The 230686-nt window shown below is 74.1% G+C and carries 212 protein-coding genes, 1 tRNA gene and 3 rRNA genes (2 of these 216 running past the window's edge); 69 read left to right on the top strand and 147 right to left on the bottom strand.

The features are described 5' to 3' along the window. From OG774_RS03890 to OG774_RS03875, 4 genes are all read right to left on the bottom strand, one after another. Window positions 1-1092: the 5' portion of a metallophosphoesterase family protein gene (locus tag OG774_RS03890; protein WP_328306848.1), read on the bottom strand. 72 nt of this gene lie to the left of the window's left edge; 1092 of the gene's 1164 nt are visible here — the first part of the coding sequence; its start codon is at window positions 1090-1092; its stop codon lies off the left edge, out of view. A 1-nt stretch (window position 1093) separates the two neighbouring features. Further along, window positions 1094-2779, bottom strand: coding sequence for an ATP-binding protein (locus OG774_RS03885; RefSeq protein WP_328306846.1), 1686 nt, complete (start codon window positions 2777-2779; stop codon window positions 1094-1096). Window positions 2780-2890: 111 nt separating this feature from the next. After that, window positions 2891-3883, bottom strand: coding sequence for an IS481 family transposase (locus OG774_RS03880; RefSeq protein WP_328306844.1), 993 nt, complete (start codon window positions 3881-3883; stop codon window positions 2891-2893). Window positions 3884-4126: 243 nt separating this feature from the next. Continuing rightward, the gene (locus tag OG774_RS03875; protein WP_328306842.1) at window positions 4127-4963 is read right to left on the bottom strand and encodes an endonuclease NucS domain-containing protein; all 837 of its coding nucleotides are present in this window, start codon (window positions 4961-4963) and stop codon (window positions 4127-4129) included. 435 nt (window positions 4964-5398) lie between these two features. Between OG774_RS03875 and OG774_RS03870 the strand changes: the two genes are divergently transcribed. Then, the gene (locus tag OG774_RS03870) at window positions 5399-6532 is read left to right on the top strand and encodes a type I restriction endonuclease (RefSeq protein ID WP_328306840.1); all 1134 of its coding nucleotides are present in this window, start codon (window positions 5399-5401) and stop codon (window positions 6530-6532) included. 1003 nt (window positions 6533-7535) lie between these two features. On the opposite strand, the gene OG774_RS03865 is transcribed toward OG774_RS03870, so the two are convergent. Then, window positions 7536-8789 (bottom strand): IS110 family transposase, encoded by a 1254-nt coding sequence (locus OG774_RS03865; protein WP_328310765.1) that lies wholly within the window; start codon window positions 8787-8789, stop codon window positions 7536-7538. A 428-nt stretch (window positions 8790-9217) separates the two neighbouring features. Between OG774_RS03865 and OG774_RS03860 the strand changes: the two genes are divergently transcribed. The 6 genes from OG774_RS03860 to OG774_RS03835 are packed head-to-tail and all read left to right on the top strand — an operon-like array spanning window position 9218 to window position 14352. Further along, window positions 9218-9925, top strand: coding sequence for an urease subunit beta (locus OG774_RS03860; protein WP_328306838.1), 708 nt, complete (start codon window positions 9218-9220; stop codon window positions 9923-9925). Between the two features lie 21 nt (window positions 9926-9946). Further along, window positions 9947-11662 carry an urease subunit alpha gene (gene ureC / locus OG774_RS03855; protein WP_328306836.1) on the top strand — a complete coding sequence of 572 codons (1716 nt, stop codon included), beginning with the start codon at window positions 9947-9949 and terminating at the stop codon, window positions 11660-11662. 10 nt (window positions 11663-11672) lie between these two features. After that, complete coding sequence (ureG, locus tag OG774_RS03850; protein WP_328306834.1) at window positions 11673-12296, top strand: urease accessory protein UreG; 624 nt, start codon at window positions 11673-11675, stop codon at window positions 12294-12296. Window positions 12297-12313: 17 nt separating this feature from the next. Next, window positions 12314-13153, top strand: coding sequence for an urease accessory protein UreD (locus tag OG774_RS03845; RefSeq protein ID WP_328306832.1), 840 nt, complete (start codon window positions 12314-12316; stop codon window positions 13151-13153). A 1-nt stretch (window position 13154) separates the two neighbouring features. Continuing rightward, window positions 13155-13667: a hypothetical protein gene (locus OG774_RS03840; protein ID WP_328306829.1), complete on the top strand. Its 513-nt coding sequence runs from the start codon at window positions 13155-13157 to the stop codon at window positions 13665-13667. After that, window positions 13660-14352 (top strand): urease accessory protein UreF, encoded by a 693-nt coding sequence (locus OG774_RS03835; RefSeq protein WP_328306827.1) that lies wholly within the window; start codon window positions 13660-13662, stop codon window positions 14350-14352. The genes OG774_RS03840 and OG774_RS03835 overlap by 8 nt, the downstream gene beginning before the upstream one ends. 8 nt (window positions 14353-14360) lie before the next feature. Here OG774_RS03835 and OG774_RS03830 read toward each other — a convergent pair whose 3' ends face one another. Continuing rightward, on the bottom strand, window positions 14361-15410 hold the full coding sequence (locus tag OG774_RS03830) for a substrate-binding domain-containing protein (protein ID WP_328306825.1): 1050 nt from the start codon (window positions 15408-15410) through the stop codon (window positions 14361-14363). A 119-nt stretch (window positions 15411-15529) separates the two neighbouring features. Here OG774_RS03830 and OG774_RS03825 point away from each other — a divergent pair, with 119 nt between their 5' ends. Further along, on the top strand, window positions 15530-15955 hold the full coding sequence (locus OG774_RS03825; protein ID WP_328306823.1) for a MarR family winged helix-turn-helix transcriptional regulator: 426 nt from the start codon (window positions 15530-15532) through the stop codon (window positions 15953-15955). A gap of 362 nt (window positions 15956-16317) precedes the next feature. Here the strand turns inward: OG774_RS03825 and OG774_RS03820 are convergent. Next, window positions 16318-16391: transfer RNA gene (locus OG774_RS03820), tRNA-Pro, on the bottom strand. A gap of 39 nt (window positions 16392-16430) precedes the next feature. Then, window positions 16431-16556 carry a hypothetical protein gene (locus OG774_RS03815; RefSeq protein ID WP_328306821.1) on the bottom strand — a complete coding sequence of 42 codons (126 nt, stop codon included), beginning with the start codon at window positions 16554-16556 and terminating at the stop codon, window positions 16431-16433. A gap of 148 nt (window positions 16557-16704) precedes the next feature. Here OG774_RS03815 and OG774_RS03810 point away from each other — a divergent pair, with 148 nt between their 5' ends. The 5 genes from OG774_RS03810 (at window position 16705) to OG774_RS03790 (ending at window position 24811) form a co-directional block, all read left to right on the top strand. Then, complete coding sequence (locus tag OG774_RS03810; protein WP_328306819.1) at window positions 16705-17949, top strand: hypothetical protein; 1245 nt, start codon at window positions 16705-16707, stop codon at window positions 17947-17949. Window positions 17950-18128: 179 nt separating this feature from the next. Then, on the top strand, window positions 18129-19028 hold the full coding sequence (locus OG774_RS03805; RefSeq protein WP_328306817.1) for an AurF N-oxygenase family protein: 900 nt from the start codon (window positions 18129-18131) through the stop codon (window positions 19026-19028). Window positions 19029-19056: 28 nt separating this feature from the next. Further along, complete coding sequence (locus OG774_RS03800) at window positions 19057-20568, top strand: FAD-dependent oxidoreductase (RefSeq protein WP_328306815.1); 1512 nt, start codon at window positions 19057-19059, stop codon at window positions 20566-20568. Window positions 20569-20612: 44 nt separating this feature from the next. Further along, a complete protein-coding gene (locus OG774_RS03795; RefSeq protein ID WP_328306813.1) occupies window positions 20613-22112 on the top strand; it encodes a mannitol dehydrogenase family protein in 1500 nt (499 codons plus the stop codon). Between the two features lie 74 nt (window positions 22113-22186). Then, window positions 22187-24811: a LuxR C-terminal-related transcriptional regulator gene (locus OG774_RS03790; RefSeq protein ID WP_328306811.1), complete on the top strand. Its 2625-nt coding sequence runs from the start codon at window positions 22187-22189 to the stop codon at window positions 24809-24811. A gap of 30 nt (window positions 24812-24841) precedes the next feature. Here the strand turns inward: OG774_RS03790 and OG774_RS03785 are convergent, their stop codons facing one another. The 8 genes from OG774_RS03785 to OG774_RS03750 all read right to left on the bottom strand — a co-directional run bounded on the left by OG774_RS03785 (window position 24842) and on the right by OG774_RS03750 (window position 32342). Next, window positions 24842-25417 carry a TIGR03086 family metal-binding protein gene (locus OG774_RS03785; RefSeq protein ID WP_328306809.1) on the bottom strand — a complete coding sequence of 192 codons (576 nt, stop codon included), beginning with the start codon at window positions 25415-25417 and terminating at the stop codon, window positions 24842-24844. A gap of 39 nt (window positions 25418-25456) precedes the next feature. Continuing rightward, a complete protein-coding gene (der, locus tag OG774_RS03780; protein ID WP_442873993.1) occupies window positions 25457-26848 on the bottom strand; it encodes a ribosome biogenesis GTPase Der in 1392 nt (463 codons plus the stop codon). A 13-nt stretch (window positions 26849-26861) separates the two neighbouring features. Continuing rightward, window positions 26862-27626, bottom strand: a complete 765-nt coding sequence (gene cmk / locus OG774_RS03775) for a (d)CMP kinase (protein ID WP_328306807.1) — start codon at window positions 27624-27626, stop codon at window positions 26862-26864. A gap of 124 nt (window positions 27627-27750) precedes the next feature. Then, complete coding sequence (locus tag OG774_RS03770; RefSeq protein WP_274192393.1) at window positions 27751-28503, bottom strand: pseudouridine synthase; 753 nt, start codon at window positions 28501-28503, stop codon at window positions 27751-27753. A 75-nt stretch (window positions 28504-28578) separates the two neighbouring features. Then, entirely contained in the window at window positions 28579-30063 is a 1485-nt protein-coding gene (locus OG774_RS03765) for a carboxylesterase/lipase family protein (protein ID WP_328306804.1), read from the bottom strand. A 28-nt stretch (window positions 30064-30091) separates the two neighbouring features. After that, a complete protein-coding gene (scpB, locus tag OG774_RS03760; RefSeq protein ID WP_328306802.1) occupies window positions 30092-30664 on the bottom strand; it encodes an SMC-Scp complex subunit ScpB in 573 nt (190 codons plus the stop codon). After that, complete coding sequence (locus tag OG774_RS03755; protein WP_328306800.1) at window positions 30661-31515, bottom strand: segregation and condensation protein A; 855 nt, start codon at window positions 31513-31515, stop codon at window positions 30661-30663. The genes scpB and OG774_RS03755 overlap by 4 nt, the downstream gene beginning before the upstream one ends. Further along, on the bottom strand, window positions 31512-32342 hold the full coding sequence (locus tag OG774_RS03750; protein WP_442873937.1) for a ParA family protein: 831 nt from the start codon (window positions 32340-32342) through the stop codon (window positions 31512-31514). The genes OG774_RS03755 and OG774_RS03750 overlap by 4 nt, the downstream gene beginning before the upstream one ends. Window positions 32343-32700: 358 nt before the next feature. On the opposite strand from OG774_RS03750, the gene OG774_RS03745 reads away from it, so the two are divergent. Then, window positions 32701-33957: an MFS transporter gene (locus OG774_RS03745; RefSeq protein ID WP_328306798.1), complete on the top strand. Its 1257-nt coding sequence runs from the start codon at window positions 32701-32703 to the stop codon at window positions 33955-33957. Window positions 33958-33989: 32 nt separating this feature from the next. On the opposite strand, the gene OG774_RS03740 is transcribed toward OG774_RS03745, so the two are convergent. Continuing rightward, window positions 33990-34571, bottom strand: a complete 582-nt coding sequence (locus OG774_RS03740; protein ID WP_328306796.1) for a TetR/AcrR family transcriptional regulator — start codon at window positions 34569-34571, stop codon at window positions 33990-33992. Between the two features lie 168 nt (window positions 34572-34739). Here OG774_RS03740 and OG774_RS03735 point away from each other — a divergent pair, with 168 nt between their 5' ends. Beyond that, entirely contained in the window at window positions 34740-36131 is a 1392-nt protein-coding gene (locus tag OG774_RS03735; RefSeq protein WP_328310761.1) for a cytochrome P450, read from the top strand. 45 nt (window positions 36132-36176) lie between these two features. Here OG774_RS03735 and OG774_RS03730 read toward each other — a convergent pair whose 3' ends face one another. Further along, on the bottom strand, window positions 36177-37103 hold the full coding sequence (locus OG774_RS03730; RefSeq protein ID WP_328306794.1) for a site-specific tyrosine recombinase XerD: 927 nt from the start codon (window positions 37101-37103) through the stop codon (window positions 36177-36179). Continuing rightward, window positions 37100-38233: an alanine dehydrogenase gene (ald, locus tag OG774_RS03725; RefSeq protein WP_328306792.1), complete on the bottom strand. Its 1134-nt coding sequence runs from the start codon at window positions 38231-38233 to the stop codon at window positions 37100-37102. The genes OG774_RS03730 and ald overlap by 4 nt, the downstream gene beginning before the upstream one ends. Before the next feature lie 97 nt (window positions 38234-38330). Here ald and OG774_RS03720 point away from each other — a divergent pair, with 97 nt between their 5' ends. The 3 genes from OG774_RS03720 (at window position 38331) to OG774_RS03710 (ending at window position 42603) form a co-directional block, all read left to right on the top strand. Continuing rightward, the gene (locus OG774_RS03720) at window positions 38331-40940 is read left to right on the top strand and encodes a LuxR C-terminal-related transcriptional regulator (RefSeq protein WP_328306790.1); all 2610 of its coding nucleotides are present in this window, start codon (window positions 38331-38333) and stop codon (window positions 40938-40940) included. A 94-nt stretch (window positions 40941-41034) separates the two neighbouring features. Next, on the top strand, window positions 41035-41640 hold the full coding sequence (locus OG774_RS03715) for a hypothetical protein (RefSeq protein ID WP_328306788.1): 606 nt from the start codon (window positions 41035-41037) through the stop codon (window positions 41638-41640). Between the two features lie 69 nt (window positions 41641-41709). Further along, window positions 41710-42603, top strand: a complete 894-nt coding sequence (locus tag OG774_RS03710; RefSeq protein ID WP_328306786.1) for a TIGR03619 family F420-dependent LLM class oxidoreductase — start codon at window positions 41710-41712, stop codon at window positions 42601-42603. An 82-nt stretch (window positions 42604-42685) separates the two neighbouring features. Here the strand turns inward: OG774_RS03710 and OG774_RS03705 are convergent, their stop codons facing one another. The 16 genes from OG774_RS03705 to OG774_RS03630 all read right to left on the bottom strand — a co-directional run bounded on the left by OG774_RS03705 (window position 42686) and on the right by OG774_RS03630 (window position 63011). Next, window positions 42686-43363, bottom strand: a complete 678-nt coding sequence (locus tag OG774_RS03705; RefSeq protein ID WP_328306784.1) for an NUDIX hydrolase — start codon at window positions 43361-43363, stop codon at window positions 42686-42688. After that, window positions 43360-45105, bottom strand: a complete 1746-nt coding sequence (locus OG774_RS03700; protein ID WP_328306782.1) for a CTP synthase — start codon at window positions 45103-45105, stop codon at window positions 43360-43362. Before OG774_RS03700 ends, OG774_RS03705 begins: the two co-directional genes overlap by 4 nt. Window positions 45106-45216: 111 nt before the next feature. Beyond that, window positions 45217-46152, bottom strand: coding sequence for a copper transporter (locus tag OG774_RS03695; RefSeq protein ID WP_328306780.1), 936 nt, complete (start codon window positions 46150-46152; stop codon window positions 45217-45219). Further along, window positions 46149-47342 carry a putative cytokinetic ring protein SteA gene (gene steA / locus OG774_RS03690; protein ID WP_328306778.1) on the bottom strand — a complete coding sequence of 398 codons (1194 nt, stop codon included), beginning with the start codon at window positions 47340-47342 and terminating at the stop codon, window positions 46149-46151. Before steA ends, OG774_RS03695 begins: the two co-directional genes overlap by 4 nt. 96 nt (window positions 47343-47438) lie before the next feature. Further along, window positions 47439-49364 carry a DNA repair protein RecN gene (recN, locus tag OG774_RS03685; RefSeq protein WP_328306776.1) on the bottom strand — a complete coding sequence of 642 codons (1926 nt, stop codon included), beginning with the start codon at window positions 49362-49364 and terminating at the stop codon, window positions 47439-47441. Window positions 49365-49481: 117 nt separating this feature from the next. Then, window positions 49482-50405, bottom strand: a complete 924-nt coding sequence (locus OG774_RS03680; protein ID WP_328310758.1) for an NAD kinase — start codon at window positions 50403-50405, stop codon at window positions 49482-49484. Between the two features lie 83 nt (window positions 50406-50488). Further along, a complete protein-coding gene (locus OG774_RS03675; RefSeq protein WP_328306774.1) occupies window positions 50489-51337 on the bottom strand; it encodes a TlyA family RNA methyltransferase in 849 nt (282 codons plus the stop codon). Window positions 51338-51342: 5 nt separating this feature from the next. Continuing rightward, entirely contained in the window at window positions 51343-51528 is a 186-nt protein-coding gene (locus OG774_RS03670) for a hypothetical protein (RefSeq protein ID WP_328306772.1), read from the bottom strand. Window positions 51529-51581: 53 nt separating this feature from the next. After that, entirely contained in the window at window positions 51582-52577 is a 996-nt protein-coding gene (locus OG774_RS03665) for an HAD-IIA family hydrolase (RefSeq protein ID WP_328306770.1), read from the bottom strand. Further along, window positions 52574-54310 (bottom strand): hypothetical protein, encoded by a 1737-nt coding sequence (locus tag OG774_RS03660; RefSeq protein ID WP_328306768.1) that lies wholly within the window; start codon window positions 54308-54310, stop codon window positions 52574-52576. The genes OG774_RS03665 and OG774_RS03660 overlap by 4 nt, the downstream gene beginning before the upstream one ends. A 119-nt stretch (window positions 54311-54429) precedes the next feature. Then, window positions 54430-54546: ribosomal RNA gene (gene rrf, locus OG774_RS03655) — 5S ribosomal RNA — on the bottom strand. Between the two features lie 156 nt (window positions 54547-54702). Further along, a 23S ribosomal RNA gene (locus OG774_RS03650) occupies window positions 54703-57810 on the bottom strand. 386 nt (window positions 57811-58196) lie between these two features. After that, window positions 58197-59728 (bottom strand): 16S ribosomal RNA (locus OG774_RS03645). The 16S, 23S and 5S rRNA genes sit together here, the layout of an rRNA operon. A gap of 370 nt (window positions 59729-60098) precedes the next feature. Further along, the gene (tyrS, locus tag OG774_RS03640) at window positions 60099-61391 is read right to left on the bottom strand and encodes a tyrosine--tRNA ligase (RefSeq protein ID WP_328306766.1); all 1293 of its coding nucleotides are present in this window, start codon (window positions 61389-61391) and stop codon (window positions 60099-60101) included. 22 nt (window positions 61392-61413) lie between these two features. Then, window positions 61414-62040: a DNA-3-methyladenine glycosylase gene (locus tag OG774_RS03635; RefSeq protein ID WP_328306763.1), complete on the bottom strand. Its 627-nt coding sequence runs from the start codon at window positions 62038-62040 to the stop codon at window positions 61414-61416. Window positions 62041-62072: 32 nt separating this feature from the next. After that, entirely contained in the window at window positions 62073-63011 is a 939-nt protein-coding gene (locus OG774_RS03630; RefSeq protein ID WP_328306761.1) for a lytic transglycosylase domain-containing protein, read from the bottom strand. Window positions 63012-63064: 53 nt separating this feature from the next. Here OG774_RS03630 and OG774_RS03625 point away from each other — a divergent pair, with 53 nt between their 5' ends. Further along, a complete protein-coding gene (locus tag OG774_RS03625) occupies window positions 63065-63289 on the top strand; it encodes a hypothetical protein (protein ID WP_328306760.1) in 225 nt (74 codons plus the stop codon). A 201-nt stretch (window positions 63290-63490) separates the two neighbouring features. Here the strand turns inward: OG774_RS03625 and argH are convergent, their stop codons facing one another. The 12 genes from argH to OG774_RS03565 all read right to left on the bottom strand — a co-directional run bounded on the left by argH (window position 63491) and on the right by OG774_RS03565 (window position 76938). Beyond that, window positions 63491-64915, bottom strand: a complete 1425-nt coding sequence (gene argH / locus OG774_RS03620) for an argininosuccinate lyase (RefSeq protein WP_328306758.1) — start codon at window positions 64913-64915, stop codon at window positions 63491-63493. After that, complete coding sequence (locus tag OG774_RS03615; RefSeq protein ID WP_328306756.1) at window positions 64915-66123, bottom strand: argininosuccinate synthase; 1209 nt, start codon at window positions 66121-66123, stop codon at window positions 64915-64917. Before OG774_RS03615 ends, argH begins: the two co-directional genes overlap by 1 nt. Further along, entirely contained in the window at window positions 66120-66686 is a 567-nt protein-coding gene (locus OG774_RS03610) for an arginine repressor (protein ID WP_328306754.1), read from the bottom strand. Before OG774_RS03610 ends, OG774_RS03615 begins: the two co-directional genes overlap by 4 nt. Then, window positions 66683-67591 (bottom strand): ornithine carbamoyltransferase, encoded by a 909-nt coding sequence (gene argF / locus OG774_RS03605; protein WP_328310755.1) that lies wholly within the window; start codon window positions 67589-67591, stop codon window positions 66683-66685. The genes OG774_RS03610 and argF overlap by 4 nt, the downstream gene beginning before the upstream one ends. A 101-nt stretch (window positions 67592-67692) precedes the next feature. Then, window positions 67693-68916: an acetylornithine transaminase gene (locus OG774_RS03600; RefSeq protein WP_328306753.1), complete on the bottom strand. Its 1224-nt coding sequence runs from the start codon at window positions 68914-68916 to the stop codon at window positions 67693-67695. A 2-nt stretch (window positions 68917-68918) separates the two neighbouring features. Further along, window positions 68919-69869, bottom strand: a complete 951-nt coding sequence (argB, locus tag OG774_RS03595; protein WP_274198238.1) for an acetylglutamate kinase — start codon at window positions 69867-69869, stop codon at window positions 68919-68921. Next, window positions 69866-71026, bottom strand: a complete 1161-nt coding sequence (argJ, locus tag OG774_RS03590; RefSeq protein WP_328306749.1) for a bifunctional glutamate N-acetyltransferase/amino-acid acetyltransferase ArgJ — start codon at window positions 71024-71026, stop codon at window positions 69866-69868. Before argJ ends, argB begins: the two co-directional genes overlap by 4 nt. Beyond that, window positions 71023-72069, bottom strand: a complete 1047-nt coding sequence (gene argC, locus OG774_RS03585) for an N-acetyl-gamma-glutamyl-phosphate reductase (RefSeq protein ID WP_328306747.1) — start codon at window positions 72067-72069, stop codon at window positions 71023-71025. Before argC ends, argJ begins: the two co-directional genes overlap by 4 nt. 38 nt (window positions 72070-72107) lie before the next feature. Further along, entirely contained in the window at window positions 72108-72626 is a 519-nt protein-coding gene (locus tag OG774_RS03580; protein WP_328306745.1) for a hypothetical protein, read from the bottom strand. Between the two features lie 98 nt (window positions 72627-72724). Further along, on the bottom strand, window positions 72725-74839 hold the full coding sequence (locus OG774_RS03575; protein ID WP_328306743.1) for an NAD(P)/FAD-dependent oxidoreductase: 2115 nt from the start codon (window positions 74837-74839) through the stop codon (window positions 72725-72727). A 231-nt stretch (window positions 74840-75070) separates the two neighbouring features. Beyond that, the gene (locus tag OG774_RS03570; RefSeq protein ID WP_328306741.1) at window positions 75071-76132 is read right to left on the bottom strand and encodes a winged helix DNA-binding domain-containing protein; all 1062 of its coding nucleotides are present in this window, start codon (window positions 76130-76132) and stop codon (window positions 75071-75073) included. Further along, a complete protein-coding gene (locus OG774_RS03565) occupies window positions 76129-76938 on the bottom strand; it encodes an alpha/beta hydrolase (protein ID WP_328306739.1) in 810 nt (269 codons plus the stop codon). The genes OG774_RS03570 and OG774_RS03565 overlap by 4 nt, the downstream gene beginning before the upstream one ends. Before the next feature lie 60 nt (window positions 76939-76998). On the opposite strand from OG774_RS03565, the gene OG774_RS03560 reads away from it, so the two are divergent. Beyond that, window positions 76999-77553, top strand: a complete 555-nt coding sequence (locus OG774_RS03560; RefSeq protein ID WP_328306737.1) for a TetR/AcrR family transcriptional regulator — start codon at window positions 76999-77001, stop codon at window positions 77551-77553. On the opposite strand, the gene OG774_RS03555 is transcribed toward OG774_RS03560, so the two are convergent. From OG774_RS03555 to pheS, 4 genes are all read right to left on the bottom strand, one after another. Continuing rightward, window positions 77513-78211: a hypothetical protein gene (locus tag OG774_RS03555; RefSeq protein WP_328306735.1), complete on the bottom strand. Its 699-nt coding sequence runs from the start codon at window positions 78209-78211 to the stop codon at window positions 77513-77515. The genes OG774_RS03560 and OG774_RS03555 overlap by 41 nt on opposite strands. A 169-nt stretch (window positions 78212-78380) precedes the next feature. Next, window positions 78381-78950: a TetR/AcrR family transcriptional regulator gene (locus OG774_RS03550; RefSeq protein WP_328306733.1), complete on the bottom strand. Its 570-nt coding sequence runs from the start codon at window positions 78948-78950 to the stop codon at window positions 78381-78383. A gap of 31 nt (window positions 78951-78981) precedes the next feature. Then, window positions 78982-81525: a phenylalanine--tRNA ligase subunit beta gene (gene pheT / locus OG774_RS03545; protein ID WP_328306731.1), complete on the bottom strand. Its 2544-nt coding sequence runs from the start codon at window positions 81523-81525 to the stop codon at window positions 78982-78984. A gap of 63 nt (window positions 81526-81588) precedes the next feature. Continuing rightward, on the bottom strand, window positions 81589-82656 hold the full coding sequence (gene pheS / locus OG774_RS03540) for a phenylalanine--tRNA ligase subunit alpha (RefSeq protein ID WP_328306729.1): 1068 nt from the start codon (window positions 82654-82656) through the stop codon (window positions 81589-81591). A 212-nt stretch (window positions 82657-82868) separates the two neighbouring features. Between pheS and OG774_RS03535 the strand changes: the two genes are divergently transcribed. Then, window positions 82869-83288 (top strand): nuclear transport factor 2 family protein, encoded by a 420-nt coding sequence (locus OG774_RS03535; RefSeq protein WP_328306727.1) that lies wholly within the window; start codon window positions 82869-82871, stop codon window positions 83286-83288. A gap of 57 nt (window positions 83289-83345) precedes the next feature. On the opposite strand, the gene OG774_RS03530 is transcribed toward OG774_RS03535, so the two are convergent. From OG774_RS03530 to OG774_RS03510, 5 genes are all read right to left on the bottom strand, one after another. Then, the gene (locus OG774_RS03530; protein ID WP_442873992.1) at window positions 83346-84182 is read right to left on the bottom strand and encodes a TrmH family RNA methyltransferase; all 837 of its coding nucleotides are present in this window, start codon (window positions 84180-84182) and stop codon (window positions 83346-83348) included. Next, window positions 84179-84628, bottom strand: coding sequence for a 50S ribosomal protein L20 (rplT, locus tag OG774_RS03525; protein ID WP_328306725.1), 450 nt, complete (start codon window positions 84626-84628; stop codon window positions 84179-84181). Before rplT ends, OG774_RS03530 begins: the two co-directional genes overlap by 4 nt. A gap of 91 nt (window positions 84629-84719) precedes the next feature. Then, entirely contained in the window at window positions 84720-84917 is a 198-nt protein-coding gene (gene rpmI / locus OG774_RS03520) for a 50S ribosomal protein L35 (protein ID WP_274190115.1), read from the bottom strand. A gap of 180 nt (window positions 84918-85097) precedes the next feature. Continuing rightward, entirely contained in the window at window positions 85098-85706 is a 609-nt protein-coding gene (gene infC, locus OG774_RS03515) for a translation initiation factor IF-3 (protein ID WP_328306723.1), read from the bottom strand. 300 nt (window positions 85707-86006) lie between these two features. Then, on the bottom strand, window positions 86007-86657 hold the full coding sequence (locus OG774_RS03510) for a TetR/AcrR family transcriptional regulator (RefSeq protein ID WP_328306721.1): 651 nt from the start codon (window positions 86655-86657) through the stop codon (window positions 86007-86009). A 61-nt stretch (window positions 86658-86718) separates the two neighbouring features. Here OG774_RS03510 and OG774_RS03505 point away from each other — a divergent pair, with 61 nt between their 5' ends. After that, window positions 86719-87162 carry a cupin domain-containing protein gene (locus OG774_RS03505; protein WP_328306719.1) on the top strand — a complete coding sequence of 148 codons (444 nt, stop codon included), beginning with the start codon at window positions 86719-86721 and terminating at the stop codon, window positions 87160-87162. Further along, window positions 87159-87434: an alpha/beta fold hydrolase gene (locus OG774_RS03500; protein WP_328306717.1), complete on the top strand. Its 276-nt coding sequence runs from the start codon at window positions 87159-87161 to the stop codon at window positions 87432-87434. The genes OG774_RS03505 and OG774_RS03500 overlap by 4 nt, the downstream gene beginning before the upstream one ends. On the opposite strand, the gene uvrA is transcribed toward OG774_RS03500, so the two are convergent. Further along, entirely contained in the window at window positions 87431-90331 is a 2901-nt protein-coding gene (gene uvrA, locus OG774_RS03495) for an excinuclease ABC subunit UvrA (protein ID WP_328306715.1), read from the bottom strand. The genes OG774_RS03500 and uvrA overlap by 4 nt on opposite strands. A gap of 201 nt (window positions 90332-90532) precedes the next feature. After that, window positions 90533-91327 (bottom strand): AraC family transcriptional regulator, encoded by a 795-nt coding sequence (locus OG774_RS03490; protein ID WP_328306713.1) that lies wholly within the window; start codon window positions 91325-91327, stop codon window positions 90533-90535. A gap of 19 nt (window positions 91328-91346) precedes the next feature. Between OG774_RS03490 and OG774_RS03485 the strand changes: the two genes are divergently transcribed. The 3 genes from OG774_RS03485 to OG774_RS03475 are packed head-to-tail and all read left to right on the top strand — an operon-like array spanning window position 91347 to window position 92900. Next, window positions 91347-91919, top strand: coding sequence for a TIGR03086 family metal-binding protein (locus OG774_RS03485; protein ID WP_328306711.1), 573 nt, complete (start codon window positions 91347-91349; stop codon window positions 91917-91919). A 28-nt stretch (window positions 91920-91947) separates the two neighbouring features. Beyond that, on the top strand, window positions 91948-92187 hold the full coding sequence (locus tag OG774_RS03480; protein ID WP_328306709.1) for a hypothetical protein: 240 nt from the start codon (window positions 91948-91950) through the stop codon (window positions 92185-92187). 35 nt (window positions 92188-92222) lie between these two features. Continuing rightward, the gene (locus OG774_RS03475) at window positions 92223-92900 is read left to right on the top strand and encodes an MBL fold metallo-hydrolase (RefSeq protein WP_328306707.1); all 678 of its coding nucleotides are present in this window, start codon (window positions 92223-92225) and stop codon (window positions 92898-92900) included. Window positions 92901-92905: 5 nt separating this feature from the next. Here OG774_RS03475 and OG774_RS03470 read toward each other — a convergent pair whose 3' ends face one another. Further along, window positions 92906-93361: a pyridoxamine 5'-phosphate oxidase family protein gene (locus tag OG774_RS03470; protein ID WP_328306705.1), complete on the bottom strand. Its 456-nt coding sequence runs from the start codon at window positions 93359-93361 to the stop codon at window positions 92906-92908. 144 nt (window positions 93362-93505) lie between these two features. On the opposite strand from OG774_RS03470, the gene OG774_RS03465 reads away from it, so the two are divergent. Beyond that, complete coding sequence (locus tag OG774_RS03465; RefSeq protein WP_328306702.1) at window positions 93506-94033, top strand: hypothetical protein; 528 nt, start codon at window positions 93506-93508, stop codon at window positions 94031-94033. A gap of 87 nt (window positions 94034-94120) precedes the next feature. Continuing rightward, complete coding sequence (locus tag OG774_RS03460) at window positions 94121-95047, top strand: alpha/beta hydrolase (protein ID WP_328306700.1); 927 nt, start codon at window positions 94121-94123, stop codon at window positions 95045-95047. Between the two features lie 16 nt (window positions 95048-95063). Here OG774_RS03460 and OG774_RS03455 read toward each other — a convergent pair whose 3' ends face one another. Then, on the bottom strand, window positions 95064-95483 hold the full coding sequence (locus tag OG774_RS03455) for a TIGR03668 family PPOX class F420-dependent oxidoreductase (RefSeq protein ID WP_328306697.1): 420 nt from the start codon (window positions 95481-95483) through the stop codon (window positions 95064-95066). A 1-nt stretch (window position 95484) separates the two neighbouring features. After that, on the bottom strand, window positions 95485-96324 hold the full coding sequence (locus OG774_RS03450) for an LLM class F420-dependent oxidoreductase (protein ID WP_328306695.1): 840 nt from the start codon (window positions 96322-96324) through the stop codon (window positions 95485-95487). A 45-nt stretch (window positions 96325-96369) separates the two neighbouring features. On the opposite strand from OG774_RS03450, the gene OG774_RS03445 reads away from it, so the two are divergent. After that, window positions 96370-96768: an RNA-binding S4 domain-containing protein gene (locus OG774_RS03445; protein WP_328306693.1), complete on the top strand. Its 399-nt coding sequence runs from the start codon at window positions 96370-96372 to the stop codon at window positions 96766-96768. Window positions 96769-96775: 7 nt separating this feature from the next. On the opposite strand, the gene OG774_RS03440 is transcribed toward OG774_RS03445, so the two are convergent. The 6 genes from OG774_RS03440 to nadA form a co-directional block, all read right to left on the bottom strand. Further along, complete coding sequence (locus OG774_RS03440; protein ID WP_328306691.1) at window positions 96776-97546, bottom strand: GH12 family glycosyl hydrolase domain-containing protein; 771 nt, start codon at window positions 97544-97546, stop codon at window positions 96776-96778. A 125-nt stretch (window positions 97547-97671) separates the two neighbouring features. Further along, entirely contained in the window at window positions 97672-98538 is an 867-nt protein-coding gene (locus tag OG774_RS03435; RefSeq protein WP_328306689.1) for a GH12 family glycosyl hydrolase domain-containing protein, read from the bottom strand. Window positions 98539-98549: 11 nt separating this feature from the next. After that, the gene (locus tag OG774_RS03430; protein WP_328306687.1) at window positions 98550-99698 is read right to left on the bottom strand and encodes an NAD(P)/FAD-dependent oxidoreductase; all 1149 of its coding nucleotides are present in this window, start codon (window positions 99696-99698) and stop codon (window positions 98550-98552) included. A gap of 36 nt (window positions 99699-99734) precedes the next feature. Next, entirely contained in the window at window positions 99735-100622 is an 888-nt protein-coding gene (nadC, locus tag OG774_RS03425; RefSeq protein ID WP_328306685.1) for a carboxylating nicotinate-nucleotide diphosphorylase, read from the bottom strand. Next, the gene (locus tag OG774_RS03420) at window positions 100619-102226 is read right to left on the bottom strand and encodes an L-aspartate oxidase (RefSeq protein WP_328306683.1); all 1608 of its coding nucleotides are present in this window, start codon (window positions 102224-102226) and stop codon (window positions 100619-100621) included. The genes nadC and OG774_RS03420 overlap by 4 nt, the downstream gene beginning before the upstream one ends. After that, window positions 102223-103227, bottom strand: coding sequence for a quinolinate synthase NadA (nadA, locus tag OG774_RS03415; protein ID WP_328306681.1), 1005 nt, complete (start codon window positions 103225-103227; stop codon window positions 102223-102225). The genes OG774_RS03420 and nadA overlap by 4 nt, the downstream gene beginning before the upstream one ends. 223 nt (window positions 103228-103450) lie before the next feature. On the opposite strand from nadA, the gene OG774_RS03410 reads away from it, so the two are divergent. Genes OG774_RS03410 through OG774_RS03400 form a run of 3 tightly spaced genes read left to right on the top strand, consistent with a single transcriptional unit; the run spans window position 103451 to window position 105372 of the window. Beyond that, entirely contained in the window at window positions 103451-104149 is a 699-nt protein-coding gene (locus OG774_RS03410; protein WP_442873936.1) for an NUDIX hydrolase, read from the top strand. Window positions 104150-104192: 43 nt separating this feature from the next. After that, window positions 104193-104894 (top strand): LON peptidase substrate-binding domain-containing protein, encoded by a 702-nt coding sequence (locus OG774_RS03405; RefSeq protein ID WP_328306680.1) that lies wholly within the window; start codon window positions 104193-104195, stop codon window positions 104892-104894. A gap of 13 nt (window positions 104895-104907) precedes the next feature. Next, a complete protein-coding gene (locus OG774_RS03400) occupies window positions 104908-105372 on the top strand; it encodes a DUF3237 domain-containing protein (protein WP_328306678.1) in 465 nt (154 codons plus the stop codon). A 14-nt stretch (window positions 105373-105386) separates the two neighbouring features. Here OG774_RS03400 and OG774_RS03395 read toward each other — a convergent pair whose 3' ends face one another. The 10 genes from OG774_RS03395 to OG774_RS03350 form a co-directional block, all read right to left on the bottom strand. Beyond that, entirely contained in the window at window positions 105387-106457 is a 1071-nt protein-coding gene (locus OG774_RS03395; protein WP_328306675.1) for a M20/M25/M40 family metallo-hydrolase, read from the bottom strand. 19 nt (window positions 106458-106476) lie between these two features. Further along, window positions 106477-107076: a DUF2567 domain-containing protein gene (locus OG774_RS03390; RefSeq protein ID WP_328306673.1), complete on the bottom strand. Its 600-nt coding sequence runs from the start codon at window positions 107074-107076 to the stop codon at window positions 106477-106479. 41 nt (window positions 107077-107117) lie between these two features. Continuing rightward, window positions 107118-107351, bottom strand: a complete 234-nt coding sequence (gene bsaP, locus OG774_RS03385) for a biotin synthase auxiliary protein BsaP (protein ID WP_328306671.1) — start codon at window positions 107349-107351, stop codon at window positions 107118-107120. Next, entirely contained in the window at window positions 107348-108334 is a 987-nt protein-coding gene (gene bioB / locus OG774_RS03380; protein WP_274198196.1) for a biotin synthase BioB, read from the bottom strand. Before bioB ends, bsaP begins: the two co-directional genes overlap by 4 nt. Window positions 108335-108530: 196 nt before the next feature. Beyond that, on the bottom strand, window positions 108531-109226 hold the full coding sequence (bioD, locus tag OG774_RS03375; RefSeq protein ID WP_328306669.1) for a dethiobiotin synthase: 696 nt from the start codon (window positions 109224-109226) through the stop codon (window positions 108531-108533). A gap of 38 nt (window positions 109227-109264) precedes the next feature. Then, complete coding sequence (locus OG774_RS03370; RefSeq protein ID WP_328306667.1) at window positions 109265-110137, bottom strand: hypothetical protein; 873 nt, start codon at window positions 110135-110137, stop codon at window positions 109265-109267. Beyond that, on the bottom strand, window positions 110134-111015 hold the full coding sequence (locus tag OG774_RS03365) for an STAS domain-containing protein (protein ID WP_328306665.1): 882 nt from the start codon (window positions 111013-111015) through the stop codon (window positions 110134-110136). The genes OG774_RS03370 and OG774_RS03365 overlap by 4 nt, the downstream gene beginning before the upstream one ends. Before the next feature lie 109 nt (window positions 111016-111124). Beyond that, window positions 111125-112285 (bottom strand): 8-amino-7-oxononanoate synthase, encoded by a 1161-nt coding sequence (locus tag OG774_RS03360; protein ID WP_442873935.1) that lies wholly within the window; start codon window positions 112283-112285, stop codon window positions 111125-111127. A gap of 76 nt (window positions 112286-112361) precedes the next feature. After that, window positions 112362-114725 carry a bifunctional SulP family inorganic anion transporter/carbonic anhydrase gene (locus tag OG774_RS03355; protein WP_328306663.1) on the bottom strand — a complete coding sequence of 788 codons (2364 nt, stop codon included), beginning with the start codon at window positions 114723-114725 and terminating at the stop codon, window positions 112362-112364. 442 nt (window positions 114726-115167) lie between these two features. Beyond that, entirely contained in the window at window positions 115168-116469 is a 1302-nt protein-coding gene (locus tag OG774_RS03350) for an adenosylmethionine--8-amino-7-oxononanoate transaminase (RefSeq protein ID WP_328306661.1), read from the bottom strand. Window positions 116470-116517: 48 nt separating this feature from the next. Here OG774_RS03350 and OG774_RS03345 point away from each other — a divergent pair, with 48 nt between their 5' ends. After that, window positions 116518-117375, top strand: a complete 858-nt coding sequence (locus OG774_RS03345) for a PaaX family transcriptional regulator (RefSeq protein ID WP_274198164.1) — start codon at window positions 116518-116520, stop codon at window positions 117373-117375. A 9-nt stretch (window positions 117376-117384) separates the two neighbouring features. Here OG774_RS03345 and OG774_RS03340 read toward each other — a convergent pair whose 3' ends face one another. From OG774_RS03340 to OG774_RS03320, 5 genes are all read right to left on the bottom strand, one after another. Further along, window positions 117385-118767, bottom strand: a complete 1383-nt coding sequence (locus tag OG774_RS03340) for an NAD-dependent succinate-semialdehyde dehydrogenase (RefSeq protein WP_328306658.1) — start codon at window positions 118765-118767, stop codon at window positions 117385-117387. A gap of 8 nt (window positions 118768-118775) precedes the next feature. Beyond that, window positions 118776-120218: an MFS transporter gene (locus OG774_RS03335; protein WP_328306656.1), complete on the bottom strand. Its 1443-nt coding sequence runs from the start codon at window positions 120216-120218 to the stop codon at window positions 118776-118778. Next, window positions 120215-120865 (bottom strand): TetR/AcrR family transcriptional regulator, encoded by a 651-nt coding sequence (locus OG774_RS03330; protein ID WP_328306654.1) that lies wholly within the window; start codon window positions 120863-120865, stop codon window positions 120215-120217. The genes OG774_RS03335 and OG774_RS03330 overlap by 4 nt, the downstream gene beginning before the upstream one ends. Before the next feature lie 86 nt (window positions 120866-120951). Then, on the bottom strand, window positions 120952-121806 hold the full coding sequence (locus OG774_RS03325; protein WP_328306652.1) for an amidohydrolase family protein: 855 nt from the start codon (window positions 121804-121806) through the stop codon (window positions 120952-120954). Between the two features lie 77 nt (window positions 121807-121883). Then, a complete protein-coding gene (locus OG774_RS03320) occupies window positions 121884-122708 on the bottom strand; it encodes a class II aldolase/adducin family protein (protein WP_328306650.1) in 825 nt (274 codons plus the stop codon). Window positions 122709-122792: 84 nt separating this feature from the next. On the opposite strand from OG774_RS03320, the gene OG774_RS03315 reads away from it, so the two are divergent. After that, window positions 122793-123257 (top strand): group II truncated hemoglobin, encoded by a 465-nt coding sequence (locus tag OG774_RS03315; RefSeq protein WP_328306648.1) that lies wholly within the window; start codon window positions 122793-122795, stop codon window positions 123255-123257. Between the two features lie 39 nt (window positions 123258-123296). On the opposite strand, the gene OG774_RS03310 is transcribed toward OG774_RS03315, so the two are convergent. The 32 genes from OG774_RS03310 to OG774_RS03155 all read right to left on the bottom strand — a co-directional run bounded on the left by OG774_RS03310 (window position 123297) and on the right by OG774_RS03155 (window position 161433). After that, a complete protein-coding gene (locus OG774_RS03310; protein ID WP_274190153.1) occupies window positions 123297-123683 on the bottom strand; it encodes a VOC family protein in 387 nt (128 codons plus the stop codon). Window positions 123684-123714: 31 nt separating this feature from the next. Next, a complete protein-coding gene (gene dnaE / locus OG774_RS03305) occupies window positions 123715-127257 on the bottom strand; it encodes a DNA polymerase III subunit alpha (protein WP_328306644.1) in 3543 nt (1180 codons plus the stop codon). A 195-nt stretch (window positions 127258-127452) separates the two neighbouring features. Next, complete coding sequence (locus OG774_RS03300; RefSeq protein ID WP_328306642.1) at window positions 127453-128184, bottom strand: hypothetical protein; 732 nt, start codon at window positions 128182-128184, stop codon at window positions 127453-127455. Window positions 128185-128376: 192 nt separating this feature from the next. After that, window positions 128377-129219 (bottom strand): 4-hydroxy-tetrahydrodipicolinate synthase, encoded by an 843-nt coding sequence (dapA, locus tag OG774_RS03295; RefSeq protein WP_328306640.1) that lies wholly within the window; start codon window positions 129217-129219, stop codon window positions 128377-128379. Between the two features lie 34 nt (window positions 129220-129253). Further along, window positions 129254-129634 (bottom strand): cupin domain-containing protein, encoded by a 381-nt coding sequence (locus OG774_RS03290; RefSeq protein WP_328306638.1) that lies wholly within the window; start codon window positions 129632-129634, stop codon window positions 129254-129256. A 61-nt stretch (window positions 129635-129695) separates the two neighbouring features. Beyond that, complete coding sequence (locus OG774_RS03285; RefSeq protein ID WP_328306636.1) at window positions 129696-130676, bottom strand: malate dehydrogenase; 981 nt, start codon at window positions 130674-130676, stop codon at window positions 129696-129698. 95 nt (window positions 130677-130771) lie between these two features. Next, window positions 130772-132055, bottom strand: coding sequence for an NAD(P)/FAD-dependent oxidoreductase (locus OG774_RS03280; protein ID WP_328306634.1), 1284 nt, complete (start codon window positions 132053-132055; stop codon window positions 130772-130774). A 179-nt stretch (window positions 132056-132234) separates the two neighbouring features. Next, window positions 132235-132930 (bottom strand): hypothetical protein, encoded by a 696-nt coding sequence (locus OG774_RS03275; protein WP_328306632.1) that lies wholly within the window; start codon window positions 132928-132930, stop codon window positions 132235-132237. Window positions 132931-132980: 50 nt separating this feature from the next. Next, window positions 132981-133910, bottom strand: coding sequence for an RluA family pseudouridine synthase (locus tag OG774_RS03270; protein WP_328306630.1), 930 nt, complete (start codon window positions 133908-133910; stop codon window positions 132981-132983). Continuing rightward, window positions 133907-134458: a signal peptidase II gene (gene lspA, locus OG774_RS03265; RefSeq protein ID WP_328306628.1), complete on the bottom strand. Its 552-nt coding sequence runs from the start codon at window positions 134456-134458 to the stop codon at window positions 133907-133909. The genes OG774_RS03270 and lspA overlap by 4 nt, the downstream gene beginning before the upstream one ends. Then, the gene (locus tag OG774_RS03260) at window positions 134455-135996 is read right to left on the bottom strand and encodes a potassium/proton antiporter (protein ID WP_328306626.1); all 1542 of its coding nucleotides are present in this window, start codon (window positions 135994-135996) and stop codon (window positions 134455-134457) included. Before OG774_RS03260 ends, lspA begins: the two co-directional genes overlap by 4 nt. Before the next feature lie 142 nt (window positions 135997-136138). Further along, a complete protein-coding gene (locus OG774_RS03255; RefSeq protein ID WP_328306625.1) occupies window positions 136139-137608 on the bottom strand; it encodes a hypothetical protein in 1470 nt (489 codons plus the stop codon). A gap of 84 nt (window positions 137609-137692) precedes the next feature. Continuing rightward, entirely contained in the window at window positions 137693-138631 is a 939-nt protein-coding gene (gene wag31, locus OG774_RS03250) for a DivIVA-like cell division protein Wag31 (RefSeq protein ID WP_328306623.1), read from the bottom strand. A 489-nt stretch (window positions 138632-139120) separates the two neighbouring features. Further along, complete coding sequence (locus tag OG774_RS29785; protein WP_442873991.1) at window positions 139121-139624, bottom strand: cell division protein SepF; 504 nt, start codon at window positions 139622-139624, stop codon at window positions 139121-139123. Window positions 139625-140091: 467 nt separating this feature from the next. Further along, window positions 140092-140835, bottom strand: coding sequence for a YggS family pyridoxal phosphate-dependent enzyme (locus tag OG774_RS03240; protein WP_328306621.1), 744 nt, complete (start codon window positions 140833-140835; stop codon window positions 140092-140094). Beyond that, entirely contained in the window at window positions 140832-141527 is a 696-nt protein-coding gene (gene pgeF / locus OG774_RS03235) for a peptidoglycan editing factor PgeF (protein ID WP_328306619.1), read from the bottom strand. Before pgeF ends, OG774_RS03240 begins: the two co-directional genes overlap by 4 nt. An 88-nt stretch (window positions 141528-141615) precedes the next feature. Then, a complete protein-coding gene (gene ftsZ / locus OG774_RS03230; RefSeq protein ID WP_328306617.1) occupies window positions 141616-142977 on the bottom strand; it encodes a cell division protein FtsZ in 1362 nt (453 codons plus the stop codon). Between the two features lie 221 nt (window positions 142978-143198). Then, the gene (locus OG774_RS03225) at window positions 143199-144101 is read right to left on the bottom strand and encodes a cell division protein FtsQ/DivIB (protein WP_328306615.1); all 903 of its coding nucleotides are present in this window, start codon (window positions 144099-144101) and stop codon (window positions 143199-143201) included. Continuing rightward, window positions 144098-145636, bottom strand: a complete 1539-nt coding sequence (gene murC, locus OG774_RS03220; protein ID WP_442873934.1) for a UDP-N-acetylmuramate--L-alanine ligase — start codon at window positions 145634-145636, stop codon at window positions 144098-144100. Before murC ends, OG774_RS03225 begins: the two co-directional genes overlap by 4 nt. Continuing rightward, window positions 145633-146754, bottom strand: a complete 1122-nt coding sequence (gene murG, locus OG774_RS03215; RefSeq protein WP_328306613.1) for an undecaprenyldiphospho-muramoylpentapeptide beta-N-acetylglucosaminyltransferase — start codon at window positions 146752-146754, stop codon at window positions 145633-145635. Before murG ends, murC begins: the two co-directional genes overlap by 4 nt. A 32-nt stretch (window positions 146755-146786) precedes the next feature. Further along, window positions 146787-148103: a putative lipid II flippase FtsW gene (gene ftsW / locus OG774_RS03210; protein ID WP_328306611.1), complete on the bottom strand. Its 1317-nt coding sequence runs from the start codon at window positions 148101-148103 to the stop codon at window positions 146787-146789. After that, window positions 148100-149590 carry a UDP-N-acetylmuramoyl-L-alanine--D-glutamate ligase gene (murD, locus tag OG774_RS03205; protein WP_328306609.1) on the bottom strand — a complete coding sequence of 497 codons (1491 nt, stop codon included), beginning with the start codon at window positions 149588-149590 and terminating at the stop codon, window positions 148100-148102. Before murD ends, ftsW begins: the two co-directional genes overlap by 4 nt. After that, window positions 149587-150654: a phospho-N-acetylmuramoyl-pentapeptide-transferase gene (mraY, locus tag OG774_RS03200; RefSeq protein WP_274190174.1), complete on the bottom strand. Its 1068-nt coding sequence runs from the start codon at window positions 150652-150654 to the stop codon at window positions 149587-149589. The genes murD and mraY overlap by 4 nt, the downstream gene beginning before the upstream one ends. Continuing rightward, window positions 150651-152135, bottom strand: a complete 1485-nt coding sequence (locus tag OG774_RS03195) for a UDP-N-acetylmuramoyl-tripeptide--D-alanyl-D-alanine ligase (RefSeq protein ID WP_328306606.1) — start codon at window positions 152133-152135, stop codon at window positions 150651-150653. Before OG774_RS03195 ends, mraY begins: the two co-directional genes overlap by 4 nt. Next, window positions 152132-153649 (bottom strand): UDP-N-acetylmuramoyl-L-alanyl-D-glutamate--2,6-diaminopimelate ligase, encoded by a 1518-nt coding sequence (locus OG774_RS03190; RefSeq protein ID WP_328310744.1) that lies wholly within the window; start codon window positions 153647-153649, stop codon window positions 152132-152134. The genes OG774_RS03195 and OG774_RS03190 overlap by 4 nt, the downstream gene beginning before the upstream one ends. Before the next feature lie 209 nt (window positions 153650-153858). Beyond that, complete coding sequence (locus tag OG774_RS03185) at window positions 153859-155610, bottom strand: peptidoglycan D,D-transpeptidase FtsI family protein (RefSeq protein ID WP_328306603.1); 1752 nt, start codon at window positions 155608-155610, stop codon at window positions 153859-153861. A 194-nt stretch (window positions 155611-155804) separates the two neighbouring features. Next, window positions 155805-156491, bottom strand: a complete 687-nt coding sequence (locus OG774_RS03180; protein WP_328306601.1) for a hypothetical protein — start codon at window positions 156489-156491, stop codon at window positions 155805-155807. After that, complete coding sequence (gene rsmH / locus OG774_RS03175; protein WP_328306599.1) at window positions 156488-157477, bottom strand: 16S rRNA (cytosine(1402)-N(4))-methyltransferase RsmH; 990 nt, start codon at window positions 157475-157477, stop codon at window positions 156488-156490. Before rsmH ends, OG774_RS03180 begins: the two co-directional genes overlap by 4 nt. Before the next feature lie 210 nt (window positions 157478-157687). Further along, window positions 157688-158119 carry a division/cell wall cluster transcriptional repressor MraZ gene (gene mraZ, locus OG774_RS03170; RefSeq protein WP_274190179.1) on the bottom strand — a complete coding sequence of 144 codons (432 nt, stop codon included), beginning with the start codon at window positions 158117-158119 and terminating at the stop codon, window positions 157688-157690. Between the two features lie 712 nt (window positions 158120-158831). Next, a complete protein-coding gene (locus OG774_RS03165) occupies window positions 158832-159224 on the bottom strand; it encodes a DUF3040 domain-containing protein (RefSeq protein WP_328306596.1) in 393 nt (130 codons plus the stop codon). Between the two features lie 134 nt (window positions 159225-159358). Continuing rightward, window positions 159359-160684 (bottom strand): DNA polymerase IV, encoded by a 1326-nt coding sequence (gene dinB, locus OG774_RS03160; RefSeq protein ID WP_442873990.1) that lies wholly within the window; start codon window positions 160682-160684, stop codon window positions 159359-159361. Beyond that, complete coding sequence (locus OG774_RS03155; protein ID WP_328306594.1) at window positions 160681-161433, bottom strand: class I SAM-dependent methyltransferase; 753 nt, start codon at window positions 161431-161433, stop codon at window positions 160681-160683. Before OG774_RS03155 ends, dinB begins: the two co-directional genes overlap by 4 nt. 58 nt (window positions 161434-161491) lie before the next feature. Here OG774_RS03155 and OG774_RS03150 point away from each other — a divergent pair, with 58 nt between their 5' ends. Next, entirely contained in the window at window positions 161492-162331 is an 840-nt protein-coding gene (locus tag OG774_RS03150; protein ID WP_328306592.1) for a ParA family protein, read from the top strand. Window positions 162332-162334: 3 nt separating this feature from the next. On the opposite strand, the gene OG774_RS03145 is transcribed toward OG774_RS03150, so the two are convergent. Then, entirely contained in the window at window positions 162335-162889 is a 555-nt protein-coding gene (locus OG774_RS03145; protein ID WP_328306590.1) for an SAV_6107 family HEPN domain-containing protein, read from the bottom strand. A 36-nt stretch (window positions 162890-162925) separates the two neighbouring features. Next, window positions 162926-163219 carry a hypothetical protein gene (locus tag OG774_RS03140; protein WP_328306588.1) on the bottom strand — a complete coding sequence of 98 codons (294 nt, stop codon included), beginning with the start codon at window positions 163217-163219 and terminating at the stop codon, window positions 162926-162928. 368 nt (window positions 163220-163587) lie between these two features. On the opposite strand from OG774_RS03140, the gene OG774_RS03135 reads away from it, so the two are divergent. Both OG774_RS03135 and OG774_RS03130 read left to right on the top strand, forming a co-directional pair. Continuing rightward, window positions 163588-164196, top strand: a complete 609-nt coding sequence (locus OG774_RS03135) for a GNAT family N-acetyltransferase (protein WP_328306586.1) — start codon at window positions 163588-163590, stop codon at window positions 164194-164196. A 35-nt stretch (window positions 164197-164231) separates the two neighbouring features. Continuing rightward, entirely contained in the window at window positions 164232-164963 is a 732-nt protein-coding gene (locus tag OG774_RS03130) for a DUF3153 domain-containing protein (RefSeq protein WP_328306584.1), read from the top strand. 61 nt (window positions 164964-165024) lie between these two features. Here OG774_RS03130 and OG774_RS03125 read toward each other — a convergent pair whose 3' ends face one another. Continuing rightward, complete coding sequence (locus tag OG774_RS03125; protein ID WP_328306582.1) at window positions 165025-165915, bottom strand: methylenetetrahydrofolate reductase; 891 nt, start codon at window positions 165913-165915, stop codon at window positions 165025-165027. 132 nt (window positions 165916-166047) lie between these two features. Here OG774_RS03125 and OG774_RS03120 point away from each other — a divergent pair, with 132 nt between their 5' ends. The 4 genes from OG774_RS03120 to OG774_RS03105 are packed head-to-tail and all read left to right on the top strand — an operon-like array spanning window position 166048 to window position 170054. Continuing rightward, on the top strand, window positions 166048-167196 hold the full coding sequence (locus tag OG774_RS03120) for a polyprenyl synthetase family protein (protein WP_328306580.1): 1149 nt from the start codon (window positions 166048-166050) through the stop codon (window positions 167194-167196). 19 nt (window positions 167197-167215) lie between these two features. Continuing rightward, window positions 167216-168724 carry a phytoene desaturase family protein gene (gene crtI / locus OG774_RS03115; RefSeq protein WP_328306578.1) on the top strand — a complete coding sequence of 503 codons (1509 nt, stop codon included), beginning with the start codon at window positions 167216-167218 and terminating at the stop codon, window positions 168722-168724. Beyond that, complete coding sequence (locus tag OG774_RS03110; protein WP_328306576.1) at window positions 168721-169695, top strand: phytoene/squalene synthase family protein; 975 nt, start codon at window positions 168721-168723, stop codon at window positions 169693-169695. The genes crtI and OG774_RS03110 overlap by 4 nt, the downstream gene beginning before the upstream one ends. Next, complete coding sequence (locus tag OG774_RS03105) at window positions 169671-170054, top strand: hypothetical protein (RefSeq protein WP_328306574.1); 384 nt, start codon at window positions 169671-169673, stop codon at window positions 170052-170054. The genes OG774_RS03110 and OG774_RS03105 overlap by 25 nt, the downstream gene beginning before the upstream one ends. On the opposite strand, the gene OG774_RS03100 is transcribed toward OG774_RS03105, so the two are convergent. Next, entirely contained in the window at window positions 170023-170382 is a 360-nt protein-coding gene (locus OG774_RS03100; protein WP_274190191.1) for an Rv2175c family DNA-binding protein, read from the bottom strand. The genes OG774_RS03105 and OG774_RS03100 overlap by 32 nt on opposite strands. A 5-nt stretch (window positions 170383-170387) precedes the next feature. Further along, window positions 170388-171110: an alpha/beta fold hydrolase gene (locus OG774_RS03095; RefSeq protein ID WP_328306571.1), complete on the bottom strand. Its 723-nt coding sequence runs from the start codon at window positions 171108-171110 to the stop codon at window positions 170388-170390. A 118-nt stretch (window positions 171111-171228) separates the two neighbouring features. On the opposite strand from OG774_RS03095, the gene OG774_RS03090 reads away from it, so the two are divergent. Continuing rightward, window positions 171229-172515 carry a protein kinase domain-containing protein gene (locus tag OG774_RS03090; RefSeq protein WP_328306569.1) on the top strand — a complete coding sequence of 429 codons (1287 nt, stop codon included), beginning with the start codon at window positions 171229-171231 and terminating at the stop codon, window positions 172513-172515. Window positions 172516-172525: 10 nt separating this feature from the next. Here the strand turns inward: OG774_RS03090 and OG774_RS03085 are convergent, their stop codons facing one another. From OG774_RS03085 to OG774_RS03075, 3 genes are all read right to left on the bottom strand, one after another. After that, window positions 172526-173929, bottom strand: a complete 1404-nt coding sequence (locus OG774_RS03085) for a class II 3-deoxy-7-phosphoheptulonate synthase (protein WP_328306567.1) — start codon at window positions 173927-173929, stop codon at window positions 172526-172528. An 85-nt stretch (window positions 173930-174014) separates the two neighbouring features. After that, window positions 174015-174533, bottom strand: a complete 519-nt coding sequence (locus tag OG774_RS03080; protein WP_328306565.1) for a polyadenylate-specific 3'-exoribonuclease AS — start codon at window positions 174531-174533, stop codon at window positions 174015-174017. Between the two features lie 34 nt (window positions 174534-174567). Then, window positions 174568-175260 carry a lysophospholipid acyltransferase family protein gene (locus OG774_RS03075; RefSeq protein ID WP_328306563.1) on the bottom strand — a complete coding sequence of 231 codons (693 nt, stop codon included), beginning with the start codon at window positions 175258-175260 and terminating at the stop codon, window positions 174568-174570. A gap of 290 nt (window positions 175261-175550) precedes the next feature. Here OG774_RS03075 and OG774_RS03070 point away from each other — a divergent pair, with 290 nt between their 5' ends. Beyond that, window positions 175551-176369 carry an alpha/beta hydrolase gene (locus OG774_RS03070; RefSeq protein WP_328306561.1) on the top strand — a complete coding sequence of 273 codons (819 nt, stop codon included), beginning with the start codon at window positions 175551-175553 and terminating at the stop codon, window positions 176367-176369. After that, a complete protein-coding gene (locus tag OG774_RS03065; protein WP_328306559.1) occupies window positions 176366-176980 on the top strand; it encodes a hypothetical protein in 615 nt (204 codons plus the stop codon). Before OG774_RS03070 ends, OG774_RS03065 begins: the two co-directional genes overlap by 4 nt. Here OG774_RS03065 and OG774_RS03060 read toward each other — a convergent pair. The 5 genes from OG774_RS03060 to OG774_RS03040 form a co-directional block, all read right to left on the bottom strand. Beyond that, window positions 176977-177918, bottom strand: a complete 942-nt coding sequence (locus OG774_RS03060; RefSeq protein WP_328306557.1) for an ROK family protein — start codon at window positions 177916-177918, stop codon at window positions 176977-176979. The genes OG774_RS03065 and OG774_RS03060 overlap by 4 nt on opposite strands. Next, window positions 177912-178997, bottom strand: a complete 1086-nt coding sequence (locus OG774_RS03055) for a hypothetical protein (protein WP_328306555.1) — start codon at window positions 178995-178997, stop codon at window positions 177912-177914. The genes OG774_RS03060 and OG774_RS03055 overlap by 7 nt, the downstream gene beginning before the upstream one ends. Continuing rightward, entirely contained in the window at window positions 178994-180226 is a 1233-nt protein-coding gene (locus OG774_RS03050) for an ArsA family ATPase (protein WP_328306553.1), read from the bottom strand. The genes OG774_RS03055 and OG774_RS03050 overlap by 4 nt, the downstream gene beginning before the upstream one ends. Further along, window positions 180226-180654 carry an SRPBCC family protein gene (locus OG774_RS03045; RefSeq protein ID WP_274190203.1) on the bottom strand — a complete coding sequence of 143 codons (429 nt, stop codon included), beginning with the start codon at window positions 180652-180654 and terminating at the stop codon, window positions 180226-180228. The genes OG774_RS03050 and OG774_RS03045 overlap by 1 nt, the downstream gene beginning before the upstream one ends. Window positions 180655-180739: 85 nt before the next feature. Further along, window positions 180740-181144 (bottom strand): polyketide cyclase / dehydrase and lipid transport, encoded by a 405-nt coding sequence (locus OG774_RS03040; protein WP_328306551.1) that lies wholly within the window; start codon window positions 181142-181144, stop codon window positions 180740-180742. A 146-nt stretch (window positions 181145-181290) separates the two neighbouring features. On the opposite strand from OG774_RS03040, the gene OG774_RS03035 reads away from it, so the two are divergent. Beyond that, the gene (locus tag OG774_RS03035) at window positions 181291-183087 is read left to right on the top strand and encodes an AMP-dependent synthetase/ligase (protein ID WP_328306549.1); all 1797 of its coding nucleotides are present in this window, start codon (window positions 181291-181293) and stop codon (window positions 183085-183087) included. Between the two features lie 95 nt (window positions 183088-183182). Here OG774_RS03035 and OG774_RS03030 read toward each other — a convergent pair whose 3' ends face one another. The 5 genes from OG774_RS03030 to OG774_RS03010 form a co-directional block, all read right to left on the bottom strand. Next, window positions 183183-184328, bottom strand: coding sequence for a glycosyltransferase family 4 protein (locus tag OG774_RS03030; RefSeq protein WP_328306547.1), 1146 nt, complete (start codon window positions 184326-184328; stop codon window positions 183183-183185). Between the two features lie 41 nt (window positions 184329-184369). Next, the gene (locus OG774_RS03025; RefSeq protein WP_328306545.1) at window positions 184370-185260 is read right to left on the bottom strand and encodes an alpha/beta fold hydrolase; all 891 of its coding nucleotides are present in this window, start codon (window positions 185258-185260) and stop codon (window positions 184370-184372) included. A 64-nt stretch (window positions 185261-185324) separates the two neighbouring features. Then, window positions 185325-186401: a C40 family peptidase gene (locus OG774_RS03020; RefSeq protein ID WP_328306543.1), complete on the bottom strand. Its 1077-nt coding sequence runs from the start codon at window positions 186399-186401 to the stop codon at window positions 185325-185327. A 250-nt stretch (window positions 186402-186651) separates the two neighbouring features. Then, the gene (locus tag OG774_RS03015) at window positions 186652-186936 is read right to left on the bottom strand and encodes a hypothetical protein (protein ID WP_274190209.1); all 285 of its coding nucleotides are present in this window, start codon (window positions 186934-186936) and stop codon (window positions 186652-186654) included. A gap of 131 nt (window positions 186937-187067) precedes the next feature. After that, window positions 187068-188498: an NYN domain-containing protein gene (locus OG774_RS03010; protein ID WP_328306540.1), complete on the bottom strand. Its 1431-nt coding sequence runs from the start codon at window positions 188496-188498 to the stop codon at window positions 187068-187070. A gap of 105 nt (window positions 188499-188603) precedes the next feature. On the opposite strand from OG774_RS03010, the gene OG774_RS03005 reads away from it, so the two are divergent. Next, window positions 188604-190346 carry a DEDD exonuclease domain-containing protein gene (locus OG774_RS03005; protein WP_328306539.1) on the top strand — a complete coding sequence of 581 codons (1743 nt, stop codon included), beginning with the start codon at window positions 188604-188606 and terminating at the stop codon, window positions 190344-190346. A 64-nt stretch (window positions 190347-190410) separates the two neighbouring features. Beyond that, window positions 190411-190689, top strand: a complete 279-nt coding sequence (locus OG774_RS03000; protein WP_274190212.1) for an Lrp/AsnC family transcriptional regulator — start codon at window positions 190411-190413, stop codon at window positions 190687-190689. Between the two features lie 12 nt (window positions 190690-190701). Here OG774_RS03000 and trpD read toward each other — a convergent pair whose 3' ends face one another. Both trpD and OG774_RS02990 read right to left on the bottom strand, forming a co-directional pair. Beyond that, window positions 190702-191772, bottom strand: coding sequence for an anthranilate phosphoribosyltransferase (gene trpD / locus OG774_RS02995; protein ID WP_328306536.1), 1071 nt, complete (start codon window positions 191770-191772; stop codon window positions 190702-190704). Next, window positions 191769-192185 carry a hypothetical protein gene (locus OG774_RS02990; RefSeq protein ID WP_328306534.1) on the bottom strand — a complete coding sequence of 139 codons (417 nt, stop codon included), beginning with the start codon at window positions 192183-192185 and terminating at the stop codon, window positions 191769-191771. Before OG774_RS02990 ends, trpD begins: the two co-directional genes overlap by 4 nt. A gap of 215 nt (window positions 192186-192400) precedes the next feature. Here OG774_RS02990 and ctaE point away from each other — a divergent pair, with 215 nt between their 5' ends. The 4 genes from ctaE (at window position 192401) to qcrB (ending at window position 196769) form a co-directional block, all read left to right on the top strand. Further along, window positions 192401-193024 (top strand): aa3-type cytochrome oxidase subunit III, encoded by a 624-nt coding sequence (gene ctaE / locus OG774_RS02985; protein ID WP_274198045.1) that lies wholly within the window; start codon window positions 192401-192403, stop codon window positions 193022-193024. Window positions 193025-193099: 75 nt separating this feature from the next. Continuing rightward, window positions 193100-193924 carry a cytochrome bc1 complex diheme cytochrome c subunit gene (gene qcrC / locus OG774_RS02980; RefSeq protein ID WP_328306531.1) on the top strand — a complete coding sequence of 275 codons (825 nt, stop codon included), beginning with the start codon at window positions 193100-193102 and terminating at the stop codon, window positions 193922-193924. Window positions 193925-193992: 68 nt separating this feature from the next. Then, window positions 193993-195090, top strand: a complete 1098-nt coding sequence (gene qcrA / locus OG774_RS02975) for a cytochrome bc1 complex Rieske iron-sulfur subunit (RefSeq protein ID WP_328310742.1) — start codon at window positions 193993-193995, stop codon at window positions 195088-195090. After that, window positions 195087-196769 carry a cytochrome bc1 complex cytochrome b subunit gene (gene qcrB / locus OG774_RS02970; protein ID WP_328306529.1) on the top strand — a complete coding sequence of 561 codons (1683 nt, stop codon included), beginning with the start codon at window positions 195087-195089 and terminating at the stop codon, window positions 196767-196769. The genes qcrA and qcrB overlap by 4 nt, the downstream gene beginning before the upstream one ends. 737 nt (window positions 196770-197506) lie before the next feature. Here the strand turns inward: qcrB and OG774_RS02965 are convergent. Both OG774_RS02965 and ctaC read right to left on the bottom strand, forming a co-directional pair. Continuing rightward, window positions 197507-197905 carry a cytochrome c oxidase subunit 4 gene (locus tag OG774_RS02965; protein WP_328306527.1) on the bottom strand — a complete coding sequence of 133 codons (399 nt, stop codon included), beginning with the start codon at window positions 197903-197905 and terminating at the stop codon, window positions 197507-197509. 34 nt (window positions 197906-197939) lie between these two features. Then, the gene (ctaC, locus tag OG774_RS02960) at window positions 197940-198830 is read right to left on the bottom strand and encodes an aa3-type cytochrome oxidase subunit II (RefSeq protein ID WP_328310740.1); all 891 of its coding nucleotides are present in this window, start codon (window positions 198828-198830) and stop codon (window positions 197940-197942) included. Window positions 198831-199134: 304 nt separating this feature from the next. Between ctaC and asnB the strand changes: the two genes are divergently transcribed. Together asnB and OG774_RS02950 are read left to right on the top strand one after the other, a co-directional pair. Next, window positions 199135-201042, top strand: coding sequence for an asparagine synthase (glutamine-hydrolyzing) (gene asnB / locus OG774_RS02955; RefSeq protein WP_328306525.1), 1908 nt, complete (start codon window positions 199135-199137; stop codon window positions 201040-201042). A 159-nt stretch (window positions 201043-201201) separates the two neighbouring features. After that, entirely contained in the window at window positions 201202-202188 is a 987-nt protein-coding gene (locus tag OG774_RS02950) for an adenosine kinase (RefSeq protein WP_328306522.1), read from the top strand. 90 nt (window positions 202189-202278) lie between these two features. On the opposite strand, the gene OG774_RS02945 is transcribed toward OG774_RS02950, so the two are convergent. Further along, entirely contained in the window at window positions 202279-202650 is a 372-nt protein-coding gene (locus OG774_RS02945; RefSeq protein ID WP_274190223.1) for a HesB/IscA family protein, read from the bottom strand. 170 nt (window positions 202651-202820) lie between these two features. Continuing rightward, on the bottom strand, window positions 202821-203945 hold the full coding sequence (locus tag OG774_RS02940) for a glycerate kinase (RefSeq protein ID WP_328306519.1): 1125 nt from the start codon (window positions 203943-203945) through the stop codon (window positions 202821-202823). Window positions 203946-204008: 63 nt separating this feature from the next. Here OG774_RS02940 and OG774_RS02935 point away from each other — a divergent pair, with 63 nt between their 5' ends. The 4 genes from OG774_RS02935 to OG774_RS02920 all read left to right on the top strand — a co-directional run bounded on the left by OG774_RS02935 (window position 204009) and on the right by OG774_RS02920 (window position 207034). Next, on the top strand, window positions 204009-204671 hold the full coding sequence (locus OG774_RS02935) for a DUF3043 domain-containing protein (protein WP_328306517.1): 663 nt from the start codon (window positions 204009-204011) through the stop codon (window positions 204669-204671). A gap of 5 nt (window positions 204672-204676) precedes the next feature. Then, window positions 204677-205201, top strand: coding sequence for a bifunctional adenosylcobinamide kinase/adenosylcobinamide-phosphate guanylyltransferase (cobU, locus tag OG774_RS02930; RefSeq protein ID WP_328310738.1), 525 nt, complete (start codon window positions 204677-204679; stop codon window positions 205199-205201). Between the two features lie 74 nt (window positions 205202-205275). Next, window positions 205276-206274 carry a nicotinate-nucleotide--dimethylbenzimidazole phosphoribosyltransferase gene (locus OG774_RS02925; RefSeq protein WP_328306515.1) on the top strand — a complete coding sequence of 333 codons (999 nt, stop codon included), beginning with the start codon at window positions 205276-205278 and terminating at the stop codon, window positions 206272-206274. A 1-nt stretch (window position 206275) separates the two neighbouring features. After that, window positions 206276-207034 (top strand): adenosylcobinamide-GDP ribazoletransferase, encoded by a 759-nt coding sequence (locus OG774_RS02920; protein WP_328306513.1) that lies wholly within the window; start codon window positions 206276-206278, stop codon window positions 207032-207034. A 194-nt stretch (window positions 207035-207228) separates the two neighbouring features. Here the strand turns inward: OG774_RS02920 and OG774_RS02915 are convergent, their stop codons facing one another. Then, a complete protein-coding gene (locus OG774_RS02915) occupies window positions 207229-208329 on the bottom strand; it encodes a branched-chain amino acid aminotransferase (RefSeq protein WP_328306512.1) in 1101 nt (366 codons plus the stop codon). Window positions 208330-208338: 9 nt separating this feature from the next. Continuing rightward, the gene (locus OG774_RS02910) at window positions 208339-209706 is read right to left on the bottom strand and encodes a PLP-dependent cysteine synthase family protein (RefSeq protein ID WP_328306510.1); all 1368 of its coding nucleotides are present in this window, start codon (window positions 209704-209706) and stop codon (window positions 208339-208341) included. Window positions 209707-209735: 29 nt separating this feature from the next. Here OG774_RS02910 and OG774_RS02905 point away from each other — a divergent pair, with 29 nt between their 5' ends. Beyond that, a complete protein-coding gene (locus tag OG774_RS02905) occupies window positions 209736-210392 on the top strand; it encodes a DUF2461 domain-containing protein (protein ID WP_328306508.1) in 657 nt (218 codons plus the stop codon). Window positions 210393-210436: 44 nt separating this feature from the next. After that, window positions 210437-211027 (top strand): hypothetical protein, encoded by a 591-nt coding sequence (locus tag OG774_RS02900; protein ID WP_328306506.1) that lies wholly within the window; start codon window positions 210437-210439, stop codon window positions 211025-211027. A 49-nt stretch (window positions 211028-211076) separates the two neighbouring features. Here OG774_RS02900 and OG774_RS02895 read toward each other — a convergent pair whose 3' ends face one another. Together OG774_RS02895 and gcvT are read right to left on the bottom strand one after the other, a co-directional pair. Next, complete coding sequence (locus OG774_RS02895) at window positions 211077-211565, bottom strand: cupin domain-containing protein (protein ID WP_328306504.1); 489 nt, start codon at window positions 211563-211565, stop codon at window positions 211077-211079. Between the two features lie 10 nt (window positions 211566-211575). Then, window positions 211576-212691: a glycine cleavage system aminomethyltransferase GcvT gene (gene gcvT / locus OG774_RS02890; RefSeq protein ID WP_328306502.1), complete on the bottom strand. Its 1116-nt coding sequence runs from the start codon at window positions 212689-212691 to the stop codon at window positions 211576-211578. Window positions 212692-212764: 73 nt separating this feature from the next. Here gcvT and OG774_RS02885 point away from each other — a divergent pair, with 73 nt between their 5' ends. The 6 genes from OG774_RS02885 (at window position 212765) to lipB (ending at window position 220955) form a co-directional block, all read left to right on the top strand. Beyond that, the gene (locus OG774_RS02885; protein WP_442873933.1) at window positions 212765-214282 is read left to right on the top strand and encodes a leucyl aminopeptidase; all 1518 of its coding nucleotides are present in this window, start codon (window positions 212765-212767) and stop codon (window positions 214280-214282) included. Window positions 214283-214398: 116 nt separating this feature from the next. After that, entirely contained in the window at window positions 214399-215775 is a 1377-nt protein-coding gene (gene lpdA / locus OG774_RS02880; RefSeq protein ID WP_328306500.1) for a dihydrolipoyl dehydrogenase, read from the top strand. A gap of 52 nt (window positions 215776-215827) precedes the next feature. Next, window positions 215828-217822: a 2-oxoglutarate dehydrogenase, E2 component, dihydrolipoamide succinyltransferase gene (gene sucB, locus OG774_RS02875; RefSeq protein WP_328306498.1), complete on the top strand. Its 1995-nt coding sequence runs from the start codon at window positions 215828-215830 to the stop codon at window positions 217820-217822. Window positions 217823-218047: 225 nt separating this feature from the next. Continuing rightward, window positions 218048-218938, top strand: coding sequence for a TIGR01777 family oxidoreductase (locus tag OG774_RS02870; RefSeq protein ID WP_328306496.1), 891 nt, complete (start codon window positions 218048-218050; stop codon window positions 218936-218938). Next, on the top strand, window positions 218935-220212 hold the full coding sequence (locus OG774_RS02865) for an NAD(P)/FAD-dependent oxidoreductase (protein WP_328306494.1): 1278 nt from the start codon (window positions 218935-218937) through the stop codon (window positions 220210-220212). Before OG774_RS02870 ends, OG774_RS02865 begins: the two co-directional genes overlap by 4 nt. Next, window positions 220209-220955 (top strand): lipoyl(octanoyl) transferase LipB, encoded by a 747-nt coding sequence (lipB, locus tag OG774_RS02860; protein WP_328306492.1) that lies wholly within the window; start codon window positions 220209-220211, stop codon window positions 220953-220955. Before OG774_RS02865 ends, lipB begins: the two co-directional genes overlap by 4 nt. 107 nt (window positions 220956-221062) lie before the next feature. On the opposite strand, the gene OG774_RS02855 is transcribed toward lipB, so the two are convergent. Then, window positions 221063-222004 carry an LLM class F420-dependent oxidoreductase gene (locus OG774_RS02855; RefSeq protein ID WP_328306490.1) on the bottom strand — a complete coding sequence of 314 codons (942 nt, stop codon included), beginning with the start codon at window positions 222002-222004 and terminating at the stop codon, window positions 221063-221065. Window positions 222005-222135: 131 nt separating this feature from the next. Between OG774_RS02855 and lipA the strand changes: the two genes are divergently transcribed. Beyond that, window positions 222136-223119 (top strand): lipoyl synthase, encoded by a 984-nt coding sequence (gene lipA, locus OG774_RS02850; RefSeq protein ID WP_328306488.1) that lies wholly within the window; start codon window positions 222136-222138, stop codon window positions 223117-223119. 49 nt (window positions 223120-223168) lie between these two features. After that, window positions 223169-223915, top strand: a complete 747-nt coding sequence (locus OG774_RS02845) for a DUF4191 domain-containing protein (RefSeq protein WP_328306486.1) — start codon at window positions 223169-223171, stop codon at window positions 223913-223915. Between the two features lie 28 nt (window positions 223916-223943). Here the strand turns inward: OG774_RS02845 and OG774_RS02840 are convergent, their stop codons facing one another. After that, the gene (locus OG774_RS02840; protein ID WP_328306484.1) at window positions 223944-224426 is read right to left on the bottom strand and encodes an RDD family protein; all 483 of its coding nucleotides are present in this window, start codon (window positions 224424-224426) and stop codon (window positions 223944-223946) included. A 296-nt stretch (window positions 224427-224722) separates the two neighbouring features. On the opposite strand from OG774_RS02840, the gene glnA reads away from it, so the two are divergent. Then, complete coding sequence (gene glnA / locus OG774_RS02835) at window positions 224723-226144, top strand: type I glutamate--ammonia ligase (protein WP_328306482.1); 1422 nt, start codon at window positions 224723-224725, stop codon at window positions 226142-226144. A gap of 70 nt (window positions 226145-226214) precedes the next feature. On the opposite strand, the gene OG774_RS02830 is transcribed toward glnA, so the two are convergent. Continuing rightward, window positions 226215-226415 (bottom strand): hypothetical protein, encoded by a 201-nt coding sequence (locus OG774_RS02830; RefSeq protein ID WP_328306480.1) that lies wholly within the window; start codon window positions 226413-226415, stop codon window positions 226215-226217. Between the two features lie 24 nt (window positions 226416-226439). Beyond that, a complete protein-coding gene (locus OG774_RS02825; protein WP_328306479.1) occupies window positions 226440-226784 on the bottom strand; it encodes a hypothetical protein in 345 nt (114 codons plus the stop codon). A gap of 214 nt (window positions 226785-226998) precedes the next feature. Here OG774_RS02825 and OG774_RS02820 point away from each other — a divergent pair, with 214 nt between their 5' ends. Further along, window positions 226999-227373 (top strand): hypothetical protein, encoded by a 375-nt coding sequence (locus OG774_RS02820; protein WP_328306477.1) that lies wholly within the window; start codon window positions 226999-227001, stop codon window positions 227371-227373. 291 nt (window positions 227374-227664) lie between these two features. Here OG774_RS02820 and OG774_RS02815 read toward each other — a convergent pair whose 3' ends face one another. Next, a protein-coding gene (locus OG774_RS02815; protein WP_328306475.1) for a bifunctional [glutamine synthetase] adenylyltransferase/[glutamine synthetase]-adenylyl-L-tyrosine phosphorylase crosses the window boundary here: on the bottom strand, window positions 227665-230686 show its 3' portion. It continues 83 nt past the right edge of the window; only the last 3022 of its 3105 coding nucleotides appear in the window; its start codon lies beyond the right edge, outside the window; the stop codon is at window positions 227665-227667.

The raw sequence follows: 230686 nt of genomic DNA, 5'->3' as shown, positions 1-230686 counted from the left end.
CTGGTCGGCGAGGTACTCGGCGAACAACTCGGACGGCGCGCGCTCCGTGCCGGTGCCGACCCGGGGCCGCGACACGGTCACCGGTGCGGCGAACTCGGGGTCGATGCGCACCTCGAGGGCGTGCGAGAGCAGGGCCGTCACCTCGTCGCGCAGGCCCGCGCGAGCCGGCTCACGGACCCAGACCCGCAGGTAGTCGTCGCCGAGGTCGTCGGTGCGGGACGCCAGCTCCGCGACCGTGCCGTGCACGGTGCGCAGGCGCCGGCCGGCTCTGATCGGGATGTCGGTGATGTGCGCCGGCGTGCCGGGCGACGCGTCGACGAGGCAGACGACGGGCTCGTTCTCCTGCTCACCGAAGTCGACCGAGAGCGGGGCGCCGCTGTAGTGCACCGGGCACGGGGCGTCCATGCGCTGCCGGCGGTGCAGGTGGCCCAGCGCCACGTAATGGGCCTCCACCGGGAAGATCGTGGCGGGCACGGCGTACTCGAAGATCGACTGCGCCTCGCGCTCGCCGCCGCCGAACTGCCCGTGCACCACGGTCAGGTGGGCGAGCACCAGGTTCACCGCGTCGTCGCGGAAGCCGGCGGTCAGCGAGGTGAGGACGTCGCGCAGCTGCTGGTCGTAGCCGCTGGTGTGCTGCGCGGGCGTCTGCCCGACCAGCTCGGCCGCGCGGACGGCGTAACGCTGGGACAGGAACGGCAGCACCGCGACGGTGGCCCGCTCGCCCGACCGAGCCGTGAGCTCGACGACGCCGCCATGGTCGGCGGTGCGCACCGACCCGACCAGCGTGATGCCCGCGGCGCCCGCGAGCGGGCGGTAGGCGTCGAGGGTCGGACCGTGGTCGTGGTTGCCGGCGATCGCGACGACCTGCACGCCGTCGCGCGCGAGCCCGAGCAGGGTCCGCACGACCAGCTGCTGGGCGGCGGCGTTCGGGGCGGCGGTGTCGTAGAGGTCGCCGGCGACGAGCACCGCGTCGACCTCGTGGGCGCGGGCCACCGCGACGATCTCGCGGAGCACCTGCTCCTGCTCCTCGAGGCGGCTGCGTCCCTTGAGCATCTTGCCGACGTGCCAGTCGGCGGTGTGCAGGAACCTCACGTCAGAAGGGCGCGTCGTCGTCGTCGACCGGCAGCCGGGCGAACGGATCGGGCGCGGCCCCGTTGCGACGGGCGGGCTCGCCCGCGGACTCCGAGAGCCGGGTCGCCCACGCCGGGAAGGGGAACTCGACGGCCAGCGGCACCGGGATCTCCGGCTGGGACACGAACATGGCGCCCGGCTTCGCCAGCACGGCCCGCGCCCGCTGCGACGGCGGCAGGAACCCGTACTCGGGGCGCCCGGACTCGGCCGGGTCCAGCCGGCCGACGACCTTGATCGAGGAGTTGGAGACGATCCGGCGCTCTACCTCGCTGGCGGTCTGCTGGGCGCCGATGAGGATGATGCCCAGCGACCGGCCGCGCTCGGCGATGTCGAGCAGCACCTCCTTGATCGGGCTGGAGCCCTCCCGCGGGGCGTACTTGTTCAGCTCGTCGATCATGGTGAACAGCAGCCCGCCCGTGCCCGCGGCCTCCTTGCGGGTCGTCTCGTCGGCGAGCACGACACCGACCACGAAGCGCTGCGCCCGCTCCGGGAGGTTGTGCAGGTCGACGACCGTGACCTGCTGGTTCTCGGTGCTCACCCGGCGGCCCGGGACGTCGGGCAGGTCGCCGCGCACCAGCGTGCGCATCGGCTTGAGGCTCGAGCGCAGTCGGCGCAGGAAGGCGTTGATCGTGCCGGTGCCGGTGACCGGCCCGGCCCAGTCGCGGCGGGCGTCCTCGTCGGTGAGCTGGTCGGAGACGTACTCGACGAGCTGCTCGTAGGTCCGCAGCGTGCGCCCGTCCAGCGAGACCGCGCCCTGGTCGAGCTCGACCGCGTGCCGCTTGAGCTGCGCCGCGACCTGGTGGATGACCATCGTGTACTGGTTGCGCTCGTCCTCGGCGTCGGCGAAGACGTAGGGCAGCAGCTCTTGGCGGCAGAACTCGGCGAGCGTCCACCAGAACGGCACGACACCGCTGGTCCGGCCCGCGACGAACGGCCGCCCGCTCGGGTCGTCGGGCATCGTCGGGGCGAAGAAGCCGGCCGAGGCGAAGGGCTCCGCGGGCAGGTCGAGGCGGGCGTAGCGGGCGCGTTGCTCGTCGTCGAGCTTGGCGTTCGCGTGGTCGAGGAACAACAGGTCCTCGCCCTTGACGCTGAACACGAGCGCCTTGGCGTTGACGCTGCGCCGCCCCAGCACCCCGCTGCGGAAGATCGAGTACAGCAGGAAGAGAGCGAAGCTCGTCTTGGTCGCGACCCCGGAGATCCCGCTGATCGAGACGTGCCCGCCGCGGGTGCCGTCGAGGAACTCGAGGTTGACGTAGATCGGCTCCCCGTCGCGCCCCAGCCCGACCGGGAGCTTGAGGTCCATCTGGTCGAAGTACAGCGCCTCCGCGCGCTCCCGGCCGGTCGCGCGCCGGGCCGGTGACCCCGGCGTCGGCGGGACGTAGCACTCGGGCTCGACGCGCGTCGTCGTGATCTCGGCGATCTCCTGGACGTGCGCGGGCAGCACACCGTCGGCGATGAGGAAGACATCCGAGCCGTAGGTCGCGCCCTCGTGGCGCGCGCGAACCTCGGTGACGATCCCCGAGGTCGCGACGACCCCCTGTCCCGGCACCGAGCGGTGGGTCACCACCACGTCGTCGAGCTGCAGGTACTGCTCGGGCGCCAGCCCCACCGAGAACTGCAGCGGCGTCGAGTCCTCCGTGCCGGCCACCAGACCGACAACATCCTGCTCCCCCACGGTCCCCCTCCGGTCGTGATCGGCGCCGTCACGGTATCCGGGCCGCCGAGGGTGCCCGGCGGCAGCTCCGGGCCGGGGGTGCGGCTAGATGTACTGACCGGACAGGTTGGTCAAGCGGGTGATCGGGGCTTGCCTGTCGATGGCGCTGTGGGGCCGGTGGTGGTTGTACTCGTGTAGCCAGCCGGGTAGGGCCTTCCGTCGCTGGGTTTCGCTGAGATAGAGGCGTCGGAAGGCCCAGCCGGCGGTCATGGTGCGGTGGAAGCGTTCGATCTTCCCGTTGGTCTGTGGCCGGTAGGGCCGGGTCCGCTTCGGAGTGATCCCGAGTTCGCGGCAGGCGTCGCGCCAGGCGTACGACTTGTAGGCCGAGCCGTTGTCGGACAGGACCCGCTCGACGACCACGCCGCGGGCGGCGAACCAGGCCACCGCCCGATCCAGCACCCCGATGGCGGTCAGGGCCTTCTCGTCGTCGTGGATCTCGGCGTAGGCCACCCGGGAGTGGTCATCGAGCACGGTGTGCACGAACCCGGTGCCCATCATCGGGTTGTGGTGACGGTTGCGGGGCTTGCCCGGGGTCGCCGCCCGGTTCTTGTTGCCGGCCTGGCGACCGTGGAAGCGCCATCCACCCTGGTCGGGGATGTTGCCGAGCTTCTTCACATCGACGTGGATCAGTGAGCCGGGGTGGGGGTGCTCGTAGCGGCGCACCGGTTCTCCGGTGGCCCGGTCGACCTGGTTGAGCCGGCTGATCCCGCAGCGGCGCAGCACCAGGTGCACCGTGGAGGCCGCCAGCCCGAGCCGGGCGGCGATCTCGAGCTGCCTGAGGCGCTGCTTCCAGCGCAGGTGCACGATCTTGCGCACCACCGGCTGCGGGGTCAGCCGCGGCATCCGATGCGGGCGCGAAGACCGGTCGGCCATGCCGGGCGCACCGAGCTCGAGATAGCGATCCCGCCAGCGCTTCGCGGTCGGCCAGGACACCTGGAACCGCTCGGCCGCCCTTGCGATCGGCCAGCCGCCCTCGACGATCAGACGCGCCAGCTTCAATCGAGCTCGCGGAGTCAGCGCAGCGTTAGCGTGGGCCACGGAGGACCTCCCGGTGGTGAGTGGATGCCGTCAGACAGCTCCACAGCACTCCCGAGAGGCCCTCCCCTCAAGATCATTCAGACCGTGTCGTCACACGTACTCAACCAACGTGTCCGGTCAGTACAGCTAGACCTGCCCGAGAGTCCGGCCTGCACGATCCGCTCGACCCACCCACGGTGTGGATGCTGATCTTCGGACCGACCGGGACGGGGTGCCGGTGCGGGACCTGACCTGCGCGATCCGTCAGGCGGACCGTCGCAGTGCGTCGAAGTGATCGGACGAGAGGAAGTGCAGACCCGAGGTGCGTGCGATGCGCGCTCGAGCCTCGTCGTGGAGGGACTCTCCGACGAGGATCGCCTGCGGCCGACGAAGATGCTGCCTCGCGACGCCCTTGTCGAGCGCCTCGCGGTAGCCGAGGACCTGCTCAACGGCCTCGAGGTCGACCCGCCCTCGCTTCACCTCGACGACGACCAGCCGCCGCCGCCACCCTGTGTACTGCTCGAACAGGAGATCCGCTCGACGACGATCCGGGAAGCGGTACTCGGACTCGACAAGGCGCAGCCCCCGCCACCGCGCGTCATCCCAGAGGTCCGTGCGGGACGCCAGCCGGCGTTGCAGCTCCTTCTCGAGCCGGAACCGTCGCAGCCCGTCGAGCGCCTGGTCTGCGACGTCGCCTCCATCCTCGCCGGCGAGATCGAGCAGCCGAGCCCACATGTCCTGTGGCACCGGGAAGCTCGATCCCTGGAGACGGAGACGCACCGGTCCCCATGCGCCGAGGAATGGGTCGCGGCTGATCGTCGCAAAAGGCACCGGTCGATCGAAGCTCTCGAGTACCTCGTACGAGCACACAGATCGTCCATCGAACTCGGAGTCGGGGAGATCGAGGACCTCCGCGTCCGATCGCGCCACGAGCAGGCGGGCGAGGTCCTTCCGGACCCGCGCGCGGTAGAGGAGCACCAAGTCGCCTGCTCGGGTCCGCGGATCACAGGTCCACCAGCCACGGGCGCCGAATCCGCGGCGTGGTTCGAGCTCTGCCCGGTCGCGGCCGTCCTCATCGCTGTAGTACTCCGGCGCGGTCACCCAGAGCCACTTGCTCGGCCTGCTCGGCATGTCTATGCGTCCCCCGACGGACAGAGCCCACCGACGTGGCGGGCCTTCCGACCGGTGTCGCTGGTGTACGCGAAGACCGTTACTCATCGCTGACCACCACCACCCGTCCGGGCCCTCACCTGCCCGGTCGGGGCTGCCACGGCGGGTGCGACCCGAGAGTCGTGGGTGCGCCAAAGGGGGGCCGTTCACCCCAGTCCGGGACGAAGTCGACGCGGGGCCGACGCGGACGCGAGGGGCACACCGCTCGGGAGCCGCGGCCGCTCGCGAGACCTCGACTGGCTGAGGCGAGCGAACACAAGACGGCCGGGCCTGCCACAGAACTTCCCGGGATGGTGAAACATCGGCTGGAGACCGAGCGATGGCCCTGCCGACAAGATCTCGGGCAGCCACGCAGGGGGACCAAGCATGGGGATCGCGGAACGCGTCCAAGAGCTCAGCGCCAAGATCCGGAGCCAGAAGGCGGGGATCCAGACCGAGGAGGCCACGAAGAATGCGTTCGTGATGCCGTTCATCAGCAGCGTGCTGGGCTACGACGTCTTCAACCCTTCGGAGGTCGTCCCGGAGTTCACCGCCGACGTCGGCACCAAGAAGGGCGAAAAGATCGATTACGCCCTCGTGCAAGGCGGCGAGGTCCAGATCCTCATTGAGGTCAAGAAGATCGCCGAGCCGCTGCGCGTCGAGCACGCCTCCCAACTCTTTCGCTACTTCGCCGTCACCCACGCTCGCGTCGCCATCCTGACCAACGGCGAGGTATACGAGTTCTACACTGACCTCGACGCGCCGAACCGCATGGACGACAAGCCCTTCCTGGTCCTGGACCTCGCGGCCGTCGACAGCACCCTGCTCCCCGAGGTCGCCAAGCTGACCAGAGAGTCTTTCGACGTCGACTCGGTCATCAGTGCAGCCGGTGAGCTCAAGTACATCGGACAGATCAAGCGCATCCTCGCGGCCGAGTTCAAGAACCCCTCCGACGAGCTCGTGCGGTTCCTCGCCGCCCAGGTGTACAGCGGGCGATCGTTCACCCAGCGCGTGCGGGAGCAGTTCAGCCCGCTCGTCGGCAAGGCCACCAACCAGTTCATCAACGAGCAGGTCAACACCCGACTCAAGACTGCCCTCGGCGGCAACGACGCGACCTACGACACCACGCCAGTGGCGCAGCCGGCGGCACCGAACTCCGATCCCGTCGGCTCAACGACCGACATCGCGGACTCCGACGACGGCGCGGACCGCAAGGGTGAGGTCGAGACCACCGACGAGGAACTCGAGGGTTACCGCGTCATCAAGGCCATCGTCTGCAGCGAAGTAGCCGCGGCCAGGGTGATCGGCCGTGACAGCAAGACCTACTTCGCCGTCCTCCTCGACGACAACAACCGCAAGTCCATCGCCAGACTGTGGTTCAACCGCTCGAAGAAGTACCTCGGAGTCTTCGACGAGAACAAGGTCGAGACGCGACTTCCGATCGAGAGCGCAGAGGACATCTACCGGCATGCCGACCACCTCCGAGCCACCGTCGCGAGCCACCTCGCGAAGGCGGCCTGACAGAGACATTGCCGTAGGTGGTCCGTCCCTCGCCGCAACTCGGCCGGGCGCTGGGTGAACAGGGGGCCGGATCTCGATCTCCCACGAGAGTGAGCGCTTCCCGCGAGCTCGCCGCTTCGCCGGTGCAGGAGCCGAACCTCCCGCCGTAGGCGCTCCGAGCGCCGACGACCGGCTCGACGACCGACCCGAACATGGGAAGGCCCGCTGATCTGGTCTCGTACCAGTGTCAGAGGGCCTGCCCTGCTCGTCGGGACGACCAGACTTTGAACCGCGACCCCCTGCCCTCAGAGCCTGCGGGTCGGGAGCCTCGCTGGCGGAGGCGTCGCCATCAGGGGTCCGATCGAGCCTGTCCACCGACGGCGCTGAGGGGACTGGCGTCTCATCACTCACAGCGCGCGTGCATCGCAGGCACGAGTGCACTCGAGGCCACGACGGTTCCTGCGGCCCGCCTTAAAGAGCTCCGGACCGTTCGACACGAGCCTCGGGACGACCTAGCGTCATCGAGGCGAGGCGGTTGGACCAACATCGCGGGGTCGCACCACGACCCGCACCACATCCGACTCGTTCAGCCGCTCGAAGGAGATCCATCGAGCGCTGAGCTGCGTCGGGACGACAGGATTCGAACCTGCGACCCCTTGACCCCCAGAGCCCGCGAACCCGTCGACCAACGCTGCTACCAGCGACAACAGAGGCGCTCAGCGTCGCACAACTCGCACCACGGGCACCGAGCGGCAGCATTTCGCACCACGACTCTCACCACGACGGAGATCAACAACGTGGGCGGCGGAACCAATCGCTCGAAGCACCAAGCGCTTCCGGCCGTCGGGAGGTTCGACAGCCGAAGTCAGGTCCCAGCGGGCAGGTGGACAGAGGGCTCGGGGGCGAGAAGTTGCTGAGCTGAGCGCTGGCATCAGGCCGCCAGCCGCAGAGGCCAGCGCCCTCAGGAGGGCGGCGAGCGCGAGCGCCAGTCCCTGACCCCTCAGACATCCCATGGGCTGTGAGGTCAAGCTGCCGCGAGGGTGCGGTGGGCCCAGGCGGTGGTCTCGTTGTAGGGGGTTCGGGTCTTGAGGCAGCCGTGCAGGATGCCGACGAGGCGGTTGCCGAGTTGTCGTAGCGCGGCGTGGTGGCTGGTGCCGCGGGTGCGGAGCTGGTCGTAGTAGGCCCGGGCGCCGGGTGATGCGGTCAGGGCGCAGAAGGCCCATTGATGGGTGGCGTCGCCGAGGCGGCGGTTGCGGGCGTAGCGGGCGAGCACGACGGTCTTGCGCCCCGAAGCGCGGGTGATCGGGGAGGTCCCGGCGTAGTTCCGTCGGGCCTTGTGATCGTGGTACCGGTGCGGGTCGTCGCCGAACTCGGCGAGCACGCGGGCGCCCAGCACGGTCCCCAGACCCGGCTGGCTGAGGTAGACCTCAGCGTCCGGGTGCCGGCCAAAACCCTGCGCCACCACCTCCTCCAACGCCGGGATCTGGGCGTTGAGCCCCACGATCAGCCGCACCTGCGAGGCGGCGATGGTGGCGTAGGCCGCCTCGATCGCCGCCGCCTGGCGCAGCGCCGGCGCCCGCAACACCGCCTGGATCGCCTCGGTCTTGGCCTCGACCTCACGGCGCCGGGCCCGCTGGAGGACCGCGGCGATCTTCGAGCGCGACAGCCGCGCAGCCCGGTCCGGGTCGCCGGCGCGCTCGAGGAGTTCGAGCGCGTCGGGGTCAGCGAGCTCCAGCTTCGCCGCAGTGAGGGCCTCGAGGGCGGCGGGGAAGTACTCCCGCAGCGCCTGACGCAGCCGCTGCAGATGCCGGGTCCGCTCCCAGATCAGCGACTGGTGCGACCGCGCGACCAGCTTCAGCCCCTCGACCTCGGCACTGTCGCCGGCCACCGGGCGGTGATGGGCCCGGTCCAGGCGCACGATCTCGCCCAGCACATGGGCATCACCCGAATCGGACTTCGCCCCCGACGTCGAGTGCCGCTCCCGGTACCGGGCTGCTGACATCGGATTGATCGCAAACACCTGATACCCGGCCGCGACCAGCGCGGCCACCCACGGGCCCCGGTCGGTCTCGATCCCCACGATCACCTCGCCCTCGGCGAGCATCCCGGTCTCCGGGTCGATCACCTCCTCGCTGAGGTGCTCGGCCAGCAGCTCGTGCAACCGCGACATGCCCGCCATGCCCTCAGGCAGCCGAGCCTTCGCCAACCGGCGCCCCGCGTCGTCGAGGATCTCCACGTCGTGGTGGTCCTCGGCCCAGTCATCACCCACGAACAGCACCACGTCGCGACCTCCGAGCGCGCCAGTCGAACTTCCCGTCCGGCAGCGCGGAGCAGACCAGCCGCGACCTAATGGTCAAGTGCTCACCGCCGCCGCACTCGAGGGCGGGGCACGTCATCCCATCAGCGATCCACGGCCTGCTCACGACCGGCGGGCGCACGATCTGAGGCTAGAGCTGACCATCGCCCGGAACAGCGGAGTGCTGACCCACTGGCCGCTACCGCAGCCAAGCCTGGCAGAACCAGCCCCGGCGGGCCCCATTAGAGCACGCGGCAGGGCCACAGTCCCCGCGAGGTCAGCTCGGTTGACCGCCGCCAACCGCACCCCACGAGGCTTGACGGCAAACGTTCCCGTAGGAACTATTTCCTCTCGAACAGGTTGGCCCGGGACGGCGTCCTCGGCCGGTTGCGCGAGAGAGGACTCGTTCCGTGCACCTCACGCCCAAGGACGAGGACCGGCTGTTGTTGTTCTGCGCCGCGGAGCTGGCGCGACGTCGCCGGGACCGGGGCCTGCAGCTCTCCTATCCCGAAGCCCGCGCCCTCATCGCCGACGAGGTCGTCGAGGCCGCGCGGTCTGGCGCGAGCGTCCCGGAGGCCGCGGCAGCCGGTGCCGGCCTACTCACCGAGGACGACCTGCTCCCCGGCGTCGCCCCACTGGTGGGGACCGTGCAGGTGGAGGGTTTCTTCGACGACGGCCAGAAGCTGGTGACCATTCACGACCCGATCCGACCGGGTCAGGGCGCCGGCGCAGGTGAGGCGATGCCGGAACCCGGCGAGCTCCTCGTCGCCGACGGCGAGATCGAGCTCAACGAGGGTCGGGACACCGTGGAGCTCACCGTCGTGAACACCGGGGACCGGCCCGTCCAGGTGGGCTCGCACTTCCACTTCTTCGAGGTGAACAGGTCCCTGCGCTTCGACCGGCGCTCTGCCTTCGGCACCCACCTGGACATCGCCGCCGGCACCGCCGTGCGCTTCGAGCCCGGCTCCGAGCACGACGTGACGCTCGTTCCTCTCGGCGGCTCGCGAGAGGTGTACGGACTGAACGAGATGACCGACGGTCCGCTGGACGGTCAGCCCGGCGACGACCTCATGACCCGATTGCGCGCCGCCGGATTCCTCGACACCGGCGCGTCCTGAAACCCGAACCTGGGAGGATCCATGGCGACGCGCATCTCGCGGCGGCAGTACGCGGAACTGTTCGGACCCACGACCGGCGACCGCGTGCGGCTGGCCGACACCGAGCTGCTGGCCCGGATCGATCGGGACGACACACGCTACGGCGACGAGTCGGTCTTCGGCGGGGGCAAGACCATGCGTGAGGGCATGGCCGTGCACAACACGGCCACCACCGCCGAGGGCGCGCTGGATTTCGTGATCACCAACGTCCTGCTCATGGACCCCGTGCTGGGCATCCGCAAGGCCGACATCGGCATCGCCGGCGGCCGGATCGTCGGCGTCGGCAAAGCCGGCAATCCGCGCACGATGGACGGCGTCGACCCGGACCTCGTCATCGGGGCCGGCACCGATGTGCGCGCCGGCGAGGGGATGATCGCAACCCCCGGCGCGATCGACGTCCACGTCCACTTCGACAGCGCGGGCCTCGTGGAGGAGGCGATCTCCAGCGGTGTCACCACGATGATCGGCGGCGGGCTGGGACCGGTCACCGTCGGCATCACCAGCTCGGGTCCGACCAACCTCGCCCGCATGCTCCGGTCGGCCGAGGCGTTCCCGATGAACATGGGATTCCTCGCCAACGGATCCGCGGCGAGCACCGCCCCGCTCCTCGAGCAGGGACTCGCCGGCGCCATCGGGTACAAGATCCACGAGGACTGGGGAGCCACACCCGCGGCGATCCGCGCCTCGCTCGACGCGGGCGACGAACTGGGCCTGCAGGTGCAGATCCACACCGACACCCTCAACGAAGCGGGGTTCTTCGAGGACACGATGCGCGCCATCGGCGGCCGCACCATCCACGCCTACCACGCCGAGGGAGCGGGCGGCGGTCACGCGCCAGACATCCTGCGGGTCGTCGGCGAGTCCCACTGCCTGCCCTCGTCGACCAACCCGACCAACCCGTACACGCGCAACACCTTTGACGAGCACCTCGACATGGTGATGGTGTGCCACCACCTCAATCCGCGGATCCCCGAGGACGTGGCCTTCGCGGAGTCTCGGATCCGCCGGGAGACGATCGCAGCCGAGGACGTCCTGCACGATCTGGGTGCCATCTCGGCCATGGGCTCGGACTCGCAAGGGATGGGCCGGATCGGCGAGAGCGTCGCGCGGACCTGGCAGCTCGCCTCCCACATGCGGGCGAACCGGGAACAGCTGCCCGAGGACCGCGGCACCGGAGCCGACAACGCGCGCATCCTGCGGTACCTCGCCAAGATCACGATCAACCCTGCGCGGATCTTCGGGATCGACCACACCGTCGGGTCGCTCGAGCCCGGCAAGCTCGCCGACATCGTGCTCTGGGACCCCAAGTTCTTCGGGATCCGGCCCGAGGTCGTGTTCAAGGGCGGCTTCCCGGCGTGGTCGGTGATGGGGGAGGCCAACGCCTCGCTGATGACCTGCGAGCCCCTGCGCTACCGGCCCCAGTGGGCCGCGTTCGGTCGTACCCCGGCCGACGTGTCCGTCACCTTCGGTGCGCAGGCCGCGGTGGAGGCCGGGCTGGCCGAGAGCCTCGATCTCGCGACGCCGATGGTCGGCTGTCGCGGCGCGCGCTCGCTGACGAAGGCGGACCTGTTGCACAACGACCACAGCCCCGAGATCACCGTGGACCCGGAGACCTACCGCGTCGTGGTCGACGGCGAGCTCTGCACGAGCGTGCCCATGACATCGGTCCCGCTCGGCCGTCGCTACACGCTGAAGTAGGGAGGACGCGATGACGAGCGCCGTCCGGATCGGGGTCGGGGGCCCGGTGGGATCGGGCAAGACCCGCCTCGTCGAGAGCCTCCTGCCGCTGCTCGCCGGCGTGGGCCTCGAGGTCGCGGTGATCACGAACGACCTGGTCACCGACGAGGACGCCCGGCGGGTGCGTGCGAGCGGGCTCATCGACCCGGCCCGGGTGCGCGCGGTCGAGACGGGCGCCTGCCCGCACACCGCGATCCGCGAGGACCCGTCGGCGAACCAGGCCGTCGCCGAGGAGCTCGAGACGGCCGTCCCCGGGCTCGACGTCCTGCTCGTCGAGTCCGGCGGGGACAACCTCGCCGCCACCTTCACCGGCGAGCTGGTTGACTACTGGATCTTCGTGATCGACACGGCCGGGGGCGACGACGTCCCGCGAAAGCGAGGTCTCGGGCTCCTGCAGGCCGACCTCCTCGTCGTCAACAAGATCGACCTGGCCCCGCACGTCGGCGCGGACCTCGACCGGATGCACGCCGACACGGCCGCGGCACGGCCGGACCGCCCGACCGTCTTCACCGACCTCGCCTCGGGTCGAGGGCTCGCCGAGCTCTTCGACCTCCTCGTCCGGGAGGCCCGCCTGCCCGCGGCGGCGGCGCGGTGACGGCGAACCCCGAGTCCGTGGACGTCGAGACCGGCGACGGCAGCCTGGAGATCGACCTAGTCCGCCGCGTCGACGGGCGCACCGGGGTCGCCGCGCTCGTGCAGCGCTTCCCGCAGCGCGTCACGGCACCGATGTACCTCGACGATGACGCCCCGGGCGCCGCGTACCTCTGCGTGCAGAACCCGACCGGCGCGCTCTTCGACGGCGACCATCTCCGGACCCGTGTCCACGTCGGCCCGGGGGCTGGCCTGCAGCTCGGGGACCAGTCGGCGACCCAGGTGATGCCGAGCCGCTCGGCGTCCCAACGTTTCGCGTTCCGCGTCGACGGCGGCGGTGTCCTGGAGCACATCCCGCACCCCGTCGTCCCGCACCGGGGCGCGACGTTCGCCCAAGACACGGAGATCGACCTGCGCGGCGACGCCGTCTACCTCGGCTGGGAGATCCTTGCACCCGGTCGTGTCGGGCACGGCGAACGCTTCGTCTACGCGTCGGTGTCGCAGCGCCTGTGCCTGCGCTGCGACGGCGAGCCCGTCGCCCGGGAGAACCTCACGCTCGTGCCGGCGGGCGCCGACCCACGGACGCCGGGGACCCTCGGCGCCGCCGACCACCTGGCCACGGCCGTGTTCGCCGCTCCCGCCCGGACCGAGGTCGTCGAGGCGCTGGCTCCGATGCTGACCGCCGCGCTCGCCGACGTCCCGTACGTGCGCGGGGCGGCCAGCCCGCTGCCCGAGACGGTCGGTGTCACCGTCCGGGTGCTCGCCACCCGTGCGCCCGCCCTGCGGGCCGCGCTGCGCACCGCCTGGGCACTCGCCCGACGCGAGCTGCTGGGACGGCACCGGCTACCCGGGAGGATCTGAGATGCCCGACGGGATGCCTGCGACCTGCAGCGCGATCCTGGGACACCGTGACGATCCGGACTTCGCCGACCGAGTCGTCGACCACCTCGACGTGGGGTGGGGCGACGCGACCAAGCACCGCAGGCTCGCGGCGACGGCCCGAGGGCGGACGGTCGCCCTGGACCTCCCGCGCGGGACTTTCCTGGTCGACGGGGCGGTCCTCGTCGACGACGGGGACGTGGTGGTGGCCGTGCGACGCCCGGCGGAGGACGCGATCGTGATCCCGCTCGACGAGCTGCGCGGGCCCGAGGCATGCCGCCGCGCGCTCCTGCTGGGGCACCGGCTCGGCAACCAGCATGCGCCGCTGGAGTTCGTGGGCACGGAGCTGCGCACCCCGCTCGTCACCGGGGCCCCCACCGCCGAGGCGGCGCTGGCCGCGCTGGGTCTCCCCGGCGGCGTGCGGCGCGTACCGCTCGCCGCGCGCGGATGGGCGTCGACCTCGGCCGACCACCGGGAGGGTCACCACCATGGTTGAGCCGACCGACCCCGATCACGCCGCGCTCTCGTGGCTGCAGCTCCAGGACAGCGCGCTCCCTTCGGGACGCTTCGTGCACTCCTACGGGCTGGAGGCCTGGCTCGCGGCGTTCCCGGCCGCAGGGGAGGCCGAGGTCGCGACGCTCGCCGGGCGCTTCGTCGCGGGGTCGGTGGCGACGCTGGACGCCGTCGTCCTCGCCCACACCGCCGACGCCGACCACACCGAGCTCGTCCGCCTCGATCGGCTCCTGCTCTCGTACAAGACCGCGGCATCGGCCCGCAGCTCGTCGCAGACCGGCGGGCAGCGCCTCGCCCGCCTCGCGATCGACGCCTTCGACGGGCTCGACGCCTCGCCCTACCTCGCCGAGGTCGCCGCCGGCGCCGTGCCGGGCAACCTCGCCGTGGTCGAGGGTCATGTCCACGCCGAGCTCGGTGTCCCGGTACGGAACGCGGTCCTCGGTCACCTGCGGGCGGCGTACGCCGGTTTCCTGTCCGCCGGGGTCCGTCTCGGTCGCCTCGGACCGGTGGCCGTCCAGCGACTGGTGCACCGCCACCGCGCGGCGCTCTCCGAGCTCGCGGGCCTCGCCGCGTCCCGGAGCCTCGACGACCTCGGGAGCAGCGTCCCGGAGCTCGACCTCTACGCGATGACCCACGAGACGCGGACGGCGCGGCTGTTCGCGACCTGACGAGCACGTCAGAGCGAGGCGAGGACGTCGTACTCGAGGTCGGACGGCGCGGCGATGTAGACGTTCTGGTGCACGCGCCCGTTGCGGACATCGATGCGACCGCGCGGGCCGCAGTAGGTCAGTCGCTCGGCGGCCGCCATGACCTCGGGGAGCGCGATGCTCTGTGCGCGCTCGACGAGCGTCGACAGCAGCTGCATCCCCTCGTAGCAGGACTCCCCGACGCTGTTGAGCACCGGCGCCTCGACGCCGAAGGAACTCACGAAGTCCGCGCTGAAGCGGAGGTTGTCCGCGGTCGGGAGCGCCTCGAAGTAGCCAGCCGCTGTGTAGAGGTCTCGCGTGGCCGACGCCCCCGACGCCATCAGCATGTTCTCGTCCATCAGGGGAGTCAGGCGCTGCCACCGCGTCTCTAGCCCCGCCTCGGCGAACTGCCGGTTGAACTCGACCGCGTCGGTGCCGACGAGGAACATCAGCACGCCCTCGGAGTCCGCTCGTTCGATCTGCCGGAGGGCCGGCCCGAAGTCCGTGGTGCCGAGGGGCACGAACACCTCGTCGAGGATGTCGATGCCGGCGGCGCGGGCGCCGGCTCGCGTGGCCACGACCGACCGGCGCGGCCAGGCGTAGTCGTTGCCGACAACCGACCACCGGCGCGTCCCGAACTCCCTGGCCATCCAGTGCAGGGCGGGTACGACCTGGGCGTCCGGCGTCTCCCCGGTGAACAGCACCTCCGGCTGGTGCAGCCCGCCCTCGTAGAGCGCGGTGAACACGTACGGCACCCGGCTGGCGATCCGCGGGGCCACGACGTCGCGGACGGCAGAGATGTGCCATCCGACGACCGCGTCGATGTGGTCCGCACGCAGGAGGCGATCGACCTCGTCCGCCACCGCGCCGGGGTCGCGACCACCGTCGACGACGCGGAGGGACACCTCGCGGCCGAGGAGGCCGTCGGCGGCGTTGAGTTGCATAACGGCCAGGTCCGCGCACAGCTCGCACGACGGCCCGTACATCCCCGCGCTGCCCTGGAGCGGGACGACCAGCGCCACGCGTACCGATTCGTGCACGTCACCACCGTCCCTCTCGAGCGGTCAGTGGTTCCCGTCACGGATGCTAGCCGCCCGTAGGAACTGGTTCACCAGCAGAACAGTGCCGGTGTGAACATTTCACGAGTAACGTTTCCGTCGTGGCGACGGGAACCGATCTCGCTCTTCCCCTCCTGCTCGCTCGTCTGTACGACGAGGTGCTCCGCCGTTACAACGAAGCCCTACGGACGGTCGGGTGCACGGCCGAGGAGTGGTGGGTGCTGACGTTCCTCGCCCGGGAGGGCGGGCGCCCGATGCACGAGATCGCCGAGTTTGCGGGCCTGCCCAAGCCGACGCTGACCAAGGTGGTCGACCGGATGGTGGCCGGCAACCTCGCCTATCGTCGGGTCGACGTCACCGACCGGCGCCGCGTCCTCGTCTCCTGCACGGTCCGCGGCCTCGAGACGCACGCGCGAGCCCGCGGCGCGGTCGGTGCCGTCGAGGCCGATCTCGAGCGCCTCGTCGGCGGCGCGAAGTTGGCGGGTCTGCGCGACGCTCTCGCCGAAGCGGCATCTCGCCTGCCGTGACCTGCGCTCCTCGGCCCTCGACCACGACGAACAGGGACACGCGAAAGGGCAAGATCGTCGTGACTCGGTCACCCGCCGAGGCGTGAGCCGACCGCCCCGTCGGTCCCACCTGGGCGACTCACGTCTCCGCCAGCGTCTGTTCCCTCACAGCGCGGAGGCATACCAGGCACGAGTGCACCCGACGGGACTTCGGTCTCAGCGAACCGCACCGAAGCCTCCGGGCCATTCGACACGAGCCCGCGAGCGACCTAGCGTCACCCAGGCGAGGCGGTCGGACCGACCTCGAGAGGGTCGCACCACGACCCGCTCCACATCCGACTCGCTCAGCCGCTCGACGGAGATCCATCGAGCGCTGAGCTGCGTCGGGACGACAGGATTCGAACCTGCGACCCCTTGACCCCCAGTCAAGTGCGCTACCAAGCTGCGCCACGTCCCGAACATTCGCACACGTGGGTGCGACGGCTCTGACGATACCTCACGCCGGCGTCGCCTCCAGGTAGCGGGTCACGAGCACGGTGAGCTCGTGGACGAGGTCCACGCGGTCCCCGGGTGGGTCCAGGGACGGGTGCTCGAGCACCCCGTTGACGGTCCCCTGCTCCACCGCGCGGACGATGACCTCGGACCGCCGACACGGCGACCGCCGCCCGCCCACGATCGCCGGGACGCGCAGTGGTCGGTGGCCCCACTGACCACGTCCCGACGCCTACCCTCCGGCACCACGATCGTGCCGGTGGTGGAGGAGACGCAGGATGGCAGCAGCAGCAGCTCGCGCGTCGCGCCGGCGGCGCGCGGCCCACGCCGGGGTCGCCGTCCTCGTCCTCCTGTTCGCAGCGTGCGGCACGAGCCGGAGTGCGGCAGGACCCGACGCACCGACGACGACGACGCCGCCACCGGCGAGCGGCGGCGAGGGGCGTGACCCGCTGCGCCAGCCGTTCGCGTCGGACAGCATCTGGAACACACCGGTCGGCAGTGCGGCGGTCTACGTGCCGGCCGGGCTCCAGCCGCTGCCCGGCGGGCGGCGCACGGGGCGCGTCCCCCAGATCGACGACGAACCGATCATCTTGACCCCCGAGGCCCCGGAGACGCCCATCCTGTTCAGCGACGCCGCCTTCGAGGGCGATCGCTGCGGGGGCGACCCGCGGACGGTGCTGCGGACCGCACCGATCCCCGCCGGCTACGTGCTGCCCAGCGACAACAACAACCAGAGCGCGGCGATCCTCGGCGCCGACCGTCGGACGGTGATCAACGTGCAGCCGCTCGCCCGCTGCGCGCCGGGGGGTCCCGCGACGAGCCTCGTGTACTTCCCCGACACCGATCTGTACGGGCCGGGCGTCGACGGCTCGCACGGGGGCTCGGGGCTGTCGTCCCTCGGCGGTTCGATCCGGCTCGGGGAGCTGCGGCCCGGACAGCAGGGGCCCAGCCATGCCCTGAAGGTCAACGTCTACGCCCGCGGCGAGCTGACCCGGTGCGCGGACTCCGCCGACTGCTCCCGCTGGCCGGCACGTAAGGCCGACCGCTACGGCCCGGAGGAGTACGGCACCGAGGGGAACCAGAACCCGGCCATGCGGCTGGGCGCCCTGCTGACCCTGCCCCCGTCGGTCGACCTGGACGGTATCGGCCTCACCACCGAACCCGGGCGCCAGCTCGCGTGGACGCTGCAGAACTACGGCGCCTACGTCGTCGACGACGCCTTCGGTCCGCAGTTCGCCCTCAACGCCGAGGTCGGCCCGGCGGGGTCGATGCGTGAGCAGTTCCGCTCCGACTGGGGATACGACTTCGAGGTCGGCTCCGACGTCACCGACAACCCGTGGGCGGAGGACGTCAAGCGGATCCGCGCGCTTCTCCACGTCGTCGACAACAACGGGCCCGACAGCGTCGGCGGCGGAGGGACGCCCCGCCAACCCCTCTTGCCGCCCCTGGGTGAGCCGCCGCCGCGCACCGTGGTGCAGCCGCCGCTGGAGGCCCAGCCGTCGGCCCCGACGCTGGTGCGCTGACGATCCTCCGTAGCCCGGGCTCCGCCCCCGCGGCGACGCGCGTCGGGACGACTCCCCTACGTGATCGGCGTCCCCATGACGGCGGTCACACGTGCGCACAGCCGGACATGGTGTTACCGCTACCTTGGGTATCACTAACCACAGGTAACAGTGACCCGTGGTACGGCTTGGAGGAGATCATGACGACCGCAGAGAAGGACATCTCGCACCGGGCGGACGTCGCGACACGGCTGCTCGACTCGTCCGACCAGCTCTCCTACGACCCCGTGCGCGAGGTGGACTGGGACAGCCCCGTCGACCCGCTGCACCACGGAGCCAGTCCGGAGTGGAGCACGCTCTACGGCACGTCCTACTGGGACGAGATGACCGAGGAGCAGCGCGCGGCCCTGACCCGCCAGGAGGCGGCGTCGGTCGCGAGCACCGGCATCTGGTTCGAGATGATCCTGCAGCAGATGGTGATCCGGGACTTCTACGCGAAGGACCCGACGGACCCCGCGTTCCAGTGGGCGCTCACCGAGATCGCCGACGAGTGCCGACACTCGATCATGTTCGCGCGCGGCGCGGAGAAGCTCGGTGCGCCGGCGTACCGCCCGCCGCAGTACGTGGTCGAGGGCGGACGCGTGTTCAAGACCCTCGCCCGGGGCGAGGCCGCCTACGCCGCGATCCTCGTGGCCGAGGAGGTCCTCGACGTCATGCAGCGCGACTGGATGCGGGACGAGCGCATCGCCCCGTTCGCGCGCACGATCAACAACATCCACGTCGTGGAAGAGGCGCGGCACATGCGCTTCGCCCGCGAGGAGACCCGCGAGCGGCTGCAGGGTGCGGGCGCCGCCCGCCGGCAGTTCAACGCCCTCGTGGTCGCCTTCGCCGGCTACTTCATCGTCACGAGCATGTGGAACGGCAAGGTCTACGAGAACGCGGGCCTCGACCCGAAGCGGGCCAAGCGCGAGGCCAGGCGCAACCAGAACCACCGCGCCCTGCTGCGCTCGAGCTGCGCCGGCCTCATGGAGTTCCTCGACTCCGCGGGCCTGCTCACCGCGCCGGCCAAGGCGATCTACCGCGCCGCGCACGTCCTCTAGGACCCAGAAGGAACACCGAGGACCAGGCATGCCCTACGCCATCACGCAGTTGTGCTGCACCGACGCCTCGTGCGTGACGGCGTGCCCGGTCAACTGCATCCACCCGACGCCCGACGAACCCGACTTCGGCACCACCGACATGCTCTACGTCGACCCGCGGACGTGCATCGACTGCGGGGCGTGCGCCGAGGTGTGCCCGGTCGACGCGGTCCATCCCGTCGAGTCCCTCACCGGTGCGCTCGCGGACTACCCGGCGATCAACGCCGAGTACTTCGCCGGCACCGAACCGGCGGGGCCGCCCGAGGGCTCGCCGCTGTTCCACGACTGGGGCCCGGTGCGGTTCGACCGCGTCCTGCCGGCCGACTTCCCGGAGCTCGACGTCGCGGTGGTCGGCAGCGGGCCCGCCGGGATGTACACGGTGCAGGACCTGCTCCTGCACACCACGGCCCGCGTCACGCTCTACGACCGGCTCCCGGTCGCGGGCGGCCTCGTGCGGTTCGGGGTGGCGCCCGACCACCCGGACACCAAACGCATCGGTGAGTCCTTCGCCCGCTACCACGACCACCACCGGCTGCGCCTGCGTCTCGGCACGGACATCGGGACCGACGTCGACGTCGACGAGCTGGCCCGTCGCCACGACGCCGTCGTCTACGCGGTCGGCGCGCCGACCTCGAAGACCCTCGGCGTGCCGGGCGAGGAGCTCGTCGGCAACCTGCCCTCGACGACGGTGGTCGGTTGGTACAACGGCCACCCCGAGATCGGCGCCGACGCCGTCGATGTGGACGCGGCGGGCGCCGAGCGGGTCGCGGTGGTCGGCACCGGCAACGTCGCGCTCGACGTCGCCCGGGTCCTCACCGCCGACCCGGCGCGGCTCGCGAACAGTGCGATCGCCCCGGCCGCCCTCGAGCGCCTGCGATCGAGCCGTGTCCGCGAGGTCGTGCTGCTCGGGCGGCGCGGGCCGGAGCACGCCGCCTACACCCGCGGCGAGCTGCTCGCCCTGCGCCACCGCGACGACCTCGAGGTCGTCGTCGACGACCACGACCCCCGGGTGGGCGAGGCGATCGACGCCGCGGCGCCCGGTGACCACGCGGCGCTGCTGCAGGGCCTGCGGCGTGTCCGCTCCGAGGACGCCCCGCCGAGCACGGGACGCCGGCGGGTCGTCCTGCGGTTCCACGCGCCGACGTTGGCGCTGCTGGGCGACGAGCACGTGTCCGGGGTCCGGGTCGGCGGGCCGGACGGGCCGACCGAGCTGCGCGCGGGGCTCGTCGTGCGGGCTGTCGGCCACCGGGGACGCCCGCTCGCGGGCCTGCCGTTCGACGAGGAGACCGGCACCGTCCCGCACCGCGGCGGGCGTGTGGACGGCCGCGAGGGCACCTACGTGGTGGGCTGGATCAAGCGCGGCCCCGGCGGCGGCATCGGCGTCAACCGCCGGGACGCCGCCGAGACCGTCGCGTCGCTGATCGAGGACGGGAAGGGCGGGCGGATCGGCGCCCGTCCCCGTCGTGGCCTGCTGCGGCGGCGGGCGACCCGCCCGGTCTGAACGCAGCGCTGCGCGCACGGGCCGTCGCACGACATAGTGGCCGGGTGGCTGCAACGATGCTGACGGCGGCGACCCTGGCCGATCTGCCCGCGGAAGTCCCGGGTCCGACCTACGACCGCAGCGCGGTGTCGGTCGGCATCGTGCACTTCGGGGTGGGCGGGTTCCACCGGGCGCACCAGGCGATGTACCTCGACCAGCTCATGCAGCAGGGCAAGGCCCTGGACTGGGGGATCTGCGGGGTCGGCGTCCTCGAGTCCGACACGAGGATGGCCGAGGTCACCGAGGCGCAGGACGACCTCTACACCCTCGTGCTCAAGCACGCCGACGGCCGGCGCGAGGCGCAGGTGATCGGCTCGATCGTCGACTACCTCTACGCCCCCGACGATCCCGACGCCGTGCTCGACCGCATGACCGACCCGGCGACGCGGATCGTCAGCCTCACCGTCACCGAGGGCGGCTACCACAAGAGCGCGAGCACCGGGGAGTTCGACGACCGCGACCCGGCGATCCAGGCCGACGTCGCGGCCGACGCCGGCACTCCCCCGCGCACCACCTTCGGCTACATCGTGGAGGCGCTGCGCCGTCGACGCGACGCCGGCACGGGGCCCTTCACCGTGATGTCCTGCGACAACATCCAGGGCAACGGGCACGTGGCGCACGCGATGATCACCGCCTACGCGCGGCGGAAGGACCCCGAGCTCGCCGACTGGATCGAGGGGAACGTCCCGTTCCCCAACTCCATGGTCGACCGGATCACCCCGCGCACCACCGACTCCGACCGCGAGGAGCTCGAGGCGGCGACCGGCATCGTCGACGCCTGGCCGGTGGTCTGCGAGCCGTTCACGCAGTGGGTGCTCGAGGACCGGTTCGCGGCCGGCCGCCCGCCGTTCGAGGACGTCGGCGTCCAGGTCGTCGACGACGTCGAGCCCTACGAGCTCATGAAGCTGCGCCTGCTCAACGCGAGCCACCAGGCCATCGCCTACCTCGGCTACCTCGCCGGGTACCGCTACGCCCACGAGGTCGCGGGCGACGAGCTCTTCGCCGGGTTCACCCGCGCCTACATGGACCGCGAGGCCACGCCGACGCTCGCGCCGGTGCCCGGCGTCGACCTCGACGACTACAAGGCCACGCTCATCGAGCGCTTCGCGAACCCGGAGATCCGCGACACGCTCGCCCGGCTGGCCGCGGAGAGCTCGGACCGCATCCCGACCTGGCTGGTGCCGGTCATCCGGATCAACCTGGAGAACCACGGGGAGGTCGAGCGTTCGGCGCTGATCGTCGCCGCCTGGGCCCGCTACGCCGAGGGCGTCGACGAGCAGGGCGAGCCCATCGAGGTCGTCGACACCGGCCGCGCCGAGGACCGCATCGCCGCCGCCCGCCGCTATCCCGACGAGCCGCTGGCGTTCCTCGCCGACCGCGACCTCTTCGGCGACCTGATCGACGACGAGCGGTTCACGAGCGCCTACCGGGCCCACCTCGACGCCCTGCACGAGCGGGGCTCCCGGACCACGGTCACCGAGCTGGAGGGTCGGCTCCCCCGTTGAGCTGACCCTGGCTTCACACGTTCGGGCCTGCTGCGGCAGACTTTCGGGCTCCCCCACTCCGTCCCCGGAGGACCGTGGTGCCCCGACCCGCGCGTCCCGCTCCCGGTCGAGCCTGGCCGTTCACCGGACGCGACGCGGAGCTCCGGGCAGTCAGGTCGCTCCTCGAGCGTGACGGCGTCGTCGTGGTCGCCGGTGCCGCCGGGGTGGGCAAGAGCCGGTTGGCGCGCGAGCTCGTCGCCCGCACGGCGACCGAGGAGACGGTGGCGGTCGCGACGGCGTCCGCGTCGTCCCGCGAGGTGCCCCTGGGGGCGTTCGCACCCTGGCTGGCCGCCGACGACGAGGCCGGCGCCGTCTCCGCCCTCGCCCGGGTGGGTGCGGCGCTGCGCGCCGAGGGTCCCCGCATGCTGCTGCTCGTCGACGACGCGCACATGCTCGACGACGTCTCCGCCACGCTGGTCCACCAGCTCGCCGTGGAGCACGCGGTCCGGCTGGTGCTCACCGTCCGGACCGGCGAGCCGTGCCCGGAGGCGATCACCGCCGTCTGGAAGGACGGGGTCGGTGAGCGGTTCGAGATGGAGCCGCTCGCCCCCGACGAGGCCGCGGACCTGCTGGGCGCCGCCCTCGGTGGCCCGCTCGACGCCCAGGCCCGGCGACGGCTGCACGACACGACGCGTGGCAACGTGCTGTGGCTCCGACACCTCGTCGACGGCGAGCGTGCGGCGCAGCGTCTCGTCGCCGTCGACGGCCACTGGGAATGGCACGGTCCCGTGGCCCTGTCCCCCGCGCTCGAGCACCTGCTGGTCGAGCGCATCGGCACCCTCGACGAGGGCGAGCGCCGCGTGCTCGACCTCGTCGCCCTCGGGGAGCCCGTCGGGCTGGGCCTGCTCACCGAGCTCGCCACGGCGGGCGACGTGGAGCGTGTCGCGGAACGCGAGCTCATCAGGGTGGTCACGGCGGGCGCCCGATCGGAGGTGCACCTCGCCCACCCCCTCTACGGCGAGGTGACGCGGGTGCGGCTGAGCGTCCCCCGGGCGCGACGGCTGCGCGGGGAGATCTCCCGCGCGCTGCGCACCACGGGGGCCCGGCGCGCCGGCGATGACCTCCGGCGCGCCGTCCTCGACCTCGACAGCGACACCCCGCCCGACGCGACGCTGCTGGTGCTCGCCGCCGAACAGGCGATGAACCTGACCGACTTCGCGCTCGCCGAGCGCCTCCTGCGCGCCGCGGCGGACGGGGGCGGGGGGTTCGACGCGCACCTCGGCCTCGGCTTCCTGCTCGCCTGGATGATGCGCGTCGAGGAGGCCGAGACCGCCCTCGCCACGGCCACCGCGGCCGCGGTCACCGAGCCCGAACGGGCCCGCGCCGTGCTCGCCCGCGCCCACGTCCTGATGTTCATCCTCGACCGGGGCGACGACGCGCGCGCCCTGCTGGACCGCGAGGGCGTCGACGCGGCAGGCGCGCCGCTGCCCGAGTCCCTCGCGTTCCGCGCCGCGCTGCTGGTGGGCTCCGGGGACGTCGACCCGGGCATCGAGACGGCGACCTCGGCGCTCGACGGGCCGGGCGCGTCCCCGCAGACGTCGACCTGGGCGTGCTGGGCCGCGGCCTACGGCGAGGCCTTCGCCGGCGGGCACGGCGGCCGGGTGCGCGAGCTCGTGGCCCGGGGCATGGACGCCGCGCGACGGGCGCCGGAGCTCGGGGCGATGCTGGGCAACCTCGGCTTCGCCGAGATCCTCGACGCCGGGTACTCGGGCGCCCTCGACGGGCCGTCGGCGCGCCTCGCCTGGGTGGACGACCTGCCCGGGCAGCACGGGGCGACCTGGTCGGCGCTCTATCACGGACGGCTCGCGCTGGAGGCCGGTCGCGCGGCGACGGCCCGGCGCCTGCTCGAGAGCATCCTCCCGACCTTCCCCGGTCACGGGGGCGGCTGGACGGCCTGGTTCCACGCCATGATCGCCCAGGCGCGCGCCCAGCTCGGGGACGCCGACGGTGCCGCGGAGTCCCTCCGCCACGGCGAGCAGACCCGCCACCCCGAGCTCCGGGCCGACGAGGGCGACGCCGCACTGGCCCACGTCTGGATCGCGGCGGCCCGCGGGTCGGCGCTCGAGGCCGTGGCCGCGGCCCGGCGCCTGTCGGTCACCGCGGCGTCCCGTGGCCAGCGGGCGGTCGAGATGGTGGCCCGGCACGCCGCCGTGCGGGCCGGCGACCGCGACCAGGAGGCGCCGTTGCGAGTGCTCGCCGAGACCCTCGGCACCCCGCGCGCCCGAGCGGCCGCGGTTCACGCCGCCGGTCTCGCCGCCCAGGACCCGCACGCCCTGCTCGCCGCGGCCGACGACCTGGAGGCGTGCGGGCTCCTGCTGGCCGCAGCCGACGCGGCGGCGCACGCCGCGGGGGCGGCCCGCGACCGGGGGCAGCTCGCGCTCGGCGGCGACGCCGCGGACCGGGCGGGCGCCCTGGCCGAGCGCTGCGAGGGCGCGAGCACCCCGGCGCTCGCGCTGGCGCGGGCTCCTCTCCCGGTCAGCAGCCGCGAGCGGGAAGTGGCCGTGCTGGCCGCCGAGGGTCTGTCCAACCGTCAGATCGCGGCACGCCTGCACGTCTCGGTGCGCACCGTCGAGAGCCACATCTACCGCGCGTGCACCCGCCTCGGCCTGGCCGACCGCGCCGCACTCGCCGCCGCGGTGGTGCCGTCGCGCCGCGCGTGACGACCGGCGGCATCGGCAGCGCCGGTGACCTCAGCCGGCCCCGGCGGCCACCGGCCGCTGCGGGTCACGGCCCGCGAGCGCGAGCACGCGATCGAGCTCGCCGGCACCCCGCGGCTCGACGACCGGGCCGTAGAGCCCGGCGCGGCCCTCCTGCGGCACGTGCTCGAAACCGGCGACGAACTCCGCGACGATCGCGAGGTCCTCGTCCCGGACGGTGAAGCCGGCGCCGATCGCCTGCGCGAGGTCCCAGCCGTGGAGCACGAGCTCCTCGGTGGCAACGACGCCGAGCTGCGCACGGGGCATCGTCAGCCCGCCCGCGCTGCCCTCGCCCTCCCACGCCGACGGCTCGCGCCAGGCGGCGGCCAGGTCGGCGAGGCGCGCGTCGGCCACACCACGCCAGTCGGGCGGGAGCTCCGCGGGCGGCCCGCCCGCCTGCCCCGCCTCGTGCCGGGCGACGCCGATGAAGTGGGCGCTGAAGGCGAGCAGGTGTCCGAGCAGGTCACGCACCGTCCACGTCCCGCACGGGGTGGGCCGGTCGAGGTGGTCGTCGGGGACGAGAGCGACCAGACGGGCCATCTCCTGCGCGGCGGGGCTGAGATCGTGCACGTCGATCACTCCTCAGGACGGCTTGGTCCTGGAAATGTATCAGCGTCCGCGCCCGCCGCGCTTCCCCTTCTCGCGGACGCGCACGTTGATCTGCACCGGGGTGCCGGTCAGCGGGAACGTCTCGCGCAGCTTGCGCTCGAGGTAGCGCCGGTAGCCGGCCTCGAGGAAGCCGGAGGTGAACAGCACGAACGTCGGCGGCCGGTTCTGCGCCTGCGTCGCGTAGAGGATCTTCGGCTGCTTGCCGCCGCGCACGGGCGGGGGCGTCGCCGCGACGATGTCGGCGAGCCACTGGTTGAGCTGGCCGGTGGGCACGCGGCGGTCCCAGTTCTCCAGCGCGGTGCGCATGGCGGGCGCGAGCTTGCGCACCGCCCGCCCCGTCTTCGCCGAGATGTTGATCCGCTCGACCCAGGGGAAGCGCACGAGCGCCCGCTCGAGCTCGCGGACCATGGCGTCGCGGCGGTCCTCGTCGACGAGGTCCCACTTGTTCATGGCCAGCACCAGGGCCCGGCCGGCGTCGGCGACCTGGGAGGCCACGCGCAGGTCCTGCTCGCTGATCGGCTCCGAGGCGTCGAGCAGCAGCACCGTGACCTCGGCGGCCTCGATCGCGGCCTTCGTCCGCAGCGAGGCGTAGTACTCGGTGCCCGAGGCCTGGCCGACCTTGCGCCGCAGGCCTGCGGTGTCGACGAGCTTCCACATCTCGCCGTCGATCTCGACGAGCGAGTCGACCGGGTCGGTGGTCGTGCCCGCGGTCGGGTCGACCACCGAGCGGGACTCGCCGGTGAGCTGGTTGAGCAGGCTCGACTTGCCGACGTTCGGCTTGCCGACCAGCGCCACCCGTCGCGGACCACCCTCGAGCAGGAGGCCGTCGTCGCGGGGGCTCTCGGGCATGGCCTCGAGCACGAGGTCGAGCAGGTCGCCCGACCCGCGGCCGTGCAGACCCGAGACGGGGTGCGGCTCGCCGAGCCCGAGGCGCCACAGGGCCGAGAGCTCGCCCTCGGCCCGCATGTCGTCGACCTTGGTCGCCGCCAGGATCACGGGGCGGTCCGAGCGGCGCAGCGTGCGCGCCACGGCCTCGTCGACCGCCGTCGCGCCGACCTGGCCGTCGACGACGAGCAGGATGACGTCGGCGGTGGCCATCGCCGTCTCCGCCTGCGCCGAGATGGCGGCCTGCATGCCCTTCGCGCCGGGCTCCCAGCCGCCGGTATCGAGCAGGGTGAACCGCCGCCCGTTCCACAGGGCGTCGTAGGCCACCCGGTCCCGCGTCACGCCGGAGACGTCCTGGACGACGGCCTCGCGACGTCCCAGGATGCGGTTGACCAGCGTCGATTTGCCCACGTTGGGGCGCCCGACCACGGCGAGCACCGGCTGGACCGGTGCTCCGTCGTCGTCGGGCAGGTCGCCCGTGCCTTCGCCGAGAAGCGAAGCGGGCAGGTCCTGCGTCACGTCATCCTCCTATGTGGCCGACTCCTGCGTCGGCGAGGCCGGTGACCAGTCCGCGGTCCTCGGCCAGTTCCTGCAGGCGTGCGAGCACGCCGTCGATGTCCAGTGTCGAGGTGTCGACCTCGACCGCGTCCTCCGCGGGGCGCAGCGGGGACGCCGTGCGGGAGGAGTCGAGCCGGTCGCGACGGGCGAGGTCGGCCTGCGTGCCGGACGGATCCGCGGCTCCCGGCCGTCCGGCGGCGGTGTTCTCCGCGTCGCGCCGGCCCGCGCGGACCAGCTCGGAGGCGGTGAGGAAGACCTTCAGGCCAGCGTCCGGCGTCACGACGGTGCCGATGTCGCGGCCCTCGACGACGATCCCGCCGCCGTCCTCGACGACCTCGGCGACGATCCGCCGCTGCTCGTCCACCAGGTGCTGGCGGACGGCGGTGAGCGCGGAGACCGCGGACACCGCCGCGGTCACCTCCGTGCCCCGGATCTCGGCGTCCACGTCCTCGCCGTCGAGGCGCACGCGCGGCTCGGCGGGGTCGGTCGAGAGCTCCACCCGGGCCCCGAGCGCCACGGCGACCACGTCGTCGTTGCCCTCGGAGGCCGTCTTGGCGACGTCGAGCGGCACGTCGGAGCGCAGCACCGCGAGCGTCGCCGCCCGGTACATCGCGCCGGTGTCGAGGTAGCGTGCGTCCAGGCGCATGGCCAGCCCGCGTGCGGTGGTCGACTTGCCCGTTCCGGAGGGGCCGTCGACGGCCACCACCCCGCGCAGCATCCCGTGCATGCCGTCCCGCCTCCCGAACGTCGCCCGCACCCCGTTCGGAAGTCCATTGTGCCCTGCGGTGCAGGGCGTTGTCCGGTGCGGGTGGGGGCGATCTCCTCCGGGCCGTCCGACTACAGGCCAGCCATCACAGCCCCACCGCCCGGTACAGCGCGCCCACCTCGTCGCGTCCCAGCTTGCGCAGGGTGCCCGGGCGCTGCTCGCCGAGCCGGACGTCGCCCACCGCGGTGCGCACGAGGCGCTGCACGGGCTTGTCGACGGCCTCGAGCATGCGGCGCACGATGTGCTTGCGGCCTTCGTGCAGCACGACCTCGACCATGACGCGGGCGCCGTCGCGGTCGATCACCTTGAAGCTGTCGACGGCCGCGGGGCCGTCGTCGAGCTCGACGCCGGCGCGCAGCTGACGGCCCAGGTCCTTCGGGATCGGGGCGCGGACCTCGGCGAGGTAGGTCTTGGGCACCTCGTAGGACGGGTGCATCAGGCGGTTGGCCAGCTCGCCGTCGTTGGTCAGCAGCAGCAGGCCCTCGGTGGCCGCGTCGAGCCGCCCGACGTGGAACAGCCGCTGCCCCTCGGACTTCTCCAGGATGACGTCGCCGACGCAGCGGCGACCCTGGTCGTCCCACATCGTCGAGAGCATCCCCTCGGGCTTGTTCAGCGCGAAGTGGACGGTCTCGTGGTCGGTGACGATGCGGTCGCCGTCGACGTGGATCACGGAGCGGTCGGGGTCGACGCGCAATCCCATCTCCTTGACGACCTTGCCGTCGACCTCGACGCGGCCCTGCCGCATCAGGATCTCCGCCTGTCGCCGCGAGGCAACACCCGCCTCGGCCAGCACCTTCTGCAGGCGGATCCCCTCACCGCCCTCACCCGACTCGCCCACACCACTCCCCTGCTCGATCAGTCCTCCAGCGTACGCAGGCCTGCTCGTCACACCTGCGGCGCGGCCTGCGGCGGGCTAGCGCACCCCGTCCCAGACCGCCTGCTCCGGACCGTCGGGGGCGTCGGTGGTCGTGTCCTCGGTGTCGAAGACCCGGGTGGTCGGGGTCGACGCGGTGTAGGCGGGCCAGCCGGGGTCGCCGTCGCGGGCGAACGCCACCCACGCCGTGCGCATCCGCGCCGCGAGGGCCCGGGTCTCGTCGGTGTCGGGCACCGCGAGCGCGGCCGTGTCGACCCGTCCGACGGTGTCGAAGACGAACGGGAGCTCCATCGCGTGGCTCGCGCCGAGGCGCCCGTCGTGGCCCGGCGAGCGCCAGTCGAAGCGGTATCGCCAGGTCGAGCCGGTGTGCGCGTCGGCGAGCCGACGGGTCGGGACGCCGAACATCCAGTCGGTGCCCACGGCGTCGGCCACCTCGGCGGGCGTCGTGCCCCGTCCCGCGGCCCGGTAGGCCGCGACGACGTCGGCCGGGTCGGGGTGCAGGCGGGCGACCGCGGCGAGCAGACCGTCCTCGTCGGGCGCGGGGACCCCGAGCACGTCGAAAACCATGCGGTAGAGCGCCATCTCGTCGGCGTTGCTGCCCACCAGCAGGTCGACCTCCCCCGCGGCGCCGGCGGCGATCGCGTCGACCGGCTGCCGGTCCAGCAGCTCGCCGTCGAGCACCGGGCCGAGCGGCGCGAGGCCCATCAGCGGGTCGCGCAGGCCGTCGACGGCGAGGTCGGGCGGGTGCGCGCCGAGGCGCCCGAGCGCCGCGACGAGGCCCTCGTCCGGGACGTCGACGAGGTCCGCCGTCGCGACGCCGAGGTCGGCGGCGAGCGCGGCGGTGGTGACGGCGGCCTGCTCCCGGGCGAGGACGTGCGATCCCCCGCCGCTCTGGACGATCGCGCGCCGCACGAGGCCCGGCGGCGCGGCCGCGAGGAGGGCGGCGAGGCTCAGGGCGCCCGCGGACTCGCCGAACACCGTGATCCGGTCGGCGTCGCCACCGAACGCCGCGGCGTTGGCGTGCACCCAGGCCAGCGCGGCGATCTGGTCGTGGAGCCCGCGGTTCGCGAGCACGCCGGGGAGGTCGGCGAAGCCGGGGACCCCGAGCCGGTAGTTCACGGCGATGACCACCGCGCCCTCGCGGGCCAGGGCGGTCCCGTCGTAGATCGTCGCCCGGGAGGCGCCGCCGACGAAGGCCCCGCCGTGCAGGAAGACCAGGACGGGCAGCCGGTCGGCGGTGGCCGGGGTGCGCACGTCGACGGTGAGGTAGTCCGAGCCCGGGATCCAGCCCGGCCCGGTGACGGGGCTCAGCGCGGGCATGCCCGGGCGGTCGGTGGGCAGCTGCGGGGCCGTCGCGCCCAGGGCGGTCGCGTCCCGCTCCCCCTCCCACACGGCGGGTTCGGGACGGGCGAAGCGGCGAGGTCCCACGGGTGCCGCGGCGTAGGGCACGCCGAGGAAGCTCGCCACCCCGTCGTCGATGCGGCCGCGGATCGCGCCGCCGGTGGTCTTGCGGAGTTCCTGCACGGACCCCACGTTCCCTGCACACCGAGAACTACTCGTCGATGTCGTCCACGTCCGGCAGGAGCGGGGCGATCGGCGGCAGGTCGTCGACCGAGTCCAGGCCCAGGCGCTCGAGGAACAGCTCGGTGGTGCGGTACAGCGTCCCGCCGCCGGCGCCGTCCGTCCCGGCCTCGGTGATGAGCCCGCGGGCGGCCAGCGTGCGCATGACCCCGTCGACGTTCACCCCGCGCACCGCCGCGACCCGCGAGCGCGTCACCGGCTGGCGGTAGGCGACGACGGCGAGCGTCTCCAGCGCCGCGCGCGTCAGGCGGGTGCGCTGCCCGTCGAGGACGAAGCGCTCGACGTACGGGGCGAAGCGGTCGCGGCTGTAGAGACGCCAGCCCTCGCCGGTCGACCGCAGTTCCATCCCGCGCCCGCGCTCGGCGTACTCGGCGGCGAGCCCCTCCAGGGCGTCCTTGACCCGCGGGATCGGCTGGCCGAGGACATCGGCGAGCTGGTCGGTCGGGGCCGGGGTGTCGACGACGAGCAGCACGGCCTCCAGCGCCGCGAGGAGCTCCTCGTCCGATGCCAGGGCCTCCTCGATCTCCTCGAGGGGATCCGTCAATCGTCCTCCTCGACCAGGCCCGCCGTGTCTGCCGAGCTCCGCTCCGCTTCGTCGGTGGCGCTACCCGCGTCACCGCCCGGCGCCCAACGCACCCGCAGCTCGGCGAACGCCTCGGGCTGGTCGAGCGCGACGTCCCGGGAGCGGTACATCTCCAGCACGGCGAGGAAGCGTCCCACGACCTCGATGCCGTGCTCGCAGTCCTCGACGAGCTCGGCGAACGTCGCCGTCCCCCGCCGGCGCAGGCGGCCCGACAGGATCTCGACCTGCTCGGGCACCGAGACCGTCGACGCGTGCAGGTGGTCGAGCCCCACCGTCGGCGGCGGGACCGGGCGGAAGACCGCGGCGGCCAGCTCCGCGAAGCCGTCGGCGTCGACGCCCAGCTGGACCGGCGGGAGCAGCTCGGCATAGCGGGGCTCGAGCGTCACCGCCCGCGGGTAGCGCATGCGCGCCGCGCCCTCGAGCTCGCGGAACAGCGCCGCCACCTGCTGGTAGGCGCGGTACTGCAGCAGGCGCGCGAACAGCACGTCGCGGGCCTCGAGCAGCGCGAGGTCCTCCTCGTCCTCCACCTCGGCCTGCGGGAGCAGGCGCGCGGCCTTGAGGTCGAGCAGGGTCGCCGCGACGACGAGGAAGCCCGTGGTCTCCTCGAGGTCGGCGTCGTCGCCCAGGGCGGCGGTGTAGGCGATGAAGTCGTCGGTGACGCGGCTCAGGGCCACTTCGGTCACGTCGAGCTCGTGGCGCCCGATCAGCTGGAGCAGCAGGTCGAACGGGCCGGTGAAGTTGTGCAGGCTGACCTGGAAGCGACTGCGCTCCGCGGTCGGGGTCGCCTGGGGTGCCTCGGGAGCCAGCGTCACCGGGCGATGACCTCCCGGGCGAGGGCGCGGTAGGCCTCGGCGCCTGCGGACTTCGTGGCCCACCGGGTGATCGGTTCCCCGGCGACGGTGGTCTCCGGGAAGCGGACCGTCCGGTTGATGACGGCGTCGAACACGAGCTCGCCGAAGGCCTCCACGACGCGCGTCATCACCTCGCGGGTGTGCAGCGTGCGGGGGTCGTACATGGTGGCCAGGATGCCGGTGATCTCGAGCTTGGGGTTCAGCCGGTCCTGGACCTTCTCGATCGTGTCCATCAGCAGGGCCACGCCGCGGAGGCTGAAGAACTCGCACTCCAGCGGGATCAGCACGCCGTCGGCGCAGGCCAGGGCGTTGACCGTGAGCAGTCCGAGCGACGGCTGGCAGTCGACGAGGACGTAGTCGTAGCGGTCGAGCACGGGGGCGAGGCAGCGCCCGAGGGTCTGCTCCCGGCCGACCTCCGTGACCAGCTGGACCTCCGCGGCGGAGAGGTCGATGTTCGACGGCAGCAGGTCCATCCCGTCGACCGAGGTCGGCATGATGACCTCGTCGATGGTGGTCTTCCGCTCGACGATGAGGTTGTAGATGGTCTGGTCGAGCTGGTGCGGCTGGACACCGAGGCCGACCGACAGCGCGCCCTGCGGGTCGAAGTCGACGAGCAGCACCCGTCGCCCGTACTCGGCGAGCGCCGCGCCGAGGTTGATCGTCGACGTCGTCTTGCCGACGCCGCCCTTCTGGTTGCACATCGCGAGGACCGTCGCCGGCCCGTGGCCGTCGAGGGGGCCCGGGACGGGCACCTCGCGTCGCGGCCGACCGGGCGGGACCTCGTCCACGATCTCCTTCACCGGCCTGGGGGCCACGGGTTCTGGGGGTTCTGTGCGTTCAGCGGGTCCTGGGGCGTCGGAATCGGGTGACCAGAGGACCGCCTGTGGGTTCCCCATCGCGGTGCCCCTCCCTCGCGTGCCCGGTCGAGTACTCGTGCGATCAGCCTAGGAGTCGCCACGTGCGTGTCCGTGCGCGACTCGCCGGGGTGTCGGTGCCTTCACCGGACTGTCACCCGGTGCGACGGGCAGCCCGATCTGGGGCGATCTCCCGGTCACCGGAAGCGCCCGTGACCCGTCTTGTGACGGCTCACATACTTGCCGCCACACATTCTGGCCGCCACCGACCACCCCGACGAGGACGTGCGTGATGACGACCGAGCCCCGAGCCGCCACCGGCGGCTCCACCGCCCGCGACGCCGCCACCGGGTGGGTCCGACCACTCTGCTGGACCGCGGTCGCCCTGGAGGGCTTCGACCTCGTCGTGCTCGGCGTGGTCATGCCCGTGCTGCTCCGGGACCCCACCTGGGACCTCGACCCCGCCGGCGCCTCGGTGGTCGTCACCGTCGGCCTGCTCGGCGTCATGGTCGGCGCGCTGGCCGTCGGCCCGATCGCCGACGTGATCGGCCGCCGGGCGACGATGATCGGCACCGTCACCGGGTTCTCCGTGCTCACCCTGGCCTGCGCGTTCGCCCCGAACCCGGAGGTCCTCGGCGGCCTGCGCTTCCTCGCCGGCCTCGGGCTCGGCGGCGTGCTGCCCGTGGCTCTCGCCCTGGTCGCCGAGTACGCGCCGCCCGGACGCGGCAGCAGCTCCACGACGATCCTCATGACCGGCTACCACGTCGGCGCCGTCCTGACGGCCCTGCTCGGCATCCTGCTCATCGCGCCGTTCGGCTGGCCCGCGATGTTCGTCGCCGGCACGGTGCCCGCGCTGATCCTCGTGCCGCTGCTCTGGGCGAAGCTCCCCGAGTCCGCCGCGTTCCTGGCCCGCCGCCAGGGCGGTGGGAGCCGGGACAGCAGCTGGCGCGCCGAGCGCCGGAACCCGCTGATCACGCTCTTCCGCGACGGGTTCGCGCGCCCGACGATCGCCTTCTGGATCTCCTCGTTCATGGGCCTGCTGCTGGTCTACGGCCTCAACACCTGGCTGCCGGAGATCATGCGGTCCGCGGGCTACGAGCTGGGCGCGGCCCTCGCGCTGCTGCTCGTGCTCAACATCGGCGCCATCCTCGGGCTGCTGCTCGCGGGCACCGTGGCCAACCGGATCGGCGTGCGCCCGGCGACCATCAGCTGGTTCGCCGCCGCGACCCTGTTCCTGGCCCTGCTCTCGATCCGCCTGCCGGGGATCGGGGTGTACGTCAGCGTGCTGCTCGCGGGCATCTTCGTCTTCTCGGCCCAGGTGCTGGTCTACGCGTACGTCTCGCAGCTCTACCCGGCCGAGGCCCGCGGGACCGCGCTCGGCACCGCCAGCGGCGTCGGGCGCCTCGGCGCCATCGCCGGCCCGATCATCGGCGGCGTCCTGCTCCAGGCGGGCATCGCCTACCCGTGGGGCTTCTACGCCTTCGCCGTCGTCGCCGCCCTCGGCGCCCTCGGCGTGGTCCTGGTGGGTCGGGCGCCTGCTCCGACGTGAGCGGAGTTCCCGGCCATGGCCGGGAACTTCGCTCACGGGTCGGCGAGGTAGCGCACGACCGCCGTCGCGATCTGGTCGGCGACGTCGTCGGGCGGGTGCAGGGGCAGCACGAGGTGGCTGATCGTCAGCCGCGCCGCGATCTCCGCGGCCGCCGACGCCGTGGCCGGGTCGAGCTCCGGGCGGCGCCGCAGGAGGAAGCGGGCGGCACGGTCGCGCGCGGCCACCACGAGCGGCTCGGCCTCGGTGGTGAGCAGTGGGAGCAGGTCGCCGGCGCCCTGCCCGGTGAGCAGGACCCGCAGGAGCGGGTCGCGCGCGACCGTGTCGAGCGTCGTACGCACCGCCCCGGACCACGCGCGGTGGAGGTCGTCCTCGCCGTCGAGCGCGGCCTCGAGGTCGGCCAGGAACTCCTCGGTCCGCCGCAGCACCAGCGCCGCGGCCAGCCCCTGCTTGCTCGCGAACTCGTTGTAGAGCGTCTGGCGACTGACCCCGATGCCGTCGGCCACGTCCTGCAGCCGCAGCCCGCGCCATCCCCCGGCCACGAGCAGCTCGGCGGCCCGCTCGAGGGCCTCGTCGCGCACGAGGCCACGGGTGCGGTCGGTGAACGAGCTGGGCACGGCGTCGGACGATAGCGGATGTGGACGCGGATGCCGAATGCGTCCTCACCGTGGACACAGACGCCGTTCGTGTCTAACGTTCGCGGCTGTCGGAGTCCCCTGGAGGTAGCCGTGTCCGCGGTCCGCACCGTGACGGGCGAGCGCCTGTCGTCCGCCGTCCTCGCGCCGATGCCGTCGGGCGTCGACCGTCGTCTGCTCGAGCGGATGCGCCCCCGGGAGGTCCGGCCGCTGGCCGAGCCGCCGGCGGGCTCCGGTCTCGCGCCGGTCCCGGGCACGCCCGGCCCGCCGGTGCTCGGGCACACGCTGTCCTACATCCGCTACGGCCACGCCTTCACCCGCGCGCGCCACGCGGCGCTCGGGCCGGTGTCCTGGTGCGGGTTCGTCGGCGAGGACGTGGTGATCGCGGCCGGTCCGGACGCCACCCACGCGGTGCTCACCAACCCGGACAAGGCCCACTCGCAGGACGGGTGGCGCTTCCTCGTCGACGACTTCTTCCACCGCGGGCTGATGCTGCTCGACGGCGACGACCACCGCACGCACCGGCGGGTCATGCAGGAGGCCTTCACGGCCCCCCGGGTCCGCGGCTACGTCGACCGCACGGTCCCGGTCCTGCGCGAGACGATCCCGACCTGGCCGACCGGCCGGCAGGTGCGCATCTACCCGATGCTCAAGCGTCTGACCCTCGACGTCGCCACCCGCGTCTTCATGGACGGGCGCTCCGGACCGGAGGCCGAGGCGGTCAACCGGGCGTTCATGGACTGCGTGCAGGCGGCCAGCGCGATCGTGCGCCGCGACCTGCCCGGCACCCGCTACCGGGCCGGGCTGCGGGGACGCGCCCTGCTCGAGCGCTACTTCACCGAGGCCCTGCCGGCCAAGCGGGCGGGTGACGGCGACGACCTGTTCTCCGCGCTCTGCCGGGCCCGGACCGCGGAAGGCGAGGCGTTCAGCGACGCCGACGTCGTCAACCACATGATCTTCCTGATGATGGCCGCGCACGACACGTCGACGATCACCAGTGCGGCCGCCGCCTACTACCTGGCGGCGAACCCGGAGTGGCAGGAGCGGGCCCGGGCGGAGTCGCTCGCGCTCGGCGACGGCGCGCCGGACGCGGCGGCGCTGCAGTCGCTGGGCACGCTGGACCTGGTCATGAAGGAGTCGCTGCGCCTCGCCGCGCCCGTGCCGATCGTCATGCGGCGCACCGTCCGGGACACCGCGCTGCTGGGCCACCACATCCCGGAGGGCCAGCTGGTGATGGTGGCGGGCGCGGTGAACCACCACGACCCGGCGATCTGGACCGACCCCGACACCTTCGACCCCGAGCGCTTCGCCGAGCACCGCCGCGAGGACCGCGCGCACCGCGACGCCTGGATCCCGTTCGGCGGCGGCGTGCACAAGTGCCTGGGCATGCTGTTCGGCTCGCTCGAGGTGACGGCGATCCTGCACGAGCTGCTGCGCCACCATCGCATCACCGTCGCCCCGGGCTACCGGCCGCGGTGGGACAACACGTCCCTGCCCGTCCCCGCCGACGGCCTCCCGCTGCGCCTGGAGCCGTTGCGCTGAACGGCCTATGTGAGTGATTTTCCCGGCTATAGCCGGGAAAATCACTCACATACGGGCGCGCGGGTGCGCCATCGCGAAGACCGCGCGCAGGGTGTCGACGGTGACCTGGGTGTAGATCTGCGTCGTGGTCACCGAGGCGTGGCCGAGCAGCTCCTGCACGACGCGCAGGTCGGCGCCGCCGTCGAGCAGGTGGGTGGCGAACGAGTGGCGCAGGGTGTGCGGTGAGATCGCGACGTCGAGGCCCGCGCGGTCGGCGGCCTCGCGCAGCGTGGCCCAGGCGCTCTGGCGCGACAGGCGCGCCCCGCGCGCGTTGAGGAACAGCGCCGGCGTCCCCCGGCCGCGCGCCGCCAAGGCCGGGCGGGCCCGCACCCGGTAGGCCTCGAGCGCGGCGATCGCCGGGCGGCCGATCGGCACGATCCGTTCCTTGCCGCCCTTGCCGGCCAGGCGCACCGAGCGCACGGTGACGTCGACGTCGTCGAGATCCAGGCCCACCGCCTCGGTGATCCGGGCGCCGGTCGAGTACAGCAGCTCGTGCAGGGCGCGATCGCGGACCCCGCCGTCGCCGTCGCCGTCGCCGCCCCGGACCGACAGCAGCCGGTCGACGGTGGCGACGTCGAGCGCCTTGGGCAGGCGGCGCGGCGGCGACGGCGGGTGCACCTCGCGCGCCACGTCCACCGCGACCAGGCCCTCGGCCAGCGCGAACCGGTGCAGCCCGCGCACCGCGACCACCGCGCGGGTCGCCGACGCCGTCGACAGCGCCGAGCCGCCGTCGCGCCCGGTGCGCAGGGCGACGAGGAAGTCGCCGACGTGGCGCTCGGTGACGTCGGCGAGGTCGGTGACCCCGGCCGCGTCGAGGTGCTCCAGGTAGCGCCGCAGGTCACGACGGTACGAGGTCAGCGTGTTCTCGGCCGTGCCCCGCTCGACCAGCAGGTGGTCGAGGTAGGTGTCGACGGCCGTCGCGGGCCTCGTCACGCCGGGTCCTCCACCCCCGGGAGCACCTCGGACAGCGGCCGCACCGGCAGGTCGTGCGCGGCGCCGACGGCGGGCGTGACGAGCTCGCCGTCGACGACGTTCACGCCCTTGGCGAGCGCCGGGTCCGCCTTGGCCGCCCCCGCGAGGCCGTGGTCGGCGAGCGCGACGACGTAGGGCAGCGTCACGCCGGTGAGCGCGCGGGTCGAGGTCGTCGGCACCGCGCCGGGCACGTTGGCGACGCAGTAGAAGATCGAGTTGTGCACGCGGTAGGTCGGGTCGGCGTGCGTGGTCGGGCGGGTGTCCTCGAAGCATCCGCCCTGGTCGACGGCCAGGTCGACGAGCACCGATCCGCTGCGCATCTCGCCGACCAGCCGGTTCGGCACGAGGACGGGCGCCTTCGCGCCGGGCACCAGCACGGCGCCGATGACGAGGTCCGCCTCGCGGCAGGCCCGCTCGATCTCCGGGGTGCTCGACAGCACCGTGCGCACGGCCCCGTTGAAGATCTCGTCGACGCGGCGCAGCGCCTTCACGCTGACGTCCAGGACCTCCACCGACGCCCGCAGGCCCACCGCGATCGTCACCGCGGCCAGCCCGGACGTCCCGGCGCCGATCACCGCGACCCGCCCCGGCCGCACCCCCGGCACGCCGCCGAGCAGCACGCCGCGGCCGCCCTGGGCGTTCTCGAGGTGGTGCGCGCCGACCTGCGGCGCCATGCGCCCGGCGATCTCGCTCATCGGCGCGAGCAGCGGCAGCACCCCGTCGGGGGTCTGCACCGTCTCGTAGGCGACGGCCGTCGCGCCGGCGTCGAGCAGCGCCGTCGTGCACTCCCGCGACGCCGCGAGGTGCAGGTAGGTGAAGAGCACCTGGTCGCGGCGCAGCCGGTGGTACTCCGACGGGACGGGCTCCTTGACCTTGAGCACCAGGTCGCTCGACGCCCACACCTCGTCGGCGTCGGAGAGCACGGTCGCCCCGGCCTCGCGGAACCCGTCGTCGGTGATCGCGGAGCCGACGCCCGCGCCCGTCTCCACAAGCACCTCGTGGCCGCGCCGGACGAGCTCGGTGACGCCGATGGCCGTGAGCGCCACCCGGTCCTCGTGGTCCTTGACCTCGCGTGGAACGCCAACCCGCATGCCGGCTCCTCCCTCGGGGAGCGCGACTCTAGCCCCGCCACCACGCCCCTCGTCGATCTCCGGCCCGCCTGTCGCCGCACGCTGGCACGATGCGGCGATGGGCACGACACCGCGTCGCGACGACGTCGCGGACGTGATCCCCCTCGTCCGACCGGCGCGGTGGGACTGGGTGCCGCGGACGAAGCTGTTCCGACCGCCGACGGTCGCGGACACCGTGCTCGATCCCGACCTGCTGGACCGGACCGCGCGGGCCGTGGACGACGTCCCCGTGACGACGATCGTCGCGACGGCGGGCGCCGGGAAGAGCACGCTCGCCTCCGCGGTGGTCGAACGCACCGGGCGTCGCGCGGCGTGGCTGCGGTTCGACGAGCTCGACGACGACCCGGCGAGCGTCGTCGAGCTCCTCGTCCGGGCCCTCGACCCGCTGGTCGAGGGCGGGTGCGCCGGCTCGCGCCAGCTGCTCGACACCGGTCTGCCCGCCGCGGCCGACCCGCGCCGCGCCGTCGGGGTGCTGGTCAACGACCTCGTCGTCGCCGGGCCGCCCCCGCTGCTCCTCGTGCTCGACGACCTGCACACGGTCGGCCACGCGGGCCCGGTGCTCGACTACCTCGTCGCCAACCTCCCGCCCGCGCTGCACCTGCTGATCACCGCCCGCCGCGACCCACCGGTGCCGGCGGCGCGCCTGCGCGCCCGGGGGCAGCTGCACGAGGTCCGCGACGCCGACCTGCGCATCTCGCCCGCGCGCGCCGCGACCCTGCTCAACGACCACCTCGGGCTGGGCCTCTCCCCCGAGCGCGTGCGCGAGGTGGTGGCGACGGCCGACGGGTGGGTCACCGGTGTCCGCCTGCTCGGCACCTCGCCGGAGGCGCTCGACGACTACCTCGACAGCGAGATCCTCGGCGACGAGACGCCCGACCTGCGGCGCTTCCTCCTCGACACCGCCGTCCTCGACGTCCTGGAGCCCGACGTCTGCGCGGCGGTGACCGGTCGCGACGACGCCACGTCCCTGCTCGCCGCCACCCGTGCCCGGCTCGGTCCGTTGGTGCTCGTGGCCGACGACCGGGGGCACCGGCCGGTCCTGCGCCACCACGACCTGCTCCGCGCGGCGCTGCGCCGCAGGCTCGCCGTCGAGGCCCCCTCCCGGGTCCCGGCGCTGCACCGCGCCGCCGCCGGGGCGGTCACCGACCCGGCCCGCCGGGTGGAGCACCTGCTGGCCGCGGGAGCCGGCGCGGAGGCCGCCGACGCCGTCGCCGCGCTCGCCGGCGCCGACTTCCCCCGCCCGGCCGAGCTGCACCACCTCGAGACGTGGATACGGCGCCTGCCGCCCGTCGAGGTCACCGCCCGGCCCCGGCTCGGGGTGCTCGCCGGGTTCGCCGCCGTGCAGCGCGGCCGGCTCGCCGAGGCGACGGCCCTGCTCGAGCCCGCCCTCGAGGGCGCCGCCGCCGGCACCGCGCGGGCCGACCGCGTGACGCGCTGGCTCGCCGCCCGCGCGCTGCACGTCGCCACCTCCGACCACGCGCGCCTGGTGCCGATCCTGGCCGCCCTCGAGGACGACCCGGCGTTCACCGATCTCTCCCCCGCCGCCCGCGTCGAGCACCACCTGTCCCGGGCGTACGCCGCGACGTTCACCGGCGACCCCTCGGCCGCCTTCGCGCGGACGCGGGAGGCCGTCGCCCTGGCGGCGGGGTCCGGCGACGACGCCGCGACGGAGGTCCTCGCGCGGCACCTCAGCCCGCTGCTGATCGCCCACGAGGGCGGCATGGACCTCGTCGCCGAGCACATGGCCCGGACCACCGCCCGCACCACCGCACCCACCCCTCTCGTCCGGCTCGGCCTGCTCCTGCAGCGCGCCTACGTCGCGCTGCTCGCGGGACGGTGGGACGAGGCGCGCGCGGCCGCCGCGGAGGCGGGGGATCTGCCCGAACGTCTCGGCGGCCTGCCCTACCTGCGCGCCACGCTCGACTGGGTCGACGCCGCCGTCGCCCTTGCGCAGGGCGACCTCGTGCTCACCGAGGCCCGGTGCCGGCCCGCCGCCGCCACCGACCTGGATCGCGAGCTCCTGCCGCTGCGCCGGGCGCTCCTCGCCCGCACCCTGCGCCGCCGCGGCCGGACCACGGAGCTCGCCGAGCTCGCCCGCACGGTGTCCGACCACGACCCGCTCTCCGCGGCCGCGGCGGCCTCGGTCCGGGCGCAGCACGCGCTGGCGGCGGGCGACGTGGCGGCGGCCGTGGAGCACCTGAGCGACCGCCCCCTGCTCCTCGCGCCGTTCCTGGTGCCGCTGCCCCTCGACCGTGCCCTCGCCCTCGCCGCCGCCGGCCGTCACGCCGAGGCCGTCGCGAGGGCCCGGGACATGGTGGAGATCGCGCGCCGGTGGCGGATGCCCGGGCTGCTCGCCCTCGCCGGGGACGAGGCGCGGCCCCTGCTGGAGGAGGTCGGCGGACCCACGGTCACCACCGCGCTCGCCGCGCTCGACGGTCCGGCCGGGCCTGCTCCGGTGCCGGTGCCCGGTGGCGGCGAGGTCCTCTCGGGCCGCGAGGTGGAGGTGCTGCGCCTGCTCGCCGACGGCGCCTCCAACCGGAGCGTCGCGGAGCGGCTGGTGGTCAGCGAGAACACCGTCAAGACCCACGTCCGGCACCTGCTGACCAAGCTGGGCGCGGGCTCACGCGGCGAAGCCGTCGCCCTCGCCCGCCGACACCACCTGCTCTGAGCACCGCTCACCCACGGCGGATCACCACCCCGCTCACCCGCGATCGTCATTCCGGGCGATGGACCGGAGGCGCCGCCCCGGTGGACTGGTCCACATGAACAACACACCGCTCGAGCGCGTGAGCGGCACCGCCGCGCTCCTCGCCCCCGTCCTCCTCCTCGTCAGCACCGTCGCGTTCTCCACGCTCGGCGGCGGCATCGGCGTCGGCGCCGTCGCCGGCGTGGCCATCGTCTTCGCCATGATCATGTTCGCGATCGCGCTCGTCGGGCTCGCTCGCCAGGCCGAGCCCGTGGCCCCGCGCGCCACGGCCGCCGTCACCGCCTTCGGGCTCGCCGGGACCGCGGGGGGTGTCGGGTTCGGCATCGACAGCATCCAGGCCCAGCTGTTCGGGACACCCGGGCTCGACGAGGTGAGCCTCGCGGGCGTGATCGCCCTGCGGGTGCCGGGCCTGCTCTTCCCGCTATCGATGATCGCGCTGGCCGTGCTGCTGGGCGTCGCCGGCCGGGCACCACGTGCCCTGGCCGCGACGCTGGCCGTGGCCGCGGCGCTGTTCCCGGTCGCCCGGATCGGCGGGCTGCTGCCGGTCGGGATCGCGTCGGACCTGTTGTTCCTCGCCGCCATGGGCGGGCTCGGTCTGCGCCTGATCCGGGGCATGTCCCGCCCGGCGCGGCAGGACCGCCGGGAGCCCGTCGCCGCCTGACCCTCGACCCACCGACGGCACGCCCCCTCGGGCGTGCCGTCGGTGTGTGCGAGGCGGAGACTGATCACCGTGCGCCTCGGGACCACGCTGCCGCAGTTCGGAAACGCCCTCGACGAGGCCGACCGGATCGGCGAGTTCGCCGAGATGGCCGAGGACGTCGGCGTCGACAGCCTCTGGGTCGGCGACCGGCTGCTGGCCGCCGTCGACCCGCAGATCGGCTACGGCGGCACCGACACCGTCCCGGAGGAGTTCCGCCGCGCGCTCGACCCGTTCGCCCTGCTCGCCGTGGCCGCGGCCCGGACGACGTTCATGACGCTCGGCACCAGCGTCCTCGTCGGGCCGCTCTACCCGCCGGCTGTGCTGGCCCGCTCGCTCGGCACGATCGGCGCAGTCTCCCGCGGGCGCCTGATCGCCGGCATGGGCATCGGCTGGTCGCCCGAGGAGTACGCCGGCGCCGGGCTCGGGTTCGACCGCCGCGGCGCCCGGCTCGACGAGCTGCTCGACGGCCTCGACACCCTCTGGTCCGGCACGCCGGCTCCGCTGACCGGGCCGCGCTTCCCCCTCCCGGCCGTGCACGTCGACACCCCGCGCCGCCGGCCCGCCGTCTACCTCTCGGGCTGGTCCGATGCCGCGCTGCGCCGCGTCGGACGGCGCGGGGACGGGTGGCTCCCGGTGGCGCGCCTGCCCAGCGACGACCTGGACGGGCAGATCGACGGCCTCCTGCGCCTGCGCGCCACGATCGACGACGCCGCCCGGACCGCCGGCCGCGACCCGGAGCGCATCCGCACCGCGTTGCGGGTCAACGTCGCGGCCGGGGTGGGTGCCGCCGAGATCGCGGACGCCGTCCGGCGCCTCGCCGACCGCACGGGCTTCACCCGTCTGTTCGTCGACCCGATGTACGTCGCGCCCGGCATCGAGGCCGCGCTGGACCTGATCCACGAGGTGCTGCGCCGGACGAGCTGACCGTCGCCGGCGGTGATCGATGCCGTGATCAACGGGGACTTCGCGCGCGTAGACGCAGCGAACCGCCCGTTCGCTGCGACACCTAGCGCGCGGCGCGCCTCGCCGCGTACTCGGTCGGGCGGTCGGTCCAGGGCGCGTCGACGGGGCGCGGCGTGAACCGGCCGGCGACGACCTCCGCGGCCGCGAACACGCCCGCGACGCACGGACCGTTCACCAGCGCCCCGGACATCGCGCCGGCCACGAGGTCGTCGAGGGGCACCCGGCGGATCACCAGGTCGGCCTCCTCGTCGTCGCCCCCGGAAGGGCGCTCCACCGAACGCAGGCCCCGGGCGAGGTACACGCGCACCGACTCGTCGGCGAAGCCCGGGCAGCCCGAGATGTCGACGAGCGTGGACCACTCGTCGGCCGCGACCCCGACCTCCTCGACGAGCTCGCGCTTCCCCGCCTCGACGGGGTCCTCGCCCTGGCCGTCGAGCAGGCCCGCCGGCATCTCCCACAGCCGCCGTCCGAGCGCGGGCCGGTACTGGTAGATCATGACGAGCCGGTCGTCCTCGTCGAGTGCGGCCACCGCGACGGCACCGAAGTGCTCGACCTTCTCGCGCCCGGCGATCCGCCCGCCGGGCATGCGCACGTCGTCACGCCGTAGCGCGAAGATCGGCCCCTCGTAGAGCGTCTCGGTGCCCTCGACCGTGAAGTCGTGGGGCGGGCGGCCGCCGTGCGGGTCGGCGAGCGAGTCGGGCGTGACGGGGGGTCGCGTCACGAGGAGGCCGCCGCCGGGATGTCGACGCCGTCGACGCGCGCCTCGGAGTCGGGATCCAGGTCGCCGTTCGTCCCCGTCTCGAGGTCCAGACGCTCCGAGGCGACGTGGCGCAGGGACGCGGCGACGAAGGCGCGGAACAGCGGGTGCGCGCGGGTGGGCCGGCTCTTGAGCTCCGGGTGCGCCTGGGTGCCGACGAAGAACGGGTGCTTGTCGCGCGGCAGCTCGACGAACTCGACCAGCGACCCGTCCGGCGAGGTCCCCGAGAACACGAGGCCGGCCTCGACGAGGCGGTCGCGGTAGGCGTTGTTGACCTCGTAGCGGTGGCGGTGGCGCTCGGTGACCTTCCCGGTGCCGTAGGCGGCGCGCACGACCGTCTCCGGTGCGAGCACCGCGGGCCAGGACCCCAGCCGCATCGTGCCGCCCATGTCGCGCTCGCCAGCGACGACGTCGGTCTGGTCGGCCATCGTCGAGATCACCGGGTGCGGGGTGCTCTCGTCGAACTCCGCGGAGTTCGCGCCCTCCAGCCCGGCCATGGTCCGCGCGGCGTGGATGACCATGCACTGCAGGCCCAGGCACAGGCCGAGCGTCGGGATGCCGTTGCGGTGGGCGTGCGCCAGGGCGCCGAGCTTGCCCTCGATGCCGCGGATGCCGAAGCCGCCGGGGATGAGGACACCGGAGACCCCCTTCAGCGCCGCCGCCGCACCCGACGGCGTCTCGCACGAGTCGGACGGGACCCAGCGGACGGCGACCCGGGCGCGGTGCGCGAAGCCGCCGGCGCGGACCGCCTCGGTGACCGAGAGGTAGGCGTCGGGCAGGTCCACGTACTTGCCGACGATCGCGATCTCGACCGTCTCGGTGGGGTGGTGGACGCGGTCGAGCAGGTCGCCCCAGACCGTCCAGTCGACGTCGCGGAACGGCAGGCCGAGGCGACGCACGACGTAGGCGTCGAGGCCCTCGCCGTGCAGGACCTTGGGGATGTCGTAGATCGACGGGGCGTCCGGGCAGGCGACGACCCCGTCCTCCTCGACGTCGCACATGAGGCTGATCTTGCGGGTCATCTCATCGGGGATCGCGCGGTCCGCGCGCAGCACCAGCCCGTCGGGCTGGATACCGATGTTGCGCAGCGACGCCACCGAGTGCTGCGTGGGCTTGGTCTTCAGCTCGCCCGACGGCGCCAGGAACGGGACCAGCGAGACGTGGAGGAAGAAGCAGGTGTCCCGCCCGACCTCGTGGCGCAGCTGGCGGGCGGCCTCGAGGAACGGCAGCGACTCGATGTCGCCGACGGTGCCGCCGACCTCGGTGATGACGACGTCGGGTGCCGGGTCGGCCGTGCGCATCGCGAGCACCCGCGACTTGATTTCGTCGGTGATGTGCGGGATGACCTGCACGGTGTCACCGAGGTACTCGCCGCGCCGCTCCTTGGCGATGACGCTCGAGTACACCTGCCCCGTGGTCACGTTCGCGCGCGCCGAGAGGTCGCGGTCGAGGAAGCGCTCGTAGTGCCCGATGTCCAGGTCGGTCTCGGCGCCGTCCTCGGTGACGAAGACCTCGCCGTGCTGGAACGGGTTCATCGTGCCGGGATCGACGTTGAGGTACGGGTCGAGCTTCTGCATCGTCACCCGCAGCCCGCGGGCGGTGAGCAGCTGGCCCAGGCTCGAGGCCGTCAGCCCCTTGCCGAGCGACGAGGCGACCCCGCCGGTGACGAAGACGTGCTTGGTGGTGCGCGCCGGCTGCACGGTCACACCACCGGGCCGTGCGCGAGGGCCGTTCGAGCGATCCTCGGTCCAGGCAGTCCGCGATCCACGGGGCTCAATGCTAACCCCGTGTCGCCGCCCCGCCCGGGTGACCCCGCTCTACGGGGCCGGCGCCGTCTGCGGGGTGAACGTTCCCGCGACCGGGCCGTAGAGCCCGGTGCGCCCGTCGGCCTGCTCGCGCAGCGCGAGGACCGTCGCCACCTGCGACGACGGGCCCTCGAGCCCGTCGACGGTCGAGAGCCCGCTGCGCAGGGCGGAGTCGTTGCGCACGGCGGTGACGGCACCCGAGCCGGTGCGCCCGGCGAGCACCGCGCCCGCCCCGACGCGGTCCAGCTCGCCGGTCATGCGGGCCAGGGTGCTGTCGCGGGCGGGGTCGTGCCCCACCGGTTCGCCACCGCCGCCGGTGACGACGAGCGCGAGCTCGCCCGGCGCCGGGTCGAGCGCGTCGGGCGCCTGCACGTACCCGGCCTCGCCCAGCGCCCGGAGCGCCGTCCGGGTCTCGGGCCCCGTGGTCTGCTCGTCCATGCCGTCGGGCCGGGCCACGAGCAGCGACCCGAGCAACGAGCCGGTGAGCGCGCCGGTGTCGGTGGTGGTCGGCAGCTGCGCCCCGGCGGGCAGGAGCCGCGGGACGAGCGCGCGCAGCGCGTCGGCCCGGTCGGGGGCCAGCGCGGCGTCGGTCAGGGCGAGGCGGCCGGTGACGCGTCCGCCGGCGCGGGTGACGAGCTCGGAGACGGTGGCGACGTCGGCCGGGTCGGCGCCGGGCGCGGCGACCACCGCCACGCCCCGGCCCGGGAGCACGCCCGCGACGGTCGACGGGGCGCCGGCCGCGACGAGGCGTTCGGTGGCCTGCAGGCGGGTGTCGACGGCGGCGCGCTCGCCGCGCAGGGCGACGACCTGGCCGGCGAGCTCGTCGCGGTCGGTGGTGAGGGCGCCGAGCACGCGACCCGAGAGCGCCGAGGCGCCGAGGACGACGCCGAGGGCGAGCGCGAGCAGGATCGCCGCGATCGAGACGACGTGGTAGCGCAGCGACATCATCCCGCGACCCCCTGGAACGCGGCCAGGACGGCGAGCCACCCCTCGCGCACGAGCATCACGATGGGCTCGGCGAGCCCGCTGGCCAGCAGCGCCGCGGCGCCGACCGCCGCCACGGCGAGCAGCAGCAACAGCACCGCGCCGGTGGTGACCCGGTGGCGGTGCAGCGACGCCACGGCCGCCCCGTCCACCAGCGTCGGCCCCAGCCGCAGCCGCGTCAGGACGGTCGAGGGGTTGCTGCCCGACCGGCCACGGTCGAGGAAGCCGGTGAGCGTGCCGTCGAACCCGCACGCCACGACGAGCGACGCCCCGTGGCGGTGCGCCAGGAGCAGCGCCATGTCCTCCGGGTTCGCCGACGACGGGAAGCCGACCGGGTCGATGCCGGCGTCCTGCAGCCGCGCGAGCCCCGCGATGTGGCCGTCGAGGTCGGCGGGGATGACGACGTCGACGGCCTTGCGGGCCAGCTCGGGGTCGATCTCCAGCGCGGTGCCGACCACCACGACCGGCGTGTGGCCGGCCTCGCGCAGGGCCTCGGCACCGCTGCCGACGCCGACCAGGACCGGGCGTTCCTCACGGATGAAGTGCTTGAGGCGCCGCAGCTCGGCGGCGCGGTCCGCCCCCGGGGCGACGACCAGCACGGTGCGGCCGTGGACCGCGGTCTCGAGGCCGGGGACCCCGACGCCGTCGAGCAGCATCGCCCGTTCGCGGCCCATGAACTCGGTGGTGTTCGCCGAGAACGCCTCGAGCTGCGAGGCCAAGCCCGAGCGGGCCTCCCCGAGCTGGTCGGCCACCGTCTCGGGGGTCTGGGAGAAGCCGCGGGCGACCTCCTGGTCGCCGAGGTAGACCCCGCCGTCGTGCAGCCGCACCGCGGCGCCGTCGCGGACCCGGCGCAGCACGCCCTCGCCGACGTCGTCGACGAGCGCCACGCCGGCGTCGGTGAGGATCTCCGGGCCGAGGTTCGGGTAGCGCCCCGAGATCGACGGCGAGACGTTGACGACCCCGGCCACCCCGGCGTCGACGAGCGCGTGCGCCGTCGCGCGGTCCAGGTCGACCTGGTCGATCACCGCGACGTCCCCGCGGCCCACCCGGCGGAGCAGCTCCGGGGCGAGCGCGCCGCCGGAGCGTCCGCCGAGGCGCGCCGTGCCCACGACACCGACCGGTGCGTCCTTGGTGCGTCCCCGTGGCCACTTCATGCCCGCCACCCCGCGCCACTGCCACGACCCATGCCTCCGATCGTCGCCGGAGCGGCCGGATGTGCGGCGCCGACGCGCCGGACCGGGGTCCCGGGGTCACCCGGCCCGGCGACTCCGGCGGCCTCCGCTACGCCGCGTGGCGGCACCGCGCTCGATCGGGGTGGGCGCCGTGCCGTCCCCGGTGCTCGACGCGCGGTCCGCCGCCGCGGCGGCGAGCAGCTCCTCGGCGTGGGCGCGCCCCGTCTCGGTCTCCTCGGTGCCCGCGAGCATGCGGGCGAGCTCGACCACGCGGTCGCCGTCGGAGATCGTGCGCACCGCGCTGCGGGTCACGCCGTGCTCGTCGGTGCCCGTGACGGCCTGGAGCCCGCCCTTGTCGACCACGAGGTGCCGGTCGGCGTACGCGGCCACCTGCGCGAGGTGGGTGACGACCACGACCTGGTGGGTGGCGGCCAACCGGGCGAGCCGGCGTCCGACCTCCACCGCCGCGCGCCCGCCGACCCCGGCGTCGACCTCGTCGAACACCAGCGTCGGCGTGGTGTCCGCGCCGGCCAGCACGACCTCGACGGCGAGCATCACCCGCGAGAGCTCCCCGCCCGAGGCGCCCTTGTGCACCGGTAGGGGCGGGGCGCCGGCGTGCGGGGTGAGCAGCAGCTCCACCTCGTCGACGCCGTCGGGACCGGCCACCACGCGGCGTCCGTCGACCTCGAGCGCCTGCGGGTCGGCGCCGGCGGCCTCCTTCACCCCGACCGCGAGCGCCACCGACGCCGCGCCCATGGCCAGGCCGTCGAGCTCGGCGGACACGGCGGCGCCGAAGCGGTCGGCGGCCTCGCGGCGGGCGGCCGACACCGTGGCGGCGTGCCCGGCGAGCTCGCGGGCCAGCTGCTCGGCCTCGGCGGCCAGGGCGGCAAGCGCCTCGTCGGAGGTGTCGAGGCCGGCGAGGCGCTCCCGGGCGGACGTCGCCCACTCCAGGACGCCGTCGACGTCGGCCGCGTACTTGCGCGTCAGGCTCTTGAGGGCGGCCTGGCGTTCCAGCACCTGCTCGAGACGCTGCGGGTCGGCCTCGAGGCGCGCGAGGTAGTCGGTGAGCTCGGCGGCGGCGTCCCCGAGCAGCGCGGCGGCCTCGGCCAGGCGCGGATCGAGCCCGGCGAGCGCCGGGTCGTCGCTGCCCTGCACGCGCCGGCGGGCCTCGCCCAGCAGCCCCACCGCGTCGGGCTCCTCCCCCACCCCGTCCGGCGGGCCCGCGAGCGCGGCGAGCGCCGCCGTGGCGGTGGCCCGGAGGTCGTCCGCGTCGGCGAGCCGGCGGGCCTCGGCGACGAGATCGGCGTCCTCGCCGGGCTGCGGATCGACCGACTCGATCTCGGTGAGGCCGTGGCGCAGCATGTCCGACTCGCGGGTGAGCTCGCGGGCCTGCTCGCGGCGCCGGGTCAGCTCGGTGGTCGCCGTGCGCCACGCCGTCCGCGTGCGGCGGTAGGCCGCCAGCGGCTCGGCGACGGCGGCGCCGGCGAAGCGGTCGAGCACGGCGCGCTGCTCGGAGGCGCGCAGGAGGCGCAGGGCCTCGTGCTGGCCGTGGACGGCGAGGGCGGCGTCGGTGACGTCGGAGAGCACGGCCATCGGCACCGAGCGACCGCCGAGGTGCGCCCGCGAGCGGCCGTCGGCCGAGACGGTGCGTGCGGCGATCAGGCTGCCGTCGTCGTCGAGCGCGGCGCCCGCGTCGGTGGCGAGCCGGACCGCGGAGCGGGGCTCGCCGTCGGGGGCCTCCGTAGCGGCCGCGTCGGAGTCGTCGGCCTCGTCGGCCACCTCGTCCGGGGTGGGCAGCAGGAAGCGCCCCTCCACCATGGCCCGCCCGGCACCGCGACGGACGCGCGACGAGTCCGCGCGGCCACCGCCCAGGAGGTGCAACCCGGTGACCACCATCGTCTTCCCGGCCCCGGTCTCCCCGGTGACCACGGTGAGGCCGGGGTGCAGATCGAGGGTGGCGTCCTCGATGACCCCGAGGGCCTGGATCCTCAGCTCGGCGAGCACGGGCCTCACGATAACCAGGGCCCCCGACGCCGCGGGGCCGAACACGCCGATCCGATCGAACACATGGTCGAACGGTCGGTGTCCGGCGGTCGACGGGGCCACCCATCGGGCCGACGCTCAGTGGGTCCGGCCGCGCCAGCCCTGTACCGGGAGCCCGAACTTGCGGACCAGCCGGTCGGTGAACGGCTGAACGCGCAGCCGGGCGAGCAGGACGGGGTTGCGGCCCCGGACCACCTCGACGCGCGCCCCGGGCGGCAGCTCGATGGTGCGGCGCCCGTCGCAGACGAGCACGCCCGCGTCGCCGCGGCCCGACACCTCCAGCGCCACCCGCGAGTCCGGCGAGATCACCAGCGGCCGGGCGAACAGCGCGTGCGCGTTGCTGGGAACCAGCAGCATCGCCTGGACCTCGGGCCACACCACCGGCCCGCCCGCGGAGAACGCGTAGGCCGTGGAGCCCGTGGGCGTCGCGCAGAGCACACCGTCGCACGCGAACTCCGACACCGGGCGCCCGTCGACCTCGAGCACGATGTCGAGCAGCCGCGCCCAGTTCATCTTCTCGACGATCGCCTCGTTGAGCGCCCAGGTCCGGCCGAGCTCGGTGCCGTTCTGGTGGGCGACGACGTCGACGGTCATGCGCTCCTCGACGCGGTAGGTGCGTCCGACGACCGCGTCGAGCACCTCGTCGAGGTCGTCGATGTCGGCCTCGGCGAGGAAGCCGACCCGCCCGAGGTTCACCCCGAGCATCGGCACCCGGGCGTGCCGGGCGAGCTCGGCCGCGCGCAGCAGCGTCCCGTCGCCGCCGAGCACCAGGACGATCTCCATGCCGAAGGCGGCGTCGGAGTCGGGCTCGACCTTGCGCGGACGCTGGGACTCGGGCAGCTCGTCGAACAGGCCCTCGTCCGTGGAGTACTCGTCGGGCAGCACCCGCAGCGCGAAGCCGGCCTCGGCCAGCCGGCGGGCGGCCTGGATCGCCACCTTGCGGGTCGCCTCGCGGCCGGTGTGCACCACCAGCAGCGCGTCGCGCGCCCCGTCCGGGGACACGGTGTCCTGCACGTGCGCCCTGCTCGTCGGCGCGGACGCGGCCCCGTCGACCCCGGTCACCGGCGCTCCTCCCCGTCGTCCGCTCATGCCGGCCCCTGCTCGACGGCACGTCGCACGAGCGCCTCGTCGTCAGTCTGGGCGCTCGCCGGCCCGTCCGCCGTGTGATCGGCAGCTCGGCGCAGCCAGCAGAAGTACTCCACGTTGCCCGACGGCCCGGGCAGCGGGCTGGCGACGACGTCGCGCAGCACGAGACCCCGCGTGCGGGCCGCGGCCACCACGTCCAGCACCGCCGACGCGCGCAGTACCGGGTCGCGGACGACACCGCCCGACCCCAGCCGCTCCCGGCCGACCTCGAACTGCGGCTTCACCATCGGCACCAGGTCCCCGCCCGGCACGGTGCACGCGACCAGGGCGTCGAGGACGAGGCCCAGGGAGATGAACGACAGGTCCGCGACGACGAGGTCCACCGGCCCCCCGATGTCCTCGGGGGCCAGCGACCGGACGTTGACACGGTCGTGCACCGCGACCCGTGGGTCGGTCTGCAGTGCCCACACCAGCTGCCCGTAGCCGACGTCGACGGCGACCACCTCGCGGGCGCCCCGGCGCAGGAGCACGTCGGTGAACCCACCGGTCGACGCGCCGGCGTCGAGGCAGCGGCGGCCGTCGACGGCGAGGCCCTGCGGCGCGAACGCCTCGAGCGCCCCCAGCAGCTTCTGCGCACCCCGCGACGCCCAGCCCGGGTCGTCGACGTCGTCGCGCACGACCACGGCCGCGGCGGTCTCGACGGCCGTGGCCGGCTTCGTCGCGACCGAGCCGCCGACCGTCACCCGGCCGTCGGCGATGAGCCCGGCGGCGTGCTCGCGCGAGCGCGCGAGGCCGCGCCGGACCAGCTCCGCGTCGAGTCGCAGCCGGCGCGCGGTCGACCGGGCCACCGCGGTCAGGTCCGGTCCACGTCGGCCAGCACGGCGACCATCGCGTCGTGCACGGCCTCGAAGCGGACGGCGTGCTCGGCCGCGTCGAACGCCTCGTCGGGTCCGTCCGCGGACGGGAGGGCACCCACGGCCCCGCGCAGGACGGCCAGGGGCTCGGCGTCGGCCGTGGTGGCGTCGCCGGGCTCGGTCATGGCGTGTCCTCCGACGTCGGGACGGCGGTCCTGTCGCCGTCCACGCTAACGCGTCACCCGGTCGCGAGCCCGAGGGTGCTGATCATCTTCTCGGCACGGTCGTCGGCGGCGCGGACCTCGGCGCCGCCCGCCGGCGCGTCCCAGGCCACCCGGCACAGGGCCCGCAGGGCGCCGGCGGTGTCGTCGTCGCCACCCGAGGCCAGCACGACGACGCCGTTCTCGCGGCTCGCCGTCCAGCCGCCGGTGTCGCCGTCGAGCACGCGGACGGCGTCGAGGTCCCCGCCGAGGACCTGCAGGTCGGGGCCGAGGTAGGTCGGACGCTGCTCGGGCGGCGCGCCGAGGAGGTCGGCGGCCGTGGAGACGCCGGTGAGGACGAGCAGGCTGTCGGCGTCGACGGCGTGGCCGCCGGCGATGTCGGTGTCCAGGCGGTCGCCGATCACCAGGGGACGCTGCGCCCCGGCGCGCTCGATGGCCTGGCGCAGCAGCGGCGCCGCCGGCTTGCCCGCCACCTCGGGCTCGCGACGGCACGCGGTGCGCAGCACGGCCACCATCGACCCGTTGCCCGGCAGGAAGCCCCGCTCGTTGGGCAGCGTGGGGTCGACGTTGCAGGCCACCCAGTACGCGCCACGGTTCAGGGCGAGCGCCGCCTCGGCGAGGATGCGCCAGCCGGTGTCGGGCGAGTGGCCCTGCACCACCGCGACCGGCTCGTCCTCCTCGGAGCGCACGGGCGTCAGCCCGACGAGACGGATCTCCTCGGCCAGTGCCTCCGCGCCGACGACGAGCACCGGCGCCCCGGGCTCGCAGTGCTCGGCGACGACCGCCGCGCCCGCCTGGGCGCTGGTCACGACGTCGCCGGGCTCCAGCGTCAGGCCCAGCTCGCGCAGGTGTTCGGCCACCTCGTCGGGGCCGCGCGAGGCGTTGTTCGTGACGTAGGAGACGGTCGCGCCGTGGCGCGCGGCCTCGAGGCTCTCGACGGCCCCGTCGATCGCGTCCGGTCCGCGGTAGACCGTGCCGTCGAGGTCGACGAGCAGCGCGTCGTAGCCGCTCACGCCGTCGGCCCCGTCGCGTCGGCGTCGGCGTCGGTCTCGTCGGTGTCGGCCTCGCTGTCGTCGCCGTCGTCGTCCGGGGTCTCGGCGATCCCGGGCTCGGCCTCCGCCGCGACGACCCCCTCGCCGGCGCCGAGCATGATGGCGCGCTCCTCGGCGTCCGTCTCGCCCTCGACGTCCGTGCCGGCGGCCTCGAGGAACGCCCGGATGGCGTCGTCGGTGCGGCCGGCGGCCTGGAGCGCCTCGGCGTAGGCGTAGAAGAGGCGCGGCACCCAGGGCTCGCCGCGCGATGCGTCGAGCTCGGGGACCTGCAGGCCGACGACGGCGGCGTCGGCCTCGCCGAGATCGCGTCGCGCTCCGGAGACCACGATCAGCAGCTCGACGGCCTCCTCGGGCTCGAGGTCGCGGGCCTCGGGGCTGCGCGAGAGCTCGATGGCGCGTTCCGGGCGGCCCAGGGCGCGCTCGGCGTCGGCCATCACCGGCAGGTGGCCGTCGCCGCCCATCCGCCGGCTCGCGCGCAGCTCGGAGAGCGCCTCGGCCCACTCGCCGGCGTGGTACGCGGCGAGGCCCGACGCCTCGCGGACCATCGCGACCCGGCTCGCACGGTGCCGCGCGAACCGTGCGTGCGCGAGCGCCGCTTCCGGCTCGTCGTCCACGAGCTCGCCGACCGCGACGAGGTGCCGCGCGACCAGGTCGGCCAGGTCCTTCGGGAGACCGCGCAGGGCGCGCCGCGCCTCCTGGTCGAGGAGCTCGGGCGTGATGTCGTCGGGCAGCGGTGGCGCGACCGGACGCGGGGCTGCGTCCTGGTGGCGCTCGATCGGCGCCTGGACGTGCGCCGTGCGGCGCGCGTCGGCGCCTCCGCGACGCTCGGGATCGGCCGCGCGCGGGTCACGACGGCGCTCGTCGCGTCCGTCGCCGCGGGCCCCGGCCGGGCGCCCGCCCTGGCGATCGTCGCGGGGACGCTCGTTGCGGGGACGGTCCTGGCGGGACCGGTCGCCCGAGGGACGGTCGTCCCGCCGGCGGTCGCCGCCACCATCGGTCGGCCGCTCGCCACGGGGACGGTCGTCCCGCCGGCGGTCGCCGCCACCATCGGTCGGCCGGTCGCCACGGGGACGGTCGTCGCGCGGGCGGTCGCCACGAGGTCGGTCACCGCGCGGTCGATCGTCACGCGGGCGGTCCGACGTGGGCCGGTCGCTGCGGGGTCCGCCGCGGGGACGGTCGTCACCCCGGCCGTCGGGTCGTCCGCGGGAGTCCGGGCGGCCACCACCGCGGGATGTGCCGCCGCCGTCGCGGGCGGAGCGACCGCGGTCCGGACCGCCTCCGGTCGGGCGACCGCCGGAGCCGCCCGGGCCACGCCGGGGTCCGCCGCGGGCACCGGGTGCGGCGTCGCCGGAGCGTCCGTTGTCGCGACCCCGGGGACCGGGACCGCGACCCTCGGAGCGCTCGGTGTCGCGCCCCTCGCGCCCCTCCGAACGACGGTCGGCACCTCCGCGAGGGCGGTCGCCGCGACCGGCGCCGGGACCGTCGCCACGTCCGCCGCGGTCGTCGCGAGCAGGCCGGTCGCCGTTGCGTGGCCGGCCGGCGCCGCCGCCCTTCGGGGCTCCGCGGTCGCGGCCGGTGGCCGCACGGCGGGGGCCACCCTGCCGATCGTCCCGCGACGAGCCGGGGGCGCGGCCCTGGCGGGGGCCGTCGTCGGCTCCGCGCGAGTCGGCCCCGTCCGACGCATCCGACGACATGGCGGGCCTCCTCAGGGCATGAAAAAGGGCAGGGCTCCGGCCGGAGTCCTGCCCATCATCAGTCTCGCTGTTCAGGGTTCCCTCCTCACGAGGAGGAGAGGTGTGGGGGTGGTCGGGTGTTCCGGCGGTGTCCTACTCTCCCACGACCTGTCGGTCGCAGTACCATCGGCGCTGGAGGGCTTAGCTTCCGGGTTCGGGATGGGTCCGGGCGTTTCCCCTCCGCTGTGACCACCGGAACACCCCACCACCCCCACGAGCCGGTTGCCCGGTTGTGGGGTGGGGTGTGTGGTCGCTGGGATATGCACAGTGGACGCGAACAGGTTTCCTGTTTCGTTACGCAGATTTGTTTGCCGTGTTCACACACAAGCTCGTCGTGATTGCTTGACGTGTGTGTGGGCAAGTCCTCGGCCTATTAGTACCAGTCCACTGAACGCCTTGCGGCGATTACATGTCTGGCCTATCAACCCACTGGTCTGGTGGGGGCCTTAACCCTCGAAGGGGTGGGAGACCTCATCTTGGAACAGGCTTCCCGCTTAGATGCCTTCAGCGGTTATCCTTTCCGAACGTAGCCAACCAGCCGTGCCCCTGGCGGGACAACTGGCACACCAGAGGTTCGTCCGTCCCGGTCCTCTCGTACTAGGGACAGCCTTCCTCAAGTCTCCTGCGCGCGCGGCGGATAGGGACCGAACTGTCTCACGACGTTCTAAACCCAGCTCGCGTACCGCTTTAATGGGCGAACAGCCCAACCCTTGGGACCTACTCCAGCCCCAGGATGCGACGAGCCGACATCGAGGTGCCAAACCATGCCGTCGATATGGACTCTTGGGCAAGATCAGCCTGTTATCCCCGGGGTACCTTTTATCCGTTGAGCGACACCCCAACCACGTGGTGGTGCCGGATCACTAGTCCCGACTTTCGTCCCTGCTCGACCCGTCGGTCTCACAGTCAAGCTCCCTTGTGCACTTGCACTCGACACCTGGTTGCCGACCAGGCTGAGGGAACCTTTGGGCGCCTCCGTTACCCTTTGGGAGGCAACCGCCCCAGTTAAACTACCCACCAGGCACTGTCCCTGGACCAGATCATGGTCCGAGGTTAGATGCCCAATTCGACCAGAGTGGTATTTCAACGTTGACTCCACGATCACTGGCGTGACCGCTTCCCAGTCTCCCACCTATCCTACACAAGCCGAACCGAGCACCAATACCAAGCTGTAGTGAAGGTCCCGGGGTCTTTCCGTCCTGCCGCGCGTAACGAGCATCTTTACTCGTAGTGCAATTTCGCCGAGTCTGTGGTCGAGACAGCGGGGAAGTCGTTACGCCATTCGTGCAGGTCGGAACTTACCCGACAAGGAATTTCGCTACCTTAGGATGGTTATAGTTACCACCGCCGTTTACTGGCGCTTAAGTTCTCAGCTTCACCCCGAAGGGTTAACCGGTCCCCTTAACGTTCCAGCACCGGGCAGGCGTCAGTCCGTATACATCGTCTTGCGACTTCGCACGGACCTGTGTTTTTAGTAAACAGTCGCTTCCCCCTGGTCTCTGCGGCCCCACCCCGCTAACCCGCAAGGGGTTTCACGGGACAGGGCCCCCCTTCTCCCGAAGTTACGGGGGCATTTTGCCGAATTCCTTGACCACAGTTCGCTCGAACGCCTCGGTATTCTCTACCTGACCACCTGTGTTGGTTTGGGGTACGGGTCGCGTAGGAACTCGCTAGAGGCTTTTCTCGGCAGCATGGGATCACTCTACTTCGCCTCAAACGGCTATGCGTCACGTCTCAGCCTCATGGTGAACGGATTTGCCTGTCCACCGGCCTACACGCTTGCACCAGCACTACCACTAGCTGGCGGAGCTGCCCTCCTGCGTCACCCCATCGCTTGGCTACTACCAGGCGGGGTCCCGCGCTCCCCTCGAGGTGCTCCCGAAGGAGACACCCGAGGTTCGGGCGGTTAGCACACCTGGATTCGCCAGGGACGCGCCTACACGAGCACGGGAATATCAACCCGTTGTCCATCGACTACGCCTGTCGGCCTCGCCTTAGGTCCCGGCTCACCCTGGGCGGAAAAACCTGGCCCAGGAACCCTTGGTCATCCGGCGGCAGAGTTTCTCACTCTGCTATCGCTACTCATGCCTGCATTCTCACTCACACGGGCTCCACGACTGGATCACTCCGCCGCTTCACCGCCCGCATGACGCTCCCCTACCCAACACCACCACCAGCTACGCCATCAAGGGCAAGCAGTGTTCACGCGGTGTTGCCGCGGCTTCGGCGGTGCGCTTGAGCCCCGCTACATTGTCGGCGCAGGACCACTTGACCAGTGAGCTATTACGCACTCTTTCAAGGATGGCTGCTTCTAAGCCAACCTCCTGGTTGTCTGGGCGATCCCACATCCTTTCCCACTTAGCGCACGCTTAGGGGCCTTAGCCGGCGATCTGGGCTGTTTCCCTCTCGACTACGAACCTTATCGCCCGCAGTCTCACTGCCGCGCTCTCGCTCACCGGCATTCGGAGTTTGGCTGACTTCAGTAAGCTTGTAGGCCCCCTAGGCCAACCAGTGCTCTACCTCCGGTGAGTACCACGCGACGCTGCACCTAAATGCATTTCGGGGAGAACCAGCTATCACGGAGTTTGATTGGCCTTTCACCCCTACCCACAGCTCATCCCCCAGGTTTTCAACCCTGGTGGGTTCGGGCCTCCACGCCGTCTTACCGGCGCTTCACCCTGGCCATGGGTAGATCACTCCGCTTCGGGTCTAGAGCACGCGACTGAATCGCCCTGTTCGGACTCGCTTTCGCTACGGCTACCCCTCAACGGGTTAACCTCGCCACGTACCACTAACTCGCAGGCTCATTCTTCAAAAGGCACGCCATCACCCCGCAAGGCTCTGACGGCTTGTAGGCACACGGTTTCAGGTACTGTTTCACTCCCCTCCCGGGGTACTTTTCACCTTTCCCTCACGGTACTCGTCCGCTATCGGTCATCAGGGAGTATTTAGGCTTACCGGGTGGTCCCGGCAGATTCACAGCGAATTTCACGGGCTCGCTGCTACTCGGGGACACCGCAACGGGAGAACGCAGTGTTTTCGTCTACGGGGGTCTCACCCTCTACGCCGACGCGTCCCAACGCCTTCGACTAACACCACGAACACCCGCACCAGGACGGCAGCCCTGATACGCGGAACCCCACAACACCCCACCAGCAACGCCTGCCGGCTCTCACACTGGCGGGGTTTAGCCTCTTCCGCTTTCGCTCGCCACTACTCACGGAATCACTCTTGTTTTCTTCTCCTGCGGGTACTGAGATGTTTCACTTCCCCGCGTTCCCTCCCACCGTCCTATACATTCAGACGGCGGTGACACCCCATGACGGGTGCCGGGTTACCCCATTCGGACACCCTCGGATCAAAGCTCGGTTGACAGCTCCCCGAGGACTATCGCGGCCTCCCACGTCCTTCATCGGCTCCTGATGCCCAGGCATCCACCGTGCGCCCTTAACAACTTGACCAACACACACATCAAGAAATCACGACACAAATGTGCACAGAAACAAAAGATGCTCGCGTCCACTGTACAATTCTCAACGACCACACGAACCGCCACCCGACAACCCCCACAGGGGAAGCAGGTGAACGATCGCCCCTCGAGACAACAACAAAGCCCCCCACAGGGGGCCGGGTCGTCCTCTCAGGACCCAACAGTGTGCTGCCCAACCCGAAGGTCGGGAGTTTGGTGATTCCACATTTCTCGAGCAACCCCCTCCCACCCCCGACCACGGAGTCCGAAGACTCCCGAGCTCGGGGAGGTACTGAGGCCCTCCACCACCAGCCACAGCGCGCACAGAACACTCGCCTGTGAACACGCCGGCTGATGGTGTTCGGTGAAGCTCCTTAGAAAGGAGGTGATCCAGCCGCACCTTCCGGTACGGCTACCTTGTTACGACTTCGTCCCAATCGCCAGTCCCACCTTCGACCGCTCCCCCCCTTGCGGGTTGGGCCACGGGCTTCGGGTGTTACCGACTTTCGTGACGTGACGGGCGGTGTGTACAAGGCCCGGGAACGTATTCACCGCAGCGTTGCTGATCTGCGATTACTAGCGACTCCGACTTCACGGGGTCGAGTTGCAGACCCCGATCCGAACTGAGACCGGCTTTACGAGATTCGCTCCACCTCACGGCTTCGCAGCCCTCTGTACCGGCCATTGTAGCATGTGTGAAGCCCTGGACATAAGGGGCATGATGACTTGACGTCATCCCCACCTTCCTCCGAGTTGACCCCGGCAGTCTCCCATGAGTCCCCGGCATCACCCGCTGGCAACATAGGACAAGGGTTGCGCTCGTTGCGGGACTTAACCCAACATCTCACGACACGAGCTGACGACAGCCATGCACCACCTGCACACCAGCCACAAGGGAACGCCCATCTCTGGACGCGTCTGGTGCATGTCAAACCCAGGTAAGGTTCTTCGCGTTGCATCGAATTAATCCACATGCTCCGCCGCTTGTGCGGGCCCCCGTCAATTCCTTTGAGTTTTAGCCTTGCGGCCGTACTCCCCAGGCGGGGCGCTTAATGCGTTAGCTGCGGCACGGAACCCGTGGAATGGACCCCACACCTAGCGCCCAACGTTTACGGCATGGACTACCAGGGTATCTAATCCTGTTCGCTACCCATGCTTTCGCTCCTCAGCGTCAGTATCGGCCCAGAGACCCGCCTTCGCCACCGGTGTTCCTCCTGATATCTGCGCATTTCACCGCTACACCAGGAATTCCAGTCTCCCCTGCCGAACTCTAGTGATGCCCGTATCGACCGCACGCCCAGAGTTAAGCCCCAGGTTTTCACGGCCGACGTGACACACCGCCTACGAGCTCTTTACGCCCAATAATTCCGGACAACGCTCGCACCCTACGTATTACCGCGGCTGCTGGCACGTAGTTGGCCGGTGCTTCTTCTCGACCTACCGTCACCCCACCCAGAAGATGGAGCTTCGTCGATCGCGAAAGAGGTTTACAACCCGAAGGCCGTCATCCCTCACGCGGCGTTGCTGCGTCAGGCTTCCGCCCATTGCGCAAGATTCCCCACTGCTGCCTCCCGTAGGAGTCTGGGCCGTGTCTCAGTCCCAGTGTGGCCGATCACCCTCTCAGGCCGGCTATCCGTCGTCGCCTTGGTAGGCCATCACCCCACCAACAAGCTGATAGACCGCGGGCCCATCCCCCACCGAAAAAACTTTCCACCAAGAAACATGCGCTTCAAGGTCATATCCGGTATTAGACCCAGTTTCCCGGGCTTATCCCGAAGTGGAGGGCAGGTCACCCACGTGTTACTCACCCGTTCGCCGCTCGTGTACCCCGAAGGGCCTTACCGCTCGACTTGCATGTGTTAAGCACGCCGCCAGCGTTCGTCCTGAGCCAGGATCAAACTCTCCAACAAAAAACATTGGAACAAAACAGTCCCAGCAAAAAGCACCCAGCCCCACTGGCAAACAAGACCAGGTGCACCCAAAGAAACCCACGACACCCGAAAACAAACCCCGGATGCCGACGGGAAAAACCCACCAAACATTCAGCACACTGTTGAGTTCTCAAAGGACAACCACACCACCGTACAAGCCGACCCACAGGGCCAGACCTTCCGGAAGGCGACCTTCCTAGCCTAGTTCTCCGCGAGGCCCGGGGGCAACCCCTGATCTCGCGATGACCAGAACTCTACACACGCCCGGAACCTGCCCTCACGCGGGGGGTGGATCAGCGCGTCGTCGCTGGTCATCGGAGGTTCCCCCGCGCCCAGCAGGCGAAACAGCTCAGGCGCCGGCCAGCTCCACCCCGGCGGCGTTGCGCTTGCCCCGCCGCAGGACCAGCCAGCGGCCGTGCAGGAGGTCGCCGTCGGCCGGCGCCCAGTCCTCGGTCTCGATCTTCGCGTTGTTCACGTACGCGCCACCTTCGGCGATCGTGCGCCGGGCCGCGCCGCGCCCGGTGGCGAGGCCCGTCCCGACGAGCATGTCGACGATCGTGGGGTGCTCGGAGCGCTCCGCCGTGTACGAGGGGATCTCCGCGACCGCGGCGGCGAGCGTTGCGGCGTCCAGCTCGCGCAGCTCTCCCCGTCCGAACAGCGCGCGGCTCGCGGCCTCGGCCCGCTCGACCTCCTGCTGACCGTGCACCTGCGCGGTCACCGCCCGGGCCAGGGCCCGCTGGGCCTCGCGCGCCTGCGGCTTCTCCTCGGTGAGCCGCTCGAGCTCCTCGATCTCCTCGCGCTCCAGCCACGTGAAGGCGCGCAGGTAGGTGCCCACCATCGCGTCCTCGGCCTGGATCCAGAACTGGTAGAAGGCGTAGGGGCTGGTCATGCTCGGATCGAGCCAGACCGTGCCCGACTCCGTCTTGCCGAACTTGGTGCCGTCGGCCTTCGTGATCAGCGGTGTTCCGAGCGCGTGCAGCGACCGTCCCTCCACGCGGTGGACGAGGTCGGTGCCCGCGGTGAGGTTGCCCCACTGGTCGCTCCCCCCGGTCTGCAGCGTGCAGCCGTACCGGCGGTGGAGCTCGAGGAAGTCGTAGGACTGCAGCAGCTGGTAGGAGAACTCGGCGTAGCTGATGCCCTCGTCGGACTCCATGCGCCGGCTGACCGCCTCCTTGGCGAGCATCCGCCCGACCCGGAAGTGCTTGCCGACGTCGCGCAGGAAGTCCAGCGCGGAGAGGCCTTCGGTCCAGTCGAGGTTGTTGACCAGCAGGGCCGCGTTCTCGCCCGCGTCGAAGTCCAGGAACGGGCGCAGCTGCGCGCCGAGCTTGTCGACCCACTCGGAGACGACCTCACGGTCGTTGAGGACCCGCTCGGACGTCGGCTTCGGATCGCCGATGAGGCCGGTCGCGCCGCCGACGAGGGCGATCGGACGGTGTCCGGCCCGCTGGAACCGGGCGAGCGTGAGCCACTGCAGCAGGTGTCCGATGTGGGCGCTGGGCGCGGTGGGGTCGATCCCGGAGTAGAGGGTGACCATGCCGGCGTCGAGGTCGCGGCGCAGGGCGTCGAGGTCGGTGCTCTGGGCGATCAGGCCCCGCCAGGCGAGGTCGTCGAGGAGGTGCGGGCCCTCGGTCGAAGCGGTCACGGCGTCATTGTCGCGCGCGGGCTCACCAGTCGGGACCGTCGGCCCGCGCCCGTCCCGCCTTGTACGGCGTCACGGCCCGGGACCCCGCGACCCAGAACCGCCACGGACGCTCCTGGCCCGCCGCGACGCCGACGCGCGGACCGGTGCGGACCTCGGCGTCCGGCACCCGCTGCCCGGTCTCGAGCCGGACCGGCGAGGACGAGGACAGCACGTCGATGCCGTTGTGCTCGCGTCCGAGCCCGAGCAGGGCGCACAGCCGGGCGGGGCCCCGGGCCAGCTCGGCGTCGCGTCCCCGCGCCGTGGGGCGCCGGGCGTGCGCGAGCCCCAGGTCCGAGATCACCTCGCCGGCGCGCAGCAGCACCGCGCCGGCCTCACCCTCGGTCAGGCAGACGACGTTGGCGCAGAAGTGCATGCCGTAGACGAAGTAGACGTAGAGATGCCCGGCCGGTCCCCACATGACGGCGTTGCGCGGGGTCTGTCCCCGGTAGCAGTGCGATCCGGGGTCGTCCGCGCCGCGGTACGCCTCCACCTCGACCACGCGGACGCGCACCTCCCCCTCAGGGGTGTCGGCGACGAGCTCGGCGCCGAGCAGGCGGGGAGCGGCCTCGAGCACGTCGACCGACAGGTCCGAGGCGTCCAGCAGCGTCATCGCCGCTGATCCTCCCCCGTGCGACCGGACCGTCAGCGCGGCGCCCCCGTCCGCGCGAGGTACTCGTCAGCCCGGATCGCGCGGGGTTCGTCGTACCCGACGGGCAGGTGGACGCGGCCCGAGGTCGTCCGGAAGTACACCTCCCAGGCGTGGAAGGCCAGGAACGCGCGCTCGTCGGACGCCATCACGTCGGCGTAGGCGCGCACGGCGCGGACGTAGCGCGGGTCGTTGTTGTAGCGGCGCAGCGCCCGGTCCACGCCCGTCGCGGTGTCGGCTCCGTTGGCCTGCAGGTAGTTCGCCGCCCCGAGGATCGCGTCGTGGGGGTCGTAGACGTCGCCACCCAGCCCGTAGCTCGCCCACGTGGACGGCATGAACTGCATCGGTCCGCGCGCCCCGGCCTCGGAGTGCGAGGCGATGCGTCCCATCCGGGACTCGACGAGGTTGACCGCGGCGAGGACGTGCCACGGGACGCCGAAGCGCTGCTCGGCCTCGGCGTAGAGGGCGCGCAGCCGGTCGGGCGGGAGCGGCTCGGCGATGCGCCACGCCGGCAGCTCGTCGCCGGGGGTGCCCTTCGCCATCGCGAGCAGGTCGCGGCCCGCGGTGACGATGCGGTTCGTGACGTCGGCGGGGCCCGGCGGCAGGGCGGCCAGGACGGGGGCGAGCCGCTCGGGGTGGAACGCGAGCTCCTCGTACGCGACCTGGGCGGTCCGCGCCGCGGCCGCGACCTGACCCGGCGACCGGGCGGGGTCGGCGATCGTGGCCTGGGCCGTGTCGATCTCCCGGGCCAGGGCCGCGGGGTCGCTGGAGACCGTCGGGCCGTGGGGGCCGATCGCGTCGGTCGACGGTTCCGGCGCGGCCACCGGGACGGGTGCGGCGGGAGGCGGCGTCGGGGGTTGGTCGGCGCATCCGGTGAGCGCGGCGACCAGGGCGGCCCCCACCAGGAGTCGCCGGCCCCATCGTCCCCCGTTCACGGTGTCCGAGCGTAACGACGTCGGGCATCGTCGGGGTGGCCGAGGCGGGGCTCATGACCGCGTCCACGCGGACGGAGGACCTGCTGAGGGGGCTGCGGGGGCTGCGGGACCGCTGCCTGGCGCTCCCCGAGGTGACCGAGCACCCGACGCACGGCGCGCCGACGTGGTTCGTGCGGCGCCGGTCGTTCGGCGAGTTCGTCGATCCCGCCGGCCACTCGCTCGACGAGCGCAGAGTCGCGTTCTGGGCGGCGGGGCCGCCCGGGGCCGCCACGAGCTGATCGTCGCGGACCCCGAGGCCGTACTTCGTCCCGCGGTTCGGCGGACGCGAGTGGGTCGGCATGCGCCTCGACACCCTGATCGCGCGCCTCGACCGCGACCGCGGAGCGTGAGCCCGGGGTGCCCGCCTCCGATCGAGTGCGTGGCGATACGGACACTCAACGTCTGCGACGGACCGCCGCTGACACGAAGACCGGTGACCCTCAGCGGCGTTCGATCGGGCGCCCGGCCCAGGCGTGGGCCTCGATCGCGGCGGCGAAGACGCGGTCGAGCTGCTCGGACACGCGCTTCGGGGCCGTGCCGCCGTGCGCGTCGCGCGAGGCGATCGAACCGGCGACCGTGAGCACGGCGCGGACGTCGGGGGTCAGCGCCGGGTCGCACTCGGCCAGCTCGGCGTCGGTGAGCTCGTCGAGCCCCACGCCGCGGGCCTCGGCCGCGCGGACGCAGGCGCCCGCCGCGGCGTGGGCCCGACGGAACGGCACGCCCTGGCGCACCAGCCACTCGGCGAGGTCGGTGGCCAGCGTGAAGCCTGCCGGGGCGAGCTCGGCGAGACGGTCGGTGTGGAACGTCAGCGTCCTGATCATGCCGGCCATCGCCGGGAGGACCATCGCGAGCTGCGCCGCCGAGTCGAACAGCGGCTCCTTGTCCTCCTGCAGGTCGCGGTTGTAGGCCAGCGGCAGGGCCTTGAGCGTGGTCATCAGCCCCGCGAGGTTCCCGACGAGCCGGCCGGCCTTGCCGCGCGCGAGCTCCGCGACGTCCGGGTTCTTCTTCTGCGGCATGATCGACGACCCGGTCGACCAGGCGTCCGCGAGCGTCACGTACCCGAACTCCGCGGTCGCCCAGAGGATGACCTCCTCGGCGATCCGCGAGAGGTCCACCGCGATCTGGGCCAGCACGTAGGCGCCCTCGGCGGCGAGGTCGCGCGACGCCGTCCCGTCGATGGAGTTGTCGACGGCGTCGACGAACCCCAGGTCGTGGGCGACGGCGGCCGGGTCGAGGCCCAGCGAGGTCCCCGCCAGGGCCCCCGACCCGTAGGGCGAGTACGCCAGGCGCCGGTCGAGGTCCCGGCACCGGCCGACGTCGCGCAGCAGGGCCTGGGCGTGCGCGGCGAGGTGGTGGGCCAGTAGCACCGGCTGCGCGTGCTGCAGGTGCGTGCGCCCGGGCATCGCGGCGTCCGGGTACGCGCGGGCCTGGATGAGCAGCGCGTCGACCACGCCCGCGACGCCGCGCACCACCTCGCGCAGCTCGTCGCGCAGCCACATCCGCAGCTGGGTGGCGATCTGGTCGTTGCGGGAGCGGCCGGCGCGCAGGCGCCCGCCGACGTCCTCCCCCGCCCGTTCGATGAGACCCCGCTCGAGGGCGGTGTGCACGTCCTCGTCGTCCTCGGCGGGCAGGAACACGCCGGAGTCGACGTCGTCGGCGAGTCGGCGCAGCCCGTCGAGCATGGCCTCGAGCTGCTCGTCGGTGAGCAGCCCCGCGCCGTGCAGCACCCGGGCGTGGGCGCGGGAGCCGGCGATGTCGTAGGGCGCGAGCACCCAGTCGAACTGCGTCGACTTCGACAGCGCCGCCATCACCGCGTCCGGTCCGGACGCGAACCGCCCGCCCCAGAGGGCAGACCCTTCCGGCATCAGCCCTGATCCCCCAGATTCTGATCACGCCGTGCCGCGATCTTCGACGGAAGGCCCCAGAGCTGCACGAAACCCTTGGCCAGCGACTGGTCGAACAGGTCGCCCTCGTCGTAGGTGGCGAGGTTGAAGTCGTAGAGCGACTTCGCGCTGCGGCGCCCGGTGGGCACCGCACGACCGCCGTGCAGCGTCATCCGGACCTCGCCGGTGACGTGCTCCTGGGTGGAGTCGACGAAGGCGTCGAGGCTGCGGCGCAACGGCGAGAACCACAGGCCGTCGTAGACGAGCTCGCCCCAGCGCTGCTCGACCTGGCGCTTGAACCGCGCCTGCTCGCGCTCGACGGTGACGTTCTCGAGCTCCTGGTGGGCGGTGATCAGCGCGATCGCGCCCGGGGCCTCGTAGACCTCGCGGCTCTTGATGCCGACGAGGCGGTCCTCGACCATGTCCAGCCGCCCGATGCCCTGGGCGCCGGCGCGCCGGTTGAGCTGCTCGATGGCCTGCAGGACCGTGACCTTCTGGCCGTCGATCGTCACCGGCACGCCCGACTCGAAGCCGACGACGACCTCGTCGGCGTCACGCGGCTCGGCGGGGTTCGCGGTGTAGGAGTAGACGTCCTCGATGGGCCCGTTCCAGATGTCCTCGAGGAAGCCGGTCTCGACCGCGCGGCCCCAGACGTTCTGGTCGATCGAGTACGGCGAGCGCTTGTTGACGTCGATCGGCAGCGAGCGCTCCTCGGCCCACTGGATCGCCTTCTCGCGGGTCCAGGCGAAGTCGCGGACCGGGGCGATCACGTCGAGGTCCGGGGCGAGCGCGCCGACGCCGACCTCGAAGCGCACCTGGTCGTTGCCCTTGCCGGTGCAGCCGTGCGCGACCGTCGAGGCGCCGTGCGCGCGGGCGGCGTCGGCGAGGTGCTTGACGATCAGCGGCCGCGACAGCGCCGAGACCAGCGGGTAGCGGTCCATGTAGAGCGCGTTGGCCCGCAGTGCCGGCAGGCAGAAGCCCTCGGCGAACTCGTCGCGGGCGTCGGCGACCGCCGCCTCGACGGCCCCGCAGTCCAGGGCGCGCTTGCGGATGACCTCCAGGTCCTCGCCGCCCTGCCCGACGTCGACGGCGACCGCGACGACCTCGCGCCCGGTCTCCTCCGCGATCCAGCCGATGGCGACGGAGGTGTCGAGACCTCCGGAGTACGCCAGCACGATCCGCTCGCTCACTGCTCTCCCTCTTCCTGCTCACGCTCGATGGTCGAGGACGACCGCGCCGTCGTCCGGGTGCTCAACGTCCGCAGCAGCGCCGCGAGACCTGCCCCGTCGAGGGGCTCGCGGGCGACGACGAGCACCGTGTCGTCACCGGCGATACAGCCGACCACCTCGGCCAGGGCCGCGCGGTCCAGCGAGCTGGCCAGGTAGTGCGCGGCCCCCGGTGGGGTGCGCAGCACCGCCAGGTTGCCGGAGTGGTCGGCGGAGACCAGCAGCTCGGCGAGCAGCCGGGACAGTCTGTCGGTGCCCCCGACGACGCCGCGCACCGGGCTGCCGTCGTCGGGCACCACGTAGCGCCCGACGCCGCCGTCGGCCCCGCGCAGCTTCACCGCGCCCAGCTCGTCGAGGTCGCGCGAGAGCGTGGCCTGGGTGACCTCGACGCCCTCGGACGCGAGCAGCCCCGCGAGCTCCGCCTGGCTGTGCACCTCGCGCTCGGTGAGCAGCGCGACCACCCGGGCCTGGCGCGCCGCGCGACTCCCTATCGGCGTGCTCCTCGGGATGCCTCTCGTCTCGGTCATCGTGACCGCTCCAGCAACCACGCCAGCACCGCCTTCTGGGCGTGCAGGCGGTTCTCGGCCTCGTCCCACACCGCCGACGCGGGCCCGTCGATGACGCCCGCGGTGATCTCGTCCCCGCGATGGGCGGGCAGGCAGTGCAGGACGGTGACGCCTGCGCCCGCGCGGGCGACCGCGGCCTCGTCGAGGCGGAACGGCTCGAGCACCGCGCGGTCGCGTCCGTCGGACTCCTGGCCCATGGAGGTCCAGGTGTCGGTGACCAGCACGTCGGCGCCGTCGGCGGCACCCGGGTCGTCGGTGACGGTGACCGAGCCGCCGGTCTCGACGGCGCGCGCCCCGGCGTCCTCGACGACCGCCGCGTCGGGGGTGAAACCCGTCGGCGCGGCGATCCGGACGTGCATGCCGGCGGTGGCGCCGCCGAGCAGCAACGACTGGGCCATGTTGTTGGCGCCGTCGCCGAGGTAGGTCAGCGTGAGGCCCGCGGTGCGGCCGTGGCGCTCGACGATCGTCTGCAGGTCGGCGAGGACCTGGCACGGGTGGAAGCCGTCGGTCAGCGCGTTGACCACCGGCACCGTCGCGGCGCCGGCCATCTCCTGGATGCGCTCCTCGGTGCTCGTGCGCCACACGATCGCGTCGACGTAGCGCGAGAGCACGCGGGCGGTGTCGGCGATCGTCTCGCCGCGGCCGAACTGGGCGGCGTTCCCGTCGATCATCACGGGCGTGCCGCCGAGGGCGGCGATGCCGACCTCGAACGACACCCGCGTGCGCGTCGACGCCTTGTCGAACACCACCGCCACGGCCCGCGGACCGGCCAGCGGCGTCCGGGCGAACGGGGCGGCCTTCATCGCCGCGGCGAGCTCCAGCACCTCGGCCTGCTCGGCCGGGGTCAGGTCGTCGTCGCGCAGCAGATGGCGGACCGAAGATCCCGCCGAGGCGAGAGCACCCTCGCCGCTCCTCCGTCGCGTCGAGCCTGCTCCGCCGGCGGGTGTCCCGGGCGCGTCGGTCGTCGTCACGAGCCCGCCGCCTCCGCGGCGGCCGCACCCTGGTCGAGCACCTCGGGGAGGGCGGCGAGGAACCTGTCGAGCTGGGCGTCGGTGACCACGACCGGCGGCGCGAGCCGCACCCGCTCCGGGACGGCGTTGTTGATCAGGTAGCCGGACTCGCGCGCTGCGGCGGTGACCTGGGTGGAGATCGGGCTGCGCAGGGCGATCCCGATGAGGATGCCGACCGCGTCGACGTGGTCGACCTGGCCGTGGCCCAGACCCTCGATCCGCGTGGCGACGTCGCGCCCCAGGGCGGTGGCCCGGTCGAGCAGCCCCTCGGAGGCGATCGTGTCGAGGACGGCGAGCGCCGCGGCGCAGCACACGGGGTTGCCGCCGAAGGTCGTGCCGTGCTGGCCCGGGCCGAGGAGGTCGCCGGCCGCCCCGACCCCGATGCAGGCGCCGATCGGTAGCCCGCCGCCGAGGCCCTTGGCCAGCGTGACGACGTCCGGGACGACGTCGGTGCGCTGGTGGGCGAACCACAGGCCGGTGCGCCCGACCCCGGTCTGGACCTCGTCGAGCACGAGCAGGGCGCCACGCTCGGTGGTGATGTCGCGGGCGGCACGCAGGTAGCCGTCGGCGGGGACGATGACGCCGGCCTCGCCCTGCATCGGCTCGAGGAACACCGCCGCGGTGTCGTCGTCGACGGCCGCGCGCAGTGCCTCGACGTCGCCGTAGGGCACGAACTCCACGCCGGGCACGAGCGGCTCGAACGGCGTCCGCTTGGCGGGCTGCCCGGTCAGCGAGAGCGCGCCCATCGTCCGGCCGTGGAAGGCGTTCTCGGCGGCGATGATCTTCGGGCGGCCGGTGCGCCGGGCGATCTTGAAGGCGGTCTCGTTGGCCTCGGCGCCGGAGTTGCAGAACAGCACGCGGCCCTCGTGGCCCAGGAGCCCGAGCAGGCGCTCGGCGAGCTCGACGGTCAGCGGGTTGATGACGAGGTTCGACGTGTGGCCCAGCGTCGCGACCTGCCGGGACACGGCCTCGACCACGGCCGGGTGCGCGTGGCCGAGCAGGTTGACCGCGATGCCGCCGAGCAGGTCCAGGTACTCGGTGCCGTCGGCGTCCCACACCCGCGCGCCCTCGCCGCGCACGAGGCTGATCGGCGGGGTGCCGTAGTTGTCCATGAGCGAGGCGGCCCACCGACGGCGGAGGTCGTCACCGGCTGCAGCCGTCTCCTCGGCGATCGCCGTCATCGTCAGGCCTCCTTCCCGTCCGTCGGGACGACCATCGTCCCGACCCCTGCGCTGGTGAACACCTCGAGCAGCACCGAGTGCGCGACCCGGCCGTCGATGACGTGGGCGCGCGGCACACCGCCGCGCACGGCCCGCAGGCAGGCCTCCATCTTCGGGATCATCCCGCTGGCCAGGCTCGGCAGGAGCGTGGCGAGCTCGGTGTCGTCGATCTGCGAGCGCAGGCTCGAGCGGTCCGGCCAGTCGGTGTAGAGCCCCTCGACATCGGTGAGGACGACGAGCTTGCGCGCGCCGAGCGCCTCGGCCAGCGCGGCCGCGGCGGTGTCGGCGTTGACGTTGTGCACGACGCCGTCGACGTCCGGCGCGACCGTCGAGACCACGGGGATGCGGCCGCCGGCCACGAGGTCGAGCACCGCCGCCGGGTTGACGTCGACGACGTCGCCCACCAGCCCGACGTCGACCGCCTCGCCGTCGACGGTCGCGGTGCGCCGGGCCGCGGTGAACAGGCGGGCGTCCTCGCCCGAGAGCCCGACGGCGTAGGGGCCGTGGGCGTTGATCAGCCCGACGAGCTCGCGGCCGACCTGGCCGACCAGCACCATCCGCACCACGTCCATGGTCTCGGGCGTGGTGACGCGCAGGCCGCCGCGGAACTCGCCCTCCATGCCGAGCCGGCCGAGCATGCTCGTGATCTGCGGCCCGCCGCCATGGACGACCACGGGGCGGATGCCGGCGAGGCGCAGGAAGACCATGTCCTCGGCGAACGCCCGGCGCAGCGCGTCGTCGGTCATGGCATTGCCGCCGTACTTGACGACGACCACCGCGCCCTGGAAGCGCTGCAGCCACGGCAGCGCCTCGGCGAGCACGCCGGCCTTGGCGGCGGCCGAGTGGAGACGGTCGGGGACGTCGGCGGGGACGGGGATGGACGTCAGCGTCTGGTCGGTGTCGATGTCGGTCATGTGCTGTAGGCGCTGTTCTCCTCGACGTACGCGTGCGACAGGTCCGTGGTGAGCACGGTGGCCCGCCCGTCGCCCAGCCCGAGGTCGACGTCGACGGTGACCTCCGGGCCGGAGAGGTCGGCCTTCGAGCGGTCGCCGACGGCGGCGGCGGCCTCGCAGAGCAGCACGCCGTTGACGGTGACGCTCAGGCTCTGCGGGTCGACGTACGCCTCGCTCGCCCCGACCGCGGCGGCGATCCGGCCCCAGTTCGGGTCGGAGCCGAAGAGCGCGGTCTTGACCAGGCTGTCGCGGGCGATCGTGCGGGCGCCGAGCAGGGCGTCGCGGTCGTCGCGGGCGCCGGTCACGGTGACGGCGATCCGCTTGGTGACGCCCTCGGCGTCGGCCTGCAGCCCCTTCGCGAGCTCGTCACAGACCTCGGTGAGCACCTCGGTGAAGGCTGCGGCGTCGGCCTCGATCCCGGACGACCCGGAGGCGAGCAGCAGGACGGTGTCGTTGGTGCTGGTGGCGCCGTCGATGTCGAGGCGGTCGAACGTCGTCGACGCCGCGGCGCGCAGGGCGGCGTCGGCGGTGGCGGCGTCCACGATGGCGTCGGTGGTGACGACGACGAGCATCGTCGCGAGGCTCGGCGCCATCATCCCGGCGCCCTTGGCGAAGCCGCCGACCGTCCAGCCGTGGCGGGTGCGGGCGGCCTGCTTGTCGACGGTGTCGGTGGTCAGCACGGCGGTGGCGGCGGCGGTGCCGGCCTCCTCGCCGTCAGCGAGTTCCGCCGCGGCGGCGTCGACACCGGCGAGGAGCTTCTCGATCGGCAGGCGCTCGCCGATGAGGCCCGTCGAGCAGACGGCGACCTCGATCGCCCCGCAGCCCAGGACGTCGGCCACCTTCTCGGCGGTGCGGTGGGTGTCGCCGAACCCGTCGGGCCCCGTGCAGGCGTTGGCGCCGCCGGCGTTGAGGACGACGGCGCGCAGGTCGTGCTCGACGAGTACCTGCTGCGACCACAGCACGGGCGCGGCCTTGACCTGGTTGCGGGTGAAGACCCCGGCGGCGACCTGCGTCGGACCGTCGTTGACCACCAGCGCGAGGTCGGGGCGCTCACCGTGGGCCCGCAGGCCTGCGCGGACGCCGGCGGCCCGGAATCCCTGGGCGGCGGTGACGCTCACGGGCTCACTCCTGTCGTCGGGAGCCCGAGGGTCTCGTCGAGCCCCAGGGCGAGGTTGACCGACTGGAACGCGCCGCCGGCGGTGCCCTTGGTGAGGTTGTCGATGACGGCGGTGACGACGAGGCGCCCGGCGTCGGGGTCGACGGCGACCTGGATCTGCACGGCGTTCGACCCGACGACCGACTTGGTCGCGGGCTGGACGCCGGCCGGCAGCAGGTGCACGAACGGCTCGGCGGCGTAGGCCTTGGCGTAGACCTCGCGGGCCTGGTCCTCGGTGACGGCGTCGTCGGCCAGGGGCGCGCTCGCGACGGCGAGGATGCCGCGCGGCATCGGGGCGAGGACGGGGGTGAACGACACCCGCACCGGCTCCGGGCTGACCGTCGCGAGGTTCTGGACGATCTCCGGGGTGTGCCGGTGCCCGCCGCCGACGCCGTACGCGGTGGCCGAGCCCATGACCTCGGAGCCGAGCAGGTGGGGCTTGGCGGCCCGGCCCGCGCCCGAGGTGCCGGAGAAGGCGACGATGCTGATGTCCGGCCGGACCAGGCCGCCGGCGACCGCGGGGAAGGACGCCAGGGTGCTCGCCGTCGGGTAGCAGCCGGGGACGGCGATGCGACGGCTGCCACGCAGCGCCTCGCGCGCGCCGGGCAGCTCGGGCAGGCCGTAGGGCCAGGCCCCGGCGTGCTCGCCGCCGTACCAGCGCTGCCAGGCGGCCGGGTCGGTCAGCCGGTGGTCGGCGCCGCAGTCGACGATGAGCACGTCAGCGCCGCCGCCCGCCCGCCCGAGCTGGGCGGCCAGCTCGGCGGAGCGCCCGTGCGGCAGGGCGAGGAAGACGACGTCGTGCCCGGCGAGCTGCTCGGGCGTGGACTCGGCGATCGTCCGGTCGGCGAGGGTGGGCAGGTGGGGCTGGTGGCCGCCGAGCGCGGTGCCCGCGGACTCCCCCGCCGTCACCGCCCCGATCTCGACCTCGGGGTGGCCCAGGGCGAGCCGCAGCACCTCACCCCCGACGTATCCACTGGCTCCGGCCACGGCGACGCGCATACGCATCACTATGCATGCTCACGGAAATCCATGCAACGAGGGGGTCAGCGACGGCGCCGCCCGGGACGCCAGGTGAAAGTGATCGTCTCGTCCGGGGCGAGATCGCGCCAGCGTTCCCGCAGGGTGCGCAGCTCCTGGACCGCGACCGAGGCCTGCGCCGCCGTGAACGGGCTCGGTCCGGTCCCGGTGATCCCCCACGCCCGGTCCAGCGCCGCCTTCGTCGACGGACCGTCGCTGTCGAGGCTCTGCTGGAGGACGCCGACGACGGTCTCGGCGAGCCGCAGCTCCGCCGCGTTCTCCCGCCGGACGGCGTCGGAGCGCTGCCGGCGGTCGTGACGCAGCCGGCCGGACACGACCTCGACGCTGTCGAACAGCGCGCCCGCCTGCAGGGAGCCCCAGAGCCCGCGGGTCAGGCCCAGCGCGCGCTCGCCGATGAGGTGGACCGCGTCGTGCGGGACCTCGCCCGTGCGGTCGTAGGAGCGCAGCCGCAGCCGCACCCCGTCCTCCCGGTCGATGAGCGCGAGCGACCCGCCGTCGGGGCGCTTCGAGAACGCGACGTCCACGGCCCCATGCCACCACCGACCGGTCGGGGCGCGCAGGCGATTTCCTCCGCGGTTACTGGCTGGTATCGCTCGCTGAGCGACACCAGCCAGTAACGGTCTCAGTTGCGGCGGCTGTGGTCGGCGCTCAGGGAGTGGCGGGGCCTGCTCGTCGACGGGTACGGCGCGCGGGGCCCGGCCGCCGGCTCGTCGCGGGCGGCCGTCGGGAACGACGGGTGCGGCTCGCGGAACGACCCGGACGGGCTCGGGTCGCCCGGTGGCTTCTCGGAGGGGGGCTCCCCGAACGACAGCGACGGGGTGGGCTCGCGGAAGGTGGGAAGCGGGTAGCGGTCGGCAGGGTTCCCCTCGACCGTGCGCTGCTCGGCGAACGGGAGCGACGGGTGCGGCTCCTGCACGGCGGGGACGTCGCCCGACTGCATGGCGGCCATCTGCAGGGCCGGGATGCCCTGGGAGTCGGTGGGGCTCCCGAGCGGCTCGGCCGGGACCGGGCGGACGACGGGGCGCGACCCGGTCGCGGTGGGGTCGGCGCCCCACGTCGGGGTGCCGCCGGTGACCGGGAGGACGGGCAGCTCGCCGGTCTCGCCGGTCGCGTCCTCCTCGACGCGCGGGGCGACCGTCGGCGGTGCGTCGGCGTCGGGCACGGGGGCGGCGTCGCGGCGGCCCACGGCCACGAGGTCCCGGCCGAGCAGCCCGGACACGAGCCAGTCCAGGGCGATGCGCACGGTGCGGTCGGCGGTCGGCATCGCCCACAGGTGGTAGGCGCGGTGGAGCACGAACGCGGGCCACCCGGTCATGCGCAGCGGCCCGATCTGCGCGGCGCCGCGGCGGCGCCCCAGCCCGGCGACCGCGCCGGCGTTCTTGTGGCGGTAGCCGCGCAGCAGGCGCCCGGAGAGGAACGCGTCGACGTTGCGCGCGAGCAGCCGGGCCTGACGGACGGCGTGCTGGGCGGTCGGCGCGGTGGTGGCCGGCTCGCCGGTGCGGGTGGTCCGGACGGTCACGTCCGGCACCGCGGCGCAGTCGCCGGCGGTGAACACGTGGGCGCGGTCGCGCACCTGCAGCGTCGTCGCGCAGCGCACGCGGCCCCGCGCGTCGAGGGGAAGGTCGGTGCGCTCGAGCAGCGGATTGGGCACCGAGCCCGCCGCGACGACGATCGTGTCGGTGGCGAACGTCGTCCCGCCGGCGAGCACGACCTGGCCGCCCTCGACGGAGCTGATCTTGGCGCCGACCCGCACCTCGATGCCGCGGCGCAGGAGCTGGGCGTGCACGCGGGCGGCGAGCGCCGGGCTGACCTCGGGCATGATCCGGCCGGCGGCCTCGAGCACCACCCAGCGGACCTCCTCGCCGATGTAGGCGGGCTGGTGGCGGGCGGCGCGCCGGGTCATGTCCTCGAGCTCGCCGAGCACCTCGAGGCCGGCGAAGCCGCCGCCGATGACCGTGAAGGTGAGCAGGCGGCGGCGCTCGGCGAGGTCGGTCGTCGACGCGGCGGCGTCGAGGCGGGACAGGACGTGCTCGCGCAGGGCGAGGGCGTCGGTCACCGAGCGGAACGGCAACGCGCGGTCGTCGAGACCGGGGATCGGCAGGCGGCGCGGGGCCGTGCCGGGCGAGACCACGAGGACGTCGTAGGTGAGCTCGCGGGTGCCGCCGTCGGGCAGGCTGACCACCACGCGGCGGCTGGAGTCGTCGACCGCGGCGACCGACCCGGTGATCACGTCGCAGCGTCGCAGGACCCGGCGCAGGGGCACCGTGAGGTGGCGCGGCTCGATCGCGCCGGCCGCCGCCTCGGGCAGGAACGGCTGGTAGGTCATGTGCGCTTGCGGGTCGATGACCGTGATGCCGGCGATGCCGGAGCCCGCCTCGCCCGCGCCGAGGTGGCGCCCACCGCGCGTGCCGCCGGGCAGTCGCGCCTGCAGCGCCCGCGCCGCCACCAGACCCGCGTAACCGCCGCCGACGACGACCACGCGCGCCCCCTCGGCGCCGTCACCCGTGCGCGCACCGCGCAGCCGGACGAGGAAGACCACCGCGACGACGCACAGGAAGCCGCCGAGCGCGGCCGCGCCCCACGCCGGCAGCGCGCCGAACGCCCACAAGAGCGCCACGACCACCGGCCCGATGACGAGCAGCGACCCGCGCCCGACCACGGAGTCCGCGGTGGCCCACCGGCCACCCGTGTCCGGGGACGGGTCGAGCTGGTGCGGCTCGTCGGGCGCGCTGGACATGCGTGGATCTCCTCGCGATCGGGGTCGAGGCGGTCGGCCCGGGCGATGGGGGAGCCCCCGGGGTCACGACTCGGTCACGCTACGAAGCTCGATCATGTCCGGGGCGCCACCTGAGAACGCGACGCGCCGCGACCCGTCCATCCACCCGTGCCGCGCGGTCACCGGTCGGGTGATCCTCCGATCGGGGGAGCAGAGGCCCTCATGGCTCTCAGGAACGGCGACGAGCGGTCCTCACGGGAGCCGAGCGTGCGTCCGGGCGACGGCCGTGTCGGACGGCGTGGACGTCTCCCGGAACCGCGTGACCTCCAGCCGCCCCCGGGGCTCCGCCCACGTCCCGACGATCCGGCCCCGGTGGACGACGGTCGACCGGAACACCCCGTTGCCGCCCGGGACGATGCGGTCGCGCTCGGCGGCGTCGAGGACGTCGTCGCGGCCCCGGTAGCCCAGCACGAACTCGTCGAAGCCCGGCAGCAGGTGCACCCCGGCGGCCTCGCGACGGTGCGCGGCGAGGAGGTCGGGCACGGCGGGGTCCAGCAGGTACTCGACGCCGTCGACGTCCATCGCGGCGAGGTCGGGCCGCGCGAGGGCGACCCCGGTGCGGGCGTCGGCCGCGGGCAGGCTGGTCCAGAGCGCGAACTCGGCGGCGGGGACGGGCCCGTGCGAGCGGAAGTAGCGGCGCGCCCACTCCCCCAGCGCCTCGTCGCGGTCGAGGGTGCGGGGCGCCGGGATCCAACGGGCGACCTCGACGATCACCGGCTCGGTGCGGTCACACATCTGGCCGTCGCGCATCGGGCCGAAGCACAGCACGCCGGTCTGGGCGAGCTCGGCGAGCAGGTGGTAGCCGCGGCCCTTCACCGGCTCGAGCCCCGCCTCCTCCCAGACGGCGAAGAGCTCCGCGCGGGTGGCGGGCACGGCGGGGAGGGCCAGCTCGCGGGCCCGGTCGATATCGGCGTCGGTGAGGCCCAGCTCGACGCGTCGCCGGGCGGCCTGGGCGCGGGACCGCGGCGTGCCGAGCGGCAGCATCCAGCCGAGGTCCTCGGCCGGGACGAGGTGCAACGTCCCGCGCATCGGCCAGCTGCGGACGACCTCGCCGGCGTCGCAGGCGGCGACGACCGCCGCCCGCGACCGGCTCGCCGTCCGGAGCGCCACGGATCGCAGCGCACCGGGGAGGTCCTGGGCCTGGACGGCGCCGAGGTGGCGGACGACGTCGGCGACGTCGTCCGCCCGCGGCCCGACGACGCGTTGGGCGACCAGCCGCAGCAGCCCGATCTCGGAGGCGCCCCGGGTGCTCACACCCCGAGATGCTGCCGGAACCACGCGACGGTGGCGGCGTCGGCCTCCGCGGCGTGCGCGGTCTGCGGCGCCGGCTCGAGCCCCGGCTCCTCGGCGAGCGCGTGCCCCATGCCCTCGATCACGACGACGTCGGCGGGACCGGCGGCGCCGGCCGCGAGGTCCCGGGCGGGCCCGAGGAACGCGGACGCGTCGTCCTCGGACCCCACGACCAGCCGCACCGGCGTCTCCCCCAGCTCGGCGACCCGGGCGACGTAGTCCATCCGCGCGGCGACGGCGTCCGACTCGGGCGACCACCGGTAGTCCACGCCGAAGAGCTCTCCGAGGATCGCGACCACCGGGCGGAGCCTCACCAGCGGGCTCAGCGCCACCAGCGCCGCCACGTCGTCCCGCCGCGTCGCCACCTCCAACGCGACGCCCGCGCCGGCCGAGCCGCCGAAGAGCCCGAGCGGCCCCGTGGCGCCGAACCGCGCGCGCAACGCCTCCAGGGCCGCGTCGAACTCGTCGGCGGCCTGGGCGTTGACCGGCCCGTGCATGAGCATGACCGCGTCCTCGTACCCGCGGCCCATGAGCTCGTCCATCCCGCCCGCGGGCAGCCGGGCCCCCATCATCGGCAGGCCCAGGTAGACCCGCCAGGCGTCGAGCCCGGCCAGCGGCAGCGCCGCGGCGAACGCGGCCTCGCTGCGCGGCGCGTCCATGAGGTGCCAGCCGACGAGCACCGGCACGTCGGGACGCGGCCCGTTCTCCGGCGGCACGACGACGAACGGCACACCTGCGGCGGTCCCGACCTCGGCAGAGCTGGTGATCACGGCGCTTCCCTCCGTCGAACTGTACGGCGTCCAGTCTACTGGACGGTGTACAGTTCGTCCATGCCCAGGACCCCGGGTCAGCGTGCCGGACTCACGTACGACGCCGTGCTCGTCGCGGCGCGCGATGTGTTCGCCGAGCGCGGACGGGCCGGTCTCTCGATGCGCGCGGTGGCCGCGCACCTGGGCGTCGCCCCCAACGCGCTCTACAGCCACGTCGCGGACAAGACCGCGCTCGTCGACGCCCTGCTCGACGACGTGCTCGGCGCCCTCGCTCCCCCGCCGGCCGACGCGGATCCCGTGGCCGGCCTCCGCGACGTCATGCTCGCGACGTTCGACCTGCTCGTTGCCCGACCCGGCCTCGTGCCCGCCTACCTGGAGCGCCAGGGCGCGCGCGGGCCGCGTGCCCGGGCGCTGGGCGAGGCGATGACCGTGCTGCTCGCGCGGCTCGGCGTCGGCGAGGACGCGGCCGGGCGCGTGGTGCGCGCGCTGATCGTCCACACCCTCGGCTACGCGGCCCTGGCCACCGCCGACGACGCGACGCTGAGCCCCGCTCAGCTCCGCGCCGACCTCGGGGTCACGCTCGACTGGCTGCTGCTCGGCGCTGCGGGCTCGTGAGGGCCGGCCCGGGCCCGGGCACGGGTGTCCGCTCCCGGGCGCGGAGCACGGCGGCGACGATCAGCACGACCAGGGACAGCACCGGCAAGGGCCCGGCGACCACGACGCCCAGGACCGTCTCGACGATCGGGGCGAGGACCGCGAGGGCGAACAGCCACGCCGGCCCCGAACCCGGGCGCCGGACGGTCGCGGCACGACGCGTCCTCCCTCCCGGCTTCGCGACCGAGAGCCAGACCTGCACGGCGAAGGCGCTCGCCATGAGCGTGGCCGCAGCGCCGAGCCCGGCGACGCCGGCGGAACCCCCGCTCGTCACGGTGGTGACCGCCGCGTCCATGCGCGGCGACAGGATGCCGATGCCGAGGTAGAGCTGACCGGTCGTGAGCACCAGCTTGATCGCCACCCAGCGGTGCAGCCAGAAGCCCCAGCTCGTCGTGGCCGCCAGGAGCAGCCCCGTCGCCGTCGCGATGTTCGCGGAGTACACGAGCAGCGTGGCGTCCAGGAGCTCGGCCGACGTCGCCGCGCCGACCCGGACGGGAGCCGACGCCGGCCCGATGGCCGTGAACAGCAGGACGGCCAGCGCCGCGGCCTGACTCATCCAGCTCACCGACGACGCCACGTGCAGCCACACGAGCAGCTGCCGCCACGTTCGAGCCGACATCGTCGCCCTCCTGTCTACCAACTGGAAGACAGGATGCCGAGGCGTCCGCTCGCTTGTCAACCAGGTGGTAGACAGGCGCGCGTCGGGTGCGTGGCCCTCTCGGCGTGCTCCCCTGATTCGGACGTCCAACGTCTGCGGCGCCACGCCGCTGACGTCCGCGCGCCGCCGTTCAGACGCTGAGCAGGGAGACCAGCTGCTCGACGCCGGCGGCGGCGAGGCCGTCCGGCAGGGGCGCGCGGGTCTGGGCGCCGAGGCAGAACTCCATGAGCAGGCCAGCAGTGGCGTCGGGATCGAGGTCGGCGCGGAGCTCGCCCGCCACCTGCCCCCGCGCCACGAGCGCGACGAGATAGCCCCGCCACCGGTCCATGTATCGCCCGAGGGAGGTGACGACCTCGTCCGCGTCGCCGTGGCGCAGGAGCTCCAGCATGGCCGCCGTGCGCGCGTCGTCGCCGTAGCCCGCGACCACGCCGTGCAGGACCCCGCGCAGCTCGTCGAGGGCCGTCGTCGCAGTCGAGCGCTCGACCAGCGGGACGGCGATGCCCTCGTAGATCAGGCCGTGGAGCACCGCGGCGACGAGGTCGGCCTTCGTCGGGAAGTAGTAGTGCAGGGTCGCGTGGCTGACGCCGACCTCGCGCGCCACCGCCCGCACGCGCAGCGCCGGGAGGCCGTCGCGGGCGATCGTCGCCGTCGCCACCCGCACGATCTCCGCGCGGTGGTCGCCGCCCCCGGTCGCCGCCATGGCCGCTACGTGCGCTGCGCGCCTGGACGCGTCAGCGCAGCCGCGCCCCGTGGCGCTCGGCGGCGGTCTCGACGGCGGCGTCGCGGCGGGCGGACGCCTCCTCGAGGGTCAGCGTGCGGTCGGGGGCGCGCAGGCGCAGGGCGAAGGCGAGCGAACGGTTCCCCTCGCCCACCTGCGGGCCCGTGTAGACGTCGAAGAGCCGCACGTCCTCGACGAGGTCGCCACCGCCGTCGCGCAGGGCCGTGACCACCGCGTCGGACGGGACGGCCGCGTCGAGCACGAGCGCGACGTCGAGCAGCACCGGCGGGAACGGCGACACCGCCGGCGACGGGCGCGCCTCGACGAGCGGGAGCCGGTCGAGCTCGAGCTCCATCGCGCAGGTGCGCGCGGGCAGCCCGAGGGTCTCGAGCACCTTCGGGTGCAGCTCGCCCGCGTGGCCCACCAGGGTGCCGTCGGGCAGGTGCAACGCCGCACAGCGTCCGGGGTGCCAGGGCGCGTGCTGGTCGGAGGTCACGGCCAGCTCCGCGCCGTACACCTGGCCGACCAGGCGCGCCGCCTCGATCGCGTCCGCCCAGTCCGCGGGGCGTCCGGGGCCCCACCAGCCGGCCCGGTCCCACGCCCCCGCGAGCACCGCACCCACCCGCAGCGGTTGGTCGGGCAGGCCCTCGAGCACGGTCGCGAACGCCGCGTCGTCGGGCCGGGCGTCCACCGGCAGCACCGGGGCCTCGGTCGGGCCGTCGGCGCCGGGCCGCACGACCTGGCCGATCTGGTAGAGCGCGAGGTCCCGCAGGCCGCGCGAGACGTTGCGGACCACGGCGTCGAGCAGCCCGGGCAGCAGCGTCGTGGCCATCAGGGCGCGGTCGGCGTCGAGCGGGTTCGCCAGGCGCAGCGCGCGGCGGCGCGGGTCGTCGGCATCCAGACCCAGCGCGTCGAACACCGACGGCGCGACGAACGGCGACGGCAGCACCTCGTCGTACCCGGCGTCGGCGAGCGCCCGCGACACCTGGCGGCGACGGCGCTGCCCGAGCGTCAGCCCGGTGCCGGGGCGCGCCGCCGGCAGCTCCGACGGGATGCCCGCGTAGCCCTCGAGCCGCAGGACCTCCTCGACGAGGTCGGCGGGCCGGGTGAGGTCGGGGCGCCATGTCGGCGGGGTGGCGCGCACGCCGGCCTCGCCACTGCCCCCGGGATCGGCACCCGCGACCTCGACCGCGCACCCGATCTGGCTCAGCCGCCGCACCACCGCGCCGCGCTCGTAGCGGGTGCCGGCGACGCGGTCGGGCAGGTCGAGGGCCATGAGCACGGGCGGGGGCGCGGGCACGGGGTCGGAGAAGGGGCCCTCGTCGGTGACCCCGGGCGACACCGTGGCGCCGCCGTAGTTCGCGAGCAGCCAGGCGGCGCGGTCGGTGGCGGCCCGGGCGACCGCGGGATCGACCTCGCGCTCGAAGCGGCGGGCCGCCTCGCTGGGCAGGCGGTGGCGTCGCGCGGCGCGGGCCACGGACGGCGCGTCCCAGGTCGCGGCCTCGAGGAGGACGTCGGCGGTCTCCGGCCCGACCTCGGTGCTGGCCCCGCCCATGATCCCCGCGAGCCCGATCGGGCCGGAGTCGTCGGTGACGAGGACGTCGTCGGGGTCGAGCGCGCGCTGGGCGTCGTCGAGGGTCGTGATCTTCTCATCGGCGCCGGCGCGGCGGACCACGATGTCGCCGCTGAGCGTCGTCGCGTCGTAGGCGTGCATCGGCTGGCCGAGCTCGAGCATCACGTAGTTGGTGACGTCGACGGCCAGCGAGATCGGACGCACCCCGCACAGGAGCAGGCGGCGGCGCAGCCACCACGGCGACGGGGCGGTGGGGTCGAGGTCGGTGACCCGGCGGGCGACGAACCGACGGCAGCCGGACGCGGGGTCCAGGTGCACGGGCCAGGCGTCGCCGTCGGGGGTCGGCAGGTCGAACCCCATGAGGGCCGGGTCGCCGTAGGGCGCGTCGAGCGCGCACGCGAGCTCCCGGGCGACCCCGCGCACCGAGAGCGCGTAACCGCGGTCGGGCGTCACGGCGATGTCGAGGACCGCGTCGTCCAGCCCCAGCAGCGTCGCGCCGTCGTCGCCCGGGTCGGCGGTGCCGGGCGGGAGCACGAGGATGCCGCTGTGGTCGTCACCGAGGCCCAGCTCGTCGAGCGCGCAGATCATGCCGTCGGAGACGTGCCCGTACGTCTTACGGGCCGCGATCGCGAAGTCGCCGGGCAGCACGGCGCCGGGGAGCGCGGCCACGACGAGGTCGCCCTCGACGAAGTTGGTGGCCCCGCAGACGATGCCACGGGTGCCCGCGCCGTCGCCCTCGGTGTCGTTGTGCTCGGGCCCCACGTCGACCCGGCAGTAGCGGATCGGCTTCTTGAACTCCGTGAGCTCCTCGATCGACGCGACGCGACCGACGACCAGCGGGCCCGTGGTGGCGGGGATCGGGAGGACGTCCTCGACCTCGAGCCCGACCCGGATCAGCGCCTCACCGACGGCGTCGGCCGTCACCGGAGCACCGTCCGGGGGCAGCTGGACATGCTCGAGGAGCCAGGAGACGGGGACGCGCACTTCGGTCAGGACCTTCCGTGGGTGGGGGTGGCGGGACGACTGGGCGTCAGGGCTCAGCCAAGATCACGGTTCAACCGCGAAGGCCGAGGTGAACCGCACGTCGCCCTCGACCATGTCCCGCATGTCCGGCAGGCCGTTGCGGAACTGCAGGGTGCGCTCGAGACCCATGCCGAACGCGAAGCCGGAGTACTTCTCGGCGTCGACGCCGCAGGCCCGCAGGACGTTCGGGTCGACCATGCCGCAGCCGCCCCACTCGACCCAGCCGGCACCGCCGCGCTTCTCCGGGAACCAGACGTCGACCTCGGCCGACGGCTCGGTGAACGGGAAGTACGACGGGCGCAGGCGCGTCACCGACTCCGGGCCGAACATCGCCTGGGCGAACGCATCGAGCGTGCCCTTGAGGTGGGCCATCGTGATGCCCTCGTCGACGGCCAGCCCCTCGACCTGGTGGAACACCGGGGTGTGGGTGGCGTCCAGCTCGTCGGTGCGGAACGTCCGGCCGGGGCAGACGACGTAGACGGGCAGGTCGCGCGCGAGCAGCGTGCGGATCTGCACCGGCGAGGTGTGGGTGCGCAGCACCTGGCGGGTCTCGGGCGGCTCGACGTGGAACGTGTCCTGCATCGTGCGCGCCGGGTGGTCGGGCAGGAAGTTCAGCGCGTCGAAGTTCAGCCACTCCGACTCGACCTCGGGACCCTCGGCCACCTCGTAGCCCATCCCGATGAAGATGTCGGCGACCCGCTCCGAGATCTGGGTCAGCGGGTGCCGGCTGCCGCGCGCGTGCCGGTCGCCGGGCAGGGTGACGTCGACGGCCTCCTCGGCCAGCACCCGCTCGTCGCGCTCGGTGGACAGCACCGCGTGGCGCTGGTCGTACTCGGTCTGGATCGCCTGCCGGACCTCGTTGACGCGCTTGCCCGACTCCGAGCGCGCCTGCGGGGGCAGCGCCCCGATCTCGCGGCGCGCGGTGAGCACCGGCGAGCGGTCGCCGAGGTGCGCGGGCTTGAGCGCCGTCAACGCCTCGAGCGTCGTCGCGCCGGCGAAGGCCGCGCTCGCGTCGGCGCGCGCCGCGTCGAGGGTCTCGGGGTCGAGCGCCGCGACCTGCTTGGGGTCGTAGAGGTCGTTGGTGCCGGACATCGAGGTGGTCTCGCTCCTGCGGGCTCGCCGGGCAGTCTGGAGTGCGTCGTCGATGGTATCGGAGCAGGTCGAACGCGCGGGGAACCTCCTCGGCCTCCGGAGGCCCCCGAGGTTCGGGGTCGAGCGGTCTCCGGTGGCGAGGTTGACCTCGACCGTCGTCGAGTTCCTAGCGTCGGTGTCGTTCTCGAACCGAGCGAGTGAGGAGCCCACCGATGACCCACGACGGAACACGACCGGCGCTGGACCTGGCCACAGGACGGGCCGAGGCCGAGTCGGCGGCAGCGGATCTGGCGATGCAGCTGCGGGACGGTCTCGATGCGGCGAGCGCGGACACCTACGACGCGTGGTTCGGCGCCGACATCCTCTGGGGCAGCCCCTACGGCGCGACCCTGGCCGGGTTCGACGAGCTCAACGCGATCCATCATCAGCTCATGAGGCGCGGGACGGCGCCGGCGTCGCGGTTCGAGGTCGTTGCGGTCCTGGCACCCGCCCCGGGGGTCGCGGTGGCGCACATCCGCCGCCGGGCCCGGCGCGAGGGCGGGTTCTCGGAGATGGCGATGTACGTGCTCGCGAAGCGTGACGGGGAGTGGTGGCTGGCCGCGGCACAGAACACCCCTGTCGCGGCGGCGTGAGCACCGCACCCGTCCGGACCTGGGTCCGTGATCGGGGGGTCCGTGCCGCCCGCCCTGCTAGGCCCCGTCGGGCCGGACGTGCTGGACCCTCGCCGAGGCGTACAGGCACACCGCGGCGGCGGTGGCGAGGTTGAGGCTCTCGGCCCAGCCGTGGATCGGGACGCGGACGCGACGGTCCGCGCGGCGGGCGACGGCGTCGTCGAGCCCGTGGGCCTCGTTGCCGAACAGCCAGGCCGTGGGCCCGGCGAGCAGGGCGTCGGCGGTCGCGTCGAGGACGGTGTCGCCGTCGCCCGCGGTGGCCAGCACGGTCAGACCGCGGGCCCGCAGGGCGTCGAGCACCTCGTCGACGTCGCGGTGGACCGCCAACGGGACGTGGAAGAGGCTCCCCATGCTCGCCCGCACGCACTTGCCGTTGTGGGGGTCGACGGCCTCGCCCGCGAGCACCACGGCGTCGGCGCCCGCGGCGTCGCTGGTGCGCACGACCGTGCCGGCGTTGCCGGGGTCGGCCACGCCGACGAGCACCGTGACCAGCCGAGGGTCGCCGGCGAGGGCCTCGTCCAGGCCGACGGTGACGGTGGAGCACACCGCGGCGACGCCCTGGGGCGTGACCGTGTCGGAGAGGGCGGCCGCGGCCTTGTCGGTGACACGGGCGACCCGCACGCCGGCGGCCTCCGCGCGGTCGCCCAGCTCCGGGTACCGGTCGGCCACCGCGTCGGTGAGGAAGAGGTCGTGCACGCGGCGCTTCTCGTGCTCGGCCTCGGCCCAGGTCAGCGCGTCCCGCACGGGGCGCAGGCCCTCGACGAGGAAACGCCCGGCCTCGAAACGCGCCGCGCGCCGCAGCAGCTTGCGGGCTGCTACGACGCGCGGTGTGCGTTCGGTGAGGAGCTCGCTCAGGCGGCGTCCTCGTTCTTCGCGTTCTTGTCGCCGGCGTTCTTGTCGCCGGCGTTCTTGTCGCCGGCGTTCTTGTCGCCGGCGTTCTTGTCATTGGGGACCGCCGCCCGGGCGACCTCGACCAGCGCGGTGAACGAGGCCGGGTCGGAGATGGCGATCTCCGAGAGGTTCTTGCGGTCGACCTCGACGCCCGCGAGCTTGAGGCCCTGCATGAACCGGTTGTAGGTCATGTCGTTGGAGCGGGCCGCCGCGTTGATGCGGGTGATCCACAGCTGCCGGAAGTCGCCCTTGCGCTGCTTGCGGTCGCGGTAGGCGTACGTCAGCGAGTGGAGCGTCTGCTCCTTGGCCTTGCGGTAGAGCCGGGAGCGCTGACCGCGGTAGCCGCTGGCCATCTCCAGGGTGGTGCGACGCTTCTTCTGCGCGTTGACCGCGCGCTTCACGCGTGCCACGTGGTCCTGCCTTCGATCTGATCAGGGAGCGGAGGTGATCCGTCCGGGGTGGGTCGGCCGGGGCCGGGTGGGGCTCAGAGGCCGGTGAGGCTCAGCTGTTGCCGAGCATGCGCCGGATGCGCCCGGTGTCCTGCGGCGCGACCACGTCGTTGCCGGAGAGCTGGCGGGTCTTGTGGCTGGACTTCTTCTCCAGCAGGTGGCGCTTGCCCGCCCGCTCGCGCAGCAGCTTGCCGGTGCCGGTCACCTTGATGCGCTTCTTGGTGCCGCTGTGCGTCTTGTTCTTCGGCATGTCCTGTCCTTGCTCCTCGTGCGGATCGGGATGCTCCGGAGTCGATGGTCGAGCTCCGCTTCGCTCCGTCTCCTGCCGGGGTGGTCGACGCCTGCACCGTCGTTCTCACGACGGTACGGACGCCCGGGATCCCGGCCGACGCCCACCCAAGGGGTGGGTGCGGCCGGTCGTGCGGACCGCTCAGCTCGCCGGCTCGGGGGCCGGCTCCTGCGCGTCCTGGTTGGCTTCCTGGTTCGCGCGCGGCGCCTTCTGCGGCTTCTTGTTCGGCGCGAGCACCATGGTCATGTTGCGACCGTCCTGCTTCGGCGTCGCCTCGACGTAGCCGAGCTCGCCGACGTCCTCGGCGAGACGCTGGAGGAGACGGAAGCCCAGCTCCGGGCGCGACTGCTCGCGGCCACGGAACATGATGGTGACCTTGACCTTGTGACCCTGCCCGAGGAAGCGGGTCACATGACCCTTCTTCGTCTCGTAGTCGTGCGGGTCGATCTTCGGCCGGAGCTTCTGCTCCTTGATCACCGTCTGCTGCTGGTTGCGCCGCGACTCGCGAGCCTTCTGCGCGCTCTCGTACTTGAACTTGCCGTAGTCCATGAGCTTGCAGACCGGCGGGCGGGCCTGGGCGGCCACCTCGACCAGGTCGAGGTCGGCCTCGCGGGCCAGGCGCAGGGCGTCCTCGATACGGACGATCCCGACCTGCTCCCCGTTGGGACCGACCAGTCGCACCTCGGGAACGCGGATGCGCTCGTTGATGCGGGTCTCTGTGCTGATGAGCTCTCCTCGGGTCCGTGACACTGTCTCTGCGACCCTGGCGCGAGGAGCCCCGATGAACGTCGGGCCCCGCGCCACGTCAGGTGGCTGCAGGGCCCACGGTCGACCGATCCCGCGTCCCGTCTCGGGGACGCGTCCACCCCGGCACTCACGTGCCACGGTGGCGGACCGGAACCCGCTCGCCTGTGCGGCGGACGGGTGGGAGCCGGGGCTCCACTTGCCGCTCGGTGGACGCAGAACATCCATCGAGCTGGTCGCTCAGGTCACAACGTACCACTGCGCTGCGGTGTTCCCCGGCAGCGGGTCAGCCGGCCTCGCGGGGCGTCACGCCGGACCCAGGAGCTGGGCGACGGTCGTCTCGGTCAGCCAGTCCCGGTGGCGCTCCGGGGACCAGCCCATCTCCACCACGAGCAGGTGGTGCATCTCCGGACTGGCCAGCGCCGCGTAGCGCTCACCCGCCTCCTGGGCGGTCATCCCGACCGGGAGCGCCTCGTCGAGCAGGTCCGCGGCCAGGCGGACGATCTCGTCGACCCGTCGGTCCAGGAGCCGTCGGCGCAGGTCGACCGCGAACTCCTCGCGATCCGCCGCGCCCCGGATCACCGCGTGCACCGGACTGGTCCGCTCCAGGGTGCGGCAGCTCGCCGCCACCCAGCCCCGGAGCCGCTCGGCGGCCGTGGACAGCTCCCGGACCTCGTGGACCCACTGCTGGTGCAGCATCACCGCGCCGTCCGGCCCCGTGATCGCCGCCTCGATGACGCCCTCGAGCAGGCCCCGCTTGCCGCGCAGCGAGGTGTAGATCGTCTCCGGCGAGACCCCGGCCTCCTCGGCGACGGCCGTGACCGTCGTGCGCGCGTACCCGTGCTGCACGAACAGGCGCGTCGCGGCCTCGACGGCGCGCCGTCGTGTGGCCTCCACCTGCTCGGCGCGCACCGGTGAGCGGTACGGGCGTCGTGACCCCTTGACGCCGCCGGCCATTCGGGAACAGTATCACTCAGGTCACTACAGCGTAGCTGTACCCGATTCCTCGGGAGGCGCCATGTCGTCCCAGGTGCTCGTCCCCGGTGGCGGCCGACGCCCGGCCCCGACCATCGCGATGAAGGTCGAGCCGGACGCCGCGGCCTTCGCGGTCTTCGAGTCCGAGCTCGCCCCGGGCGCGCCGGGGCCGGCGCCGCACCGCCACCTCGCCGACGACGAGTCCTTCTACGTCCTCGCCGGCTCGGTGGCGTTCCTGCTCGACGGCGAGACCACCACCTGTGGACCGGGCTCCTGCGTCCTCGTCCCGCGCGGCGTGGCGCACGGGTTCGGCAACCCGTCGGCGGAGCCGGCGCGCGTCCTGGTGGTCACCACCCCCGGCGCCACCCGGCTGGTCGAGGGCCTGCACGCCCTGCGGCGCCGGGGTGCGGGGCCCGAGGAGATCGCCGACCTCTACCGCCGCCACGACACCGAGCTCGTCGCGACGTCCTCCGGGAGCCCGCGGTGACGGGGGTGTCCGCGTCCCCTGCGACGAGCACGCACCGCCTGCGCCGCGTCGTCTCCGCGGACGGCACCGAGATCGTGCTCGAGCGGGTGACCGACGGGGACCGCGACCTGCTCCTCGTGCCGGGAGGCCCGTCCCGGCGTGCCCGCTGGGCGGCCGTGGCCGCCGGCCTGGCGAATCGGTGGTCGTGCTGGCTCGTCGACCGGCGGGGCAAGGGCGACTCCGGCTGCGCGGTGGCCGCCGCGATCCGCGACGGCCTCGGCGATCGCTCCTAGCCGGCCTTGCGTGCGCGAGCCCGGCGCACCGGCGCGATCTCGGGCGTGACGAGGTCGGCCAGGAACTGACCGGTGTAGCTGCCCTCGACGGCCGCGACCTGCTCCGGGGTGCCCTGGGCGACGACGGTGCCACCGTTGTTGCCGCCCTCGGGGCCCATGTCGACCACCCAGTCGCTGACCTTGATGACGTCGAGGTTGTGCTCGATGACGAGGACGGTGTTGCCCTTGTCGACGAGGCCGTTGATGACGCCGAGCAGCTTGCGGATGTCCTCGAAGTGCAGGCCCGTGGTCGGCTCGTCGAGGATGTAGATCGTCCGGCCCATGGAGCGCTTCTGGAGCTCGGAGGCCAGCTTCACGCGCTGGGCCTCGCCGCCGGAGAGCGTCGGGGCGGGCTGCCCGAGCCGGACGTAGCCCAGCCCGACCTCGGTGAGCGTCTGCAGGTGGCGGTGGATCGCGCCGATGGGCTTGAAGAACTCGGCGGCCTCCTCGATCGGCATGTCGAGGACCTCGGCCACGTTCTTGCCCTTGTAGTGCACCTCGAGCGTCTCGCGGTTGTACCGCGCGCCCCTGCAGACCTCGCAGGGCACGTAGACGTCGGGCAGGAAGTTCATCTCGATCTTGATCGTGCCGTCGCCCGCGCACGCCTCACAGCGCCCGCCCTTGACGTTGAACGAGAACCGCCCGGGCCCGTAGCCGCGCACCTTCGCCTCGTTGGTGGCGGCGAAGAGCTTGCGCATGTGGTCCCACACGCCGGTGTAGGTGGCGGGGTTGGACCGCGGCGTGCGGCCGATCGGCGACTGGTCGACACGCACCAGCTTGTCGAGGTGCTCGAGGCCGGTGACGCGCGTGTGCCGGCCCGGGACCTGGCGCGCCTTGTTGAGCTTGTTGGCCAGCACGGTCGCGAGGATGTCGTTGACCAGCGTCGACTTGCCCGACCCCGACACCCCGGTGATCGAGACGAGGCAGCCGAGCGGGAACGCGACGTCGACGTCGTGCAGGTTGTGCTCGCGCGCGCCGACGACGCCGACCTGGCGGGACCGGTCGATCGGGCGGCGGATCTCCGGGATCGGGATCTGCTCGCGGCGCGAGAGGTAGGCCCCGGTGAGCGACTCGGGGCACTTCTCGAGGCCCTCGACCGGGCCGGAGTAGACGACCCGCCCGCCGTGCTCGCCGGCACCGGGGCCGATGTCGACCACCCAGTCCGAGGCACGGACGGTGTCCTCGTCGTGCTCGACGACGATGAGGGTGTTGCCGAGGTCGCGCAGCCGCGACAGCGTGTCGATCAGCCGGCGGTTGTCGCGCTGGTGGAGCCCGATCGACGGCTCGTCGAGGACGTAGAGCACCCCGACCAGGCCCGACCCGATCTGCGTGGCCAGCCGGATGCGCTGGGCCTCGCCGCCGGACAGCGTCGCCGCCGCGCGGGCCAGCGACAGGTAGTCGAGCCCGACGTCGAGCAGGAAGCCCAGGCGGGCGTCGATCTCCTTGAGCACCGCCCCGGCGATGACCTGCTCGCGCGGCCCGAGCTCGAGGCCCTTCATGAACTCGGCGCAGTCGGCCACCGAGAGCGCGCAGACCTCGGCGATCGAGCGGTCGCCCAGGCTCTCGTGCCGCAGCGTCACCGCCAGGATCTCCGGCTTGAGCCGCGTCCCGCCACACGCCGGGCACGGCACGTCGCGCATGTAGCCCTCGTAGCGCTCGCGGGCGCTGTCGGACTCGGCCTGGTCGAGCCGGCGCTCGAGGAACGGCACCACGCCCTCGAACGATGCGTAGTACGAGCGCTCGCGGCCGTAGCGGTTGCGGTAGCGCACGTGCACCTGGTCGTCCGAGCCGTGCAGCACGGCCTTCTGCACCCGCGCGGAGAGCTTGCGCCACGGCGCGTCCATGCGGAAGCCGACCTGCTCGGAGAGCGCGGTGAGCAGCCGGGTGAAGTACTCGGCGGACTGGCCGATGGCCCACGGGGCGATGGCGCCGTCGGCGAGCGAGAGCTCGTCGTCGGGCACCAGCAGCTCCGGGTCGACCTCCTTCTTGATGCCCAGGCCCGTGCACGTGGTGCAGGCGCCGTAGGGCGAGTTGAAGGAGAAGGCGCGGGGCTCGAGGTCGTCCACCTGGAGCTGGTGGCCGTTCGGGCAGGCCATCCGCTCGGAGAAACGGCGCTCGCGGTCCGGGTCGTCCTCGGGGAGGTCGACGAACTCGAGGACGATGATGCCCTCGCCGAGACGCAGGCCGGTCTCGACCGAGTCGGTGAGGCGCTGTTTGGCGCTCGACTTCACCGACAGGCGGTCGACCACGACCGAGATGTCGTGCTTCTCCTGCTTCTTCAGCGTCGGCGGCTCGGCCAGCGGATAGACCGTGCCGTCGACCAGCACGCGGGAGTAGCCCTGGCCCTGGAGCTGGCTGAACAGGTCGACGTACTCGCCCTTGCGGCCGCGGATGACCGGGGCGAGCACCTGGAAGCGCCGGCCTGGCTCCATGTCGAGCACCTGGTCGACGATCTGCTGGGGCGTCTGCTTCGAGATGATCTCGCCGCAGGTGGGGCAGTGCGGCGTGCCGGCGCGGGCGTAGAGCAGCCGCAGGTAGTCGTAGACCTCGGTGATGGTGCCGACCGTCGAGCGCGGGTTGCGGCTGGTCGACTTCTGGTCGATCGACACGGCGGGCGAGAGGCCCTCGATGAAGTCGACGTCGGGCTTGTCCATCTGGCCGAGGAACTGCCGCGCGTAGGCCGACAGCGACTCGACGTACCGCCGCTGACCCTCGGCGAAGATCGTGTCGAAGGCGAGGCTGGACTTCCCGGACCCCGAGAGGCCGGTGAAGACGACGAGGCTGTCCCGCGGCAGGTCGAGATCGACGCCCGTGAGGTTGTGCTCACGAGCGCCTTGAACGACGAGACGATCGACCACGTGCAGGGCCTCCTGGTCTGCGGTGAGAGCGCGCCGAGGTGGGGACACGCCCGAGCGGACGTCTGGTTCGGCTGCCTCTCCCCCGGTGTTCTCCATGCTAAGAGGGACCCCCGACAACGGCCGCCGGTGGCCGGGTGCGCTCGGCCGGGTGGGGGCTCGGGGCGACGACCGGTCCGGGGGTGCGGGTGTCCCGCGTGTGGCTCAGGGCGTCGGGTAGCGCCGGGCGTACCAGGTGGGCGGTTCGCCGAACAGATCCGTGAAATCGCGCGAGAGGTGCGCCTGGTCGGCGTACCCCAGCTCGGCGGCGAGGCCCGCCCAGTCGACCCGCGTGCCCGCCTCCAACCGGTCGACGACCTCCTGCAGCCGGTACCGGCGGATGACCCACTTGGGACCCAACCCGACGTGCTCGGAGAACAGGCGCTGGAGGCTGCGCATTCCCAGCCCCGCCGCCGCGGCGAGCCGATCGACCCGCGCGATCGTGGGGTCGGCGGCGACCCGGGCGACGAGCTCGCCGGCCTCCCGCGCCGCGGGTCCGGGACCCTCGGCGGGCAGGTGGGCGCGCAGCCAGTCGGCCATCGCACCGTCCCAGGCCGGCCCGGCGGCCAGCGCCGGGACGTCGGCCACCTCCACCTCGCGGTCGACGAGCGCGCTCACCGGCCCGTCCGCGAGCGCCCGGAACGTCCCGGGCCGGAAGGCGGCGCCCACCACCGAGCCTCTCCCGGCCAGCTCGCGCACCATGTGCCGGCTGCGGGGCCCGACGACGCGCGGCGGCCCCCCGTCGATGAGCGACACGTGCACCTGCGGCAGCGGCACGATCTTCTGGGCGTAGGGCTCGGCGTACTCCCAGGACGCCGTCCACAGCCGCTCCACCCACGGGGCGAGCTCCGCGTCCGGCTCCTGCACCGCGATCCGCTGGGCCGTGCGCCAGTGCCCGCCGAGCTCGCGGGGGTCCCGCTCGTCGGGTTGTCGCGTTCGTCCATGACCGGGTGCCGGCACGTCACTAGCGTCCCGTGTCGTGTTCCCCGACTTCACGCCCCGCCCGCACCTCGTCGTCGCCGCGGCCGCGCCGCACGAGGCCCTCGTCGCCGCGGCCGCCGACCACCTCGACGCTCCCGTGCCCTGCGAGGGCTGGACCGTCCGCGACCTCGCCGAGCACATGCTCACCTGGACACCGGTCCTCGCCGGCGCCGGCCGCGGCGCACCGCCCGAGCCCGGCTCGCCGACGCTCGAGGGCGACTGGACCGCCGTCCTCGGCAAGGACCGCGACGACCTCGTCGCCGTCTGGAGCGACCCGGCCTCCTGGCAGGGCACCACCACCATGACGAGCTCCGAGCTGCCGTCCGCGGTCGTCGGGACGATGACGTTCTGCGAGCTCGTGCTGCACGGGTGGGACCTCGCCCGCGGGCTCGGCGCGACCGTGACCTGGGACGACGGGCTGCTCGAGGAGGCCTACGAGGCGCTCTCCCAGCTCACGCCCCTGGGTCGCCAGATGGGCGCCTTCGGTCCTACCGTCGACGTCGCTCCCGACGCGCCGCTGCTCGACCGCGTCGTCGCCGTCGCGGGACGCGACCCGTCCTGGCGGCCCTGACCTGCCCGGCGGGGGCAGGATGGTGTCCATGAGCGAGATCGACCCCGCGGACCTGGCCCGGTTGCGGTCGCGGCGGGCCTGGAGCGAGGACGTCGGCGAGGACGTCGGCGCGGACCGCGCCGCACGCCGCGCCGAGTGCGCCGCGACCCGTGCCGGCCACCTCGCCGTCGTGGTCGCCTCGGGCGAGGTGCCGCGGTGCGAGCACTGCGGCGAGACACTGAGCCCGGACGCTCTGCGGAAGGCGGGCTACAAGCCCGCGCGGTCCTGACCGCGACGATCCCCGTCGGCACTATCCTTCCGGGCGTGGACCTCCTCGACCAGTACACCGGCCATGTCGAGCCCGCCGGCCCCGCCGCGCGCCGCGACCTCCAGGACGTGTCGATCACCAAGGTGTCGGTCGGCCCGATGGACAACAACGCCTACGTCCTGGTCGACAAGGCCACCGGGCAGGCGCTGCTGATCGACGCGGCCAACGAGACCGACCGGCTGCTCGACACCGTCGACACGGTCGCCTCCCGGGACAAGCTGTCGGTCCTCGCGACGACGCACAAGCACTGGGACCACATCCAGTCGCTCGAGGACGTCGTCGGCGCCGTGCACCCCAGCACCTACGCGCACGAGAAGGATGCCCCGGAGCTGCCCGTCACGCCGGACCACACGGTCGGCGACGACGACACCGTGTCCTTCGGCGACTCGTTCGTCGAGATCATCCACCTCGACGGGCACACGCCCGGCTCGATCGCCCTGCTCTACCGCGACCCGGCCGGCAGCGCCCACATCTTCACCGGCGACTCGCTGTTCCCCGGCGGCCACGGCAAGACGGCGACCCTCGAGCACCACGAGTCGCTGATGAACGACCTCGAGCACAAGGTGTTCAGCCGCCTCGACGACGACACCCACGTCTACCCGGGCCACGGCGACGACACGACCCTCGGCGCCGAGCGCCCGCACCTCCCGGAGTGGCGCGAGCGGGGCTGGTGAGCCGGCTACTCCCGCTCGACCCTCCGTAGCCCCTGCGCGGGCGTCCACCACTCGACGACGAGTCGCGTGGCCCGCTCGTCGAGGTGGGTGTGGACGACCTCGTCGATGTCGGCGTGGAACAGGTCGCCGCCCGGGCCCTCGGTGATCGCCCCGGTGAGGAGGGCCCGGCCGGCGATCTTGGCCTCGCCCGGCCACTGCGCCTCGGCACCCTCGACGGGGTCGACCGTGGCGCTGTGCACGGCGAACCGCGGGTCCCGGCGCAGGTCCGCGCCCTTGCGCGCGCCGGGCATGGAGCCGAAGGTCAGCCGGCCGTCCTCGAAGACCGTCTCGATCCCCGAAACACGCGGCGAGCCGTCGGCCCGCAACGTCGCGAGGGTCTTGTGCTTGTGGGCGTCGAACAGCGCGCGCACCCGCTGCGCGAACTGCGGCGCCGCCTCTTCGACGTCCTGCCAGGCCACCATGCGCCGAGGATCGCACCGGGCACCGACAGCGCGGTACGTGCCGAGGCGGTCGGCGACCCCCACACGTTCGGCGTATCGGCTCGCTAACGATCCGTCGATCTGCTCCGATCGTGCTGCTGACAGGCCGAGCACAACCATCGGGGGATGTCCATGTCGACGCAGGAGAGCTCGCCGCCGCGGGGGCGGACACGGATCGTCGTCGGGGTGCTGGCCGCGCTCCTCGTGGTGATCGTCGTCCTCGCCGTGCTCGTGCTGACGGGGGTCACCCGCGGCCTCTTCGCCAAGGACATCACCCGCACGGTCCGCAACGACGTCGACGCGAGCGGCCTGGTCGCCGCGCTCGTGTCGTACCCGGACTCGTTCCGTGGCGGCACGCTCGCGGGGGGCCAGGCCGAGCTCGGCGTCCAGATCGACCAGGCGGCGCTGCGCGGCGGCGACCCCGCGGCGCAGCCGGCGACGATCGTCCTGCGCACCTACAGCTGCCCCGGGGCCGACGGCAGGCCCGCCACGACCCGCATCACCGTCGAGGGTGCCGACGCCGCCCACGTCGCCCCGCGACCGGCCACGGCCGGCGGCGGGGTGGCGCTCACCGGCACGTTCGAGATCGTCGGCGTGCAGCCGGTGGCGCCGGGCGCCGCGCCCGAGTGCCGGATCGATCTCGCCGCACGCTGACCGAACCGTGACGCGGGAGCGGTATCCGCGCCGTACCCCGGAAGGCCAGGCTCGGGTCGTCACGATCGACGACTTCCGGGAGCGACGATGCGCGAAGACATCTCTTTCGACGCCGAGGGCGCGACGCTGCGCGGGTGGTTCTACGCACCCGACGCCGCGGACGCGAACGGTGGCCATCCCTGCGTGGTGATGGCGCACGGCTTCTCGGCGGTCAAGGAGCAGCACCTCGACGACTACGCCGAGGTCTTCGCCGCCGCAGGCCTGGCGTGCGTGGTCTACGACAACCGCGGGTTCGGCGCCTCCGACGCCGCCCCGGGCAAGCCGCGCCAGGAGATCGACCCCTGGGAGCAGGTCCGCGACTACCAGCACGCGATCACGTACGCGCAGAGCCGCGACGACGTCGACGCCGACCGGATCGGCGCGTGGGGGTCGAGCTACTCGGGCGGGCACGTGTACGTGCTCGGTGCGATCGACCGGCGCGTGAAGGCGGTGTCGGGGCAGGCGCCGCTGGTCTCGGGCCGTCGGGGCTTCGAGTCGCTCGTGCGCATCGACGCGTGGGGTCCCACCTGGGACGCGTTCGCCGCCGACCGTCTCGAGCGGGCACGGGGCGGCGAGCCGGCGATGATGCCCGTCGTCACCGAGGACCCGACGGCTCCGGCCGCGCTGCCGACCGCGGACTCCTATGAGTGGTTCACCCGCACCCAGCGCGACCGTGCGCCGTCGTGGCGGAACGAGGTGACGCTGCGGTCGGTCGAGCTGCTCCAGGGCTACGAGCCGCGCGCGTTCCTCCCGCTGATCTCCCCGACCCCGGTGCAGATGGTGGTGACGCCGAACGACCGGCTCATCGCCGGCGAGATCGCGGCCGCCGCCTATGAGACCGCCGTGCACCCGAAGAAGATCGTGATCGCCCCGGGCGGGCACTTCGACGCCTACACGGGGCCGGGCTTCGAGATCACCTCGGCCGCCGCCCGCGACTGGTTCGTCGAGCACCTGCGCGTCGGCAAGACCGGCTGAGGCGACCCGGAGCACCTCAGCTCCACGACCACCCCGACCACCGCGTGACCTCGACGACGATCACCGGCCCCTCGGGCGGCTCCTCGCGGTGCTGGGGGTAGCGGGCGCCGAGCGCCCCACGGGCGCGCTCGAGGTCCGCCGCGTCGTCGGTCACCGTCGCGACGCCGTCGGCGCGCACCCACCACAGGGCGCTCCAGTCGTCGTCGTAGTGGTCGGCGAGCAGCGCGACGGCGGGGTTGTCGGCGATGTTGCGCAGGCGCTTGAGCGCGCGGTGGCGCTTGGGCTTGGCGTCGACGGTGATGAGGACGGTGTCGCCCTCGACCGCGAAGACGACGGGCACGAGGTGGGGCTGCCCGCCCCCCGCCACCGTGGCCAGACGGGCGACGCGCGCCGCGGCGAACCGGCGGCGCGCGTCGTCGACGTCGAGCGTGGGCACGTCAGCCGACGAGCTTCGCGAGCTCGTCGAGCTCCTTGAGGACGGTGTCGCGGTCGGCCGAGCTCACGCCGTAGATGGCCCGGTCGAGGCCGATGCGGCGGTAGCCGTCGAGGGCCTCGGACGAGGTCTCGGCGCCGAACAGCGACATCGGGATGCGGTCGCGACCGGCGTCGGCGGCGCGCTGCTGGAGCGCGTTCGCCCGCTCCTCGAACTGGCCGATGTTGTCGGGGCCGACGCGCTGCGGCAGCCAGGCGTCGCCGAAGTCGAGGACGCGGTCCTCGACGCCCGGCCCCATGCCGCCGACGTAGACCGGCGGGTGCGGGTCCTGCACCGGCTTGGGCCAGGCCCAGCTCGGGTCGAAGTCCACGAACTCCCCGTGGAACTCCGCCTCCTCCTTCGTCCACAGCTCCTTCATGGCCTTGATCTGCTCGCCCATGAGGCGCATGCGGGTCTTGGGGTTGGTGCCGTGGTCCGCCATCTCCTCGCGGTTCCAGCCACCACCGATCCCGAAGAGGAAGCGCCCGCCGGAGAGGCGGTCGAGGCTCGCGACCTCCTTGGCGGTGTTGATCGTGTCGCGCTCGATCACCAGACAGATGCCGGTGGCGAGCTTGAGCGTCGTCGTCGCGCACGCCGCGGCGGTGAGCGCGACGAAGGGGTCGTAGGTGTGGGAGTACATCCGCGGCAGGTCGCCGCCGCCCGGGTAGGGCGACTCCCGGCTGGTCGGGATGTGGCTGTGCTCGGGGAACCAGAGGGAGTCGAAGCCCCGGTCCTCCACCTCCTTGGCCAGCGCGGCCGGGTCGATGGCGTAGTCGGTCGGGAACATCATGATGCCGTGGTCCACGTCCCCTCAGTTATCCCGTCGCGGGGGACGGCACACTGGGCGGGGATGGAGTCCACACGCGTCGACCGCTGGCTGTGGGCGGTGCGGCTGACCAAGACCCGCGCCGACGCGGCCGAGGCCTGCCGCGGTGGGCACGTGCGCGTCAACGACACCCCGGCCAAGCCCGCCACCGCCGTGAAGCCGGGCGACACGATCCGCACGCGGGTCTACGAGATCCCCCGGATCGTCGAGGTCACCAAGGTCATCGAGAAGCGCGTCGGCGCCCCCGTGGCCGTGACCTGCTACGTCGACCACACCCCGCCGCCCCCGCCGCCCGAGGAACGGCCCGCGCCGGTCGCGGTGCGCGACCGCGGCGCGGGCCGTCCGACCAAGCGGGACCGTCGTCTCATCGACGCCCTGCGGGAGGACGCCCTGAGGGAGAGCGCCGGGTCCGACGAGGTGTGAGCGCAGCTCAGAGCGTCGCCGAGAACGACCTCGTCGTCAGTCCACGACCGCCGATCCAGGGCTCGAAGCCGGCCTGGACGCTCGTCATGAACCACTCGGGCCTGGCGACGCCGCGGCGCTGGGCGTCGGCGACGAACTGGTCGAGCGGGAGGTCGGTGACCTCGAGCGTCGGCTGCTGGCGCACGTAGCTGATCGTCGGCAGGTCGATCGCGCCGAGCCAGACGTCCCAGGTGGTGCCGCCGATGCTGACCTCGGCCTTCTTCTCCCCGATCGGCTGGACGCGCGGGGTGTTCTTCAGCCAGATCATCAGCTCGAGACCGGTCGGACGGCCGTTGCGCCGCGGCGTCGGGTCCATCCACAGGTCGTAGGAGACGTTGTAGTCGCCCGTCGGCGGCACCGCGACCGACCAGGACGAGCGCAGCCCCGCGAGCTGCGAGACCGGCTTCGGGAACGGGCTGTCCTTCGTGCAGTTGCCGTAGTTGCAGCCCCAGACCATCGACGGGTACGACGCGGGCTCGTTCTCCTTGTGGTGGTCGGCCGGGTCGACGACGAAGCCGGTGTCGAACGCGGTGATGCACTGCGGGGTGTCGGCGCCCCACACGTTGTTCTGCGCCTCGTAGCGCCCGCCGGCCACCGGGGTGGACTCGGTCTTGCCGCAGACCCGGGTCCCCTCGACGCGCGGTGTCGTGGCGGTGGCCGGGCTCCCACCCAGCAACACCGAGAGCACGGCCAGGAGCGCCACGATCATCCCGCTCGTCGCCCGTCGTCGACCGTTCATCTGCCGCCATCCTCGCTGCTCGACCGTTCGTCGCGCCTGAAGCTACGTTCGTCGCGCCTGTCGGAGCAGTCTTGTCCCCCGTCCGAACGGGTGGACCTTCCCCCACAAGAACCTCAGAGGAGCACTCAGACACCGTTCCGGGTGAGCGCGAAGGCGTCCGTGGACAGGCCCTCGCCGCCGATCCAGGGCTCGAAGCCGGCCTGCACGTTGGTGAGGAACCAGGACGGCTCGACCACGCCGCGCCGGGTGGCGTCGGTGATGAAGTCGCTGATCGGGAGGTCGAGGACGGTGGTGGTCGACTCCTCGCGGACGTAGGAGATCACCGGCAGGCCCTCGTTCTCGCCCTGCCAGATCTCCCAACGTGCGTCGCCGATCTCGACCTCGGCGCGCTTCGAGCCGATCGGCTGGACGCGGTCGGTGCGGTCCAGCCAGATCATCAGTTCGGCCCCGGTGTTGGCGCCGTCGCGGCGCGGGGTCGGGTCGAGCCAGACGTCGTAGGCGACGTTGTAGTCGCCGCGGCGCGGGACGGTGACCGCCCAGCTGGAGCGCACGTCCCCGAGGTCGGCCAGCGGGCGCGGGAACGGCGCGTCGCGGGTGCAGGTCCCGTAGTTGCAGCCGACGACGATCGACGGGTAGGCGGCCGGCCCGGAGTCCTTGTCGTGGCTCGCCTGCACCGAGAAGCCGGTGTCGAACGCGGTGGTGCACTGCGGGGTCGTCGCGCCCCAGGCGTTGTTCTGCACCTCGTAGCGCCCGCCGGCCACGGGCACCGACTGGAACTTCCCGCAGATCCGCTGACCCTCGCGCGAGCCCTCCGGGGGCAGCGGCGCGAGCGGTCCGCCCGCCCCCGTGCCGTTGACGATCGGGGCCCCGGCGGTCGGGATCGTCGCCGGGGGCGGTGTCCCTTCGGTCTCCTCGCCCGCCCCGCCGCAGCCGGCGAGGACGAGGGCCAGCACGGCCACTGCGGCGGCGAGCAGTCGCCGGGCGTCACCCATACGGGGGGAGGCTAGCGAGGCCGATCCGGACGCTCGCCGGGGGTCGGGACACGTCGGGCGAGCACGTCGTCGAGCCCGGAGCCGTGGTCCTCGAGGGCGGCGACGACGTCGGCGGGCGGGTCCGCACCCGTGATCACCGCGGCGGCCAGGACGGCGGCCGCCGGCGCGGTCTCGATGCCCGAGCCGCCCTGGCCCGCGAACAGGTGCAGGCCGGGGTGCTCGGGGCGGTCGCCGATCACCAGGGAGCGGTCCGGGGCGAAGGTGCGCAGCCCCGTCCAGCTGGTGACCACTGAGCGCAGGCCCAGCGTCGTCACGTCGTTGACGGCCTCCAGCGCGCGGGCGACGTCGAGCTCCTCGGGACGGGGGTCGCCCGGCTCGGCGGGGGTCTCCTCGGACGGCGAGACCAGGAGGTACTCGCCCTCCGGCTTGGCGTACCAGCGCTCGCCCACGGAGACGGCGAACGGGTCGCCGCGGCTCACCGGCGCGCCGTCGGGTATCCGGGCGATCGCGATCGTGCGCCGCAGCGGGCGCAGGCCGATCGGCGTGGCGCCGGCGAGGGTGAGCAGCCGGTCGGTCCAGGCCCCGGCGGCGAGCACGACCGTGTCGGCCTCGACGTGGTCGTCCCCGATCCCGACGCGCCAGCCGGTCGCCGTCGCGTCAAGCGCCGTGACCGAAACCCCGGTCCGGATCTCCCCGCCGCGGGCGCGCAGGGCGCGGCGGTAGTGCTCGTGCAGGCCCAGCGGGTCGGCGTCCTGGGCGTCCTCGACCACGCCCGCCGCCCGCACGCGGTCCGCCCGCAGCGCCGGCCAGCGCCGGACGGCCTCGGCGACGGTGAGCTCGTCGACGGTGCCGAGCGTCAGGATCTCCTCCCGCAGCGTCCGCTCCTCGTCGTCGTCCTGCGCGATGTGCAGGACCGCCCGCGGTCGCAGGAACGAGTGGCCGGCCTCCTCGGCCAGGGCGGCGAAGCGGTCGCGCGAGGCGGCCACGAGTGCGCGGGCGGGCGCCGCGCCGTGACCCGGGATGTAGCTCGCGGCGGAGCGTCCCGTCGTGTGCCGGGCGAGCTCGCGCTCCCCCTCGACGAGCAGCACGTCACGGTCGCGCGCGAGCTCCGCGGCGACCGACATCCCGGCGATCCCGCCACCGACGACGACCACACCCATGTGAGCGATCTTCCCGGCTATAGCCGGGAACTTCACTCACGTACGGAGGTCGAGGCCCAGATCGAGGACGGGCGCGGAGTGGGTGAGGGCGCCGACGGCGAGGTAGTCGACGCCCGCGGCGGCGTGGGCGGCGGCGGTGTCGAGGGTCAGGCCGCCGGAGACCTCCAGGCAGGTACCCGGCGCGCGGGCGTCGCGACGCGCCACGGCCTGCGCCGTCTGCGCCGGCGTGAAGTTGTCGAGCAGGACCAGCGCGAGACCGAGCCCGAGGGCCTCGTCGAGCTGCGCGAACGAGTCGACCTCGACCTCGCACGGCAGGTCCGGCGCCGCGGACCGGGCAGCAGCGAGCGCCGCGGTCACCGACCCCGCGGCCGCGACGTGGTTGTCCTTGATCAGGACCGCGTCACCGAGCGACATCCGGTGGTTGACCCCGCCCCCGCAGCGCACGGCGTACTTCTGCAGCGCCCGCAGCCCCGGGACGGTCTTGCGGGTGTCGCGGATGCGGGCGCGGGTGCCCTCGACGGCGTCGACCCACGCCGCGGTGGCCGTCGCGACCCCCGAGAGCTGGCCGAGCAGGTTGAGCGCCGTGCGCTCGGCGGTCAGCAGGGTGCGCAGCGGGGCGCGGACGGCGAGGGCGACGTCGCCGGCCGCCAGCCGGTCGCCGTCGGCGCGGGCCTCGAGGATCTCCAGGTCCGGCCCGCAGACCCGCTCGAGCACCCGCACGGCCACCCCGACGCCGGCGAGCGTGCCCGCCGGGCGGGTGCGGAACTCCCCCACCGCGACAGCGCCCTCGGGCACGCACGCATCGGTGGTGGCGTCCGGTCCGTCGCGCAGGTCCTCGTCGAGCGCGCGCGCGACCACCGCGTCCACCTCGGCGGCGCCGAGCGTGTCGGGCAGGGACAGGGTCCTGGGCAGGGGCACGGTCATGCCACACCTCCGTGGCGGGCGTCGGTGGTCCCGACGTGCAGCCGTCCGTCGGCGTCGAGCGCGACGGTGCTCGAGGCGCGCTGCCAGTGGTCGTCGGTGGCCGGGTGGTCGGTGCGGACGTGGCAGCCCCGCGTCTCGGTGCGCGACCCGGCCGCGGCGAGCAGGGCGTGCGCGGCGAGGGTCAGGGCGGCGTCCTCGGTCTCGGCGCGGGTCATGGGCAGCCGCAGGGTGCTGGCGGCCTCGACGGCGTCGGAGGCGGCGGCGAGCCCCGCGGCGTCGCGCCCGATCCCGGCGCTGCGGGTCAGCGCGGCCCGGAGCACGGCGCGGTCGGCGACGGGCACGGGCCGGGTGTGGGTCTCGGTGGGCTCCGCGAGCCGCCGCGGGCCGGCGAGCGCCCGCGCGACGTCGTCGGCCGCGCGGCGACCCACGACGAGGCCCTCGAGCAGGCTGTTGGAGGCGAGCCGGTTGGCCCCGTGCAGGCCGGTGCGCGCGACCTCCCCCGCCGCCCAGAGCCCCGGCACCCCGGTGCGCCCGTGGGTGTCGGTGACGACGCCGCCGCACGAGTAGTGCGCGGCGGGCCGCACGGGGACGGGGTCGCGGGCGAGGTCGACGCCGATCGCCGCGCACGAGGCGGCGACCGTCGGGAAGCGCGCGGCGACGTCCGGGACGCCCGTGGCGTCGAGCCAGACGTGGTCGACGCCGAGCGCCGCGATCCGCCGCGTGATCGCGGTGGCGACGACGTCACGCGGGGCGAGGTCGCCGAGCGGGTGGACGCCGGCCGTGACCGGGGCGCCGGTCGTGTCGCGCAGCACCGCGCCCTCGCCGCGCAGGGCCTCGGTGACGAGCGGGGCACGGCCCGACCGTCCCCGCCCCGTGTAGAGCGCCGTCGGGTGGAACTGCACGAACTCGACGTCGGCCAGCGCGGCGCCGGCGCGCAGGGCGAGCGCCCAGCCGTCGGCGGTGGCCACGTCGGGGTTGGTCGTCGTCTCGTAGAGCCCGCCGACGCCGCCGGTCGCGAGCAGGACCGCGGGCGCCGCCAGTCGCCCCGCGCGCCCGTCCGCGTCGCGGACCTCCAGACCCTGCACGGTGCCGTCGGGGCCCGTGAGCACCGACGACGCCGCGTGGCCGGCGAGCACGGTCAGCCCGGCGCGCTCGCCGGCGGCGAGCAGGGCGCGCTCCACCTCGGCACCGGTCGCGTCGCCGCCGGCGTGCACGACGCGCAGCGCCGAGTGCCCGCCCTCGCGGGTGCGGGCGAGGCGCGCGGCGGGCCCGTCGAAGACCGCGCCCTCGGCGCGCAGACCCGCGACCGCGGCCGGGCCGGCGGCGAGGATCTCCGCGGCGGCGCCGGCGTCGACCAGCCCGCAGCCGGCGGCGAGCGTGTCGGCGAGGTGGGCGTCGACGGAGTCGCCCGTGATGTCACCGAGCACCACCGCGATGCCGCCCTGGGCCCAGCGCGTGCTCCCGGCGTCCGGGGCGTCCTTGGTGACCACGACGACGCGCAGACCGCGGCGCTGCGCCGCGAGCGCCGCGGTCAGCCCGGCGACCCCGGAGCCGACGACGACGAGGTCGGCGGTGGTCTCCCAGGTCGTGTCGGTGGCGCTCACTCCCCGCCCCCGGGCCGCCCGATCTCGATCATCCGCTGGACGGCGCCGCGGGCGCGCTCGGCCGTCTCGAGGTCGACGTGCACCTTGTCGCGCCCCTCGAGCAGCGCCCTCGTCAGCGCGCCCGGCGTGATCATCTTCATGTAGCCGCAGGAGGCGCGGTCGTTGACCGCGCGGAAGTCGACGTCGGGGTTGGCGCGACGCAGCTGGTGGAGCATGCCGACCTCGGTGGCGACGAGGACGCTGCGCTTGGTGGTGTTCTTCGCGGCGTCGAGCATCCCGCCGGTGGACAGGATGTGGACCTGCTCGGCGGGGACGGCGCCCGCACCGGCGAGGTAGAGCGCGCTGGTCGCGCAGCCGCACTCGGGGTGCACGAACAGGTCGGCGTCGGGGTCGGCCTGCGCCTGCGCGGTGAGCTCTGCGCCGTTGATGCCGGCGTGGACGTGGCACTCGCCGGCCCAGATGTGCAGGTTCTCCCGGCCGGTGATCCGCTTGACGTGGGCGCCGAGGAACTGGTCGGGCAGGAAGAGGACCTCGCGGTCGGGGTCGATGCTCGCGACCACCTCGACGGCGTTCGACGACGTGCAGCAGACGTCCGTCTCGGCCTTCACCGCCGCCGTGGTGTTGACGTAGCTGACGACGACCGCGCCCGGGTGCTCGCTCTTCCACTCCCGCAGCTCGTCGGCGCTGATCGAGTCGGCGAGGCTGCAGCCGGCGCGCGCGTCGGGGATCAGCACGGTCTTGTCCGGCGCGAGGATCTTGGCGGTCTCGGCCATGAAGTGGACACCGCAGAAGACGATCGTGCTCGCGTCGCTCGCGGCGGCGATCCGGCTCAGGGCCAGCGAGTCGCCGGTGTGGTCGGCGACGTCCTGGATCTCGGGGCGCTGGTAGTTGTGCGCGAGCACCACGGCGTCGCGCTCCCGGGCGAGCCTGCGGATCTCGTCGGCCCATCCCGGCCCGGCGGTCAGCGGCCCGACGAGGTCCGTGGCAGCGGTGACGGTCATCGCCGTCTCCTCCCCCGGCGGCCCCTCGGCGTCGAGGGCGGCCGGTCTCGGTGGTTTTCGCCTCGTGGTCGAAAACATGCCCGACCGTACCCGTCACCCCGAGCCCCACGCCAGCACCCGTCACGGGCAGTGACGCGCACCACCGCGCGGAATGTCAGCGGCGTGGCGCCACGGACACCCAGCGTCTGCAGCGCCACGCCGCTGACACCTACGATCACTCTCCGTGGAGACCGCAGGCGAGCAGGGCAACTACGCCCACGACGTGCTCGCCGTCGTCCTGCGCATCACGGGGTCGGTGCCGAGCGTGCTGCTCTGGCAGCGGGCGCGGGAGCCGCACGCCGGCCGGTGGGCGCTGCCCGGGGGACGGCTGGGGCCCGACGAGGACGTCGAGGCCTCGGTACGCCGCCACCTCGCCGAGAAGGTCGACCTCGCCGAGGTCGCCCACGTCGAACAGCTCGGGGTGTTCTCCGACCCCCACCGGGGCCCGCCCCCGCGGCGCGTCGCCACCGCGTTCCTCGGCCTCGTGCCCTCCGACGCCGACCCGGCCGTCCCCGACGACACCGCGTGGCACCCGGTGGACGCGCTGCCGGAGACGGCGTTCGACCACGGGGCGATCACCCGCGACGGTGTCGACCGGCTGCGCGCCAAGCTGTCCTACACGAACATCGGCTTCGCGCTCGCCCCCGACGCGTTCACGGTCTCCGAGCTGCGCGACCTCTACGCCGCGGCCCTCGGGCACCGGGTGTCGGCGACCAACCTGCACCGCGTGCTGACCCGTCGCGGCGTCCTGGTGCCCACCGGCGAGACGGCGCCGCCGGGTCCGAGCGGCGGGCGTCCCGCGGCCATGTACCGGTTCTCCGAGCACGAGTTGCGCGTGACCGATCCCTTCGCCGCGCTCCGGCCTCCCGGGGACGCCGTGTGACGCCACCCGGCGGCGAGGTCCCCGGGGTCGTAGCGTGGTCGACGTGGTCGAGACGCTGCCCCTGTTCCCGCTGGGAACCGTGCTGCTTCCCGGCGCCTCGCTGCCACTGCACGTCTTCGAACCCCGCTACCGCCAGCTCACGATCGACCTGGTGACCGGGACGATCCCGGGCAAGCAGTTCGGGGTGGTCGCGGTGCGGGAGGGCTGGAGCCCCGACGACGGCCGCGAGGGCCTGCACGACGTCGGCTGCACGGCCTCGCTGCGCGAGGTGCGGCGCCTGCCCGACGGGCGCTTCGACCTCCAGACCACCGGCGACCGGCGCTTCCGCCTCGTCGACGTCGACGACTCCACGGCGCCCTACCTCGTCGCCAACGTGGAGTGGCTCCCCGACGCCGAGGGCGACACCGCCACCGACCTCGCGCCGTTCGCGATGGCCGCCCGCGCCGCGCACCGCCGCTACTGCACCACTGCCTGGCGCCAGCAGGGCGGCGGGGACGGCGAGATGCCCGCCGACCTCACCGACGAGGCGGCGACCGACGTCGCGGACCCCGAGCTCGCCCACATCCTCGCCGGCGACTGCCTCCTGCCCCTCTCCGATCGCCAGGAGCTGCTCGAGGAGACCTGCCCGATGCAGCGCCTGCAGCTCATCCGGCGCTCGATGACCCGCGAGGCGGTACTGCTCGCCGAGCTGCGCGCGGTGTGGGCGCCGAGCGCCAAGTTCGCGGTCGAGCACAGCCCGAACTGAGGCCGGCGCGCGCGTGACCCTCCCCGTCCCGGGCCTCGAGTTCCTCGCCCACGTCGAGGTCGAGCTCGGCGAGCTGCTCGACCTCGGCGTCACCGACGCCGGTCACCGGCGCATCGTCCCGATCGTCGGGGGCACCGTGACCGGCGAGCGCTTCACGGGCGTCGTCCTACCCGGCGGCGCCGACTGGCAGGTCGTCCACGACGACGGCGCCGTCACCATCGACACCCGCTACACCCTGCGCGCCGACGACGGCGCCCTCGTCCACATCCGTACGAACGGGGTGCGCTCCGGGCCCCGCGCGGTGCTCGACGCCCTGGGCCGTGGCGAGGACGTCGACCCGTCGGCGTACTACTTCCGCGTCACGGCGACGTTCGAGACCGCGGCGCCGCAGCACCGCTGGATGACCCGGGTGCTCACGGTCGCCGTGGCCCGCCGACGGGCCTCGACCGTCGTCTACGACGCCTACACGGTCACCTGAGGCGGAGCCCACGCTCAGGTCAGGGCGCCGAGCACCGCGCGGTAGGCCTCGGCGGCGGGACCGATGAGGCCGGCCGGGGCGGTCTCGTCGGTGACGTGCGCCTGCTCGGGCTCACCGGGGCCGAAGACGATCGTGTCGGCGCCGCCGAGGGCGGAGGCGAGCACGCTCGCGTCGGTGAAGTACGTGGCGTAGCTCGGCGTCCCGCCCCCGAGCAGCTCGACCGTGCGCGTGACCCGCGCCGGATCGGTGTCGATCAGCGGCAGCTCGACGAGGCGCTCGGTCTCGACGGGGCAGCCCGCCAGCCCGACGGTCGTGGCCTCGGCGGCGTCGGCCGTGTCGCCGGGGACCAGGCGCAGGTCGACGGTGAGCGCGGCCCGGTCCGGCACGACGTTCGGCTGGATGCCGGCGCGCATCATCCCGACGTTCGCCGTCGTCGCGCCGTGCGTCGGGCTCGTCGGCCACCCGTCGTGCTCGTGGATCCGCACCGCGGCGCGGGCCAGGTCGACCAGCGCGTTGTGGCCGAGGTCGGGCCGCGAGCCGTGCGCCGGGACGCCGCGGGCCCGCAGCACGAGCCACAGCACGCCCTTGTGGCCGAGGACGACGCGGTTGGACGTGGGCTCGGCGACGAGGAGCGTCCCGGACGGGGTCAGCGCGTCGGACGGGATCTCGCGGGCGCCCTCGCAGCCGGTCTCCTCGCCGAACGTCAGCACGACCTGCACGCCGCTGCCGCCCGCGCGCACGTGCTCGGCGACCGCGACGACCGCCGCGGCCACGCCCGCCTTCATGTCGCTGCTCCCCCGCCCGCGCAGCCGCCCGTCGACGACGTCGCCCGCGAGCGGGTCGAACGACCACACCGCCTCGTCGGCGGGCACGGTGTCGAGGTGCCCGGTGAGCGTCACCGGCGTCTCGTCGCCGTGGCGGGCGACGACGTTCGCCCGCCCGGGCCGGGTCTCGTGGACGGCGACGGACAGCCCGGCGTCCTCCAGGTGCCCGGCGAGCAGCGCCGCGGCCGCGCTCTCGCCACCGCCCCGGGTGTCGAGACGGACCAGCTCGCAGGCCCGGTCGACGGCGTCCGTGGGACTCATGGGATGCCTCCAGCAGGGGTCAGAGCGGGTCGTCCCGCCCCATGTCCTCGTGCCCGTCGACGATGGCAGAGAGCACGTAGGTCAGCGCCGCCCCGAGGCCCGCGACCAGCGCGATCCACCAGGGTCCCGGCGACGGCGGCAGGCTCGTCAGGACGGCGGGCACGGGCGCCCCGGGAGCGCCGGCCGTGCCGAGCGCCCGCGGGTCGACGAGCACCGGCACCGGCGAGGCCGCCCACGCGAGCAGCCCACCCACGCGGCCGGCGAGGACCGCGCCCACCAGTGATCCCCCGGCGGCGGCCACGAGCAGCACCGGGCCACGCCGGTGCCGGCGCCGCCAGGCCACCGCGCCCGCGATGATCCCGAACGACGCGACGAGCAGGACGTGGATCGCCACGGCGTCGAAGGCGTGGTCGGCCTCCCCCGCCGGCGAGCCCGTCCCCGCGCCGGGCAGGGCGACGACGTGCACGACGGGCGCCAGCAGCGCCCACAGCGCGCCGAGCGGGAGCCCGATCACGACGAGGATCGCGGCGTAGCGCAGCGCCCCCGGGAGATCCCCGCGCAGCTCGGCCCGCTCGAGCCGGCCCGTGGGCTCGAGGGGCAGGAAGTCGTCCACGGTCATGGTCGAGCTCCGCTCCGCTGCGTCTCCCGGATCGACGGCCGTCATGCGAACCCGTTCGTCCCCGCCGACTCCCCGTGCCGGCTGCACCGCGCGGTCCAGCCGACGGGGTCGACCTGCACGACCATCCGCCGTGCGCACACCGGGCAGTGCCGCGGCGGGTCGACGGTGGCGAGGCGTCGCTCGCACCCGGCGTGGTCGCCCTCCGCGCGGGCGCCCCCGCACCAGGCACAGAAGGACTGTGCGCCGGCTGCGGGCGGCTCCACGACGGCGCTCACAACGTGTCGTTCAGGGCCTTGATCGGCATCTTGAGGGTCTCGAGCATGTCGAGGTCCTGCTCGGCCGGGCGCCCGAGGTTGGTCAGGTAGTTGCCGACGATGATCGCGTTGACCCCGCCGAGCATCCCCTGCTCGGCACCCAGGTCGCCCAGGGTGAGCTCCCGGCCGCCGGCGAAGCGCAGCACCGTGCGCGGCAGCGCGAGGCGGAACGCCGCGACGGTCATCAGCGCGTCCGCACCCTGGGGCACCTCGAGGTGCGCGAACGGCGTCCCCGGGTTCGGGATCAGGAAGTTCAGCGGCACCTCGTCGGGCTCGAGCGCCGCGAGCTGCACCGCGAACTCCGCACGCTGCGCCAGCGTCTCGCCCATGCCGACGATCCCGCCGCAGCAGACCTCCATGCCGGCCGCGCGCACCATCTGCAGGGTCTCCCAGCGCTCCTCCCAGGAGTGCGTGGTGACGACCTCGGGGAAGTGCGAGCGGGCGGTCTCGAGGTTGTGGTTGTAGCGGTGCACGCCCATGGCGGCGAGCTCGTTCACCTGGTCCTGGGTGAGCATCCCCAGCGAGCAGGCGACGTTGATGTCGACCTCGGCGCGGATCGCGGCGATGCCCGCGCGCACCTGCTCCATGAGCTTCGCGTCCGGCCCGCGGACCGCGGCGACGATGCAGAACTCGGTGGCCCCGGTCTTGGCGGTCTGCTTGGCCGCCTCGACCAGCCGGTCCTTGTCCAGCCACGCCGCGCGCACCGGGGACTCGAACAGCCCCGACTGCGAGCAGAAGTGGCAGTCCTCGGGGCAGCCGCCGGTCTTGAGGGACACGATGCCCTCGACCTCGACCTCCGGCCCGCACCAGCGCATCCGGACGTCGTGGGCGAGCTTGAGCGCCTCCTCGAGCCGCTCGGTCGGCAGCGACAGGACGGCCAGGACCTGGTCCTCGGTGAGGCCCACCCCCCGCTCGAGCACCTGCTCGCGGGCGACGGCGAGCACGTCCCCGGACCCGACGGCCGAGCTCTGCTCCGCTCCGTCGCCGCCCGTCTCCTCACCGGTCCCGCCGGTCTCCACGGCCGTCACGCAGGGCTCCCTTCGTCGGACACGGTGTCGCGGGACGTCCGTGCCGACGCGGCCGCGATCATGACCATGATCGCACCGCACCGCCCGTGCCCGTCCCGCGCCGCAGTGTGCCTCACGATGCTCCGGACGGGGACCACCCACCACCGAGGACGGGACCGATCCCACACCGCGCCGCGGCGAGCAGGGCGTCCCGGTCGGCCCCGCCCAGACCGGCGGGCAGCACCCCGAGCAGCGGTGCGTCCGTGACGCGCGGCAGGTCCTCGAGGTTGGTCCGCTCGGCGAGATCGGGCTCGGCCGGATAGGCGCCGACGACGACGCCCGCCAACGGGATTCCGCGGCGGGCGAGGGCCTCGGCCGTCAGGGCCGCGGTGTTGAGCACCCCGAGCCCGGCGCTCGCGACGAGCAGGACGGGGGCGTCGAGGCCGGCGGCGACGTCGGCGAGGGTCTCGTTCAGGTCGTTGAACCGCACGAGGAGGCCGCCGGCGCCCTCGACGATCACGAGGTCGGTGTCCAGCCCCCGCACCGCGTCCACCACCTGCGCCGCCATCACCGGCGTCGCACCGGCCCGTCGCGCGGCGGTCGCCGGGGCGAGCGGCTCGGGGAAGCGGGCGAGCTCGAGGGTGTCGACGGGCCCGGCGAGGCGCACGACCTCGGCGAGGTCGCCGTCGTCGGCGGGCGCGACCCCGGTCTGCGCCGGCTTCACCACCGTGACCCGCTCCCCCGCCGCGCGGGCCAGGGCGGCGATCGCGGCGACGACCACGGTCTTGCCGACGTCGGTGCCCGTGCCGGTGACGATCAGGGTTCGCACGCCGCGAGAGCCTAGGTGCAGGCCCAGCGGTGCAGGGGTCAGACGGTGGTCAGCACCCGGACCGCGCGACGGCCGGCGTCGTCGTGCAGGGCGGCGCACGAGCAGAACGGCCGCACGTGGGAGAGCGGGTCGCCGTCGGGCACCGGTGCCCGGCGCGGGCCGACGACCTCGGAGAACAGGGTGCTGCCCGGACGGGCGCGGATCTCCAGGGTCAGTCCGGCCGGCTCGGGGTCGCTGCCGCGGCAGGCCAGCACGGCCGCCTCGTGCACGGCGAGCACCGCGGCGCGGACGGCGTCGCCCTCCAGGCCGGCCCGGCCGGCGACGTCGGCGACCCGGCGGCGCACCTCGGCCAGATCCCCGGTCCCGTCGACCTCGAGCCGCGCCGCCACCGTCCCCCAGAGCGCGGCCGGCGTCGGGCTGGCCGGGGCGGGCGTGCGGTAGTCGGCGTTGTCGGCGGAGCCGGCCGTCGTCGCCAGCAGCGGGTGGGTGCGCCGGGCGACGGCGAGCAGGTCGGGGTCGAGGTCGCGGCGGCAGCAGCAGATCAGCGTCAGGGGCAGGTCGCCGAGGACGAGGTTCACCGCGTCCTCGCCGAACCCGCAGTCCGGCGCCGACATCGTCGCCGGGTACTGGCCCAGCACCGTCGTGCGCCGGTCCGGGCGGGCCCAGCCCCGCACGGTGGCGAGGAACCCCGGCGCCGACGGCGGGAGCAGCGACGACGGTGACGGGAAGGTGACGCCCTCGACGTCGTCGCCCAGTGCCTCGCGGAAGGCGCGCACGGTGCGGCGGTCGACGACGAGGCGGACGTCGTCGCCGGCCTCCAGGGCCCGCCGCACCTCGCCGACGGCGCTGTCGACGAGGTCCTCGGGGCCGTCGTGGAGCAGCCCGAGGTGGACGAGCCCGGAGCCCGTCACCGCGCGTCCTCGCTCTCGCGCACGGACACCGGTCGACCGACCGCGTCGAAGAGCCGGCGCAGGAACCGCGGGCCGCCGTGCAGCACCATCTGCTGGCCGTCCGGGGCCGAGCGGGCCGCGAGCATCAGGATCTGCGCGCAGGCGACGTCCATGAAGTCGATCGCGGAGAGGTCGATGTGGAGGTCGGTGCACTCGTCGCGCCGGCGGGCGGCGCGCAGCGCCCCGTGCACCGCGGCGCCGAAGCGGCGGGCGACGTGGGCATCGAGGTCACCGCGCGGGCTCCAGACCCCGGCGTCGTCCGCGGTGGCCGACCAGAACCCGTCGACGACGTCGCGGTGGTGGACGGCGACGGTCTCCCAGACCGAGGTCTCGCTCTCGAGGGGGACGCTGAGCTGGCAGAGCAGCCGCACCGGCCACTGCTGGGCGAGGACGTCGAACCCGCCCTCCCAGGTGACGTACTCCGAGACGAGCGCCGGGTTGTCGGCCATGGGGAGCTCGGGGCTCTCCTGGGTCATGGCGATCGTGGGCCACTGGTCGTCGAGGGCCCGCTCGACCTCGCCGCGATAGAGGCCGATCACGCCGTCCGCGGTGCCGCCGGAGCGCTCGATCGCGGTCGGGATGTCGAGGAACTCCATCTGTCCGGAGTCGAGCGCGTCCCGGGCACCGCGCGGGCCCGCCGGTCCGGTGAGCCAGTGCTGGTCGGGCCGGCGGCCGTCGGGCAGCCAGCCCTTGTAGAAGACCTTGGAGCCGTGCGCGAGCTCCCGCTCGACCCAGGACGCGGTGCCGCGCCGTCCCTGGTCGACGGCGTCGGCGACGTTGAGCGTGTGGCGCGAGGCCGGGACGTCCAGGTCGGGGCGCGCGCGCAGCGGTGCGGTCACGCGTCCCCCCTCTGCTGCCGGTGCTCGCCCGAGAGGGTATCCCGCCACCACGGTGCGTGACGAGTCGATCGACGCTCGGTGGTGCCCGGTGCGGCCGGTCGGGGCGTCGTCAGCGGCCGGACGCCACCGGCCCCAGGACCTTGTGGAGCACCTGGTCGACGAGCGCGAGATCGTCGGCGGTCAGGTCGGCCCGGGCCGTGAGCCGCAGCCGCGAGGTGCCCGGGGGCACCGACGGCGGACGGAAGCAGCCGGCGCGCAGGCCGTGCTCGGCGCAGGCCGCGGCGGCGGAGAGGGCCACGACCGGGTCGCCGAGGACGACGGGCACCATCGCCGCGGTGGGCGCCGGGACGTCGACGCCGGGCGCCGCCGCCCGGGCGGACGCCGCCACCGAGGCCGCCGCCGCGTGCAGCGCCGCGACCCGCTCGGGCTCGGCGCGCACGATCTCGAGGGCCGCGAGCGCCGCGCCCGCGGCGGCCGGGGCGAGGCCCGTGTCGAAGATGAACGGGCGGGCGGCGTCCACGAGGTGCTCGGTGACGGCGCGGGCGCCCAGCACCACCCCGCCCTGGCTGCCCAGCGACTTGGACAGCGTGGCGGTCAGCACGACATCGGGGGCGCCGGCGAGGCCGGCCTCGGCGAGCGTGCCGCGCCCGCCCGGCCCGCGGACGCCCAGCCCGTGCGCGTCGTCGACGACCAGCACGGCGTCGCGTTCCCGGCAGACGGCGTAGAGCTCGGCGAGCGGCGCGATGGCTCCGTCGACGCTGTCGACGCCGTCGACGACCACCAGCGCGCGGGCCTCGTGGCGCGCCGCGAGCACGGCGTCGACGGCCGCGGGGTCGGCGCACCGGGCGACCTCGACCCGCGCGCGGGAGAGCCGCGCAGCGTCCACGAGCGAGGCGTGGGCGGCGACGTCGGAGACGACGAGCGCGCCGCGGCCGCTCAGCGCGGTGACCGCGCCGAGGTTGGCGGTGTAGCCCGAGGAGAACACCAGCGCGGCCTCGCTGCCGGTGAACGCGGCGAGGGCGTCCTCGAGGTCGGTGTGCAGCCGCGTGGTGCCGGTGACGAGGCGCGATCCGGTCGACCCGGCCCCCCACGTCCGCAGCGCCGCCGCGGCGGCCTCGACGACGCGGCGGTCGCGGGCGAGACCGAGGTAGTCGTTCGAGGCGAGGTCGACCACGGGGTCGACCGCCTCGCGTGGACGCAGGGTGCGCCGCAGCCCGGCCTCCGCGCGCGCCGCCGCCGTCTCCTCCAGCCACGCGCCCAGCCAGCTCACGGCTGCCACCCTAGGCGCCCTACGTGAGCGATGTTCCCGGCTGTAGCCGGGAACATCGCTCACGGGTGGCGGTGGGTCAGACCGGGTCGGGGGCGGGGAAGGCCGCGGTGACGGGATCGCCCGGGGTGCCCGCGGCGCCGGCGCCGAGACGGTCCCGCGACGCGGGGACGAAGCGGTCGCCGTCGAGCACCGACATGCGCGCCGAGGCGATGTCGAAGTACAGCCCGACCAGCCGCACCCGCCCCTCCGCGAGGGCACGGGCGACGGCCGGGTGCCGCGCGAGGCGGTCGAGCTGGACCGCGACGTTGACCATCGCCAGCTGGTCGACGTCGCAGGCCCCGCGGGCCGCGGCCGGCGCCGCCACCGGGTGGCCGGCGCGCCACCGGTCGATGCTCTCGTCGGCACCGTCGAGCCACCGGCCGAGCACGCCGTCGCCGCCGGTGCCGTGCAGGGCCGCGGTCATCGCGCCGCAGCCGGAGTGCCCGCACACCACGAGGGTCGGCACCTCGAGCGCGTCGAGGGCGTACTCCACCGACGCCCCCACCGAGGCGTCGGCGCCGGTGCCGACCGGCGCGAGGTTGCCGACGTTGCGGACGGTGAACAGGTCGCCGGGCCCGCTCGAGGTCAGCACGTTGGGCACGACCCGCGAGTCCGAACAGGTCAGGAACAACGCGTACGGGGACTGGCCGTCGGCGAGGTCCGACAGGTACGGCGCGACGAGGCCGGCGGCGCGCCGGTGGTACTCCCGCAGGCCGGTGAGGATCGGGTCGCCTGTCCCATCCCGAGCATCCTCGCCGGCGTCGAGGGCGTGGCCGTGGCCGCCGCCCGTCGCCTCGTGCCCCGCCTGCCACACCGCCCACGGGCTCAGGAACCGCGGCACCGGCCCGGGACGCCGGGCGCCCGGCCCGCCGGACGACGCCGCGCGCCGGTCGAGCAGGCCCATCGACCCGACCTCGTCGACGCGGACGTGCCCGCCGCCCCGCTCGTGGCGCTCGATCCACTCCGAGAGGTGGTCGTAGGCGGCGTGGTCGAGGTAATCGGTGACGAGGTCGACGACGACGGGCGCCCCGGCGGGCACCTGGCCCAGCCGGCGGGCCAGGCGCGGGATCGACGGGAAGCACAGCGCACCCTCGACGACGACGTGCCAGGGACGTTCCCCGTCGACACGGTCGTCCGCCGCCGGCTCCTGGACCTCGATCGACGCCCACACGACGCGGCGCAGCACCAGCAGCAGTGCGAGCGCCAGCCCGGCGATGACGCCGGTGAGCAGGTCGGTGACCACGACCCCGAGGACCGTCACGACGTACACCGGCAGCTCGCCGTGGCGGTGCAGCTCGCGCATGTGCGCGAGCTTCACCAGCCGCGCGCCGATCACCACGAGCAGCCCGGCGAGCACGGCCATCGGGATCTGCTGGACGAGCCCGAGCAGCGCCACCGAGAACACGACGATCCAGACACCGTGCAGGATCGCCGACGCGCGGCTCTTCGCGCCCGCCGCGACGTTCGTCGAGCTGCGCACGATGACGCCGGTGATCGGCAGGCCGCCGAGCAGCCCGGAGAGCGTGTTGCCGGCGCCCTGACCGATGAGCTCGCGGTCGAGGTCGGATTTCGCGCCGGCATGCATCCGGTCGACGGCGACGGCCGAGAGCAGGCTCTCGACGCTGGCGATGATCGCGATGGTCAGGACGCCGACCGCGAACGCGCCCCACTGCCCCTCGGGCAGCACCGGCGGGGTGATCGCCTCGAGCAGCGAGCCGCCGATCTCGACGCGCTCGACGGGCATCGCGAACAGCCCGGCCACGGCGGTGACGAGGACGACGGCGAGCAGCGGCGCGGGGATGCCGCGCACCCAGCCGGGCAGGCTCCTCGGCAGCCGCGGCCAGATCAGCAGGATCGCGATGACGGCGAGGCCGAGCGCGGTCGCGGGACCGTGCAGGGAGATCAGCTGCCCGGGCAGCTCGAGGACGTTCGCGATCGCGTCGTCCTGCTGCTCGCCGCCGAGGACGACGTGCAGCTGACCGAGCACGATCGTCACGCCGATGCCCGCGAGCATCCCGTGCACGACGGCCGGGGAGATCGCGAGCGCCGCGCGGCCGGTCCGCGTGAGGCCGAACAGCACCTGCAGCAGCCCCGCGGCCACGGTGATCGCGCACGTCACGCCCCAGCCGAAGCGGCCGACGAGGTCGGCGACGACGACGGTGAGGCCCGCCGCGGGTCCGCTGACCTGCAGTGGGGAGCCACCGAGGGCGCCGGCGACGAGACCGCCGACGGCGGCGGCGATCAGCCCCGCGGTCAGCGGGGCGTCGGAGGCCACCGCGATGCCCAGCGAGAGCGGCACGGCGACGAGGAAGACGACGAGGGAGGCGGGGAGGTCGGCGCGCAGCTTCTCGCGCCACGTGGGGGTGTCCCGCTCGGGGACGGTGGTCGCTCCGGTGGTCATGGGTCCTCCGTCGGGGGGCCGTGGACCGGCCCGGCGGGGGTGATCTGTGTCGATCACCGGAGGCTCGGGAGCGCTCGCGGGTCCGGGGAACGGTGTTCACCCGGAGTGACCGGCCGGGCGTCGTCGCCGCGGGCCGGAGGCGCTGCGCTCACTGTGCCCTACCGACCGCCGTACCCGGTCCGCCCGCGAAGTTGATCGTTACGTTGCGTTCCGATCAGGACCGTCGAGGCGGTACCGCGAGTCCCTCGTCCGGGTGTGATCCGGCGCCGAGAAGGGCATCTCGTGCTGATCATGCACGGTCGGTCCGTCCCGGCCCGAGCGGTTCGCTACGCCGGGCGGGTGAAGTTGGACGAATCGGACGAGGAGGACGATCGTGCCGTAGCGCCTCATCCGCATCTCATCGCGGTCTCACGCCGACGTCACGTTGCGTTCACATCACCGCTCACCCGGCGCCGGCGGCGGCGGCGGCGACCATCGCCTCCCCGATGCGCAGGACGTCGTCGGCCGGCGTGACGTAGGGCGGCATGGCGTAGACGAGGTCACGGAAGGGCCGCAGCCACACCCCGACGCCCTCGGCCGCGGCCTGGGCGGCGGGCACGTCGACGGGGTGGTCGAGCTGCACGACGCCGATCCCGCCGAGCACCCGCACGTCGCGCACCCCCGGCAGCTCGCGGGCGGGCGCGAGCGCCTCCCGCAGGCCGGCCCCGAGGCCCGCGACCTCGCCCGCCCAGTCCCGTCGCAGCAGCTCGTCGACGCTCGCGGCGGCTACGGTGGCGGCCAGCGGGTTGGCCATGAAGGTCGGGCCGTGCATGAGACCCCCGGCCTCCCCCTCGCTGACGGCCGTGGCGACGGCAGAGGTGCAGAGCGCGGCGGCCATCGTCAGGTAGCCGCCGGTGAGGGCCTTGCCCACGCACATCACGTCCGGCGCGACCCCGGCCTGCTCGGCGGCGAACAGCGTGCCGGTGCGCCCGAAGCCGGTGGCGATCTCGTCGAACACCAGCACCAGGTCGTGGGCGTCGGCGATCTCCCGCAGCGTGCGCAGGTGCCGCGGGTCGTGGAAGCGCATGCCGCCCGCGCCCTGCACGACGGGCTCGACGACGATGCCCGCCAGCTCGCCCGCGTGGGCCTCGGCGACGGCGCGGAGGTGCTCGTCGTAGGCGGGGTCAAAGGCTGAAGGGGGGCGGTCGGCGAACACCTGCCGCGGCAGGAACCCGCTCCAGGCGGCGTGCATCCCGCCCTCGGGGTCGCACACGCTCATCGCGGCGAACGTGTCGCCGTGGTAGCCGCCGCGCCAGGTCATCATCCGCGTCCGGTCGGTGCGCCCGCGGGCCCGCTGGTACTGCAGGCACATCTTGATCGCGACCTCGATCGACACCGAGCCCGAGTCGGCGAGGAACACGTGCTGCAGCGGCTCGGGGGTGATCGCGACGAGCCGCTCGGCGATCGCGACGCCGGGGTCGTGCGTGAGCCCGCCGAACATCACGTGGCTCATCGATCCCGTCGCGCGGACCACGGCGTCGTCGAGCGCGGGGTGCCGGTACCCGTGCACCGAGGCCCACCACGACGACATGCCGTCCACCAGCTCGCGACCGTCGTCGAGGGTGAGCCGCACGCCCTGCGCCGACCGGACGACCAGCGGATCGCTTCGCCCGGGCATCGGGCCGTAGGGGTGCCAGACGTGGGCCCGGTCGAGCTCCCGCAGGGAGGCGGCGGGGACTGGGCCAGAGGTGACCGGCGACGTCATCCGCGCACCGTAACGGCGAGTCGGGACGCGAGCCCTAGGATCACGGGGATGTCCACCGCCGATCAGAGCGAGCCCGAGGAGCGGCCCGACCCGTTCTCGCGGCGTCGCGAGGTCGCGGCCACCAGCGCGCGCTCCCTGCTGATGACGGTGCTCGGCGAGGTCGTGCTGCCCGCCGGGCGGCCCGTGTGGACCCAGACCGTCGTCGACGTCCTCGGCCTCGTCGGGGTGGAGGAGAAGTCCGCCCGTCAGGCGCTCGCCCGCACGGCGGCGGACGGGATGCTCACCTCGGAGAGGGTCGGGCGCCGGGTCCGGTGGGACCTCTCCCCCTGGGGCCACGGGCTGCTCACCGAGGGCGCGGCCCGCATCTACGCGCACGGACGGGCCCGCCCGGCGTGGGACGGGCGCTGGCTGGTGGTCGTCGCCAGCGTCCCCGAGCAGCAGCGCGCCCGCCGCCACCGACTGCGCACGCGCCTGGCCTGGGCCGGGCTGGGCTCACCGGCCGCGGGGATGTGGGTCTCGACGGACACCGGGCGGCTCGCCGAGGTCCGCGAGGTCCTCGCCGAGATCGACCCGGCCGACGCCCACGTGATCACCGGAGAGTACGAGGGCGGGCTGTCCTCCACCGAGCTCGCGACGCGCGCCTGGGACCTGGGCGACCTCGCGGCCCGCTACGACGACTTCGTCGCCCGCTTCGCCGACCTCTCCCCCGCCACCGACGCCGAGAGCCTCGCCGCGCAGGTGCGCCTCGTCGACGCCTGGCGCCGGTTCCCGTTCCTCGACCCGGGGCTCCCGGACGATCTCCTGCCCGACGCCTGGGTGGGCCACCGCGCGGCCGAGGTGTTCCACGGCCGGCACGCCGAATGGGCCCCGGGCGCGATGCGCGCAGCCGGGGCCCTCGGCCTGTAGTGCCCTCCGCTACTGGATCCAGATCGTCTTCGCGTTCACGAACGACTGGGGCCCGAAGCTCGCGAGCTCGCGGCCGTAGCCGGAGTTCTTCGCGCCGCCGAACGGCACCTCGGGCGTCGACTCGGTGACCTTGTTGATGTACACCATCCCCGACTCGACCTCGTTGGCGAAGCGCTCCTTCTCGGCCTCGTCCGTGGTCCAGGCGCTGCCGCCCAGCCCGAAGTCGGAGTCGTTGGCGATCCGGATCGCGTCGTCGGCGTCCTGGGCACGGAAGACGAGCGCGACCGGCCCGAACAGCTCCTCGCGGTAGGCGCGGGCGTCCTTCGGGATGTCGGCGAGGACCGTCGGCGGGTACCAGTTGCCCGGGCGGTCGAGGCGCTCGCCGCCGGTCAGCAGCCGCGCGCCTGCCTTGATCGAGTCCTGCACCTGCTCGTCGAGGTCGGTGACGCCGTTGCCCTGCGACATCGGCCCGAGGTCGGTGTTCTCCTCCATCGGGTCGCCGATCGTCAGCGACTCCATCTTCTCCACGAGCTTCTGCGTGAACTCGTCGGCGATCTGCTCGTGGACGATGAACCGCTTGGCGTTGATGCAGGACTGGCCGTTGTTGAGCATGCGGCTGCTCACGGCGGACGTGACGACGGCGTCGAGGTCCTCCACCGACGGCATGACGATGAACGGGTCGCTGCCGCCGAGCTCCAGCACGCTGGTCTTCACGTTCTGCCCGGCGCGGGCGCCGACCTCGCGGCCCGCGGGTTCGCTGCCGGTCAGCGTCACGGCGCGCACGCGGTCGTCGTCGATGATCCCCTCGATCACCGAGGAGCCCACGAGCAGCGTCTGGAACGCGCCCTCCGGGAAGCCCGCGCGGGTGAGGACGTCCTCGATGGCCATGGCCACCTGGGGGACGTTCGACGCGTGCTTGAGCAGGCCGACGTTGCCCGCCATGAGCGCCGGGGCCGCGAAGCGCAGCACCTGCCAGTACGGGAAGTTCCACGGCATGATCGCCAGGACCGGCCCGAGCGGCTGGTAGCGCGTGAAGATCCGCGCGTTCTCCGACGCGTTGGCCGGCTTCGGCCACTCGACGTCGGCGAGGTCCTCGGCGGCGTGGTCGGCGTACCAGCGACAGCCCAGGGCGCACTTCGTGACCTCGGCCTTGGCCGCGGCGAAGGTCTTGCCCATCTCGAGGGTGGCGAGCTCGGCCAGGCGCTCGTTCTCCGCGTCGAAGATGTCGGCGGCGGCGTGCAGCCACCCGGCGCGCTGCTCGAACGTGGTGTCCCGATAACTCTGGAACGCGTCCCACGCGCGCTGGAGCTTCTCCTCCAGCTGCTCGGACGTGAGGGCGTCGAACTCCTTGACGGTCTCCCCGGTGGCGGGGTTCGTCGTTGCGATGGCCATGACCTCGATTACCCCGCTCGCCCCGCCGGGCAATCCCCGACGGTCCGGACCTCAACGACTTCCGCGGCCGCCGGCCGGCGCTCCGCCCGGGCCAGGGCCAGCGCGAGGACCGCGGCGACCACCCCGGCCGCCGTGAGGAGCACCCAGCCGTCGCGCACCAGCCCGAGCTCCTCGGGACGCCCGGTGGTGTGGGTGCCGATCACCGACACCAGCAGCGCCACCCCGAGCACCGAGCCGACCTGGCGGGCGGTGTTGATGAGCGACGAGCCGCTGCCCCAGCGGTGCGCGGGCAGCGCCGACCCGACCACCGACGACAGCGTCGGCAGCATGAGCCCCACCCCGATCCCGGTGGCGATCTGGCCGGGCAGCATCCCTGCCAAGTACTTGGACAGGGCGTAAGCGGGCTCGACGCCGAGGTGCAGGGCCCACCACGCCGGCCCCGCGGCGAAGAACAGCCCGCCGACGGCGGCGACGGGGCCGATGCCGAACCGCGCGGTCAGCCGGCCCGAGAGGCGCGCGACCCCGACGACCACCGCCGGGCCCACCGCGAGCGCGAGCCCGGCGACCGCCGCCGACCAGCCCCACGTGCCGGTCAGGTAGAGGACGTTGACGACGAGCATGCCGGCGAAGCCGGTGGTGAACGCGACCATCGTGAGGGCGGCGAGCCCCACCACCGGGGTGCGGACGACGGTGAGGTCGATCGCCGGGACCGGGTGGCGACGCGACCGCGCGACCACCCCGGCGAGCCCGACCACGGCCACCGCCAGCCCCACGATCACGGGCACCGACGCCCAACCGAGGTCGGGCGCGCGGACCAACGCGTAGGCCAGCGCGCCCACGCCGACGACGAGCCCGACCGCGCCGAGGACGTCGGGCCGCCCGGCGCCCTCGACGACGTTGTCCGGCAGCACCCGGAACCCCCACACCAGGGCCACCAGCCCGACCGGCACGTTGACGAGGAAGACCCAGTGCCAGGACGCCTCGACGAGCAGGCCGCCGAGCGGGGGGCCGAGCGCGGCCGCGACCGCGCCGATCGAGGCCCACGCCCCGACCGCGTACCCGCGGCGCTCGGCGGGGTAGGCCGCGAGCAGCAGGGACAGCGACGTCGGCGTGACGAGCGCGGCGCCGAGGGCCTGCACCGCCCGCGCGGCGACGAGCAGTCCGACCGACGGGGCGACGGCGCAGGCGATCGAGGCGGCCGTGAACACCGCGAGCCCGACGAGGAAGACCCGGCGGTGCCCGACGCGGTCGGCCAGGCGCCCGGCGAGGGCGAGGAAGGCCGCGAACACCACCGTGTAGCCGTTGAGGACCCACGAGATGTCGCCGAGGTCGCTGCCCGGGAAGTCCGCCCGGATGTCGGGGAAGGCGATGTTGACGATGAACAGGTCGAGGCTCGAGAGGAACGCCGCGGCCGAGGTGATGAGCAGGACGGTGCGCGGGGACGTGGTCATCGGTCCCCGATCGCGGCGTCGACGAGGCGTCCGGCGAGGTCGACGGCGGCGTCCGCCCCGACCCGCCCGTCCAGGCGCCGGCGGTAGGCGGCCTGCAGGAACAGGCCGTCGACGATCAGCCACAGCTCCTCGGTGAGGCGCTCGGGGTCGGCGACGTCGAGGGCCGCGACCTGCGCGGCGAGGTCCTCGCGCGTGGCGGCGAGGAAGTCGCGGGCGACAGCGGCCGGCGTGGGTGGGGCGTCGTCGCCGGTGTCGGTCGTGCCGGTCTCGGCGGTGCCCGTCTCGGCGGTGCCCGTCTCGTTCGGGAACTCGGCCAGGTAGTTGCGGAACGCGCACCCGCGGAAGCGGGGGTGCTGCACCAGGGTGGCGACCTCGGCGACGGTCGCGATCAGCTGCGACCGCGCGTCGCCGTCCGCGGACTCCCGGGCCCGGCGAGCGCCGGCGACCCGGAACTCCTGCGCACGCCGGAGGTACGCGGCGACGAGGTCGGACTTCGTCGGGAAGTGCGAGTAGAGCAGGTTCTTGCCGGTGCCGGCCTCGGTGATGATCTGGTTCATCCCGACGGCCCGGACGCCGTGCTCGTAGAACAGCCGCGACGCGGTGGTGAGGATGCGCTCCCGGGTGCCGGGTGCGGGCGTCCGTGCCACGGCCGCTCCTTCCTCTGCGGGACCACGCGGTCCCGGACCGATCGGTCCCCCAACGCAGGACAGTACACGCCCCGGGGCAGCCGCGGTCAGACGCGGTGGGGCGGGGTGTCCAGACCGGGATAGACGCGGCGCGCGTGCTCGCCGAGCACGCCCGCGGTCAGCTCGTCGCCGAGGCCGAGCTCGCGGATCGCCGCGATGTTGCGGGCCGGGTCGGCCGACGGCGCGTCCGTGCCGAACACCGACTTGGCGGCGACGCGGTCGAAGCCGAAGCGCTCGTAGTACCCCGGCAGCTTGCGCGGGGGCAGGCCGGCGAGGTCGAGCCACACGTTCTCGCGGGTGAGCGCGAGCGACGCCGCGGCGTCGTAGCTCCAGCCCCGGCCGCCGTGGGCGAGCACGAGCGTGAGGTCCGGGAAGTCGCGCAGCACGTCGTCGAGGATCACGGGGTCGCCGTAGCGGGCCGTGGCGCCGGGGAACGTCGACGGGCCGGTGTGCACGATCACGGGGATGCCGCGTTCGACGCACCGCGCGTAGGCCGGGTAGAGCTGGGGGTCGTTCGGGGCGATGCCGGCGTGTACGGGGTGGACCTTGAGCGCGACCGCCCCGAGGTCGAGCTGGCGATCGACCTCCCGGGCCACCGGGTGGTGGACATGCGGGTTGACGTTGGCGACGATCCGGAACCGCTCCGCGTCCGCGTCGACCAGCGGCAGCATGTCCTCGATCGTCTGCCACCCGGTGGCCTTCGGCGAGTACTCGCAGAACAGCAGCACGCGGTCGACGCCGGCCGCGGCGAACAGCCCCGAGACCTTCTCCGGGATCGCCGCGCCCTCGCTGTCGTAGGCGGCCGCCCACGCGTCGGTGTCCCCCGCGGGACCGATCCACTGGTCCCACGGCACCTTCAGCCGCGCGAGGTGGGCGACGTGGACGTGGGCGTCGACGATCACGGGCTCATCTTGCCCTGCGGGACCGTGCGCACTCGCCCGTGCTCTCGGTACGGAGTCCGGGGAGCACGCCGACAGGGCTAGTCGAAGAGGTCCGGGTCGGTGCGGACGACCTCGTCCCACAGCGGCTGGAACGAGAACCAGCCGGCGTAGGCGGTGCCGGTCTGCTCGGCGGAGAACTTCGCGTTCACGTGGTCGATCTGCGTCGGCGTCCCGGCGGCCTCGGCCAGCAGCTGGGCCTGGCAGTTGCGCTCGGTGTTGATGAACCACCACGCGGCCTCGGCCACCGTCTGCCCGACGGCGAAGATCCCGTGGTTCTGGTGGAAGACCATCTTCCGACCGGTCAGGCCCGTCGCGAGCGCGCGTCCGACCTCCGGGTCGAGAACGACGGCTCCGCGTCCCTCGGTGACGACGCCGTGGTTCTCGTAGAGCGTGCAGGCGTCCTGGGTGATCGGGTCGAGCGGGCGGGCCAGCGACGACCATGCCTTGCCGTACACCGAGTGCGCGTGCGCGGCGGCCACGACCTCCGGGTGCGCGTGGTGCACCGCGGAGTGGATGACGAAGCCGGCCTGGTTCACGGGCCTGGTGCCGTGCACGATGTCGCCGTCGTGGTTCACCGCGATGAGGTCCGAGACGCGGATGTGCCGGAAGCTCATGCCGAACGGGTTGACCCAGAACATGTGCGGGTCCTCGGGGTCGCGGACCGTGATGTGGCCGGCGATCCCCTCCCCGAACCCGAAGCGCCCGAAGATGCGGAACGCACCCGCGAGCTGCTGCTTGCGGTGCAGCCGCTCCTCGGCGCTGGTCGCGAAGGTGGGCGGCTGCGGCATCGTGATGCCCTCCTGCGAGGGCTTGAAGGCAGACATCTCGTTGTCGCTCTTGCGGTCCTGCGTGGGGGCGGCCATGCCTTCGACCGTGCGCCGCGTTCCCGGCCCGGGTCAAGAGGCCGATGCTTGTCGAAGGCTCATGACCGGGTCACGCTTCCCGACGTGACCGCAGCAGGACGACCGACGCCCTACGACGCCGTCGGCGGCGACGACGCGTTCCTCGCCCTGGCCCGGGCGCACCACCGGCGCTGCCTCGCCGACCCGGAGCTCGAGCACCCGTTCTCGGGCCCCGGCCAACACCCGCAGCACGTCGAGCGGCTCGCGGCGTACTGGGCGGAGGTGCTCGGCGGCCCCGCGCGCTACTCCCGGGGGTGCGCCGACCAGACGCACGTGCTGTGGCTGCACAGCGGCAACGGGGAGATCGACGACCTCGGGCGCCGCTTCCTCGCGTGCTTCCTGCTGGCCCTCGACGACGCCGGCGTGCCGGACGACCCCGAGCTGAGGGCCTGCCTGCGCGCCTACATGGAGTGGGCGGTGGCCGACGTCCTCCTGTACTCACCGCCCGGGGCCGAAGTCCCCGCGGGAGCGGCGATGCCCCGGTGGACCTGGGACGGGCTCTCAGTGTGACCCTCGGCGTGGCCCTCTGTGTGACCCTCGGTGTGACCGTCAGCCGCCCGCGGTCTCCCACAGCCCGATAACGTTGTCCTCGGTGTCGCGGAAGTACGCGGCGAAGCCCATCTCGCCGACCGGCTGCTTGCCCTGCACCACCGTGCCGCCGTACTCGGCGACCCGGGCGAGGGTCTCGTCGATGTCGCCGACGTCGACGACGAGCACCGGGCTGCGGGGGGTGTCCGGGCCGCGCTGGAACATCCCGCCGTTGATGAACCCGGACTCCTCCGGCTCCCCGGTCTCGGTGACCGGGCCACTCATCGCGATCGTGTAGTCCATGCCTGGCATGTCCTGCAGCGTCCACCGGAAGATCGCGCCGTAGAACGCCCGCGCGCGGTCACCGTCGTCGAACGGGACCTCGAAATGGACCACCCGACCGCTCATGACCGGCTCCTCCCAGCGTGGGTCAGCGTGCTCAGCCCAGACAGCGTGGACCGAGCAGGGCCTTCAGGTCACCCATGAGGGCCCCGGAGTTCTGGACCTTCAGCCCGTCGTCGAGACGCAGCACGTGGCTCGCCCCGTTGGCGGCCATCAGCGTCAGGTGCACCTCGCTCGGGCCCGGGTGGGCGACGAGGACCTCCTTGAGCTTGCCGACCCGCTCCGGGGTGCAGCGCGCGCTCTCGAGGACGACCTTGACCGGCGCGCCGCCGACCCCACCGGACAGGTCGGGCACCGCGAGGTCCTCGACGAACAGGCTGACGCGGTCGTCCCGCTTGTTGACCTTGCCCTTGACCAGCACGATCGCGTCCTCGGCGACGTCGATCGACACCGCGGCGTAGGTGCGCGGGAAGAACAGCACCTCGATGCCGCCTGCGAGATCCTCGATCTGCGCCGACGCCCAGGGCTCGCCCTTCTTGTTCACCCGCCGGGTGACGGTGGCGAGGATGCCGCCGACCGTGACGGTCGCGCCCTCGGCGACGTCGCCCTCGAGGATCTTCGTGATCGCGGTGTCGGCCCGGCTGGCGAGGACCTGCTCGAGGCCGTTGAGCGGGTGCCCCGACACGTAGAGCCCGAGCATCTCCCGCTCGAGCGCGAGGCGGTGCTTGGGCTCCCACTCGCCGTCGGGCACCTTGACGTCGAACATGCCCGTCGTATCAGCAGCGTTCGCGTCCGCCTGGTCTCCGTCGAAGCTGCCGAAGAGGTCGAACTGCCCGTCGGCCTCGGCCTTCTTCGTGGTCATGACCGCGTCGACGGCCTCGGCGTGCACCAGGGCGAGGCCCTTGCGCGGGTGGCCCAGCGAGTCGAAGGCGCCCGCCTTGATCAGCGACTCGACCGTCTTCTTGTTGCAGACCTGCTGCGGGACCTTGCGCAGGAAGTCGGAGAAGTCGGTGAAGGGGCCCTTCTCGCGGCGGGAGGTGACGATGGCGTCGACGACGTTGGTGCCGACGTTGCGGATCGCGCCGAGCCCGAAACGGATGTCGGAGCCGACCGGGGCGAAGTTGAGCACCGACTCGTTGACGTCGGGCGGCAGCACCGTGATGCCCATCTTGCGGCACTCGGCGAGGTAGATCGCCGCCTTGTCCTTGTCGTCGCGGACGCTGGTGAGCACCGCGGCCATGTACTCGGCGGGGTAGTTGGCCTTGAGATAGGCCGTCCAGTACGAGACGACGCCGTAGGCCGCGGAGTGCGCGCGGTTGAACGCGTAGTCGGAGAACGGCAGCAGGATGTCCCACAGCGTCTTGATCGCCGCGGCCGAGTAGCCGTTGTCCTTCATGCCCTGGGCGAAACCCTCGTACTCCTTGTCGAGGATCTCCTTCTTCTTCTTGCCCATGGCGCGCCGCAGCAGGTCGGCCTTGCCCAGCGAGTAGCCCGCGAGCACCTGGGCGATCGCCATGACCTGTTCCTGGTAGACGATCAGGCCGTAGGTCTCGCCGAGGACCTCCTTGAGGGGCTCGGCGAGCTCCGGGTGGATCGGCGTGACCTCCTGGCGGCCGTTCTTGCGGTCGGCGTAGTCGTTGTGGGCGTTGGCGCCCATCGGACCGGGCCGGTACAGCGCGCCGACGGCCGAGATGTCGTCGAACTCGGTGGGGGCCATGCGGCGCAGGAGGTCGCGCATCGGCCCGCCGTCGAGCTGGAACACCCCGAGCGTCTCGCCGCGGGACAGCAGCTCGTAGGTGGCCTTGTCGTCGAGCCCGAGGTTGTCGAGGTCGAGCGCTTCCTTGCCGTTGAGCGTGATGTTGTTGAGCGCGTCGTCGATGATCGTGAGGTTGCGCAGCCCCAGGAAGTCCATCTTCAGCAGGCCGAGGGTCTCGCAGACCCCCATGTCGAACTGCGTGATGATGGCGCCGTCGGCCTCACGCCGCTGGATCGGGATGACGTCGATCAGCGGTTCCTTGGACATGATCACGCCGGCGGCGTGCACGCCCCACTGCCGCTTGAGGCCCTCGAGGTCCTTGGCGGTGTCGACGATCTCCTTGACCTGCGCGTCGGACTCGTAGAGGGCGCGCATCTCGGCGGCCTCGGAGTAGCGCTTGTGGCTGGGGTCGAACACCCCGGAGAGCGGGATGTCCTTGCCCATGACCGCGGGCGGCATCGACTTCGTGATGCGGTCGGCCACGGCGTAGCCCGGCTGCCCGAAGAGCACGCGCGCGGAGTCCTTGATCGCGGCCTTCGCCTTGATCGTGGAGTAGGTGATGATCTGCGCGATCTTCTCTTCGCCGTACTTCTCGGTGACGTACCGGATCATCTCGCCGCGCCGACGCTCGTCGAAGTCCATGTCGATGTCGGGCATGGAGACGCGCTCGGGGTTGAGGAACCGCTCGAAGATCAGCTTGTGGTGGATGGGGTCGAGGTCGGTGATGCCGAGGACGTAGGCGACGAGGCTCCCCGCCGCCGACCCGCGGCCGGGGCCGACGCGCAGGTTGACCGAGCGGGCGTAGTTGAGCAGGTCGGCCGTCACCAGGAAGTAGCCCGGGTAGCCCATCTGCATGATGACCGAGACCTCGTACTCGGCCTGCTTGCGGTAGTTCTCCGGGACGCCGTTCGGGAACCGCCAGTGCAGCCCCCGCTCGACCTCCTTGACCAGCCAGGAGCCCTCGGTCTCGCCCTCGGGCACCGGCGCCACCGGCTGCAGGTCGCGGCCCTCGGTGAACTCGACGTGCACCCGCTCGGCGATCGCCAGGGTGTTGTCGCACGCCTCGGGGAAGACGCCGTCCCACTGGGCGCGCATCTCCTGCGCGCTCTTGAGGTAGAAGTCCTGCGCGTCGAACCGGAAGCGGTTCGGGTCGTTCATCGTCTTGCCGGTCTGGACGCAGAGCAGCACCTCGTGCGGCTTGGCGTCCTTGGCGTACGTGTAGTGCAGGTCGTTCGTCGCGAGACCCGGCAGGTCGAGCTTCTTCTTGAGATCGTAGAGGTCGTCGCGGACCCGGCGCTCGATCTCGATGCCGTGGTCCATGAGCTCGCAGAAGAAGTTCTCCGCGCCGAAGATGTCGCGGTAGTCGCTGGCGGCCTGGCAGGCGCCGTCGAAGTCGTCCTGCTGCAGGTAGCGCGCCACCTCGCCCGACGGGCAGCCCGTCGTCGCGATGATCCCCTTGCCGTAGGTCTCGAGCAGCTCGCGATCCATGCGGGGCTTGTAGTAGTACCCCTCGAGGCTGGCGAGGCTCGAGAGCCGGAAGAGGTTGTGCATCCCCTCCGTGTTCTCGGCCAGCAGCGTCATGTGGGTGTACATCTGGCCCGGGTTGTCGTCCGAGATGACCTGCCCGCCGAGCGTGGCCCGCTTGCGCTCGTGACGGCTGCCGGGCGCGAGGTAGCCCTCCATGCCGATGATCGGCTTGACCCCGTGCGCCTTCGACTTCTTCCAGAACTCGTAGGCGCCGAAGGTGTTGCCGTGGTCGGTCATCGCGAGCGCCGGCATCCCCATGCGCGCGGCCTCGGCGAACAGGTCGTCCAGGCGCGCGGCACCGTCGAGCATCGAGAACTCGGTGTGCGTGTGCAGGTGAACGAACGAGTCGCCGGTCACGTCGCGGGACCTCCAGGAGCGCCGGGAACGGGGTGCCGCCGAGGGGGTCCCGGGAGGCGGGACGGGGTCGGCGGGGACGGGCCCAGCCTATCCGCGCCCCCCGACAGCGACGCCCCTCCCCGAGCCCTCCGACCGTCCGCGCTGCTCACCTCCCGGGGCCCGGCGTGTCGCCCGGATCCGGGCTCGTCCCACGTGTCACAGGGGCCCCAGGGCACGTCGGTGGACGTCGTCGGCGGCGCTCAGGAGGTCGATCCGCACGGGGTCGCGCACCGGGGCCTGCGCGACGACCGCGGCCAACAGCCAGAGGCGGGCGACGAGGAGGTCGGGCGGTGTCCGGAGGAAGTGCTCGCGGGCCGCCTCGGCGGCCGCCGGCCCCAGCATCCGGGCCGCGTCCGTGACGATTGGCGCCGTCTCGCCCAGGTGCTCGCCGACCCAGGTGACGGACCGGCGGGCCAGGTCGGGGTCCGAGCGTCGCCGCCGCGCCTTGAGGAGCCACGACGCGACGAACAGGTCGATCAGGGTCCGGTCGCCCGACCACGGGCGGGTCTCGTCGTGGGGTGTGCCCGCGACGAACCGGCGGGCGACCTCGGGGTCACGCCGCTCGACGGTCTCCGCGACCACGGCACGGATGCGGTCCTGGAGCGCCTCGAGCGGGCCGGGCTCGTCGTCGAGCGCGTCGTCCAGGTCGTCGTCGGGCTCGTCCCAGGCGTCGTCGTCGTCCTCGAGGTCGTCCCAGAGGCCGTCCTCGCACCCCCCGGGACCGAGGACGATCTCGTCCGGACCGATCCGGGGAGACCGGGACGTCGCGGGCGCCACGCCGGCGGGCCCGTGACCGCTGCGCCTCGGCCGCGCCATCGCCTCCCGGCGCCTCCGGCGCGCCTCCACCTTCGCCGCCCGCCGCTGCCCGTCGCGCCTGCGCCTGCCCATCGCTCCTCCTCGGGGTCGTCCCGAGTCGCAGCATGCGCCGCACCCCCGACAACGCCGGGGGCCTCGATGATCAGGCAGCCCGCACGGTCACGACAGAGATCGGCACCGACCGTGCGGGCTCGCTGACCACCGACGCGTGCCTCTCCGCACGAGGGGCACGTTCGGCAGGCGCCGATGCCTGTCGACCACCGCCTACAGCAGCCCCGCCCCGACGAGCGCCGCGCGCACGACCTCACGCTCGTGCTCGTCGGCCTCGACCATCGGCAGGCGCAGGCCGCCGACGGGCCGGCCGAGGAGGTCGAGGGCCGCCTTGACCGGGATCGGGTTGGTGGTGACGCCCAGGGCGTCGAACAGCGGCTTGAGCGAGGCCTCGATCTCGGCGCGCTGGTCGGGCTCGTCGACCATGCGGCGCATGGCGGGCCCGACGACGTGGCTCGCGACGAGGATCCCGCCGCAGCCGCCCATCTCCAGCACCGAGCCGAACAGGTCGTCGTTGCCTGCGTAGATCCCCAGGCCGTCGACGGGCGCGAGGTTGGCGTTGTTGGCCTGCTTGACGTAGTCGATCCGCTCGATCTGGGCGAGCTCGGCGAGCAGGTCGTTGGGCAGGTCGACCACGCACCGCGAGGGGATGTTGTAGAGCACGACGGGCTTGTCGGTGGCCCGGGTGACCTCACCGAAGTGCGCGAGCATGCCCCGCCGGTTCGGCTTGTTGTAGTACGGCGTCACCGACAGGATCGCGTCGGCGCCCGCCGCGGTGGCCCGCTCGGTCATCTCGCAGGCGTGCCGGGTGTCGTTCGAGCCGGTGGACGCGACGACGGTGGCGCCCGCGGGCCGGTGCTGCACGGCCAGCTCGACGAGGCGCAGGTGCTCCTCGGTGGACAGGGTCGACGCCTCACCGGTGGTCCCGCACACCACGAGCCCGTCGGAGCCGTTCGCGTACAGGTGGTCCATCAGGTCGACGAAGGCCTTCTCGTCGACCGAACCGTCGCGGGCGAACGGGGTCACGATGGCGGTGAGGACGGCGCCGAGGCTCATGGCTTTCAGGTTGCCTGACCGGCCCACCCGCGGTCTACGCCGGGTCCGGCCCGTCGACGTTCACCGTGGGCGGGCCCTCGCCCGCGCGCCCGATGACGGCGGTCGACCGCTCGCCCGTCGGGTTCGACTCGCGGTGCACCGTGTGGGGCGGCACGCGCAGGAAGTCGCCGGGTCCGGCCTCGACGGCGTCGCCGCCGCCGGGGCCGAACTCCAGGCGCATCGCACCGCGCACGACGTACAGGCTCGTCTCGTGCTCGCCGTGGTGGTGCCAGCCCGACGAGGCACCGGGATCGGTGTGCACGAGCCCGGCCCACAACGCGTCGGTCGAGAACGCCACCTCGCGGCGCATCCCGGGCGTCGGGTCGCCCTCGGCGAGCTGGTCGCCGCGGAAGACCTCGACGGGTTCGCTGCTCACGCGAGCAACGATGTCAGACGAAGCCAGGATCAGACGAAGCCAGGATCAGACGAAGCCAGGATCAGACGAGACCGAGCTTCTGCACGGCGTCGCGCTCCTCGGCCAGCTCGTTGACCGACGCGTCGATGCGCTCGCGGGAGAAGTCGCTGATGTCGAGACCCTGGACGATCTCGAACTTGCCGTTCGACGCCGTGACCGGGAACGAGGACACGAGGCCCTCGGGGACGCCGTAGGAGCCGTCGGAGACGATCGCCGCCGAGGTCCAGTCGTTCGGCTTGGTGCCGTTGACCCAGGTGTGGACGTGGTCGATCGCGGCGGCGGCGGCCGAGGCGGCCGACGAGGCGCCGCGGACCTCGATGATCTCGGCGCCGCGCTTGGCCACGCGCGGTATGAACTCGTCGGTCAGCCAGCTCCGGTCGACCTGGTCGCCGATCGGCTTGCCGTCGACCTCGGCGTAGGTGACGTCGGGGTACTGGGTGGCCGAGTGGTTGCCCCAGATCGTCATCTTGGAGACCGAGCCGACCCGGACGCCGAACTTCGTCGCCAGCTGGCCGACGGCGCGGTTGTGGTCCAGGCGCGTCATCGCGGTGAAGCGATCGGCCGGGACGTCGGAGTTCGCGCGGGCGATCAGGGCGTTGGTGTTCGCCGGGTTGCCGACCACGAGCACCTTGACGTCGTCCGCGGCGCCGTTGAGCGCCTGGCCCTGCGGCTTGAAGATCCCGCCGTTGGCCTCGAGGAGGTCGGCGCGCTCCATGCCCTTGCTGCGCGGGCGGGCGCCGACCAGCAGGCCGACGTTGGTGCCCTCGAACGCCTGGGTGGCGTCGTCGTAGACGTCGATCCCGTCGAGGAGCTCGAAGGCGCTGTCGTTGAGCTCGAGCGCGGTGCCCTCGGCGGCCTTCACGGCGTCCGGGATCTCCAGCAGCCGCAGCCGGACCGGCACACCCTCCCCCAGCAGGTCGCCGGCGGCGATGCGGAACAGCAGCGCATAGCCGATCTGTCCGGCCGCGCCGGTGACGGTGACGTTGACGGGGGTGGGCGCCATCGGAGCTCCTGCTCGGTCGTCGTGGTCGGTCGCGGCGGAGCCTCGCATGTCCGGTGAGGGCACGCGCAGGCAGGCCGCCTCGGTCACAGCGGGCGTCAGCCCGGGTCGCCGACGACCATCTGCCCGCGCCGTTGCGCGAGATAGCGGTAGGTCAGGCCCAGCGACACCATGATCCGATTCCGGTTACCCAGTAGCGCGAGGACGTGCACGAACATCCAGATGAGCCACGCCAGCACGCCGACGAGCTTGGGCCCGTGGGCGATGTCGGCCACGGCCGAGCCGCGCCCGATCGTCGCCATCGTGCCCTTGTCCTTGTAGTGGAAGCGCTCGGTGGGCTCGCCGGCCAGGAGCCGGGCGATCGTCCGGCCCGCGTGCCCGCCGCTCTGGAGCGCCGGCTGCGCGAGCTGGGGCAGCGGGTCGTCCTCGATGACGCCGATGTCCCCGGCGACGAGGATCTCGGGGTGCTCCGGCACGCGGAGGTCGCCGCCGACGACGATCCGGCCGCCCTTGCCCTGCCGCAGACCCCAGCTCTTCACCCGCTCGTGCGCGGCGACGCCGGTGGCCCAGACGGTCATCTGGGCCTCGAGCTCGGTGCCGTCGGCGAGGAGCACGGAGTCGGGCCGGACCTCCTTGACCGCGGCCTCGAGACGCAGCTCGACACCGCGCGCCCGCAGCTGTGCGGCGGCGTACTCCCGCAGGCGCGGCGCGAACGGCGGGAGGACCCGGTCGGTCATCTCGACGAGCACGACGTTGACCTCGGACGGGTCGAGCTCCGGGTACCGGTCGGGCAGCACGGTGTTGCGCAGCTCGGCGAGCGTGCCCGCCATCTCCACGCCGGTGGCGCCGCCGCCGACCACGACGACCGAGGCGCCGCGGCGCTCGCCGGTGGCGGCGATGTGGTCGAGGTAGCCGGTCATGCGGTCGCGGACGGCCAGGGCCTCGGCGCGCGTGTAGATCGGGTAGGCGTTCTCGGCCGCCCCGGGCACCCCGAAGTAGTTGGTGGTCACGCCGTTGGCGATGACGAGGTAGTCGTAGTGCAGGTGGGGCCCGACGTCGAGGGAGATCGTGCGCGTCTCCGGGTCGATCGAGAGGACCTCGCCCTTGCGGAAGCGCGCGCCGGTGTGCGCGGCGAACCCGCGGGCGCCGTAGGTGATGTCGCCGGGGTTCAGCGCGCCGGTGGCCACCTGGTAGAGCAACGGCTGGAACGTGCTGTAGCTGTGCCGGTCGACGAGGGTGACGCGCACCGGTGCCTTGCGCAGGGCGCGGACGGCGGCGATGCCGGCGAACCCGGCACCGAGCACGACCACGTGCGGGCGCGGGTCGGCATCCGTGATCGACGTCCCCGTGGGCTCGCCCCGGGTCGACGGATCGGCGGTCATGGTGCCGTGCTCCTCTCGCGCTCGTACCCGTCGGTGCTGGCCGGTTCGATTCAGGAGCCGGACCACCGGCCCGTCGGGCGGTACCTCAGGGTCGTACCCTCCATCGTCCTCCACCACGCCGGACCGGAGGGGGCGACGGCTCCCCGTCGGTTGTCGGACCCCTCACACGCGCCGGGCGGTCATCCCGCCGGCACCGGGCCGTCGTCGGGCACCGGGCCGACGGTCTCGGGCGGGTCCCGCCCGTCATCGGTCTGTTCCGGCAGCAGCGGCGACACCGCGAGCGCCCCGATCCGCGCCCCGTGCGGGGCGACCTCCACCGCCCGCACCCCGGGCCGGGCGCGCAGGGCGGGGAGCGCGGCCGGGTCCGTCTCGACGACGAGGGCGACGACGCACGCGCAGCCGGCCGACAGGCGGGCGGACTCGGCGGCCGCCACCGCGGCGGGGCGACCCGAGGACGTGCGCGCCTGCTCACCCGCCTGGTTGCCCGCCCGGGCCTCGGCGAGGCGGAGGGCCGCGACGGGGTCGACCGTGCCCGTGGCGTCGAGCGACACCCCGCGCAACGCCGTCTGGACCCGCGGCAGCGGCACCCGGAACACGGCCTCCCGCGCCGTCGCCCCGGTGCCCGCGACGGCCGCCGCCGCGCCGGGGAGATTCTGCTCGACCGCGAACTGCACGAGCGCGGGGCGCGGCCCGGCCGGCCCCGGCGGCACGACGGCGGCGCGCGCCAGGTACCCCGTGACGGACTCCCCCGGCGCCGGCCCGAGACGGGTGGCGTCGGTGCTCCCGGGCACGCCCTGCGACGGCGTGCTGCCGGCTCCGGCCACCCACGCGGTCAGCAGGGCGACCACCAGCACGACGGCGAGCACGATCGCCACCGTCGGCCAGCGCAGGACGGGCCCGTCGTCGGGCTCGTCCCCGGGCGTGTTCAGCTCGCCGCCCGCAGGGTCTCCAGCGCCCCCGCCAGGTCGGCGGGCGGCTCGCTGACGTACTCCACCCAGCGGCCGTCGCCGGGGTGGTGGAAGCCGAGGCGGTGGGCGTGCAGCCACTGGCGGGTCAGCCCGAGGGTGCGAGCGAGCGTCGGGTCGGCGCCGTAGGTGATGTCGCCGACGCACGGGTGGCGCACCGCGGAGAAGTGCACGCGGATCTGGTGGGTCCGCCCCGTCTCGAGCTCGACCTCCAGCAGCGACGCGGCGCGGAACGCCTCGAGGGTGCGGTAGTGGGTGACGCTGGGCCGGCCGTCGGTGACGACGGCGAAGCGCCAGTCGTGCTTGGGGTGACGCTCGATCGGCGCGTCGATCGTGCCCTCGCTCGGGTCGGGGTGGCCCTGCACCACCGCGAGGTAGACCTTCGAGACGGTGCGCTCGCGGAACGCCTGCTTGAGCACCGAGTAGGCGCGCTCCGACTTCGCCACCACCATCACCCCGGTGGTGCCGGCGTCGAGCCGGTGCACGATCCCCTGGCGCTCGGCGGCGCCACCGGTGGCGATCCGGATGCCCAGCGCGGCGAGCCCGGCCACGACGGTCGGGCCCGACCAGCCGGGGCTCGGGTGCACGGCGACGCCGACGGGCTTGTCGACGACGACGATCTCCTCGTCCTCGTGCAGCACGACCAGGCCCTCGACGGCCTCGGCCGTGACGACGAGGGCGGCCTGCTCCGGCTCCGGGATCTCGACCTCGAGCCAGGCCCCCGCCACGAGACGGTCCGACTTGCCGGCGGGCGCGCCGTCGAGCCGAACCGCGCCGTCCGACGCGAGCTCCGCGACGACGGTGCGCGAGAGGCCCAACATCCGCGAGAGCCCGGCGTCCAGCCGCATCCCGTCGAGCCCGTCGGGGACGGGCAGCGTGCGCAGGCTCACGCCGTCGCCCCGTCCCGCGTCGACGAGCCGTCGAGGTCGCGGCCCATCAGCGCGAGCAGCACGAGCAGCACCCCGCCGATCGTGATCGCGGAGTCGGCGACGTTGAACACCGGGAACCAGCCCACGGAGACGAAGTCGACCACGTGGCCCTGCAGCGGGCCCGGTCCGCGGAAGAAGCGGTCGACGAGGTTGCCCAGCGCCCCGCCCAGCACCAGCCCGAGCGCCACCGCCCAGCCGCGCGAGCGCAGGCGCCGGGCGAACCGCACGATCCCGATCACGACGGCCAGCGCGACGAGCGTCAGCACCCAGGTCATGCCCGTCGCGAACGAGAACGCCGCACCGGGGTTGCGGACCAGGGTGAACGACACGAGGTCGCCGATCAGCGGCACCCGCTCGCCGTCGGCCAGCCACGACACCATCACGATCTTGGTGACGAGGTCGAGGGAGATGACCACCGCCGCGATCACCGCGAGGGTGGCGAGCCGTCTCGGCGGGAGGTCCCGGGATGCCTCCGGCACGCTGTCCGGCTCGGTGGGTGCGCTGCTCACCGCCCCATCGTCCCAGGAGCCGTCCCGTCGTCGCCGTCCCGCCGCCGGCGCAGCGACGGGGACCCGCCGGTGTCGCCGCGCCAGCGCGCGAGACGCCCGGACCGGTCGACCGAGCGCAGGCGCTCCTCGGCGGCGGCCCGCGCGGTCTCGGTGGTGACGACGAGCAGCTGGTCGCCCTCCTGGATGCGACTCGCGTCCTGGGGTGTGAAGCTCGCGCCGTCGCGGACGACCAGGCTGAGTCCCGAGCCCTCGGGCAGGCGCAGCTCGCGGACGTAGACGCCGTGCATCTTCGACCCCTCGGGCACGGTCATCTGCAGGAGATCGGCGCGCAGGGTGTCCAGCGGCGCGGCGTCGACCTCGATCTCCTCGACCTTCGAGTCCCCGGCGAGCCCGAGGGCGCGGGCGACGAGCGGCAGCGTCGTGCCCTGCACCAGCACGAGCACCACCACGAGCACGAACACGGCGTCGACGAGGGCCTGGGCCCCGGGCAGGCCCTCGGTGAGCGGGATGAGGGCCAGCACGATCGGCACCGCCCCCCGCAGGCCGGCCCACGACAGGAAGACCTGCTCGCGCCACGGCACGCGCGCGAAGGCGGACGCCGCGACGACCGAGAGCGGGCGGGCCGCGAACACCAGCACCGCCCCGGCGATCAGCGCGGGGACGAGGGCGGCCCCCAGGCGGTCCGGCGAGACGAAGAGCCCGAGCAGCACGAACAGCCCGATCTGGGCGAGCCAGCCCAGACCCTCGGCGAACGACCGGCTGCCCTCGCGGTGCGGCAGCGTCGAGTTGCCGAGGACGAGTGCCGCGACGTAGGTCGCGAGCAGGCCCGACGCGTGCAGGAGCTGCGCCGAGGCGAAGGCCAGGATGCAGACGGACAGCGTGGCCAGCGGGTAGAGCCCGGTGGCCGGCAGCGCGGCCCGGCGCAGTCCCAGCGCCCCCAGGCGCCCGAGCGCGCCGCCGAGCAGACCGCCCGCGACGAGCTCGTAGACCACCAGCAGCGGGTCGGTCCAGCTCAGCGCGGCGGTGGAGGACAGCAGCACCACGGCGAGGAACACCGGGGCGTCGTTGAGCCCCGACTCCAGCTCGAGCGCGCCGACCAGCCGGCCCTTGAGGCCGAGGTTGCGCAGCACGCTGAACACCGCGGCCGCGTCCGTCGACGAGAGCACGGCGCCCCAGAGGAAGGCGATCCGCAGGTCGAGCCCGAGCAGCGCCCACAGGGCCAGCCCGGTGACGCCGATGCTCACGGCCACCGCGATCGTCGAGAGCGCGACACCGAGGCCCAGGGCCGGGCGGACCGTCGTCCACCGGGTGGAGAGGCCGCCGTCGGCGAGGATCAGGACGAGGGCGGCGACGCCGAGCGCCTGTGTGAGGCCCGCGTCGTCGAACCGGATGCCCAGGCCCGACTCCCCCAGCGCCACCCCGATCGCGAGGTAGATCAGCAGCGAGGGCAGGCCGACACGCGTCGACAGGCGCACCGCGAGCACGGAGACGAGGACGACGCCCGCACCGACGCCGAGCAGGAGGGGCAGATCGTCCACGTGGCGTGCCCCCTCCCCTCCAGGAGGGCACGACCCTAGCGATCGCGGAGTGCCCGGTTCGTCCGGGATGTGGACGCGATGAGCCGATTCACCGGCCCGTCGCGCTCGTGCTGTGGTCTGTCAGAGGTGGGTCAGAGGTCGATCATCGGCGGGTGTCGGCGCTGCGGGGCCCGGTGAGCGCCGCGACCGGCGTGCACCAGGAGCAGCCCGTGAACCCGAGCTCCACCGCCTCGGACGCGGGCAGCGGGATCACCTCACGCCCGTACAGGTAGCTGCAGCGACTCAGGTGGAAGAGGGGTTCCTCGTCGATGACGAGGACCTCGTCGTCGTGCTCGGCCATCGCCTGGCGGGCGGCATCGTCGACGACCTCCTCCTCCGGCTGGGACGCCGGCGGCGGGGGCGGCGGGGCGCTCGGTGCCCCACCCGGAGGCGGGCCACCCGGAGGCGGGCCACCAGCAGGCGGGCCACCAGCAGGCGGGCCACCAGCAGGCGGGCCACCGGGCGGCGGACCACCGGGAGGACGTCCGGCACCCTGCGGAGCCTGGCCCTGCGGAGCCTGGCCCGGGGGCGGTCCCTGCGGCGGCTGCCCGGTCGGCGGGCCGCCGTTGGCGGCGCCCGCGTCGGACCGGCCCGCCGGTGGCGGACCGTCGTCCGCGACCTGCCGCATGCGGGCGAGGTCCTTCATGTCGAGGCGGGTGGTGGCCGAATCGTCGCCGCCGGGCTGTCCGGGAGCACCGCGGGACGGCGTGCCGCCCGGTGTGCCCGGCGTGGAGGGGGTGCTCGGGGTGCCCGTCCGTGCGGGTCCGCCGCCGAGGCGGGCCTCGGCCGGGGTGCCGGGCATGGGGAGCGTCCCGAGCAGCCGCGATCCCTCGGGGGCGCCGGCGACGCGGGACGGCTCGGAGCCGGGGCGGGCGTTGGTGGTGATCCAGCGCGACGTCCGGTCCGTGCCCGGAGAGGCGTCCCCACCGCGCGTGGAGGCCGCGCCGGCCGCCGCCGCGCCGCCGGCGAGACCGGCGGCGCCGGCCACCCCGGCGATGCGCGCGGCGTTGCCGTCGCGCTCGGTCTGCTCACCGGGCCGGCCCTGCGGAGCGACACCGCTCTGCGCCGGTCCGCCCGGACCGCCCTGGCCGTTCGGGCCCTGCGGACCCGACGCCGGGCCCTGACCCTGCTGACCCGGACCCTGCTGACCCTGCTGCTGCGGCCCCGTCCCGACGGCCACCGTGCCCGCGTCCTGCTGCGGACCGCGCCCGCCGGCCTGGACCGGGGGCACGGGCGCGCCCGGCGTCGAGGCCGGACCGGCCGCCGTCGGGGCCGCCGTCTCCGGGGAGCCCTGTCCCGGGCCCGAGGAGTGGACTCCCGGGGCGAACCCGGAGGACGGCGAACCCGGCGTGGACGGTCCCGACGACGCGGGGGACGAGGCGGGAGCCTCGTCGGCCGGGCGTCGACCCTCCCGCTCCCGCTTGCGTCGACGGACGACGTCGGCGATCAGCAGGGCGGCGGCCAGCACGCTGGCCACCACGGACCCCCAGGCCCACGTCGCCACCGAGGTGACGACGGCGACCACCAGGAGCCCGAAGGCGACCAGGACGCAGAGAAGGACGAGGAGCAGCAACGGTCGGACTCCTACCTCGGGGCGGCAAGGGGTCTCTCACCCGCGCCACCTCCGAGGAGGAGGGTGGCGCGGGCCGCGGCGTCCCTAGCTGCCGGCTTCGGCCCGCGAGCCGTAGCCGCTGGTGGCGTACCCGCCGGTGCCGTTGCGGCCGTTGTCCGGCGCGGCGGAACCGCGGCCGTCCAGGTCGCGCAGCTGCGACTCGAGGTAGGTCTTGAGACGGGTGCGGTACTCGCGCTCGAAGGTGCGGAGCTCGTCGATCTTCTTCTCGAGCCCGCCCTTCTGCTGCTCGATGAGGCTGATCGTCTCGTTGTGCTTGCGCTGCGCGTCGCGCTCGAGGGTCGAGGCCTTGTCACGGGCCTGCCGCTCGAGGGTCTCCGCGCGGGTGCGCGCGTCGTTCAGCATCGTCTCGGCGCGCGTGCGGGCCTCGTTGACCATGCTGTCGGACTTGGTGCGCGCCTCGGACAGCAGCTGCTCCGACTTGGTGCGCGCGTCGGTGAGCATGCCGTCGGCCTCGGACTTGGCCTCGGCGGTGAGCCGGTCGGCCATCTCCTGGGCCAGGCCGAGCACCTTCGCGGCCTGCACGTGGTGGTCGCCACCGTTGGCGGCGGCACCCTGGCCACCCTGCTCGGACATGCCGAAGGGCGGGGGCACGACGGCCTGCGTCTGCGGCATCGGCTGCTGCTGGGGCTGCTGCGGCGGCATCGGCTGCTGCACGGTGCGCGGCGCGTCCTCCACCGGCCGGCTCGGCGGCGGCGCCGAGACCTGCGTGGCCGGACCCGAGCTCTGGCTCGGTGCGGCGGCGGCCTTGCTGCGCGCGTCGTCGAGATCGGCGTGGGCCGTCGAGAGCTGCTGCTCGAGCTGCTCCACCTGCTCGCGCAGGTCGTTGTTCTCTTCCAGCAGCCGGCCGAGCTCGGCCTCGACGAGGTCGAGGAACGCGTCGACCTCGTCCTCGTTGTAGCCCCGTTTCCCGATCGGTGGCTTGCTGAACGCGACGTTGTGAACGTCGGCGGGGGTCAGCGGCATCGGATCTCCTCAAGCACTCCTCGGCTGCGGAACCCCAGGTACCTCGGGCTCTTCGAGCTCCGCCACTCGCAGAGTATGACCGCTGCGAGCGACAGAACCATAATGGACGGGTCCAGTGACGCGCTGCCCTCGACGCCCGAATGGTGACGCAGCGCCACGAGCAGGCCCCCGGAAACCCACAGACCTACCGATTTTCGGGTCGGGGGGCGATCCGCCGGTCGGGTCGTGACGTTCCGTGTCCCTCTACGTGCGGTGACAGGAGCGGATCCTGGGACCGCCGGGGCCGGAGGGCAGCGGCGAGCTCCCGAGAGCACGCTCGGCGCACGGGAATGCCCATCCGGCGCGCCGGAAGTCGCATCGCCCGATCGGCCGCGTGCCGCGGCCGTGCGAGGCCCTCGGGGCGCCGCACACCCCGTCCATCGCTCCGGCGGGCGCGGATGTGACACCCGCCGCCCGGAGTGATCTTCTCAGGTCTCTCAGGCGGATCTCTCAGGAGGTCGACGCGTAGTTCTTCTCGGCCAGCTTCCGACGGTCCGACGCGGACACCTCGACGTTCGGCGGTGAGAGCAGGAACACGCGGTTGGTGACCTTCTCGATGGAGCCGCGCAGGGCGAAGGCGAGGCCGGCGGCGAAGTCGACCAGGCGCTTGGCGCCCGCGTCGTCCATCTCCGTGAGATTCATGATCACCGGAATGCCGTCGCGGTAGCGCTCGCCGATGATCCGGGCCTCGTTGTAGCTCTTCGGCTGCAGCGAGGTGATCTCGGCGGGGCCGCTCGCCGGGTCGGGGTCGGCGGCGACCGACGGCACCGCCGTCGGGCCCTTCACGGCCGGGGTGGCGGCGGTGTCGGACGCCGAGGACGACGACTGGCCGGACGAGCCGGTGGAGGACGCCGACGACAACGACGGTGGGGTGCGGTGGGTGGTGGGGCGCACCGAGGTGTGGCTCGGCCCCGTGTTGTGGGCCCAGCTGCGGCCGCGGCCGGCCCGCGACACCGTCTCGGTGGCGGGCTCCTCCTCGCGGCGGACGTCCTCGCGGCGGATCTCCGTGACCTCCGGGTCGCGCGGGCGCGGCGTCCGGCGCTCCTCGTACCGGTCGTACCGGTCGTAGCGCTCCTGGTCGTCGCGGTCCTCGCGGTCGTCGCGCCGGCCGCGGCCGTAGCGGTCGTAGCCACCGTCGCGGTCGTCGAACCGGTCGTCGAAGCGGTCCGCGGCGTAGCGGTGGCGGTCGACCGGGTGGCGGTCGCCGGTGTGCCGATCGACGGGGCGACGGTCACGCTCGGAGTCGTACCGGTCGTCGTCGTAGCCGTCGTACGAGTCCAGCTCGTCGGCCGGGACCATGCCGAAGTAGGCCTTCACTCGGTGCAGAGTGGTCATGGCGGTCTCCCCTGTCCGACGGGGACCCCGCGCCCCGTGCAGCGCATGAGTCACATCCGTGTCGTTCACTCACAGGGGACGCTAGCTCACCGCCGCCCGAGCAAGGCCGTTCCGACACGCACGACCGTCGACCCGTACTCGACGGCTGCCTCCAGATCCCCGGACATGCCGGCCGACAGCGTCACCGCACCCGCGTGCGTCGCGCGTACCCCTTGCGCGACCTCCCACACCGTGGCGAAGGCCTCGCGCGGCTCGACGTCCTGCGGCGCCACCGCCATCACCCCGCCCAGCCGCAGGTGCGCGCAGCCGGCGACGCGGTCGGCCAGCGCCGGGACCTCGTCGACCGGCGTCCCGCCGCGGTCGGGGTCGGCGTCGACGCTCACCTGCACGAGGACCTCGAGCGGCGTGGTCCGCTCCCCCGCGTCGAAGGCGGCCGCAGCGGCGCGCTCGAGGGCGTCGACGAGGCGGGCGGAGTCGACCGAGTCCACCGCGTGCGCCCACCGCGCCAGCGACCGCGCCTTGTTGCGCTGCAGGCGGCCCACGACGTGCCACTGCACCGCGACGTCCGGGCGCAGGGCGGCGAGCTCGGCGGCCTTCGCCGCGCCCTCCTGCTCCTTGTTCTCCCCGAAGGCCGTCAGCCCGAGGTCGGTGAGCAGCGCGACGTCCTCGGCGGGCCAGGTCTTGGTGACGGCGAGCAGCCCGACCTCGGCGGGGTCCCGCCCCGCGGAGCGGGCGGCCGCCGCCACGCGTTCGCGCACGGCGGCCAGCGATCCGGCCAGCTCCGCGCGCCGCTCGCCACCGTCCGGGGTCTCCGTCACGGCCTCGATCACGGCCGCGGGTACTCCCACCACGTCACGGCGGCGAGCCGGCCCGTGGGTCGCCCGCGGCGGTGGCTGAACAGCTGGTCGTCCTCGAAGGTGCAGCGCGTGTCGGTGTCGACGCGCGTGACACCCAGCTCGGCCAGCTGCCGGCGCAGCCCGGCGCGCAGGTCGAGGCCCGGGGTGCCGATCCGCGTGGTGGCGGCGCTGCCGGGCAGCGCGGCCTCCACCTCGTCGCGCATCTCCGCCGGGACCTCGTAGCAGAGGCCGCAGACCGCGGGGCCGAGGAGGACCTCGACGTGCTCGGTCTCGGCACCGACCTCGGCCATCGCCTCGAGCGTGCGCGCGAGGATCCCGTCGGCCGCCCCCCGCCGCCCGGCGTGGGCGGCGCCGACGACGCCGGCCGTGGGGTCGGCGAACAGCACGGGCACGCAGTCGGCGACGACGACGGCCAGCGCGAGGCGCGGCCGGTCGGTGACGAGGGCGTCCGCCGTCGGGGTCGGGCCGTCGGCCGTGGTGACGGTCGCGACGTCGGTGCCGTGCACCTGGTTCATCCACGACACGCGCTCGGGACCCAGGCCGATGCCCTGCCCGAGGCGCCGTCGGTTGGCGGCGACCGCCGTCGGGTCGTCGCCGACGTGGTCGCCGAGGTTGAACGAGTCGTACGGCGCCGCCGACCGGCCGCCCGCGCGGGTGGTGACCACCCGCCGGATCCGGACGGGCGCCGCGCCCCCGTCACCGGGGTCGCGGGGACGCGCGGGACTGCTGCTTCCGGAGCGGACCGCCACTCCCTCAGCGTCTCATGAAGGAGGGGACGTCCACGTCGTCCTCGTCCGCGCTGCGGGCGGACGGCGCCTCGCGCGGCGGGGTGGTCGAGGAGCCCTCGGTGGCGGTGGACGCCGCGGGAGCGCTGGCCGGGGCCGCCGGGGCCGCCGGGGAGCCGTGGGACCCGTTGCCCGGGGAGGCGGTCGCCGCGGCCGGGGTCTCCGCCGGACGCTCCACCGACGCGCGGTCGACGGCCGGCGTGGAGCCGGGCACCGTCGGGGCCGCCGAGACCGCGGGCGTCGGCCCGCCGACGTGGGAGACGTGGGAGGCGTGGGTGCCGGCCGGCGGCCGTTGGACCTGCCCGGCCTGGGCGCTCGCGGTGGACGTCGACGAGGCCTGCGTCGACCCGAGGGCCTGGGGCTCGAGCTTCTTGTGCGTCGGGGAGCCGGAGTCGAAGCCCGCGGCGATGACGGTCACGCGGACCTCGTCGCCCAGCGAGTCGTCGATGACCGTCCCGAAGATGATGTTCGCCTCGGGGTGCGCGGCCTCCTGGACGAGCGACGCCGACTCGTTGATCTCGAACAGGCCGAGGTCCGAGCCGCCGGCGATCGAGAGCAGGACGCCGTAGGCGCCGTCCATCGACGCCTCGAGCAGGGGCGAGTTGATCGCCTTGCCCGCCGCCTCGACCGCGCGGTTCTCCCCGCGCGCCGCTCCTATCCCCATCAGCGCGCTGCCCGCCCCGCTCATGACGCTCTTGACGTCGGCGAAGTCGAGGTTGATCAGGCCGGGGGTGGTGATCAGGTCGGTGATGCCCTGGACACCGGAGAGGAGCACCTCGTCCGCGCTGCGGAAGGCGTCCATGAGCGAGAGGCCCACGTCGCCCAGCTGCAGGAGGCGGTCGTTGGGGATGACGATCAGCGTGTCGCACTCGTTGCGGAGCTCGGTGATGCCGTTCTCCGCCTGCGTGGCGCGGCGCTTGCCCTCGAAGTTGAAGGGCCGCGTGACGACGCCGATCGTGAGGGCGCCGAGCTTGCGGGCGATGCTGGCGACGACGGGCGCGCCGCCGGTGCCGGTGCCGCCGCCCTCGCCCGCGGTCACGAAGACCATGTCGGCCCCCTTGAGGACCTCCTCGATCTCCTCGCGGTGGTCCTCGGCGGCGCGGCGGCCCACGTCCGGGGCCGCCCCGGCGCCCAGACCGCGGGTGAGCTCGCGGCCGACGTCGAGCTTGACGTCGGCGTCGGACATCAGCAGCGCCTGCGCGTCGGTGTTCACCGCGATGAACTCGACGCCCTTGAGGCCGACCTCGATCATGCGGTTGACGGCGTTGACGCCGCCACCACCGATGCCGACCACCTTGATCACGGCCAGGTAGTTGTGCGGGGGCGTCATGAGTTCGCCTTTCGTGCGGGGTCTGGCGGCGGTCGTCGTCCGGGTCCGGCGTGTCGCAACCCTCGACCTCGACTGGAGGTTTATGTTGAGGGGCCGCTGTCCGACGTGCGCACGGTAGGCAGGCGTGGCACGGCATTTCCACGAGGCGCGCCGGGCGTGTCCGCACCTCACGTCACCCACTCGCCGGGCGGTCGACACTCTCGAGTGCTCCTCGAGGGTTGTCAGCGCACCACCGCGAGGTCGGGCGTCGAGACGTCGTACGCCACGCCCGGGCGGGTCAGCAGGGCGGCGAGGACCGCGGCCTTGCGCTCGTTGTCCGCGTCGGCGCCCCAGCGGACCTCGCGGCCGCCGGTGAGGACGAAGCCGACGTCGAAACGGCCGTTGGCGCGCACCTCGACGACGTCGGCCCGCAGCGCCGCGGGCAGGGCCACGGCCACGTCGGCGGCGGCCCGTGTGCCCGTGTCGTCGGGCGACGGGAGCATGCCCGGCGGCAGCGTGAGGGCCGGGATGCCCGGCGGGCGCTCGGGCATCGTGCGGTAGCCGAAGCCGGTGGCGTCGACCAGCAGCACCCCACCGGCGGGCGAGGGCGCCGCGAGCACCGGTTCGCGCTCGGTCACCGAGACGACGACGGTCCCCGGGTAGTCGCGGGACACGTCGACCGACGCGATCCGGGGCAGGGTGCGCACGTCCTCGGCCACGTCGTCGCCGTCGAGCCAGAGCAGCGACGTGCCCGGCGCGACGGCCGCAGCCGCGCGCACCGCCTCGACCTGGTCGGGCGCCGCCCCGACGACCTCCACGTCGCGGACGTCGAGCAGGGGCGACCAGACGGTGAGCCACACGAGCACGGCGATCAGCGCGAGCGCCGCGGCGAGGCCGGCCCAGAGGCTCCGCCCGCGGCGCACCGGACGGGGCACCGAGGTCCGGACCCGCTGGGCGCGTCCCGGCGAGCCGGCCGCCGCACCCGAGGGCCGGGCGCCGGCGCCCCCGGTGCGGCGCTGTCGTGCCCGCTCCTGGCGCTCGGCGCCGTCGGACCGGGCCGTCCGCTCGGGACGATCTCCCCGGCCCGCCCGTCCCGACCGGCCCGCCCGACCCGGGCGTCCGGTGGAGCGGGCCGGGCCGGTCACCGCGGCTCGATCCCCGGGGGCACGCCGGCCTCGGCCTGGTCCGCGCGGCGCTCCAGCTCGGAGATCACCTCGGGGCCGAGGACGGTGATGTCGCCCGCCCCCATGGTGACGACGAGGTCGCCGGGCCGGGCGAGGTCCGCGAGCAGCGCCGGGACCTGCCCCCAGGAGGGCTCGTAGTGCACGTGCTCGGGCGGCAGCGTGAGCTGGCGGGCGATGAGCTCGCCGTTGACGCCGGGCTCGGGCTGCTCGCGGGCGCCGTAGACGTCGAGCACCACGACCTCGTCGGCCAGCGACAGGGCGGCGCCGAACTCGGCGGCGAAGTCGCGGGTGCGCGAGTAGAGGTGCGGCTGGAACGCCACGATCAGCCGGCCGGTCCCGCCGAGCACCGGGCGGGCGGCCCGCAGCTGGGCCGCGACCTTGGTGGGCGCGTGGGCGTAGTCGTCGTACACCCGCACCCCGTCGGCGCTGCCGCGGAACTCGAAGCGCCGGCGCACGCCGTCGAAGCCGGCGAGACCGTCGAGCAGCCCCTCCAGCGGGGCACCGAGGTCGAGGCCCGCGAGCAGGGCGGCGCAGGCGTTGAGGGCCTGGTGCTCGCCGGGGACGGCGAGGCGCAGCTCGATCTCCTCCCCCGCCACCGCGAGACGCAGCACCCCGAGCGCGCCCTCGGCGCGGTAGTCGAGCACGTGCGCGTCCTCGGGGCCGGTGGCGGTGCGCCCGTAGCGGCGCACCCGCACGCCCGCCTCCTGCGCGCGGACACCGAGCGCGGCGGCGCCCGGGTCGTCGGCGCAGACCACGAGGGCCCCGCCCGGCTCGATCCGCGCGGCGAAGGCGTCGAACACCGCGACGTAGGCCTCGACGGTGCCGTGGTGGTCGAGGTGGTCGGGCTCGACGTTGGTGACGATCGCGACGGCCGGCGAGTAGGCGAGGAACGAGCCGTCGCTCTCGTCGGCCTCGGCGACGAAGACGTCGCCCAGACCGTGGTGCGCGCTCGACCCCGACGACAGCAGATCGCCGCCGATCATGAACGACGGGTCGGTGCCGCAGGCCTGCAGCGCGACGACGAGCATCGACGTGGTCGACGTCTTGCCCGCGCTGCCCGACACGCAGGCGGCGCGGTGGTCGGCCATGAGCTCGGCGAGCACCGCGGAGCGGTGGAGCACCGGGATGCCGCGTGCCGCGGCCTCGAGCAGCTCGGGGTTGTCGGGGTCGGCCTGGTGCACGGCCTTCGTCGTGACGAGGCAGGTGGGCCCGCCGGGCAGGAGGTCGAGGTTGTGCGCGTCGTGGCCGACCGCGACCTCGGCGCCGAGCGCCCGGAGCGCGAGCACCGCGCGCGAGTCCTTGGCGTCGGACCCCGAGACCATCGCCCCGCGCGCCAGCAGGATGCGCGCGATCCCGCTCATCGCCGCGCCGCCGGCCCCGATGAAGTGCACCCGCGACAGGAGCCGCGGCAGGGGCGGCACGGCGGAGTCGGTAGCGGGGTCGGTAGCGGGGTCGGCTGTGGGGTGGTGCTGCTCCACCTGGTCCGTCGGGCTCATGTCCGGGTCCTCCCGCTCACGCTCGAGCCCGCTGCCTCGAGCACCGTGGCGGCCAGTGTCTCGTCCGCCCCCGCGTGCCCCGAACGCCGGGCCGCCGCGGCGGCGGCGGCGAGCCGGTCGGGGTCGTCGACGAGGCCGGTGACCAGCGAGGAGACCGTCTCGCCGGTCAGCTCGGCGTCGGCGACGAGCATGCCGCCGCCGGCGTCGACCACCGGCCGGGCGTTGAGCGCCTGCTCGCCGTTGCCGTGCGGCAGGGGGACGTAGATCGCGGGCAGCCCGACCGTCGACACCTCGGCGACGGTCATCGCGCCGGCCCGGCACAGCGCGACGTCCGCGGCGGCGTAGGCGAGGTCCATGCGCTCGAGGTAGGGAACCGGGTGGTACCCGGGCGCGTCCACCCCGGTGATCCCGACGGCTGGCGCGTTCGTGGGCCCGTGGGCGTGCAGCACCGACACCCCGGCCGCGGTGAGCGCCGGGACCGCCGCGGACACGGCCTCGTTGAGCGAACGGGCGCCCTGCGAGCCCCCGAACACCAGCAGCACGGGTCCCTGCGGGTCGAGCCCGAAGTGCGCGCGGGCCTGCGCGCGCAGCCCGGCCCGGTCGAGCTCGGTGATCTCGCGGCGCAGCGGGATGCCGATGACCTCCGCCCCGGCCAGCCCGCTGCCCGGCACGGCGGCGCACACGGCCCGCGCGAAGCGGGCGCCGACCTTGTTGGCCACGCCGGCGCGGGCGTTGGCCTCGTGCACCACGATCGGCAGGCGCATCGAGGCCGCGGCCAGGTAGGCGGGCAGGGAGACGTAGCCGCCGAAGCCGACGACGACGTCGGCGCCCACCTCCCGCAGGACCGCGCGGGTGCGGCGCACCGAGCGGACCACGCGCATCGGCAGCTTCGCGAGGTCGACGTTGGGCTTGCGCGGCAGCGGCACCGGCGGGATCAGCTCCAGCGGGTAGCCGCGCGCCGGGATCAGGCGGGTGTCGAGACCCCGTTCGGTGCCGAGCGCCGTGACCCGGGCGTCGGGGCGCAGCCGGCGCACCGCGTCCGCGGTGGCCAGGGCCGGTTCGACGTGGCCGGCGCTGCCGCCGCCCGCCACCACCACGGAGGGCTCGTTCGACGTCATGCCCCCATCGTCCGGGGCCGCCCCCGGCGCGTTCACCGGCCCCCTCCCCGGGACCCGTCCCGTCGCGCCGGGCGGTCGGTCGCGGCCGCGCGCGGCAGGCTCGGCTCCGGCAGGCGCAGGGCCCGGGCGAGACGCCCCTGCCCGTGGGCGCGCAGCGCGGCGGCCGCCTCCGGCTCGTGGCGGGCGAAGTTCGCGAGCAGGCCGCCGGAGAGCAGGGCGAGCGCCAGCGACGTGCCGCCCGAGGACACCAGGGGCAGCGGGATGCCGGTGACCGGCAGCAGCCCGACGACGTAGCCGATGTTGATGCAGGCCTGGGCCACCAGCCAGACGGTGAGCGTCGAGGCGACGACGCGGATCCACGGGTCGACGCTGCGCGCGGCGATCCGCAGCCCGACGTAGGCGAGCGTGACGAACAGGGCGATCACCGCGCCCGCCCCGACGAACCCCAGCTCCTCGCCGATGATCGCGAAGATGAAGTCGTTGTCGGCGTTGGGCAGGTAGTCCCACTTCGCCCGCCCCTGGCCGAGGCCCGCGCCGAACAGGCTCCCGTCGGCGAGCGAGTACAGCGCCTGGCGCGCTTGATAGGCCGGGCCGAGCGGGTCGGCCGTGTCCGGGTTGAGGAACGCGGTGATCCGGCTCTGCCGGTAGGTGGCGACGACGCCGAGCACCACCGAGGCCACGACGCCGCTCGAGACGATGAACGCCATCAGGCCCAGCGGCGCGCACGCGAACCACAGCAGGGCGAAGACGATGATCATGAGCGAGATCGTCGTACCCAGGTCGGGCTGGGCCAGCACGAGCACGAGCACCAGCAGCGCGACGGGCAGCAACGGCATCAGCGCCGCGCGCCAGGTCCGCGGGTGCGGGCGGTGGCGGACGAGGACGTGCGCGCCCCAGAGCGCCAGCGCGATCTTCGTCAGCTCCGAGGGCTGCAGCGACAGCCCCGCGACGCGGAACCAGCTGCGCGAGCCGTTGACCATGGCGCCGAGGCCGGGCACCAGCACGAGGACCAGCAGCACCAGGCAACCCGCGAGCAGCCACGGGCTCGCGGCCCGCAGGCGCCGGGGCGGGACGCGCACGCCGACCCAGAACAGGACGAGCCCGATCATGGCGAACACGGACTGCCGGAAGAACACGCCGTAGGACGAGCCGCCCGCGGCGTACGCCGACACCGCGGACGCCGACAGCACCATGACCAGCCCGAGGGCGGTGAGCAGCCCGAACACCGCGAGCACGAGGTGCAGGGAGGTCAGCGGGCGTTCGAGCCACTGGTGCAGGGCCGTACGGGCCTGGGCCAGGACGCCCGGACGGGCCGGGCGCTGCCGTGGCCGCCGGGCCGGCGCGCTCACGCCGTGCCGCCGGGCCCGCTCACGGTCTCGGGGGCGGGATCCGGGTCGGGGGGCGACGCCGCCCCGTGCGGGCCCACCCCGCCGGCGACGCTGCGCGCGGCGGCGGCGAACGCGTCGCCCCGCGCCGCGTAGTCGCGGAACATGTCCATGGACGCCGCCGCGGGGGCGAGCAGCACGGTGTCGCCGGGCCCGGCCAGGGTGGCGGCGGCCCGGGCCGCCCTGGTCATGCCGCGCATGCCTGCGTCGGGGTCCTGCCGGTCGTCGCTCACCGGCTCATCGTCACCCCCGCCCACGTCGAGGACGGGGACCTCGGGGGCGTGTCGCGTGAGCGCGGCGTGGACGCGGTCCCGGTCGCGGCCCAGGACGACGGCGCCGGCGAGCCGGTCGCGGTGGGCGACGACGAGCTCGCCGACGTCGGCGCCCTTGAGCAGGCCGCCCGCCACCCAGACGACGCGGGGGTGCGCGGCGAGGGACGCGGCGGCGGCGTGCGGGTTGGTGGCCTTCGAGTCGTCGACCCACCGGACCCCGCCGGCCTCGGCCACCACGGCCCCGCGGTGCGGGCCGGGGGCGACGGCGCGCAGGCCGGCGGCCACCGCCTCGGGCGCGACTCCGTGCGCGCGGGCCAGGGCGGCCGCGGCCAGGGCGTTCAGCTCCCCGGGCGGGCCGGGCGGGGCGACGTCGGCGGCGGGCGCGAGCGGCACGGCGTCCCCGAACGCCCGGTCCACCAGGTGCCCGTCGACGATCCCCAGCTCGCCCGGGCCGGGCTCGCCGCGGGTGAAGCCGACGTGGCGCGGGGCCGGCGCGGCGATCAGCAGTGCGGCGGCCTCGCGGTCGTCGAGGCCCGCGACCGCGACGTCACCGCGCAGCACCCGGGCCTTCGCGGCGCCGTAGGCGGCCATCGAGCCGTGCCAGTCGAGGTGGTCCTCGGCGAGGTTGAGCACCGCCCCGGCGAAGGGGCGCACCGACGGCGACCACTCGAGCTGGAAGCTCGACAGCTCCACCGCCAGCACCCGGTGGCCCGCCCGCATCGCGTCCACGATCGGTAGGCCGATGTTGCCGCAGGCGACGGTGTCCTCCCCCGCCGCGCGCAGGATCGCCTCGAGCATCGTCGTGGTGGTGGTCTTGCCGTTCGTGCCGGTGACCGCGAGCCAGCGCGGCGGCCCGTCCGGGCAGATCGCCGGGTCGTCGCCGAGCCACCAGGCGAGCTCCGGCTCGCCGACCATCGGCACCGACGCCGCGCGGGCCGCCAGCGCCAGCGGCGAGTCGGTGCGGAAGCCGGGGCTGGTCACCACGAGGTCGCACCCGTCGGGCAGCGCGGCGAGCTCCCGGGTGCGGGCCACCGGGCGGTCGCCGAGCAGGTCCAGCTGGGCCTGGTCGCCGTCCGCGACCGTGACCCGGGCCCCGAGGTACCGCAGCACGTCGACGACGGAGACCCCGGTCCGCCGGGCCCCCGCCACCAGCACGTGCCGGTCGTGCCAGGCCGTCATCCGCCCGACGCCGCCAACCACTCGCTGTAGAACAGGCCCAGCCCCAGCGCGCAGCAGATCGCCGCGAGCAACCAGAACCGGATGATCACCGTGGTCTCTGCCCAGCCCGCGAGCTCGAAGTGGTGGTGGAACGGGGCCATGCGGAACGGTCGCCGTCGCGTCGTCCGGAAGACCGCGACCTGCAGCACCACCGACAGCGCCTCGACGACGAACACGCCGCCCAGGACGACGAGCAGCAGCTCGGTGCGCGTGACCATCGACAGGCCGGCGAACAGACCGCCCAGCGCCAGCGAGCCCGTGTCCCCCATGAAGATGCGGGCAGGCGCCGCGTTCCACCACAGGAAGCCGATGCACGCGCCCATCGCCGCGGCCGCCACGAGCGTCACGTCGAGCGGATCCCGCACCTGGTAGCAGCCGGCCTCGATCTGCATCCCGCAGGCGTTGCGGAACTGCCAGAACGACACGATCAGATAGGTGGCCAGCACCATCGCCGACGTCCCGGCGGCGAGGCCGTCGAGCCCGTCGGTGAGGTTCACGGCGTTCGACCACGCCGTCACCACGAGGTAGCAGAAGACGACGAACCCGACCGCGCCGAGGCTGACCACCGCGATGTCGCGGACGAACGACAGGTTCGGCGACGCCGGCGTCAGCCCCTGTTCGTCCGGGAACTGCAGCGCGAGCACGCCGAACAGCACCGCCGTGACGAGCTGGCCGACCAGTTTCGCGGTCTTGTTCAGGCCCAGGTTGCGCTGGCGTCGGATCTTGATGAAGTCGTCGAGGAAGCCGACGACTCCCAGCGACGTCATGAGCATCAGCACGAGCAGGCCGGACGCCGAGATCGCGACGTCGCCGACCAGGTGGGCGACGAGGTAGCCCGCCCACACCGCCACGAGGATCGCGACGCCACCCATCGTCGGGGTGCCGCGCTTGCCGCGGTGGCTCTGCGGCCCTTCCTCGCGGATCTCCTGGCCGAACCCCTGCTTGATGAACAGCCGGATCACGTACGGGGTCAGAAGGATCGACACGGCCAGCGCGACCCCCGCCGCGACCAGCACGCCCCTCATCGGGCTCCTCTCCCGTTCACCAGCGCGTCCGCGACCCGCTCGAGCCCCGCCGAGCGGGAGGCCTTCACCAGGACGACGTCGCCCGGAGCGACGCCGGCGCTGATCATGTCGGCCGCCGCCGCGGCGTCGGGCACCAGGTGGGAGTCGACGCCCCCCGCCGTCGCGGCCTCGTGCAGCGCGGCCACCGGGCCGTCGCCCCCGACCACGACGAGCCGCTGCACACCCGTGCGGGCGACCTCGCGGCCGAGCTCCGTGTGCGCCTGCGGGGCGTCGTCGCCGAGCTCGGCCATGACGCCGAGCACCGCGGTGTGGCGCCCGCCCATGGCGGCGAGCGTCGCCAGCGCGGCGCGCATCGACTCGGGGTTCGCGTTGTAGGCGTCGTTGAGCACGCGGACGCCGTCGGGACGCTCGGTGAGCTCCATGCGCCAGCGCGAGCGGGGCGCCGCGGTGGCGAGGCGCGCGGCGACGGTGCCGAGGTCCAGGCCCGCCTCGAGCGCGACGGCCGCTGCGGCCAGGGCGTTGTCGACGTGGTGGGCGCCGTGCAGCCCGAGGGTCACCGGCGTCTCGCCCGCGCGTGTGACCAGCCGGAACGTCGCGCGCCCGGCGTCGTCGAGGCGCTCGTCGACCGCCCGGACCGTCGCCGCGAGCGCCCGCCCGGTGTGGACGACGCGTGCCGCGGTGCGCTGCGCCATCGCCGCCACCACCGGGTCGTCGGCGCCGAGGACGGCGACGCCGCCGTCCTGAGCCGCCGGCAGGGCCTCGACCAGCTCGCCCTTGGCCTGTGCGATCGCCTCCCGCGAGCCGAACTCGCCGAGGTGGGCCGAGCCGACGTTGAGCACGACGCCGATCCGCGGCGGCGCGACCCGGCACAGGGCCGCGACGTGGCCGGGCCCGCGGGCGGAGAGCTCGAGGACGAGATGGCGGGTCTCGGGCGTGGCGCGCAGCGCGGTCCAGGGGTGCCCGAGCTCGTTGTTGAACGAGCCGGGCGGGGCGACGGTCGGGCTCCCCTTCCCGTCCGGGCCGGCTTCCAGCAGGTGCGCGGTGAGGTCCTTGGTCGACGTCTTGCCCGACGAACCCGTGATGCCGACGACGGAGAGGCCGCCCCGAGATCCTGTGTTGGCGACGAGGGTGTCGACGACGTGGCGCGCCAGGACGGCCAGCGCGGCGAGGACCCCGGCCCCGGCGCCGTCGGCGTCCGCGGCGAGCACGTAGGAGCTGGAGATCCCCGAGACCGGCGGCACGATCACGGCCGGCGCGTCCACCTCGCGGGCGGCCAGCACCCCGACGGCGCCCGCCGCCGTCGCGGCGTCCACGAAGTCGTGCCCGTCGACCCGCTCGCCGGGCAGGGCGACGAACAGGCCGCCCGGGGTCACGGCGCGGCTGTCGAACTCCACGGAGCCGGTGATGCGCTCGTCACCCGACGCGCGGTGCAGCCGCCCGCCGGTGACGCGGGCGACGTCGGCGAGGGTCAGCTCGATCACCGGGGACCGCCCTGGGTCCGCAGGAGCGCTTGTTCCAATTCCTCGACATCGGAGAACGGGAGCTTCTCGGCCCCGACCTGCTGGCCGGTCTCGTGGCCCTTGCCGGCCACCACGACGACGTCGCCCGGGCGCGCCTCGGCCACGGCCGCGGCGATGGCGGCGCGGCGGTCGCCGATCTCGTCGACCAGGGCGTCGGGAACCTCGCGGGCGCCGTCGAGCACCGCGGCGCGGATCGCGGCCGGGTCCTCGGTGCGGGGGTTGTCGTCGGTGACCCAGAGGTGGTCGGAGAGCTGGGCGCCGAGCCGGCCCATCACCGGGCGCTTGGCGCGGTCGCGATCGCCCCCGCAGCCCAGCACGGTGAGCACGCGCCCGCCGGTCTCGGCGGCCTGGGCGCGCAGCGTCTCGAGCAGGGCGCCGACCGCGGCCGGCTTGTGCGCGTAGTCGACGACGGCGAGGAACGGCTGGCCGGCCTCGACGCGCTGCATGCGCCCGGGCACGCGGACCTGGGCGAGCCCGCGGGCGAGCACGGCGGGGTCCTGGCCCGCGGCGTGCCCGCAGGCGAGGGCGAGCAGCGCGTTGGTGACGTTGAAGGCACCGGGCAGGCGCAGGGTGACCGGCAGTGCGAGCCCGTCCGGGCCGTGCGCGGTGAACCGCTGCGTGCCGTCCGGCAGGGCGACGACGTCGGCGGCGTGCCAGTCGGCCTCGGGGGTGCCGACGGTGACCGTTCTCTTCTTGCTGCCCTCGCGGACCAGGCGCCGGCCCCACGCCGAGTCGATGCAGACGACCTCGGCCGCGGAGCGCCCGTCGAACAGGCGGGCCTTCGCCGCGAAGTAGTCCTCCATGTCGGCGTGGAAGTCGAGGTGCTCCGCCGAGAGGTTGGTGAACGCCCCGACCGCGAACCGGGTGCCGCCGACGCGACCGAGGCTCAGCGCATGGCTGGAGACCTCCATGGCGACGTGCGTCGCGCCGTCGTCGACCATCGTCGCGAGGAGGGCCTGCAGGTCGGGCGCCTCGGGCGTCGTGAAGGCCCTATCGGTGTGCTTGCCCGGATGCAGCCGTCGCCCGCCGAGGCGGGTCTCGACGGTGCCGATCAGCCCGGTGCTCGCCCCGGCCGCCGCGAGCGCGGCCTCGAGCAGGTAGACGGTCGTCGTCTTGCCGCTGGTGCCGGTCACGCCGAGCACATCGAGGCGCGTCGAGGGGTCGCCGTAGATCCGTGCCGCGGCGGGCCCGATCGCGGCACGGGGGTCGGGGTGCACGAGGACGGGCACGGCGGCCTCGAGGGCGGCCTCGCGGAGCGTCGGGCGGGCGGCCCCGTCGGCGTCGGTGAGGACGGCCGCGGCGCCGCGGGCCAGCGCGTCGCCCGCGAAGTCGGCGCCGTGCGCACGGCTGCCGGGCAGGGCCGCGAACAGGTCGCCGGGACGCACCTCGTGCGCACGCAGCGTGGCCCCGGTGAGCCGGGCGTCGGCGTCGCCGACGATCTCCACGGAGCCGGTCTCCCGCAGCCGGGCGACCACCTCGGTGACCGTCACGGGCGTGACGCGCAGGGGGCGCAGAGGGCCGTCCTCGGGGGCCGCGCCTGCCGCGCCGGCGGTGTCGTCACCACCCCGCCCCGGAGCGGGTCCGGCGGCGTCATCGGTGGTTCTCGGCGGTGCGGCGGGCACGATGGCGAAGGCTACTCACCGTCTCCACCGTCCCTCCGCAGGCCCTGTGGCCTGCAGCGGACTCACGGCAGCGTGAGCGGCACCTGGCGCGGCGGCGCGGTGGACACCGGCACGGCCCCGTGCTGGGCGAGGTAGGCGCCGATGTCGTGGAACAGCGGCGCGGCCGAGTCGCCGCCCGGCGGGCGGTCGAGCATCAGCGCGACGACGTAGCGCGGGTCCTTGGCCGGGAACATGCCGGCGAAGGTGATCCAGTAGTTCGACTGGGAGTAGCAGCCGCAGCCCGGGTCGACCTGCTGCGCCGTCCCCGTCTTGCCGGCGACCGGATATCCCGGGATCGCCGCCTGCGGGCCCGTGCCGCGGTTGCCCCCGCGGCCGTCCTGGGTCACCGACTGCAGCATGTCGCGCATCGTCCGCGCGGTCTCCGGACTCATCGCCCGCACGCCCTCGGGCGTCGGCGACGGGGTGCGGACGCCGTCGGCGCCGACCTCGGCCTCCACCACCCGCGGCGGCACGCGCACGCCGTCGTTGGCGACGGCCTGGTACATGCTCGCCATCTGCAGCGTGGTCATCGAGAGGCCCTGGCCGATGGGCAGGTTGCCGAAGGTGCTGCCCGACCAGTCCTCGCGGGACGGCACCGAGCCGGGGCTCTCGCCCGGGAGCTCGATGCCCGTACGGGTGCCGACGCCGAGCGACTCGAGCATCGACGCGAACCGGTCGGGGCCCACGCGCTGGGCCGTCATCAGCGTGCCGACGTTCGAGGAGCGCCCGAGCACGCCGTTGAGGGTGAGGTTGATCGTGCCGTGGGACCAGGCGTCGCTGATCGTGCGGTCGGCGACGCGGATGCTGCCCGGGACCTGGAGGACGTCCTCGGGCCGGGCGACGCCGGCCTCGAGCGCCGCGGCCATCGTCACGAGCTTGTTGACCGAGCCCGGCTCGAACGGTGACGTCACCGACGGGTTGCTCAGCTGGGCCCCGGGCGCGCCCGGGGAAGCGGGGTTGAACGACCCGGAGTTGGCCATCGAGAGCACCTGGCCGGTGTGCGCGTCGAGGACGACGGCGCTGCCGTTGCGGGCGCCGACGCGGGCCGTGTACTCCCGCAGGCGCTGCTCGACCGCGTACTGCAGGTCGGTGTCGAGAGTGAGGACGATGTCGCGGCCCGCCTGCGCGGGCTGCTCGGCGCGCGTCGTGCCGGGGATGACGGCGTCGCTGCCCTCCGCGGTGTCGACGACGCGGAAGCCGTCCTGGCCGGCGAGCGTGGTGTCGAGCGCGCTCTCCAGCCCGATCGACCCGCGGATCTTCTGGCGGTCCATGTTCCAGGCGGCGCTGCCGACGACGGTCGCGGCCACGTCACCCGCGGGGTACTGCCGCGACTCGCGGTCCTCCTCGGCGATCTCGGGGAACGTCTCGCGCACCTGGCGCGACGCCCCGGGGTCGACCAGCGGGGCGAGCACGACGTAGCTGCGGTCCGAGGTCAGCGACGCGAAGATCGGGCCGGGGTCGAGGCCGAGGATGCGGCCGATGCCCAGCGCGATCGCGGACTTGCGCTGGTCCGGGGTCGGCGAGCCCGGCCGGCTGCGGATCGCGGGGTCGTTCCAGTCCTCGGTGATGCGCCGCGGGTTCGCGACGAGCGCCTTGGCCTCGACGCTGAACGCGAGCGGGGTGCCGTAGCGGTCGAGGATCGCGCCGCGCTCGGCGGGCACGACGAGCTTCGTCGTGCGCTGGCGGGCGGCGTCCTCCGACAGCTCCCCCGCGCGCAGGCCCTGGACCTCGATCAGCTTGAGGGTGCAGAGCAGGAGCACCGCCACGAGGATCACGCGACCGACCCGCAGGCGACGCCGCGGGTCCGGCGGCCGTGGGGCCGGGCGACGGCGGGGCTGCCGCGGCGGGGGCGGCGGCGGTGACGGGCGACGGCCACCGGGGCCCCGCACGCCCGGGCCGCGCGCCGGCGGCCGGCTCAGGGTGGCCCTGCTCAGGGTGGCCCTGCTCATGGTGGTGGAGCCGCGCGGCATCAGGGGGCCGCCGGCGAGGCGTCGTCGGCGGCGGCTGCGGAGTCGGGGGTGGTCTCGGAGTTCGCCGGGTCCGGGGTGGTGTCCGGGGTCGCCTCCTGGACCGCGACCAGCTGGTCCTCGGCCGCGGCGGCGCCGGCCGGCGCGGGGGCGGGCTGCCCGTCGGTGGCGGCCTGGGCGCCGTTGCCCTGCGCGCCGGCGGGCGGGGTGGCGGGAACGGCGACCGGCGGCGGCGGGGCGATGGCCTGTGCGGGCTTCGGGTCCCCGACGACCTGGGACGACCCGTCGGGCGCGATCACCAGCACCGCGGGCTCCCCCGCCGGCACCATGCCCTGGGCCCGGGCGGCGGCGGCCAGCGCGGGCGCCGACTGCGCGGCCTCGACGTCGCGGTGCAGGCGCTCGCTCTGCTCGGACAGGTCGCGGGCCACCTGGCGGGCCTCGTCGAGCCGGTACGAGTCGGCGGCGGCCGCCGTCGAGAGCCACAGCGTCGCCACCAGTCCCCCGGTGAGCAGCACCATGATGAGGAGGACGAACGGCGCCGTGCCGGAGGCGCGCGTGTCCGTCGCCCGGGTGGAGGGCTTCGTCGCCGGCCGTACCGGGGCCGCGGGGCGGCCCGTGCCGGTGTCCCGCGACGCGGGTCGGGTGCTCGTCGTGCCCGGGCGGGGGCCGGTCAGGGTCCCGGTGCTCATGCGGCCTCCCGAATACGTTGCGCGGCACGCAGCCGCACCGACGCCGCCCGTGGGTTCGCGGCGATCTCGTCCTCATCGGCCCGTTCCGCGCCGCGGGTCAGCAGGCGAAGCTCGGGCTCGTCCTCCGGCCGGACGATGGGCATGTCCGGTGGGGCCTTGGTGCGCGAGTGCTCGGCGAGCACGCGCTTGACGATCCGGTCCTCGAGGGACTGGTAGGACATGACGACCACCCGGCCGTCGACGGCCAGCGCCCGGACCGCGGCCGGGATCGCGCCGGCGACGGCGTCCAGCTCGCCGTTGACCTCCACCCGCAGCGCCTGGAACGTGCGCTTGGCGGGGTTCCCGCCGGTGCGGCGGGCGGCGGCCGGGATGGCCTCGTCGAGGAGGGCGACGAGCTCCGCGCTGGTCCGCAACGGAGCCCGCCGCCGGGCGCGCACGACGGCCTCGACGATGCGCCGGGCCGATCGCTCCTCTCCGTACTCGTGCAGCACGCGCACCAGGTCACCGGGCGCGTAGGTGTTGAGGACGTCGGCCGCGGTCGGGCCGGTCGTCGGGTCCATCCGCATGTCCAGCGGGGCGTCGCGGGCGTAGGAGAAGCCGCGCTCGTCCTCGTCGAGCTGCATCGAGGACACGCCGAGGTCGAAGAGCACGCCCTGGACGCCGTCGAACCCGAGGTCGTCGAGGACGTCGGGGATCGCGTCGAAGACGGCGTGGACGAAGTGAGTGCGTTCGGCGTAGTCGCTCAGCCGTTCAGAAGCGAGCCGCAACGCCGACCGGTCGCGGTCAACACCTACAAGAGTGAGTCTCGAGTGCCGAGAAAGGAGCGCGGCGGAGTGGCCGGCAGCCCCCAGGGTGGCGTCGACGAGCACGGCGTCGCGATCGGCGAGGGCCGGCTCGAAGAGGGAGAGGATGCGGTCGAGCAGGACGGGGACGTGACGGGCGGGCAGGGACTGCGGAGACTGCGGCTCCTGCCCCTCGTCGTCCACCGAACGCCCCCCACCGACTCGTCGTCCCGGGCCGCGCGGCCCGGTCGTCTGCTGCTGCGGCCGGATGCCGTCACGTCCCGGCCCGCAGATCGACGGACCTGGCGCCGGGGAAGGTGCGCCAGGGCCGTCGCCCTGCGGACCGGGGCCTCACGGCACCCGACCCGGCGCCCCTCGAGGGCGCCACGTGTTCGCTTGTCGGTGCGGTCGGCGTCAGAAGACGCCGGGCAGCACTTCCTGCTGGGCCTGCGCGTAGCCGGCTTCGTGCTCGTCCTGGTACCGCGCCCACGCCGCGCTGTCCCAGATCTCGAGGCGGTTGACCGCCCCGATGACCGTGCAGTCGCGGTCGAGCCCGGCGTAGCGCCGGAGCTCGGCCGTGATCGGGATACGCCCCTGGGAGTCGGGGCGCTGCTCGTCGGTGCCGGCGAACAGGTAGCGCTGGTACGCGCGCACCCGCTCGTCGGTGAACGGCGCCTCGGCCACCTTGCGGGCCATCTGCTCGAACTCGTCACGGGGGAACACGTAGAGGCAGTGGTCCTGACCCTTCGTGATCATCAGCCCCCCTGCGAGCTCGTCCCGGAACCGCGCGGGCAGGGTCAACCTGCCCTTGTCGTCCAATCTCGGGGTGTGGGTGCCGAGGAACACGGCGCCCACCTCCCTAGCGAGGCCCGTCCGCCCCACTGCTCACCACCATACCCCACGATCCCCCACGACCAAACCATCCTGAGGACCTCGTGATCCCCCATCGGGGTGTTCTGCCTGCTCAGAGCCCGTGGGGTGATGTGGGGGGCGTGAGCGCGACCCTGACGCCTCCGGGCCCCGCGAGCCCGTCGACACGCCGTTCCGGGGTGGGACCGGGGCCGTCTGAGCAGGGGATGTGGCGCCTCGGCCTGCCGGTGGGGCGGGGTGGGGGGCGGGGTGGGGAGTCCCGGGGCGTGCGGGTGGGGCGAGGTGGGGGGCGCGCTCGGCGGCCCGGTGGGGCGGAGTGGGGGCGGGCTCGCCGGAGCACCCGGCGCGATCACGGGTCCCGCGCAGCCGCAGTCGCCGCCCGCCGGGTGGGGCGAGGTGGGGACCCGCTCGCCGGCCCGGTGGGGCGGGGTGGGGGACGTCGCCCGGACCGTGACCGCGCCCGCTGCTCCCCCGGACCCGCGTCACGGGCTCGCCGGAGCACCCGCAGCGATCACGCGCAGCGACGCCACGGCCATCGGGAGATCACGGGCGCGGTGCGCACCCGCCGGCGCGCCTCCGGGGTGTCGACGTGCCCCTGATCATGAGCACTCCCACCCGGACCCCGGAACGACGACGCGCCGCCGACCACGGGGGCCGGCGGCGCGTCGGGGCGTCGAGGAGCGGAGGGCTACTCCTGCTCGAAGCGGCGGCGGAAGCGCTCTTCCATCCGCGAGGTGAAGCGGCTGCGTTCCTTCTCGGTCGCGGCCGGGGCCTCACCCTCGGCGGCGGCGGCTTCCTTCTTACGCGCACCGAAGGACGTGATGGCGAGGATCGCGCCGCCGAACATCGCGAGGAAGCCCGCGACGCTGACGATGATCCCCACGGTGGAGGAGCTGAAGACGACGCCCAGCACGAGCATCACGACGCCGATGACGAAGAGGGCGATGCCCTGCACGCGGCGACGGCGCGACGGGCGTCGGAGCTTGCCTCCCCGCACGGTGGACGCGAACTTCGGATCCTCGTCGTAGAGGGCGCGCTCGATCTGCTCGAGCAGGCGCTGCTCGTGCTCGGAGAGCGGCATGTTTCTCCTCCGGCACCGGAATGGGAAAGACGCCCGACCTCGGGGGGTCCGGCGGGCATCGTCGGGATGTCCGACACCCATCGTACGAGTCCGGTGGCAGTCCCACTACCCGGACCGGCGTGTTGCGCTCCTGATCATCCGTTCGGCTCCCGTGGTGACGCCGCTCGCGACACGCTCGGATGCTCTCGGTGACGATTCGACCTGTCACCACGCGCCGGATCCGCGGCCTCGACGGGTGAGCGGGCTCGGGTCGGGTCCGGATCGCCGAGCAGGCTCGCCGGACGGACCGCGGCGACGCCGAAGCGTGATCGGGCCTGGTCAGCAGCGCGCTCGGCGTCCGACCAGCCGTGCTCGGCCTCACCGAGGACGATCTGCTCGGGCGCGCGGTCCGCCGGGACGAGCCCCTCGGCACGGACACCGAGCAGTCGCACCGGCGCGATCGGGCCGAGCGCGTCGAGGAGCTCGCCCGCGGTCGCGTACAGCTCACGGGCGAGATCCGTCGGCGCCGGGAGGGTCCGCGATCGTGTGATCGTGGTGAAGTCGTCGAAACGGACCTTGAGCGCGACGGTCCGCGCCCGCACCGCGCGCCGGCGCAACATCCGTCCGGTGCGGTCCGCGAGGCGCAGCAGCTCGCGCCGCATGACGGCCCGGTCGACGAGGTCGCGGGCGAACGTCTCCTCGGCGCCGGCGGACTTCTCGCGGCCGTGCGGGTCGACCCGCCGCTCGTCGACACCACGCGCCAGGGCGAACAGATGGGCGGCGTGGGCCTCCCCCACCGCCCGCCGGAGCGTCGTCAGCCCGGCCGCGGCGACGTCGCCGACCGTCGCGATGCCGTGGCGGGCGAGCACCTCCTCCGTCCGCGCCCCGACGCCCCACAGCGCGCCGACCGGCAACGGGTCGAGGAAGGCGCGGACACCGTCGGCGGGCACGAGGTGCACCCCGTCCGGCTTCGCCACCCGCGAGGCGAGCTTGGCGACGAACATCGTCGACGCGATGCCGACCGAGCAGGTGATCTCCTGCGAGGCGGCGACCTGCTCGCGGATCGACGCCGCGATCTCCAGCGGCGTCGCCCCGAGCCGACGCAGCGCGCCGGACACGTCGAGGAACGCCTCGTCGAGGCTCAGCGGCTGCACCAGCGGCGTGACCGAGCGGAACACCTCCAAGACCGCGCGGGAGACCTCGGAGTAGGTGGCGAAGTCCGGCGGCAGGAACACGGCCTGCGGGCACAGCCGGTGCGCGCGGGCCGAGGGCATCGCCGAGCGGACCCCGTGGGCCCGGGCCTCGTAGCTCGCCGAGAGCACGACGCCGCGCTCCGGGCCGCCGCCCACCACGACCGGGCGGCCCCGCAGCTCGGGCCGTGACCGGATCTCGACCAACGCGTAGAACGCGTCCATGTCGACGTGCAGGATGCCGCAGCCCGCGTCCCGGCCGGGCGCGTGTCCCGAGGGGGGCGTGCTCAGCCCGGCCGCCGCGCGAGGACGTGCAGCTGCGAGGCCATGTCACGCAGGGGCGGGGTGCCGGCGGCGATGTCCTCGAGCTCGGCGAGCGGGTCGGGCACGCCGCCGCCGGTGTCGAGGACGCCGTCGGGCACGAGGTCGGCGAGCACCCGGTGTCCCTGCACCCGCTCGACCGACAGCTGCCCCTCCGCCTCGACCAGCGTGCGGATCTCCTCGACGTCCATGCGCCGGCGCAGCGGGTCGTCGGCACCCCAGCGCCCCGAGGGGTCGACGAGCACCCGGCGGGCCTCCTCGAGCCGACCGGCCACGACCCGCGAGAGCACCGCGGCGAACCGGCCGGCGACGAGCAGGGAGAGCGCCCCACCGGGGACGGTCGCGAGGGCGAGCGCCCGGCACGCCTCGGCCGGGTCGTCGACGTACTCGAGCAGCCCGTGCCCGAGGACCAGGTCGGCCTCGGCGTCGGCGACCACGTCGGCCAGCGCGTCCACGTCGCCCTGCACCGCCCGCACGCCGCCGGCGACCCCCGACTCGCGCGCCCGGCTGCGGAGCACCGCGAGGGCGTTGGCGCTGGAGTCGACGACCGTGACCTCGCACCCGTCGGCGGCCAGGGGCACCGCCCAGGTGCCGCTGCCGCCGCCGACGTCGAGCACGCGGGGTGCCACGCCGCCGCGACGGCTCCGCGCCGCGTTGAGCTCGACCCGCAGCGTGCGCGCGACGACGTCGACCGGGGCGAACGACGGGGCGCGACTCACCGCGACACCGTAGAACGTGTGACGGGTGCGCGGGGGCACCGACCGGTAGGTTCGCTCCGTGCACGTCACCGGGGTGCTGAGCCTCAAGGGCGGGGTCGGGAAGACGACCGTCGTCCTGGGCCTTGCCGGATCCGCCCTCCGGGCCGGTCTGCGGACCCTGGTGGTCGACCTCGACCCCCAGGGCAACGCGACGACCGCGCTCGAGCCCGAGGCCACCGAGACGACGATCGCGCAGGCCATGGAACGGCCGTCGGCGGCGCTGCTCGCGTCGTCGATCGCCCCCAGCGCCTGGGGCGAGGAGCTCGACGTCCTCGTCGGCTCGGAGGACATCGAGCGTCACAACCACCCCGATCCGGGGTCGCAGCGGCTGGGGGCTCTGGCGCGCCTGCTCGGCGACCTGCCCAAGGACGAGGAGGGCGCCACCCGGACGGGGCTGGCGAAGTACGACCTCGTGCTCATCGACTGCCCGCCCTCGCTCGGCCAGCTGACCCGCTCCGCCCTCGTGGCCGTCGACCGGGCCGTCCTGGTGACCGAGCCCACGATCTTCGCGGTGTCCGGTGTGCAGCGCGCCTTCGAGGCGGTGCAGGCCGAGCGCGAGAACAACCCGGACCTCCAGCCGCTGGGCGTGCTGGTGAACAAGTACCGGGCGCGCTCCTCGGAGCACGAGTTCCGCCTGGGTGAGCTGCGCGAGCTCTTCGGCCCCCTCGTCATCTCCGGGGCGTTGCCCGACCGCAGCGCGGTGCAGCAGGCCCAGGGCGCCGGGGTGCCGATCCAGCGCTGGGACACCCCGGGCGCCCGCGAGATCGCGAGCCAGTTCGACTCGCTGCTCGGGCGCATCGTGCGCTCCCGCATCAACAGGTCGGGCCGCGGGCGGGCCCGGCGGACGCCCGAGGCCTGACCGTCAGCGTCCGCGCCCGGCGACGGTGCGCGTGACCAGGGCGAGGAACAGGTCGGCCTGGCGCACCATGTCGTCGGCGTCGCGCTGGGACACCTTGCCCCGCACCCCGGCCTCGACGGCCGAGCGCGTCGCCGAGTGTGCCGCGAAAAAGGCGGCCCACTCCCCGTACTCCGGCGCGACGGACGCCAGCAGCGTCCAGGCGTCCGTGGGGCGCGAGGCGCGCTTGGCGCGGGCCCGCAGGGCGAGCACCGCCGCCGCGGCGCGCAGGGCCCCGAGGTGGGCGGCACGGAAGCGCTCGGCGGCGTCGTCCTCGGCCTGGGCGGCCCGCAGCTCGTCGCGGGCGGCGCCGAGCAGCTGCACCACCGTGCGCGACGGCGGCGGGGCCGGCGCGGCCGGGGTGGCGCGGGTGGGGGCCCCGCGCTCGTCCGACCGCGCCGGCGAGCCGGACCGGGCGGGCGCGGGGACCGCCGGTCCGGCGTCGGTGGGCGCCGCCCCGCGCGGGGCGGCCTCCAGAGGGGTGGTGTCGAACAGTCCGGGCATGGCGAGAGCGCTGGTCATGGTGATCTCCTCAGGGCATCGGGCGTCGCGAGCGGGTCAGGAGCCGGCCCGGCGGAGGTCCCACACGCCGGGACCCGAGCGCATGCGCAGCACGAACTCGCCGGGCGGCAGGTGCGGCTCGTCGGACCGGCACGCGAGCACGCGCCAGCAGCGGCACCGGTCTCCCCCGACCGGCATGGCCGAGAGGAACGGCCACCGGGACTCCTCGATCCAGCGTTCCTGCACCTCGGTGACCAGGTAGTGACTGTCCCGCCGGTTCGGGCGGCGATGGAACTCGACCGGGTCGCCGTCCGCACAGCGGACCTGGACCGGCGACGGACTGCGAACCACGATGCGTCCTCCACGGCGGCTCGTGCTCCTCGACCCGGGGCCCGGGTCGAGTGGGTGCCTGCCACCGTGGGGAGCCGGCGGCACTCCCGGACGGCGGGGCGCTTCCCCCGCCCCGCCGTCCGAGCGATCGAACACGTGTTCGATAGGATCCAGTGAACCCGGTCGGTCCGACGCCGTCAAGTCGATCCGCCGGTCCCTCGGAGGCGATCCGGGACCACGCCGGGACCACGCCGGGACCGCGCCGGGACCACGCCGCGCCCGCACCGGGAGCACCCGCCCGGGGAGATCGACCCGTGGACGGCGGCCGGGGCGTGGTGAGATATCGGCGTGTCCGCCTCCGACTCCCCCCGCGCCGCGGGAGCCGGCCGATGACCGCCGCGCCGGCCCGCGCGACGGTCGTCGACCTGACGCCCGACGACCTGGCGGCCCGGCTCGACGAGGCGCTGACCGTCTACGTGCGCGCGATGGGTTATCCGCCGGGCACGGTGCGGCAGCGACGCCCGATGTGGGTCGAGCACTCCCGGCGTCCGGGCTGGCACGCCGCGGCCGCGCTCGGGCCCGACCGCTCGCTGTGGGGCATCGCGTACGGCTACCCGGGCGCGCGGGGTCAGTGGTGGTTCGAGGAGGTGCGCCGCGGCCTGCTCGCCGGCGGCGCCGCCGGCCGCGAGCTGGCCGAGACCGTGCTCGACGACTACTTCGAGCTCACCGAGCTGCACGTGCGGCCCGACGTCCAGGGCGACGGCCTCGGCGAGGCGCTGGCCCGCCGCCTGCTGACGCAACCGGCGAACCGCCACGTCCTGCTCTCGACCCCCGAGGCGGACCCGCCGTCCCGCGCGTGGTCGCTCTACCGCCGCCTCGGGTTCACCGACGTCCTGCGCCACCACCGGTTCACGAGCGACCCGCGGCCGTTCGCGGTGCTCGGCCGGGCCCTGCCCCTCGAGCCCCCGGGCACGCCGCACCGCCCGGGCCGCACCTGACCGGGACCGTCGGGGGCGCCTGGCACCATGCGCGGGTGCCCGCGTCCGCTCCCCCGACCGACACCCGCCCGAGCACCCGCCCGAGCAGCACGCCCTCGAGCAGCAAGCGCCGCCGCACCCTCGTGCTCCTGGCCGTGGTGCTGGCCCTGGTCGGCGTCCTCGGCACGGGCTGCGTGCGGGTGCGCGCGGGCATGGCCGTCTCCCCGGACGACCGCGTCTCGGGCGTCGTCGACATCGCCACCCCGGACGGGGCCCCCGCCGGGCAGGGGCCGCCCCTCCAGGTGCCCGACGACCTCAGCGGGAACGTCTCGGTCGAGCGCTACGAGCAGGACGGCTACATCGGCTCCAAGGTGCAGTTCGACGACCTGTCGTTCGACGAGGTCACCCGCCTGCTGCCCTCGATCAGCCCGACGAGCACGCAGGCGATCCGCGTCCAGATGCGCCGTGCGGGCGACCGGGTGGTCGTGTCCGGGCAGGTCGACCTCACGCGGGTGTCGCCGGAGAGCGCCGACGTGCAGCTGAAGATGGCGTTCCCGGGCTCGATCCGCCAGACCGACGGGACGGCGACGCCCGGGCTCATCAGCTGGACGCTGCAGCCGGGCACCGTCAACGACGTCAACGCGGTGATCGAGTACCCGGACCCCGACGCCCCGTCGTGGATCGCCTGGTCGCTGCTGCTGCTCGCGGTGGTCGCGGTCGCGGTCGCGATCGTGGTGGTGCTGGCCGCGTCGTCGCGCACCCAGCTCCGGACACGCGCACGCCGCTGATCGGGCCCCTGATCGAGCCTTCCGACCCCGCCGACCCACGGGCCGACGGGGCCGGACGGCCTCAGGAGCGGGGCGTCGCCGGCACGAGACCGAGGCGCTGGACGACGTCCACCACCGCGGGCGAGCGGTTCATGCTGATGTAGTGGATGTTCGTGACGCCCTCGTCGAACATCCGCTGGGACAGCTCGACGCACAGGTCGATGCCGGCGTCGCGGTAGCCCGCGGCGTCGTCGGCCAGGGGGTCGAGGCGCTCGGACATGAGCTTCGGCAGCGGCGCTCCGGAGAAGTCCGCCCCGCGCTCGGCCGACTTCGGCGTCGTGATCGGCATCAGTCCGGGCATGACCGGGATGTCGCAGCCGGCGGCGGCGATGCGGTCGCGCATGCGCAGGAACTCGTCGGCGTCGTAGAACATCTGCGTGATCGCGAACTCGGCGCCCGCCTTGACCTTCTGCACGAAGAACCGGGTGTCGGTGTCCTCGTCGGCCGAGCGCGGGTGCAGGTACGGGAAGGCCGCGACGCCGACGCAGAAGTCGCCCAGGCGGTTCACCATGTGGACGAGCTCCTCGGTGTAGCTCAGCCCCGCCGGGTGCGGCACCCAGTCGGCGTCCTTGTCCCCGGGAGGATCGCCGCGGATCGCGAGGACGTTGCTGATGCCCGCCGCGAGGTAGGAGCCGATCACCTGGCGCAGGTCGTCGAGCGAGGCGTCGACCGCGGTGAGGTGGGCCATCGCCGTCAGCGTGGTGTCGGTGGCGATGCGACCGGTGGTGCGGATGGTGCGGTCGCGGCTCGAGCCGCCGGCGCCGTAGGTGACCGACACGAAGGCCGGGTCGAGCGGCTCCAGGTCGCGGATGGTGCGCCAGAGTGTGGCTTCGCCCTCATCGTTCTTGGGCGGGAAGAACTCCGCCGAGAACGTGGGCACCCCGCGCTGGATGCGCTCCGTCACAGTAGCCATCCGGCGACCCTACGGTGACGGGGCGTCGTTACGGAGGTCCGTTGTGACCGGGACCGCCCGATCGGCCAGGTCGGCCGAACGGCCCTAGGCTCCGGTCCCGGACACGTCTGCGGTCCGGAGGGGAGAGTGCGGATGACGCTCGGCGGAGTCTCGACGCGAGCCGACAACGGTGCCCGCGCCCCGTTCGGCAGCCCTGCTGAGCAGGGCGGACGCGCCATCGAGCACGACCTGCCCGGCGCGGTGACCGCCGACCTGGCCGACTACCTCGCCGGCAGGCGCGACGAGTGCGCCGACATCGCCGAGGAGTACGCCGACGCCGTTGACGACCTCACACGGTTCGTCCTCGCCGGCGGCAAGCGGCTGCGTCCCACGTTCGCGTGGTGGGGCTGGCGGGCCGCGGGCGGCCTCGACGACCCCTCCGCGGTGCTGCGCGCCGTGAGCGCCCTGGAGCTCATCCAGGCGTGCGCGCTGGTGCACGACGACCTCATCGACGACTCCGCGACACGCCGCGGCGAGCCCACCGTGCACGCCCGGTGGACGGCGCGGCACGCCGGCGCCGCCTGGACGGGCGACCCGACGCGCTTCGGCGCCGCGGTCGCGATCCTGCTCGGCGACGTGGCCCTCGCCTGGGCCGACGACATGCTCCACGAGTCCGGGGTGGACCCCGTCGCGCTCGCCCGCGCCCGCCCCGCGTGGCAGGCCATGCGCACCGAGGTGCTCGGCGGCCAGTTCCTCGACGTCCAGGGACACGCGTCGTCCGACTCGAGCCCCGAGACCGCCCTGCGCATCAGCCGGTACAAGACCGCGGCCTACACCGTGGAGCGCCCGCTGCACCTCGGGGCCGCGATCGCGGGCGCCGACGACACGACGATCGCCGCGCTGCGCCGCTACGGCACCGACCTCGGCATCGCCTTCCAGCTGCGCGACGACCTGCTCGGCGTGTTCGGCGACCCGGCCGTGACCGGCAAGCCCGCCGGCGACGACCTGCGCGAGGGCAAGCTGACCCTGCTCGTCGCGCTGACCCGCGCGCACCCCGACCGCACGACGGCCGCGGTCGTCGAGCGCGCCGTGGGCGACCCCCACCTCGACCCCGAGGGCGTCGCCGCGGCCCGCGAGGCCCTCGTCTCCCTCGGCGTCGTCGACGACGTCGAGCGCCGCATCACCGAGCTCACCGCCTCCGCACTCGATGCGGTGCGCGGTGCCGACGCCCCGGTCCTGGCCGTCCCGGCCCCCGACCGGCTCGCCGATCTGGCCGTCGCCGCCACCCGGCGCGCCCGCTGATCCACCTCCCAGGAGCCGCGTGACCCGCACCGTCCAGTCCCCCACCGACCACGTCGTCGTCGTGGGCGCAGGCCTCGCCGGCCTCGCGACCGCCCTGCACCTGCTCGGCGCGGGCCGTCGCGTCACGATCGTCGAGCGGGACGCCACCCCCGGCGGGCGCGCCGGCCGCCTCGACCTCCATGGGGGGCAGCACGCCGATAGGGGGTTCCGCCTCGACACCGGCCCGACCGTGATCACGATGCCGGAGCTGATCGAGGAGGCCCTGGCCGCCGTCGGCGAGAAGCTCGGCGACCGCCTCGAGCTCGTCGACCTCCACCCCGCGTACCACGCGCGGTTCGCCGACGGCAGCGCGATCGACGTGCACACCGACCCCGGCGCGATGGAGCAGGAGATCCGCGAGAAGGTCTCGGCGTCCGACGCCGAGGGCTACCGGCGGCTGCGGGCCTGGCTCACCGAGCTCTACCAGGTGCAGATGGCGACGTTCATCGACGCCAACTTCGACTCGCCGCTCGACGTCCTGGGCCCCGACCTCGCGCGGCTGGGTGCGCTCGGGGGCTTCGGGCGGCTCGGGTCGAGGATCGCGAGGTTCCTCGACGACGAGCGCCTGCGGCGCATCTTCTCCTTCCAGGCGCTGTACGCGGGTGTCCCGCCGGCCAGGGCCCTCGCCGCCTACGCCGTGATCGCCTACATGGACACCATCGCCGGCGTCTCGTTCCCGAAGGGCGGGGTCCGGGCCCTGCCCCAGGCCCTCGCCGACGCCGCCGCCGACGCGGGCGCCGAGTTCCGCTACGGCACGACCGTCACCGGGCTGGAGCGCTCCGGCGGGCGCGTGCGGGCGCTGCGCACCGTCCCGACGGACGAGCCGACCGCCGACGGCGACCGCCTCGCCGCCGACGCCGTCGTGCTGACCTGCGATCTCCCCGTCTCCTACGGCCTGCTCGGGCGCACCCCGCGGCGGGTGGTGCCGATGCGCTGGTCGCCCTCGGCGTTCGTGTTCCACGCCGGGGTGCCCGCCGGCACCGGCCTGGGCCACCACACCATCTCGTTCGGCGACGCCTGGGCGGGCACGTTCGACGAGATCATCACCGAGGGCCGGCTGATGTCCGACCCGTCGCTGCTGGTCACGCACCCGACGGCCACCGACCCGTCGCTGGCGCCCGCCGGGCACGAGCTCGTGTCCGTGCTCGCTCCCGCCCCGAACACCGACAAGGCCCCGCTCGACTGGGGGCGCATCGGCCCGCGCTACCGCGACGAGCTGCGCGGGGTGCTGGCCGGCCGCGGGATCGAGCTCGGTGAGCCGGTCACCGAGCACCTCATCACCCCCGACGACTGGGGCCGGCTCGGCCTCGCGGCGGGCACCCCGTTCTCGGCGGCGCACACGTTCACGCAGACCGGCCCGTTCCGTGCGGGCAACCTCGTGCGCGGCGAGGGCAACGTCGTCCTCGCCGGCTCGGGGACGACGCCCGGCGTCGGCGTCCCGACGGTGCTCGTCTCGGGCAAGCTCGCGGCGGCGCGGATCACCGGGTGAGCACCACCGAGCTGGACGCCGCCGGCATCACCGACCCGGCGCTGCGCGACGCCTACACGCAGTGCCGGGCGCTGAACGCCGTGCACGGCCGGACCTACTTCCTCGCCACGCGCCTGCTCGCCCCGGCCCAGCGCCCGGCGATCCACGCGCTCTACGGCTTCGCGCGGATGGCCGACGACGTCGTCGACGACCCGGACGCCGACGCCTCGCCGGCCGCCGTCGCCGCGCGGCTCGAGGAGGTCCGCGCCCGCATGCGCCGGGGCCTGGCCGGCACCGAGCCGCGGACGCTCGTGACCGAGGGCGAGCCGGTGGTCGCCGCCCTGGCCGACACGGTCGCCCGCTTCGGCATCGAGCACCGCCACCTCGAGGACTTCATGGACTCGATGGCCATGGACCTCACGGTCACCGACTATGCGACGTTCGACGACCTCGCCGGCTACGTGCACGGCTCGGCCGCGGTCATCGGGCTGCAGGTGCTGCCGGTGCTCGGGACGGTCGGCCCGCAGGCGGAGGCCGCGCCGTACGCCGCCGACCTCGGCGTCGCCTTCCAGGTGACCAACTTCCTGCGCGACGTCGGCGAGGACCTCGACCGCGGCCGCGTCTACCTGCCGACCGCGGAGCTCGCGGCGTTCGGCGTCGACCGCGACCTCCTGGCGTGGTGCCGCACCACCGGCTGCACCGACCCGCGGGTCCGGCGGGCCCTGGCCCACCTCGTCGCCCGGACCCGCGCGGTCTACCGGCGCGCCGAGCGCGGTATCGCCCTGCTCCACCCGGTGTCGCGGCCCTGCGTGCGGACCGCGCACGTGCTCTACGGCGGCATCCTCGACGAGATCGTCGACGCCGACTACGACGTGCTGCGCCGGCGCGTGGCCGTCGGGAACGGGCGGCGCGCGGCGGTCGCCCTGCCGCGCCTGGCCCACGCCGTCGGGTCGCGGTGGGGCACGCGGTGGCGACGGCGGCTCGCGGCGTGACCCTCGTGCTCGCCGTCGACGCCGCCTGCGCGCGGTGCCGGGCGGTGGGCACCACCGTGGCGGACACCGTCGGGCCGGACCTCGAGGTGCTGCCGCTGGCCGACTACCGGGTGACGGCGTGGTGCGCCGAGTGCGGCGTCGCGGGGGACGCGCCGACGCTGCTGGAGATCACGCCCACCACGGGCGACGACCGCGTGCGGGCGTGGACCGGTCCGGCGCTGGCGCCCGCCCTGGTGCGTCGCCTCGGCGTGCGGCGTGCCGCCCGGCTGACGGCGGCGCTGCGCCGGCACGGCCTGCTCGGGGAGGCGTTGAGCGGGCTGCGCCCGTTCAGAACGCCATCGCCTGGGCGCGACGCTTGACCTCGCGCCCCCGGTCGGAGCGCAGGGCGTCGATGGGGGTGCCCGGCAGGGAGTCGTCGTCGGCGAAGAGCCAGCGCAGGATCTCCCCGTCGGCGTACCCCCCGTCGCGGAGGACCTGGATGGTGCCGGGCAGGCCCTTGACCACCCCGTCGGTGGTGAGGAACGCGGCGGGCACCGACCAGCGGTCGTCCTCGCGAACACCCAGCAACTGCCCCTGCTTGATCATCTGACTGACGCGCGTGCGGGGCACGCCGAGACGCTCGGCGACCTGGGCGAGCGAGACGACCTCGATGTCGTGGCCCACGAGGGCGGCGAGGGACTCGGTCACACGCGTCACTGTGCCAGAGGTGAGGCCCCTCCGGCCTCCTGTGCGCGCGTGTGTCCCGGGCTGTCCAGACCGTCGCGGACCAGGGCCTCCGGGTGGGCGAGCGCCGGGAGGTGGCCGCCGGGCACGAGCACCGGTTCGACGCCGGCGCGCGCACGGGCGAGACCGATCTGGAAGTCCGGCGGGAAGAAGCGGTCGTCGCGTCCCACGACGACGGTGACCGGCACGTCGGGCCACGCCGGGAGCGACCAGCCGTCGGTGAACGGGCCATCGGACTGCTCGCGCTGGTGCTCGGCGCCGGCCGCGACCACGTCGGCGGGGACGTCGTGCAGGAACTCCCACCCGGGGTCGAACCCGGCGTCCTCGCGGCCCGCGGCGCGGACCGCGGCCTCCTTCGCCGCCGCGTGCCCCGACCCCGTCCACCACTGCGCGGGCGTCTCCCCCACCGCGGGGATCATGGCGTTGACCAGCACCAACCGCTGCACGGGGATGCGCCGGCAGATCTCCACCGCGGTGGGCCCGCCCAGCGACTGGCCGACCACGACGGGGTCGGGGCGGTCACCGAGGGCCTCGAGCGCGACCTCGACGTAGCGCGGCACGCCGGCGTCCGGGTCGTCGGCGGGGAGATCCACGGCGATCGCCTCGTCACCCCGCGCCCGCAGGAGCTCCACCACGCGGTGCCAGTACCAGGCCGCGCCGCCCGCGCCCGGCACGAGGAGCCACGTCGTCATGGCCGGGAAGCCTAGGCGCGCGCCTCCAACGCAGGTGAGCGAAGCGCACCCGGTCGAGCGGCCGCGCGTCGGGCACGAGAATCCCCGCAGGTCACCGACCTCCTCGTAGCATCGGGCCATGACGTCCGTCCCGACCGCCGACCCCGCGGGGACGGTGCTGGAGGGGCGCTACCGCGTCGACGGCCTCCTCGCGCGCGGCGGGATGTCGGTGGTGCACCGCGGGAGCGACCTGCGCCTGGACCGTCCGGTGGCCATCAAGATCCTCGATCGCGACCTCGCCGCCGACCCCGCCTTCGTCCGGCGCTTCGAGCGGGAGGCCCGAGCCGCGGCCCGTCTCGCGCACCCCGGCGTGGTCGCCGTGCACGACCAGGGACGCGACGCCGACGGCACCGTCTTCCTCGTCCTCGAGCTGGTCGAGGGCGGGACGCTGCGCGACGTCCTGCGCGACCAGGTCCGCCTCCACCCGGCGGCCGCCCTGACGGTCATCGAGCAGGTCATCACCGCCCTGCAGGTCGCCCACGACCGCGGCCTCGTCCACCGCGACGTGAAGCCCGAGAACGTGCTGGTGGGCACCGACGGGTCGGTGAAGGTCGCCGACTTCGGGCTGGTCGCCGCGGCCTGGGAGACCGACGCCGCCGACCCCAACGACCCCGAGGGCTCCGGCGAGATGGTTCTCGGGACCGTGGCGTACCTGGCCCCCGAGCAGGTCACCGACGGCCGCGCCGACGCCCGCAGCGACCTCTACGCGGCCGGGATCGTGCTGTTCGAGCTGCTCACGGGCGTGCCGCCCCACGGCGGCGACGACGCCGTGGCCGTCGCCCGCCGGCACGTGCACCACGACGTCCCGCCGCCCTCGTCCGTCGTCGGCGGCATCCCCCGCGCCCTGGACCGCCTCGTGCTCGCGGCGACCGACCGCGACCCCGACGCCCGCCTCGCCGACGCCGGCGCCTTCCTGGCCGCCGTCCGCGGGGTGCGGATGGACACCGACCTGCCCTACCACCCGGTGCCGCCGCCCCCGCGCCGCACGGGCACCGCCGGGTCCCGGCCGTTGCGGGGCACGCGGCTGCTCGACCTCGACGGCGCGCCCCGCGGGGCACCCCGGACCGGACGCCGGTCGTGGGACTCGGAGCCCGAGGACACCGACGACGAGGACGTCGACCTCGGGGACGACCTCGACGACGAGCCGGACGACGATCGCGGAACCGACTCCGGCACTGATCCGGCCCAGAGGGTGCGCCGTCGGCCCGACGGCGCGGTGGACGACGTCGACGTGGCCATCGAGCGGATCGAGCGCCGGCGGGCGCGGACCCGCTCCCGCCGGCTGCTCGGCGCCTGGCTGCTGCTCGTCTCGATCGCGACCGTCGCCGCCGGGGCGGCCGGCTGGGGCCTCGGGCTCCCGGGCTAGCTGGTTCTCGCTAGTTGCGCAGCATCTCCGCGACCAGGAACGCGAGCTCCAGCGACTGCTGGGTGTTCAGGCGCGGGTCGCAGGCCGTCTCGTAGCGCCCGGCGAGGTCGGTGTCGGAGATGTCCTGGGCCCCGCCGAGGCACTCGGTGACGTCCTCGCCGGTGAGCTCGACGTGGATGCCGCCGGGGTGGGTGCCGAGGCCCTGGTGCACCTCGAAGAAGCCCTGGACCTCGTCGACGACCTGGTCGAAGTGCCGCGTCTTGTAGCCGGTGGTCGCCTCGACGGTGTTGCCGTGCATCGGGTCGCACTGCCAGATGACCTGGTGCCCCGATCCCGTGACCTTCTCGACGATCGACGGCAGCACGTCGCGGACCTTGCCCGCACCCATGCGCGAGATCAGGGTCAGCCGGCCGGGCTGGTGGTAAGGGTCGAGGCGCTCGACGTACTCCACCGCCTGCTCCGGCGTGGTGCCCGGGCCGATCTTGATGCCGATGGGGTTGGCCAGCAGCTCCGCGAACGCGATGTGCGCGCCGTCGAGGGCCCGGGTGCGCTCGCCGATCCACAGGAAATGGGCGCCGAGGGAGAACAGGCGGGCGTCCTCACGGCTGGTGGCCTCGACCCGCGAGTCCAGCCGGAGCAGCGCGCGCTCGTAGTCGAGCACGAGGGCCTCGTGGCTGGCGAAGATCTCGGTGCCGCGCAGGGAGTGGTCGTTCACCCCGGCCGCCGACATGAACCGCAGCGCCCGGTCGATCTCGGCGGCCACGGCCTCGTACCGCTCGCCCGCGGCCGACGTGCGCACGAACTCCCGGTTCCACTCGTGCACCTCGTGCAGGTCGGCCATGCCGCCGGAGGTCAGGGCGCGGACCAGGTTCATCGCGGCGCCGGCGTTGGCGTACGCGCGGATCATGCGGCCCGGGTCGGGGATGCGGCGCTCGGCGTGCGCTGCCAGCGAGTTGACCATGTCGCCCCGGTAGGACGGCAGGCCCAGCGCGTCGGTGTTCGACGAGCGCGGCTTCGCGTACTGCCCGGCGATCCGCCCGATCTTGACCACCGGCAGCGACGCGCCGTAGGTCAGTACGACCGCCATCTGCAGCAGGGTGCGGATGTTGCCGCGCAGGTGCGGCTCGGTGTTGTCGGCGAAGGTCTCCGCGCAGTCGCCGCCCTGGAGCAGGAACGCCTCACCCCGCGCGACCGAGGCCAGCTGGGACTGCAGCCGGTCGATCTCGGCGGGCACGGTGATCGGCGGCACGTGCTCGAGGACGGTGCGGACCTCGGCGACCGCGTCCGGGTCGGGCCAGTCGGGCTGCTGCGCCGCCGGGCACGCGAGCGCGGCGTCGAGACGTTCCCGCAGGGCGGGAGGCAGGGGCGGCAGGCCCGGCAGAGCGTCCACGGGCAGGTCGACGGACCAGTTCACACCCGCCAGCGTAGAGGGCGGTGACGCGGTGGCTACGTGTTCCCCACGACCCGACCGTCCCCGGCGCGGTGATCACGGAAGGTGATCACGCCCCGTCCGGCGGGCCGCCCGCGTGCAGCGCGCGCCAGTGCGCGTCGATGACCTGCCAACGGGCCAGGTTGTGGCGGGCGTCCGCGAGCGCGTCGTGGGCGTCCGCGGGCGCCGACGGCAGCTCGGGGCGCCCGACGTCGTCCCAGCGCTGGCGCAGGTCGCGGGTGAAGCGGGGCAGCGCCCGCGGCAGGTCGGGCATCGCGCCCCAGAGCTGCGCGATCGCGACGTGGTCGTACGCGGCGTACCAGGCCCAGAGCTCCACGGGGCCCTCGCCGGCGGTCACGAACTCGTAGAACGCCTCGCGGATGCTCAGGCGGCTGCGCCACGCCGGGTCCGACATCGGGGGCAGCTTGTCGAGGACGTTGTGCCGGACCCAGGGGCCCGCCCGCATGGGGTCGAACTGCTTGGAGATCGCGTAGAACTCGCGGCCCTGCTCGTCGACGACGCCCACCGAGACCAGCTCGATGGTGGTCCCGTCCTCGATGAACTCGCAGTCGTAGAAGTACCGGGCCACGAGGGTGATTCTGGACGGTGGGATCCGGCCGCGATCAGGCGGCCTCGGCGTCGGCGCCCTTGTCCTTGAGCGTGCTGGCGTAGACGTCGACGTACTCCTGGCCCGACAGCCGCTGCACCGCATCCATGATCTCGTCGGTCATCGCCCGCTCGACCTGGCGGTCGTCGGTGATGCCGGCGTAGCGCGAGAAGTCCAGGGGCTCGCCGATGCGGATGCCGATGCGGACCGGGCGCCAGAAGCGGGACCCGACGGGGTTCGCCTGGTCCGTCCCGATCATCGCGACGGGGACGACGGGCACGCCGGCCTCGAGCGCCATGCGCGCCACCCCGGTGCGGCCCTTGAACAGCCGGCCGTCGGGTGAGCGCGTGCCCTCGGGGTAGATGCCGAACAGCCGACCCTCGCGCAGCACCCCGATGCCGGTGTCGAGCGCCGCGCGCGCCGCGCGCCCGTTGCCGCGCTCGATGGGGACCTGGCCCATGCCGGTGAAGAACCAGCGCTTGAGGGTGCCGAGCACACCGGGCTGCGTGAAGTACTCCGCCTTGGCGGGGAAGGCCATCCGGCGCGGCACCATCAGGGGCAGCACGAAGGAGTCGAGCACCGCGAGGTGGTTGGACGCCACCAGCGCGCCGCCCCGCCGCGGCAGGTTCTCCGCCCCCACCACACGCGGACGGAACGCCACGCGCATGAGCGGGCCGAGCAGCACCCACTTCATGATCCAGTACAGCACTCGCGCTCCCGTCCGCCCCGCCCTCGTCGCCGGGGGCGAGCGTAGGGCCCACCCGCGGCCCGACACAGCCTCGGCGCCACCCGTCACACGACCCGATCGGCCCTCTCGGACGCTCGCGATCATGCGAACGGCCGCCCGCGACCCCGTCGTGTGGACCGCCCGGCGCGACACGGGCACCACCGCGTGACCCGGGCGTGTGGGACATGCCACGATAGGGTTCCCGATCCGCTCCCACCGCCTCGTGCGGTCCCTGTGCCGCGCCGCCCACGCCGTTCGTCGGAGGATCCACCGTGCCCGTCCTGCCCGGAGCCGAGCCCTTCGTCTCCGATCCCGGCGACGGCTCGCGCGAGATCGGCGTGGTGCTCAGCCACGGGCTCACGGGCACGCCGCAGAGCATGCGGGCGTGGGGCGAGTTCCTGGCCTCCGACGGCATCGGCGTGCGCGGGCCCCGCCTGCCGGGCCACGGCACGCGCTGGCAGGACCTCACCCGCACCCGCTGGACCGACTGGTACGGCGAGGTCGAGCGCGCCGTCGACGACCTCCGGCGCGAGTACCGGTCGGTGTTCGTGTTCGGGCAGTCGATGGGCGGCACGCTCACGCTGCGCCTCGCGCAGGAGCGCGGGGACGACCTCGCGGGCATCGCGCTGGTCAACCCGTCGGTCACGACGCTGCGCAAGGACGCGACGATCGCGCCCTACATCCAGTGGATCGTGCCCTTCGTGCCGGGCGTCGCGAACGACATCAAGAAGCCCGGCGTCACCGAGCTGGCCTACGACCGCCTGCCGACCCGCGCCGCGGTGTCGCTGACGACGCTCTGGCGCCTCGTGCGCGCCGATCTCGAACGGGTGCGCCTGCCCGTATTGCTGTTCCACTCCCCCACCGACCACGTGGTGGAGCCGGTCAACAGCACCCTCGTCCTCCAGGGCATCTCCTCGCACGACGTCACCGACGTCGTGCTCGACGACAGCCACCACGTGGCCACCCTCGACAACGACGCCCCGAGGATCTTCTCCGACAGCCTGGCCTTCGTCCGTCGCGTGCACGACGACCGCATCGGCCGATCGCACGCCACGGACACCGCCGTCGCCACCCCAGGGACCCCCGCATGACCGCGCCCGAGCCGGACGACACCCGCCCCGACCCCGCGGACAGCGGCGTCGGTGATCCCCACCGTCCCGGTGTGCCGGACGACATCGACGCGGCCTTCGCCTCGATCGTCGCCGACTGGGCGGCTTCCGGGGCCCCGCGATGGCCGGACGAGATGCCCGACCCGGACGACGCGTCGGGCCGGGAGCACCCGTCCACCGGTCTCGGCACCGCGACGCCTCCCGGCGGCCAGCGCCGGCCGCGCGACACGTTCGACGCCGACGTCCCCCGCCCTGCCGCGCGTCCGGGTGCCACCCCGCCCGCCCAGGACCCGCCCGCGCGCGACGTGCCCCGCCCCTCGCCGAAGCCGGCCCACGACGAGCACTTCGTGCCCCCGGAGCCCCCGCCGTTGCCGCGCCTCGGCGTGAGCAGCCTGCTCGGGCTCGGCCTGCTGATCGTGGGGGTCGTGCTGCTCGCCGTCCCGGGCCTGCTCGGCGGACCCGTCGGGCTCGGCATCGTGCCCGGCCTGCTGGCGATGACCGCCGGCCTCGGGTGGCTCGTGTTCGGTCTGCGCCGCGGGCGCGACACGGGTGACGGCTCCGGCGACGGCTCCGACGACGGCGCGATCCTCTAGACGCCGGACCGCTCGCGGGCGTCGAGGGCGGCGCCCACCATCCCGGCGCGACCACCCAGCGTCGCCGGCCGGATCTCGGCCAGCCGGCGGTGCGCGCCCCCGGTGACCTCCTCGGCGTAGCGTCGGCGCGCCCGGTCCAGGAACAGGGCCGACGACGCGGACACCTCGCCGCCCACCACGACGACGTCGGGGTCGAAGACGTCGGCGACCAGGGACAGCGCCTGCCCGAGCCAGTCGGCGAACTCGTCGACGACCCGCCCGGCCAGCACGTCGCCCGCCTCGACGGCCCGGGCCACGTCCCAGCCGGTGATCGGCTGCGCCCGCTCCCACGTCGCCCGTAGCACCGAGAACTCCTCGGTGTCGGCGACCAGCTCCTCCGCCGAACGCCCCAGCGCGGTCCCGCTGCAGTAGCGCTCGAGGCAGCCGCGCTTGCCGCACGGGCAGGGCCGGCCACCCCGGACGACCGTGAGGTGCCCGAGCTCCGGGGCGACGCCGTGGGCCCCGCGGAACACGGCCCCGTCGACCAGCAGCGCCGCGCCGATCCCGGTGCCGAGGGCGACGAGGACGGCCACCGAGGCGCCCACGGCGGCCCCGACCCGGTGCTCGGCCAGCCCCGCCGCGTTCGCGTCGTGCTCGATCACCACGGGCAGGTCGAGGCGGGCGGCCAGCCGATCGGCCACGGGGTCGTCGCGCCACGGCAGGTGGGCGCCGAACGCGACGGTGCGCCGGTCCGGGTCGACGAACCCGGCGATCGCCAGCCCGACCGCGCCGATGCGGTGCTGCTCGGCGAGATCGCGCACGAGGTCGACGATCGCGTCGTCGAGGCCGGCGGCGTCGCGGGCGGTGGGCGTGGCCGCCGTGGCGACGACGGTGCCGTCGGCGTCGATCACGCCGGCGCGCACCGAGGTGCCGCCGATGTCGACCCCGACGGTCAGCACGGGGTGTCGCCGGCGGACTCCCCGTTCCCCTCTGTCCGATCTGTCCGGTCTGTCTGGCCGGGCCGCGCGGGGCGCCGGATGGCGATGCGCTGCACCGCCGGCCGCGGCGTGGCGGCGGGCGGGCCGGCAGCGGTGGGGGCGGCAGCGGTGGGGGCGGCAGCGGTGGGGGTGGCAGCGGTGGGGGTGGCAGCGGGCGGAGCGGTCGGGCGGGCGGGCCGCGCTGGGGGCGGGGCCGGCGCCTCGGGGGCGGTCCGCTCGGCTCCGGCGGCGGCGGGCGGTGGTCCGGAGGCGACACCGGGGCGCCGGGGCGCGGGGCGGGGTCCGCCACCCGGGGGACGCGGCCCGGGCCGGGGTGCGGCGCCGCGGCCTGCGGACGTAGCGGTCGGCCCGGTGGCGGTCGGACCGGTGGCGGGCGTGTCGGTGGCGGGCCTGTCGGTGGTCGAGGGCTCCCGGAACGCGGCCGAGCGCGGCGAGGACCGGCGGATGGGCACCCGCCGGCCGTGGGCGCGCGAGCCCGCGGGGGTCGGGGCGGGTCGCGGGCTCTCGGGCGCGGTGGTGCCGGATTCCGGGGTCGGGGGGCCAGCAGTGTGGGGTCCAGGAGCGGGTCCGGGCTCCTCCGCCCGGGCCGCGTCCTCGGGAGCGGGTTCGGGCACGCCCATGCCCCAGCCGTCCCACGGACCCCACTCGGCGGGCCAGCCGGGCGGCGGGGGTGGCGTGGTGGGTGCCGCCGGCCCCGCCGCGGTGTGGTGCCCGTGGTGGTGACCGTGCGACGGGTCCTGGTGCGCCTGCACCATCAGCCGCAGCAGGGCCATCAGCGCCGTGGCGTGCTCGGTGAGGCGGGCGGTCAGCTCCGGCTGCTCGCCCCGGAACGCGGCGACGAGCGCGCAGATCGGGCACCAGGTGCACGGGCCGGGGCTCTGGGACGGGCGCGCCGACGCCGCCCCGGGGTCGGGCATCCCGGCGTCCAGCCCGTCGACCCGCGTCCCGAGCCAGTCGAGCAGCGCGGACGCCGTGGCCCGCGCCTCGTCCGTGAGGTGCTCCCGGTCGGCGCGCCCGAACCCGCCCTGCGGCCCGGTCACGTCATCCACACGGAGCGATCGGGGCGGAAGACCACCGAGAGCAGGTCGTCGGAGAGGTCGGCGCCGGTGACCTCGCAGCGCCGGAGCACGGGCGGCAGGGCCACGGCCCGGCGGCGGCCGTCGACGGTCACTGCCAGCTCGTCGCCGATGCGGGCAAGATCCACCTCGGCCTCCCCGATCCCCAAGACGTGCAGGTCGAGCACGAACTCGCTCTCGGGGTGCGTGCCGGTGCCCGCGGTCCGCCGCACCGCGACGAGCGCGCGCCCGACGGGCCCGTCGAGCGGGTCGTCGTCGCCGTAGAGGGTGTCGGCGAGCACCGCGAGGGCGTCGACACCGACGGGCTCGCCGGCGTGGTGGGGCACCCGTCGCACGGGCACGTCCCCCCCGGCGCCGACGAGGTCGGCGAGCACCGCCTCCTGCTCCGCGCGCCGTGCCCGCACCCACGTCGCGGCCTCGCCGCGTCCCTTGCCGGCGTCGGGCACCAGGCGGTTGGCGACCATCCCGTCGACGTGCAGCCCGTGCAGGGCGAGGGCCGTGAGGGTGCGCCGGGTCTCGGCCGCGACCACGCGCTCGGGGGTCAGCACGAGGCGGATGGTCGTCGTGCGGTGGTCGGCGAGCAGGGCCCGCAGGCCCGTGAGCTGCTCCGCGAGGCGGGAGAGCGACGCCGCGGCGGCGTCCCACCGGGCCACGGTCGCGCTGCTGCCGGCGATGCCGGCGAGCACGCCGCGCACCGCGCGACGATGGGTCGGGAACAGGCGCTCCAGGTAGGAGCCCAGCGCCTCGGGCAGCGCGAGCAGCCGCAGCGTCTCCGCCGTGGGACCGCAGTCGACGACCACGACCTCCCACGGCCCGTCGACCGTCGCCCGGCGGACGTCCTCGAGCGCGAGGAGCTCCTCGACGCCGGGCAGGACGGTCAGCTCGTCGGCGACCATCTCGTCGACCCCGGCGCCGGCGAGCAGGGTGCGGAGCTGGGTGCGCAGCGGCTCCCACGCCTCGTCGACGAGCGCGCGGGTGTCGATGTGCGCCGCGAACAGGCCCGGGAAGGTGTCGGGGGCGATCTCGGCGGGGGTGCCGTCGAGGGGCACGGCGAAGGCGTCCCCCAGGGAGTGGGCGGGGTCCGCCGAGAGGGCGAGCACCTTGCGCCCGGCCCGCGCGAGCGCCACCGCCGTCGCCGCGGCCGTGGTGGTCTTCCCGACCCCACCCTTGCCGGTGAACAGCAGGACCCGCACTAGCCCTCCACGCGGCGCTTCAGCCCGGTCAGCGCTTGATCCATGATCCGCTTCTCCGCACGGCGCTTGAGCATGCCCGGCAGCGGCACGCTGAGGTCCACCGACAGCGTGTACGTGACCTCCGTGGTCCCCCCGTCCTCGGCCAGGCGGTAGCGGCCCCGCTGGGAGCGCTGCATCTGGCCGGAGACCAGGTCCCAGGTGACGCCGTCGTCCACCCAGTCGTAGGCCAGCACGTAGGTGTCCTTGATCGGCCCGGCGTCGAGCGAGAAGCGGACCTGCTCGGGCCGTCCCTCGTCGTCGTGGGTGAGCACCGTGGCCGCGGTGATCGAGTCCGCCCACTCGGGATAGGCGTCGAAATCGGCGATGACCCCGAGGACGTCGGGGGCCGGCGCCGCGATCGTGATGGATTGCGTCGACTCGTCGGCCATGGCGCGAGAGGCTACCGCCGCGCCCCCGGCGGGCGGCACGCGCCGTGCGGCCGGGGACATGACCCGTGACCCCGGCCTCACCCCGTTACACGGACGTGACCGGGGACTCCCCGCCGGGCGGCACACCGGGCGGCCGCCCGGCCTCCAGGCGGTCCTTGAGCGCGAACGCCACCACCTTTGCGGCCCGCTGCCGGCGCACGCCCTCGCGTGTCGCGGCCCGCCGCGAGAGGGGCTCGCCGACGGGATCGACCCGCAGGAACCAGTGCAGCACCGTCCCGTCGCCGACGGGCTCGAGCCACACCTCCATGCTGCCCGTCCAGGCGTCGCCGACGACGCTCCAGCGCACGCCCTGCGCGCCCCGGTCGGTGAACACCCGCAGCGCGAGGTCCGGCCAGAGCCGGCGCCAGGCGGCGGGGTCGGCGAACTCGGCGGCGAGGCGCTCGGGAGGCACGGCGAGGAAGGTCTCGTCCACCACGTCCACGGTCGCCACGCCGCCAGCGTGACAGGACCCGTGCGGCACGCCGTGCGGGACTCCGGGGTCGTGGATGGGCGGATTGTCCGGCTACCGGGAGGTAGCGCCCCGCGACTATGGTCACAGCCGACGCAGCGAGGCGCGCGGGGCAGGAGTGGAGCGAGATGCAGCAGTACACGGAGCCGGCGACCGCCAAGGTGGCCGACGACGACAACCTCACCGCCGCGCCGTGGGCCAACGCCGAGGCGCACGGCAGCGACGTCGCCTACCGCCGCCTGGTCGACGACCAGTGGCAGGACGTGACGTTCTCGACCTTCCGTGACGAGGTCGCCACCGCCGCCAAGGGCTTCCTCGCCGCGGGGCTGCAGCCCGGCGACCGCGTCGGCCTCATCTCGCACACGCGCTACGAGTGGACGCTGCTCGACTACGCCCTCTGGGCGGCCGGTGCGGTCACCCTCCCGATCTACGAGACCTCGTCGTCCGACCAGGTCGAGTGGTGCCTGTCCGACTCCGGCGCCAAGGGCGTGATCGTCGAGTCCGACGAGCACCGTGCCATCGTCGAGAACCTGCGCGAGAAGCTCCCCGAGCTCGAGCACGTGTGGCAGATCGACGGCGCCGACGGCGCGGTGAGCGCCCTGCGCGACGCCGGCGCGGGCGTCGACGACGCGACGCTGGAGGAGCGCCGGACGTCGGTGCACGCCGACGACCTCGCGACGCTGATCTATACGTCGGGCACCACGGGCCGCCCCAAGGGCTGCGAGATCACCCACCGCAACCTGCTGTTCGAGGTGCGCGCCGTCGCCGACACGTTCTCGGACCTCATGCAGCCGGGGAACTCGACGCTGCTGTTCCTCCCGCTCGCGCACATCTTCGCCCGCGTCATCCAGTGCGCCGCGATGGAGTACCGCTACACGATCGGCCACTTCGCCGACACGAAGAAGCTGACCACCGAGCTGCCCCGCTTCCAGCCGGACTTCCTGCTCTCGGTGCCGCGCGTGTTCGAGAAGGTCTACAACGGCGCCAAGGTCAAGGCGCACAACGACGGCAAGGGCCGGATCTTCGACATGGCCGAGGCGACGGCCGTGTCGTACAGCGAGTCCCTCGACGCGGGCGGCCCCGGCCTCGTCCTGCGCCTGCAGCACGCCCTGTTCGACAAGCTCGTGTACGGCAAGCTGCGCGCCGCGCTCGGCGGGAAGTGCACGGGTGCGGTCTCCGGCGGCTCGGCGCTCGGCGCTCGCATCGGCCACTTCTTCCGCGGCATCGGCGTCCCGATCCACGAGGGCTACGGGCTCACCGAGACCAGCGCGGCGATCACCGCCAACCCGAACCGGGCGATCAAGGTCGGCACCGTCGGCAAGGCCATCCCCGGCGTCACGATCGCGATCGGCGAGGACGGCGAGATCCTCGCCAAGGGCGACGTCGTGTTCCGCGGCTACTGGAACAACGAGGAGGCGACGGCCTCGACGATCGTCGACGGCTGGTTCCACACCGGCGACCTCGGCGGCCTCGACGAGGACGGCTACCTCTCGATCACCGGCCGCAAGAAGGAGCTGATCGTCACCGCGGGCGGCAAGAACGTCGCCCCCGCGGTGCTCGAGGACCGCGTGCGCGCCCACCGCCTCGTCAGCCAGGCGCTCGTCGTCGGCGACAACCGGCCCTACATCGGCGCGCTCATCACCCTCGACCCCGAGGCCCTGCCGGGCTGGAGCTCCGAGCGCGGCAAGGACGCCTCCGACGCGGCCACCCTCGCCGAGGACGCCGACCTGCAGGCCGAGATCTCGGGCGCGATCGACGACGCCAACCGCGCCGTCTCCAAGGCCGAGGCCATCAAGCAGTGGCGCATCCTCGAGAGCGACTTCACCGAGGAGAGCGGCGAGCTCACCCCGACGATGAAGCTCAAGCGCAACGTCATCACCGAGAACCGCGCCGCCGACATCGAGGCGGTGTACGAGCAGCGCTGACGCCGCCCGGTCCTGGTCGCAGCGAACGCCCTATCGGCGTGCTCCCCTGACTCGCTGCTTCTACGCGCGCGAAGTCCCCGTTCGCATCGCCGGACTTACGCGGCGGCCAGCGCGCGCAGGCGGGCGGCGCGGGCGTCCCAGGTCCAGTCGGCGCGCATCCAGCGCCGGCCGGCCTCGCCCATCGCGCGCGCGGCGTCGGGGTCGGCGAGCACGCTCGCGAGGGTGTCCGCGACGTCGGTGGCGTCGCGGCCGTCGACGAGGCGCCCGGTCTCCCCCGGCCGGACGGTCTCGGGCGCGCCGCCGGAGCGACCGGCGATGACGGGCACCCCGGCCGCCTGGGCCTCGAGGAGCACGATCCCCAGCCCCTCGACGTCGAGGCCCCCGCCGAGCGTGCGGCAGGGCAGCGCGGAGACGTCGGCCGCGGCGTGGTGACCCGCGACCTCGTCGGGGGCCATCGGGCCGGTGAACACCACGTGGTCGGCCACCCCGTGGCGGCGCGCGAGCCGACGCAGCCGGTCGCGGTCGGGCCCGTCACCGGCGATCATCAGCGCCGCCCCGGGCACCAGGGTCCGCAGGCGCGGCAGGGCGGCGATCAGCACGTCCTGGCCCTTGCGACGCACCAACCGCGACACGCACACCACGAGCGGGCGGTCCCCCAGCCCGTGCCGGCGGCGGATCGCCTCGCGGGCGCCGGGATCGGGCCGGAACCGGGCGGTGTCGATGCCCGACGGCAGCGGCTCGAGGGCGGCCTCCGGACCCAGGGCCGGGGCGATGCGGCCGCGCGTGTAGCGGCTGACGGTGGTGACGACGTCGCAGTCGCCCCCGATGCGCCGCAGCGCCTGGCGGCTGCCCGGCAGCATCGACCAGCCGACCTCGTGCCCGTGGGTGCTCGCGAGCACCCGGCGGGCCCCGCGGCGGCGCAGCGCCGGCGCCATCAGGCCGAGCGGCGCCGCCGCCCCGAACCACACGGTCTCGATCCCGTGGGAGCGCACGAACTCTGCGGCCCGTCGGGTGGCGTCGGGCGTCGGCAACATCATCGTGGTCGGCAGGCGGTGCACCTCGAACGGCTGCGCCGCGTCGAACGTCCGGCACGCCTCGACGGCCTCCGGCGAGCGCGCCCAGGTGGACGCGAGCACCACCAGCTCGTCGGGCGGCAGGTGCGTGGCGAGGGCGTGGAGGTAGGACTGGATCCCGCCGGGCCGGGGCGGGAAGTCGTTGGTGACCAGCAGCGTGCGCGCCACCGCGGGAGCGTGTCACGCCCCCCGGCGCGCCCCGCGACGGGCTACGAGGCCCAGCGGCGGACGAACTCGACCGCCGCCGCGTCGACGACCTCGGGGTGCGAGGCGCTCAGGAAGTGCTGCCCGCCCTCGACGACCCGCAGCTCGGCCTCCGGGGAGCGCGTGAAGCGGCCGATCTCGTCCTGGGCGTTGGCCACCGAGTAGACGGGGTCCGCCGTCCCGTGCAGCCAGAGGACCGGGCACCGGACCTCGTCGAGCCTGCCGTGCAGCCCGTCGCGGTCCCGCAGGTTGATCGAGCTCGTCCGCAGGCGCCTGCGCCCGGCGTCGCCGGTGTAGTTCTGCTGGTGGGTCGCGTGCCAGAAGGCGCGCTCCTCCGGGCTCACGTCGGGGCCGAAGCCCTCCGCGAGCACCGCGTCGACGAGCTCGACGGGGATCACCCAGTCGTCGCCGACGGGCTCCGCGAGGGCGTCGATCGCGGGGGTGCAGAACGAGATGCCGTCCCAGCAGCCGAGCTCGCGGCTCCGCGGGCTCTCGAAGTCCATCGACGTGCCGAGCGGGAGGACGCCCTGCACGACGTCGGGCGCGAGCAGCGCCATGCGCACGGCGATCCAGCCGCCCTGGGAGGTCCCGAGCACGAACGCCCGGTCGATGCCGAGGGCGTCGAGGACGCCGAGGGCGGCCGCCGCGCTGTCCCAGTAGGTGTAGTCGGCGTACCCGGCGCGGGTGCTGCCGTGGCCGTAGGGCTCGATCGCGAGGAGGTTGGCGGTCCGCCGGAGCTCCTCGTCGTCGAACTGCGGGCGGTAGAGATCCACCGACGTGGTGAATGAGTTGGACAGCACCAGCGTCGGGAGCGACGCGTCGTACGGCGCGGCGAGCGCGTACCCGATGGTCGAGGAACCGAGGTGGGGCACGGTGACCGTGTCGGCGACGCTCATGCTCCGGAGCCTGTGACCCGGACCACGGCCGTGTCAATCAGCCGTGTCCATCGGCGGGGTCGTGTCAGAGGACGACGCGCCGCACGCCCGAGAGGCTGCGGCGGACCTCGGAGACCTTGACGACGTCGCCGGCCTGCGGGGCCTCGAGGAACTTGCCGTCACCGACGTAGAAGCCGACGTGGGTGACGGGCTCGTTGAAGAACAGCAGGTCGCCGGGCCGGGCGTCCGGGAAGGACACCGGGACACCGATCAGGGCCTGCTGGCGCGAGACGCGCGGCAGCCCGACCCCGACCTGGCGGTAGGCCCACTGCACCAGCCCGGAACAGTCGTAGGTGCTCGGCCCGGTGGCACCCCAGAGGTAGGGCTTGCCCTGCTGGGTCAGCGCGACCTTCAGCGCCTCGATGGCGATCCCGGTGCCGGCGATGTCGGTGGGGAAGTCCGTGGTGCCGCCGCGGCGCAGCGCGGCCAGGGTCTCGGGTGAGGCGTCCTCGAGGGCCTGCTCGGCCGCGGCGACCTCGCGGTCGGCGTCGTCCTTGCGGCGCTGGGCGTCGTCGGCGGTGCGCTGCGCATCGGCGGCGGAACGCTCGGCGTCGAGCGCGCGGGCGTCGGCGTCGCGCTCGGCACCCTCGGCGACCGCGGTGGCGTCCAGGAAGCGCTGGACCAGGGCACGGTTCTCCTCGGAGATGGTGTCCAGCAGCGACGTGCGGTCCAGGTAGGCCTGCGGGGACTCGGCGCCCAGCAGCGCACCCAGAGGGTCGAGCTGCCCGCCCTGGTAGGCGGCGCGGGAGACCTGGTCGACCGCGGTGAACGCGACGTCGCGCTCGGCGCGGGCGGCGTCGGCGACCTCGCGGGCGGCGTCGGCCTCGCCGCGGGTGCGGTCGGCCTCGCCCCGACGGACCCCGAGCTGCTCCTCCGCGTCCAGCGACGCCTCCGTGGCGTCGGCCGCGCGGGCGTTGGCCTGGGCGAGGGACGTGACGGCGTCGGAGGCTCCGGGCGGGACGATGGGGTCGGCCCACGCGGACCCCGTGGGCCCGGCTCCGAGCCCTGCCCCGGACCCGAGCAGGGCGACGACGGCCGTGACGACCACGGCCACCGGGAGGCGGCGGCGAGCGCCGCGATCCGCGGGGCGGGGAGACACCACGGTGTCGTCGGGTCCTCTCTGCGCTGCCCGGCACAGCCGCGACCCCGGACCCTCCGGCCACCAGTACAGGGCGGCCCGGGACCGGACGTCTCGGCCCCCGACGGCCACCATCCGGAGCCCACCGCGCCGTGCTCGGGCCGCGGTGGGTGCGCGGACTCTAACCGACCGTTCTGGGCCTCCCGCGCGCGGCGGCGGCGATCGGTGGGCGCCCGGGCGGTGGACGGCCCGGCGCGCACCGGGCGGCGCGCGCTCACCCCACGCCCCGGGCTCGCCGCGCCCCCACGACGCCGGCCGGACGTTCGCGCGGCGGCGCCGCCGGGGGCACCAGCCGCAGCCGCGGGATGAGCCCGTGGTCGGCCAGGACCTCGAGCGCGCGCTGCTCCACCGGACCGAACTCCAGCGGCAGCGGGCCGCCGGGCTCGTCCGGGGACGGCGTGGCCCGGGCCGGGACCGTCGGCGTGCCGAGCAGCACCCCGACGACGCAGTCGTCGCAGGCGATGTCCCGCACCGTGCAGGTGTCGCAGTCGATGAGCACAGCGGCCTCCCAGTGGTGTCGACGGCCTCTCGACGGCCTCGACGCCCTCGGCCCCGGCAGGTCCGGGGTCATGCTGAGCACGCTAGGAGCGACCCCCGACAACGCCGGTCCGCGCGACCGGGCGGGGCCCCTCAGATGCGCGCGAGCCGGCCCAGCAGGACGCTGGAGGGCACCGGGTGGGCGCCGCTGCGGCGCACCGAGTCGACGACGGCGCGGTCGGACGTCACCACCACCAGCGGCCGGCCCTCCGGCTCCGCCCCGACCAGGGAGCGGATGAGGTCGTCGGCGAGCACGCCGGCGTCGCTGAAGAGCACCCGCACCCCGCGCACCGAGTGCGTCGGCACCCCGGTGATCCCCGCCCCGTCGAAGACCAGCGTGGTCTCGGCCCCCGTGCGGGCCGCCAGCGGCTGGACCGCGGCGACCAGGCGCTCGCGCTGCGCGGCCAGCGACAGCTCCGGCCAGCCCGTCTTGGTGACGTTGTAGCCGTCGACCATGAGGTGCACCTCGGGCAGCGCGAGCAGCCGGTCGAGCGCGGCCGGATCGGTGACCCGGGCCTTCGGCAACCCACCCGGCCCGGCCGCACCTGCCCCCGCGCCGACCAGCTCCGCGGGCCGCGTGCCGGTGTCCCCCGGGCGCAGGCCGAGCTCCCGGCGCAGGCCCTCGGCGGCGCCCGCGACGGTGTCGACGAGCAGGGCCAGGCGCGCGTCGTCGGCGCGGCGTGCCTCCACCGAGGCGCGCCGGACCGCGGCCAGCTCGTCGGCGGCACGACGCGTACGCTCCTCGGCGTGGGCCGCGGCCTCGCGGGCCCGGTCGCGCTCGCGCCGCAGCTCCGCCATCTCGACGCGCAGCCCGCCCTCCCCCGCGTCCCGCGCGGCCCGCAGCTCGGCGGCCTCGTCCTCGGCGCGCCGCACCCGCGTGCCCTGCTCCCGGAGGCGGGCGCGCAGCTTCGCGATCTCGTCGCGGTTCTCCTCGGCGGTGGCCTCGACCGCGGCGCGGGCCTGCGCGCGGTCCGCGGTGAGCCGCCGGACCTCGCCCTCGAGCTTCTCGACCTTCGCGACCGCGGCGTCGCGCTCGGAGCGGGCGCGGGCGGCGTCGGCGCGCTCCCCGAGGTCGCGGACCAATACCGAGCCCTCGTCCCGGCCCTCGAGCACGGCGACGGCCGCGGCGTGCACCGGGTCGGGGACCTCCGGACGCCACCGTGCCGGCTGCTCCTCGGTCCACCAGCCGACGACCGACGCGGCGAACCCCTCCACGCTCCCCAGCGCCGTGAGCAGCGGCCCCGCACCCGCTCGGGCCCGCTTCGACGGCGCGAACCGGGACACCGCGCGCACCGGCGGGGGCAGGTCGGTGACGGGCATGTGCCCGACGGCCACGGACGCGAGCTCGGCCACCTTGACCCGCACGGCCTCGGGCGCGCGCTCGAGGAGCTGGACACGGACGGCGGCCCGGGCGGCCTCGTCGGGGGCTTCCCCGGAGGCGGGCACAGAGGCGGGCACGGACGCGGGCTCGTCGGCGGCCGCGGCGGGTGCCCCCGTCGCCGCACCGTCGCCGCCGGCCTCCATGACCGCCCAGGCTAGCCCTGCCGGGTCACCGTCCGCGCTGGTGAGCCCGGTGCGGCGCGCGCTCGACCGCGGAGTGTCGGGGGGCACCCCTAGCGTCCCGCCGCGATGGACGCCCCCGCCCGTCCGGTCACCGGTCCGGACCCCCAGCTCTCGTTCGGCGAGCTCGGCACGCCCTTGTCGGCCGTCACGTTCGTCGTGGTCGACCTGGAGACGACGGGCGGGCCGCCCGACTCGGACGCGATCACCGAGATCGGCGCGGTCAAGGTGCGCGGCGGCGAGATCGTCGGGGAGTTCGCGACGCTCGTCGACCCGGGCGTCGCCGTGCCCCCGCAGATCGTCTCGCTCACCGGCATCACCACGGCGATGGTCCGGGACGCCCCGCGGCTGCCCGCGGTCCTGCCCGGCCTGCTGGAGTTCTGCGCCGGGGCGGTGCTCGTGGCCCACAACGCGCCCTTCGACGTCGGGCACCTGCGCGCGGCCTGCCGGCGCCACGGACCGTCGTGGCCGCGCCCGGCGGTGGTGTGCACGGCGCGGCTCGGGCGCCGCGTCCTGTCCCGCGACGAGGCGCCGTCGTGCCGGCTCTCGGCCCTGGCGGCGCTCTTCCGGGCGGGCACACGCCCGATCCACCGCGCGCTGGACGACGCGCGGGCCACCGTCGACGTCCTGCACGGGCTGCTCGAGCGCGTCGGCGGCCGCGGCGTGTCGACGCTCGAGGACCTCCTGGCGCTGCAGGTCGAGGTCAGCCCGGTCCAGCGCGCCAAGCGCCACCTGGCCGACGCCGTGCCCGAGCAGCCCGGCGTCTACCTGTTCCGTGGGCCCGGCGACGAGGTGCTCTACGTCGGCACCAGCGGCGACCTGCGACGACGCGTGCGCTCCTACTTCACCGGCGGCGACAAGCGGGCGCGCATCAAGGAGATGATCGGGCTGGTCGAGCGGGTCGACTGGGTGGTGTGCGCCCACGCCCTCGAGGCCGAGGTCCGGGAGCTGCGCCTGCTCGCCGGGCACGCGCCCCGCTACAACCGGCGCTCGCGCTTCCCGCACCGCGGCTGGTGGGTCGCGCTCACCGACGAGCCCTTCCCGCGGCTCTCGGTGGTCCGCACGCCGCGCGCCGACGCGGTCGGGCCCTTCGGGCGCCGTCCCGACGCCGTGGCGGCGGTCCAGGCCCTGCAGGACGCCCTCCCGCTGCGGCCGTGCACCCAGCGCATCCCGGCGCGCGGCGCGTCCGGGACGCCGTGCGCGCTGCACGAGATGGGCCGGTGCGGGGCGCCGTGCGCGGGCCACGTGGACGTCGCGGCCTACCGGCCCGTGGTCGACGACGCCCGGGCGCTGGTGCGCGGCGCCGACGACACGGGGCTGCGGCGGCTCTCGGCGACGGTGGGCGACCTCGCGGCCGCCGAGCGCTTCGAGGACGCCGCGGCCCACCGCGACCGCCTCGCCGACCTCGCCGCCGCCCTCGGGCGCGTCCAGCGCCTCTCCGCCGTGGCCGCGGCGCCGGAGATGATCGCCGCCCGGCCAGACGGCGAGCGCGGGTGGGACCTCGCGGTCGTCCGGCACGGACGCCTGGCGGCCGCCGGGCGGGCCCGCCGGGGCGTACCGCCGATGCCGGTGGTCGAGGCGCTCGTGGCCTCCGCCGAGACCGTGCGGCCCGGCGACGGCCCGCTGTGCGGCGCGCCGCCCGAGGAGGTCGCCGTCGTCACCCGCTGGCTCGAGCGGCCCGGGACGCGGATGGTCCGCACCACCACCCCGTGGGCGATGCCCGCCGCCGGGGCCGGCGCGTGGGCCGGGTGGGTCGGGCGGGCCCGCGAGGCGCGGCGCGAGCCCGCGGGGGCGCCGGGCGAGCCGCCCTAGACTCTCGGCACCCGGGGCCGGGCGGCCGGTCCCCGAGCCACACCCGAGCGACGAGGAGGGCCCGTTGATCACGGCCTTCGTGCTGGTCCACGCCGACGCCGACCACATCCCCGAGACCGCCCAGGCCATCGCGGACCTCGACGGCGTCGCGGAGGTCTACTCCTGCGCCGGCGACGTCGACCTGGTCGCCGTGGTCCGCGTCCGGGAGCACGAACAGCTCGCGGACGTCATCGCCGGCGGGCTGAGCCGCGTGTCGGGGGTGCGCAGCACGTCCACGCACATCGCGTTCCGCTCCTACTCCTCGAGCGACGACGCCTCGGCGTTCTCGATGGGGCTCGACTAGCGGGTCACGGCCTCAGTCACGCACGGCGCGGGCGACCGCCGACCAGCGCTCGAGCAGCGCCCCGGCGGCTCCCGAGTCGACCGCCTCGGCGGCCCGACGCATCCCGGTCGCCACGCCGGCGTGCAGGTCGGTCATCGCCGTGCCGGTGACCGACTCCTCGTGGGCGGCCAGCGCGGCGCCCGCGTTGAGCAGCACCGCGTCGCGCACCGCGCCGGGCTCGCCGGCGAACACCGCGCGGGCCACCGCGGCGTTGTGGGCGGCGTCCCCGCCGCGCAGCGCCCCGGGGCCGGAGACCGGCACGCCCAGCGCGGTCGGGTCGAGCGTCTCCACCCGCACCCCGCCGGGCCCGGCGTGCCAGACCGTGGTCGTCGTCGCGGTGGTGACCTCGTCGAGCCCGTCGTCGCCCCGCACGACCACGGCGCGGTCCCCGCGCGCGGCGAGGACCTCGGCGAGGATCGGCGCGAAGCGCACGTCGGCGCACCCGATCAGCGCCGCACCCGGGCGGGCCGGGTTGGTGAGCGGCCCGAGCAGGTTGAACGCGGTCGGCACGCCGAGCTGGCCGCGCACGGGGCCCGCGTGGCGCATGGCCGGGTGGAAGACCTGGGCGAAGCAGAACCCGATGCCGACCTCGGCGACGCAGCGGGCGACGGCGTCGGGACCGAGGTCGACCGGCACGCCGAGGGCCTCGAGGACGTCCACCGACCCGCTCTGCGACGACGCGGCGCGCCCGCCGTGCTTGACGACGCGGGCACCGGCCGCGGCCATCACGACGGCCGCCATGGTCGAGATGTTGACGGTGTGCGCGCCGTCGCCGCCGGTGCCGACGATGTCGACCACCGGGCCGGGGACGTCGACGGACCGGGCGTGGGCGAGCATCGCGGTCGCCAGCCCCGCGATCTCCGGAGCCGTCTCGCCCTTCGCCCGCAGGGCCACGACGAAGCCCGCGACCTGCGCGGGCGACGCCTCGCCCGACATCACCTGGTCCATCGCCCACTCGGTGTCGTCCGCGGCGAGGTCCTGGCCCGCCAGCAGGCGCCCGAGCAGGCCCGGCCAGCTCGGTGGCGTCCCCACCGCGGCCGTCACCCGCGGACGGCGGGCGCGGCCCGCTCCCGCAGGACGGTGGCGACGGTCTCGGCGGCGGTCACCGGGTCCAGCGGCTGCACGAGGACGGCGTCGGCCTGCGACCAGGTCGCGAGCCAGTGGTCGTCACGGCGCCGGACGACGACGATGATCGGCGGCGGGTCGTCGCTCTCGTTCTTGATCTGACGGCACACCCCCATCCCGCCGGTGGGCTGCGCCTCGCCGTCGAGGACCGCGAGATCGATCTCGCCGGCGTCGAAGGAGCCGAGGACGTCCCCGATGCTGTCCGCCTCGACGAAGCGCAGTCGCGGGAGGTCGGGCGCGGGGCGGCGCCCCACGGCGCTGGAGATGGCCTCGCGCACCTCCGGACGATGGCTCATCACCACGACCGTGAGTGTGGGGCTCGGGGCGCTCATGGGGCGGATGCTATCCGGCGGGCCCCGACGGCACCGAGCCCCACGACCACCAGCCGCGCCACGCCCGGCGATCGGTACGACGAATCGACGTACGACGGCGGGTAGGAGAACCTGCAGGTGAGGGGCGTGCAGGTCGCGGCGGGTGCGGACCGTCCCCCGAACCCGGCACGATCCGCCCTCGCCCCGACGGGCTGGTGTCGGGCAGAGGTGTCATCATGACGCCCGTGACGACCGCCCAGGGTGCGCCGGCGCCTTCCTTCAGCGCGAGGATTCACTCCCTCAACCGGCCCAACGTCGTGAGCGTGGGGACCATCATCTGGCTCTCCAGCGAGCTGATGTTCTTCGCCGGGCTGTTCGCCATGTACTTCGTCGCGCGCGCGAACGCCACGGAGGGATGGCCGCCGGAGCCCACCGAGCTCGACGTGCCGTACGCGCTGGTGAACACGATCATCCTCGTGGCCTCGTCGTTCACGTGCCAGTACGGCGTGTTCGCGGCGGAGCGCGGCGACGTGTTCGGCCTGCGCCGCTGGTACGCGATCACGTTCGTGATGGGCACGATCTTCGTGCTCGGGCAGGTCCTCGAGTACCACACGCTGGTCACCGAGCACGCGACGACGATCTCCAGCAGCTCCTACGGGTCGGTCTTCTACATCACGACCGGGTTCCACGCGCTGCACGTCACGGGCGGTCTGATCGCGTTCATCCTGCTCATAGCCCGCACGTTCCTCAGTCGGTTCACACCGGCGCAGGCCACGGCGGCGATCGTCGTCTCGTACTACTGGCACTTCGTGGACGTGGTCTGGATCGGCCTGTTCGCCGTCATCTACTTCATCCGCTGACCCGTGTCGGCGACCCCGCAAGCCCCGCAGGACCAACCGCACCACCACCGAGGAGAGCTCGAGGTTGGGCACCCGATGAGTGACGAGAAGCCGCGATCCGCCCCCACCCGGGCGCGTCGCGGGACGAAGATGCGCCGGCGCCTGTCCGGGATGCTGGCCCTGGGCGTCGCGCTGGTCGCCGTCGGCGGCCTCTACACGGTGTTCACCCCGGAGCCGGACCAGGCGCTCGCGGCGGACCCCGCGATCGTGCGCGAGGGCCAGCAGATCTACGACAACTCCTGCATCACGTGCCACGGCACGAACCTGCAGGGCGTGGAGGGGCGCGGCCCCAGCCTCATCGGCGTCGGCGAGGCCTCGGTCTACTACCAGGTCTCCACCGGCCGGATGCCGCTCGCGGCCCAGGGTGCGGTGGCCGAGCGCAAGCCCCCGCGCTTCGACGAGGCCCAGATCGACGCCCTCGGGGCCTTCATCCAGGCCAACGGCGGCGGTCCGGTGACGCCCGAGGAGAGCGGCGAGGCGCTGCGCGGCCGCGACCTCGGTCGTGGCGGTGAGCTCTTCCGCCTCAACTGCGCGTCGTGCCACAACTTCACCGGCCGCGGTGGCGCGCTGTCCCAGGGCAAGTTCGCGCCGAACCTCGACCCGGCGAGCGAGTCGCAGATCTACGCGGCGATGCTCTCGGGCCCGGCCAACATGCCCACCTTCGCCGACACGCAGCTCTCCCCCGAGGAGAAGCGCGACATCATCGGCTACATCAAGTCGGTGGGCGCCGCGAACCCCGCGAAGAACCCCGGCGGCGCGGGGCTCGGTGGCTTCGGCCCCGTACCGGAGGGTGTCGTCGCGTTCTTCGTCGGTCTCGCCGCCCTCATCGGTATCTCTCTGTGGATCGGATCCCGCCAGTGAGCACGCGCCCCGCTGACCACGGCGCCAACGCGCCCACCGAGCCCCACCCCTCGGACGCCACCCCGCGCATCCCGTCGGACGACGAGCTCGCCCGGATGAGCACCGACGACCTCGTCCGTCTGGGCAACCAGATCGACGACCTCGAGGTCGTCTCGGACCGCGAGCGGTTCCCCGTACCCGGCACCCGCGCCGAGAAGCGGGCCGAGCGCCAGGTCGCGGGCTGGTTCATCATCGCCGCCCTGTCGGGCATCGCCTTCCTCGTGGCGTTCATCGCCTGGCCGTGGGAGTACGTGGGCCCGGGCGAGGAGGGCGGCGTCCTCTACGCGCTCTACACGCCGGTCATCGGATTCCTCTTCGGTCTCTCGGTGTTCGCGGTCGGCATGGGCGTGATCGCGTACTCGAAGAAGCTCCTTCCCGAGGACCTGACGATCCAGCAGCGTCACGACGGCCGTTCCTCGGAGATCGACCGGCGCACCGCAGCCGCCCGCCTGGTCCAGACCGGACAGCAGAGCGGCATCACGCGGCGCAAGCTGGTCTATCGGTCGATCGGTGCCGCCGGTGGGGTGCTCAGCCTCGGCGTGCTGGTCGCCGCCTTCGGAGGGCTCGTCAAGAACCCGTGGAAGGAGGGGCCCAACTCGCCCCTGCTCATCACGGGGTGGCACTCCGAGGACGGTGAGCGCGTCTACATGCGACGCGACACTGGCGAGTCCGACCAGGTCGTGCTCGTGCGTCCCGGCGACCTCGCGCCGGGGGCGATCGAGACCGTGTACCCGTTCAAGGAGTCCATGCGGAACAACGAGGAGGAGCTGAAGGAGGTCCTGCACTCCGCCGACTCGCCCGTGATGCTCATCCACCTGCGGCCCGAGGTCACCGTCATCAAGCGGGCCGGCCAGGAGGACTTCAACTACGGGGCGTTGTTCGCCTACTCGAAGATCTGCAGCCACATGGGCTGCCCCACGTCGCTGTACGAGGACCAGACCAACCGCATCCTCTGCCCCTGCCACCAGTCGCAGTTCCAGGCCAACGAGTACGCCAAGCCCGTCTTCGGCCCGGCCGCCCGTCCACTGGCGCAACTGCCCATCGCGGTGGACGATCAGGGATACCTGTACGCGCGCAGCGACTTCATCGAACCGGTGGGTCCGGCGTTCTGGGAGCGAAGCTCATGAGTGCGATCACCACACCCACCCGCAAGGGCGGCGGCACGGCGATGAAGCTCGCCGGCACCGCCGCTGACGAGGCGGACAGCCGGTTCCACCCCGCCGGGCCCCTCCGGCGTCAGATCAACAAGGTCTTCCCCACGCACTGGTCGTTCATGCTGGGCGAGATCAACATGTACGCGTTCATCGTGCTGCTGATCTCGGGCACCTGGCTGGCGGTGTTCTACGACCCGTCGATGACCGAGGTCACCTACGCCGGCCCCTACGTGCCGCTGCAGGGCGTCTCCATGAGCCGGGCTTACGAGTCGACGCTCGAGATCTCGTTCGAGGTCCGCGGGGGTCTGTTCATCCGCCAGGTCCACCACTGGGCGGCGCTGCTCTTCGTCGCGGCGATGATCGCGCACATGATGCGGACGTTCTTCACCGGAGCGTTCCGCCGCCCGCGCGAGACCAACTGGGTCCTCGGCGTCGTCCTGCTGCTCACGGGGATGATCGAGGGCTTCATCGGCTACTCGCTGCCCGACGACCTGCTCTCCGGCACCGGCATCCGCACGGGCGTCTCGGCGATCGTCATGTCGATCCCCGTGATCGGCACCTGGTTGCAGTTCGCCATCTTCGGCGGCGAGTACCCGGGCGAGATCATCATCCCGCGCCTGTACATCGTCCACGTGTTCCTGCTGCCCGGGATCATCACCGCGGTCATCGCGGTGCACGTGGCGCTGGTGTGGTTCCAGAAGCACACCCAGTTCCCCGGCCCGGGCCGCACCGAGCGCAACGTCGTGGGTGTCCGCATCCTGCCGACGTTCGCCACCAAGGCCGGCGGCTTCACCGTCGTCTCGGTGGGCCTCATGGCGGCGATGGGCGGCGTGTTCCAGATCAACCCGATCTGGAACCTCGGTCCGTACAACCCGGCCAAGGTGTCGGCAGGCTCGCAGCCCGACTGGTACATGGGCATCTTCGACGGCGCGGTGCGACTGTGGCCCGCCTGGGAGATGTACCTGTTCGGCCGGTACACGATCTCGGCCATCTTCTTCCCGGCCGTGATCGGGATGGGCCTGCTCACCACGTTGTTGGCGCTCTACCCGCTGATCGAGCGCAAGCTCACCGGCGACGATGCGCACCACAACCTGCTGCAGCGCCCACGCGACGTCCCGGTCCGCACCGCCACCGGCATGATGGCGATGTTCTTCTACTTCTGGCTGCTCGTGGCCTGCGGCAACGACATCATCGGCTACACGTTCGACATCTCCCTGAACGTGATGACGTGGATCGGGCGCATCGGGCTGCTCGTCGGCCCGCCGCTGGTGTACTTCGCGACCTACCGCATCTGCCTGGGTCTCCAGCGCACCGACCGCGAGGTGCTCGAGCACGGCATCGAGACCGGGCACATCAAGCGCCTTCCGCATGGTGAGTTCGTCGAGGTGCACCAGCCCCTGGGCGGCGTCGACGAGCACGGCCACGCCGTCCCGCTCGCCTACCAGGGCGCCAAGGTGCCGAAGCGCATGAACGACCTCGGCGCCGCGGGCCAGCCCCTCAAGGGCGGCTGGTTCCGTCCGGATCCGGCCGACGAGCAGGAAGCCCTCACCGGCGGCCACGGCGGCGGCGACCCGATGGAGGTCGAGCCCGGCGAGCAGCGCGAGCTCGCCGGCCGTCCGGACGCCGGGCGCCCGCGCGACATCCAGGAGTAGATCGTCCGCACGACACGGGCCGGGAGCGTCACCGACGCTCCCGGCCCGTCGTGCGTTGTCGATCCTCCCCCGGCCCCCGGCTTCCGGCGGGGCGTGCACCGCTGGTGCAAGCCCTGCGTCCACGCTGGCACTGAACGCCAGGATCGCCACAGCGTCGCTCGAGCGACACGCCGAGGACGGCGCTGCGAGCTTATGAGCGGTTCCAAGGGGGCAGGGGGGCAGGGGGGCCCAAGCAACCGCCCTGAGCTCCTCAGAGGACCTTGGAGGCCACGTTCAGCTCGCTCACGGGGGACGGGCGCCGGTGCCGCGGGGGTCGCCACTCGGCCGAGCTCTGCTGCTGTGGTTCCGCTGGGCACACGCGTACGACGTCGCCGGGCGGGCACCTGCTGCTCGCCGCTCGGAGGAAGGCGACGTGACCTCCGGCCGCCCGACCTCCGCCCGCCGGCCCGGGGCCTCGGGGCTCGATCAGCAGGCGAAGACGCACCCGTCCGAGTGCCGCTGCCGGTGCCTTTCGACCTGGTGAGCCCCCAACCGGGCGGACCCCCGCCCCCAACGACACGGACGCGCCGTTCGTACGCCTAGAAGCAGCGAACAGCGCGTTCGCTCCACCGACCACGCCCGCCTCGAGCCAGACGCGACAGCCAGACGCGTCAGCCAGGCACACCACAGCCCCGCTCCGACCGGGCGGAGCGGGGCTGTGAGGGCGTCTGAGGGCCTGCGAGAGGCCCGCGAGCGAGCTAGTGCGCCGACGGACCCGCGTGGTACTCGAACACGAGGCCGCAGATGGCGATGAGGAGGGCGACGCCGGCGAGGACGATCAGCCACCACTGCCACAGGGCGATGCCGAAGCCCGTGAGGGCGGTGCCGCCCGCGACGGCGATGGGCCAGTAGCTCCCGGGGCTGAAGAAGCCCAGGTCGCCGGCGCCGTCGGACACCTCGGCCTCGGGGTTGTCCTCGGGCCGCTCCTCGAGCCGCCGGGCGACGAAGCGGAAGTACGTGCCGACGATGAGGGTCAGGCCGCCGGTCAGCGTCAGGGCGACGATGCCGACCTCCTCACCGGAGAGGATGCCGTACACGATCGCGCAGACGAAGCAGAAGACCGTGAGGATCTCGAAGATGCGGGATTCGACCTTCACCGGGTCCTCGCTCTCGACAGGGTGGGGCGGGCGGTCACTTGAACGCCTGCCGGGCGGTCGGGTCCGGGTTGGCGGGCTGCGTGGTGATCGACTCGGGGTTGCAGAGCTCGCCGCAGTTCATCGCCGCGAGGGCGGCGTTGGTGGTGAAGCCCTGCCCCGTCTGCGGATCGATCCGCTGGCGGATCTGGAGGAACTGCTCGAACAGGGCCGGCGGCAGCGCCCGGACCTCGAAGTTCATCATCGAGTGGTAGGCGCCGCAGAATTCCGCGCAGCGGCCGACGAAGGCACCGGGACGCTCGATCCGGTCGATGACCCAGGTGTTCTTCTGGTCGTTCTCCTCCGGGTACGGCATGACGTCGCGCTTGAAGAGGAACTCCGGCACCCAGAAGGAGTGGATGACGTCCTTCGACTCCTGGGTGAACGCGATCGGCCGGTCGACGGGCAGCACCAGGATCGGCACGGAGCTCGTGGTGCCGACGACGGCGGCCGGGAGCCCGTTGGGCGCGATGGTCTGCGGGTAGCCGAACTCCCAGTTCCACTGGAACCCGGTGATCGTCACCTGCAGTTCGTTGCCCTCCGCATCGCGGTCGACGACGTTCTGCACGACGACGGTGAAGTAGAAGAGCACCGCGACGATCACCAGCGGCACGACCGTGAGCACGAGCTCGAGCGGCAGGTTGTACTGGAACTGGCGCGGGAGGTCGGACGCGCCGGCGCGCTTGCGGTGGAAGGCGACGGTCCAGGCCGTGAGGCCCCAGACGATGACGCCGACGACCAGGGCGGCGACCGCGGCCCAGGTCCACAGCGTGCGCATCTGCGTGGCCTCGGGCGTGACGCCGACCGGCCATCCGAAGCGGAGGACCTCGTCCACCGAGCACCCGGAGGTGGTCACCGCCACGACGACGGCGGCCGCAGTCAGTCCCAGCACCCGGCGTGCGCGCCCGGTGCGGGCCCGGGGCGGCGTCCCATCTCGGCGCACTGCTGCTGCCTTCCTCCTCGCACGGTGCACGCCGTCCGACCAGGGGCCGAGGACGGCTCCGGAGGGTGCGGCGAGCGGCCCGGCGACCCGGGCCCCGACGTCGGAGCGGAGACTATCCGAGCGAGCCACTACGCGCTGTCGGAGGGGCGCGCGGGGTGTCACGGAGCGGCACATCGCGGTCGTCATACTGAGCGCATCCCGCCCGTCGGGGCGGCGGCGTGGCCCCGGAACCGGAGGTGTCAGCGGACGCGTGTGCGGCCTGATGGGATTGATCACGCCCGGCGGTGAGGGCGCGGCGCGCGCCGACGCGGTGCGGGCGAGCCTCGAGTGCATGCGCCACCGCGGGCCGGACGAGTCCGGCGTGTGGCACGACGACGACGTGGCGCTGGGCTTCAACCGGCTCTCGATCATCGACGTCGAGGGCTCGCACCAGCCGTTGACGTACGCGAGCGATCGCTACCGCATCGTCTTCAACGGCGAGATCTACAACTACCTCGAGCTGCGCGAGGAGCTGGCGCGCGATCACGGCGCACGGTTCGTCACCGACGGGGACACCGAGGCCATCGTCGCGGCCTACGACGTCTGGGGTCCCGACGCGGTCCGCCGCCTGCGCGGCATGTTCGCGTTCCTGATCTGGGACACCCACGAGCGCGTGCTGTTCGGCGCCCGCGACCCGTTCGGCATCAAGCCCCTCTTCGTCTCCGCGGGGCCGCACGGCGTGGCCTTCGCCAGCGAGAAGAAGAGCCTGCTCGAGCTGGCGAAGAGCCTCGGCGAGCCGACCACCGCGCCCGACCCGACCGCGCTGCAGCACTACCTGCAGCTGCAGTACGTGCCGGAGCCGCTCTCGCTGCACCGCTCGATCCGCCGCGTCGAGTCGGGGACGAGCTTCACCGTCTCCCCCGGCGAGCCGATGGCGACGGAGCGCTACTTCGTCCCGACCTTCGACGAGAAGCCGGTCGACGACGAGGCCCGTGTGCACGCCGAGATCACCGAGGTCCTGCGCGACTCGGTGGCCAAGCACATGCGCGCCGACGTCACCGTGGGCGCGTTCCTCTCCGGGGGCATCGACTCGACGGTCATCGCCGCGCTCGCCAAGGAGCACAACCCGGACCTCATCACCTTCACCACGGGCTTCGAGCGCGAGGGCTACTCGGAGGTCGACGTCGCCCGCGAGTCGGCCGAGGCGATCGGCGTGCGCCACGTCGTCCGCACCGTCACCGCCCAGGAGATGATGGACGCGCTGCCGCTCATCGTCTGGTACCTCGACGACCCGGTGGCCGACCCCGCGCTGGTGCCCTTGTGGTTCGTGGCGCGCGAGGCCCGCAAGCACGTCAAGGTCGTGCTCTCCGGCGAGGGCGCCGACGAGCTGTTCGGCGGCTACACGATCTACAAGGAGCCGCTCTCGCTCGCGCCCTTCGAGAAGCTGCCCGGGGCGGTGCGCAAGCTCGCCGGGTCGCTGTCGGCGAAGCTGCCCGACGGGATGCGCGGCAAGGACCTCCTGCGCCGTGGCGCGCTCCCCCTCGAGGAGCGCTACTACGGCAACGCCCGCATCTTCCGCAACGACCAGCTCGCCGCGGTCCTGCGCGGGCACGACCCCGAGCTCTCGCACGTCGACATCACCGCGCCGCTCTACGTCGACTCGGGCTCCTGGGACCCGGTGGCGCGGATGCAGCACGTCGACCTCTTCACCTGGCTGCGCGGCGACATCCTCGTCAAGGCCGACAAGATGACGATGGCCAACTCCCTCGAGCTGCGGGTGCCGTTCCTCGACAAGGAGGTCTTCGAGGTCGCGTCGCACCTGCCGACCGACCAGAAGGTCGCCCACGGCACCACCAAGTACGCGCTGCGCCGGGCCATCGACGGGATCGTCCCGCCGCACGTGCTGAACCGGCGCAAGCTCGGCTTCCCGGTGCCGATCCGCCACTGGCTCGCCCACGACATGCTCGAGTGGGCCCGGGAGATCGTCCGCGACTCGCAGACCGACGCGATCCTCGACAAGGCCGCGGTGCTGCGCCTCATCGACGACCACCGCGCCGGCCCCGTCGACCACTCGCGGCGGATCTGGACGATCCTGGTGTTCATGCTCTGGCACGGCATCTTCGTCGAGGAGCGCATCCGCCCCGCGATCCCGGAGCCGAGCTACCCCGTGTACATCTGACCTCCGCTCGGACGGTCTGCCACGGCTCCCCGACGTGCGCCAGACCTCCATCGGGCGCGACCGGACCGCTCCATCGCCTAGGGTCGACCGCTGGTCACGGACCGTGCGGAGTCGCCGACGGTCCGGTGGCGGGACGCGTACCCGAGCGAGAGGCAGTCCATGGACGTACTGGGAATCGGCAACGCGATCGTCGACGTGTTGTTCCGCAGCGACGACGACACGATCCGCGGGCACGACCTGCCCAAGGGCGGGATGACGCTCATCGACGAGGCCCAGGCCGAGAAGCTGTACGCCGGGGCGAGCGACACCACCGAGCGTTCCGGCGGCAGCGTCGCGAACACCATCGCCATCGCCGCCGCGCTCGGCGCGGACACGGGCTACGTGGGCAAGGTGTCGGACGACCGCCTCGGCGGCTCGTTCACCGACTCGATCCGCTCGCACGGGGTCGCGTTCACGACGCCGGCGCTCTCAGGGAGCCCGGCGACCGCCCGCTGCCTGATCATGGTGACGCCCGACGGCGAGCGCACGATGTCGACGTTCCTCGGCGCCTGCACGGCGCTGGGGCCCGACGACATCGAGCAGGACGACGTCGCCGGCAGCAAGGTCAGCCTCATCGAGGGCTACCTCGCCGACACCGAGCACGCCCGCCGGACGATCGGCAAGATCGTCGACGCCGCGGCGAAGAGCGACGCGAAGGTCGGCCTGACGCTGTCGGACGCCGGCTGTGTCGACCGTCACCGCGAGTACTTCCGCGAGCTGTGCCGCGAGAACGTCGAGATCCTCATCGCGGACGAGGACGAGGTCGCGGCGCTCCTCGGGGACGACCCGGTCGAGGGCCTGCTGCGCGACCAGGGCGGCAACTGCGAGGTCGTCGTCGTCACGCACGGCCCGAAGGGCTCGACGATCTACGGCGTCGGCGGCTCCCGCCAGGAGGTGGAGGCGCGCCCGGCCGACGAGCTCGTCGACACCACGGGTGCCGGCGACGCCTACGCGGGCGGCTTCCTCTACGGCTGGACCCGCGGCCTCGACGTCGGGGTGGCCGGCCGGATCGGCTCGGTCGCCGCGTCGCACGTCGTCGCCCAGCTGGGGGCGCAGCCGCCGGAGGACCTGCGGCAGAAGGTCGCCGCGGAGGTCCCCGACCTGTAGGACCCGACCTGTAGCCCCCCGGACACACGACGGCCCCGGACCTCGAGCGAGGTCCGGGGCCGTGGTGCGTTACCTGGCTGTGCTGTCGGATCAGTTGAAGCTGTCGCCGCAGGCGCAGGACCCGCCGGCGTTGGGGTTGTCGATCGTGAACCCCTGCTTCTCGATGGTGTCGACGAAGTCGATGACCGCACCCTGCAGGTACGGCGCGCTCATGCGGTCGACGGAGACGGTCAGCCCGTTGAAGTCGACGTTGAGGTCGCCGTCGAGGCTGCGGTCGTCGAAGAAGAGCTGGTACTTGAGACCCGCACACCCGCCCGGCTGGACGGCGATGCGCAGCGACATGTCGTTGCGGCCCTCCTGGTCGAGCAGGGCCTTCGCCTTGCCGGCGGCGGAGTCGGTCAGCTCGACACCGTGCGCGGCCTCGGTGACCGCGGACGGCGCGGTCGGGTTCTCGACGGTCATGGTTCTCCCTTGAGCTCCCGGGACGGACGCTGTGCACTACCCGCTGCGCACAACCCGGTCGCGGTGCCGTGTGTTCCTTCGGGGCGCCACATGATCTCGAAGGCCCCGCGGCCGGTCTCCATCGTCGCACACCTCGGGCGTGTGCTCATGCGTGCGCGCGCTCACCCCGGCTACCCGGGAGGACGCGCCCCCCATCGCTTGGCGACGCCCTCGGCGAGATCGGCCAGCCGGGCGGCGGGCTCGGCGAGGGCGGCCTCGACGGAGCCCGCGTCCGCGGCCACCGAGTAGACGCCCTCGAGCCCGGCCTCCAGGGCCTCCCCCGTGCTCATGTCCACCTGGCCGGCCAGCGCGATGCACGGAACGCCCTGCTCACGAGCCCGCGCGGCCACCACCGACACGAGCTTGCCGTGCAGCGACTGGGCGTCGAGGCGTCCCTCGCCGGTGACCACGAGATCGGCGCGGGCGAGGGCCTCGTCGAGGCCCGCGACCTCGCGCACCAGCTCCCCGCCGGCGACCCGGCGGGCCCCGAGCGCCGCGAGCGCCACGCCCAGCCCGCCGGCGGCGCCGGACCCGGGCCGGTCGGCGAGGCCGTCGCCCAGCACCTCCGCCCACGCCGTCAGCGCGGCGTCGAGGGCGGCCACGGTCTCCTCGTCGGCACCCTTCTGGGGGCCGAACACCGCCGCGGCGCCCTCCGGCCCGGTCAGCACGTGGTCGACGTCGGCGGCCACGACGAGGTCGACGCCCTCGAACCGCGCTCGGACGTCCGCGAGCCCGTCGAGACGGGCGGCCCGGGCGAGGGCCCCGCCACCGTCGGGCAGGGCGTCCCCGACGGCGTCCCGGGCCACGGCGCCGAGCGCGGCCAGCATCCCGGCCCCGCCGTCGGTGCAGGCGGAGCCGCCGAGCCCGACGACGATCGCGGACGGTCCGTGGCCGGCGGCTGCTGTCATGAGCTCGCCGACGCCCCTGCTCGTCGCCGACGCCGCGGTGCGGGGCGTGCGCTCGTCGACGAGGTGCAGCCCGCAGGCCGACGCCGACTCGAGGTAGGCGGTCCCGTCCAGCTCCAGCCACGTCGCCCGCGTCGGCGTCCCGAGGGGGCCGGTGACCTCCACCTCGTGACGGGTGCCGCCGCGCGCGGTGTGCAGGACCTCGACGAACCCGGTGCCGCCGTCGGCGAGCGGGAGCAGGACGGCGGTGTCCTTCGGCTCGCTCCGGGCCCAGCCCTCGGCCATCGCCGTGGCCGCCTCCGCCGCGGTCAGACTACCGCCGAAGGAGTCAGGAGCGAGCAGCACACGCATACGGCGCACCGTAGGGGTCTCGCGGGTCTGGGGAGCCCCGTGCGGGTGCCCTATTCTGGGAACGTGAACTTCTTGCGCCGTGGCACCTCGACCGGGTCGGGCTCCGAGCCCGACGACGCCACGACCACCGAGGCCGACGACCGCGAGACGGTCGTCGTCGGCGAGCGCGGTGGACGCCAGACCACCGGCAAGGGACGCCCCACGCCGGCCCGTCGCGACGCGCAGGGCAAGCGGCGCGGACCGGTGGCGCCTGCTCCCAAGACCCAGCGCGAGGCCATGAAGCGCGCGCGGGCGCTGCGCGGCACCAAGGACGACCGCCGCAAGGCCTCCGCCGACCGCCGCAAGCGCATGATGGCCGGCGACGACTCGGTGCTGCTGCCCCGCGACCGCGGGCCCGCCCGCGCCTACGCGCGCGACCTCGTCGACGCCCGGCGCAACCTCATGGGGCTCTTCATGCCCCTGGCCGTCGTCATCTTCGTGACGGTGATCGTCCCGATCCCCCAGGTGCAGACCGCCGGCAGCCTGATCTGCCTGGTCATGCTCGTGATGATGGCGCTCGAGGGCGTCATGCTCGGCCGCTACGTCGTGACGCGGGTGCGCGCGAAGTTCCCGGACGAACAGATCGGCGGCCTGTCCTACGGCTGGTACGCGTTCACGCGCGCCACCCAGCTGCGCCGCCTGCGGATGCCCGGGCCCCGGGTGGCCCGCGGCACCGCGATCGCCTGAGGTCGATCCTGCGCACGCTGGTCCTCGGCGGGACCCGCTCGGGCAAGTCCGCGTACGCCGAGGGGATGCTCGACGCCGACGCACCGGTGCTCTACGTCGCCACCGCGCGCGGTGTCGACCCGGACGCCGACCCGGAGTGGGCCGACCGCGTCGCCGTGCACCGCGCCCGCCGGCCCGCCGGGTGGCGGACGGTGGAGGACGCCGACCTCCCGGCGGTGCTCGACGCGCACCCCGGCGAACCCGTGCTCGTCGACGACCTCGCCACCTGGGTGACCGGGCTACTGGACGACGCCGGCTGGGAGCGCGACGCGCCGTCGGTCGACGCGGCGCGCGTGTCGCTGACGGCGGCGGTCGGACGATGCGCCGGGACGCTGGTGCTCGTGTCGGCCGAGGTCGGGCTGGGCGTCGTGCCCTCGACGAGCGCCGGACGCCGCTTCCGGGACGAGCTCGGCGCGGTGAACCAGGCGCTCGCGGCCGTGTGCGACGAGGTGTGGCTGCTCGTGGCCGGGGTGCCCCTGCGTCTGCGCTGACCGGCTACGGTCGCGCCGAGATCGCTTGCCCCACATCGTTGTGCCGGATCGTCGTGCCGAGGAGGAGGAACCGCGTGCACCCGGTCGCCAGCTCGGCCCCGGCGGGTGTCGCGCCCCCCGACGAGACCGCCCGCGAGGAGGCCCGCGCGGCGCTGCCCGGCGGGAGCTACGGGCGCCTCGAGGAGCTCGCCGCGTGGCTCGCCGCCTGCCAGGGGCGGGCGCCGGCCCGGGCGCCGCGGCGGGTGCGGGCAGTGCTGTTCGCGGCCGACCACGGGATCGCCGCCGCCGGTGTCTCCGCCCACGCGCCCGGGGAGACCGTGACACGGGTGGCCGCCGCGCGCGACGGCTCGGGCGCGGTGGCCCGGTTCGCCGAGGCCGCGGGCGCCGGGCTGCGGGTCGTCGACGTCGGGCTGGCCACGCCGGTGCCCGGCGACGCGCGCGACGACCGCGCCGTGGTGCGCGGCGGCGGTCGCCTCGACCTCGAGGACGTGCTGACCGCGGACCAGGCGGCGGCCGCGCTGCGCGCCGGGCGCGAGGTGGCCGACGAGGAGGTCGACGAGGGCGCCGACCTGCTCGTCGCCGGCGAGCTGGCCGTCGGCGTCAGCACGCCCGTCGCCGTGCTCGCGGCCGCGATGACCGGGCGCGAGCCCGTGGCCGTCGTGGGGCGCGGCAGCGGGATCGACGACCGCGTGTGGATGGTCAAGGCCGCGGCGGTCCGCGACGGGCTGCGGCGCGCCCGTCCCGTGGGCCGCGACCCCCAGGGGCTGCTGCGGGTCGCCGGCGGCGCCGACCTGGCGGCGCTCGTCGGGTTCCTCGCCCAGGCCGCCCGCCGCCGGACCCCGGTGCTGCTCGACGGCGCGGCGACGGCCGTGGCCGCGCTGCTCGCCGACACGGAGGTCCCGGGCGCGCGCGCCTGGTGGACGGCGGGCACGCGGTGCACCGAGCCGGCGCAGGCCTTCGCGCTCGACGTCCTGGGCCTCGAGCCGCTGCTGGACCTGTCGATGCGCGCCGGCCAGGGCACCGGGGCGCTGGCCGCGGTCGGGCTCGTGCGCGCCGCGGTGTGCGTCGGCTGACGTGCCCGGTCCCTTCCGCGGCGGGGTGACGCTGGCCGTCGCGATGTTCACGGTCGTGCCCCTGCACGCGCGGCGGATCGACCGGCCCGCCGCCGCCGTGGCGCTCGCGGTGGTCCCGGTCGTGGGCGTGCTGCTCGGCGCCCTGCTGGGCGCCGGCGCCGCCGGCCTGGTCGCCGCCGGGGCGCCGGGGCTGCTCGCGGGGCTCGTGGCCGTCGGTCTCGGGGCGGCGGCCACCCGCGGGCTGCACCTCGACGGCCTCGCGGACCTCGCCGACGGGCTCGGCAGCCACGGCGACGCGGAGCGCACGCTGGCGGTGATGCGCGATCCGGGCACCGGCGCGTTCGCGGTGATCTGGCTGGTCGTGGTGCTCGGGATACAGGCCACGGCGTTCGGGGCGCTGGCGGAGCGGGGCGTGCTGGCCGCGGCCGTCGGGGCCGCGCTGGCCCTGGGGCTGGGGCGCGCCGCGTTCGCCTGGGTGGCGCGACGGGGCGTGCCGGCGGCGTCCCCGGACGGGCTCGGCGCCCTGGTCGCCGGGACCCAACCGGCGTGGCGGGCACCGGTGTGGGCTGTGGTGCTCGCCGGCGCCGCGTTCCCGGTGCTGGGGCTCGGCGCGGTGATCGCGACCCTGCTGGCGGCGGTGTCGGTCGTCCTCGTGGCCGCCCATGCCCGCCGGCGCCTCGGGGGCGTGTCGGGCGACGTGTTCGGCGCCTGCGCCGAGCTCGCGGCCACGGTCGCCCTGGCGGCGCTCGCCATCGCCTGACGCAGCGAACGTGCTGTTCGCTGCTTCTAGGCGCCCGAAGTCCCCGTTGATCACCCAGCGGTGTCGGGGCGAGGAGGCGTCGTCGGGAGCGAACGAGCCGTTCGTACGCGTAGGAGCAGCGAACGGCCCGTTCGCTCCACGAGCGACCGAGCGACCGAGCGACGAGCGAGCGACCGAGCGAGCGACCGAGCGCGTCAGCGCAGGCGCGTCATCCAGCCCCGGGTGTCCGGGGCCGCGCCGCGCTGGATGGCGGTGAGACGCTCGCGCAGGCGCTGGGTCATCGCGCCCGGCTTGCCGTCGGCGATGTCGTACTCGCCGCCCTCGTACTTCACGGTGCCGACCGGGGTGATCACCGCGGCGGTGCCGCAGGCGAACACCTCGGTGAGGCGCCCGGCGGCGTTCTCCTTCTCCATCTCGTCGGTGGAGATCCGGCGCTCGCTGACCGTCGCGCCCTCCTCCTCGGCGAGCTCGAGCAGCGAGCGGCGGGTGACGCCGGGCAGCAGCGAGCCGGAGAGCTCCGGGGTGACGACCTCGACGTTGCCCGAGGGGTCGGTGAACACGAAGAAGAGGTTCATGCCCCCCATCTCCTCGATCCACCGGTGCTCGAGGGCGTCGAGCCAGACCACCTGGTCGCACCCCTGCGCCGACGCCTGGGCCTGCGCGGCGAGCGAGGCCGCGTAGTTGCCGCCGCACTTGGCCTCGCCGGTGCCGCCGGGCACGGCGCGGACGTAGTCGGTGGACAGCCACACCGTCACCGGGGCTAAGCCGCGCGGGAAGTACGCGCCGGCCGGGGAGGCGATGAGCATGTAGAGGTACTCCTCGCTCGGGCGCACGCCGAGCCCCGACGAGGAGCCGATCATGAAGGGCCGCAGGTAGAGCGAGTCCTCCCCGCCCGCGGCCGGCACCCAGCGCTCGTCGACGGCGAGCAGCTCCTCCAGCGAGCCGAGGAACAGGTCCTCGGGCAGCGGGGGCATCGCCAGGCGCTCGGCCGAGCGGGCCATGCGCTCCGCGTTCGCCGTCGGCCGGAACGCGTGGATCGAGTCGTCGGCCCAGCGGTAGGCCTTGAGCCCCTCGAAGATCGTCTGGCTGTAGTGGAGCACGACCGCGGCCGGGTCCATCGACAGTGCCTGGTACGGCCCGACGGTCGCGTCGTGCCACCCGCGCGCGGCGTCCCAGGAGATCGTCACCATGTGGTCGGTGAAGAACTTCCCGAACCCGGGTGCGGCGAGTACCTCCGCCACACGCTCCGCGGTCGCCGGGGCGGGGTGCGGGGTGTGGGCGAAGGCCGTACTCATGGTTCCAGCCTAGTCCGACGGGGCAAGACCGATCGCCGCCCGCGTCACCAGGCCGGCGACCCGTCCGTCGCGCACCAGCCAGGCCGCCGCCGCGCCGTCGAGGCGGGCCCGCGCGCCCTCGACCCCCTCCCCCGCGCCGAGGCTCGGCGGCGCCGGACGGACGTGGTGGCGCACCGGGTCGCCGTCGGGCAGCCCGTCCAGAGCCGCCGCGGTCACCGCGCCGAGGATCTCCGACGGGGCCGCCGCGCCGTCGGGCCGGTCGTGGGTCACGGGGGCGGGGCCCGGCGTCCCGGCGAGCGCCGCCCGGGCTCGGGCCACCGTCCAGGACGCGCGCACCACCGGCACCGCGACGACCGGCAGGTCGCCCACCAGCGGCCCCGGGACGTCCGCGTCCGGCTCGTCGAGGAAGCCGAGACGTCGCAGCCAGCCGTCGTCGAAGTACTTCGAGAGGTAGGCCCGCCCGGAGTCGGGGGCGATCACGACGACCACGTCGTCGGGCCCCAGGTCGCGGGCCGCGACCAGCGCCCCCGCCACGGCCGTCGCCGACGAGCCCCCGAGCAGCAGGCCCTCCTCGCGGGCCAGGCGACGGGCGGTGTGCATCGTCGTGCGGTCGTCGACCCGCACGATCTCGTCGGCCACCGACCGGTCCCAGTTGGCGGGCCAGGGGTCGTCGACGGTGTCGGGGTGGCGGTAGTGGCCGATCGCCTCGACGTAGTACGGGCTGCCGTCCCCGCCGCCGTAGGCCGAGGTCACGGGGTCGACGCCGACGACGCGCACCGGGCCCCGCTCCTTGAGCGCCGCGCCGGTGCCCGACAGCGTGCCGCCGGTGCCGATGCCCGCGACGAAGCAGGTCACGCGGCCGCCGGTCTGCTCCCAGATCTCGGGCGCGGTGGTGTCGTGGTGGGCCCGGGGGTTCGCGGGGTTGCCGTACTGGTCGGCGAGCCAGCCGCCGGGCGTCTCCTGCGCGATCCGCGCCGCCAGGTTGATGACGTGGCGCGGGTCGTCGCGGGGCAGTCCGCCCGGCGTCAGCAGCACCTCGGCGCCGTAGGCGCGCAGCGCGGCGATCTTCTCGGCCGCGGTGGTGTCGGGGATGACGATGAGCGTGCGGTAGCCGAGGAACCCGCCGACCAGCGCGAGACCGATCCCGGTGTTGCCCGAGGTGCCCTCGACGATCACCCCGCCCGGGCGCAGCGCCCCGGAGCGCTCGGCGGCGCGGACCATCCACAGCGCCGCGCGGTCCTTGACGCTCCCGCCGGCGTTCTGCCACTCGGCCTTGACGTAGATCGTCGGGGCCAGGCCCTCGACCACCCGCCGCAGGCGGATGAGCGGGGTGGCGCCGATGGCGTCGAGCACCGATTCGTGGACGCTCCCGGGCACGCCCCGTGTGTACACGCAAAGATGGCCCCGTGACGTTCCCGGGCTTCGGCGAGGCGGTCGTCGACTTCTACGAGGGCCTCGAGGCCGACAACTCCAAGGCCTATTGGACGGACAACAAGGCGCTCTACGACGACCACGTCCGCGCGCCGATGGTCGCGATGCTCGCCGACCTCGAGCCCGAGTTCGGCCCGGGCAAGGTCTTCCGCCCCTACCGCGACGTGCGCTTCGCCGCGGACAAGACGCCGTACAAGGTCCAGTGCGGCGCGACCGTCGGCGGGCGCTACGTCCAGGTCTCGGCCGACGGGATCATGGTGGCGGTCGGCTACTACCGGATGACTTCCGCGCAGGTCGCGCGCTTCCGCGCCGCGATCGACGACGACCGCCACGGGCCGGAGCTCGAGAAGATCGTCGAGGACCTGCGCGCCGACGGGTTCACCGTCGACGGCGAGCAGCTGAGGTCCCGCCCGCGCGGCGCCGACCCCGAGCACCCCCGCCTGGAGCTGCTGCGCCACAAGAGCCTGTTCGTCCGGCGCTCGTGGCCGCCGTCCGACGAGCTGCACACGCCCGCCGTGCGCGAGCGGGTGGCCGAGACGTGGCGGCGCCTCGAGCCCCTCGGGCGGTGGCTCGACGAGCACGTCGGCGTCGACCTCGACGACACCGCCGACCGCCCGGGCCGCCGCCGCTGACCCTCACGGCCACCACGCGTTCCATCGCCTAGCGTCGCCCCATCGTGGGGACGACGACGCGTGCCGCCCTCTGGGCGAGTGCGCTCCTGGCGCTGGCACTGCTCGGCGGCCTCCTCTGGTGGACCGCCGTCGAGCGAGGGATCACCGCCCGCGACCTGTGGGAGACCGTGGACCCGCCGCCGGAGTCGTGCGTCGAGCAGGACCCGACCACGTCGGGCTGCCTCACACCGACCGCCCTGCGCCTGCACGACGCCGCCGTCGCCCGGTTCGGTGCACCGGGCGCGGACGCCCCGATCCGGTCGGTCACCTGCTGGTCCGAGCACGCGTGGAACCCGTCGAGCGACCACCCCGAGGGGCGCGCCTGCGACTTCTTCCCCGCCCGGTACGGCGAGTTCCCGGAGGGCGACGACCTCGCCGCCGGGTGGGCCGTGGCGCACTGGCTGTGCGAGAACGCCGCTGAGCTCGACGTCCGGTACGTCATCTGGCAGGGCCGCATCTGGTCCGCCGGGAGCTCCGACGCCGGCGACGGGTGGGGCCGGCCCTACACCGGCGGCGGCGTGTACGACCCCGAGGACGCCACGGGCGGGCACTTCGACCACGTGCACGTCAGCGTCCGCGACGGATCCCGGTGGTGAGCCGCCGTGCCCCGTGAGCGGAGTTCCCGGCCATGGCCGGGAATTCCGCTCACGTGGGGATCGGGTCGTGGGGCCAGTCGCGGAGGTTGACCTGGTCGCACGTGAGGGCGAAGGCGTCGATCTCCTCCGTGCTCGCGCCGCGGGTGAACAGCTCGACGAGGCCCCGGAAGTACTCCTCGCGCGGCGCCCCGGGCACGAAGAGGATGAGGAAGCGGGCCGTCTCCTCGCCCACGGCGTGGAACCCGTGCACGCCGTTGACCGGGACGTGGGCGAAGTCGCCGTGCTCGAGCACCTGCCACTTCTCCCCGCTCATCACCGCGAGCCGGCCCGAGATCATCCAGAACGACTCCGAGAACCCCTGGTGGTAGTGCGGGATCGCGCCCCAGCGGCCCGGGACGGCGGCGGTCTCGAACAGGCCGAAGCCGCCGCCGACGACGTCGCTCGGCGCGGTGAACACCGCAGGACCCGCCTGCTCGACCTCGGCGCGGAAGCGGTAGACGCCCGGCGCGGACTCCGGGACCTCGGTCGGGAAGCTCACCCGGTCATCCTCACCGCACGTGCGACGGGACGAAAGGCGGGCTGACGACCTCGCACTCGAGCGACCGGCCGCGGACGTCGACGGTCAGCGTCTCGCCCTCCTCGACACCCGCCGCCGTGTCGAGCAGGGCGAGCGCGATCCCCGTCTTCAGGGTCGGCGAGAACGTCCCGGAGGTGGTCTCGCCGATCGGGACGTCGCCCTGCACCACGGCCATGTGCCCGCGCGGCACGCCGCGGCCGGTGGCGCGCAGCCCCCAGGAGCGGCGCCGCGGACCCGCCTCGCGCTCGGCGAGCAGCGCCTCGCGGCCCCAGAACTCGTCCTTCTTCCAGCCGACCGCGAACCCGCACCGGGCCTGCAGCGGTGTGATGTCGGGGCCGAGGTCCTGGCCGTGCAGCGGCAGGCCCGCCTCGGTGCGCAGGGTGTCGCGGGCGCCGAGCCCGGCGGGCAGCCCGCCCTTCTCGGCCACCACGGCGGCCAGCGCGTCCCACAGCTCCCCGGCGCCGTCCGACGGCGCGATGAGCTCGTAGCCCCGCTCGCCGGTGTAGCCCGTGCGGCAGATCCGCACCGGGCGCCCGGCCCACTCCGCGTCGACGAAGGCCATGTAGTCCAACGGGTCGGGATCGGTCAGCAGCCCGACCTCGGCGAGCACCTCGGGCGACGCGGGCCCCTGCACCGCGAGCACCACGTGGTCGTCGTGCTCGTCGGCGACGGTGATCCCGGACGGGGCGACCTCGGCGAGGCGCCGTCCGACGCCCGCGGAGTTCGCGGCGTTCGGGACGGCGAAGACCTCGTCGGGGCCGACGAGGTAGAGGATCAGGTCGTCGACGACGCCGCCGTTCTCGCCGCAGCAGAGCGTGTACTGCGCCTTGCCGGGCACGATCCGCGACAGGTCGTTCGTCAGGCAGCGGTCGACGAACGCCGCGGCGCCGGGGCCGCTGATGCGGACCTTGCCCAGGTGGCTGACGTCGAACAGGCCGACGGCCTCGCGGGTGGCGGTGTGCTCGGCCACCGTGCCCGAATACTGGACGGGCATCTCCCAGCCGCCGAACGGCGCGAACGACGCCCCGAGGGCGACGTGGTGATCGTGCAGCGGGCTACGACGTGAGTCGGGCACTGTCTCGGACACCCGCGGCACGGTACGGGAGCCGCCCCGGTCCTAGCATGTGATCGACACCGCCCGGCGCAGGAGGACACCCCACGTGAGCAGCACCCCCGACCTCGAGCTCCTCGGCCCCGACCCGGGCACCGACGCGCTCGCCGACGTGGACGCCGTGGTCGTCGGCGTGCGACCCGGGACCGACGGCGGCGACCCCGTCGTGGCCGGCCCGACGTCCGCGCTCGGTGACCTCGCCGGCGAGCTGCCCGGCCTGGTCGCGCTGCTCGGCGGCACGGGCAAGGCCGAGGAGGTCACCCGCGTCCCCACCCGTGGGGCGATCGGGGCGCCGCTCGTGGTCGCCGTCGGGCTCGGTGCCGAGCCGTCCGACACCGGCGCGGCGGGCGAGACGCCCGACCTCGCCGAGCAGGTCCGGCGTGCGGCCGGCGCCGCGGCGCGCACCCTGCACGGCCACGCCGCCAGCATCGTCACCACGCTCTCCGCGCTCGACCTCGCTGCCGCGATCGAGGGCACCCTGCTCGGCGACTACGCCTTCACCGACTACAAGAAGGCCCCCGAGACGGCGCCGACCGAGCTCGCGATCGTCGGTCTCGTGGGCAACGACGACGCGTCGGTGACCCGGGCAGCCGCGGTCGCGAAGGCCGTCCGCCACGCCCGCGACTTCGTCAACACCCCGCCCAACGACCTGTACCCGGACGCGTTCGCGCAGCGGGCACGCTCCCTGGCCGAGGCCGCCGGGGTGTCGGTGGAGATCCTCGACGAGTCCGCGCTCGCCGAGCACGGCTACGGCGGCGTCCTGGGCGTCGGCGGCGGGTCCTCGCGGCCGCCGCGGCTGGTCCGCCTGACGTACTCGCCGGCGAACCCTCGGAAGAAGGTCGCCCTCGTCGGCAAGGGCATCACGTTCGACACCGGCGGCATCTCGATCAAGCCCGCGGCGAACATGGACCACATGACCTCGGACATGTCCGGGGCCGCCGGGGTCGTCGCCGCCACCTGCCTGGCCGCCGACCTCGGGCTCGACGTCGAGGTCGTCGCCACCGTGCCGATGGCCGAGAACATGCCCTCGGGCACCGCGTACCGCCCCGGGGACGTCCTCACGATGTACGGCGGGACGACCGTCGAGGTGCTCAACACCGACGCCGAGGGCCGTCTCGTCCTCGGCGACGCCATCGCCCGCGCCTGCGAGGACTCCCCCGACTACCTGCTCGAGGCCTCGACGCTCACCGGCGCCCAGCTCGTCGCCCTCGGCTCGCGGACACCCGGGGTCATGGGGACCGACGAGTTCCGCGACCGGGTCGCCGCCCACGCCGTCGCGGCGGGCGACGGCGGCTGGGCGATGCCGCTGCCCGACGAGCTGCGCAGCGACCTCGACTCGCGGGTGGCCGACCTCGCCAACGTCACCAACCACCGCTTCGGCGGGATGCTCGTGGGCGGCATCTTCCTGCGGGAGTTCGTCGCCGACGGCGTGCCGTGGGTGCACCTCGACATCGCCGGCCCGGCCTTCAACACCGGCGGCCCGCACGGCTACACGCCCAAGGGTGGCACCGGCGTCCCGGTGCGCACGATCGCCGCCGTGCTCGACGACATCTCCCGCAACGGCTGAGGTCGGCCGCGGCGGTTTCGCGGAGGTGGAAGGATGAACCCGGACAACGCCTCCCCGACACCACGATGTCGGGCCGGGGCCACCGCACGCCACACGCCGACGCGGGAGTAGCAGCAGTGAGCGACACGTACGACGTCATCATCCTCGGAGCCGGGTCCGGGGGGTACGCCTGCGCCTTCCGGGCCGCGGAGCTGGGCCTCTCGGTCGCGCTGGTGGAGAAGGACAAGGTCGGCGGCACCTGTCTGCACCGCGGCTGCATCCCGACGAAGGCCCTCCTGCACGCCGCCGAGGTCGCCGACTCGGCGCGCGAGGGCGAGCAGTTCGGCGTGAAGAGCTCGCTGTCGGGCATCGACATGAGCGGCGTCAACTCCTACAAGGACAACGTCGTCGCCCGCCTCTACAAGGGCCTGCAGGGCCTGGTGAAGGCGAACAAGGTCACGCTGATCGAGGGCGCCGGCAAGCTCGTCGGGCAGGACACCGTCGAGGTCGACGGGCAGCGCTACCAGGGCCGGCACATCGTCCTGGCCTCCGGCTCGTACTCGAAGACGCTGCCCGGCCTCGAGCTCGGCGGCCGGGTGCTCACCTCCACCGAGGCCATCAACCTCGACTACGTGCCCGAGCGCGTCGTCGTGCTCGGCGGTGGCGTCATCGGCGTCGAGTTCGCGAGCGTCTGGAAGAGCTTCGGCAGCGAGGTCACGATCGTCGAGGCCCTGCCGCACCTCGTGCCCAACGAGGACGAGTTCCTCTCCAAGTCGCTCGAGCGCCAGTTCCGCAAGCGCAAGATCGCCTTCAAGACCGGCACGAAGTTCACCGGCGTCGAGCAGGGCGCGGACTCGGTGACGATCAGCCTGGAGAACGGCGAGCAGATCGAGGCGGACCTGCTCCTCGTCGCCGTCGGCCGCGGCCCGAACACCGCCGACCTCGGCTACGAGGAGAACGGCGTCACCCTCGACCGCGGCTTCGTCCCGACGAACGAGCGCCTGCACACCGGCGTCGCCAACATCTACGCCGTCGGCGACATCGTCCCCGGCCTCCAGCTGGCCCACCGCGGCTTCCAGCAGGGCATCTTCGTCGCCGAGGAGATCGCGGGCCTGAACCCGCCGGTGATCGACGAGACGGGCATCCCGCGGGTCACCTACTGCGAGCCCGAGGTCGCCTCGGTCGGCCTCACCGAGGCGCAGGCCAAGGAGGTCTACGGCGAGGTGCAGACCCTCACCTACGACCTCGCCGGCAACGGCAAGTCGCAGATCCTCAAGACCTCCGGCGCCGTCAAGCTCGTCAAGGGCGGCACCAGCGACGACGCCCCCGTGGTCGGCGTGCACATGATCGGTACGCGCATGGGCGAGCAGGTCGGCGAGGCCCAGCTCATCTACAACTGGGAGGCGCTGCCCGCCGACGTGGCCAACCTCGTCCACGCCCACCCCACGCAGAACGAGGCCCTCGGGGAGGCGCACCTCGCGCTCGCCGGCAAGCCCCTCCACAGTCATGGCTGATCCTGGCCACGGCTGACCACACCCGAGACACGCACGAGGAGTCACGAGCACGATGGCCTACACCGTCCAGATGCCTGCTCTCGGGGAGAGCGTCACCGAGGGCACGGTGACGCGCTGGCTCAAGCAGGAGGGCGACCACGTCGACGTCGACGAGCCCCTGCTCGAGGTGTCCACCGACAAGGTCGACACCGAGATCCCGTCGCCCCAGGCGGGGGTGCTCCAGCGGATCGTGGCGCAGGAGGACGACACCGTCGAGGTCGGTGGCGACCTCGCCGTGATCGGCGACGAGGGCGAGGGCGGTGGCTCGTCGGGTGGTGACGCCCAGCCGGCCCAGGAGTCGCAGCCGGAGCCGGAGCCCCAGCAGCAACCCGAACCCGAACCCGAGCCCCAGCAGTCCCAGCCCGAGCCCGAGCCAGAGCCCCAGCCGGCGGCGGCGTCGTCGTCGGGCGGCTCGTCCTCCGGCGGCGGGGCCAGCACGACCGTCGAGATGCCCGCGCTGGGCGAGTCGGTCACCGAGGGCACGGTCACGCGCTGGCTCAAGCAGGTCGGCGACACCGTCGAGGTCGACGAGCCGCTGCTCGAGGTGTCCACCGACAAGGTCGACACCGAGATCCCCTCGCCCGTCGCCGGCACCGTGCTCGAGCTGCGCGCGGGCGAGGACGACACCGTCGAGGTCGGCGGCGCCCTCGCCGTGATCGGCGACGCGTCGCAGGCGTCGGGCGGTGGCTCGCCGGCCCCCGCCCAGCCGGAGCCGCAGCAGACCCAGCCGCAGCAGACCGAGGCCGCCCCGCCGCGCGAGGACCCGCGTCCCGAGCCCGAGCGCCCGGCCGAGCCGGAGCCCGCGGAGGCCCCGGCCGGCCCCCAGGCCGCGTCCGGCGCCGACGACTACGTCTCGCACGAGACGGAGCAGCCCACCGGCCCGAGCGGGCCCGCGAACGCGGGTGCGCAGAAGGCGCCGTCGCAGGCCTCGACGCAGGGCAACGGGGCGTCGACGCCCGCGGGCGACGGAGGCGGGGAGAGCGGCTCGCCGTACGTCACGCCGCTGGTGCGCAAGCTCGCCGCCGAGCGCGGCGTGGACCTGTCGTCGCTGACCGGCACCGGCGTCGGCGGCCGCATCCGCAAGCAGGACGTCGTCAAGGCCGCCGATGAGCAGGACAGCGCCGCAGCCACTCCGCCGGGCGGCGCCCCGGCGGGCGACGCCCCGGCCGGGGCGCAGGCCGCGGGCGGCTCCGGCGGCGGGGCGGTGTACGGCGGCGAGGTACAGAAGCCCTCGGCGTCCGGTTCCCGCGGCTCCGCCGGCGCGCCCGCGCCGGACACCTCGGGGCTGCGCGGCACCACGCAGAAGCTCTCGCGGCGCCGCGCCACGATCGCGAAACGCATGGTGGAGTCGCTGCAGATCTCCGCCCAGCTCACGACGGTGGTCGAGGCGGACCTCACGCGGATCGCGCGCCTGCGCGACCGGGCGAAGGCCGACTTCCAGAAGCGCGAGGGCGTCAAGCTCTCGTTCCTGCCGTTCATGGCGCTGGCCACCGTGGAGGCCCTCAAGGCCCACCCGCAGGTCAACGCCATGATCGACACCGAGAAGGGCGAGGTCACCTACCACGGTGCCGAGCACCTGGGCATCGCCGTCGACTCGCCGGCCGGCCTGATCGTGCCGGTGGTCCACGACGCCGGGGACCTCAACCTCGCCGGGCTCGCCCGCAAGATCTCCGACGTCGCGGAGCGCACCCGGGCGAACAAGATCACGCCGGACGAGCTCTCGGGCGGCACGTTCACCATCACGAACACCGGCTCGCGGGGCGCGCTGATCGACACACCGATCATCAACCAGCCCCAGGTCGGCATCCTCGGCACCGGCGCCGTGGTGAAGAAGCCGGTGGTGCTCCAGGACGACTCGGGCGGCGACGTCATCGCCATCCGCTCGACGGCCTACCTGTGCCTGTCCTACGACCACCGCATCGTCGACGGCGCCGACGCCGCGCGCTTCCTGACGACGATCAAGGACCGCCTCGAGGGCGGCGCCTTCGAGGGCGAGCTGGGCCTGTAGCTCGCGCGCACCTGTTCCGACCGAAGGGCACCGTCACGCGCTCTCTCCGCGTGACGGTGCCCTTCGGTCGTCCAGCCCGAGCCACGCCGTTCCGGCGAAGGGCGCCCCTCACCGCTCTATCCGCGCGAAGGTGCCCTTCGCGCGGAACCGACCCGGTACTCCCGCGACACCGCTGAACGCCGACCCCGGGTCGCGTCGGGCCGGACACTCCGCGACGATCACCCCATGCGCGTCGTCATCGCCGGGTCCTCCGGACTCATCGGCACCGCCCTGGTCCCCCGCCTGCGGGAGGCCGGGCACGAGGTCGTCCGTCTCGTCCGCCGGACCCCGCAGGCCCCGGACGAGCGCGGCTGGGACCCGGCCGCCGGGCACCTCGCGCCGGGCGCGCTCGAGGGCGCCGACGCGGTGGTCAACCTGTGCGGCGCCGGCATCGGCGACAAGCGCTGGACCGGCGCGCGCAAGCAGGAACTGCGCGACAGCCGCATGATCCCCACCGACGTCCTCGCCCGCGCCGTCGCCGAGCACGGCGTCCCGACGCTGGTCAACGGGTCGGCGGTCGGCTGGTACGGCGACACGGGCGCGATGGCCGTCGACGAGACCGCCCGCCGCGGCACCGGCTTCCTCGCCGACCTCTGCCGCGACTGGGAGGCCGCCACCAAGCCGGCGGTCGACGGCGGGGCGCGCGTCGTCCTCGTCCGCACGGGCCTCGTGCTCTCCCCGTCGGGCGGGCTGATGGGGCGGATCAAGCCGCTGTTCCAGTTCGGGCTCGGCGGCAAGCTCGGGCCCGGGACCCAGTACTGGCCGTGGATCTCCCTCGACGACGAGATCGGCGCGATCGTCTGGGCGCTCGAGCACGACACGGTCTCCGGGCCGCTCAACGCCACGGGGCCGGACCCGGTCACCAACGACGAGTTCACCCGGGTGCTCGCCGAGCAGATGAGCCGCCCCGCGCCCTGGGTCGTCCCCGGGTTCGCCATGCGGGCCGCGCTCGGGCAGTTCGCCGACGAGGGCGTGCTCGTGAGCCAGCGCGTCCTGCCGGGCGTCCTCGAGCGCGAGGGCTTCGAGTTCCGCCACGGCACGCTCTCGGAGGCCCTGCACGCGGTGCTCGACGGATGACGGTCCCGGAGCCCCTGCCCGACGTCGTCGACGTCGTCGTGGTGGGCGCCGGGCTCGCCGGGCTGCGGGCCGCGCGCACGGTGGCGCGGGCCGGGCGGTCGGTCGTCGTGTGCGAGGCCGGTGACGGCGTCGGCGGGCGGGTGCGCACCGACGTCGTCGACGGGTTCCTCGTCGACCGCGGGTTCCAGATCCTCAACACGTCGTACCCGGCGCTGCGCGCGGCGTTCGACCTCGACGCCCTCGACCTGCGCCGCTTCGTCCCCGGCGCCGCGGTCCGCGACGCCGACGGCCGCCTGCACCGCCTCGCCGACCCGCGCCGCGTCCCCTCGTGGGCGCCGCGCACCGCGCTCGACCGGCTGCTCGGGATCGGCGCCAAGGCCCGGATCGCCGCGCTGGCCGTGCGCTCGCTGGTCGTGCCACCGCGCACCCAGGCGCGCGCCCCCGAGCGCTCGACCGCCGACGAGCTCGCCCGCTGGGGCCTCGGTGGCGCGCCGACCGAGACGTTCCTGCGCCCGTTCCTCAACGGCGTGCTCGGCGACCGCGACCTGGAGACCTCCTCGCGGGTGTTCTCCCTGTTCTGGCGCAGCTTCGCCCTCGGCGACCTGACGCTGCCCTCGCGCGGCATCGGCGCGGTGCCGGCCCAGCTCGCCGCCCGGCTGCCGGCGGGGACGGTGCACCTCGACACCCCCGTCGAGCGGGTCGGCCCCGGGCTGGTCGAGACGGCACGCGGCTCGGTGCGCGCCGGCGCGGTGATCGTCGCGACCGAGGGCACCGCGGCCTCGCAGCTGCTCCCGGGACGCGTCCCGCCGCCGCGCACGTTCGCGCTCACCACGCAGTACCACGTGGTCGCCGAGCCCCCGACCCGTCAGGCGCTCCTGCACCTCGACGGCGCCCGCGGGCCGGTGGTCAACACCGTGGTGCTCACCGCCGCCGCGCCGTCCTACTCCCCCGACCACCGGCACCTCGTCGCCAGCACCGTCCTCGGCCCCGAGCCGCTGGCCGAGACCGAGCTGCGCCGCGAGCTCACCCGCATCTGGGGCACGCCCGTCGGCGCCTGGGACGAGCTGGCGACGGTCCGGGTCCCCCGCGCCCTGCCCGCCGCGATCCCGCCGACCCCGGCCGGCCTGCAGCATCCCGTGGACGTGGGCGACGGCCTGTTCGTCGCCGGCGACCACCGCGACACCCCCTCGGTGCAGGGCGCGCTGGTCAGCGGGCGGCGGACGGCGCAGGAGGCGCTCCGGTACCTCGGAGCCGAGGTACCGTCGAGCCCGTGAGCCGTTCCAGCCGCGCCGCCGCCGAGCCCGTCGAGGTGCACGAGATCGGCACCGTCGACTACCAGGAGGCCTGGGACCGCCAGCGGGCCCACGCCGACGCGCGGGTCGACGGCGGCCCTGACGTGCTCCTGCTGCTCGAGCACCCCTCGGTCTACACGGCGGGCAAGCGCACGCTGCCCGAGGAGCGCCCGGCCGACGGCACCCCCGTCATCGACGTCGACCGCGGCGGAAAGATCACGTGGCACGGCCCCGGCCAGCTCGTCGGCTACCCGATCATCGGGCTCGCCCAGCCGTTCGACGTCGTCGACCACGTCCGTCGTCTGGAGCAGGCGCTCATCACCGTGTGCGACTCCTACGGCCTGGCGACCGGCCGGATCGACGGGCGCAGCGGCGTGTGGCTGCCCGCCGACGACCGTGGCCCCGCCCGCAAGATCGCCGCCATCGGCGTGCGCGTGGCGCGCGGCGTCACCCTGCACGGCTTCGCCCTCAACGCCGATCCGGACCTCGCCGCGTTCGGCGCGATCGTGCCGTGCGGGATCCGCGACGCCGGGGTCACGAGCCTCACCGCCGAGCTCGGGCGCCGCGTGGGCGTCGACGAGGTGCGCGCGGCCACCCGCGACGCGGTGCTGGCGGCCCTGGAGGGCGATATCGAGGTCACCGAGCGCACGCTGACCGTGGACGAGCCGCGCGAGGTCACCGTCGGCGGGCTCACCGTGCGCGTGGGGACACCGGCCGGGGCCTGAGCCCGAAGCACTCCTGCTCGGTGATCCACGGAACGATACGGACACTCAACGTCTGCATCAGGGGAGCACGCCGATGGGGGTCCGCCGCTGACACTCGGGCGAGCCCCTCAGACCGCCGCGAGCTGGGACGCCACTTCCGACGCCACGAGCTCGAGGTGGTCGAGGTCGGAGAGGTCGAGCACCTGCAGGTAGAGGCGCTGCATCCCCGCGCGCTCGCCGAACGTGCCGATCTTGTCGACGACCTCGTCCGGGGTGCCGGCGATGCCGTTGGCGCGCAGCTCGTCGGGACGGCGGCCGATGGCGTCCGCGCGGCGGGCGACCTCGGCCTCGTCGCGGCCGACGCAGAGCACCTGCGCGGTGGAGCGGCCCAGGGTCGCCGGGTCGCGGCCGCGCTCGCGGCACGCGGTGTCGACGCGCTCCTGGCCCTCGACGAGGGCGTCGAGGCCGGCGAACGGCATGTTGAACTCGGTGGCGAAGTCCGCCGCGAGCCGCGGCGTCCGCGACGGCCCGTTGCCCCCGACGATGATCGGCGGGTGCGGGGTCTGCAGGGGCTTCGGCAGGCCGGGGCTGTCGTCGAAGGTGTAGTGCTCGCCGGCGAAGGAGTACGTGACGCCGACCGGGGTGCGCCAGGAGCTGGTGAGGATTTCCAGCTGCTCCGCGAGCATCCCGAAGCGCTCGCGCAGCGGCGGGAAGGGGATGCCGTAGGCCAGGTGCTCGGCCTCGTACCAGCCGGTGCCCAGGCCGAGCTCGACGCGTCCGCCCGACATCTGGTCGACCTGCGCCACCGTGATGCCCAGCGGGCCGGGCAGGCGGAAGGTGGCGGCGGTCATGAGCGTCCCGAGGCGGATCGTGGTCGTCTCCCGCGCGAGGGCGGCGAGGGTCAGCCAGGCGTCGGTGGGCCCCGGGAGGCCGTTGGCGTCGCCCATGGCGAGGTAGTGGTCGGACCGGAAGAAGGCGTCGAAGCCCGCCGCTTCAGCACACCGCGCGACGCGGAGTAGATCTTCGTAGGCGGCGCCCTGTTGGGGCTCTGTGAAGATCCGGAGGTCCACACGATCAGGGTAGTCATCCCGTCACGGTCCGAACCTTCCCCGCCCACATCGGTCTGAAGGACACGTCCGTGCGGCGTAGGGTCGAGCACGTGACGGTCGGCCCCAGTCAAGATCTTGCAGGCGGACGGAAGATGTTGCGGCTCGAGGTCCGCAACTCCCAGACGCCCATCGAGCGCAAGCCGGAGTGGATCCGCACGCGCGTCGCCACCGGACCGAACTTCACCGAGCTCAAGGGCCTGGTGAAGGGTTCCGGCCTCGCCACGGTGTGCGAGGAGGCCGGCTGCCCGAACATCTTCGAGTGCTGGGAGGACCGCGAGGCCACCTTCCTCATCGGCGGCGAGCAGTGCACCCGGCGGTGCGACTTCTGCCAGATCGACACGGGGAAGCCCTCGCCGCTGGACCGCACGGAGCCGCGGAAGGTCGCCGAGTCGGTGCGCCAGATGGGCCTGCGCTACTCGACGATCACCGGCGTCGCCCGCGACGATCTCGAGGACGGCGGCGCGTGGCTCTACGCCGAGACCGTCCGCCAGGTGCACGCCCAGAACCCCGGCACCGGCGTCGAGCTGCTCATCCCCGACTTCGACGGCCGGGACGACCAGCTGGGCCCCGTCTTCGACGCGGCCCCCGAGGTGCTGGCCCACAACCTCGAGACCGTGCCGCGCATCTTCCGCCGCATCCGCCCGGGGTTCCGCTACGAGCGCTCCCTCGACGTGATCCGCAAGGCCCGCGCCGCCGGGCTCGTCACCAAGTCGAACCTGATCCTCGGCATGGGCGAGACGCCGGACGAGGTCACGACGACGATGCAGGACCTGCACGACGCCGGTTGCGACCTGCTGACGCTCACCCAGTACCTGCGTCCGAGCCTGCGCCACCACCCCGTGGAGCGGTGGGTCAAGCCCGAGGAGTTCGTGGAGCACCGGGACGCGGCGCTCGCCATGGGCTTCCCCGGCGTGATGGCCGGTCCGCTCGTGCGCTCGTCGTACCGCGCCGGACGCCTCTACGCGCAGGCGAAGATCGCCCGCGGCGAGGCGCTGCCCGAGGGCATGGCCGAGCTCGCCGAGGAGGGACCGGCCCGCCAGGAGGTCGGCGAGGTGCTCGCGCGCTCTCGCTCCTGACCCACGCTGCGTGGACGGCGTGATGCCCCCGTAGGGCAGAATGGTCCGCATGGCGAAGCAGGGCTCCGGTGCGGCGAGCAAGGAAGAGAAGAAGGCCGCCAAGCAGGCCGCGAAGGCCGCGCGCCGTGAGCGGTTCAGCCAGATCTGGCAGGCGTTCCAGATGCAGCGCAAGGAGGACAAGCTCCTCCTGCCGCTGATGATCGGGGCGGTCGTCGTCACGGCCCTCGTCCTGTTCGGCATCGGCCTGCTCATCGGCCAGGAGTGGTTCCTGCTGCCCACGGGCGTCCTGCTCGGCGTCCTCCTTGCCGTGATCATCTTCGGCCGCCGGGTGCAGAAGAACGTCTACGCGAAGGCCGCGGGCCAGCCCGGCGCCGCCGGCTGGGCGCTCGACAACATGCGCGGCCAGTGGCGCGTCACCCAGGCCGTCGCCGGCACCACGCAGCTCGACGCCGTGCACCGCGTCATCGGCCGGCCCGGCGTGATCCTGGTCGCCGAGGGCGTGCCGCACCGGACGAAGGGCCTCGTCGCACAGGAGAAGAAGCGCGTCGCCCGCATCGTCGGGCAGGTGCCGATCTACGAGGTCCTCGTCGGCGACGAGGAGGGCCAGGTGCCGCTCTCGAAGCTCCAGCGCCACGTCACCAAGCTCCCGCGCAACATCGACAAGAGCCAGATGGAGACCGTCGAGAAGCGTCTCGCCGCCCTGGCCGCCCGCGGTGGGCCGGCGATGCCCAAGGGCCCGATGCCGCGCAACGCGCAGCAGATGAAGGGCATGCAGCGCACCGCGCGCCGCCGGTAGCTCGCCGGTAGCTCGTCGGTAGCCCTCGTCAGCGGGTCCGGATGACCACCGTGCGACTGGCACGGTCGTGGATGCCGCGCGAGTCACGGTCCATGATCAGCGCCGGCACGATGAAGAACACCGAGGCCGTGCGGACCAGCGTCCAGAGCAGGCCGACCCCGGCCGACTCCGGACGGTCCAGGCGCACGACGCGCATCCCCAGCAGGGCCATCGCGGGCGTCGCACCGATGACCGCCACCGGCACGACCATGAGGATCGCCCAGGTCAACAGGCTCCAGTTCTGGGGCGGCGCCGGGTAGGTGAAGATCAGCGCCACGATGCCGGCGAGCAGCGAGTCGAGCAGGAACTGACCGCCGCGGCGCAGCAGCGTGGCCACGGAGCCGGGGCCGGTCTCGGGGAGCCCGAACCGCTCGCCGGGGTAGCCGTCGGCGCCGGGGGCCTCGCCGGGATCCGAGGGCGGGGAGGCCGGCCGGGTGCGTCCGGCCGCCGGGGCGGGACGGTCCGTGGCCACCTCACCGGCCGTGTCACCACCAGCGGGTCGTCCCGCGCCGTCCAGCCATTCACGAAACCACGACACCGTGACAGGCTACGGCCGTCGGGGGCCGGGGGCGCTGCGTCGTCGCATGGCCACCCTGTGCGCGTTAACTGCTGTGAAACATGCTGGTGACGGGCGAGCAACAGCACCGACCTAGCGTCGGGATCACCTGGAACGGTCACGGACCTTGCCCCCGATCGGTGGGTACGGTGCCCTCCGCTGACCACTCGACCCCCGTCGTCCCCGGCAAGCGTGTGAAGGAGCCACCGAGGGTGTTCAACAATCAGGACGAGGTCTTCAAGTACATCTCCGACGAGGGGGTGAAGTACGTCGACGTCCGGTTCTGTGACCTCCCTGGCCAGATGCAGCACTTCACGGTGCCGGCGTCGGAGCTCAAGGAGGGCGTCTTCACCGACGGCCTGGCCTTCGACGGCTCGTCGATCACCGGGTTCCAGAGCATCAACGAGTCGGACATGACGCTGCTGCCCGACCCGGCGACGTCCCGGATCGACCCGTTCCGGGCCCAGAAGACCCTGAACATGAACTTCTTCGTCCACGACCCGCTGACGCTCGAGGCCTACAGCCGCGACCCGCGCAACGTGGCCCGCAAGGCGGAGAAGTTCCTGTCCACCGTCGACGTGGCCGACACGTGCTTCTTCGGCCCCGAGGCCGAGTTCTACATCTTCGACTCGGTGCGCTACGACTCGAAGCCGAACGGCACGTTCTACGAGGTCGACTCGGTCGAGGGCCACTGGAACACCGGTCGCGACGAGGTCGGCGGCAACAAGGGCAACAAGGTCTCGATGAAGGGCGGGTACTTCCCCGTCGAGCCGACCGACCAGAGCTCGGACCTCCGGGCCGCGATCGGCACCAACCTCATCAACTCGGGCTTCGAGCTCGAGAAGCTGCACCACGAGGTCGGCACCGGCGGTCAGGCCGAGATCAACTACAAGTTCAACACGCTGCTGCACGCGGCGGACGACCTGCAGTTGTTCAAGTACATCGTCAAGAACACGGCGTGGCAGGCGGGCAAGACCGTCACCTTCATGCCGAAGCCGATCGCCGGCGACAACGGCTCGGGCATGCACTGCCACCAGTCGCTGTTCAAGGGCGGCGAGCCGCTGTTCTACGACGCCAACGGCTACGCGGGCCTCTCGGACCTCGGTCGCCACTACATCGGCGGCATCCTGCACCACGCCCCGAGCCTCGTCGCGTTCACGAACCCGACGATCAACTCGTACCACCGCCTGGTGCCCGGCTTCGAGGCCCCGATCAACCTCGTGTACTCGAACCGCAACCGCTCGGCGTGCGTCCGCATCCCGATCACCGGCGACAACCCGAAGGCCAAGCGTCTCGAGTTCCGCTGTCCCGACTCGTCGGGCAACCCGTACCTGGCCTTCGCCGCGATGATGATGGCCGGCCTCGACGGGATCCGGAACAAGATCGAGCCGCCGACGCCGGTCGACAAGGACCTCTACGAGCTGCCGCCCGAGGAGGCCGCCGAGATCGCACAGGTCCCGGCCAGCCTCGACGCCGCGATCAACAACCTCGAGGCCGACCACGACTACCTGCTCGAGGGTGGCGTGTTCACCTCGGACCTGATCGAGAAGTGGGTCGAGCTCAAGCGCGACGACGTGACCGGCCTGCGCCTGCGGCCGCACCCGTACGAGTTCGAGCTGTACTACAACTGCTGATCTCCTGAGCAGTGCCGACGGCCCGGTCACCCTCGTGGTGGCCGGGCCGTCGTGCGTCCCGGGCCGTGGGTCAGCCGGCCTGGCCCTTGCGCACGCGCAGGACGGCGAGGGTCACGAGGACGATGCCCACGACGCCGACGGCGAAGATCACGATCCCGACGACCGGGTTGGGCGTGAACGTGAAGACGAGGCCGACGACCAGGAGGACGGCGCTGATCACCCAGCCGATCACACAGCCGCGCATCGTGGTGAGGCCGAGAGCCGAGTACATGCCCGCCATGCTGGCACGACCGGCTCAGCGGCCGGGGGAACGGTCGTGTGATCTCTTGTCCGGAACGTCCTCGCGCAGCGACAGGGCCGCCGCGACGACGTACTGGTAGACGTAGCGGATCTCCTCGCCGCGCCGGACGGGCAGGCATACCCAGCCCACCCACTCCCCCGTCGTCGTGCGGCGCCAGGCGAGCAGCTCCCCGGGGACCCGGCTCTGGAGGTCGACGCCCTCGGGCATCGGCCGGACCGGCTGCTCCTCCGGGCGCGGGTAGGCGATCGCGAGGTCGACCCAGACGCGCTTGACCTCGTCGCGCTGCAGCGCGCCGGACCGGTCGTTGCGGCGCTGCGCCGGACCGCGCTCATCGAACACGTGTTCGATCGTCGGTCATCGACGGCCCGAACGCCACCCACCCGGCCGTACGCACCCCCGATCGCGGCGCACCTCACGCGCGGGGCGCGCCCGCGGAAACCCTGGTCCGGGCCCGTAGTCCTACGCATCCCCAGGGCCGTCGCGCTTCGTAGTTTCGACGTCACCGCAGGTCAGAGCCCCTGGTCCCGCGGTCGACCCAGAGAAGCGAGCCCCCATGACCCGTCCGTGGATATCCGTCCTCGCCGGTGCCGTCGCCGAGCAGGCCTACGCCCGCGACGGCGACGCGAGCGAGCGGCGCGCGCTGCTGTGGGGCGTGGTCGGCGGGTCGACGCTGCTCGTCCTGCTGGTCGGCGGCGTGGTGACGACGGTCGTCGTCCGCCGGCGTCGCCGCACGGCCGCGGTTCCCGGGACGGCGCCGGCGACCTGGCCCGCGCCGCTGCCGGCCAGCCCGTACGGGCCGCACGCCGGTCGCCCCCACGGTCCGGTCGACCCGCCGACCGGCCCGATCCCGGTCGCCCGGCTCCCCCACGACCCGTTCAGGACCCGCCCGGCCGACGGCCCGCCCTCGCAGGCGGACACCGTGTGCTGAGGCACCGCACCGCAGCGAACGGCACTTTCGCTTCGTTCGACGAAGCGAGGGTGCCGTTTCGCGCGTTCCGGGGCGGGGCAGGTCGCTCCGCCCGCGCGACGGGCACGTTCGGCAGCTCGGCAAGCTCGGTGATCATGCGCAACGTGCCCGTCGTGCGGGGCCGGAGGGGGTGCGCCCCGTGCGGCGGGCCGGCGTGTCGCTCGAGCGAGCCGGTGGCGATCCTGGCGTCCGGTGCCAGCGTGGACGCAGCGCTGGCGCCGGAGGTGCACCAGGAGGTGCAGCGACCCGGCGTCAGTCCACCAGGTAGAACACCCGGTCGACGACGGCGCGGGCGCGGCGGGTGACGCGGCGGTACTCGTCGAGGAACTCGCCGGGGTCGGCGTCGGCGTCGTGGCCCAGCGCGGAGGCGACGGCGGCGAGGTCGCGCCCCGAGTGCGGCACCTCGTCGGTCGGACGCCCGCGCACCAGGGTGGCGGCGCCGCGGGCGCGGGTGGCCATGGTCCAGCCGGCGGCGAGCTCCTCGGCGTCGCCGGCGTCGAGCAGGCCCGCCTTCGCCGCGGCGTCGAGGGCCTCGAGCGTCGACGGCGTCCGCAGCGACGGCACGGAGCCGGCGTGCTGGAGCTGCAGGAGCTGCACGGTCCACTCGACGTCGGCGAGCCCCCCGGTGCCGAGCTTGGTGTGCAGGGCTTTGTCGGCCCGGCGCGGCATGCGCTCGTTGTCGACGCGCGCCTTGATCCGCCGGATCTCCACCGCCTGGGCGTCGGGCAGCCCGTCCGCCGGGTAGCGGTAGGGGTCGACGGCCTCGACGAACGCCGCGCCGAGCGCCTCGTCGCCCGCGACAGGGCGGGCGCGCAGGAGCGCCTGGTACTCCCACGTGCTCGCGAGCTTCGCGTAGTAGTCCCGGTACGACGCGAGCGTCCGCACGAGCGGGCCGCTGCGACCCTCGGGACGCAGCTTGGTGTCGACCTCGAGCGGCGGGTCGGGGCTCGGCGCGCCCAGGGCGGCGATCGCGGCCTCCGCGACGGCCTTCGTATGGCGCACGGCCTCCGCGTCGTCCGTCCGACCTCCTGGGCCGTCGGCCGGCTCGCAGACGAAGAGGACGTCGGCGTCCGACGAGTAGCCGAGCTCCCCGCCGCCCAGCCGCCCCATCCCGATGACGGCGATCCGGGCCGGGGGCGGGTCCCCGCCGTCGGCGAGCCCCCGCTCGGCGGCCGCGAGCGCGGCCTGCAGCACCGCCACCCAGATGCTCGAGAGCGCCTCGCACACCGCGCTGACGTCGATCAGGCCGAGGAGGTCGGCGCACGCGACGCGCACCAGCTCGATGCGGCGCATCGACCGGCCGACCTGGCCCGCCGACGCCGGGTCGGTGTGGCGGCCGACGGCGTTGCGCAACGAGGCGGCGACCTCCTCGGGCCTGCGGGCCACGAGGTCGGCCTGCGGGCCGTCTCCGGCGAGCAGCCGCAGGACCTCCGGGGTGCGCGGCATCAGCTCGGCCACCCAGCGCGAGGTGCCGAGCACGCGCATCAGCCGCTCGGCGGCCACGCCCTCGTCGCGCAGGTAGCCCAGGAACCACGGGGTGTCGGCGAGCGCCTCGGAGACCTTCCGGTACGCCAGCAGCCCGTGGTCGGGGTCGGCGGTGTGGCCAAGCTCGTCGAGGAGCACGGGCAGCAGCGCGCGCTGGATGCGGCTCGCGCGGCTGACCCCGCTGGTCAGGGCCTGCAGGTGCCCCAGCGCGCCCTGCGGCGACGTCCACCCCAGCGCCTTGAGCCGGCGGTTGGCCGACTCGCTGGTGAGCACCAGGTCCTCACCCGGCACCCGGGCCACCGACTCCAGCAGCGGGCGGTAGAAGAGCTTCTCGTGCAGCCGGCGCACGCGCACCGTGTGCCGCGAGCGCTCGTGCTGGAGCACCCCCACGGCGTCGCGGGAGCCGTCGGCGCGCAGCTTGGCCGCGCGGGCCAGCCACCGCAGGCCCGCGGTGTCGTCGTCGGACGGGAAGAGGTGGGTGCGGCGCATCTTCTGCAGCTGCACGCGGTGCTCGAGCATCCGCAGGAACCGGTAGGACGCGGCGAGGTTGGCGGCGTCGTCGCGACCGACGTACCCCCCGTCGGCGAGCGCGGCCAGGGCCTCGAGCGTGTTCTGGCTGCGGATCGTGTCGTCGCCGCGGCCGTGCACCATCTGCAGCATCTGGACGGCGAACTCGACGTCGCGCAGCCCACCGCGGCCGAGCTTGATCTCGCGGTCGGCGTGGTCGGCGCGGATGTGGTCCTCGACGCGGCGGCGCATGGCCCGGACGTCGGCGACGAAGTCGTCGCGGTCGGCGGCGCTCCACACCATCGGGTCGACGGCCTCGCAGTACTCGCGGGCGAGCTCCTCGTCGCCGGCGACCGGGCGGGCCTTGAGCAGCGCCTGGAACTCCCAGGTCTTCGCCCAGCGCCGGTAGTAGGAGACGTGGCCGTCGAGGGTGCGGACCAGCGCCCCCTGCCGCCCCTCGGGACGCAGGTTGGCGTCGACCTCCAGGAACGCCTCGGTGGCGATGCGCATCATCGTCGAGGCGAGCCGGGTGGCGACGTCCGTCGGGCCGTCGCACACGAAGATCACGTCGATGTCGCTGACGTAGTTCAGCTCGCGGCCGCCGCATTTGCCCATCCCGATGACCCCGAGGCGGCAGGGCAGCGGGTCGCCGGGCTGCCGGTCGTCCTTGGTGGCGAGGGCGTCGGCGACCGTGGCGTCGGCGACGGCCAGCGCCGCCCGCAGGCCCGCGGAGGCGAGGTCGGCGAGCTGGGCCGCGACGACCTCGACCGGCACGACCGGCAGCTCGGGCTCGCACACCGACTGCAGGTCGGCGGCGGCGAGGGCCAGCACCTCGTCGCGGTAGGCCAGGCGCAGCACCCCGACCCCGGCCGGCTCCAGCACGGTGGCGCGGGGCACGGCGTCCCCGTGCTCGGCGCCCACCGCGGTCAGCAACGTGCGGGTGCGCTCGGCGAGATCGGGCAGCACGGAGGGGTCGTAGGTGCGCCCTGGTGTGCTCTCGCTCTGCAGGCTGCGCCAGCGCTCCGGGTGGGCGACGAGGTGGTCGCCGAGCGCCGTCGAGCCTCCGAGCACGCCGAACAGGCGGCCGCGCAGGCCCTGGTCGCCGCGCAGCGCCTCCGCGAGCGCCGCCCACTCCCCGTCGTCGAGCGACTCGCGCAGGCGCTCGAGCGCCAGCAGCGCGAGATCCGGGTCGGGGCTGCGGGCGAGGGCCCACACCGCGAGCTCGGTGCCCTCGACGGGGGCGTCGCCGTCCCACCAGCCCAGGTCGGCGAGCCGCGTCCCC

Source organism: Actinomycetospora sp. NBC_00405, assembly GCF_036044095.1.
GTDB lineage: Bacteria > Actinomycetota > Actinomycetes > Mycobacteriales > Pseudonocardiaceae > Actinomycetospora > Actinomycetospora callitridis.
Note: the sequence above shows the minus strand (reverse complement) of the source record. Positions and strands in the feature narration are given on the sequence as shown.

Excerpts from the sequence above, each read along its gene's own strand:
- OG774_RS03870 (WP_328306840.1), top strand. The coding sequence starts at position 5,399 with ATGGGGATCGCGGAACGCGTCCAAGAGCTCAGCGCCAAGATCCGGAGC.
- ureC (WP_328306836.1), top strand. The coding sequence starts at position 9,947 with ATGGCGACGCGCATCTCGCGGCGGCAGTACGCGGAACTGTTCGGACCC.
- ureG (WP_328306834.1), top strand. The coding sequence starts at position 11,673 with ATGACGAGCGCCGTCCGGATCGGGGTCGGGGGCCCGGTGGGATCGGGC.
- OG774_RS03840 (WP_328306829.1), top strand. The coding sequence starts at position 13,155 with ATGCCCGACGGGATGCCTGCGACCTGCAGCGCGATCCTGGGACACCGT.
- OG774_RS03835 (WP_328306827.1), top strand. The coding sequence starts at position 13,660 with ATGGTTGAGCCGACCGACCCCGATCACGCCGCGCTCTCGTGGCTGCAG.
- OG774_RS03810 (WP_328306819.1), top strand. The coding sequence starts at position 16,705 with ATGGCAGCAGCAGCAGCTCGCGCGTCGCGCCGGCGGCGCGCGGCCCAC.
- OG774_RS03805 (WP_328306817.1), top strand. The coding sequence starts at position 18,129 with ATGACGACCGCAGAGAAGGACATCTCGCACCGGGCGGACGTCGCGACA.
- OG774_RS03800 (WP_328306815.1), top strand. The coding sequence starts at position 19,057 with ATGCCCTACGCCATCACGCAGTTGTGCTGCACCGACGCCTCGTGCGTG.
- cmk (WP_328306807.1), bottom strand. The coding sequence starts at position 27,626 with ATGCACGGGATGCTGCGCGGGGTGGTGGCCGTCGACGGCCCCTCCGGA.
- OG774_RS03745 (WP_328306798.1), top strand. The coding sequence starts at position 32,701 with ATGACGACCGAGCCCCGAGCCGCCACCGGCGGCTCCACCGCCCGCGAC.
- OG774_RS03735 (WP_328310761.1), top strand. The coding sequence starts at position 34,740 with ATGCCGTCGGGCGTCGACCGTCGTCTGCTCGAGCGGATGCGCCCCCGG.
- ald (WP_328306792.1), bottom strand. The coding sequence starts at position 38,233 with ATGCGGGTTGGCGTTCCACGCGAGGTCAAGGACCACGAGGACCGGGTG.
- OG774_RS03720 (WP_328306790.1), top strand. The coding sequence starts at position 38,331 with ATGGGCACGACACCGCGTCGCGACGACGTCGCGGACGTGATCCCCCTC.
- OG774_RS03715 (WP_328306788.1), top strand. The coding sequence starts at position 41,035 with ATGAACAACACACCGCTCGAGCGCGTGAGCGGCACCGCCGCGCTCCTC.
- OG774_RS03695 (WP_328306780.1), bottom strand. The coding sequence starts at position 46,152 with ATGATGTCGCTGCGCTACCACGTCGTCTCGATCGCGGCGATCCTGCTC.
- steA (WP_328306778.1), bottom strand. The coding sequence starts at position 47,342 with ATGAAGTGGCCACGGGGACGCACCAAGGACGCACCGGTCGGTGTCGTG.
- OG774_RS03670 (WP_328306772.1), bottom strand. The coding sequence starts at position 51,528 with ATGACCGAGCCCGGCGACGCCACCACGGCCGACGCCGAGCCCCTGGCC.
- OG774_RS03660 (WP_328306768.1), bottom strand. The coding sequence starts at position 54,310 with ATGTCGTCGGATGCGTCGGACGGGGCCGACTCGCGCGGAGCCGACGAC.
- OG774_RS03635 (WP_328306763.1), bottom strand. The coding sequence starts at position 62,040 with ATGACGCTGCTGGACGCCTCGGACCTGTCGGTCGACGTGCTCGAGGCC.
- OG774_RS03625 (WP_328306760.1), top strand. The coding sequence starts at position 63,065 with ATGACCGCGTCCACGCGGACGGAGGACCTGCTGAGGGGGCTGCGGGGG.
- argH (WP_328306758.1), bottom strand. The coding sequence starts at position 64,915 with ATGCCGGAAGGGTCTGCCCTCTGGGGCGGGCGGTTCGCGTCCGGACCG.
- OG774_RS03610 (WP_328306754.1), bottom strand. The coding sequence starts at position 66,686 with ATGACCGAGACGAGAGGCATCCCGAGGAGCACGCCGATAGGGAGTCGC.
- OG774_RS03600 (WP_328306753.1), bottom strand. The coding sequence starts at position 68,916 with ATGACGGCGATCGCCGAGGAGACGGCTGCAGCCGGTGACGACCTCCGC.
- argB (WP_274198238.1), bottom strand. The coding sequence starts at position 69,869 with ATGACCGACATCGACACCGACCAGACGCTGACGTCCATCCCCGTCCCC.
- argC (WP_328306747.1), bottom strand. The coding sequence starts at position 72,069 with ATGCGTATGCGCGTCGCCGTGGCCGGAGCCAGTGGATACGTCGGGGGT.
- OG774_RS03575 (WP_328306743.1), bottom strand. The coding sequence starts at position 74,839 with ATGTCCAGCGCGCCCGACGAGCCGCACCAGCTCGACCCGTCCCCGGAC.
- OG774_RS03560 (WP_328306737.1), top strand. The coding sequence starts at position 76,999 with ATGCCCAGGACCCCGGGTCAGCGTGCCGGACTCACGTACGACGCCGTG.
- OG774_RS03555 (WP_328306735.1), bottom strand. The coding sequence starts at position 78,211 with ATGTCGGCTCGAACGTGGCGGCAGCTGCTCGTGTGGCTGCACGTGGCG.
- OG774_RS03550 (WP_328306733.1), bottom strand. The coding sequence starts at position 78,950 with ATGGCGGCGACCGGGGGCGGCGACCACCGCGCGGAGATCGTGCGGGTG.
- pheS (WP_328306729.1), bottom strand. The coding sequence starts at position 82,656 with ATGTCCGGCACCAACGACCTCTACGACCCCAAGCAGGTCGCGGCGCTC.
- OG774_RS03535 (WP_328306727.1), top strand. The coding sequence starts at position 82,869 with ATGACCCACGACGGAACACGACCGGCGCTGGACCTGGCCACAGGACGG.
- rpmI (WP_274190115.1), bottom strand. The coding sequence starts at position 84,917 with ATGCCGAAGAACAAGACGCACAGCGGCACCAAGAAGCGCATCAAGGTG.
- OG774_RS03510 (WP_328306721.1), bottom strand. The coding sequence starts at position 86,657 with ATGGCCGGCGGCGTCAAGGGGTCACGACGCCCGTACCGCTCACCGGTG.
- OG774_RS03505 (WP_328306719.1), top strand. The coding sequence starts at position 86,719 with ATGTCGTCCCAGGTGCTCGTCCCCGGTGGCGGCCGACGCCCGGCCCCG.
- OG774_RS03480 (WP_328306709.1), top strand. The coding sequence starts at position 91,948 with ATGAGCGAGATCGACCCCGCGGACCTGGCCCGGTTGCGGTCGCGGCGG.
- OG774_RS03470 (WP_328306705.1), bottom strand. The coding sequence starts at position 93,361 with ATGGTGGCCTGGCAGGACGTCGAAGAGGCGGCGCCGCAGTTCGCGCAG.
- OG774_RS03465 (WP_328306702.1), top strand. The coding sequence starts at position 93,506 with ATGTCCATGTCGACGCAGGAGAGCTCGCCGCCGCGGGGGCGGACACGG.
- OG774_RS03460 (WP_328306700.1), top strand. The coding sequence starts at position 94,121 with ATGCGCGAAGACATCTCTTTCGACGCCGAGGGCGCGACGCTGCGCGGG.
- OG774_RS03445 (WP_328306693.1), top strand. The coding sequence starts at position 96,370 with ATGGAGTCCACACGCGTCGACCGCTGGCTGTGGGCGGTGCGGCTGACC.
- OG774_RS03440 (WP_328306691.1), bottom strand. The coding sequence starts at position 97,546 with ATGAACGGTCGACGACGGGCGACGAGCGGGATGATCGTGGCGCTCCTG.
- OG774_RS03435 (WP_328306689.1), bottom strand. The coding sequence starts at position 98,538 with ATGGGTGACGCCCGGCGACTGCTCGCCGCCGCAGTGGCCGTGCTGGCC.
- OG774_RS03430 (WP_328306687.1), bottom strand. The coding sequence starts at position 99,698 with ATGGGTGTGGTCGTCGTCGGTGGCGGGATCGCCGGGATGTCGGTCGCC.
- nadC (WP_328306685.1), bottom strand. The coding sequence starts at position 100,622 with ATGACCGTGCCCCTGCCCAGGACCCTGTCCCTGCCCGACACGCTCGGC.
- nadA (WP_328306681.1), bottom strand. The coding sequence starts at position 103,227 with ATGACCGTCACCGCTGCCACGGACCTCGTCGGGCCGCTGACCGCCGGG.
- OG774_RS03395 (WP_328306675.1), bottom strand. The coding sequence starts at position 106,457 with ATGAGTCCCACGGACGCCGTCGACCGGGCCTGCGAGCTGGTCCGTCTC.
- OG774_RS03390 (WP_328306673.1), bottom strand. The coding sequence starts at position 107,076 with ATGACCGTGGACGACTTCCTGCCCCTCGAGCCCACGGGCCGGCTCGAG.
- OG774_RS03355 (WP_328306663.1), bottom strand. The coding sequence starts at position 114,725 with ATGACCACCGGAGCGACCACCGTCCCCGAGCGGGACACCCCCACGTGG.
- OG774_RS03350 (WP_328306661.1), bottom strand. The coding sequence starts at position 116,469 with ATGACGTCGCCGGTCACCTCTGGCCCAGTCCCCGCCGCCTCCCTGCGG.
- OG774_RS03345 (WP_274198164.1), top strand. The coding sequence starts at position 116,518 with ATGTCCACCGCCGATCAGAGCGAGCCCGAGGAGCGGCCCGACCCGTTC.
- OG774_RS03340 (WP_328306658.1), bottom strand. The coding sequence starts at position 118,767 with ATGGCCATCGCAACGACGAACCCCGCCACCGGGGAGACCGTCAAGGAG.
- OG774_RS03335 (WP_328306656.1), bottom strand. The coding sequence starts at position 120,218 with ATGACCACGTCCCCGCGCACCGTCCTGCTCATCACCTCGGCCGCGGCG.
- OG774_RS03320 (WP_328306650.1), bottom strand. The coding sequence starts at position 122,708 with ATGGCCGCCCCCACGCAGGACCGCAAGAGCGACAACGAGATGTCTGCC.
- OG774_RS03310 (WP_274190153.1), bottom strand. The coding sequence starts at position 123,683 with ATGAGCGGTCGGGTGGTCCATTTCGAGGTCCCGTTCGACGACGGTGAC.
- OG774_RS03300 (WP_328306642.1), bottom strand. The coding sequence starts at position 128,184 with ATGGGCAGGCGCAGGCGCGACGGGCAGCGGCGGGCGGCGAAGGTGGAG.
- dapA (WP_328306640.1), bottom strand. The coding sequence starts at position 129,219 with ATGAGCCTCGGCGCCGTCCTCACCGCCATCGTGACCCCGTTCGCCCGC.
- OG774_RS03285 (WP_328306636.1), bottom strand. The coding sequence starts at position 130,676 with ATGGCGCCCACCCCCGTCAACGTCACCGTCACCGGCGCGGCCGGACAG.
- OG774_RS03280 (WP_328306634.1), bottom strand. The coding sequence starts at position 132,055 with ATGACCGCCGATCCGTCGACCCGGGGCGAGCCCACGGGGACGTCGATC.
- wag31 (WP_328306623.1), bottom strand. The coding sequence starts at position 138,631 with ATGCCGCTGACCCCCGCCGACGTTCACAACGTCGCGTTCAGCAAGCCA.
- ftsZ (WP_328306617.1), bottom strand. The coding sequence starts at position 142,977 with ATGACGCCCCCGCACAACTACCTGGCCGTGATCAAGGTGGTCGGCATC.
- murC (WP_442873934.1), bottom strand. The coding sequence starts at position 145,636 with ATGAGCCCGACGGACCAGGTGGAGCAGCACCACCCCACAGCCGACCCC.
- murG (WP_328306613.1), bottom strand. The coding sequence starts at position 146,754 with ATGACGTCGAACGAGCCCTCCGTGGTGGTGGCGGGCGGCGGCAGCGCC.
- murD (WP_328306609.1), bottom strand. The coding sequence starts at position 149,590 with ATGACGGCCTGGCACGACCGGCACGTGCTGGTGGCGGGGGCCCGGCGG.
- mraY (WP_274190174.1), bottom strand. The coding sequence starts at position 150,654 with ATGAGGGGCGTGCTGGTCGCGGCGGGGGTCGCGCTGGCCGTGTCGATC.
- OG774_RS03180 (WP_328306601.1), bottom strand. The coding sequence starts at position 156,491 with ATGAGCACCGGGACCCTGACCGGCCCCCGCCCGGGCACGACGAGCACC.
- OG774_RS03165 (WP_328306596.1), bottom strand. The coding sequence starts at position 159,224 with ATGCCGCTCTCCGAGCACGAGCAGCGCCTGCTCGAGCAGATCGAGCGC.
- OG774_RS03145 (WP_328306590.1), bottom strand. The coding sequence starts at position 162,889 with ATGACCAGCGCTCTCGCCATGCCCGGACTGTTCGACACCACCCCTCTG.
- OG774_RS03135 (WP_328306586.1), top strand. The coding sequence starts at position 163,588 with ATGACCGCCGCGCCGGCCCGCGCGACGGTCGTCGACCTGACGCCCGAC.
- OG774_RS03125 (WP_328306582.1), bottom strand. The coding sequence starts at position 165,915 with ATGGCTACTGTGACGGAGCGCATCCAGCGCGGGGTGCCCACGTTCTCG.
- OG774_RS03120 (WP_328306580.1), top strand. The coding sequence starts at position 166,048 with ATGACGCTCGGCGGAGTCTCGACGCGAGCCGACAACGGTGCCCGCGCC.
- OG774_RS03095 (WP_328306571.1), bottom strand. The coding sequence starts at position 171,110 with ATGACGACGTGGCTCCTCGTGCCGGGCGCGGGCGGCGCGGCCTGGTAC.
- OG774_RS03090 (WP_328306569.1), top strand. The coding sequence starts at position 171,229 with ATGACGTCCGTCCCGACCGCCGACCCCGCGGGGACGGTGCTGGAGGGG.
- OG774_RS03065 (WP_328306559.1), top strand. The coding sequence starts at position 176,366 with ATGACCGCGCCCGAGCCGGACGACACCCGCCCCGACCCCGCGGACAGC.
- OG774_RS03045 (WP_274190203.1), bottom strand. The coding sequence starts at position 180,654 with ATGGCCGACGAGTCGACGCAATCCATCACGATCGCGGCGCCGGCCCCC.
- OG774_RS03035 (WP_328306549.1), top strand. The coding sequence starts at position 181,291 with ATGCAGCAGTACACGGAGCCGGCGACCGCCAAGGTGGCCGACGACGAC.
- OG774_RS03025 (WP_328306545.1), bottom strand. The coding sequence starts at position 185,260 with ATGAGCGTCGCCGACACGGTCACCGTGCCCCACCTCGGTTCCTCGACC.
- OG774_RS03010 (WP_328306540.1), bottom strand. The coding sequence starts at position 188,498 with ATGGAGGCCGGCGGCGACGGTGCGGCGACGGGGGCACCCGCCGCGGCC.
- OG774_RS03005 (WP_328306539.1), top strand. The coding sequence starts at position 188,604 with ATGGACGCCCCCGCCCGTCCGGTCACCGGTCCGGACCCCCAGCTCTCG.
- OG774_RS02990 (WP_328306534.1), bottom strand. The coding sequence starts at position 192,185 with ATGAGCGCCCCGAGCCCCACACTCACGGTCGTGGTGATGAGCCATCGT.
- ctaE (WP_274198045.1), top strand. The coding sequence starts at position 192,401 with ATGACGCCCGTGACGACCGCCCAGGGTGCGCCGGCGCCTTCCTTCAGC.
- qcrC (WP_328306531.1), top strand. The coding sequence starts at position 193,100 with ATGAGTGACGAGAAGCCGCGATCCGCCCCCACCCGGGCGCGTCGCGGG.
- qcrB (WP_328306529.1), top strand. The coding sequence starts at position 195,087 with ATGAGTGCGATCACCACACCCACCCGCAAGGGCGGCGGCACGGCGATG.
- OG774_RS02950 (WP_328306522.1), top strand. The coding sequence starts at position 201,202 with ATGGACGTACTGGGAATCGGCAACGCGATCGTCGACGTGTTGTTCCGC.
- OG774_RS02945 (WP_274190223.1), bottom strand. The coding sequence starts at position 202,650 with ATGACCGTCGAGAACCCGACCGCGCCGTCCGCGGTCACCGAGGCCGCG.
- OG774_RS02940 (WP_328306519.1), bottom strand. The coding sequence starts at position 203,945 with ATGCGTGTGCTGCTCGCTCCTGACTCCTTCGGCGGTAGTCTGACCGCG.
- OG774_RS02915 (WP_328306512.1), bottom strand. The coding sequence starts at position 208,329 with ATGAGTACGGCCTTCGCCCACACCCCGCACCCCGCCCCGGCGACCGCG.
- sucB (WP_328306498.1), top strand. The coding sequence starts at position 215,828 with ATGGCCTACACCGTCCAGATGCCTGCTCTCGGGGAGAGCGTCACCGAG.
- OG774_RS02870 (WP_328306496.1), top strand. The coding sequence starts at position 218,048 with ATGCGCGTCGTCATCGCCGGGTCCTCCGGACTCATCGGCACCGCCCTG.
- OG774_RS02865 (WP_328306494.1), top strand. The coding sequence starts at position 218,935 with ATGACGGTCCCGGAGCCCCTGCCCGACGTCGTCGACGTCGTCGTGGTG.
- lipA (WP_328306488.1), top strand. The coding sequence starts at position 222,136 with ATGTTGCGGCTCGAGGTCCGCAACTCCCAGACGCCCATCGAGCGCAAG.
- OG774_RS02845 (WP_328306486.1), top strand. The coding sequence starts at position 223,169 with ATGGCGAAGCAGGGCTCCGGTGCGGCGAGCAAGGAAGAGAAGAAGGCC.
- OG774_RS02830 (WP_328306480.1), bottom strand. The coding sequence starts at position 226,415 with ATGTACTCGGCTCTCGGCCTCACCACGATGCGCGGCTGTGTGATCGGC.
- OG774_RS02820 (WP_328306477.1), top strand. The coding sequence starts at position 226,999 with ATGACCCGTCCGTGGATATCCGTCCTCGCCGGTGCCGTCGCCGAGCAG.